General features: G+C 72.3%; 195 protein-coding genes, 5 tRNA genes and 1 riboswitch (1 of these 201 cut by a window edge). Of the genes, 54 read left to right on the forward strand and 146 right to left on the reverse strand.

The window, feature by feature from the left end; all coding sequences use genetic code 11:
• Positions 1-379 precede the first annotated feature (379 nt).
• From NQU55_RS02075 to thyX, 3 genes are all read right to left on the reverse strand, one after another.
• The gene (locus tag NQU55_RS02075) at positions 380-2,065 is read right to left on the reverse strand and encodes a ribonuclease J (RefSeq protein ID WP_168094155.1); all 1,686 of its coding nucleotides are present in this window, start codon (positions 2,063-2,065) and stop codon (positions 380-382) included.
• 187 nt (positions 2,066-2,252) lie between these two features.
• Entirely contained in the window at positions 2,253-3,155 is a 903-nt protein-coding gene (gene dapA, locus NQU55_RS02080) for a 4-hydroxy-tetrahydrodipicolinate synthase (RefSeq protein WP_168094154.1), read from the reverse strand.
• A gap of 216 nt (positions 3,156-3,371) precedes the next feature.
• Positions 3,372-4,112 (reverse strand): FAD-dependent thymidylate synthase, encoded by a 741-nt coding sequence (gene thyX, locus NQU55_RS02085; RefSeq protein ID WP_168094153.1) that lies wholly within the window; start codon positions 4,110-4,112, stop codon positions 3,372-3,374.
• A gap of 210 nt (positions 4,113-4,322) precedes the next feature.
• Here thyX and NQU55_RS02090 point away from each other — a divergent pair, with 210 nt between their 5' ends.
• Positions 4,323-4,565 carry a hypothetical protein gene (locus NQU55_RS02090; protein WP_168094152.1) on the forward strand — a complete coding sequence of 81 codons (243 nt, stop codon included), beginning with the start codon at positions 4,323-4,325 and terminating at the stop codon, positions 4,563-4,565.
• A 124-nt stretch (positions 4,566-4,689) separates the two neighbouring features.
• The gene (locus NQU55_RS02095; protein ID WP_168094151.1) at positions 4,690-5,253 is read left to right on the forward strand and encodes an SCO5741 family PH domain-containing membrane protein; all 564 of its coding nucleotides are present in this window, start codon (positions 4,690-4,692) and stop codon (positions 5,251-5,253) included.
• Positions 5,254-5,462: 209 nt separating this feature from the next.
• On the opposite strand, the gene NQU55_RS02100 is transcribed toward NQU55_RS02095, so the two are convergent.
• The 6 genes from NQU55_RS02100 to eccD all read right to left on the reverse strand — a co-directional run bounded on the left by NQU55_RS02100 (position 5,463) and on the right by eccD (position 12,802).
• Complete coding sequence (locus NQU55_RS02100; RefSeq protein ID WP_168094150.1) at positions 5,463-5,924, reverse strand: hypothetical protein; 462 nt, start codon at positions 5,922-5,924, stop codon at positions 5,463-5,465.
• 5 nt (positions 5,925-5,929) lie between these two features.
• Positions 5,930-6,682, reverse strand: a complete 753-nt coding sequence (gene dapB / locus NQU55_RS02105) for a 4-hydroxy-tetrahydrodipicolinate reductase (RefSeq protein WP_168094149.1) — start codon at positions 6,680-6,682, stop codon at positions 5,930-5,932.
• Between the two features lie 45 nt (positions 6,683-6,727).
• Positions 6,728-8,107 carry a M16 family metallopeptidase gene (locus NQU55_RS02110; protein ID WP_168094148.1) on the reverse strand — a complete coding sequence of 460 codons (1,380 nt, stop codon included), beginning with the start codon at positions 8,105-8,107 and terminating at the stop codon, positions 6,728-6,730.
• Entirely contained in the window at positions 8,104-10,329 is a 2,226-nt protein-coding gene (locus tag NQU55_RS02115) for a polyribonucleotide nucleotidyltransferase (RefSeq protein WP_168094147.1), read from the reverse strand. The genes NQU55_RS02110 and NQU55_RS02115 overlap by 4 nt, the downstream gene beginning before the upstream one ends.
• Before the next feature lie 265 nt (positions 10,330-10,594).
• Positions 10,595-10,882 carry a 30S ribosomal protein S15 gene (gene rpsO / locus NQU55_RS02120; protein ID WP_168094146.1) on the reverse strand — a complete coding sequence of 96 codons (288 nt, stop codon included), beginning with the start codon at positions 10,880-10,882 and terminating at the stop codon, positions 10,595-10,597.
• 465 nt (positions 10,883-11,347) lie between these two features.
• Positions 11,348-12,802, reverse strand: coding sequence for a type VII secretion integral membrane protein EccD (gene eccD, locus NQU55_RS02125; RefSeq protein WP_256789520.1), 1,455 nt, complete (start codon positions 12,800-12,802; stop codon positions 11,348-11,350).
• Positions 12,803-13,043: 241 nt separating this feature from the next.
• Here eccD and eccCa point away from each other — a divergent pair, with 241 nt between their 5' ends.
• Positions 13,044-17,012, forward strand: coding sequence for a type VII secretion protein EccCa (eccCa, locus tag NQU55_RS02130; RefSeq protein ID WP_168093489.1), 3,969 nt, complete (start codon positions 13,044-13,046; stop codon positions 17,010-17,012).
• Between the two features lie 253 nt (positions 17,013-17,265).
• Complete coding sequence (locus NQU55_RS02135; protein WP_168093490.1) at positions 17,266-17,496, forward strand: DUF397 domain-containing protein; 231 nt, start codon at positions 17,266-17,268, stop codon at positions 17,494-17,496.
• 110 nt (positions 17,497-17,606) lie between these two features.
• Here NQU55_RS02135 and NQU55_RS02140 read toward each other — a convergent pair whose 3' ends face one another.
• The 4 genes from NQU55_RS02140 to eccB all read right to left on the reverse strand — a co-directional run bounded on the left by NQU55_RS02140 (position 17,607) and on the right by eccB (position 21,837).
• Positions 17,607-17,915 carry a WXG100 family type VII secretion target gene (locus NQU55_RS02140; RefSeq protein ID WP_168093491.1) on the reverse strand — a complete coding sequence of 103 codons (309 nt, stop codon included), beginning with the start codon at positions 17,913-17,915 and terminating at the stop codon, positions 17,607-17,609.
• Positions 17,916-18,025: 110 nt separating this feature from the next.
• Positions 18,026-18,418: a WXG100 family type VII secretion target gene (locus tag NQU55_RS02145; protein WP_168093492.1), complete on the reverse strand. Its 393-nt coding sequence runs from the start codon at positions 18,416-18,418 to the stop codon at positions 18,026-18,028.
• Between the two features lie 118 nt (positions 18,419-18,536).
• Positions 18,537-19,946 carry a type VII secretion-associated serine protease mycosin gene (gene mycP / locus NQU55_RS02150; RefSeq protein WP_372504621.1) on the reverse strand — a complete coding sequence of 470 codons (1,410 nt, stop codon included), beginning with the start codon at positions 19,944-19,946 and terminating at the stop codon, positions 18,537-18,539.
• Between the two features lie 274 nt (positions 19,947-20,220).
• Positions 20,221-21,837: a type VII secretion protein EccB gene (gene eccB / locus NQU55_RS02155; protein ID WP_168093494.1), complete on the reverse strand. Its 1,617-nt coding sequence runs from the start codon at positions 21,835-21,837 to the stop codon at positions 20,221-20,223.
• Positions 21,838-22,017: 180 nt separating this feature from the next.
• On the opposite strand from eccB, the gene eccE reads away from it, so the two are divergent.
• The 3 genes from eccE (at position 22,018) to NQU55_RS36730 (ending at position 27,795) form a co-directional block, all read left to right on the forward strand.
• Positions 22,018-23,298, forward strand: coding sequence for a type VII secretion protein EccE (gene eccE, locus NQU55_RS02160; RefSeq protein ID WP_168093495.1), 1,281 nt, complete (start codon positions 22,018-22,020; stop codon positions 23,296-23,298).
• Positions 23,295-24,059 carry a hypothetical protein gene (locus tag NQU55_RS02165; protein WP_168093496.1) on the forward strand — a complete coding sequence of 255 codons (765 nt, stop codon included), beginning with the start codon at positions 23,295-23,297 and terminating at the stop codon, positions 24,057-24,059. Before eccE ends, NQU55_RS02165 begins: the two co-directional genes overlap by 4 nt.
• A 526-nt stretch (positions 24,060-24,585) precedes the next feature.
• Positions 24,586-27,795 carry an SCO5717 family growth-regulating ATPase gene (locus NQU55_RS36730; RefSeq protein WP_256789521.1) on the forward strand — a complete coding sequence of 1,070 codons (3,210 nt, stop codon included), beginning with the start codon at positions 24,586-24,588 and terminating at the stop codon, positions 27,793-27,795.
• A 109-nt stretch (positions 27,796-27,904) separates the two neighbouring features.
• On the opposite strand, the gene NQU55_RS02175 is transcribed toward NQU55_RS36730, so the two are convergent.
• The 9 genes from NQU55_RS02175 to rimP form a co-directional block, all read right to left on the reverse strand.
• Entirely contained in the window at positions 27,905-28,864 is a 960-nt protein-coding gene (locus NQU55_RS02175) for a bifunctional riboflavin kinase/FAD synthetase (protein ID WP_168093903.1), read from the reverse strand.
• Positions 28,865-28,915: 51 nt separating this feature from the next.
• Complete coding sequence (locus NQU55_RS02180; protein WP_168093904.1) at positions 28,916-33,145, reverse strand: S1 family serine peptidase; 4,230 nt, start codon at positions 33,143-33,145, stop codon at positions 28,916-28,918.
• A gap of 390 nt (positions 33,146-33,535) precedes the next feature.
• Positions 33,536-34,438, reverse strand: coding sequence for a tRNA pseudouridine(55) synthase TruB (gene truB, locus NQU55_RS02185; RefSeq protein ID WP_168093905.1), 903 nt, complete (start codon positions 34,436-34,438; stop codon positions 33,536-33,538).
• Positions 34,435-34,890 carry a 30S ribosome-binding factor RbfA gene (rbfA, locus tag NQU55_RS02190; protein WP_168093906.1) on the reverse strand — a complete coding sequence of 152 codons (456 nt, stop codon included), beginning with the start codon at positions 34,888-34,890 and terminating at the stop codon, positions 34,435-34,437. The genes truB and rbfA overlap by 4 nt, the downstream gene beginning before the upstream one ends.
• A 51-nt stretch (positions 34,891-34,941) precedes the next feature.
• Positions 34,942-35,238 carry a DUF503 domain-containing protein gene (locus NQU55_RS02195; protein ID WP_058046532.1) on the reverse strand — a complete coding sequence of 99 codons (297 nt, stop codon included), beginning with the start codon at positions 35,236-35,238 and terminating at the stop codon, positions 34,942-34,944.
• A gap of 135 nt (positions 35,239-35,373) precedes the next feature.
• Positions 35,374-38,439 (reverse strand): translation initiation factor IF-2, encoded by a 3,066-nt coding sequence (gene infB / locus NQU55_RS36735; protein ID WP_168093907.1) that lies wholly within the window; start codon positions 38,437-38,439, stop codon positions 35,374-35,376.
• 183 nt (positions 38,440-38,622) lie between these two features.
• Entirely contained in the window at positions 38,623-38,904 is a 282-nt protein-coding gene (locus NQU55_RS02205) for a YlxR family protein (protein WP_168093908.1), read from the reverse strand.
• 116 nt (positions 38,905-39,020) lie between these two features.
• Complete coding sequence (gene nusA / locus NQU55_RS02210; protein WP_058046529.1) at positions 39,021-40,022, reverse strand: transcription termination factor NusA; 1,002 nt, start codon at positions 40,020-40,022, stop codon at positions 39,021-39,023.
• A 2-nt stretch (positions 40,023-40,024) separates the two neighbouring features.
• Positions 40,025-40,570, reverse strand: coding sequence for a ribosome maturation factor RimP (rimP, locus tag NQU55_RS02215; protein ID WP_168095789.1), 546 nt, complete (start codon positions 40,568-40,570; stop codon positions 40,025-40,027).
• A 169-nt stretch (positions 40,571-40,739) separates the two neighbouring features.
• Here rimP and NQU55_RS02220 point away from each other — a divergent pair, with 169 nt between their 5' ends.
• Genes NQU55_RS02220 through NQU55_RS02230 form a run of 3 tightly spaced genes read left to right on the forward strand, consistent with a single transcriptional unit; the run spans position 40,740 to position 42,965 of the window.
• Positions 40,740-41,492, forward strand: a complete 753-nt coding sequence (locus NQU55_RS02220) for a hypothetical protein (protein WP_168095790.1) — start codon at positions 40,740-40,742, stop codon at positions 41,490-41,492.
• The gene (locus NQU55_RS02225) at positions 41,489-41,986 is read left to right on the forward strand and encodes a ferritin-like domain-containing protein (protein WP_168095791.1); all 498 of its coding nucleotides are present in this window, start codon (positions 41,489-41,491) and stop codon (positions 41,984-41,986) included. The genes NQU55_RS02220 and NQU55_RS02225 overlap by 4 nt, the downstream gene beginning before the upstream one ends.
• A 31-nt stretch (positions 41,987-42,017) precedes the next feature.
• Complete coding sequence (locus NQU55_RS02230) at positions 42,018-42,965, forward strand: aminoglycoside phosphotransferase family protein (RefSeq protein WP_168095792.1); 948 nt, start codon at positions 42,018-42,020, stop codon at positions 42,963-42,965.
• Positions 42,966-43,201: 236 nt separating this feature from the next.
• Here the strand turns inward: NQU55_RS02230 and NQU55_RS02235 are convergent, their stop codons facing one another.
• The 11 genes from NQU55_RS02235 to NQU55_RS02285 form a co-directional block, all read right to left on the reverse strand.
• On the reverse strand, positions 43,202-44,899 hold the full coding sequence (locus NQU55_RS02235) for a proline--tRNA ligase (RefSeq protein WP_256789524.1): 1,698 nt from the start codon (positions 44,897-44,899) through the stop codon (positions 43,202-43,204).
• 117 nt (positions 44,900-45,016) lie between these two features.
• Positions 45,017-45,550 carry a GNAT family N-acetyltransferase gene (locus tag NQU55_RS02240; protein ID WP_168096775.1) on the reverse strand — a complete coding sequence of 178 codons (534 nt, stop codon included), beginning with the start codon at positions 45,548-45,550 and terminating at the stop codon, positions 45,017-45,019.
• A gap of 45 nt (positions 45,551-45,595) precedes the next feature.
• On the reverse strand, positions 45,596-46,441 hold the full coding sequence (locus NQU55_RS02245; RefSeq protein ID WP_168096776.1) for a GNAT family N-acetyltransferase: 846 nt from the start codon (positions 46,439-46,441) through the stop codon (positions 45,596-45,598).
• A 210-nt stretch (positions 46,442-46,651) separates the two neighbouring features.
• Positions 46,652-47,809 (reverse strand): flavodoxin-dependent (E)-4-hydroxy-3-methylbut-2-enyl-diphosphate synthase, encoded by a 1,158-nt coding sequence (ispG, locus tag NQU55_RS02250; RefSeq protein WP_256789527.1) that lies wholly within the window; start codon positions 47,807-47,809, stop codon positions 46,652-46,654.
• A 174-nt stretch (positions 47,810-47,983) separates the two neighbouring features.
• Positions 47,984-49,285, reverse strand: a complete 1,302-nt coding sequence (locus tag NQU55_RS02255) for a M50 family metallopeptidase (protein WP_168090867.1) — start codon at positions 49,283-49,285, stop codon at positions 47,984-47,986.
• Positions 49,282-50,562: a 1-deoxy-D-xylulose-5-phosphate reductoisomerase gene (gene dxr, locus NQU55_RS02260; RefSeq protein WP_168090866.1), complete on the reverse strand. Its 1,281-nt coding sequence runs from the start codon at positions 50,560-50,562 to the stop codon at positions 49,282-49,284. Before dxr ends, NQU55_RS02255 begins: the two co-directional genes overlap by 4 nt.
• Positions 50,563-50,754: 192 nt before the next feature.
• Positions 50,755-52,689 (reverse strand): acyl-CoA dehydrogenase family protein, encoded by a 1,935-nt coding sequence (locus tag NQU55_RS02265; RefSeq protein ID WP_168090865.1) that lies wholly within the window; start codon positions 52,687-52,689, stop codon positions 50,755-50,757.
• Between the two features lie 409 nt (positions 52,690-53,098).
• Entirely contained in the window at positions 53,099-54,058 is a 960-nt protein-coding gene (locus NQU55_RS02270) for an NADP-dependent oxidoreductase (protein ID WP_206328859.1), read from the reverse strand.
• Between the two features lie 342 nt (positions 54,059-54,400).
• Positions 54,401-55,846 (reverse strand): aldehyde dehydrogenase family protein, encoded by a 1,446-nt coding sequence (locus NQU55_RS02275; RefSeq protein WP_168090864.1) that lies wholly within the window; start codon positions 55,844-55,846, stop codon positions 54,401-54,403.
• Between the two features lie 405 nt (positions 55,847-56,251).
• Complete coding sequence (locus tag NQU55_RS02280) at positions 56,252-57,907, reverse strand: PucR family transcriptional regulator (RefSeq protein ID WP_168090863.1); 1,656 nt, start codon at positions 57,905-57,907, stop codon at positions 56,252-56,254.
• Between the two features lie 100 nt (positions 57,908-58,007).
• Entirely contained in the window at positions 58,008-60,269 is a 2,262-nt protein-coding gene (locus NQU55_RS02285) for a type IV secretory system conjugative DNA transfer family protein (RefSeq protein ID WP_168090862.1), read from the reverse strand.
• A 294-nt stretch (positions 60,270-60,563) separates the two neighbouring features.
• Here NQU55_RS02285 and gabT point away from each other — a divergent pair, with 294 nt between their 5' ends.
• The gene (gene gabT / locus NQU55_RS02290) at positions 60,564-61,913 is read left to right on the forward strand and encodes a 4-aminobutyrate--2-oxoglutarate transaminase (protein ID WP_168090861.1); all 1,350 of its coding nucleotides are present in this window, start codon (positions 60,564-60,566) and stop codon (positions 61,911-61,913) included.
• 606 nt (positions 61,914-62,519) lie between these two features.
• Entirely contained in the window at positions 62,520-63,062 is a 543-nt protein-coding gene (locus NQU55_RS02295; RefSeq protein ID WP_240976084.1) for a phosphatase PAP2 family protein, read from the forward strand.
• On the opposite strand, the gene NQU55_RS02300 is transcribed toward NQU55_RS02295, so the two are convergent.
• From NQU55_RS02300 to NQU55_RS02325, 6 genes are all read right to left on the reverse strand, one after another.
• The gene (locus NQU55_RS02300) at positions 62,986-63,450 is read right to left on the reverse strand and encodes a bifunctional DNA primase/polymerase (protein WP_168090859.1); all 465 of its coding nucleotides are present in this window, start codon (positions 63,448-63,450) and stop codon (positions 62,986-62,988) included. The two genes, NQU55_RS02295 and NQU55_RS02300, sit on opposite strands and share 77 nt — an antisense overlap.
• Positions 63,451-63,697: 247 nt before the next feature.
• Positions 63,698-65,110, reverse strand: a complete 1,413-nt coding sequence (locus NQU55_RS02305; RefSeq protein WP_240976082.1) for an NAD(P)/FAD-dependent oxidoreductase — start codon at positions 65,108-65,110, stop codon at positions 63,698-63,700.
• A 4-nt stretch (positions 65,111-65,114) separates the two neighbouring features.
• Complete coding sequence (locus NQU55_RS02310) at positions 65,115-65,957, reverse strand: ABC transporter permease (RefSeq protein WP_168090858.1); 843 nt, start codon at positions 65,955-65,957, stop codon at positions 65,115-65,117.
• Positions 65,957-66,883: an ABC transporter permease gene (locus NQU55_RS02315; RefSeq protein WP_168090857.1), complete on the reverse strand. Its 927-nt coding sequence runs from the start codon at positions 66,881-66,883 to the stop codon at positions 65,957-65,959. Before NQU55_RS02315 ends, NQU55_RS02310 begins: the two co-directional genes overlap by 1 nt.
• Positions 66,883-68,046, reverse strand: coding sequence for an ABC transporter ATP-binding protein (locus tag NQU55_RS02320; protein ID WP_168090856.1), 1,164 nt, complete (start codon positions 68,044-68,046; stop codon positions 66,883-66,885). Before NQU55_RS02320 ends, NQU55_RS02315 begins: the two co-directional genes overlap by 1 nt.
• Positions 68,047-68,156: 110 nt before the next feature.
• The gene (locus tag NQU55_RS02325) at positions 68,157-69,353 is read right to left on the reverse strand and encodes a polyamine ABC transporter substrate-binding protein (RefSeq protein WP_168090855.1); all 1,197 of its coding nucleotides are present in this window, start codon (positions 69,351-69,353) and stop codon (positions 68,157-68,159) included.
• A gap of 243 nt (positions 69,354-69,596) precedes the next feature.
• On the opposite strand from NQU55_RS02325, the gene NQU55_RS02330 reads away from it, so the two are divergent.
• Entirely contained in the window at positions 69,597-70,037 is a 441-nt protein-coding gene (locus NQU55_RS02330; RefSeq protein WP_168090854.1) for a phospholipase, read from the forward strand.
• A gap of 86 nt (positions 70,038-70,123) precedes the next feature.
• Here the strand turns inward: NQU55_RS02330 and NQU55_RS02335 are convergent, their stop codons facing one another.
• Both NQU55_RS02335 and NQU55_RS02340 read right to left on the reverse strand, forming a co-directional pair.
• The gene (locus NQU55_RS02335; protein ID WP_168090853.1) at positions 70,124-71,647 is read right to left on the reverse strand and encodes a gamma-aminobutyraldehyde dehydrogenase; all 1,524 of its coding nucleotides are present in this window, start codon (positions 71,645-71,647) and stop codon (positions 70,124-70,126) included.
• Between the two features lie 230 nt (positions 71,648-71,877).
• Complete coding sequence (locus NQU55_RS02340; protein WP_168090852.1) at positions 71,878-72,381, reverse strand: DUF4190 domain-containing protein; 504 nt, start codon at positions 72,379-72,381, stop codon at positions 71,878-71,880.
• A 104-nt stretch (positions 72,382-72,485) separates the two neighbouring features.
• On the opposite strand from NQU55_RS02340, the gene ybiA reads away from it, so the two are divergent.
• The gene (gene ybiA / locus NQU55_RS02345) at positions 72,486-73,118 is read left to right on the forward strand and encodes a riboflavin biosynthesis intermediates N-glycosidase (RefSeq protein WP_168090851.1); all 633 of its coding nucleotides are present in this window, start codon (positions 72,486-72,488) and stop codon (positions 73,116-73,118) included.
• On the opposite strand, the gene NQU55_RS02350 is transcribed toward ybiA, so the two are convergent.
• A complete protein-coding gene (locus tag NQU55_RS02350; protein ID WP_168090850.1) occupies positions 73,070-73,654 on the reverse strand; it encodes a DUF4190 domain-containing protein in 585 nt (194 codons plus the stop codon). The genes ybiA and NQU55_RS02350 overlap by 49 nt on opposite strands.
• Before the next feature lie 427 nt (positions 73,655-74,081).
• Between NQU55_RS02350 and NQU55_RS02355 the strand changes: the two genes are divergently transcribed.
• Together NQU55_RS02355 and NQU55_RS02360 are read left to right on the forward strand one after the other, a co-directional pair.
• The gene (locus NQU55_RS02355; protein WP_168090849.1) at positions 74,082-75,104 is read left to right on the forward strand and encodes an adenosine deaminase; all 1,023 of its coding nucleotides are present in this window, start codon (positions 74,082-74,084) and stop codon (positions 75,102-75,104) included.
• Between the two features lie 36 nt (positions 75,105-75,140).
• Entirely contained in the window at positions 75,141-75,854 is a 714-nt protein-coding gene (locus NQU55_RS02360) for a glycerophosphodiester phosphodiesterase (protein ID WP_168090848.1), read from the forward strand.
• Positions 75,855-75,993: 139 nt separating this feature from the next.
• Here NQU55_RS02360 and NQU55_RS02365 read toward each other — a convergent pair whose 3' ends face one another.
• Positions 75,994-77,181 carry a polyamine ABC transporter substrate-binding protein gene (locus NQU55_RS02365; RefSeq protein WP_168090847.1) on the reverse strand — a complete coding sequence of 396 codons (1,188 nt, stop codon included), beginning with the start codon at positions 77,179-77,181 and terminating at the stop codon, positions 75,994-75,996.
• 407 nt (positions 77,182-77,588) lie between these two features.
• A complete protein-coding gene (locus tag NQU55_RS02370; RefSeq protein WP_168090846.1) occupies positions 77,589-79,040 on the reverse strand; it encodes a gamma-aminobutyraldehyde dehydrogenase in 1,452 nt (483 codons plus the stop codon).
• Between the two features lie 164 nt (positions 79,041-79,204).
• On the opposite strand from NQU55_RS02370, the gene NQU55_RS02375 reads away from it, so the two are divergent.
• The 5 genes from NQU55_RS02375 to NQU55_RS02395 all read left to right on the forward strand — a co-directional run bounded on the left by NQU55_RS02375 (position 79,205) and on the right by NQU55_RS02395 (position 84,549).
• Positions 79,205-79,708 (forward strand): Lrp/AsnC family transcriptional regulator, encoded by a 504-nt coding sequence (locus NQU55_RS02375; RefSeq protein ID WP_058046499.1) that lies wholly within the window; start codon positions 79,205-79,207, stop codon positions 79,706-79,708.
• The gene (locus NQU55_RS02380; protein ID WP_058046498.1) at positions 79,693-81,072 is read left to right on the forward strand and encodes an aspartate aminotransferase family protein; all 1,380 of its coding nucleotides are present in this window, start codon (positions 79,693-79,695) and stop codon (positions 81,070-81,072) included. The genes NQU55_RS02375 and NQU55_RS02380 overlap by 16 nt, the downstream gene beginning before the upstream one ends.
• 417 nt (positions 81,073-81,489) lie before the next feature.
• Positions 81,490-82,227, forward strand: a complete 738-nt coding sequence (locus tag NQU55_RS02385) for an ABC transporter ATP-binding protein (RefSeq protein ID WP_168090845.1) — start codon at positions 81,490-81,492, stop codon at positions 82,225-82,227.
• The gene (locus NQU55_RS02390) at positions 82,209-83,480 is read left to right on the forward strand and encodes a hypothetical protein (protein ID WP_168090844.1); all 1,272 of its coding nucleotides are present in this window, start codon (positions 82,209-82,211) and stop codon (positions 83,478-83,480) included. The genes NQU55_RS02385 and NQU55_RS02390 overlap by 19 nt, the downstream gene beginning before the upstream one ends.
• A gap of 145 nt (positions 83,481-83,625) precedes the next feature.
• Positions 83,626-84,549 carry a DMT family protein gene (locus NQU55_RS02395; protein ID WP_168090843.1) on the forward strand — a complete coding sequence of 308 codons (924 nt, stop codon included), beginning with the start codon at positions 83,626-83,628 and terminating at the stop codon, positions 84,547-84,549.
• Positions 84,550-84,637: 88 nt separating this feature from the next.
• Here the strand turns inward: NQU55_RS02395 and NQU55_RS02400 are convergent, their stop codons facing one another.
• From NQU55_RS02400 to rpsB, 9 genes are all read right to left on the reverse strand, one after another.
• A complete protein-coding gene (locus tag NQU55_RS02400) occupies positions 84,638-85,681 on the reverse strand; it encodes an ABC transporter ATP-binding protein (protein ID WP_168090842.1) in 1,044 nt (347 codons plus the stop codon).
• Entirely contained in the window at positions 85,681-87,396 is a 1,716-nt protein-coding gene (locus NQU55_RS02405) for an ABC transporter permease (protein WP_168090841.1), read from the reverse strand. The genes NQU55_RS02400 and NQU55_RS02405 overlap by 1 nt, the downstream gene beginning before the upstream one ends.
• A complete protein-coding gene (locus tag NQU55_RS02410; RefSeq protein ID WP_168090840.1) occupies positions 87,372-88,472 on the reverse strand; it encodes a thiamine ABC transporter substrate-binding protein in 1,101 nt (366 codons plus the stop codon). Before NQU55_RS02410 ends, NQU55_RS02405 begins: the two co-directional genes overlap by 25 nt.
• Positions 88,468-88,575: riboswitch (TPP riboswitch) on the reverse strand. It overlaps the preceding gene by 5 nt.
• A 66-nt stretch (positions 88,576-88,641) precedes the next feature.
• Complete coding sequence (rlmN, locus tag NQU55_RS02415; RefSeq protein WP_058046491.1) at positions 88,642-89,751, reverse strand: dual-specificity RNA methyltransferase RlmN; 1,110 nt, start codon at positions 89,749-89,751, stop codon at positions 88,642-88,644.
• 164 nt (positions 89,752-89,915) lie between these two features.
• Positions 89,916-91,016, reverse strand: coding sequence for a phosphatidate cytidylyltransferase (locus NQU55_RS02420; RefSeq protein ID WP_168090839.1), 1,101 nt, complete (start codon positions 91,014-91,016; stop codon positions 89,916-89,918).
• Positions 91,016-91,573: a ribosome recycling factor gene (gene frr, locus NQU55_RS02425; protein WP_168090838.1), complete on the reverse strand. Its 558-nt coding sequence runs from the start codon at positions 91,571-91,573 to the stop codon at positions 91,016-91,018. Before frr ends, NQU55_RS02420 begins: the two co-directional genes overlap by 1 nt.
• A gap of 167 nt (positions 91,574-91,740) precedes the next feature.
• A complete protein-coding gene (gene pyrH, locus NQU55_RS02430; RefSeq protein WP_168090837.1) occupies positions 91,741-92,520 on the reverse strand; it encodes a UMP kinase in 780 nt (259 codons plus the stop codon).
• A gap of 163 nt (positions 92,521-92,683) precedes the next feature.
• Positions 92,684-93,520: a translation elongation factor Ts gene (tsf, locus tag NQU55_RS02435; protein WP_168090836.1), complete on the reverse strand. Its 837-nt coding sequence runs from the start codon at positions 93,518-93,520 to the stop codon at positions 92,684-92,686.
• A 98-nt stretch (positions 93,521-93,618) separates the two neighbouring features.
• Positions 93,619-94,470: a 30S ribosomal protein S2 gene (rpsB, locus tag NQU55_RS02440; RefSeq protein WP_106676927.1), complete on the reverse strand. Its 852-nt coding sequence runs from the start codon at positions 94,468-94,470 to the stop codon at positions 93,619-93,621.
• Between the two features lie 694 nt (positions 94,471-95,164).
• Between rpsB and NQU55_RS02445 the strand changes: the two genes are divergently transcribed.
• Positions 95,165-95,539, forward strand: a complete 375-nt coding sequence (locus tag NQU55_RS02445) for a M23 family metallopeptidase (protein ID WP_308402194.1) — start codon at positions 95,165-95,167, stop codon at positions 95,537-95,539.
• On the opposite strand, the gene NQU55_RS02450 is transcribed toward NQU55_RS02445, so the two are convergent.
• The 18 genes from NQU55_RS02450 to proS all read right to left on the reverse strand — a co-directional run bounded on the left by NQU55_RS02450 (position 95,529) and on the right by proS (position 110,372).
• Positions 95,529-96,068 carry a TetR/AcrR family transcriptional regulator gene (locus NQU55_RS02450; protein ID WP_168090869.1) on the reverse strand — a complete coding sequence of 180 codons (540 nt, stop codon included), beginning with the start codon at positions 96,066-96,068 and terminating at the stop codon, positions 95,529-95,531. The genes NQU55_RS02445 and NQU55_RS02450 overlap by 11 nt on opposite strands.
• A gap of 220 nt (positions 96,069-96,288) precedes the next feature.
• On the reverse strand, positions 96,289-97,125 hold the full coding sequence (gene whiG / locus NQU55_RS02455) for an RNA polymerase sigma factor WhiG (protein WP_058046485.1): 837 nt from the start codon (positions 97,123-97,125) through the stop codon (positions 96,289-96,291).
• A gap of 236 nt (positions 97,126-97,361) precedes the next feature.
• Positions 97,362-98,543: a DNA-processing protein DprA gene (dprA, locus tag NQU55_RS02460; RefSeq protein WP_168096084.1), complete on the reverse strand. Its 1,182-nt coding sequence runs from the start codon at positions 98,541-98,543 to the stop codon at positions 97,362-97,364.
• On the reverse strand, positions 98,540-100,147 hold the full coding sequence (locus NQU55_RS02465) for a YifB family Mg chelatase-like AAA ATPase (protein ID WP_168096086.1): 1,608 nt from the start codon (positions 100,145-100,147) through the stop codon (positions 98,540-98,542). The genes dprA and NQU55_RS02465 overlap by 4 nt, the downstream gene beginning before the upstream one ends.
• Positions 100,147-100,506, reverse strand: coding sequence for a YraN family protein (locus NQU55_RS02470; protein ID WP_058046482.1), 360 nt, complete (start codon positions 100,504-100,506; stop codon positions 100,147-100,149). Before NQU55_RS02470 ends, NQU55_RS02465 begins: the two co-directional genes overlap by 1 nt.
• Before the next feature lie 82 nt (positions 100,507-100,588).
• Positions 100,589-100,897 carry a DUF2469 domain-containing protein gene (locus NQU55_RS02475; protein WP_009714730.1) on the reverse strand — a complete coding sequence of 103 codons (309 nt, stop codon included), beginning with the start codon at positions 100,895-100,897 and terminating at the stop codon, positions 100,589-100,591.
• Positions 100,898-100,936: 39 nt separating this feature from the next.
• Positions 100,937-101,470 carry an NUDIX hydrolase gene (locus tag NQU55_RS02480; RefSeq protein ID WP_256789537.1) on the reverse strand — a complete coding sequence of 178 codons (534 nt, stop codon included), beginning with the start codon at positions 101,468-101,470 and terminating at the stop codon, positions 100,937-100,939.
• Positions 101,463-102,206, reverse strand: a complete 744-nt coding sequence (gene lepB / locus NQU55_RS02485) for a signal peptidase I (protein ID WP_168096158.1) — start codon at positions 102,204-102,206, stop codon at positions 101,463-101,465. Before lepB (NQU55_RS02485) ends, NQU55_RS02480 begins: the two co-directional genes overlap by 8 nt.
• Before the next feature lie 112 nt (positions 102,207-102,318).
• A complete protein-coding gene (gene lepB, locus NQU55_RS02490; protein ID WP_168096162.1) occupies positions 102,319-103,323 on the reverse strand; it encodes a signal peptidase I in 1,005 nt (334 codons plus the stop codon).
• Entirely contained in the window at positions 103,265-104,299 is a 1,035-nt protein-coding gene (gene lepB / locus NQU55_RS02495; protein WP_168096159.1) for a signal peptidase I, read from the reverse strand. Before lepB (NQU55_RS02495) ends, lepB (NQU55_RS02490) begins: the two co-directional genes overlap by 59 nt.
• The gene (lepB, locus tag NQU55_RS02500; protein ID WP_168096160.1) at positions 104,292-105,137 is read right to left on the reverse strand and encodes a signal peptidase I; all 846 of its coding nucleotides are present in this window, start codon (positions 105,135-105,137) and stop codon (positions 104,292-104,294) included. Before lepB (NQU55_RS02500) ends, lepB (NQU55_RS02495) begins: the two co-directional genes overlap by 8 nt.
• Positions 105,138-105,182: 45 nt before the next feature.
• A complete protein-coding gene (gene rplS, locus NQU55_RS02505; protein ID WP_168096161.1) occupies positions 105,183-105,533 on the reverse strand; it encodes a 50S ribosomal protein L19 in 351 nt (116 codons plus the stop codon).
• A 130-nt stretch (positions 105,534-105,663) separates the two neighbouring features.
• The gene (gene trmD / locus NQU55_RS02510) at positions 105,664-106,473 is read right to left on the reverse strand and encodes a tRNA (guanosine(37)-N1)-methyltransferase TrmD (RefSeq protein WP_256789539.1); all 810 of its coding nucleotides are present in this window, start codon (positions 106,471-106,473) and stop codon (positions 105,664-105,666) included.
• The gene (gene rimM, locus NQU55_RS02515; RefSeq protein WP_168096768.1) at positions 106,473-107,138 is read right to left on the reverse strand and encodes a ribosome maturation factor RimM; all 666 of its coding nucleotides are present in this window, start codon (positions 107,136-107,138) and stop codon (positions 106,473-106,475) included. Before rimM ends, trmD begins: the two co-directional genes overlap by 1 nt.
• A gap of 84 nt (positions 107,139-107,222) precedes the next feature.
• Positions 107,223-107,462, reverse strand: a complete 240-nt coding sequence (locus tag NQU55_RS02520) for an RNA-binding protein (protein ID WP_020868149.1) — start codon at positions 107,460-107,462, stop codon at positions 107,223-107,225.
• 2 nt (positions 107,463-107,464) lie between these two features.
• Positions 107,465-107,899 (reverse strand): 30S ribosomal protein S16, encoded by a 435-nt coding sequence (gene rpsP / locus NQU55_RS02525; protein ID WP_030369333.1) that lies wholly within the window; start codon positions 107,897-107,899, stop codon positions 107,465-107,467.
• 155 nt (positions 107,900-108,054) lie between these two features.
• Complete coding sequence (locus tag NQU55_RS02530) at positions 108,055-108,645, reverse strand: hypothetical protein (protein WP_058046476.1); 591 nt, start codon at positions 108,643-108,645, stop codon at positions 108,055-108,057.
• A gap of 311 nt (positions 108,646-108,956) precedes the next feature.
• On the reverse strand, positions 108,957-110,372 hold the full coding sequence (proS, locus tag NQU55_RS02535; protein WP_168092846.1) for a proline--tRNA ligase: 1,416 nt from the start codon (positions 110,370-110,372) through the stop codon (positions 108,957-108,959).
• A gap of 298 nt (positions 110,373-110,670) precedes the next feature.
• Between proS and NQU55_RS02540 the strand changes: the two genes are divergently transcribed.
• A complete protein-coding gene (locus NQU55_RS02540) occupies positions 110,671-111,492 on the forward strand; it encodes a methyltransferase domain-containing protein (RefSeq protein ID WP_206329308.1) in 822 nt (273 codons plus the stop codon).
• 125 nt (positions 111,493-111,617) lie between these two features.
• Here the strand turns inward: NQU55_RS02540 and ffh are convergent, their stop codons facing one another.
• The 5 genes from ffh to nsdA form a co-directional block, all read right to left on the reverse strand.
• Positions 111,618-113,156 carry a signal recognition particle protein gene (gene ffh / locus NQU55_RS02545; protein ID WP_168092845.1) on the reverse strand — a complete coding sequence of 513 codons (1,539 nt, stop codon included), beginning with the start codon at positions 113,154-113,156 and terminating at the stop codon, positions 111,618-111,620.
• 76 nt (positions 113,157-113,232) lie between these two features.
• Positions 113,233-115,662, reverse strand: a complete 2,430-nt coding sequence (locus NQU55_RS02550) for a [protein-PII] uridylyltransferase (protein WP_168092844.1) — start codon at positions 115,660-115,662, stop codon at positions 113,233-113,235.
• A 31-nt stretch (positions 115,663-115,693) separates the two neighbouring features.
• Positions 115,694-116,032, reverse strand: coding sequence for a P-II family nitrogen regulator (locus NQU55_RS02555; protein WP_058046471.1), 339 nt, complete (start codon positions 116,030-116,032; stop codon positions 115,694-115,696).
• Positions 116,029-117,351, reverse strand: coding sequence for an ammonium transporter (locus NQU55_RS02560; RefSeq protein ID WP_168092843.1), 1,323 nt, complete (start codon positions 117,349-117,351; stop codon positions 116,029-116,031). Before NQU55_RS02560 ends, NQU55_RS02555 begins: the two co-directional genes overlap by 4 nt.
• A 300-nt stretch (positions 117,352-117,651) precedes the next feature.
• Positions 117,652-119,142 (reverse strand): transcriptional repressor NsdA, encoded by a 1,491-nt coding sequence (gene nsdA, locus NQU55_RS02565; protein ID WP_168092842.1) that lies wholly within the window; start codon positions 119,140-119,142, stop codon positions 117,652-117,654.
• Positions 119,143-119,615: 473 nt separating this feature from the next.
• Here nsdA and NQU55_RS02570 point away from each other — a divergent pair, with 473 nt between their 5' ends.
• Positions 119,616-120,293 (forward strand): bifunctional DNA primase/polymerase, encoded by a 678-nt coding sequence (locus tag NQU55_RS02570; protein WP_168092841.1) that lies wholly within the window; start codon positions 119,616-119,618, stop codon positions 120,291-120,293.
• Between the two features lie 172 nt (positions 120,294-120,465).
• Here the strand turns inward: NQU55_RS02570 and ftsY are convergent, their stop codons facing one another.
• Positions 120,466-121,710 carry a signal recognition particle-docking protein FtsY gene (ftsY, locus tag NQU55_RS02575; protein WP_168092840.1) on the reverse strand — a complete coding sequence of 415 codons (1,245 nt, stop codon included), beginning with the start codon at positions 121,708-121,710 and terminating at the stop codon, positions 120,466-120,468.
• A gap of 219 nt (positions 121,711-121,929) precedes the next feature.
• Here ftsY and NQU55_RS02580 point away from each other — a divergent pair, with 219 nt between their 5' ends.
• Positions 121,930-123,414 (forward strand): purine-cytosine permease family protein, encoded by a 1,485-nt coding sequence (locus NQU55_RS02580; RefSeq protein WP_168092839.1) that lies wholly within the window; start codon positions 121,930-121,932, stop codon positions 123,412-123,414.
• A gap of 747 nt (positions 123,415-124,161) precedes the next feature.
• On the opposite strand, the gene NQU55_RS02585 is transcribed toward NQU55_RS02580, so the two are convergent.
• The 4 genes from NQU55_RS02585 to NQU55_RS02600 all read right to left on the reverse strand — a co-directional run bounded on the left by NQU55_RS02585 (position 124,162) and on the right by NQU55_RS02600 (position 130,597).
• Positions 124,162-125,580 carry a sugar porter family MFS transporter gene (locus NQU55_RS02585; protein WP_168092838.1) on the reverse strand — a complete coding sequence of 473 codons (1,419 nt, stop codon included), beginning with the start codon at positions 125,578-125,580 and terminating at the stop codon, positions 124,162-124,164.
• 224 nt (positions 125,581-125,804) lie between these two features.
• Entirely contained in the window at positions 125,805-129,416 is a 3,612-nt protein-coding gene (gene smc, locus NQU55_RS02590; RefSeq protein ID WP_256789552.1) for a chromosome segregation protein SMC, read from the reverse strand.
• A gap of 269 nt (positions 129,417-129,685) precedes the next feature.
• On the reverse strand, positions 129,686-129,892 hold the full coding sequence (locus NQU55_RS02595) for a hypothetical protein (RefSeq protein WP_030369319.1): 207 nt from the start codon (positions 129,890-129,892) through the stop codon (positions 129,686-129,688).
• Between the two features lie 423 nt (positions 129,893-130,315).
• Positions 130,316-130,597 carry an acylphosphatase gene (locus NQU55_RS02600; RefSeq protein ID WP_058046462.1) on the reverse strand — a complete coding sequence of 94 codons (282 nt, stop codon included), beginning with the start codon at positions 130,595-130,597 and terminating at the stop codon, positions 130,316-130,318.
• Between the two features lie 310 nt (positions 130,598-130,907).
• Here NQU55_RS02600 and NQU55_RS02605 point away from each other — a divergent pair, with 310 nt between their 5' ends.
• Positions 130,908-131,810 carry a CAP domain-containing protein gene (locus tag NQU55_RS02605; RefSeq protein ID WP_256789555.1) on the forward strand — a complete coding sequence of 301 codons (903 nt, stop codon included), beginning with the start codon at positions 130,908-130,910 and terminating at the stop codon, positions 131,808-131,810.
• Positions 131,811-132,029: 219 nt separating this feature from the next.
• Here the strand turns inward: NQU55_RS02605 and NQU55_RS02610 are convergent, their stop codons facing one another.
• Positions 132,030-132,626 (reverse strand): flavodoxin family protein, encoded by a 597-nt coding sequence (locus NQU55_RS02610; protein ID WP_168091502.1) that lies wholly within the window; start codon positions 132,624-132,626, stop codon positions 132,030-132,032.
• 135 nt (positions 132,627-132,761) lie between these two features.
• Here NQU55_RS02610 and NQU55_RS02615 point away from each other — a divergent pair, with 135 nt between their 5' ends.
• Complete coding sequence (locus NQU55_RS02615) at positions 132,762-133,145, forward strand: winged helix-turn-helix transcriptional regulator (protein WP_168091501.1); 384 nt, start codon at positions 132,762-132,764, stop codon at positions 133,143-133,145.
• Positions 133,146-133,193: 48 nt separating this feature from the next.
• Here the strand turns inward: NQU55_RS02615 and mutM are convergent, their stop codons facing one another.
• From mutM to NQU55_RS02660, 9 genes are all read right to left on the reverse strand, one after another.
• Positions 133,194-134,081, reverse strand: a complete 888-nt coding sequence (gene mutM / locus NQU55_RS02620) for a bifunctional DNA-formamidopyrimidine glycosylase/DNA-(apurinic or apyrimidinic site) lyase (protein WP_168091500.1) — start codon at positions 134,079-134,081, stop codon at positions 133,194-133,196.
• Positions 134,082-134,305: 224 nt separating this feature from the next.
• A complete protein-coding gene (gene rnc, locus NQU55_RS02625) occupies positions 134,306-135,166 on the reverse strand; it encodes a ribonuclease III (protein ID WP_168091499.1) in 861 nt (286 codons plus the stop codon).
• Between the two features lie 19 nt (positions 135,167-135,185).
• A complete protein-coding gene (rpmF, locus tag NQU55_RS02630; RefSeq protein ID WP_015657589.1) occupies positions 135,186-135,359 on the reverse strand; it encodes a 50S ribosomal protein L32 in 174 nt (57 codons plus the stop codon).
• Between the two features lie 2 nt (positions 135,360-135,361).
• A complete protein-coding gene (locus NQU55_RS02635) occupies positions 135,362-136,048 on the reverse strand; it encodes a YceD family protein (protein WP_168091498.1) in 687 nt (228 codons plus the stop codon).
• 98 nt (positions 136,049-136,146) lie between these two features.
• Positions 136,147-137,319 carry an ATP synthase F0 subunit B gene (locus NQU55_RS02640; protein WP_168091497.1) on the reverse strand — a complete coding sequence of 391 codons (1,173 nt, stop codon included), beginning with the start codon at positions 137,317-137,319 and terminating at the stop codon, positions 136,147-136,149.
• Between the two features lie 96 nt (positions 137,320-137,415).
• Positions 137,416-137,895 carry a pantetheine-phosphate adenylyltransferase gene (coaD, locus tag NQU55_RS02645; RefSeq protein ID WP_277355284.1) on the reverse strand — a complete coding sequence of 160 codons (480 nt, stop codon included), beginning with the start codon at positions 137,893-137,895 and terminating at the stop codon, positions 137,416-137,418.
• A 26-nt stretch (positions 137,896-137,921) separates the two neighbouring features.
• Positions 137,922-138,521, reverse strand: coding sequence for a 16S rRNA (guanine(966)-N(2))-methyltransferase RsmD (gene rsmD, locus NQU55_RS02650; RefSeq protein WP_168091495.1), 600 nt, complete (start codon positions 138,519-138,521; stop codon positions 137,922-137,924).
• 193 nt (positions 138,522-138,714) lie between these two features.
• Positions 138,715-141,006 (reverse strand): ATP-dependent DNA helicase RecG, encoded by a 2,292-nt coding sequence (recG, locus tag NQU55_RS02655; RefSeq protein ID WP_168091494.1) that lies wholly within the window; start codon positions 141,004-141,006, stop codon positions 138,715-138,717.
• Positions 141,007-141,103: 97 nt separating this feature from the next.
• Positions 141,104-142,861 (reverse strand): DAK2 domain-containing protein, encoded by a 1,758-nt coding sequence (locus NQU55_RS02660; protein ID WP_168091493.1) that lies wholly within the window; start codon positions 142,859-142,861, stop codon positions 141,104-141,106.
• A gap of 316 nt (positions 142,862-143,177) precedes the next feature.
• Here NQU55_RS02660 and rpmB point away from each other — a divergent pair, with 316 nt between their 5' ends.
• Positions 143,178-143,363, forward strand: coding sequence for a 50S ribosomal protein L28 (gene rpmB, locus NQU55_RS02665; protein WP_078660562.1), 186 nt, complete (start codon positions 143,178-143,180; stop codon positions 143,361-143,363).
• A gap of 233 nt (positions 143,364-143,596) precedes the next feature.
• Here the strand turns inward: rpmB and thiD are convergent, their stop codons facing one another.
• Both thiD and NQU55_RS02675 read right to left on the reverse strand, forming a co-directional pair.
• On the reverse strand, positions 143,597-144,388 hold the full coding sequence (gene thiD / locus NQU55_RS02670) for a bifunctional hydroxymethylpyrimidine kinase/phosphomethylpyrimidine kinase (RefSeq protein WP_168091492.1): 792 nt from the start codon (positions 144,386-144,388) through the stop codon (positions 143,597-143,599).
• 10 nt (positions 144,389-144,398) lie between these two features.
• Entirely contained in the window at positions 144,399-145,412 is a 1,014-nt protein-coding gene (locus NQU55_RS02675) for a thiamine-phosphate kinase (RefSeq protein WP_168091491.1), read from the reverse strand.
• A gap of 137 nt (positions 145,413-145,549) precedes the next feature.
• On the opposite strand from NQU55_RS02675, the gene NQU55_RS02680 reads away from it, so the two are divergent.
• Positions 145,550-145,783 (forward strand): Lrp/AsnC ligand binding domain-containing protein, encoded by a 234-nt coding sequence (locus NQU55_RS02680; protein WP_168091490.1) that lies wholly within the window; start codon positions 145,550-145,552, stop codon positions 145,781-145,783.
• 20 nt (positions 145,784-145,803) lie between these two features.
• Complete coding sequence (locus tag NQU55_RS02685) at positions 145,804-146,307, forward strand: DUF3515 domain-containing protein (RefSeq protein ID WP_168091489.1); 504 nt, start codon at positions 145,804-145,806, stop codon at positions 146,305-146,307.
• On the opposite strand, the gene NQU55_RS02690 is transcribed toward NQU55_RS02685, so the two are convergent.
• Genes NQU55_RS02690 through NQU55_RS02700 form a run of 3 tightly spaced genes read right to left on the reverse strand, consistent with a single transcriptional unit; the run spans position 146,304 to position 149,234 of the window.
• Positions 146,304-147,452, reverse strand: coding sequence for a D-alanine--D-alanine ligase family protein (locus tag NQU55_RS02690; RefSeq protein ID WP_168091488.1), 1,149 nt, complete (start codon positions 147,450-147,452; stop codon positions 146,304-146,306). The genes NQU55_RS02685 and NQU55_RS02690 overlap by 4 nt on opposite strands.
• Before the next feature lie 34 nt (positions 147,453-147,486).
• On the reverse strand, positions 147,487-148,488 hold the full coding sequence (locus tag NQU55_RS02695) for an NAD(P)H-dependent glycerol-3-phosphate dehydrogenase (protein ID WP_168091487.1): 1,002 nt from the start codon (positions 148,486-148,488) through the stop codon (positions 147,487-147,489).
• Positions 148,485-149,234, reverse strand: a complete 750-nt coding sequence (locus NQU55_RS02700) for a lysophospholipid acyltransferase family protein (RefSeq protein WP_168091486.1) — start codon at positions 149,232-149,234, stop codon at positions 148,485-148,487. The genes NQU55_RS02695 and NQU55_RS02700 overlap by 4 nt, the downstream gene beginning before the upstream one ends.
• Before the next feature lie 140 nt (positions 149,235-149,374).
• Here NQU55_RS02700 and cofC point away from each other — a divergent pair, with 140 nt between their 5' ends.
• Positions 149,375-150,130: a 2-phospho-L-lactate guanylyltransferase gene (cofC, locus tag NQU55_RS02705; protein WP_240976151.1), complete on the forward strand. Its 756-nt coding sequence runs from the start codon at positions 149,375-149,377 to the stop codon at positions 150,128-150,130.
• Between the two features lie 9 nt (positions 150,131-150,139).
• On the forward strand, positions 150,140-150,364 hold the full coding sequence (locus NQU55_RS02710; RefSeq protein ID WP_168091485.1) for a hypothetical protein: 225 nt from the start codon (positions 150,140-150,142) through the stop codon (positions 150,362-150,364).
• Positions 150,365-150,449: 85 nt separating this feature from the next.
• On the opposite strand, the gene NQU55_RS02715 is transcribed toward NQU55_RS02710, so the two are convergent.
• From NQU55_RS02715 to leuC, 4 genes are all read right to left on the reverse strand, one after another.
• Positions 150,450-151,160: an HU family DNA-binding protein gene (locus NQU55_RS02715; RefSeq protein WP_168091484.1), complete on the reverse strand. Its 711-nt coding sequence runs from the start codon at positions 151,158-151,160 to the stop codon at positions 150,450-150,452.
• Positions 151,161-151,285: 125 nt separating this feature from the next.
• The gene (locus tag NQU55_RS02720; protein WP_058046443.1) at positions 151,286-151,531 is read right to left on the reverse strand and encodes an SCO5555 family protein; all 246 of its coding nucleotides are present in this window, start codon (positions 151,529-151,531) and stop codon (positions 151,286-151,288) included.
• A gap of 169 nt (positions 151,532-151,700) precedes the next feature.
• A complete protein-coding gene (gene leuD, locus NQU55_RS02725) occupies positions 151,701-152,294 on the reverse strand; it encodes a 3-isopropylmalate dehydratase small subunit (protein WP_168091483.1) in 594 nt (197 codons plus the stop codon).
• Between the two features lie 6 nt (positions 152,295-152,300).
• Positions 152,301-153,743, reverse strand: coding sequence for a 3-isopropylmalate dehydratase large subunit (gene leuC, locus NQU55_RS02730; RefSeq protein WP_168091482.1), 1,443 nt, complete (start codon positions 153,741-153,743; stop codon positions 152,301-152,303).
• 127 nt (positions 153,744-153,870) lie between these two features.
• Between leuC and ndgR the strand changes: the two genes are divergently transcribed.
• A complete protein-coding gene (gene ndgR / locus NQU55_RS02735) occupies positions 153,871-154,599 on the forward strand; it encodes an IclR family transcriptional regulator NdgR (protein WP_058046440.1) in 729 nt (242 codons plus the stop codon).
• Between the two features lie 72 nt (positions 154,600-154,671).
• On the opposite strand, the gene NQU55_RS02740 is transcribed toward ndgR, so the two are convergent.
• Entirely contained in the window at positions 154,672-155,157 is a 486-nt protein-coding gene (locus NQU55_RS02740; protein WP_168091481.1) for a DUF4188 domain-containing protein, read from the reverse strand.
• Positions 155,158-155,250: 93 nt separating this feature from the next.
• Between NQU55_RS02740 and NQU55_RS02745 the strand changes: the two genes are divergently transcribed.
• On the forward strand, positions 155,251-155,910 hold the full coding sequence (locus NQU55_RS02745) for a MerR family transcriptional regulator (RefSeq protein ID WP_168091480.1): 660 nt from the start codon (positions 155,251-155,253) through the stop codon (positions 155,908-155,910).
• Positions 155,911-156,042: 132 nt separating this feature from the next.
• Here the strand turns inward: NQU55_RS02745 and NQU55_RS02750 are convergent, their stop codons facing one another.
• From NQU55_RS02750 to NQU55_RS02795, 10 genes are all read right to left on the reverse strand, one after another.
• Positions 156,043-157,020, reverse strand: coding sequence for an anti-sigma factor RsbA family regulatory protein (locus tag NQU55_RS02750; RefSeq protein ID WP_206328991.1), 978 nt, complete (start codon positions 157,018-157,020; stop codon positions 156,043-156,045).
• A complete protein-coding gene (locus NQU55_RS02755; protein WP_168091479.1) occupies positions 157,010-157,519 on the reverse strand; it encodes an STAS domain-containing protein in 510 nt (169 codons plus the stop codon). Before NQU55_RS02755 ends, NQU55_RS02750 begins: the two co-directional genes overlap by 11 nt.
• Before the next feature lie 83 nt (positions 157,520-157,602).
• Positions 157,603-157,678: transfer RNA gene (locus NQU55_RS02760), tRNA-Glu, on the reverse strand.
• Positions 157,679-157,718: 40 nt separating this feature from the next.
• Positions 157,719-157,790, reverse strand: a tRNA-Gln gene (locus NQU55_RS02765).
• A gap of 18 nt (positions 157,791-157,808) precedes the next feature.
• A tRNA-Glu gene (locus tag NQU55_RS02770) sits at positions 157,809-157,881 on the reverse strand.
• A 39-nt stretch (positions 157,882-157,920) separates the two neighbouring features.
• A tRNA-Glu gene (locus NQU55_RS02775) sits at positions 157,921-157,993 on the reverse strand.
• A gap of 83 nt (positions 157,994-158,076) precedes the next feature.
• Positions 158,077-158,148 (reverse strand) — tRNA-Gln (locus tag NQU55_RS02780).
• Between the two features lie 193 nt (positions 158,149-158,341).
• Positions 158,342-159,823: a glutamate--tRNA ligase gene (gene gltX, locus NQU55_RS02785; RefSeq protein ID WP_168095130.1), complete on the reverse strand. Its 1,482-nt coding sequence runs from the start codon at positions 159,821-159,823 to the stop codon at positions 158,342-158,344.
• On the reverse strand, positions 159,816-160,598 hold the full coding sequence (locus NQU55_RS02790) for a fumarylacetoacetate hydrolase family protein (protein WP_168095131.1): 783 nt from the start codon (positions 160,596-160,598) through the stop codon (positions 159,816-159,818). The genes gltX and NQU55_RS02790 overlap by 8 nt, the downstream gene beginning before the upstream one ends.
• Before the next feature lie 129 nt (positions 160,599-160,727).
• A complete protein-coding gene (locus tag NQU55_RS02795) occupies positions 160,728-160,949 on the reverse strand; it encodes a hypothetical protein (RefSeq protein WP_372504614.1) in 222 nt (73 codons plus the stop codon).
• Positions 160,950-161,442: 493 nt separating this feature from the next.
• On the opposite strand from NQU55_RS02795, the gene NQU55_RS02800 reads away from it, so the two are divergent.
• The 8 genes from NQU55_RS02800 (at position 161,443) to NQU55_RS02835 (ending at position 171,880) form a co-directional block, all read left to right on the forward strand.
• Positions 161,443-165,162, forward strand: coding sequence for a sensor histidine kinase (locus tag NQU55_RS02800; RefSeq protein ID WP_168095132.1), 3,720 nt, complete (start codon positions 161,443-161,445; stop codon positions 165,160-165,162).
• On the forward strand, positions 165,163-165,585 hold the full coding sequence (locus NQU55_RS02805; RefSeq protein WP_049717348.1) for a roadblock/LC7 domain-containing protein: 423 nt from the start codon (positions 165,163-165,165) through the stop codon (positions 165,583-165,585). It abuts the gene before it with no gap.
• Between the two features lie 104 nt (positions 165,586-165,689).
• Positions 165,690-166,097 carry a DUF742 domain-containing protein gene (locus tag NQU55_RS02810; protein WP_058046432.1) on the forward strand — a complete coding sequence of 136 codons (408 nt, stop codon included), beginning with the start codon at positions 165,690-165,692 and terminating at the stop codon, positions 166,095-166,097.
• Positions 166,078-166,674, forward strand: a complete 597-nt coding sequence (locus NQU55_RS02815; protein WP_256789561.1) for a GTP-binding protein — start codon at positions 166,078-166,080, stop codon at positions 166,672-166,674. The genes NQU55_RS02810 and NQU55_RS02815 overlap by 20 nt, the downstream gene beginning before the upstream one ends.
• 429 nt (positions 166,675-167,103) lie before the next feature.
• Complete coding sequence (locus tag NQU55_RS02820) at positions 167,104-170,289, forward strand: nitrate- and nitrite sensing domain-containing protein (protein WP_168096498.1); 3,186 nt, start codon at positions 167,104-167,106, stop codon at positions 170,287-170,289.
• Position 170,290: 1 nt separating this feature from the next.
• The gene (locus NQU55_RS02825; RefSeq protein ID WP_049717348.1) at positions 170,291-170,713 is read left to right on the forward strand and encodes a roadblock/LC7 domain-containing protein; all 423 of its coding nucleotides are present in this window, start codon (positions 170,291-170,293) and stop codon (positions 170,711-170,713) included.
• Between the two features lie 83 nt (positions 170,714-170,796).
• Positions 170,797-171,318 (forward strand): DUF742 domain-containing protein, encoded by a 522-nt coding sequence (locus NQU55_RS02830; RefSeq protein WP_168097120.1) that lies wholly within the window; start codon positions 170,797-170,799, stop codon positions 171,316-171,318.
• Positions 171,299-171,880 carry a GTP-binding protein gene (locus NQU55_RS02835; protein WP_049717346.1) on the forward strand — a complete coding sequence of 194 codons (582 nt, stop codon included), beginning with the start codon at positions 171,299-171,301 and terminating at the stop codon, positions 171,878-171,880. The genes NQU55_RS02830 and NQU55_RS02835 overlap by 20 nt, the downstream gene beginning before the upstream one ends.
• 165 nt (positions 171,881-172,045) lie before the next feature.
• On the opposite strand, the gene NQU55_RS02840 is transcribed toward NQU55_RS02835, so the two are convergent.
• From NQU55_RS02840 to NQU55_RS02850, 3 genes are all read right to left on the reverse strand, one after another.
• Positions 172,046-172,243 (reverse strand): acyl-CoA carboxylase subunit epsilon, encoded by a 198-nt coding sequence (locus NQU55_RS02840; protein WP_168094038.1) that lies wholly within the window; start codon positions 172,241-172,243, stop codon positions 172,046-172,048.
• Between the two features lie 11 nt (positions 172,244-172,254).
• Positions 172,255-173,838 (reverse strand): acyl-CoA carboxylase subunit beta, encoded by a 1,584-nt coding sequence (locus tag NQU55_RS02845; RefSeq protein ID WP_168094037.1) that lies wholly within the window; start codon positions 173,836-173,838, stop codon positions 172,255-172,257.
• Between the two features lie 219 nt (positions 173,839-174,057).
• Entirely contained in the window at positions 174,058-176,457 is a 2,400-nt protein-coding gene (locus tag NQU55_RS02850) for a polysaccharide lyase 8 family protein (RefSeq protein WP_256789564.1), read from the reverse strand.
• A 227-nt stretch (positions 176,458-176,684) separates the two neighbouring features.
• Here NQU55_RS02850 and NQU55_RS02855 point away from each other — a divergent pair, with 227 nt between their 5' ends.
• Complete coding sequence (locus tag NQU55_RS02855; protein WP_168094036.1) at positions 176,685-177,296, forward strand: YceI family protein; 612 nt, start codon at positions 176,685-176,687, stop codon at positions 177,294-177,296.
• Between the two features lie 12 nt (positions 177,297-177,308).
• Here NQU55_RS02855 and NQU55_RS02860 read toward each other — a convergent pair whose 3' ends face one another.
• Positions 177,309-178,880, reverse strand: coding sequence for an FAD-dependent monooxygenase (locus NQU55_RS02860; RefSeq protein ID WP_168094035.1), 1,572 nt, complete (start codon positions 178,878-178,880; stop codon positions 177,309-177,311).
• Positions 178,881-178,965: 85 nt separating this feature from the next.
• On the opposite strand from NQU55_RS02860, the gene NQU55_RS02865 reads away from it, so the two are divergent.
• Positions 178,966-179,598 (forward strand): TetR/AcrR family transcriptional regulator, encoded by a 633-nt coding sequence (locus tag NQU55_RS02865; RefSeq protein WP_256789565.1) that lies wholly within the window; start codon positions 178,966-178,968, stop codon positions 179,596-179,598.
• 64 nt (positions 179,599-179,662) lie between these two features.
• Here NQU55_RS02865 and cimA read toward each other — a convergent pair whose 3' ends face one another.
• The 4 genes from cimA to NQU55_RS02885 all read right to left on the reverse strand — a co-directional run bounded on the left by cimA (position 179,663) and on the right by NQU55_RS02885 (position 185,357).
• Positions 179,663-181,270 (reverse strand): citramalate synthase, encoded by a 1,608-nt coding sequence (gene cimA, locus NQU55_RS02870; RefSeq protein ID WP_168094033.1) that lies wholly within the window; start codon positions 181,268-181,270, stop codon positions 179,663-179,665.
• Between the two features lie 283 nt (positions 181,271-181,553).
• Positions 181,554-182,918: an MFS transporter gene (locus NQU55_RS02875; RefSeq protein ID WP_168094032.1), complete on the reverse strand. Its 1,365-nt coding sequence runs from the start codon at positions 182,916-182,918 to the stop codon at positions 181,554-181,556.
• A 115-nt stretch (positions 182,919-183,033) separates the two neighbouring features.
• A complete protein-coding gene (locus NQU55_RS02880) occupies positions 183,034-184,119 on the reverse strand; it encodes a branched-chain amino acid aminotransferase (RefSeq protein ID WP_256789567.1) in 1,086 nt (361 codons plus the stop codon).
• A 194-nt stretch (positions 184,120-184,313) separates the two neighbouring features.
• On the reverse strand, positions 184,314-185,357 hold the full coding sequence (locus NQU55_RS02885; protein ID WP_168095096.1) for a 3-isopropylmalate dehydrogenase: 1,044 nt from the start codon (positions 185,355-185,357) through the stop codon (positions 184,314-184,316).
• A 129-nt stretch (positions 185,358-185,486) separates the two neighbouring features.
• On the opposite strand from NQU55_RS02885, the gene NQU55_RS02890 reads away from it, so the two are divergent.
• Entirely contained in the window at positions 185,487-187,115 is a 1,629-nt protein-coding gene (locus NQU55_RS02890) for a purple acid phosphatase family protein (RefSeq protein WP_168095097.1), read from the forward strand.
• A 19-nt stretch (positions 187,116-187,134) separates the two neighbouring features.
• Here the strand turns inward: NQU55_RS02890 and NQU55_RS02895 are convergent, their stop codons facing one another.
• Positions 187,135-187,278, reverse strand: a complete 144-nt coding sequence (locus NQU55_RS02895) for a hypothetical protein (RefSeq protein ID WP_168095098.1) — start codon at positions 187,276-187,278, stop codon at positions 187,135-187,137.
• A 357-nt stretch (positions 187,279-187,635) separates the two neighbouring features.
• Here NQU55_RS02895 and NQU55_RS02900 point away from each other — a divergent pair, with 357 nt between their 5' ends.
• From NQU55_RS02900 to NQU55_RS02910, 3 genes are all read left to right on the forward strand, one after another.
• Entirely contained in the window at positions 187,636-188,226 is a 591-nt protein-coding gene (locus NQU55_RS02900) for a CDP-alcohol phosphatidyltransferase family protein (RefSeq protein ID WP_168095099.1), read from the forward strand.
• A complete protein-coding gene (locus NQU55_RS02905) occupies positions 188,223-189,098 on the forward strand; it encodes a phosphatidate cytidylyltransferase (protein ID WP_256789570.1) in 876 nt (291 codons plus the stop codon). The genes NQU55_RS02900 and NQU55_RS02905 overlap by 4 nt, the downstream gene beginning before the upstream one ends.
• Before the next feature lie 404 nt (positions 189,099-189,502).
• Positions 189,503-190,738, forward strand: a complete 1,236-nt coding sequence (locus NQU55_RS02910) for a lysophospholipid acyltransferase family protein (protein WP_256789572.1) — start codon at positions 189,503-189,505, stop codon at positions 190,736-190,738.
• Positions 190,739-190,834: 96 nt separating this feature from the next.
• Here NQU55_RS02910 and pruA read toward each other — a convergent pair whose 3' ends face one another.
• Together pruA and NQU55_RS02920 are read right to left on the reverse strand one after the other, a co-directional pair.
• Positions 190,835-192,466 (reverse strand): L-glutamate gamma-semialdehyde dehydrogenase, encoded by a 1,632-nt coding sequence (gene pruA / locus NQU55_RS02915; RefSeq protein WP_168096240.1) that lies wholly within the window; start codon positions 192,464-192,466, stop codon positions 190,835-190,837.
• Between the two features lie 44 nt (positions 192,467-192,510).
• Entirely contained in the window at positions 192,511-193,437 is a 927-nt protein-coding gene (locus NQU55_RS02920; RefSeq protein WP_168096242.1) for a proline dehydrogenase family protein, read from the reverse strand.
• Between the two features lie 255 nt (positions 193,438-193,692).
• On the opposite strand from NQU55_RS02920, the gene NQU55_RS02925 reads away from it, so the two are divergent.
• Positions 193,693-194,925, forward strand: coding sequence for a PucR family transcriptional regulator (locus NQU55_RS02925; protein WP_256789574.1), 1,233 nt, complete (start codon positions 193,693-193,695; stop codon positions 194,923-194,925).
• Between the two features lie 25 nt (positions 194,926-194,950).
• Here NQU55_RS02925 and NQU55_RS02930 read toward each other — a convergent pair whose 3' ends face one another.
• The 3 genes from NQU55_RS02930 to NQU55_RS02940 form a co-directional block, all read right to left on the reverse strand.
• Positions 194,951-195,154 carry a ferredoxin gene (locus tag NQU55_RS02930; protein ID WP_168093829.1) on the reverse strand — a complete coding sequence of 68 codons (204 nt, stop codon included), beginning with the start codon at positions 195,152-195,154 and terminating at the stop codon, positions 194,951-194,953.
• A 22-nt stretch (positions 195,155-195,176) separates the two neighbouring features.
• Complete coding sequence (locus NQU55_RS02935) at positions 195,177-196,391, reverse strand: cytochrome P450 (protein WP_168093830.1); 1,215 nt, start codon at positions 196,389-196,391, stop codon at positions 195,177-195,179.
• 211 nt (positions 196,392-196,602) lie between these two features.
• Positions 196,603-197,478: an NAD(P)-dependent oxidoreductase gene (locus NQU55_RS02940; protein ID WP_206329531.1), complete on the reverse strand. Its 876-nt coding sequence runs from the start codon at positions 197,476-197,478 to the stop codon at positions 196,603-196,605.
• Between the two features lie 94 nt (positions 197,479-197,572).
• Between NQU55_RS02940 and NQU55_RS02945 the strand changes: the two genes are divergently transcribed.
• A complete protein-coding gene (locus tag NQU55_RS02945) occupies positions 197,573-198,193 on the forward strand; it encodes a TetR/AcrR family transcriptional regulator (RefSeq protein ID WP_256789576.1) in 621 nt (206 codons plus the stop codon).
• 151 nt (positions 198,194-198,344) lie between these two features.
• Here the strand turns inward: NQU55_RS02945 and NQU55_RS02950 are convergent, their stop codons facing one another.
• The 7 genes from NQU55_RS02950 to NQU55_RS02980 form a co-directional block, all read right to left on the reverse strand.
• Complete coding sequence (locus NQU55_RS02950) at positions 198,345-199,241, reverse strand: GntR family transcriptional regulator (RefSeq protein WP_168093832.1); 897 nt, start codon at positions 199,239-199,241, stop codon at positions 198,345-198,347.
• A gap of 188 nt (positions 199,242-199,429) precedes the next feature.
• On the reverse strand, positions 199,430-201,034 hold the full coding sequence (serA, locus tag NQU55_RS02955; RefSeq protein ID WP_168093833.1) for a phosphoglycerate dehydrogenase: 1,605 nt from the start codon (positions 201,032-201,034) through the stop codon (positions 199,430-199,432).
• Between the two features lie 240 nt (positions 201,035-201,274).
• Complete coding sequence (gene ilvC / locus NQU55_RS02960; protein ID WP_168093834.1) at positions 201,275-202,276, reverse strand: ketol-acid reductoisomerase; 1,002 nt, start codon at positions 202,274-202,276, stop codon at positions 201,275-201,277.
• Between the two features lie 158 nt (positions 202,277-202,434).
• Complete coding sequence (gene ilvN, locus NQU55_RS02965; RefSeq protein ID WP_058046407.1) at positions 202,435-202,959, reverse strand: acetolactate synthase small subunit; 525 nt, start codon at positions 202,957-202,959, stop codon at positions 202,435-202,437.
• A 66-nt stretch (positions 202,960-203,025) separates the two neighbouring features.
• A complete protein-coding gene (locus tag NQU55_RS02970; RefSeq protein ID WP_168093835.1) occupies positions 203,026-204,927 on the reverse strand; it encodes an acetolactate synthase large subunit in 1,902 nt (633 codons plus the stop codon).
• 252 nt (positions 204,928-205,179) lie between these two features.
• Positions 205,180-208,110: a putative bifunctional diguanylate cyclase/phosphodiesterase gene (locus NQU55_RS02975; protein WP_256789579.1), complete on the reverse strand. Its 2,931-nt coding sequence runs from the start codon at positions 208,108-208,110 to the stop codon at positions 205,180-205,182.
• A gap of 280 nt (positions 208,111-208,390) precedes the next feature.
• A complete protein-coding gene (locus NQU55_RS02980) occupies positions 208,391-209,353 on the reverse strand; it encodes a 2-hydroxyacid dehydrogenase (RefSeq protein ID WP_168096319.1) in 963 nt (320 codons plus the stop codon).
• A gap of 73 nt (positions 209,354-209,426) precedes the next feature.
• Between NQU55_RS02980 and NQU55_RS02985 the strand changes: the two genes are divergently transcribed.
• The 3 genes from NQU55_RS02985 to NQU55_RS02995 all read left to right on the forward strand — a co-directional run bounded on the left by NQU55_RS02985 (position 209,427) and on the right by NQU55_RS02995 (position 211,931).
• Entirely contained in the window at positions 209,427-210,419 is a 993-nt protein-coding gene (locus NQU55_RS02985; protein ID WP_168096320.1) for an aldo/keto reductase, read from the forward strand.
• An 82-nt stretch (positions 210,420-210,501) separates the two neighbouring features.
• Positions 210,502-211,671 carry a PQQ-dependent sugar dehydrogenase gene (locus tag NQU55_RS02990; protein ID WP_256789588.1) on the forward strand — a complete coding sequence of 390 codons (1,170 nt, stop codon included), beginning with the start codon at positions 210,502-210,504 and terminating at the stop codon, positions 211,669-211,671.
• Positions 211,672-211,751: 80 nt separating this feature from the next.
• A complete protein-coding gene (locus tag NQU55_RS02995; RefSeq protein WP_240977116.1) occupies positions 211,752-211,931 on the forward strand; it encodes a DUF6191 domain-containing protein in 180 nt (59 codons plus the stop codon).
• Here NQU55_RS02995 and NQU55_RS03000 read toward each other — a convergent pair.
• The 13 genes from NQU55_RS03000 to NQU55_RS03060 form a co-directional block, all read right to left on the reverse strand.
• Positions 211,894-214,119 carry an MMPL family transporter gene (locus tag NQU55_RS03000; protein ID WP_256789590.1) on the reverse strand — a complete coding sequence of 742 codons (2,226 nt, stop codon included), beginning with the start codon at positions 214,117-214,119 and terminating at the stop codon, positions 211,894-211,896. The two genes, NQU55_RS02995 and NQU55_RS03000, sit on opposite strands and share 38 nt — an antisense overlap.
• A 250-nt stretch (positions 214,120-214,369) precedes the next feature.
• Positions 214,370-214,939 carry an AMIN-like domain-containing (lipo)protein gene (locus NQU55_RS03005; protein WP_168096424.1) on the reverse strand — a complete coding sequence of 190 codons (570 nt, stop codon included), beginning with the start codon at positions 214,937-214,939 and terminating at the stop codon, positions 214,370-214,372.
• 219 nt (positions 214,940-215,158) lie between these two features.
• Positions 215,159-216,667: an Asp-tRNA(Asn)/Glu-tRNA(Gln) amidotransferase subunit GatB gene (gene gatB, locus NQU55_RS03010; protein ID WP_256789594.1), complete on the reverse strand. Its 1,509-nt coding sequence runs from the start codon at positions 216,665-216,667 to the stop codon at positions 215,159-215,161.
• A 26-nt stretch (positions 216,668-216,693) separates the two neighbouring features.
• The gene (locus tag NQU55_RS03015) at positions 216,694-216,954 is read right to left on the reverse strand and encodes a hypothetical protein (RefSeq protein WP_256789595.1); all 261 of its coding nucleotides are present in this window, start codon (positions 216,952-216,954) and stop codon (positions 216,694-216,696) included.
• The gene (gene gatA / locus NQU55_RS03020) at positions 216,951-218,444 is read right to left on the reverse strand and encodes an Asp-tRNA(Asn)/Glu-tRNA(Gln) amidotransferase subunit GatA (RefSeq protein WP_168092071.1); all 1,494 of its coding nucleotides are present in this window, start codon (positions 218,442-218,444) and stop codon (positions 216,951-216,953) included. The genes NQU55_RS03015 and gatA overlap by 4 nt, the downstream gene beginning before the upstream one ends.
• A 6-nt stretch (positions 218,445-218,450) precedes the next feature.
• On the reverse strand, positions 218,451-218,747 hold the full coding sequence (gatC, locus tag NQU55_RS03025; RefSeq protein WP_030368121.1) for an Asp-tRNA(Asn)/Glu-tRNA(Gln) amidotransferase subunit GatC: 297 nt from the start codon (positions 218,745-218,747) through the stop codon (positions 218,451-218,453).
• Between the two features lie 162 nt (positions 218,748-218,909).
• Positions 218,910-221,018 carry a putative bifunctional diguanylate cyclase/phosphodiesterase gene (locus NQU55_RS03030; RefSeq protein ID WP_168092072.1) on the reverse strand — a complete coding sequence of 703 codons (2,109 nt, stop codon included), beginning with the start codon at positions 221,016-221,018 and terminating at the stop codon, positions 218,910-218,912.
• Positions 221,019-221,314: 296 nt separating this feature from the next.
• Positions 221,315-223,612: an NAD-dependent DNA ligase LigA gene (gene ligA / locus NQU55_RS03035; RefSeq protein WP_168092073.1), complete on the reverse strand. Its 2,298-nt coding sequence runs from the start codon at positions 223,610-223,612 to the stop codon at positions 221,315-221,317.
• Between the two features lie 8 nt (positions 223,613-223,620).
• The gene (locus tag NQU55_RS03040) at positions 223,621-224,622 is read right to left on the reverse strand and encodes a methionine synthase (protein WP_308402195.1); all 1,002 of its coding nucleotides are present in this window, start codon (positions 224,620-224,622) and stop codon (positions 223,621-223,623) included.
• A gap of 56 nt (positions 224,623-224,678) precedes the next feature.
• Positions 224,679-226,109: an MFS transporter gene (locus NQU55_RS03045; RefSeq protein WP_168092075.1), complete on the reverse strand. Its 1,431-nt coding sequence runs from the start codon at positions 226,107-226,109 to the stop codon at positions 224,679-224,681.
• 121 nt (positions 226,110-226,230) lie between these two features.
• On the reverse strand, positions 226,231-226,671 hold the full coding sequence (locus NQU55_RS03050; protein ID WP_240976237.1) for a MarR family winged helix-turn-helix transcriptional regulator: 441 nt from the start codon (positions 226,669-226,671) through the stop codon (positions 226,231-226,233).
• 22 nt (positions 226,672-226,693) lie between these two features.
• Positions 226,694-227,383: an SDR family oxidoreductase gene (locus NQU55_RS03055; protein WP_206329141.1), complete on the reverse strand. Its 690-nt coding sequence runs from the start codon at positions 227,381-227,383 to the stop codon at positions 226,694-226,696.
• A gap of 27 nt (positions 227,384-227,410) precedes the next feature.
• Positions 227,411-227,950, reverse strand: a complete 540-nt coding sequence (locus NQU55_RS03060; protein ID WP_168092076.1) for an LOG family protein — start codon at positions 227,948-227,950, stop codon at positions 227,411-227,413.
• A gap of 218 nt (positions 227,951-228,168) precedes the next feature.
• Between NQU55_RS03060 and NQU55_RS03065 the strand changes: the two genes are divergently transcribed.
• Entirely contained in the window at positions 228,169-228,774 is a 606-nt protein-coding gene (locus tag NQU55_RS03065) for a hypothetical protein (protein WP_168092077.1), read from the forward strand.
• Positions 228,775-228,820: 46 nt separating this feature from the next.
• Here the strand turns inward: NQU55_RS03065 and mnmA are convergent, their stop codons facing one another.
• Positions 228,821-229,663, reverse strand: partial view of a tRNA 2-thiouridine(34) synthase MnmA gene (gene mnmA / locus NQU55_RS03070; protein ID WP_168092078.1) — the 3' portion only. 315 nt of this gene lie beyond the right edge of the window; only the last 843 of its 1,158 coding nucleotides appear in the window; its start codon lies off the right edge, out of view; its stop codon occupies positions 228,821-228,823.

Consider the following 229,663-nt stretch of genomic DNA (forward strand, 5'->3'; position numbering starts at 1 on the left):
ACTGTTGAGTTCTCAAGGAACGGACGCTTCCTTTGTACTCACCCTCTCGGGCTTTCCTCCGGGCGCTTCCCTTCGTTGTTTCCAACCTTACCAGATCCGTTTTCCGTTCCGTTTCCGGTCCGAATTCCGTTTCCGGCCCCCTGTTGGAGCGGGGTTTCGCCTTTCAGCTTTCGCTTTCCGGCGGTGATCCCGACTTTATCAGATCGATCCGGTCGGGATTCCCCACCGCCATCTGAACGATCCTCCACGTTCACGAACGTGTCGGGGTTCCCCTTGCGGTGGAGCCGTAAACCTACTGGACGGCCGCGCCCGGATGCAAATCGGCGCCGGGGCGGCCGTCCGTTCGGTTGACGAGGCGTCAGGGACGCCTCGTTCCGGGTCAGACCTCGACGACCACGGGGAGGATCATCGGGCGGCGGCGGTAGGTGTCGGAGACCCACTTGCCCATCGTCCGGCGGACGAGCTGCTGGAGCTGGTGCGGCTCCACCACGCCGTCGGAGGCGGACTTGGCGATCGCTTCCTCGATCTTCGGGACGACCGCCGAGAACGCGGCGTCCTCGATGCCGGAACCGCGCGCCTGGATCTGCGGGCCGCTCACCACCTTGCCCGTCGTGCTGTCGACCACGACGAAGACGGAGATGATGCCCTCGTCGCCGAGGATGCGGCGGTCCTTGAGCGAGGTCTCGGTCACGTCGCCGACCGAGAGGCCGTCCACGTACACGTAACCCGCCTGGACCTTGCCGACGATCTTCGCCGACCCGTTCACCAGGTCCACGACGACGCCGTCCTCGGCGATCACGATGTGGTTCTTGGGAACGCCCGTCAGCGCGCCGAGCTCCGCGTTGGCCCGCAGGTGACGCCACTCGCCGTGCACCGGCATGAGGTTCCGGGGCTTGCAGATGTTGTAGAAGTACAGCAGCTCGCCCGCGGAGGCGTGGCCGGAGACGTGCACCCGGGCGTTGCCCTTGTGGACGACGTTCGCGCCCCAGCGGGTCAGGCCGTTGATCACGCGGTAGACCGCGTTCTCGTTGCCCGGGATGAGGGACGAGGCCAGGATGACGGTGTCGCCCTGGACGATCCGGATCTGGTGGTCGCGGTTGGCCATCCGGGACAGAGCCGCCATCGGCTCGCCCTGGGAGCCGGTGCACACCAGCACGACCTCGTCGTCCGGCAGGTCGTCGAGCGTCTTCACGTCCACGACAAGACCGGCGGGGATCCGCAGGTAGCCCAGGTCGCGGGCGATGCCCATGTTGCGGACCATCGAGCGGCCGACGAAGGCGACGCGGCGACCGTACTCGTGGGCGGCGTCGAGGATCTGCTGGATGCGGTGCACGTGGCTGGCGAAGCTGGCCACGATGATGCGCTTCTGGGCGCCGGCGAACACCTGGCGCAGGACGCCGGAGATGTCGCGCTCGGGCGGGACGAAGCCGGGGACCTCGGCGTTCGTGGAGTCCACGAGCAGCAGGTCGATGCCCTCCTCGCCCAGCTTGGCGAAGGCCGGCAGGTCGGTGAGGCGACGGTCCAGCGGGAGCTGGTCCATCTTGAAGTCACCGGTGTGCACGGCCATGCCGGCGGGGGTGCGGATGGCGACGGCCAGCGCGTCCGGGATGGAGTGGTTGACCGCGATGAACTCGCAGTCGAAGGGACCGATGCGCTCGCGGTGACCCTCGACGACCTCGAGGGTGTACGGGCGGATGCGGTGCTCCTGCAGCTTGGCCTCGATGAGGGCCAGGGTCAGCTTGGAGCCGATCAGCGGGATGTCCGGCTTCTCGCGGAGCAGGTAGGGGACGCCGCCGATGTGGTCCTCGTGACCGTGCGTGAGCACGATGCCGTCGATGTCGTCGAGGCGGTCACGGATGGACGAGAAGTCGGGCAGGATCAGGTCGATTCCGGGCTGCTCCTCCTCGGGGAAGAGCACTCCGCAGTCGACGATCAGCAGGCGGCCGCCGTACTCGAAGACCGTCATGTTGCGGCCGATCTCCCCCAGGCCGCCGAGCGGGGTGACGCGCAGGCCGTTCTCGGGGAGCTTCGGCGGGGGACCGAGTTCAGGATGCGGGTGGCTCAAAAGACTCTCCTCACCACGCACGCCACATGCCCGCAGGACATATGGCGCGCGTGACCTTCGTGCACTTGCAGTTGTTTTTGGATCTTCAGTTGTGGATCTTCAGTTGTGGAGGTCCGGCGTTTTCAGCCGGTGTATTCAGTTGTGAAGTCCTGGGCGGACCGGGCGGTGCCCGGTCCGGGGCGGCGGTTCAGCCGAGCTGGACGCCGCCGGCCGTGAGGTCGCGCCGGAGCTGCTCGGTCTCCTGCTCGGTGAGCTCGACGAGCGGCAGGCGCACGGGGCCGGCGGGCAGTCCCTGCAGGGCCAGGCCGGCCTTGGTGGTCATGACGCCCTGGGTGCGGAAGAGGCCCGTGAAGACGGGAAGCAGCTTCTGGTGGATCTCGGTGGCCTTGCGGACGTCACCGGCCAGGTAGGCGTCGGTCATGGCGCGCAGGTCGGCGGCGACGAAGTGGCCGGCGACCGAGACGAAGCCCGCGGCGCCGACGGCGAGCTGCGGCAGGTTCAGCATGTCGTCGCCGGAGTACCAGGCGAGGCCGGAGCGGGCGATGGCCCAGCTCGCCGCGCCCAGGTCGCCCTTGGCGTCCTTGTTGGCGACGATGCGGGGGTGGTCGGCCAGCCGGACGAGGGTCTCGGTGTCGATCGCGACGCCGCTGCGGCCCGGGATGTCGTAGACCATGACCGGCAGGCCGGTGGCGTCGGCGACGGCGGTGAAGTGCCGGACCAGGCCCTCCTGCGGGGGCTTGTTGTAGTACGGCGTGACGACGAGGAGGCCGTGGGCGCCCGCCTTCTCGGCGGCGCGGGCCAGCTCGGTGCTGTGGTGCGTGTGGTTCGTGCCGGCTCCGGCGACGACGTGGGCGCGGTCTCCGACCGCCTCGACCACGGCCCGTACGAGCTGGGCTTTCTCCGCATCGCTGGTGGTGGGGGACTCGCCGGTGGTGCCGTTGACGATGAGGCCGTCGTTGCCGGCGTCCACGAGGTGGGTGGCGAGCCGCTGAGCGCCGTCGAGGTCGAGGGCACCGTCAGCGGTGAAGGGCGTGACCATGGCGGTCAGGACCCGCCCGAAGGGCGTCTGCGGTGTGGAGGTCGGAGCCATGAGGGTCACGCTACTCGTTGCTCACCGTGAGGTGCCCCCTCGGGGAGTGCCAAAGGGATCCCGGCACTGCCTGCTCGGGGGTTCAAGCAGTGCCGGGTCCGTCTTTTCAGACTAGATTAAAGCCCTGAAAAGCCGCAATACGGACACCGTAGTTACCGGGCCGTACAGCACCCCCGGGAGCCGGTGCCGAAGCCGCCGGGCCCGGGGGCCGCCCGGTCAGGGAGCGACGCGGCCGTTCTTGTTGAACGCGGCGTAGGTGAGGGGCATGAGCTTCGCCCACTCCGCCTCCATCTTCTCGCCGACCATCTCGATCTCCCGCTGCGGGAAGGACGGCACGGCCGCCTGCTCGTGCTGCGTGCGCAGGCCGAGGAAGTGCATCAGCGAGCGGGCGTTGCACGTGGCGTACATCGAGGAGAACAGGCCGACCGGGAGGACCGAGCGCGCGACCTCGCGGGCCACGCCAGCGGCCAGCATCTCCTGGTAGGCCTCGTAGGCCTCGCGGTAGGTGTTCTCCATGACGCGCGTGGTCAGCTCGTGCTGCGCGTCGGTGCCCTCGACGAAGACGTACTTGCCGGGACGGCCCTCCTGGACGAGCTTGCGCTCGGCATCCGGGACGTAGAAGACGGGCTGCAGCTCGCGGTAGCGACCCGACTCCTCGTTGTAGGACCAGCCCACGCGGTGGCGCATGAACTCGCGGAAGACGAAGATCGGCGCGCTGATGAAGAAGGTCATCGAGTTGTGCTCGAAGGGGCTGCCATGGCGGTCGCGCATCAGGTAGTTGATCAGCCCCTTGGACCGCTCCGGGTCCTTGGTGATCTCTTCCAGGGACTGCTCGCCGGCGGTGGAGACGCGGGCCGCCCACAGCACGTCGGAGTCGGCAGCGCTGTGCTTGACCAGCTCGACGGTCACGTCGCCGCGGAATGTGGGCTTGGCGGTCTCGGTGGGGCTGTCGGTCACCGGCGGGGTCCTTCCAGTTGCATGGCTCGGGCGGCGCCCAGCCTACGGGCCGCCACTGACACTCGGCGCCCGACGGCCCCGCCGCGACGGGGCAAGCTGCTCACTGGTTGAGATTTTTCACAGAAGTCGCCGAAAACGGGCACCGTCGGCGCGCTTCGATCGTCCTTACGTAGGACAGCAGTTTTCGAGGTTCCTAGGAGAGCCCCCATCATGTTCCGCCGGCGAGAGCCCGTGCCGTTCGCCTTCGTCGCCGAGGCAGAGCGCTACCGCAGCAACGTCACGCCGCCGCCCCGAGAACGCGCCAGCCGCTCGCAGATAGCCGGCCGCGTGCTCGTGGGCCTCACGGTGACGACGGGGCTGGTCGGAGCGCTGCTGTTCGGAATGCCGTCGCTGCAGCCGAGCGCGCAGGACACGCACCAGTCGCAGCGGTCCGAGACCTCGGACGGCCGCTGACCTGCGGGTGATCATGACGGGCGGGATCCGGCGCACCGACCCTGGTGTGCTCGGGTCCCGCCCTTTTCTATAGCCTCACCGGGCACAGCCGTTCGAGCGTGCTTGCTGACGAGTGAGGAAATTCGTGCCCCTGCCCTTTCTGACCGCTGACCGCGACGCCGAGGAGCTCGCGCCTGCCGCCGGGGCCGCCGCCCCGCCCGCTCAGGACGAGGACCTCGCCCGCTGGCGCCGTCCCTACCGTCCGGGGCCGTGGCGCGTCGGCGTCACCGCGCTGTTGCTGCTGCTCGCCTCGTACGTACTCTTCGCCGCGATGATCATTGCCGTGGCCGGCTCCCTGCCCGGGTCGGGCGTCTGTGTCGCCGTCGCCGTCCTGGTGATCCTCCTGGCCGTGCGCCTGGTGCGGGCCGGGGTCTGGGTGAGCGAGCACGGGCTGCGCCATGTGGGCCTGCTGTCCAAGAAGACGGTGCCCTGGGCCGAGGTGGCCGCCGTGCGCACCACGCAGCGGCCCGTGCGGTGGCTGGGCCTCCCCCGCACCGTGCAGGGGCAGGCGGTCGTCGTGGAGCGCACGGGCGGCAGTCCCCTGACGACGCTGGTCACCGACCACGGGGCGGACTTCCTCGGGCGTCCGCAGGCGTTCGCGATGGCGTGCGACGCGGTCGAGGGCTGGGCGGCGGACTTCCGCCGCTGACGCGGTGCCGCCCGGCGCCGAGCCGGGCGCACGCCGCCCCGTGCGAGCGCCCCGTGCCGGGCGCCCCATGCGGGGCCCATGCTGAGCGGCCCCAGGCGCCGCCCCGTGCCGCCGCCTGGCGCACCGCCTCATGCGGTGCCCCATGCAGCTCTCCGTGGGAGCAGCCTTCCCTAGAAGCAGCCCTCCGCAGGACGGTCGCTACGCCCTACCTACGCGGCCTCCGCCCGTACCGGCTTCCTGTCGTGCAGGGCGATCGCCCGCTGCATGGCCTTGCGGGCGCGGGGAGTGTCCCGGGCGTCGTGGTAGGCCACGGCCAGCCGGAACCAGGTGCGCCAGTCGGACGGGGCGTCCTCCGTCTCGGCCTTGCGCTTGGCGAAGACCGCGTCCGCGGAGTCCCGGTCGATGCGCCCGCTGGGGGTGCGCACCAGTTCGTCCACGGGCAGCCCGCCCTCGGCCTCCAGCTCCCGCGCCAGCCGGTTGGCGTCGCGCGCGAACTTGGTGGTCTGGTAGAGGAACCAGGCGCCGATGAACGGCAGGACCAGGACCGATACCCCGAAGGCGATGGTGACGGCCGTGCCCTGCTGGATGAGCATGACTCCGCGGCTGCCGACCAGGACGAAGTAGACGACCAGGACGGCGGCCAGGGCGAAGTAGACGATTTTGGCGCGCACGGTGCTCAGCCCAGGTCCAGGAAGTGTTCCAGGCCGAACGTCAGGCCCGGGGTCGTCGTGACGCGCCGTGCGCCGAGCAGGATGCCCGGCATGAAGCAGCTGTGGTGCAGCGAGTCGTGCCGGATGGTGAGCGTCTCGCCGGTGTCGCCGAAGAGCACCTCCTGGTGGGCCAGGAGGCCGCGGAGCCGTACGGCGTGCACGGGCACCCCGTCGACGTCCGCGCCGCGCGCGCCCTCCAGGGCGGTCGTGGTGGCGTCGGGCTGCGGGGCACAGCCCGCCTCGCGCCGCGCGGCGGCGATGAGCTGCGCGGTGCGGGTGGCCGTGCCGGAGGGGGCGTCGGCCTTGTTGGGGTGGTGCAGCTCGACGACCTCGACGGACTCGAAGAAGCGGGCCGCCTGACGGGCGAAGGACATGGTGAGGACGGCCCCGATGGAGAAGTTCGGGGCGATGAGCACACCGGTCGACGGCGAGGCGTCGAGCCAGGAGTTCAGCTGCGCGAGGCGCTCCTCGGTCCAGCCGGTGGTGCCGACGACGCCGTGGATGCCGTTGCGCACGCAGAACTCGAGGTTGTCCATGACCGAGTCGGGGTGCGTCAGCTCGACCGCGACCTGGGCTCCCGCCTCGGTCAGGGCCTCCAGCCCGTCGCCGCGGCCCAGCGCGGCCACCAGCTCCATGTCCTCGGCGGCTTCGACGGCCCGTACGGCCTCGGAGCCGATGCGGCCCTTGGCTCCGATGACCGCGACGCGCAGCTTGCTCATCGTCCCTGCTTCCCTCTACAGCGGTGAACTACTTCCCGCGGTGAACTAAGAAACGGCCTCGTGCAGGCGCGCGGCCTGCTTGTCCTTCAGCGGGCCGATGACGGACAGCGAAGGACGCTGCCCCAGTACATCGCGGGCCACCTCACGGACCTCGTCCGGGGTGACGGCCGCGATGCGCGCCAGCATGTCGTCGACGGACATCTGGTCGCCCCAGCACAGCTCGCTCTTGCCGATGCGGTTCATGAGCGCGCCGGTGTCCTCCAGGCCGAGGACGGTGGAGCCCGCGAGCTGCCCCACGGCGCGGCTGATCTCCTCGTCCGGCAGCCCCTCCGACGCGACCTTGTCGAGCTCGTCGCGGCAGATCTTCAGGACGTCGTGGACCTGGCTCGGGCGGCAGCCGGCGTAGACGCCGAAGAGGCCGCAGTCGGCGTAGCCCGAGGTGTAGGAGTAGACCGAGTAGGCCAGGCCGCGCTTCTCCCGGACCTCCTGGAAGAGGCGCGAGCTCATGCCGCCGCCGAGGGCGGTGTTGAGCACGCCGAGCGCCCAGCGGCGGTCGTCGGTGCGCGACAGGCCGGGCATGCCGAGGACGACGTGCGCCTGCTCGGTCTTGCGGCCGAGCACCTCCACGCGGCCGGCGGTGCGGATCGTGCGGGCGCCGGAGCGCGGGCCGACGGGCGTGGCGTCCGTACGGCTCAGGGCGCCGGCCCGGTCGAAGGCGGCGCGCACCTGGCGGACGACCTTGGCGTGGTCGACGTTGCCCGCGGCGGCCACGACGAGGCGCGTCGGGTCGTAGTGCTTCTTGTAGAAGCGGGCGATCTGGTCGCGCGTGAGGGCGTTGATCGTGTCGACCGTGCCGAGGACGGGGCGGCCCAGGGGCGTGTCGCCCAGCATGGTGTGCGCGAACAGGTCGTGCACGCAGTCGCCGGGGTCGTCCTCCGTCATCGCGATCTCTTCGAGGATCACGCCGCGCTCTGCGTCGACGTCGGCGGCGTCGATCAGCGATCCGGTGAGCATGTCGCAGACGACGTCGATGGCCAGCGGCAGGTCGGTGTCGAGCACGCGCGCGTAGTAGCACGTGTACTCCTTGGCCGTGAACGCATTCATCTCGCCGCCGACGGCGTCGATGGCCGAGGAGATGTCGAGCGCGCTGCGCTTGGCCGTGCCCTTGAAGAGCAGGTGCTCCAGGTAGTGGGTGGCGCCGTTGAGGGCCGGCGTCTCGTCGCGCGAGCCGACGTTGGCCCAGATGCCGAAGGTCGCGGAGCGCACGGACGGCAGCGTCTCGGTGACGATGCGCAGGCCGCCCGGGAGGGTGGTGCGGCGGACCGTGCCGATGCCGTTCTCGCCCTTGAGGAGCGTTTGGGTACGGGCGACGGCCCGCCCCTCCGAGGAGGTGCGGGCCGTCTTCCGTGTACTACGGGACGTCACTTGGCGGACTCGTCCTTGGTCTCGTCGGCCTTGTCGCCGTCCTCGCCCTCGATGACGGGGATGAGGGAGAGCTTGCCGCGCTGGTCGATCTCGGCGATCTCGACCTGGACCTTCTGGCCCACGCCGAGCACGTCCTCAACGTTCTCCACGCGCTTGCCGCCGGCGAGCTTGCGGATCTGCGAGATGTGCAGCAGACCGTCCTTGCCCGGCATGAGGGAGACGAAGGCACCGAAGGTGGTGGTCTTGACGACCGTACCCAGGTAGCGCTCGCCGACCTCGGGCATGGTCGGGTTGGCGATGCCGTTGATCGTGGCGCGGGCGGCCTCGGCGGCCGGGCCGTCGGCGGCACCGATGTAGATGGTGCCGTCGTCCTCGATCGTGATCTCGGCGCCGGTGTCCTCCTGGATCTGGTTGATCATCTTGCCCTTGGGGCCGATGACCTCACCGATCTTGTCCACGGGGATCTTGACGGTGATGATCCGCGGGGCGTTGGGGGACATCTCGTCCGGCGTGTCGATCGCTTCCATCATCACGTCGAGGATGTGGAGGCGGGCGTCGCGGGCCTGCTTGAGGGCCGCAGCCAGGACGGAGGCCGGGATGCCGTCCAGCTTCGTGTCGAGCTGGAGGGCGGTCACGAACTCCTTGGTGCCGGCGACCTTGAAGTCCATGTCGCCGAAGGCGTCCTCCGCACCGAGGATGTCGGTGAGGGCGACGTAGTGCGTCTTGCCGTCGATCTCCTGGGAGATCAGGCCCATGGCGATACCGGCGACGGGGGCCTTCAGGGGCACACCGGCGTTCAGCAGCGACATGGTGGAGGCGCAGACCGAGCCCATGGACGTCGAGCCGTTGGAGCCCAGCGCCTCGGAGACCTGGCGGATCGCGTAGGGGAACTCCTCGCGCGTCGGCAGCACGGGCACGATGGCCCGCTCGGCCAGGGCGCCGTGGCCGATCTCGCGGCGCTTCGGCGAACCGACGCGGCCGGTCTCGCCGACGGAGTACGGCGGGAAGTTGTAGTTGTGCATGTAGCGCTTGCGGGTCACCGGGGAGAGGGTGTCCAGCTGCTGCTCCATGCGGAGCATGTTGAGGGTGGTGACGCCCAGGATCTGGGTCTCGCCACGCTCGAACAGGGCCGAGCCGTGCACGCGCGGGATGGCCTCGACCTCGGCGGCGAGCGTACGGATGTCCGTCACGCCACGGCCGTCGATGCGCTTCTTCTCCTTGATGACGCGCTCACGGACCAGGGACTTGGTCAGCGAGCGGTACGCGGCGGAGATCTCCTTCTCGCGGCCCTCGAACTCCGGCAGGAGCTTCTCGGCGGCGAGCTCCTTGACGCGGTCGATCTCGGTCTCGCGCTCCTGCTTGCCGGCGATGGTGAGCGCCTGGGCGAGCTCGTCGCGGACGGCCTTGGTCAGGGCGGCCAGGACGTCGTCCTGGTAGTCCAGGAAGACCGGGAACTCGCCCTCGGGCTTGGCGGCCTTGGAGGCGAGCTCGGACTGCGCGCGGCACAGGACCTTGATGAAGGGCTTCGCGGCCTCGAGACCGGCGGCGACGACCTCCTCGGTGGGGGCGTCGGCGCCGTCCTTGACCAGCTGGACGGTCTTCTCGGTGGCCTCGGCCTCGACCATCATGATCGCGACGTCGCCGTCCTCCAGGACGCGGCCGGCCACGACCATGTCGAAGACGGCGTCCTCGAGCTCGGTGTGGGTCGGGAACGCGACCCACTGGCCCTTGATCAGAGCGACGCGGGTGGCGCCGATCGGACCGGAGAAGGGCAGGCCCGCGAGCTGCGTGGAGCAGGAGGCGGCGTTGATCGCGACCACGTCGTAGAGGTGGTCGGGGTTGAGCGCCATGACCGTCTCGACGATCTGGATCTCGTTGCGCAGGCCCTTCTTGAAGGACGGACGCAGCGGGCGGTCGATCAGGCGGCAGGTCAGGACCGCGTCCTCGGAGGGGCGGCCCTCACGACGGAAGAAGGAGCCGGGGATCTTGCCGGCCGCGTACATGCGCTCCTCGACGTCCACCGTCAGGGGGAAGAAGTCGAGCTGGTCCTTGGGCTTCTTGGAAGCCGAGGTGGCCGACAGCACCATGGTGTCGTCGTCCAGGTACGCCACGGCGGAACCGGCGGCCTGCTTGGCCAGGCGGCCCGTCTCGAAGCGGATGGTGCGGGTGCCGAAGGCGCCGTTGTCGATGACGGCCTCGGCGTAGTGGGTCTCGTTCTCCACCAGGGATATCTCCTCGTCTACGTCCCGGCCCGTGTGGCGGGGACGGTGGTGGAGGAGCGTCTGTGCTGGCCGGTCTTCGATCGAAGCACCCGGATTTCCCTGATCCGGGGGCCACTACCGAGGACCGGCGGCGAGCTGAGCGCTCCTCCTCATACGGTTCGGCGTAGGTGCCGTTGTGGAAACCAGACTACAAAGCTTCTGCTTTCCACGAGATACGCAAAGGGAGCGGCCCCCAGATCGTGGGAACCGCTCCCTTCACGGTGTCTTACTTGGCGCCGGCGGCACCGCGGCGGATGCCGAGGCGCTCGACCAGGGCGCGGAAGCGCGTGATGTCCTTCTTGGCCAGGTACTGCAGCAGGCGACGGCGCTGACCGACCAGGAGCAGCAGGCCACGACGCGAGTGGTGGTCGTGCTTGTGCATCTTCAGGTGCTCGGTCAGGTCCGAGATGCGGCGGGTGAGCATCGCGACCTGGACCTCGGGGGAGCCGGTGTCGCCCTCCTTGGTGGCGAACTCGGCCATGATCTGCTTCTTCGTAGCGGCGTCGAGCGACACGCGATACTCCTTCTGAGTGTCTTTTGGCCACCGAGTGCCCCTGGTCTCTTACTCAGGGGAGCTTCCGTTACTCGGGAGGCGGGGTCCGCTGGGCGCTGTCCCCAGAAACCCGCGAAGGGCGCTCCGGAGGCGCGTACACAAACGGCCGTTGCACAGAGTACCAGCCCGGACCAGCCACCCTGGCGGGGAGGGGCGGATACGGGGGCGGGGCGGGGGCTGAGGGGGCCTGGGGCGGGCTTGGGGCTCTCTGGGTGGGGGCCCGGCCTGGGGCGGGCCTGGGAACGGCATGGGGCGGCGCATGGGGCGGCGCATGGGGCGGCGCATGGGGCGGCGCATGGGGCGGCGCATGGGGCGGCGCATGGGGCGGCGCATGGGGCGGCGCATGGGGCGGCGCATGGGGCGGCGCATGGGGCCGGGCGCCGCCGGCTCCGCCCGGCCCCATCCCGCCTGTCCGGACTCTCCCGGCTATCCGGCCGACAAGCTGCGCGCCGCCGAGTACAGATCGAGGACGGCGAGGCACAGCGGGACGAGCGCGAGGAGGAGGACGCTCTCGGCGAGGTCGGAGACACGCCCCCAAAAGGGTGACAGGCCCCGGGCGGGGACGATCAGCGCCACGGCGGTGAGCAGGGCGCCACCGAGGGTGACGGCCGCGGCGAGCCAGAGCGTACGGACGTCGAGGGACCCGCCGCCCGCACCCGCGTCGGCCGGCTGGAGGGCGAGGCCGAGGACGAGCAGGGCGAGGGCCGCGAGGCCCGCACCGAGGACGGTGGCGACCTGCGCGGTGTAGCGGAAGAGGCGGGCGCGCAGCAGCATCGCGAGGCCGGCGGTCAGAGCGAGGAGACGGGGCCAGGGGCCGCCGCCGGGGGCGAAGACGAGGACGGCGGCGGAGGCCGTTACGAGGACCGCGCAGCCGCCGACGAGGCCGAGCAGCAGCTCGTGGCCACGGCGGACCCGTGCGGCGATGAGCGCGGCGTCCACGGGCTCGGGCCCCCGGCCGCCGCGGGAGGCCGTACGGTCCCCGGCCACCGCGGAGCGGGGCGCGGCGTAGCCGACGGGGAGGCGGGCGGCGCGGGCGGACAGGCCGGGCAGGAAGGCGACGGCTCCTATGGCGACGACGGCGCAGACGGCGGCGGCCGCGGACGGGCCCGCCCCGGTGAAGATCGCGCAGAAGGCGGCCACGGTGCCGACCGCCGCGGCGGTGAAGGCGGCGACGAACGGGGCGTCGCCGGTGGGCACGGCGGCCACGAGCACGGCGGAGGCGACGACGACCGCCGCGCAGCCCAGCAGGAACTGCAGCCGACCGGCGCCCTCGCCCGGCGCGGGGCCGAGGATGCCGGAGCCCGCGATCATCACGTGCGGGAGGGCGGCGAGGCCGAGGGCGACGGCGGAGGCGCGGTCGGCGTAGACCCGGGCCCGTACGCCCGCGAGGGCCGTCAGCAGCACGCCTGCTGCGGCCGCGACGGCGCCGGGGAGGCCGTGCATGTCGTGCCGGACGGGGTCGGCGAACCAGAGGGCGAGGCCCATGAGCGCGAGGAGCAGCGCTCCGCCCGCCAGGCCGCAGGCGCGCAGCAGGGCGTCGCTCCACAGCGTGTGGTCGCGGGTGACGGCGGAGGCGATGGCGTCGCTGACGTCGTCGTGCACGGCGGGCGGCAGCGACTCGGCGAAGGGGCGCAGCGCGAGCAGGTCGCCGTCCAGGACGTGCTGGGCGGCGAGCGAGCGGGCGCCGTCGAGGACGGTGCCGTCGCGGCGTACGAGGTGGTAGCCGGTGGGGGCGCCGGCCTGCTGGGTCTGCCCGGTCAGGCGCAGGATCTCCGGATACACGTCGGCGACGGCGATGTCGTCCGGCAGGGCGACGTCGATCCGGCTGTCGGGTGCGACGACGGTCACTCTGCAGAAGCCGGTCGCAGCGGACGTACTCACCTATCAGGCCCCTTGTTTCCCTGTTTCACCGTGCACGACTGTGCGGCTTCGCGTGCACGACTGTGCGGCTTCGCGTGCACGACTGTGCGGCTTCACTGTGCACGGATGTGCGGACACCCTATCGGGGCCGTATGCCCGTACGCCGATAGGATCACCGTTCCGCGCATGGGGCCCGCGCCGTCGGAGCGCGAGGGGCGCCGCGCGGAACTGTCCTTGCCGTGCGGAGGGGTTGAGGCATCCGGTGAGCCAGATCGTGGTCAGTCGTCCGCCGAGGGCCCTGCCGCCGGAGGTGCCCGGCGAGGCGGTCCGGCTGGAGGCGCCCCCGGAGCTGCCGAGGGACCGTCAGGAGGGGCTGCTGATGCAGCTCCTGCCGACGCTCGGCATGGCCTCGTCGATGGTGTACTTCTTCATGCCGGGTGCCGCCCCGATGATGAAGATCATGGGCGTCCTGATGATGTGTTCGACGCTCGGCATGACCGTCGCGATGATCGTGCGGCACCGTCAGGGCACGCAGGGCCGGACCGCGGACATGCGCCGCGACTACCTCAAGTACCTCGCGCAGACGCGGCGCACCGTGCAGCGCACCGCCAAGGCGCAGCGCGACGCGCAGTTCTACCTGCACCCCTCCCCCGACCAGCTGTGGTCGGTGGTGGCCCAGGGCACGCGCCTGTGGGAACGGCGGGCGAGCGACGAGGACTTCGCGCAGGTCCGCATCGGGCTGGGCACGCAGCAGCTCGCGACGCCGCTGGAGGCGCCCGAGACGGCGCCGATAGACGAGCTGGAGCCGCTGGCCACGGGCGCGATGCAGCAGTTCCTGGCGACGCACGGCTCGCTGGACGGCATGCCGGTGGCACTGTCGTTGCGCGCCTTCTACCACCTGACGCTGTCGGGCGACCCGGAGACGGTCCACGGCACGGCACGGGCGCTGGTGGCCCAGCTGGTGACGCTGCACTCGCCGGAGGACCTCGTCGTGGCCGTGGCCGCCGCACGGGGCGCGGCGCCGTCCTGGGAGTGGACGAAGTGGCTGCCGCACGTGCAGGTGCCCGGTGCCGTGGACGGGGCCGGCGCGCGGCGCCTGATCGGCGACGACCTGACGGAGCTGGAGGAGCTGCTGCGGCCGCGCCTGGAGGGGCGCACGCGGTTCAGCCGGGACGGCCGGCCGCTGCTGGACCAGCCGCACGTCGTGGTCGTGCTGGACGGCGCCGCGGTGCCGGCGGACTCGGTGTTCGCGGCGCCCGAGGGGCTGCAGGGCGTGACCGTCGTTGAGGTCGTCACGGGAGAGCTCGACGAGCCGCGCGGCGGGCTGTCGGCCGTGGTGCGGCCGGGCTCGCTGCGGCTGGAGTCGCAGATCGCGGTCTACGAGGGGGAGCCGGACACCCTCGCCGTGGAGGCCGCCGAGGCGCTCGCGCGGCAGCTGGCGCCGCTGCGCCTGGGCACAGGCGACGACGGCGACGAGCCGCTGCTGGCGAACCTGGACTTCACCGACCTGCTGGGGCTGGGCGACGCGGGCTCGGTGGACGTGGCGCGCACGTGGCGGCCGCGGTCGGCGGCGGAGCGGCTGCGCGTGCCGATCGGCGTCAGCGAGGACGGCGCTCCGGTGATGCTGGACCTCAAGGAGGCGGCGCAGGACGGCATGGGGCCGCACGGGCTGTGCGTCGGCGCGACGGGCTCCGGCAAGTCCGAGCTGCTGCGCACGCTGGTCCTGGGGCTCGCGGTCACGCACAGCTCCGAGACGCTGAACTTCGTCCTCGCCGACTTCAAGGGCGGCGCGACGTTCGCGGGCATGTCGCAGATGCCGCATGTCGCCGCCGTCATCACCAACCTCGCCGACGACCTGACGCTGGTCGACCGCATGCGCGACTCGATCACCGGCGAACTGCAGCGCAGGCAGGAACTGCTGAAGGCGGCGGGCAACTACGCCAACATCCACGACTACGAGAAGGCCCGGGCGGCCGGCGCCGCGCTGGAGCCACTGGCTTCACTCGTCCTGGTGATCGACGAGTTCAGCGAGCTGTTGACGGCCAAGCCCGACTTCATCGACATGTTCATCCAGATCGGCCGCATCGGCCGCTCCCTGGGCGTGCATCTGCTGCTCGCCTCGCAGCGCCTGGAGGAGGGCCGGCTGCGCGGCCTGGAGACGTACCTGTCGTACCGGATCGGCCTGCGCACGTTCTCCGCCGCGGAGTCCCGTACGGCGCTCGGGGTGCCGGACGCGTACCACCTGCCGTCGGTGCCGGGCTCCGGCTACCTGAAGTTCGGCACGGACGAGATGACGCGCTTCAAGGCCGCGTACGTCTCGGGCGCCTACCGGGCGAACACCGGCATGGGGCCCGGCGCGGGGCACGGCACGGGGCCGCTGCCGATCGAGCGCCGTCCGGTCCTGTTCACCGCCGGGCCCGTCCCCGTCACGTACACCGCCCCGGCGCCCGCGACGCCGGACGCGCCCGGCCCGGGCGACGACGCCCTGGCCGACACCGTTCTCGACGTGATCGTGCGCCGGCTCGACGGCCAGGGCCCGCCGGCCCACCAGGTGTGGCTGCCGCCCCTGGACCGGTCCGCGGCCCTCGACGAGCTCCTGCCGCCGCTCTCGGCCGTTCCGGGCCGCGGCCTCACGGCGCCCGGGCATCCGCGCCTCGGCCGGCTCAGCGTCCCGATCGGCCTGGTCGACAAGCCCTTCGAGCAGCGGCGCGACGTCCTCTACCGCGACTTCTCCGGTGCGGCGGGCAACATGCTGGTCGTCGGCGGCCCGCAGTCCGGCAAGTCGACGCTGCTGCGCACGCTGGTGTCGGCCTTCGCGCTGACGCACACACCCGCCGAGGTGCAGTTCTACGGGCTGGACTTCGGCGGCGGCGGCATGGTCGCCGTCGACGGCCTGCCGCACGTGGGCGGAGTGGCGTCCCGGCTCGACCCCGAGCGCGTGCGCCGTACGGTCGCCGAGGTCTCGGGCATCCTGGCCCGCCGCGAGGAGTACTTCCGGGCGCACGCGATCGACTCCATCGGCACCTACCGGCGGCTGCGGGCGACGGGCGAGATCACGGACCAGCCGTGGGGCGACGTCTTCCTGATCGTCGACGGGTGGGCCGGGTTCCGGCAGGAGTACGAGATGCTGGAGGGGGTCGTCGCCGACATCGCGGCGCGCGGCCTGGGCTACGGCATCCACGTCGTGGTGACGGCCTCCCGCACCATGGAGGTGCGCGCCTCCCTCAAGGACCAGCTCCTCAACCGGCTGGAGCTCCGCCTCGGCGACACCATGGACTCCGACTTCGACCGCAAGGTCGCCGCGAACGTCCCGGCCGGGATGCCCGGCCGCGGCCAGCTCCCCGAGAAGCTCCACTTCATGGCCTCGCTGCCACGCGTCGACTCCGGCAGCGACCCCGAGACCCTCACGGACGGCACCGCCGCCATGGTGCGCGCCGTCAGCGAGGCATGGGACGGGCCCCGCGCCCCGGGCGTGCGGCTCCTGCCGCGCCGACTGCGCGCCGACGACCTGCCCAAGGGCTTCGAGTACCCGCAGCACGGCGTGGCCTTCGGCATCGACGAGGCCGGCCTCGAACCGGTCTTCGCCGACTTCGAGACGGACCCGTTCTTCCTCGTCTTCGGCGAGAGCGAGTCCGGCAAGACGGCCCTGCTGCGCCTCCTGGCCCGGCAGATCACCGAGCGGTACGGCCCGGACGAGGCGAAGATCGTGGTCGGCGACTACCGCCGTACGCTTCTCGACGCCGTCCCCGGCACGCACCTGCTGGAGTACGCGCCGACCGCCTCGGCCCTGACGGTGCACGCCGAGGCCCTCAACCGCCTCATGGAGCGGCGCGCCCCGCAGCCCGACATCACGCCGCAGCAGCTGCGCGAACGCAGCTGGTGGTCCGGCCCGCGCTTCTTCGTCATCGTCGACGACTACGAGCTCGTCTCCACCGGCAGCGGCAACCCGCTGGCCGTCCTGACCGAGAACCTCCCCTTCGCGCGCGACGTGGGCGTGCGCTTCGTCATCGCGCGCAGCTCGGCCGGAGCGTCCCGGTCGATGTACGAGCCGTTCATGCAGCGCGTGAAGGAGCTGGGCGCACAGGGCGTCCTCCTGTCCGGCGACCCCGGCGAGGGCGACCTGCTCGGCAGCGTGCGGCCGCAGGGGATGCCGCCCGGGCGCGGGTACTTCGTGTCCCGCAAGAGGGGCGTGTCGCTGGTGCAGACGGGGTGGATGCCGGAGGAGCTGTGAGGGGCACGGGGCAGGGCATGGGGCGGGGGCGCGGGGCGGCGGGAGGAGCCCCGGTCCGTACCAGCCGGGGGCATTCTCCACACGGCCGGCCTTCCGTACGAGCGCTTTGCGAATCTCCTCTGCCGCGGATCCATCCGGAGTACGCTGCCCACGAATGCTGTCCCTGCAGGAGTCGACGTCCCTGCAGGAGTCAACTGGCCTCATGCCACAGCGATCCCGCGGAATTGCGCACCCGAAAGGCGGCCCCTGCCCCATGGACGAACGCGAGAAGGACGAGCTGTACGCACGCGACATCTCCGGTCTCGAATGGCTGAGTGCGCCCGAGGCCAAGGATGACGAGGAACGCGTCGAGATCGCCTACTTCTCCGACGGTGCCGTGGCCATGCGGTCCTCGACCGACCCCGGCACCGTGCTGCGCTACACCCCCGCCGAGTGGCGGGCCTTCGTGCTGGGCGCGCGGGACGGCGAGTTCGACCTGAAGTAGGCAGCCGGTGAGCCGGTGAGCACGAGCCTGGGGGCGGCCGCGGGATTCCCGGTCGGCCGCCCCGGAGCACTGTGGAACGGATCAGCAGCCGCGTATCAGCGGACCGCGGATCAGTAGCTGATGTCGAAGAGCTGCGACGCCTTCTTGTCCGTGGCGTGGAAGTGCTCGCCGCCCTTCAGGACCAGGTCCGCGACCTGCTTGAGCGTCTCCTGGATGTGCGCGCTCCGCCGCCGGAACTCCGCGTCCACCTGCAGCATCATCTGGTGGGCCTCGCCCTCCCAGCCGGCCGCGACCTTGTTCACGGCGCTGCGCATGACCTCCAGCTCGCGCTCGATCACGCCCGCGGCCTTCTTGATGTCGGCGGCCGTGGTCTGAAGGGAGCTGTAGTTGACTACGAGCTCTCCACCGTGGTCTGCCATGTTTCCCCACCCTCTGTGGTGCTGTTCAAAACCGGAAAGCCGGAATGATCTGCCGGAATGATGTGCCGGAATGCGGCGGATGACGTAGCGGGCACGAGTGCCCGGCCGGATCAGTAGTTGTCGATCCCGCTGGAGGGCGTCCCGTGGGCCCCGGTGGCGGGCGCGGAGGCGGGTGCGGCGCCTCCGCCACCGACATCGACGCCCTTCATCTGGGCGGCGATCTCCGCGTCGGTCGCGCCGGAGGCGCGGTGCGTCAGGACGACGGCCTCACGCACGCGGTCGATCATGCGGCGCACCCGGTCGTGATCGTCGTTGAGGTCGCTCTGCGCCTTGCGGAAGGCGCTGTGCGCCTCGCCCTTCCACGAGGAGCCGCCGTCCAGGGTGGCGATGACGTTCGCCAGCTGCCGAAGGTTCGCCGAGAAGTGTGAACTGGTCTTGTCGATGGCGTCCGTGAAGGCCTTGAACGCCTCGTCACTGACCTTCTGCCTGCCGTTCTCCGACATGTTCCGCCTTTCCCCCCGAGGGCCGTTGTCTGCCACGCCCGCGAAAGGCGCCGAATGTCACTCTAACCACTCTGAGTGCACGCCCCAACTACACCCACATGCGGGCGCTTTGACACCCTCACAGGCCGCGCGACGCCCGTCGGCGGCGGTGCTCCCGCCCCACGACGGCCACTCCGGTGATCGTGGCCACGAGAACGGCCGCGCCGCCGAGCGCGTACGCCGCGAGCCGTTCCTGCCGCTGCTGCGGCGACTCGCCCACGGCCAGGGGGGCCACGGAGGGGGCCCGCACGCTGCGGGTCTCGGGCCCGGCCGCGGTGACGCGGTCGACTGGGTGCGCGTCGTCCGTGAGGGCGCGGACCGGGTCGACGACCCCCCAGCCGATGTACGGGTCGTGGCCCTTGGTGACGCGCTCCGCCGTCTGCTCGATCTGGGCAACGACCTGGTGCTGCTTCCAGTCGGGGTGCTTGGCGCGGATGAGGGCGGCGACCCCGGCCACGTAGGGGGCGGAGAAACTGGTGCCGTTGTCGACGCACTGGCCGCCCAGCGGGACGGTGGAGACCATCTCGACGCCGGGTGCGGCGACGCCGACGAACTCGCCGGGCTGCGAGAAGGAGGCGCGCTCGTTGTTGCGGTCGGAGGCGCCGACGGCGAGGACGCCCTTGTACGCGGCGGGGTAGGTCTCCTTGACGTCGCCACCGAGGCCGTCGTTGCCCGCCGAGGCCACGACGACGACGTCCTTCTCCAGGGCTTCCTTCACGGCCCGTTCGAGGTCGGAGTCGTGCTCCAGGGCCTTCGTCGTGTCCTGGGAGATGTTGATGACGCGCGCTCCCGCGGCGACGGCCAGGCCGATGCCCTGCGCCAGGGTGCGGGACGTCCCCGTGCCCTTCTCGTCGTTCTGGCGGATCGGGATGATGACCGACTCGGGCGCGATGCCGACGAACCCGCTGCCGGGGGACGGGCGGGCCGCGATGATGCCGGCGACCTTGGTGCCGTGTCCCACCAGGTCGAGGGTGGGGTCGGGCTTCGGCTTCTCCGGCTCCTTCTCCGGTTTTCCCTCCGGTGGCTTGTCGGGGCTCTTCTCCGGGCTCTTCGACGGGCTCGGCTCCGCGGACTTCTCCGGCTTCCCGGGTTCGTCCTTCTTCTCCCCGGAGGGGGATGCGGACGGCGTTCCGGGCTTCGGTGTGCTCTTGTCCCCCGCCTTCTTGCGGTCCCCGTCCGCTTTCCCGTCCGACGGGCCGGGCGACGGCGCGGGGCCGGGCGCCCGGGGCGCGTCCTTCGCGTTCGCCCTCACGCCCGTCCCGCCTGTCCCGCCCTTGGCCGCCGCCTCCGCCGCCGTCTCCGTCATGCCCGTGAGCAGGTCGGCGCCGCTCTCGACGTCGACGGCGCCCTTGAGCTGTGGGTTCCGGACGTCGACGCCCGAGTCGATGACGGCGACGCGGACCGGTCGGCCCGCGCTGTCCCGGCCCTTGGTGTCCTGCCAGAGACGGTCGAGGAGGATCCGTTGGAGCGACCAAGGGGTGCCCTTGATGGCCTTGGCGGGGTAGGTGCACTCGCCGCTGCCGTCCAGGTGCACGGCGGCGGATGACGTCATCGGGGCGCGGAGCGCGGGGGCGGGTGAGGGGGCCGGGCCGGACATCGCTGCCGCCGGTGCAGGCGTAGGTGTAGGTGTAGGCGCGGGCGCAGTCCCGGGTGCGGCCGCCGCAGCGGCTACGAGGACCGCCGCCAGGGCGGCGTTGAGCACGGTCGTCTTGCGCGGCATCGGCTGCCCTGTCGTGCGTGGCATCAGCTGTCTCATGACCGGTTCACGACCCCTGCGGCTGCCGGGCGCTGTTGGTGTCCAGGCGCGGTCCGGTGGGCAGGAACTGTGACCAGTTCGCGGGCACGGGCAGGGGGTTCACGCTTCCGTAGCCGAGCCTGGTGCGGGCCTGGTCGGATTCGGGCGGGCCGGCGGCTCCCGCTCCCGGCCCTGTCCCGTCCGCCGCGCGGGCGGAGTCGGACGCGCCGTCGGGGCCGGCCGAGGGTGTCGCCTTCTCGCCGATCTTCGACTTGCCCGTACCGCTGTCGTTGTTGGACTGCACGGCGTAGCGCAGTCCGGTGTCGGTGACGAGGAAGACCGACCCGCTGTTGGTCTGGCGCCCCGTGACCTGGCGGTAGAGGAGGCCGGAGCCCGGGGTGACGTACGCGCTGGTGGCGCCGTCGGGGATGGTCGCTGGGTAGTCGTCACCGGCCCAGGTGGCGAGTTCGGGGGTGCCTCCGGCGGACATGCCGCTGAAGATGCTGCATACGGTGCGGCGGGTGTCGTTGGAGGGCCCAATGAAGTTGGCCTGCCGGGGCACCTGGGAGGGCCAGTGGCGCTCCCCGTAGAACTCGTCGTCCGCCGGGGTGAAGGCGGCCGCGCTCACCCGCTCGGGTACGCCGGCCTGGTTGAGCGGGGCGAGCTTCCTGCTGTTGAGGAGCAGCTTCGCGACGAGTGGCGAGACGCGCTGGACCTTGCCGCGCAGCACGACGTAGTTCTGCGTGCCGTTGCCGGTGGGCGCTTCGAGGACCGTGCCGACGCGGCCGGCCTTGGCGGGCAGGGTGCGCACGCCCGCGTCGGCTCCGATGTCGCCGCCGGTCTCGGGGAAGACGACGGGCGCGCCGTCGTGGAAGGTGTCCAGCCAGTCCTGGGTGACGGGTTGCGGCTTGGCTCCGTCGTTGAAGACGGAGCGGAGCAGCAGGTTGTGCTCGGAGGGGTCAGCGGACTTCCAGTCGGCACCGCCGAGCAAGTACTTGGTGCCCCGGGGGTCGACGAGGTAGCGGGCTCCGTCCGGGCCCTGCACGTAGAGCGCCTGGTCGCCGCGCAGGCGCTGGTCGCCGGTGAGGTTCTTCAGCTTGGGGTCGCGTCCGGCGAACAGGAAGACGGCCTTCTGGGTGGTCCTTCCGCCCGCGCCGGGCTGTTCGCAGACGGCCCAGTGCTTCTGCTTGCCCGCCTCGCCGGGGCCGGGCATGCGGTCGGGCGCGTAGGGGATGCCGAGCGTCGGGCCGCGCGGGATGCGGCCGTTGTCGAGCTCCGCTTCCTTCACCTTGATGACGGAGGACTTCTCGGGGGTGAGGAGCAGCTTTGCGGAGGCGAAGTTCAGGACGGGGTGCAGCTGCTTCTTCTTGTCCGTCGTCAGGACGACGTAGCGGGTGGTGGACTCGCTGCCGACGATGACATGTGCGGCCTCGTCGTCCCAGCCCTTCGGCGCGGTCGGCCTGAACATGCCCCAGGCGCCGAAGCCCGCGATCAGCACCGCCCCGGCGACGAGGCCCGGCAGGACGGCGCGCAGGGGGCGGGGCGCGCCTTCCTCCGTGCCGTGGGGCGACGGCTGCAGGAAGGCTGCGACCGTCCGCTTGCGGGCGAAGACGTAGGCGTTGAGCTCATCCCGCCGTGATGCCATGTGTAGCCGCTTCTCCCCTGGTCTCGGCGCCGGTCGACAGGTACTGCGCTCGGTCCGGTTGTCGTACCGACCCCTACTATGCCGGTAGGGATCAACAGGTCCGTCAGGGCCCGGTGCTGATCCGGACTTCCCGTGCGGCCGCGGATGCGGCCGGCGACGGCTGAGGGGGCTGTGACAGGCATGGGTGCCGCAACGCGCGTACGGGCGCCGGGAAATACCGGCCCCGGGGCAGTCGTGGTCGCCCCCCGTGCGGTGGCGCGGGGCGGAAGGGTCGGGCCGGTGCGGCTGCAGCAGCTGGTGCTGGCCGAGGTCGCCGTGGCGCTGGTGCTGCTCGCCCTGCCGGCCGGGCCGGTGCTGCTGGCACTCGCCGTCGTGGTGGCCGTGGTGCTGGTGTCGCTCGCGCTGGTCCAGCAGGGACAGCGGCCGTTGGCGGCGTCGTTGGCTGCCTCGGTGACGCTCCGGGGACGCGCCCGCCGGACGGCGCCGGCGGATGCGGGCACGGATCCTGCAGTGGCACCGGTGGTGGAGTGTGAACCGGCTCTGCGGACGGGTGCCTTCACGGACCGCGGGCAGCGCGAGGTCGGCCTGGTCGGTGACGGGACGTTCGTGTCGGCGGTCCTGCGCGTCGATGCCGTGGACGCCCCGCTGCGCCCCCTGCGGGCCGAGAAGGCGCTGCCGCTGGCCCTTCTGCGGGACGCCTTGGACGTCGACGGCATCCGGCTGGAGTCCGTGCAGGTGGTGCAGAGCACCTTGCCGTCACCCGCCCCGCACCTGCCCGCTGATGCACTGGCCGCGCGGAACTACGCACCCCTGCAGGCTCTGTCGGGCGCTCCTGCGGTCCGGACGACGTGGGTGGCACTCAAGCTCGACCCGGAGCTGTGCCCGGAGGCCGTCGAGGCGCGCGGAGGGGGCGAGGAGGGAGCCGGCCGCTGCGTGGTGCGGGTGGCCGACCAGCTGGCGAGCCGACTGCAGGGGGCCGGGTTCCGGGCGGTGCTGCTGTCCGAGGAGGAGCTGACCGCCGCGATATCCACGGCCGCGAACGTCAATCCGGTGGCCTCCGCGCAGGCCGCGCGCGCGGCCGCGCCCGTGCGGCGGACGCTGGAGAGCGCCCGGGCGTTGCGGTGCGACGACCGCTGGCACACCACGTACTGGGTCGGCCGCTGGCCGCAGCTCGGCCCGGGGGCCGCTCCCCTGCCGCAGCTCGCCGCCCTGCTCACCTCGCTGCCGGCACTGTCGACGACGCTGAGCCTGACGCTGGCACGGGGCCGCCTGCGGAACGGGCGCCATGCGCCGACGCTGACGACGCACGTGCGCGTCACCGGCCGCAGTTCCGACGAACTGGCGGCGACGCGGCGGGAACTGGAACGGGCGGCTCGCTCCGTGAAGACCGGCCTGGTACGGCTCGACCACGAGCAGGTCCCCGGCATGCTCGCCACTCTGCCGCTGGGAGGTACGCGGTGACGACCACCTGGACGCCTGCTTCGCCGGGGCCCGGGAGCGCGCCGGGGGCCGGCCCCGGGCGGCCGCGTTTCGGCCTGGGGCTGTTCGGGCCGCGGCGGGGGCGGCACGAGCTCGCCCCCGAGGAGTACGAGGCCCTGGCGCTGCCCGTCGGTGACGACGGTGTGGTCATCGGCACCGACCCGCACGGGGCGCCGGCCGTCCTCGGAGTGGCCCGCCCCACGCCGTTCGACGCCGTCCTGATCGGCGGCGCCTGGACGGCACAGGTCATCGCCCTGCGGACCGTCGGCACGGGCGCCCGGGTAGCCGTGGAGACCGGCCGCCGCGGGCTGTGGACCCCGCTCGCGCAGGCCGCCAACGGCGGGCAGCAGTGCGTGACCCTGCACGACGTCGGACGGGTGCCTCCGCAGGGCCCGTCGGTGCACGCCCCTGTCCTCGTCATGCGCGACTGCGGCGCCCGGCCGCCCCGCGGGCGGGCCGTGACCGCACCCTGGCAGTCCGTCCTGACCCTGCTGCCCTACCTGGGGCCGGATGCGCCGCGTCTGCTGGGAGGCGCGGACCTGGTCGGCGTCCAGCGGGTCTCGCCGGAAGAGGCGCAGCAGCTCGGCAGCCTCCTCGGACTGCCGCAGACCGACGTCGAGGCGCTGCCCGCGCTCCCGGAGACGGTGACCTTGTGGTGCGCCCGGCGATCGTGGACGTACGTCGACGTGCGGGCGACGGATACCGAGACGCAGCTGCTGGGCGCCCCGCGCCGGATGGACTGACCGGCTGCGCGCACGCCGGCAGGCGGGGCGCGCGCTTGGTGGTGCCCGCGTCCGGTGCGCCGAAGCCGTCCTCCGGCGGCTGGTTCGGCGGCGTCGAAGAGGGCGGGGACGGCTGGGCCATCGGCGCACACCTCTTGAGTGCGGGCCCGTCGCGAGATCTGCCACGCTCCTTCCCTCGGCGATCCAGGTGAAATGCATGGGCCATTCCGCCAGAAAGGAATGAATCGGGCGCAGACTCCGCGCTGTTGCGGCTCCCGAGCGGGAAGACCTCGCACCACCCGCCTCCTGCGCGCCCCACCGGTCCGGTTGCCGCCGCCCGGGGCCCGGGGCGGCGCGCGGGGCGGCCGGTGGGGTGGGGGCGGGCCTGCCCCGGCGGTGCGTATGACGATTAGGCTGGGCAGGTGTACGGACGGGGGACCTCATCGGCCTCCCCTGTCGCAAACGGGGGAGACCCGGGCGGTCGGACGACGGGAACGGTCGGGCCCGACAGGCACTTCATGGGCGCTAGACCACACCAGGAGGCAATGTGAGCAGCGATCGGGACGAGATCCGCGCAGGCGGGTCCGCAGCCGGCGGGGACCGGTCCGACGCCGGTCACGATCACGAGCCCGACACCATGGGCGAGTTCACCATCGACTACACGCCACCTGCCTGGTACACGCAGAATGCCTCTTCCGCAGCGGCTGCCACGGCGGGCCCCGGCGGCACCGGGGGTGGCGCGCAGCAGCCCACTCCTCCCCCGCCTTCGGGCGAACCGCTGGGGATGCCGCCTGCGCCCTCCGCCGAGGCGCGGAGCGACCGGGCGGAGGCGGCTTCCGGGGAGACCGCTGCGGCGGGCGGGGCGCAGAGCCCTGCCACGATGCGGTTCTCCGCGTCGGCACTGCAGGACGAGATCGCGGCACGGGGCGGCGAGGCAGCCGCCTCCGTGCCGAGTGCGACGACCCCCGATGCGGAGGGCGCAAAGGCTGCCCCCGACGGCGTCGCCGGACAGGGCGCTGCCGGCGCCCCGGGTGACGCAGACGCTGCGGCCGGGCACGAGGCCCGCGCCGAGTCGGCCACGGGCCCGGGGCACGAGGCCGGTACGGGCTCCGACGCAGGGAGCCGCCTCGGCGCCGGCACGAGCCGCACAGAGGACGAAAGCGCTTCTCCCGTCACCGACACCCCTGCTGACGACCAGAAGGCCGGAGAGGGCCCCACGGAGGGCTCGTACGCGGCACCCGGGAACGACTCCGGGGCCGCGCCTGCTTCCGAAGGCACGGATGCGGCCTCCGAGGCAGGGCAGGCGGCCCCGCGCCCCGAGGGCACCATGCGGTTCTCCGCCGCCGCGCTGCGCGACAGGGTCGCCGGGCGTGCGGACGACGAGCCCGCGGAAGCGGCACAGGACGCGCAGGCGGCCGCGTGGGCCCCGCCGCCGGTGCCCCAGGCGGCGCTGCCTCCCCTCCCGCCGAACTTCGCCCCTGCGGCTCCGGTGCCGGACGCACAGCAGCCTTCCGAGATGCCTGCGCCTCCCCCCATGCCGCCGCAGGGCTTCCCGCCCGTCCCGGGCCCGTACGCCGCGGCCCAGGAGGCCGGCTCCGCCGTGCCTGCCGCCCCTGAGGCGCAGCAGGCGCCCGCAGAGGCGCCGTCGGCTGCGCATGGGGCCGCCGCCGCGCCCGTCCCGCCGAACGGCCTGACGCCGACGCCCTACCCTCCGGCGGCGGCCTTCCCCCAGCCCGACGCCCAGGGCGCCCCCGTGCCGCCCGCGCTCAACCCCGCGGCGCCGCAGGGCGGCTACGGGTACCCGCGCCCGGACGCGCACGGGGCGCCCGTGCCGCCGCCGCTCGACGGCTCCCCGCAGCCCGATGCCCACGCCGCACCCGACAGCGCGGCCCTGGCCCCGTACGCGGGCGCTCCCGCCCCGCAGGGCGGCTACGGCTACCCGCGGCCCGACGCGCATGGGGCGGCCGTCGCTGTACCGGCTCCGGCGCCCCATGCCTTCCCGGCGCCCCAGGCGCAGCCGCAGCAGGCCGTTCCCGCCCTTCCCCCGGCACAGGACGCCGTCCCGTCGCCGCAAGGTCTCACCGGGCCGCAGCAGGCCGCCGCGCCCCATGCGGCGCCGAACGCCTCGATGCCGCAGGGCGGTTACGGGTATCCGCGCCCGGAGGTCCCCGCGCCCCACGCGCCCGTGCCTCCTGCGCTCGACGGTGCTCCGCGTCCCGAGCTGCACGGGGCCCCGGTGCCGCCGGCCTTCGACGGCCTCCCGCACCCCGACCCCCAGCAGGCCCCGGCACCGGCCCCCGCACCCCAGGCCGACCCGCAGCAACCCCCGCACGCCCAGAGCCCCTTCGACGGCTCTCCCGCGCTGCCGCCGGCAGTGCAGGCCCAGCCGGGCCCCACGGGCGCGCATGAGGCGGCTGCGGCACCCGCCCCTGCCCCCGCCCCGTACCCGTACGCCCCCTCCCCGTACTCCGACGGCGCCCTGCCGCCCACCGGGGACGGCGGGCAGGGCGGGGTGCCCGCCGACCCGCGCGCCGGCGGCTGGCCCACGGTGACGCCGGAGCAGCGGCAGCGGTCCGTGCACGGGGCCCCTCTGGGGTTCACCGCTTCCATGGAGCTGTCCTCGGAGCGGCTGCTGCGCAACAAGCCGAAGCCGAAGAAGCAGATCGCCAGTCCGCGGTTCAAGTTCGGGGGCAAGAAGGAGGAGGCGGAGCGGCAGCGCAAGCTGGAGCTGATCCGTACGCCCGTCCTCTCCTGCTACCGGATCGCCGTCATCAGCCTCAAGGGCGGCGTCGGCAAGACGACCACGACCACCGCCCTCGGTGCGACGCTCGCCAGCGAGCGCCAGGACAAGATCCTCGCGATCGACGCCAACCCCGACGCGGGCACGCTGGGCCGCCGCGTGCGGCGCGAGACGGGCGCGACGATCCGTGACCTCGTGTCGGCGATCCCGAGTCTGCACAGCTACATGGACATCCGCCGGTACACCTCGCAGGCCCCCTCCGGACTGGAGATCATCGCCAACGACGTGGACCCGGCGGTCTCCACGACCTTCAACGACGAGGACTACCGGCGTGCGATAGACCTGCTCGGCCGCCAGTACCCGGTCATCCTCACGGACTCGGGCACCGGTCTGCTCTACAGCGCCATGCGCGGCGTCCTCGACCTCGCCGACCAGCTGATCATCGTGTCGACGCCGTCCGTCGACGGTGCGAGCAGCGCCAGCACCACGCTCGACTGGCTCCATGCGCACGGCTACGCCGAGCTCGTCTCCCGCAGCGTCACCGTCATCTCGGGGGTCCGCGAGACCGGAAAGATGATCAAGGTCGAGGACATCGTGTCCCACTTCGAGCAGCGCTGCCGCGGCGTGGTCGTCGTCCCGTTCGACGAGCACCTGGCGACCGGCGCCGAGGTCGACCTGGAGATGATGCGGCCGAAGACCCGCGAGGCCTACTTCAACCTCTCGGCCATGGTGGCGGAGGACTTCACCCGGGCCCAGCAGCAGCGCGGCGTATGGGGCGGAGAGCCGGCACCGCAGCAGCAGCCGCAGCAGGCGGCCCCGGCCGCGCCGATGCCCGCCCAGTACGCCCCCGAGCAGACCCAGCAGCCCGGTCAGCAGGCTCCCTCGCCGTACCACCCGTACGCCGCCCCGCAGGGCCCGTACGGCGGCGCACAGCCGCAGCAGCCGGGCCCGTACGCCCCGCCCGGACAGCAGGGCCACCCCGGACAGCCGGGTGGCTACGGCTACCCGCAGCAGTAGCGCGCACGGGGCGCCCGGCGCCCCGTCACCAGGGCACGCGTAAAGGGGGCCCCATGCGGCGATCGCCGCATGGGGCCCCCTTCGCGTACGTCCGAAGCCGCGGCAGCCGTCAGGCGGCCGTCTTCTCGTGTGCGGTCACCAGGTCCCGCGCCCGCTTCACGTCGCCCGCCATGCACAGCAGCAGCGCCTCGATGGACTCGAACTTCTCCATGCCGCGCAGGTACGCGAGGAAGTCCACCGCGGCGTGGAGCCCGTAGAGATCGAGGTCGGTCCGGTCGATGGCGTACGCCTCGACGGTGCGCTCCGTCGCGTCGAACTGCACGTTCGTGCCGACGGAGATGGCCGCGGGCATCGACTCGCCGCCGACGGTCAGCCAGCCGGCGTAGACGCCGTCGGCGGGGATCGCGGTGTGCGGCAGGGTCTCCACGTTGGCCGTGGGGTACCCGAGTTCGCGGCCGCGCTGCGCGCCGCGGACCACGACGCCCTCGACGCGGTGCGGGCGGCCGAGGATCTCCATCGCGCCCGCGACGTCGCCCTCGGCGACCAGGCGCCGGGTCAGCGTGGAGGAGAACGGCTGCCCGCCGCCCGCCTCACCGCTCACGAACAGGTCGACGACCTCGACGCCGTAGTCGTACGTGGCGCCGAGCTCCGCCAGGAAGTCGACGGTGCCCGCGGCACGGTGCCCGAAGCGGAAGTTGGGGCCCTCCACGACGAGCTTGGCGTGCAGCTTGTCGACGAGCACCTTCACCACGAAGTCGGCCGGCGAGAGCTTCGAGAACTCCGCCGTGAAGGGCAGGATGAGCACGGCGTCGACGCCCAGCTCGGTCATGAGCTCCGCGCGCCGGTGGTGCGGCGCCAGCAGCGGTGGGTGGCTGCCCGGCCGCACGACCTCGCTCGGGTGCGGGTCGAAAGTCACCACGACCGAAGGCACCCCGAGCTCGCGCGCCCGCTCCACGGCCCGCCCGATGATCAGCTGGTGCCCGCGGTGCACACCGTCGTACGAGCCGATGGTGACGACGCTGCGCCCCCAGTCCTGGGGGATGTCCTCCAAGCCACGCCAGCGCTGCACTGTGCCCGCTCCTCGCCCGAACCCGAACTTTTGTCTGTCGATTACGCAGGACTAAGAGTGCCATGCCGGTTCTCGGCGCCCCGCATCGGCCGGTCCACTGACTGTCAGGTCAGGGGAGCCGGCCGCTCCCGACGGGTCCGCTGCGCCCACGGGGCCGTCCGGCCCGGCCCAGGCGGTGAGCTTGATACGCGCTCGCGGGCCGACCACGACGGCCCACTGCGCGGGCGCGGAGCGCAGCCAGCGGAGCACCTGCTCCCCGAAGACGGGGATCTCCCGCGACAGCTGCACCATGCGGCGGTCGAAGCACGCCGCCCCCTCGGGGCTGCGGGCCATGAGCAGACCGGTGCGGTGCACGAGGTCCCTGGTGCGCGCCTCGGTGCGCTCCCCCGCGCCCGCCGCCACGGCGCGCAGCAGGGCGTCCAGGACGGTGACGTCGCGCTCGAAGGGCCCGTACTGCTCGCGCTCCAGCAGCACCTCCAGCAGCTCCTGGCGCAGCGGACGCGAGAGCGGCGTACCCGGGAACGCCAGGACCGGGGCCAGGGCACGGCGCACCTGGGGCGGACGGCTGCTGAGCAGGTGCACGACGAGCGGGAAGAGGACGGAGCGGGCCGAGGGGCCCTCCTCCAGCCGGCGGTCGACGAAGGCCGCGGCGAGCCCGGCGCCCTCGGGGTGGTGCTCGACGTACTCCTGGACGAGGGCCGCGGCCCGCCGGGCGAGGGCGGGCGTGGTGACCTCGGCGAGGGTGCGCAGGACGTCCCCGGGCCCGTCACCGCGTACGTACAGCCGCGCGCGGTACGCCGCGAGGACCGGTTCAGGATGAGTGGTCAGGGCGGGGGCCAGGGCGCCGGCCGGCAGGTGCGGGTCGCAGGCGGCGAAGAGGGCGAGGGCCCGCTGGAGGTGCTTGGCGCGCGTCTCCCGGTCGCGGACGAGGAGGGCCAGCGCGGTGCCGTGCAGGGCGCCCTCCGCGGGGCGGGCCAGCAGGGCGAGCGCCGAGTAGCGCAGCAGCTCGCGGTCGGCGGCCGTGGTGACGTGCCGGGCGGCCTTGAGGGCGTACGCGGCGGCCGCCACGTGCCGCTCGATGCGGTCGTCGTGGGCCCACCGGTCCACGGCCCGGCAGATGGCGGACGGCTCGTCCTCGGCGAGCGCGGCCAGGAGCTCGTCGGCGCGCGGGTGCGCGGCGTCCACGAGCGCTTCGGCGAGGTCGTCGACCGCACGGTGCCGGTGGGTGTGGAGCAGGACCTGGGCGGCGGTGGAGACCGTGAGCCTCAGGTGATCGCCGTACGGGGCGGCCTGCAGGGGGCGCTCGTCGGAGAACCAGCGGCACAGCAGGGCCTGCGCGGCGCAGGGCTCCTCGGCGAGGACGGTCATGACGGCGGGCAGGAAGCGGTCGGTGTGCGGCGGCTGGGGCGCCTGACGGGACTGCTCCGGGCCCGGGGAGGAGCTCTCCAGGGCCTGGGCCTGGTACGGGGTCTGGCCGGGGGGCGGCGCGTCGGCGGGGAGCAGCAGGCGCAGCAGGTCCAGCCGCTCGGCGAGCCCGAGGGGCAGCCGGAGCCAGAACCAGGGCCCGAATTCGGCCAGGCCGCCCAGGGAGCCCGTCGCCCCGCTGTCGAAGCCGCCCAGGGCCAGGGAGCGGGCCGTGAGGCGCTCGGCGAGGAACCGGAGGGCGCCCAGGTAGGGGGTGGCGTCCGGTACGCGCAGGAGGGTCTCCCCCAGGAGGTGCGCCGCCCACCAGGCGGGGTCGGGCAGCACGGGGCGGCGCTCGTCGTCCGTACCGTCCGTCCGGTCGGAGGGAGGGAGCGCGGCGACCGCGTCGACCAGGGCGCCCAGGCGGCGCGCGAGCGCGTCCGGGCCGGAGCGGCGTGCCAGGAGGAGCAGGGCCTGGAGCACGGGGCCGATGCGGTGGCGGGGCACCGGCAGCGGCCTGCGGGCCCGCTGGCGGGCGGCGCGGCGGCTGCGGCGGCGCGCGGCCGTCGAGCGTGGTGCGCGGCTCGATCCGGGGGGCGGCGGCACGTGGCCCTCCAGGGCGGGCCCCCCGCCCGGCCGCGACGGCAGGGCGTCGTGCTCTCCGGAGCCGCCCTCGGGCTCGTACCAGCGGTGGACGAGGGTGTGCAGGGCGGCGTCGAGGTCGAGGTGGGCGCCCTGCAGCCAGTCGGCGAACTCCTCGTGCGCGAAGCGGTAGCCGGTGCCGGCCGGGACGAGCAGGCCCTCGGTGAGGACGGCGGAGGCCCAGCCGTTGCGCCAGGGGAAGAGCTCTTCGAAGGCTTCGCGCTCCAGCTCGCCCTGCCCGGGGCCGAGGCACCTCCGGGCCGCCTCGTGCACCTGCCCGGCCACGCGTGCGGCGAGCCTGCGCACCGCCGTGCCGCGCAGCGCGGGGCGGCGCCCGGCCGCCAGCCGGACGGCGATGCGCAGGCAGACCAGGTCCAGGTAGGCGGAGAAGATGTCCCAGCGGTCGGGGGGCCGGGCCCCGTCCTCGCCCGTGCGGCCGCCCGGCGCGGTGCCGTCCGGGAGCGCGGCGCGCACTTCGGAGAGCAGGCGGAGGGCGAGCGGGTGGGCGGCGTCCCCCTGGTGGATGGCGTCCGGCGGAATGCCGAAGAGGGCGCGGGCCCGCTCGGCCTGCTGGGGGCCCAGGTCGGTCAGGCTGACGCACGGCGGCAGGCTGCGCGGAGTGGCCGAGGAAGTGGACACGTGCAGCGCCGTGCGCGGGAAGAGGTCACCCGCCGTCTCCCAGTGCTCCGGGCGGCAGGCGACGACGAGCCGGGCGGACGTCTCCTCCAGCCACGCGGCGGTCGCCGCGGTCCAGGCCGGCAGGGCGTGGGCGAGGACCGGGGGGACCTCCTCGGGGCCGTCGAGGACGACGAGGAGGGGCCGCCCCACGCGGTGCCCCAGCGCGGCCACGGCCTCCGGAGTGGCCTCGGCCGGGTCGCCCACCGTGCCGGCCGCCCCGGCGGAGGCGGTGACGATCCGGGCGGCATCCGCGAGGGCTCGCGCGATCGCGTCCCGCAGGCTGCTGTCGCCCTCCTCCAGGTCGGCGCCGCGCAGCCAGAGGGTGGGGGCCGGTTCGGGGCCCCGTGCGCGCCGGGAGGCGAGCGAGAGGAGCTCCGTCGTGCGTCCTGTCCCGGGGCCTCCCACGAGGCCGAGAACGGCGGCGGCAGGGCCCTTTGCCGCGCCGTCCGGGGCGGACGGGCCACATCCTCCGTCCGGCTCCTCCAGGTCGTACGGATCCGGAGGGGCCGACCCACCGGGTTCCGGCGGATCGGCGGGATGGTGCGCCCCGGGCAGATCACCGATCCAGCGCCCGCCCGGGCCGCCGCCGGGTGTGCCGCGCCAGGCGCGTGCCGGGACGGTCACCACCAGCACGCCCGGGGCCCCCGTCCCGCCCGGGGCGGGGCCGGCTTCCGGGGCGGGGCCGTCGGGCGGCGGTTCAGGGGCGGGCTGACGGTCGGCGTCCTCCGGCATGCGTTCGCCGGCGTCCCCCGGGGCATCGGCGTCGGCGTCCGCGCGGTCGGCGGGCTCCTCGTCCGGATCCAGGAAGCGCGTGAACTCCCTGGCGATCTCCGGCCGCTCCACGGGGTCGCGCCAGTCGCGCGCCGTGATGATCGGGCCGAGGGAGGTCGCCGTCAGCTGGAGGGCGCCCGCGAGGTTGAGGTCGGGCCCGAAGGCGGGGACGGTGGCCGCGTTGCGCTCCAGGAGGGCCGCCAGGGAGCCGTCCGGGGAGGCCGCGGCCGCCGCACGGAGCGGGATCGCGAAACCTCCGGAGCGGCGCTCCGCATGGAGCGCGGTACCGAGGACGGCGACGACTGTCCCCGCACGGGCGTCGATGACCGGGCCGCCGGTGGCCTCCTCGCCGAGCCGCAGGCCGTCTCGCTCGCCCAGGGAGAGCTCCACGGCGGCGTCGAGCAGGTGGAAGCGGTCCGTGGCCGTGTAGGTGACGAGGGCCTCGCCGATGATCTGGGCGCGCTGCCAGTGGCCCGCCCTCAGCCGGACGCTCGCCCCGTCCTCGATGCGCTCCTCGGCGGCGACGGGCAGGGGGGCCACGCCGAGGCCCTCGGTGCGCACCAGTGCCAGGTCGCAGCCCGGAAGGGGCGTCACCGCTTCGGCGCCCACCAGGCACGTACGGTCGCCGGGGGCCAGCAGCACCAGGCGCGCCAGGCCGTCGACGGCCTCATGGCTGGTGATCATCGTGCCGCGGTCGTCGGCGATGAAGCCCGTACCGCGCGGCCTCCCGGCGAGGTCTCTGATGCGCACCAGGAACTCGTCCACATCGGTCCGCCGACCGCTCATCCGCCGAACCTCCCCGCCGTGCACTTACCCCGACGGTAGGCAGCGGATGATCGGCAGGACCAGGTCGTCGCAGGAACGCGCCCCCTTCCGCACCCGCTGTTCACTCCGAGCGCCTGCCCAATGGAGTGAATTGTGGGAGCGGTGTGGATAGACGACCGGGAGGAGGGGGATCGTGGGGCGGGGAGCGACGGATGACGGCTCCCCGCCCCACGGTGGTGGGGCATATGCGCGCGGCGTGCCCCTGGAGGCACGGCGCCACCGCATCCGGAGGCGCACGACGCCGTCACACCCCGCAGGCATGGCCGTCACACTCCGCAGGTATGGCGATGCCACGGTTCGGGGGCACGGCCCCGCGCCGAGGCGCCGGCCGTGCCCCCTCCGGACCGGCTTCTAGCCGAAGGCCGCCAGACTCTTCGCCCGGCCGCCCTGGTTCTCCAGCAGGAGCAGGAAGCGCCCGTCCGGACCGAAGGCCGCGATCGGCCCCGTGGTGTCGAAGAGCGGCACCCGTACCCGTACGCCGTTGGCGAGCAGGCGCGCCTGCTCCTCCGTGACGTCCCAGCGCTGGAAGGCCGCAGCGGCCGCCTCGGCGACCGGCATGATCGTCAGCTCCTCCTGGAGCTGGTCCAGCGTGCGGGCCTCGCCCAGCCCGTACGGGCCGACGCGGGTCCGCCGCAGGGCGGTGAGGTGGCCCCCCACGCCCGTGTCGGCGCCCAGGTCGCGCGCGAGGGCGCGCACGTACGTCCCGGAGGAGCAGACGACGGAGACCAGCAGGTCCTGCACCGGGGTGCCGTCCGCGGCCTCCGCGGGGGTCACGGCGTGGACGGCGAACGACGAGACGGTGACCGGCCGGGCCGGGATCTCGAAGTCCTCGCCCTCGCGCGCCCGCTTGTACGACCGCTTGCCGTCGATCTTGATCGCGCTGACCTTCGACGGCACCTGCATGATCGCGCCGGTGAGCTTGGCCACGCCCGCGTCGATCGCCTCACGGGTGACCGCGGAGGCGTCGGCCGAGGACGTGATGTCGCCCTCCGCGTCGTCCGTGACGGTGTTCTGCCCCAGGCGGATCGTCGCGACGTACTCCTTCTCGGTCAGCGCGAGGTGGCCGAGAAGCTTCGTCGCCCGCTCGATGCCGAGGACGAGGACGCCCGTCGCCATGGGGTCGAGCGTCCCCGCGTGCCCCACGCGGCGCGTCCGCGCGATGCCGCGCATCTTCGCGACGACGTCGTGCGAGGTGAAGCCGGCCGGCTTGTCGACGATGACGAGGCCGTCCGGCGGGGTCTCCTTGTGCTTCATTCGCCGGCAGCGTCCTTGTCGTCCTCGTCCTCGCCCGGCTTGCGGTACGGGTCGGCCTCGCCCGCGTACGCCGCGTCCGAGGACGCCGCGCGCACCGCGGCGTCGGAGGCACGGGCCCGGTCGAGGAGGTCCTCGATGGTGCGGGCGTTCTCCGGCAGGGCGTCGGCCACGAACGTCAGGGTCGGCGTGAACTTGATGCCGGCCGCGCGGCCGACCTCCGAGCGCAGGATGCCCTTGGCGCTCTCCAGGCCCGCGGCCGCGCTGGCGCGGTCCTCGTCATCGCCGTAGACCGTGTAGAAGACCGTAGCCTCCCGCAGGTCGCCGGTGACCCGGGTGTCCGTGATGGTCACATGCGAGCCGAGCCGCGGGTCCTTGATTCCGCGCTGCAGCTTCTGGGCGATCACCTCGCGGATGAGGTCCGCCAGCCTTTTCGCACGCGCGTTGTCGGCCACTGGTCCGTCTCCTTCTTCTTGTCCATTGTGCTTGTGGCGCCGGTGACGCGCTCAGTCGTCGTGGTCGCCGTGGAACCGCCGCCTGACCGAGAGCAGCTCCACTTCGGGACGTGCGGCGACCCAGCGCTCGCAGCGGTCCAGTAGGTCGGTGAGGTGCCCCGCGTCCCCGGAGACCGCCGCCAGGCCGATGGTCGCCCGGCGGTAGAGGTCCTGGTCGCCGACCTCCGCCACGCTCACCGCGTACTTGCGGTGCAGCTCGGCGACGATCGGGCGGACGACGGAGCGCTTCTCCTTCAGCGACCGTACGTCGCCGAGGAGGAGGTCGAAGGACAGAGTCCCTGCATACATGCGTAACGGGTGAAGCCCACCCGGGAGGCGTGAGGTCCAGCTGTGGTGTAGGGCTCTTCGAACCGTACACGCAACGGCCGGGGCCGATCGACGGAATATGCTCCGCCGACCGGCCCCGGGGTTGAGCTATGCGATTCAGCCGCGCGGCTTCTCGCGCATCTCGTACGTCGCGATGACGTCGTCGATCTTGATGTCGTTGAAGTTTCCGAGGTTGATACCGCCCTCGAAGCCCTCGCGGATCTCGGTGACGTCGTCCTTGAAGCGACGCAGACCGACGATGTTGAGCTCCTCCGCGATGACCTTGCCGTCGCGGATGAGGCGCGCCTTGGTGTTGCGCTTGACCTCGCCGGAGCGGATGAGGACACCCGCGATGTTGCCCAGCTTGGACGAGCGGAAGATCTCGCGGATCTCCGCCGTACCCAGCTCGACCTCTTCGTACTCCGGCTTCAGCATGCCCTTGAGGGCCGCCTCGATCTCCTCGATCGCCTGGTAGATGACCGAGTAGTACCGGACGTCGACGCCCTCGCGCTCGGCCATCTGCGTGGCACGGCCCTCGGCGCGGACGTTGAAGCCGATGACGATGGCGTCGGAGCCGGTCGCCAGGTTGATGTCCGACTCGGTGACCGCACCCACACCGCGGTGCAGGATCCGGATCTCAACCTCTTCGCCGACGTCGAGCTGGAGCAGCGAGGACTCGAGAGCCTCCACCGAACCGGACGCGTCACCCTTGATGATGATGTTGAGGTCCTGGACCAGACCGGCCTTGAGCACCTTGTCGAGGTCCTCGAGGGACACCCGGCGGGTGCGCTTGGCGAAGGCGGCGTTGCGCTCGCGCGCAGCGCGCTTCTCGGCGATCTGGCGGGCCGTGCGGTCCTCGTCGACGACGAGGAAGTTGTCGCCGGCGCCCGGGACGTTGGTCAGACCGAGGACGAGGACGGGGGTCGACGGACCCGCTTCCTCGACGTTCTGGCCCTTGTCGTCGAGCATGGCGCGGACACGACCGTAGGCGTCACCGGCGACCATCGTGTCACCGACGCGGAGGGTACCGCGCTGGACGAGCACGGTGGCCACGGCGCCGCGGCCACGGTCGAGGTGGGCCTCGATCGCGATGCCCTGCGCGTCCTGCTCCGCGTTGGCGCGCAGGTCGAGCGCGGCGTCGGCGGTGAGGACGACGGCCTCGAGCAGCTTGTCGATGTTCAGACCCTGCTTGGCGGAGATGTCGACGAACATCGTGTCGCCGCCGTACTCCTCGGCCACCAGACCGAACTCGGTGAGCTGACCGCGCACCTTGGTCGGGTCGGCGCCCTCGACGTCGATCTTGTTGACCGCGACCACGATCGGCACGTCGGCCGCCTTGGCGTGGTTCAGGGCCTCGATCGTCTGCGGCATGACACCGTCGTTGGCCGCCACCACGAGGATCGCGATGTCGGTCGACTTGGCACCACGGGCACGCATGGCGGTGAACGCCTCGTGACCCGGGGTGTCGATGAAGGTGATCTTGCGCTCTTCGTCGTTGACGTCGGTGGAGACCTGGTAGGCACCGATGTGCTGGGTGATGCCACCGGCCTCGCCCGCGACCACGTTGGTCTTGCGGATCGCGTCGAGGAGTCGCGTCTTACCGTGGTCGACGTGACCCATGACGGTCACGACCGGCGGACGCGCGACGAGCATCTCCTCGCCGCCCTCGTTCTCACCGAACTCGATGTCGAAGGACTCGAGCAGCTCGCGGTCCTCCTCCTCGGGGCTGACGATCTGAACGGTGTAGTTCATCTCGCCGCCGAGGAGCTGCAGCGTCTCGTCCGAGACGGACTGCGTGGCCGTGACCATCTCGCCGAGGTTCATCATCACGGCGACGAGCGACGCCGGGTTGGCACCGATCTTCTCCGCGAAGTCGGTGAGGGAGGCACCGCGCGACAGGCGAATGGTCTCGCCGGCGCCGCGGGGCAGCATCACGCCGCCCACGGACGGGGCCTGCATGGCCTCGTACTCCTGGCGCCGCTGACGCTTGGACTTGCGGCCACGGCGCGCCGGACCGCCGGGACGGCCGAAGGCGCCCTGCGTGCCGCCACGGGCACCCGGACCGCCGGGACGGCCACCGAAGCCGGGACGACCGCCACCGAAGCCGCCGCCACCGCCGCCGGGGCCACCGCCACCGGGGCGACCGGCGAAGCCGCCGCCACCACCGGGACGACCGCCGCCGCCGGGACCGGCCGGACGACCGGCGAAGCCCGGACGACCGGCACCGCCGCCGGGACGACCCGCGCCGCCGCCGGGACCGCGACCGCCGCCGCCGGGGCCCGGACGCGGGCCGGCAGCCGGACGCTGCGGCATCATGCCCGGGTTCGGGCGGTTGCCGGAGGGAGCACCACCGGGACGCGGGGCGCCACCGGGGGCACCCTGCGGACGGGGCATGCCGCCCGGGGTCGGACGGGCGCCGCCCGGACCCTGCGGACGGGGAGCACCGCCGGGACCGCCCTGCGGACGCGGAGCGCCCGGGGCACCCTGGCCACCGGGACGCGGGGCGCCACCGGGACGGGGGGCCTGCGGACGGGCCATGCCCGTGGAGCCACCGGAGGTGAAGGGGTTGTTGCCCGGACGGGGACCGGCCGGACGGGCGCCACCGGGACGCGGGGCACGCTCGCCCGCACCACCGGGACGCGGGGCGCGCTCGGGGCGGCCGCCGTCACGCTGGCCGGCGGGACCGGGGCGGGCGCCGCCGGGACGCGGACCGGGCGTCGCGCCGGGGCGCGGCGCGGCCGGACGCTCGGCAGCCGGACGCTCGGCCGGGCGCTCCGTGGCCGGCGCGGAGAACTCCGCGGCGGGCACCGGGGTGACCGGGGCGGGCTTGGCCGGAGCCGCCGGAGCGGGCTTCGGGCCCGGGCGCGGGCCGGGCGTCGGCGCGGCCTGGGACGGCTTGGGGGCAGCTGCCTCCGCCGGCTTGGGGGCGGCGGGGCGGGGCGCACCCGGAGTGGGGGCACCCGGCTTGGGGGCCGCGGACTTGCGCGGCGCCGCAGGCTTCGCACCGGGCTTGCCGGCGCCGCCGGGTCCCTGCAGTGCGTCAGTCAGTTTGCGGACAACCGGCGCCTCGATCGTCGAGGACGCCGAACGGACGAATTCACCAAGTTCTTGGAGCTTGGCCATGACGACCTTGCTCTCCACTCCGAACTCCTTGGCGAGTTCGTATACCCGGACCTTAGCCACTTCGCTCCTTCTAGGTCCGGGGTGTCCACCGGACCGTCGCTACTTCATGGGCGTACTCATCGCGTACTCATCGAGTGCTCATCGCAATCTCGACCTACTTCCAACTCGCGAGGTACCTGACCGCACGGTTACCCGTGCCGTGCTTCTTACAGTGGGGCCATACCCCGCGGACGCGGGGCCGAACTACTGCGGTTCGATCTGTTCGATGTACCGGCGGAGCTCCGCCGTATCGAGCGGCCCCGGGCTTTTGAAGGCCCTGGGAAACGCCCGGCGGCGGACCGCCAGGTCGAGACAGACCAGTGTGGGGTGCACGGAGGCACCCCGGCCGGGCAGCGTACCGCGAGGGTCGGGGACGCAGGCGCCCTCGATCATCACGATCCGCAGCAGATCGCCCTTGGCCGCTCGCTCCCGGCATCCCACACAGGTTCGCTCAGGGCATGCGCGGGCATGCGTCCGGCCAGACACTCTTCAGTCTACCTCCCCGCGCCCACCCCACCCCTGGGGGGCAGTGATCGGGCACGTATGCGTTTCGGCCACGATGCCGGGGCCCGCACAGACGGGCCCCGGCATCGTGAACGTGATCAGGCTCGGCCGGATTCCCGGTCGGGCTGCTCGGTGTCCGGGCGGATGTCGATTCGCCACCCGGTGAGCCGCGCGGCCAGGCGGGCGTTCTGCCCCTCCTTGCCGATGGCCAGCGACAGCTGGTAGTCCGGCACGGTCACCCGGGCGGAGCGCGCGGCGAGGTCCACGACCTCGACCTTGCTCACCCGCGCGGGGGACAGCGCGTGCGCCACCAGCTCGGCGGGGTCGTCCGACCAGTCGACGATGTCGATCTTCTCGCCGTGCAGCTCAGCCATGACGTTGCGGACCCGGCCGCCCATGGGGCCGATGCAGGCGCCCTTGGCGTTGAGGCCCGAGCGCGTGGAGCGGACGGCGATCTTCGTGCGGTGGCCGGCCTCACGGGCGATGGCGGCGATCTCCACCGAGCCGTCCGCGATCTCCGGCACCTCGAGGGCGAAGAGCTTCTTGACCAGATTCGGGTGGGTGCGCGAGAGCGTGACGGACGGACCGCGCACGCCCTTCGCCACCCGTACGACGTACGTGCGCAGGCGCGTGCCGTGCTTGTACTCCTCGCCGGGGACCTGCTCCTGCACCGGCAGGATGGCCTCCAGCTTGCCGATGTCCACGAGGACGTTCTTCGGGTCCTTGCCCTGCTGGACGATGCCCGCGACGACGTCGCCCTCACGGCCCGCGAACTCACCGAAAGTGATCTCGTCCTCGGCGTCGCGCAGACGCTGGAGGATGACCTGCTTGGCGGTGGTCGCGGCGATCCGGCCGAAGCCGGAAGGCGTGTCGTCGAACTCGCGGGGCTCCTCGCCCTCCTCCAGGTCCTGCGGGTCCTCCTTGGCCCACACCGTCACGTGACCGGTGCCGCGGTCCAGCTCCACGCGGGCGCGGCGGCGGCTCCCCTCGGTGCGGTGGTAGGCGATGAGGAGGGCCGACTCGATCGCCTCGACCAGCAGGTCGAAGGAGATCTCCTTCTCTCGCACCAGACCCCGCAGGGCACTCATGTCGATGTCCACGGCTACGCCTCCTCTTGGCTCTCGTCGGTTACGTCGGCGGCCTCTGCCGCCGCGCCTGCGGTCTTCTCCGCGGCCTTGCGGTTGAACTCGATCTCCACGCGGGCCTTGGCGATCTCGCCGAAGGCCAGTCGCCGGGAGGTGGGCTTGCGGCCCTTGAGCCCGGGGACCTCCAGGTCCAGCCCCTCGTCGTCCACGGCGACGATGCGCGCCACGAGCTCGCCGCCCTCGGTGAGCTGCGCCTTGATCAGACGGCCGGTGGCACGCACATAGTGCCGGTGCTCGGTGAGGGGGCGGTCGGCGCCGGGGGAGGTGACTTCCAGGACGTACGGGGCGCCGCCCATGGCGTCCGTCTCGTCGAGCTTCTCGGAGACGGCGCGGCTGACTTCCGCGCACTCGTCCAGCTCGACGCCCGCATCGGAGTCCACCACGATGCGCAGCACACGCCGCTTGCCCGCCGTGGTCACCTCGATCTCTTCCAGATCCAGCTCCCTCGCGCTCACGAGAGGGGCCAGCAGCTCGCGCAGCCGCTCGCTCTGGGTGGTGCTCATCCGGGTGACTCCTCGGCCGCGTGTGCTGTTGTGGGAAAGTCGCGTGTCAGGTCAAAGCCTATCTGTTCCGGCAGCCGACTGACGATTCGGTGCCTCGTCCGCGGCCGCCGGGTTGCGCGCCGGTACGCTCACGTGCGGTGATCATGACCGGACCGGCGGAAAGAGGATCGTGGCGTTCACAACGACGACGCGGGGCCCGGCCGGCCCGCACCGACGCAGGGTACTGGCAGGGGGCGCCGCAGTTCTGCTGAGCGCCGGCGCCGGGGCCCTGCTCACCGGCTGTTCGGGCGCCTCCGGGGCGTCCTCCGGCCCTTCCGCGGCGGAGCGCCTGCGCGCCGCCGCGGGGCGCGACTCCGCGCAGCTGCTCGCGCGCTACGACGCCACGATCGCGGCGCACGGGGCGCTCGCGGAGCGGCTGCGGCCGCTGCGGGAGGAAGTGGCGCGCCATGCGGAGGCTTTCGGCGCGTCGCGGGGGGCGTCGGGCGCGCCGCGCGGGGGGACGGCCCCGGCTGCGTCCGGTCCTCTGGACGGCTCGGCCTCTGCGGCCTCTTCAGCCCCTTCGGTCTCCTCCGGGACGACGTCCGAGCCGTCCGAGTCGCCTGAGTCGCCTGAGTCATCCGAGGCGTCCGAGGGGCCCAAGGCGTCCGGTTCACCTGAGTCGTCATCCTCCGAATCGTCGTCTTCTGCCGCTCCGGGGGCGTCCGCCTCAGGCGCGTCCGCTTCCGCACATACGGACGGCGTTCCGGACCGCGTTCCGGGCGACGAGAAGGGGGCCCTGGCCGCACTGGCCGACGCCGAACGGCGCACCGCGGACAGCCGCACCAAGGCCCTCGGCTCCGCCCCGCCCGAACTGGCCCGGCTGCTCGCCTCCGTGGCCGCCGCGGGCGCGGCCCACGCCTACCTGCTCAGGAGTGACGCATGACGGAGACGGCGAGCCCCAAGGCGCCCGAGGACCCCGCCGTGCGGCAGGCGCTGCGGGCGGCCCAGGCCGCGCTCGGGGCCGAGCACGCCGCTGTGTACGGCTACGGGGTCGTCGGCGCGCGCGTGGCGCAGGAGCGGGCGGCGGAGGCGCGGGAGGCCTACGACGCGCACCGCGCCCGGCGGGACGCGATGAGCCGGGCGGTACGGGACCTGGGCGGCGTGCCCGAGGCGGCGGCCGCCGGGTACGCGCTGCCGTTCCCCGTCCCGGATGCCGACGCCGCCGTACGGCTGGCGGCGGAGCTGGAGGCGCGCGTCGCGGCCGTGTACGCCGATCTCGTGGCCGCCTCCCGCGGTGACCTGCGGCTCGACGCGGCGGGCGGGCTGCGTGAGGCGGCAGTGCGCGCGGTGCGCTGGCGCGGTGGCGGCGTAGCCTTCCCTGGGCTCACGGAGCGGACGGCTCCGGGCAAGCCCGGCGGTTCACCCGAACGCCCCTGACCGGCAAGGACGAAAAGGACAGCACAGGGATATGAGCAACGCCGACGACCGCTTCGCACCACCGGAGCGGCTGGTGCGGACCCTGGGCTCCGGGCCGGCGGACGGGGCGGGGCGCCAGTGGCTCGCCTCGCTGCCGGAGCAGGTGCACGAGTTCGCGGAGCGCTGGGAGCTGACCCCGGAGCGGGTGCACCGACCGGGCGGGCGGGGCAGCATCGTCATCCTCGCGCGCCGGGCCGACGGCACGGGCGCCGTACTGAAGCTGGAAGCGCCGGACGAAGCCACCGCACTGGAACATGCGGCGCTGACGCACTGGAACGGCCTGGGAGCGGTCCGGGTGCTCCAGGCGGAGCCCGGGGCGGGTGCACTCCTTCTGGAGCGGCTGCGGGCCGATGTGACCCTTCGGTCCTTGGCGGAGGCGAAGGCCGTGCTGGAGGCGACGGCGACGCTGCAGCGCCTGTGGGTGCGTCCTGCGGACGACCACCCGTTTACTTCGGTGGCCGACCACACGCTTCTGCTCGCGGGCACCATGCGGGAGCAGCGCGAGGAGCCGTGGGCGGCCGACGCGCGAGCCGTTGTCGACGAGGCCCTGGAGCTGCGGGACGCGCTGACGGCCGACGCCGGTGCCGGCAACGGCACCGAAGAGCCGGCGTCCTTGCTGCACGGGCGCTACCAGCAGGGCAAGGTGCTCGCCGGGGAGCGGGCCCCGTGGCTGGCCGTCGGCCCCAGGCCGCTGGTGGGCGAGCGGGCCTACGACTTGGCGTGGCTCGCACGCGACCGGGTCGACACCCTGATGGCCTCCCCCGGTGCCGCGGCCATCGCCCGGCGGCGCGTAGCCAAGCTCGCCGACGCCCTGGACGTCGACCGCGACCGGCTGCGCGGCTGGACCCTCTTCCGCACGGCGGAGGCGGGCATGCGCGAACTCGCCTCCGGGGCGCGCGCACGGGGCGAACTCCTGCTGGAGTTCGCGGGGATGCTCTGACGGGGCCCGGCCCCGTGCGGTGCGGACGGGCCGCCGCCTCATGCCGTGCGGACGGGCCGCCCCATGCGCAGCCGGCCGCCGCGGATGCCGTCCGGGTTTCCGGTGTTCAGGTCGTGACCGCCCCATGCGGTGCGGGTGCGCCCCGCCCCATGCGGCTCCCGTCTCCGCCCCATGCGGCTCCACGGCTCCGCCCCATGCGGCCGGGGCACGGGGCCCCGGCCGTCCCTGGCGGGCCGTCAGCGGCGCGCGCTCAGCCGCTCGATCGCCTCGGCGACCGGCAGCTCCTCACGGGCGCCCGTGCGTCGGTCCTTCAGCTCGACGAGCCCCTGAGGCGCCCCGCGGCCGACCACCAGGATCTCCGGGATGCCGATCAGTTCGGCGTCGGTGAACTTCACGCCCGGAGAGACGCCGGTGCGGTCGTCGACGAGGACGCGGACGCCCGCGGAGCCCAGCTTGTCCGCGAGTTCCAGGGCGAGTTCGATCTGGACCGCCTTGCCGGCGGCGACGATGTGCACGTCCGCGGGGGCGACCTCACGGGGCCAGCACAGGCCGGACTCGTCGTGCGTCTGCTCGGCGAGGGCCGCCACCGCGCGGGAGACGCCGATGCCGTACGAACCCATGGTGACGCGGACCGGCTTGCCGTTCTGCCCGAGGACATCGAGTCCGAAGGCGTCGGCGTACTTGCGGCCCAGCTGGAAGATGTGGCCGATTTCGATCGCCCGGCCGATCTCCAGTCCCGCGCCACAGCGGGGGCAGGGGTCGCCCGGCTCGACCACGACGACGTCGAGGTACTGGTCCACCTCGAAGTCCCGTCCGCACACCACGTTGCGGGCGTGCTTGCCGGGCTTGTTGGCACCGGTGATCCACGCCGTGCCGGGCGCCACGCGCGGGTCGGCGATGTAGCGCAGCTTGAGGCCCTGGGGGCCGACGTAGCCGCGTACGAGGTCGGGCCGGTCCGCGAAGTCCTCGGCGGTGACCAGCTCGACGACGGCGGGCGCCAGGTGCTCCCCCAGCTTGCCGAGGTCGACCTCCCGGTCGCCGGGCACGCCCACGGCGGTGATCTCGCCGTCGACCTTCACGAGGAGGTTCTTCAGCGTCGCGGAGGCCGGCACGCCGAGGTGGGCCGCGAGGGTCTCGATGGTGGGCGTGTCGGGCGTGTCCAGCTCCTCGACGGCCCCGTGGTCTGCGGGGCCGGAGGGGGTCACGGCCACAGTGACGGCTTCGGTGTTGGCGGCGTAGTCGCACCGGGGGCAGTCCACGAAGGTGTCCTCGCCGGCCGCGGCGGGCGCCAGGAACTCCTCGGACGCGGAGCCGCCCATGGCGCCCGAGACGGCGGAGACGACGCGGTAGTCGAGACCCAGGCGCTCGAAGATGCGCCTGTACGCCTCACGGTGCAGGCGGTAGGACTCGGCGAGCCCCTCGTCGGTGGTGTCGAAGGAGTAGGAGTCCTTCATCTGGAACTCGCGCCCGCGCAGCACGCCGGAGCGGGGCCGGGCCTCGTCGCGGTACTTGGTCTGGATCTGGTAGAGGATCACGGGCAGGTCCTTGTAGGACGTGCACTGGTCCTTGACCGTGAGGGTGAAGATCTCCTCATGCGTCGGGCCGAGCAGGTAGTCGGCTCCCTTGCGGTCCTTCAGGCGGAACAGGAGATCGCCGTACTCCTCCCAGCGTCCGCTCGCTTCATAGGGCTCCTTGGGCAGCAGGGCGGGCAGCAGGACCTCCTGGCCGCCGATGGCGTCCATCTCCTCCCGCACCACGCGGGAGACGTTCTCCAGCACCTTCTTGCCGAGCGGCAGCCAGGTCCAGACTCCGGCGGACGAGCGTCGGACGTACCCGGCGCGGACCAGCAGCTTGTGGCTGGCGGTCTCCGCGTCGGCCGGGTCGTCGCGCAGTGTCTTCAGCAGCGTGGTGGACATGCGCTGGACATGGGCCATCGTTGGTCTCCTGGCGGGGCGTAGGGAATGGTCAGGAGATTAGCGGCAGCCCGGCGCTCCGCTGAAACGAGTTCTCGCGCCGACTGCCCGTACGCCCCCTCCCCGCAGCCCCGTGCCTCACCCCAGCAGCGGCAGCGGGGCCCCCATCACCACGTACGGGCTCTGTGCGCTGGGGAAGTGCACGGGGCGCGCCAGGTCGCGGTAGCCGAGCCTGCGGTAGAGGCCGCGGGCGGGGGACTCGGTGTCGATGGCGGAGAGGATCGAGCGCGGCTCGGCGGCGCTGTCGGTAATGGTGGTGATGAGTTCCCGGCCGATGCCCCGTTTCTGGAAGTCGGGGTGGACGTGCAGCTCCGTGATGACGAAGGAGTCGTCGAGCCAGCCTTCGCTGCCCGTGGCGCGCAGGTAGGGCTCGACGACACCCGACCACCAGTGGCTGCGGTCGTTGGGCATCCCGTAGACGAAGCCGACCAGGCGCCCCCCGTGGGTGGTCGCCCCGAGCGCTCGGGCACCGCGGGAGGCGAGGTGGCGCAGCACGATGTGCCGCCGTACGGCGACCTCTTCCGCGGTGAGCCCGAAGGCCAGCGCCTGCACGGCCAGCGCGTCGTCGACCCGCGCGGCGAGGTCGAGCGGCCCGACCACGATGTCATCCATGCGGGGAGGCTACCCGCACGGTCCCCGCGCGCGGGGACCGGCGGCTCAGAACAGCACGCTCATGAACGCGCCGGTCTCCTCGAAGCCCACGCGCCGGTAGGCGGCCCGGGCGGCGGTGTTGTAGTCGTTCACGTAGAGGCTGACGACGGGCGAGACCTCGGCGAGGGCGTAGCGCAGGACGGCCGCCATGCCGGTCACGGACAGGCCGCGTCCGCGGTACTCGGGAGCGACCCAGACGCCCTGGATCTGGCAGGCGCGGGGCGTCGCGGCGCCGATCTCGGCCTTGAAGACGACGCGGCCGTCCTCGATGCGGGCGAAGGAGCGGCCGGAGCCCACGAGCTCGGCGACGCGGGCCTGGTAGAGGAGACCGCCGTCCCCCGCGAGCGGGGAGACGCCGACCTCCTCGGTGAACATGGCGACACAGGCCGGCATGATCACTTCCATCTCGTCCTTGCGGATGCGGCGGACGAGGGGGTCGGGCTCGATGTCGGCGGGCATGGAGCGGGTGACCATGAGGGGCTGGTGGGCGCGTACCTCGCGCGCGGGGCCCCAGTGGGGCTCAAGGAGCGACCAGAGCGCGGACGTGGCCTCCGCGGGGCCCACGATGGAGGAGCAGCGGCGCCCCGCGCGGCGCGCGCGGTCGGCGAAGGCCCGTACGGCCTCGGGGCCCGCGCAGATGGGGACGAGGTTGGCGCCGGCGTAGCAGAGGGCCTCCAGGCGGCCGCCCGAGTACCAGCCCCACATCTCGCCGCCGAGCCGCCAGGGGTCGAGGCCCGCGACCTGGACGCGGGCGGCGACGAAGGCGTTGGCGACGGGGTCGCGGTCGAGGACGCCGAGGGCGGCCTCGATGTCGCCGGGCTCCAGGACCTTCGTGGTGGTCGTCGTCAGCACGTGTGGATTTGCCTCACCGTCGCGGGGCCCGAGGCCGGAGGAACAGGTCTTGGAACTGTACCTCCCAGCCTCCTGGACGCACCCCCCTTGCGGCCGCACGGGGCGGGAAGCAGCAGTGCCCCGCCCCGTGCGGGACGGGGCGGGGCACTGAGGGCTCTGCGAGGTGCCCGGGCGCACGGAGCGCGGAGTGCGGGGCGCGGAGCAGCAGGGTCAGCCGGCGATGCTGATCTGGGGCTCGCCGGAGGCGACGCCGTCCTTCTCCATCTGCTCGGCGATCTTCATTGCTTCCTCGATGAGGGTCTCCACGATCTTCGACTCCGGCACGGTCTTGATGACCTCGCCCTTGACGAAGATCTGCCCCTTGCCATTGCCCGAAGCGACACCCAGATCGGCCTCACGGGCCTCACCCGGACCGTTGACGACGCAGCCCATCACCGCGACGCGCAACGGCACCTCCATGCCCTCCAGACCCGCACTGACCTGATCCGCGAGCTTGTACACGTCCACCTGCGCACGACCGCAGGACGGGCACGAGACGATCTCCAGACGGCGCTGGCGCAGCCCCAGGGACTCCAGGATCTGCATCCCGACCTTGATCTCCTCCGCCGGCGGAGCCGACAGCGAGACACGGATCGTGTCGCCGATGCCCTCCGACAGCAGCGCACCGAACGCCACCGCCGACTTGATCGTGCCCTGGAACGCCGGGCCCGCCTCGGTCACACCCAGGTGCAGCGGGTAGTCGCACTGCGCCGCCAGCTGACGGTACGCGTTGACCATCACCACCGGGTCGTTGTGCTTGACCGAGATCTTGATGTCGCGGAAGCCGTGCTCCTCGAAGAGCGAGGCCTCCCACAGCGCGGACTCCACCAGCGCCTCGGGCGTCGCCTTGCCGTACTTCTGCAGCAGCCGCCGGTCCAGCGATCCGGCGTTCACGCCGATACGGATCGGGGTGCCCGCATCTGAGGCCGCCTTGGCGATCTCCTTGACCTTGTCGTCGAACTGCTTGATGTTGCCCGGGTTCACCCGGACCGCCGCGCAGCCGGCGTCGATCGCCGCGAAGACGTACTTCGGCTGGAAGTGGATGTCCGCGATCACCGGGATCTGCGACTTCTTCGCGATGACCGGCAGCGCATCCGCGTCGTCCTGCGTGGGGCAGGCCACACGCACGATCTGGCAGCCCGACGCCGTCAGCTCCGCGATCTGCTGGAGCGTGGCGCCGATGTCCGACGTTCTGGTCGTGGTCATCGACTGCACCGAGACGGGTGCGTCGCCTCCGACGGCCACGGAGCCGACCTGGATCTTGCGGCTGACCCGGCGGTCGGCGAGCTTGATCGGAACGGAAGGCATTCCAAGCGAAATCGCAGTCATGTGGCGAGCAACCCCAAGGTGTGAATCAAGGTCCCGAGATCGGCGGGCTCCGCTTCGAGATTACGGCACCCGATCCGTTCGAAGCACATCCCACCGCGGAGACCCCTCAAACGCAGACGACCGGCCACACACTGCGGCCGGTCGCCACAAACGGGCGATTGTCCACACAACGCGTTAAGTGAGCCGAACCGGATTCACCACGTCCGCGATGAGGACGAGAAGAGTGAAGCAGATGAAGATTCCCGCCACCACATAGGCGACCGGCATCAGCTTCGCCACGTCGAACGGACCGGGGTCGGGGCGGCGGAACACCTTCGCGAAGGCGCGCCGCACGGACTCCCACAGGGCCCCGGCGATGTGCCCGCCGTCCAGCGGCAGCAGGGGCAGCATGTTGAACAGGAACAGCGAGAGGTTGAAGCCCGCGACCAGGAACAGCATGGTGGCGATCTGCTGCGACGGCGGGATGTCGAGGTTGAACACCTCGCCGCCGACCCGCGCCGCGCCGACGACGCCCATCGGGGAGTCCGCCTTGCGCTCGCCGCCGTCGAAGGCGGCGTTCCACAGGTCGGGGATCTTGCTGGGCAGGGCGATCAGCGACTCGACGCCGGACTGCACCATGTCGCCCATACGGTCGACGGACTGGCCGAAGGTCTGCGGCACCACGCCCGTGGCGGGCGCGAAGCCGAGGAAGCCGGCCGTCACGTACTGCCCCTTGATGGGCGCGCCCTTGCCGTCGTACTTCTGGACCTGGTTGGAGATCAGGTTCGCGTTCAGGGTCTTGCGGACGCCGTCCCGCTCGACGGTGACCGTGGCGGGGCCGGTGGTCTTGCGGATCTCCTTCTGGAGCGTGGCCCAGTCGTCCGTACGGTGCCCGTTGAACGCCACGATCTTGTCGCGCGGCTTGAGGCCGGCGGCCTTGGCCGGGGAGTCCGGATTGCCCTTGCCGCACTTGTCCGTCTGGGCGCTGGCCGCGACGACGCAGTCGGAGACGGTGGAGACGGTCGTCGTCTGCGTGTTGATCCCGAAGGACATCATCACGCCGAGGAAGATCACGACGGCCAGGACGAGGTTCATGAACGGCCCGGCGAACATCACGATGACGCGCTTCCACGGCTTGCGCGTGTAGAAGAGCCGGGAGTCGTCGCCGGGCTGGAGCTCCTCGAAGGCGGCCGAACGGGCGTCCTCGATCATGCCGCGCCACGGGGAGGTGGAGCGGGCGGAGATCTTTCCGTCCGCTCCGGGCGGGAACATTCCGATCATGCGGATGTAGCCGCCGAGCGGGATGGCCTTGATGCCGTACTCGGTTTCGCCCTTCTTCCGCGAGAAGATCGTCGGCCCGAAGCCGACCATGTACTGCGGCACGCGGATGCCGAAGAGCTTCGCGGTCGACAGGTGGCCGAGCTCGTGCCAGGCGATCGAGAAGAGCAGGCCCACCACGAAGACGACTATCCCGAGGACCGTCATCAGTGTCGTCATGCGCGGGCCTCCGAGGTCGCCTTCGCGGTACGGGCCGCCGCCGGGGCCGTCCGCGCTGCCAGTTCACGGGCCCGGGCGCGTGCCCAGGCCTCCGCTTCCAAGACGTCCGCGACGGTGAGACGGGTTCCCGTGGTGGGCGTGCCGTGTTCCGCCACCACCTCCGCGACCGTATCGACAATCCCGTTGAACGGCAGCCCGCCCGCGAGGAAGGCGTCGACGCACTCCTCGTTGGCCGCGTTGAAGACGGCGGGCGCCGTGCCCCCGAGCTCGCCGACGTGCCGGGCGAGGGCGACCGACGGGAAGGCCTCCTCGTCGAGCGGGAAGAACTCCCAGGTGGAGGCCGTGGACCAGTCGAAGGCCGGGGCCGCGTCCGGGATCCGCTCCGGCCAGCCCAGGCCGATGGCGATGGGGCCGCGCATGTCCGGCGGGGTGGCCTGGGCCAGCGTGGAGCCGTCCACGAACTCCACCATCGAGTGGACGTAGGACTGCGGGTGGACGACGACCTCGATGCGCTCGAACGGGATGTCGTACAGCAGGTGCGCCTCGATGACCTCCAGGCCCTTGTTGACCAGGGTCGCCGAGTTGATCGTGATCACCGGCCCCATGGACCAGGTCGGGTGCGCGAGGGCGTCCTCGCGGGTCACGGAGGCCAGCTCGGCCTTCGTACGGCCCCGGAAGGGCCCGCCCGAGGCCGTGACAACCAGCTTGCGGACCTCGGCGCGCGTGCCGCCCAGCAGCGCCTGGAAGAGCGCGGCGTGCTCGGAGTCCACGGGGATGATCTGGCCGGGCTTGGCGAGCGCCTTGACCAGCGGGCCGCCGACGATCAGCGACTCCTTGTTGGCCAGCGCGAGCGTCCGGCCGACCTCAAGGGCGGCCAGGGTCGGCGCCAAGCCGATCGATCCGGTGATGCCGTTCAGGACGGTGTGGCACTCGCTCCGCGCCAGCTCGGTGGCCGCCTCGGGCCCCGCCAGGATCTCGGGCAGCGGCTCCGCCCCGTACAGCGCCGCCAAGGCCTCGCGCAGGGCGGGCACCGTCTCCGCCCGGGCGACGGCGACGGTGCGCACCCGCAGCTGCCGCGCCTGCTCGGCGAGGAGCCCCACGCGACCGCCGGCGGCCGACAGGCCGGTCACCCGGAACCTGTCGGGGTTGCGGAGCACGAGGTCGATGGCCTGGGTCCCGATCGAGCCGGTGGAACCGAGGATCACGATCTCGCGCGGTTCGCCCGCGGCGGTGGGGGCGGAGTAGCGCAGATGCGGGTCAGCGAGGGAGTCCGTCATGGACTCATTGTTGCGTCTTCCGCCCGGGGAGCGGACAGGGAGCCCCCGCCCGCCCCTCCGGTGGGGCGGCGTGGACGGGGGCGGGGGGCTTACCTGCATGGGGCGGAAGGCCGGCCCGCATGAGGCGGAGAGCCGGCGCCGCACGGGGCCGATGGCGCCGCGCGCGGGGCGTCGGGGCGTCGGACGGGGCGCTCAGCGGATGGGGCGGTGGACGTTGTCCGTCTTGGCCGGACCGGGGGTCGCGTCCGCGATCCAGGGGCCGTCGCCGCTGGGGTCGAGGATGCCGTCCTCGAGCCACTCGTACGCCCCGGACATCACGCCGGAGACGACCTTGCGGTCGAGGTCGTCGGTGTTCGTCCACAGCCGCCCGAAGAGCTCCTCCGTGCGGATCCTGGCCTGCCGGCAGAAGGCGTCGGCGAGCTCGTACGCCTCCGCACCATGCTCGCCCTGGGCGCGCGACCGCTCCGCACGGACGCACGCCGCGCTCATCGCGAAGAGCTCCGCGCCGATGTCGACGATGCGGCCCAGGAAGCCCTGCTTGGTCTCCATGCGGCCCTGCCAGCGCGACATGGCGTAGAAGGTGGAGCGGGCGAGTTTGCGCGAGGAGCGCTCGACGTAGCGCAGGTGGGTGGCGAGGTCGCGGTGGCCCGCGGGGTGGAATTCGGCGTAGGTGCGCGGGAGCTGCCCGGGGCCGGTGACCAGCTTGGGCAGCCAGCGGGCGTAGAAGCCCCCTGCGCGGGCCCCTGCGCGGGCTTTGTCGCCCAGGGACTTGTCCGGGTCGATGAGGTCGCCCGCGACCGAGAGGTGGGCGTCCACGGCCTCACGGGCGATCAGCAGATGCATGATCTCCGTGGAGCCCTCGAAGATGCGGTTGATGCGCGCGTCGCGCAGCATCTGCTCGGCGGGGACGGCACGCTCGCCCCGTGCGGCGAGCGAGGCGGCGCTCTCGTAGCCCCGTCCGCCGCGGATCTGCACGAGTTCGTCGGTCATCAGCCAAGCCATCTCGCTGGCGTACAGCTTGGCGAGGGCGGCCTCGATGCGGATGTCGTTGCGGTTCTCGTCGGCCATCTGGCCGGAGAGGTCGAGGACGGCCTCCAGGGCGAAGGTGGTCGCCGCGATGAAGGCGATCTTCGATCCGACCGCCTCGTGCTCGGCGATGGACTTGCCCCACTGCTCGCGCGCCGTGGACCACTCCCGGGCGATCTTCAGCGCCCACTTGCCGCCGGCGACGCACATGGCGGGAATGGACAGCCGCCCGGTGTTGAGCGTCGTCAGAGCGATCTTGAGCCCCGAGCCCTCCGGGCCGATGCGGTTGGCGGCGGGAACCCGCACCTGGTGGAAGCGGGTGACGCCGTTCTCGATGCCCCGCAGGCCCATGAAGGCGTTGCGGCGCTCGACGGTGACGCCCTCCGCCGCGGCCTCGACGACGAAGGCCGTGATGCCGCCCTTGTGGCCTTCGCTCTTGGGGACGCGCGCCATGACGACCAGCAGGTCCGCGACGACCCCGTTGGTCGTCCAGAGCTTGACCCCGTCGAGGATGTAGTCGTCGCCGTCGGGGACCGCGGAGGTCGCGAGGCGCGCGGGGTCGGAGCCGACGTCCGGCTCGGTGAGCAGGAACGCCGAGATGTCGGTGCGGGCGCACCGCGGCAGGAAGGTCTCCTTCTGCTGCTGGGTGCCGAAGAGCTTGAGCGGCTGGGGCACGCCGATGGACTGGTGGGCGGAGAGCAGCGCGCCGACGGCGGGGCTGACGGAGCCCACGACGGCGAGGGCCTTGTTGTAGTAGACCGACGTGAGCCCGAGGCCCCCGTACTTGGTGTCGATCTTCATGCCGAGGGCGCCGAGCTCCTTGAGCCCGTTCACCGTCTCGTCCGGGATCCTCGCCTCGCGCTCGATCCGGGCGGCGTCGATGCGCGTCTCGCAGAAGTCGCGCAGCTTCGAGAGGAACTCTTCGCCGCGCCGCACGTCCTCCATGGCGGGCGTCGGATGCGGGTGGATCAGGTCGAGGCGGAACCGGCCGAGGAAGAGTTCCTTGGCGAAGCTCGGCTTCTTCCAGTCCTGCTCCCGGGCCGCTTCGGCGACCTGGCGTGCTTCGCGCTCGGAGACCTGTCGTACGGATGGTGCGGTCATGAGGCACCTCGCCGCTTCAGTCGGGGCCGTCCCGGTCGGCTACCGACCGGTACTACTGGACCGTATGTACCCGATCCTCCCGGCATCTACCAGACCTCGCGCAACGTTCCGGCCCGAGGAGCTGCGGAAGGCCCGTGCGGGGTACGGGGAGGGGCCCATGCGGGTGTCGGCGACGGGCCGCCCCATGCGGGTGAGCAAGCACTCCGGATGGCGCAGGCGCAGTGCGCTCCGTAGCCCCGCGGTCCGCGGCCCGGTGGCTACGCGGCTACGCGGCTACGGGGCTACGGGGCTACGGGGCGGCACTGTGCGGGCATGGAGGCCGGTTGCAGCCAGCGCGCGTGCCATGCGGTCTGCACGGGGCAGCGGCATGGGGCGGGTGACGTGGGCAGTCACTCAGTCGGTCAGTCGGTCAGTCGCCGACGGTGAGCACGATCTTCCCGGAGGTGCGGCCCGTCTCGCCGAGCTCGTGGGCCTTGCCGGCTTCGGCGAGCGGCAGGACCGCCGCGATCTCGGTGCGCAGTTGCCCGGACTCGACCAGCTCGCTGATCCCCCGCAGGCCCGCCAGGTCGGGCTCGACCATCATCCGCACGGCGCGGATACCGCGCTCACGCGCCTCGGTGAGGACCGGCTCCGTCAGGGGGAGCAGCGAGACGAGGGTGCCGCCGGGGCGGAGGGTGTGCAGGGAGCGGGCCGGGTAGTCGCCGCTGATGGACTCCACGACGACGTCGAGGTCGCCGAGCTCCTCGGCGAAGTCCTGCTCGCGGTAGTCGATGAGTTCATCGGCTCCCAGGCCCCGCAGGAAGTCGTGCTTGGCGGCGCTGGCCGTGCCGATGACGTACGCGCCCCGTGCCTTGGCGATCTGGACGGCCAGGTGGCCCACGCCGCCCGCCGCCGCGTGGATCAGCACGCGCCGGCCCTCGGTGACGCGGGCGGTGTCCACGACGGCCTGCCACGCGGTGAGCGCGGCGAGGGGCAGACCGGCAGCCTGTACGTGGTCGAGCCCTCGCGGCTTGGGGGCGAAGTGCCGGGCGGGCGCGGCGACGTACTCGGCGTAGGCACCCGCCGGGTGCGGGAAGCGCGGCATGCCGTAGACCTCGTCGCCCGGGGCGTACAGCGTCACGCCGTCGCCGACCGCCTCGACCACGCCCGAGACGTCGAAGCCGAGGCCGAAGGGCGGGGTGTCCCCCGTGTAGTAGAAGCCGCGCGCCCGGGTCTTCCAGTCGACCGGGTTGACCCCTGCTGCCCGTACCCGCACCAGGATCTCGGTGGGGCCCGGCACGGGGCGGTCGGTCTCGACCAGGCGCAGCACCTCGGGGCCGCCGGCGGACTCCTGGCGGATGGCGTGCATGCGGGCGGGTGCTGCGGTCATGGCTGTGCGCTCCTTGCGGTCGTGCCGTTTCGATGTCCCCAGACTTCCGGAGATCGAGGACGGCAACGAGTGGCCTGACTGCCACGGTTCGGAAGGATCCGGCCAGAGGAGGGAGTGCGAGGTGGGCCCGGAATGGGGCGCTGCAGCTATCCGCGGTCGCATGCATGGGGCGCCGCACGGGGCGGTCACATGGAGTACCGGCCCCGTGCGCCCCATGCGGTCCGGCGCGCAGCCAGGCGAGGCACAGGCGGAAACGCCGACGGCCGGGGCGCGCACGAAGCGCGCCCCGGCCGTCGGAAGGGACTTTCCTGCGGGCAGGTGCCTACAGGCAGACAGTTCCTGCTAGAGCGCCAGGCCCGTCAGGACGAGCACGCGCTCGTAGGTGTAGTCGTCCATCGCGTAGCGCACGCCCTCGCGCCCCACGCCGGACTGCTTGGCGCCGCCGTAGGGCATCTGGTCCGCACGGTAGGACGGCACGTCGCCGATGATGACGCCGCCGGTCTCCAGGGCACGGTGCGCCCGGAAAGCCGTCTGCAGGTCGTGCGTGAAGACGCCGGCCTGCAGGCCGTACGGCGAGTCGTTGACGGCGGCGAAAGCGGCCTCCTCGCCTTCGGCCTTGGTGATCGTCAGGACGGGGCCGAAGACCTCCTCGCAGGCGATGGTCACGTCGGCCGGCACGTCGGCGAGCACGGTCGGCGCGTAGGTCGCGCCGTCGCGCTTGCCGCCGGTGAGCAGGGCGGCGCCCTTCTCCACGGCCTCGTCCACCCAGGACTCCACGCGCTTGGCGGCGTCCTCGCTGACGAGCGGGCCGACGTCCGTCGCGGCGTCCGACGGGTCACCGGTGACCTGCGCCTCGACGGCGGCCACGACCTTGGGCACGAGGCGCTCGTACAGCGAGGCGTCGGCGATGACGCGCTGCACCGAGATGCAGGACTGGCCGCCCTGGTAGTTCGAGAACGTCGCGATGCGCTGTGCGGCCCAGTCGAGGTCCTCCTCGGAGGACCAGTCGGCCAGGACGACGGCCGCACCGTTGCCGCCGAGCTCGAGGGTGACGTGCTTGCGGGGGGCGGAGTCGAGGATCGACCAGCCGACCGGCCCGGAGCCGGTGAAGGAGATGACCGGCAGGCGCTCGTCCTGGACGAGGGCGGGCATGCGGTCGTTCGGGACCGGCAGCACGCTCCAGGAGCCCGCCGGCAGGTCCGTCTCGGCGAGGATCTCGCCCAGCACGAGGGAGGAGATCGGGGTCGCCGGAGCGGGCTTGAGGATGATCGGCGCACCGACGGCGATCGCGGGGGCGACCTTGTGGGCGCTCAGGTTCAGCGGGAAGTTGAACGGCGCGATGCCCAGCACGGTGCCGCGCGGGAAGCGGCGGGTCAGCGCCAGGCGGCCGGTGCCGCCCGCGTCGGTGTCGAGGCGCTGCGCGTCGCCGGCGTTGAAGCGGCGAGCCTCCTCGGCGGCCCAGCGGAAGACGGAGACGGCGCGGCCGACCTCGCCGCGGGCCCACTTGATGGGCTTGCCGTTCTCGGCGGAGATGAGCTGGGCTATCTCCTCGGTGCGCTCGGTGAGCCGCTTAGCGACGTGGTCGAGGGCGGCGGTCCGCACGTGCGCGGGCGTCGCCGCGAACTCCTCTCGGACGGCGTGCGCGGCGGCCACGGCCTCCTCGACCTGTGCGTCGGTGGGCACGCTCACGGTGCCGACGAGACGGCCGTCCCAGGAGTTCGTGACGTCGAAGGTCTCCTCGCCGGTGGCCTCGCGGCCGGCCAGCCAGAACGCGTGGGGAGCAGTCACAATCCCGGCCCTTCCCAAGTGGTGTGGATATTGCTCCCCCACGGTAGGTGCGGGGCGGCCGGGCGCCGATTGTCCGCGGTGGAGCAGTACCGGCGCGGGGGGCACCGCAATGGCGGAGTGGCTGCGCCTCGTGCGGCTACGTGGCTCAGGTCCGTGGGTCCTCGCAACGGCATGAGGCCCGGCGGCGGGGCGCCCCATGCGGCGCACATGGGGCCCGCGGGACGCCACCCGTACGGGCCGCGCCCCATGCCGCCACGCGCTCACTCCCCTGCACGGCGCCATGCCCGGCGCCGACCGGTCCCGGCCCCATGCGGCCCTCCCGCGGCCACTCGGACCGCGGTACCTGGAGCTCCCCCGGCTTACGGGCCCTCTGCCGGATCCCGAGTCCCGGGTCCCAGGGGCGTTCTACTCCTGCCCCGAAGCCGCAGTCGCCTTCAGAGCCAGCCACAACTCCATACGGACGTCGGGATCGTCCAGAGAGCGGCCCAGGATCTCCTCCACCCGTCGCATGCGGTAGCGCAGCGTGTGGCGGTGGACGCCGAGGTCCGCCGCCGCCGCGTCCCACTGGCCGTGGCGGGAGAGCCAGGCGCGCAGGGAGGCGACGAGGTCGCCGCGGCCGGTTGCGTCGTGCTCCCGGAGGGCCCGCAGCATGCCGTCCGCGAAGGCACGTACCGCATCGTCCGCGAGGAGCGGCAGTACCGAGCCGGCGGCGACCTCTTCGTGCTCCACGAGGACCCTGCCGCGGCGCCGTGCGACGGACAGGGCCTGCTCCGCCTGGCGGAAGGCCGCCGCGGCGGCGATGGGCCCCGCGGGGGCGGAGAGGCCGATGACGAGGTCGCAGGCAGGGGCGGCGGCACTGCGGTCCCGGGGCCGCGCCTTCGTCCCGCGGCGGGCTTCTATGGCGCGGGCGTGTTCCCCGCATGCCGCGGCGACCGCACCGCCGTCGGGGGCCAGGACGACGAGCCGTTCGCCGTCCGGGACGACCAGCAGCGGCTCCGCCACCCGGCCCGCGGCGGTCTCCAGGGTGTCCGCGAGCACGGCCAGCGGCTCCACGGCGGGCTCGCCCTCTCCCTCCGGGCCGATGGTGTCCGCGTCGGCGGGGATCTCCACCGCTTCCGCGACGATCACCCGGAACGGAGCGTCCAGCAGGCTTCCGTAGAGGTCTCCGGCCACGGCCCGTGCATGGTCGGGTTCGCCGGCGAGGAGCATTCGCAGCAGCGCCGCCCCCAGTCGCTGCTCCGCCTCCTGCAGGGCCCGGGAGCGCTCGGTGGTGAGGGTGAGCAGGGCGATGGCGGAATGCACGGCGTAGCGCTCGGCGGTTCCCAGGGGCGCACCCGTACCGACGGCGAGGACCCCCCGTGCGCGCCGCCCGGAGCCGAGGGACTGGAGCTCGACGCGGTCGGCTCCCTCCTCGGCGGGATCCGTGCCCACGACTGCGGTGGCGGGCGCGGGGCGCTCCCGCAACCGTTCGACGTCCGCTCCGAGGCGCGCGGCCCGGCGCGCAGCCCATTCGGGCGCCGCCGCGACGACGGAGCCCGAGGCGTCGTAGAGCGCCGCCCAGCCGTCGAGGTGTGCGGCGAGCCGGGCGACGAGGGCCGCCGGCCCCTCCGGGCCCAGGGCGGCGCGGGTCAGTTCGCGCTGGGCCTCGAATCCGGCCGTCACCGCCCGGTACTGGTCGGCCGCAATGGCTGCGGACACCGCCTTCGTGATGGCGATGAAGGGCGTACGGCGGGGCACCTCCAGCAGCGGCAGGCCCTCGCCCCCTGCCGCATCGACCAGCGCATCCGGCACCCGCTCGTAGTTGACGCCGACTGCGAAGCCGAGGCCGACGACGCCTGCGCGCACGAGGCGGCGGACGTACCGCCGCATGGCCTCGGGGTCCTCCGCGTCGATCTTCAGTGCGGTGATCAGCAGCAGCTCGCCACCGTCCATCCACGGCACGGGGTCGGCCAGCTCGCTGACGTGCGCCCAGCGGACGGGCCTGTCCAGCCGGTCCTCCCCCGCGAGGACGGTGAGTTTCAGCGCGGAGTGGTGGACGAGTGAGGTGAGCGTGAGGGGCATGGCACCTTCGGGAGGGGCGTCGGGGCAAACGTGCCGTCGCGTATGAACATCTGCGACCGATTCTGCCTCAGTGGAGCAATCACCGGTAACGCGAACCGGTTCACCGCTGCAGATCGACGAGCACCGGCGGCGCGCTGTTCCCCCGCACGGAAGTCACCGACAGCACCGCATGTCCCGCAGGCACCCCGTGCGCCAGCTCGGAGGCGGACCAGCGCTCACGCTCCACCTTGCGCACCGTCACCGACTGCGCGGTCACCGCCCGCCCCGTGACCAGCCTGCGCACCACATGCGTGACGCGGGTCAGAGGCTCGTGGGCGATGATCTGGCGGTCGGTGACGTCGCGGGTCTCCACCCACTCCTTGCCCCACACTTCCGCGAAGCGCGCCCCGTCCCAGGTGGTGATGCCGGAGAACGCCATGCGGCAGCCGACGGAGCCCAGCAGCGCGCTGCGCAGGGAGTCGGGTACGTCGTCGAGCGTGCGGAGGGTGAGCAGTGCTCCCGCATGTGCCGAACGGAGCCGCGCCAGGCCCCGTACGGCCTCAGGGGTGACGGTGTGGGTGGCGTCGTCGAGGACGAGGCACGCGAAGAGGGAACGGTCGCCCCGCGCGACCGCGCACTCCGTGAACTGGGCGAGGACGAGCCGGGCCAGCATCCGTGACGCCTCTGCGTGCCCGCGCTCGGGCAGGTCGATCCGAACGCGCAGCGGGTGCTCCAGGGCACGCAGGGAGAAGGTGCGCGAAGGGTCGGTGGTGTCGAAGAAGCGGGCGAAGGCCGGGCGGTCGAGGAGCGCGAGGCGGTCGGCGAGCATGGGGCCGGCGTCGCCGGGGCGGTGCGCCTGCCGCTCCCGGGCGTCGAGCTCGCGGATGAGGGCCTCCTGCCCCGCGTCCGTGAGGGCGGCGCGCAGGGAGGCCACGGCGGCGGGCGAGCCGTCCAGGAGCTCGCGGAGTTCGGGGACGGACGGGAAGCGGCCGTGAGCGGCCCGGTAAGGGCCGAGGATCTGGGCCAGGACGGTTGCGGCCCGGCGGCCCCCTTCGCCCGGCAGCGTGGCGGTGAGGTCGCCCACGAGGCCCTCGGCGAGGACGGCGGCGGCCTCGTCGGGGTCGTCGGTGCCGCCGTAGAGGTCGAGGTCGTAAGCGGAGTCCGACCGGCCGATGCGCACCACGACGTCGAACGCCTCGTCGGGCGCGAGGCCCGCCCCCGCCGCGCCGACCGCGACCACGGCCGCCCGGCCGGCGAGCGCCTGCAGGCACAGCGACTCCAGCACGGGGCGGATCAGCCGGTCCGTCTTGCCGCTGCCGGGCGGTCCGACCGCGAGCAGGGACGTGCCGAGCAGACGGGGGTCGAGGGCGAACCCGGCGCCGCGGTGCACGTACGGGTTGCGCTCGTCGTCCACGGCGGTGCCGAGGCGCACCTGCCGGGTGACGAGGTCGTGACGCGCGGCGCGTACGGGCAGATCGCGCGCGCCGGACGGGTGCGCGCAAGCGGCCGCCCCGTGCCGCAGAACGGTTTCGGTGAAGGCCGCGAGCCTCCCCGGCTGCACGCGTACGGTCTGCCAGGCCCGCTCGATGCGGGCGTGGTCGACGTCGTTCATCAGCCCGGCGCGGGCTTCCGCGGCGAGCCGTTCCGCCGCCTCGTGCGCACCCGCGGCGCGCAGCTGGGGCCAGTCGGCCGGGTCCTGGCGGGGGCCGCCTCCCACGGCGGCGGGAAGGGCTCCGCCGTCGTCCCACAGCCGTGCCAGCAGCGGCGCGAAGTACCGCCGCCAGACCTGGGGCCAGCGCCCCAGGCGCCCGAAGACGCAGACGAGCACGCCCAGGCAGACGGCGTAATAGGTGTAGATGGTCCACACCGCCGCCATACCCCTGTGCCACGAGTCGGGGGTCAGGACGGTCAGCGGCCACAGCCAGTAGGAGCCGAGGTAGCCGTTCCACAGCAGCGACCCCAGCAGCCAGCCGCACAGGAGGGCGATGACCGCCCCGCTGAGGAGCTGCCGGCCTGGGATGCGGTCCGGCTCCTCCGGGGGCTTGGGGCGGTAGCCGTACGCCCAGATGCCGGGGCCCGCGGCGACACGGGGCGTGCGGAGCCAGGTGAGGAACGGGGACCGGCCCTGCGAAGCCGTCCCGGCCGCCTTGCCGGGCTGCGGCGGCACCGCACGGGGCGGCGGGGGCGGCGCCTCCGCGGGCATGGCGGGAGGCGCCGCATGGGGCGCCGCGGGGGCCGCATGGGGCACGGGCGGAAGGACGGGCGGGCCTGCCGGCTGCCGGGGCCAGGCCTCGGCGCCGGCTGCCCGGGCCGGCGGTGCGTCGGCCCCCCCGGGCAGCCGGCCCCGTGCGCCCGGTGCGTCGTACGTGCCCTCGTGCTCCATCGCTGCCCCTCGCCCCCCGCCGGCCGGTTTCTGACTTTCTCGTCTGAGTGCGCGCCGCCGCTCAATCTAGTGGTCGGCCGTGGCGAGTTCAGCGTCCCCGGCCACGCCGAGCGCATGATCACCCCGGGAACGTGCTGACGGACCGGTCACGCCCCGTCACAGCCCCGCCATGTCCGGTACGGACAACGCGACGCGCCCACTTCTCCCGAACGGAACATGCCCGACCCCGGCTCCCGCCCCTAGCCTGCGACTAAAAGTCCGATCGAAGCCCGTTCTCTCCCCCTGGAGCACCTCATGACCGAACTGACCGGAGGCCCGGCCCTCCCCCAGGAGCGCCGCATCGTCACCGCGATCCCCGGCCCGAAGTCGCAGGAGCTGCTGGCCCGGAAGAACGCTGCGGTCGCAGGCGGCGTGGGCCTGACGCTGCCGGTGTTCACCAAGCGCGCCGGCGGCGGCGTGATCGAGGACGTGGACGGCAACTCCCTGATCGACTTCGGCTCCGGCATCGCCGTGACGTCGGTCGGCAGCTCCGCCGAGGCCGTGGTGCGCCGCGCCACCGCGCAGCTCGCCGACTTCACCCACACCTGTTTCATGGTGACGCCCTACGAGGGCTACGTGGAGGTCTGCGAGCAGCTCGCCGAGCTGACGCCGGGTGACCACGCCAAGAAGTCCGCGCTGTTCAACTCGGGCGCCGAGGCCGTCGAGAACGCGGTGAAGATCGCCCGCTCGTACACCAAGCGCCAGGCCGTCGTCGTCTTCGACCACGGCTACCACGGCCGTACGAACCTGACGATGGCGCTCACCGCCAAGAACATGCCGTACAAGCACGGCTTCGGCCCGTTCGCCCCCGAGGTCTACCGCGTGCCGGTGGCCTACGGCTACCGCTGGCCCACCGGCCCGGAGAACTGCGCCGAGGAGGCCGCGGCCCAGGCCATCGACGCCATGACCAAGCAGGTCGGCGCCGAGAACATCGCCGCGATCATCATCGAGCCGGTGCTCGGCGAGGGCGGCTTCATCGAGCCGGCCAAGGGCTTCCTGCCGCGCATCTCGCAGTTCGCGAAGGACAACGGCATCGTCTTCGTCGCGGACGAGATCCAGTCCGGCTTCTGCCGCACGGGCCAGTGGTTCGCGTGCGAGGACGAGGGCGTCGTCCCCGACCTGATCACGACGGCCAAGGGCATCGCGGGCGGCCTGCCGCTCGCCGCCGTCACCGGCCGCGCCGAGATCATGGACGCGGCGCACGCGGGCGGCCTGGGCGGCACCTACGGCGGCAACCCGGTGGCCTGTGCGGCGGCGCTCGGCGCGATCGAGACCATGCGCGAGCTCGACCTCAACGCGAAGGCCAAGCGCATCGAGGAGGTCATGAAGGACCGCCTCTCCGCCATGCAGGAGAAGTTCGACATCATCGGCGACATCCGCGGCCGCGGCGCCATGATCGCGATCGAGCTGGTGAAGTCCGGCAGCAAGGACCCCAACCCGGAGGCCGCCGGCGCGCTCGCCAAGGCCTGCCACGCGGAGGGCCTGCTTGTCCTCACCTGCGGCACGTACGGCAACGTGCTGCGCTTCCTGCCGCCGCTGGTCATCGGCGAGGACCTGCTCAACGAGGGCCTGGACATCATCGAGGCCGCTTTCGCCCGCCTGTAGCCGCCGGTGAGGGGGGATGCGGGTGAAGAACCTGTGCGGAGCGGGTGGTGGACGGGTGATCCGGCTGTCCGGACCGCCCGCCCTGCCGTACGGTTTCTGCAGATGAGAGAAACACCTCGTCCGCAGGGGACTGCGGACGGAGCCGAGCCGGTACTTCCCCAGTGCCGACCCGGCCGTGCCTTCGCGCACACCACTGGAGCTCTGCGCTCCGGACATCCTCACCGATCGGATGGCCGCCCGCCCCATACCCCCCGGGGCGCGCGGCACCCCGGTCCTCACGGCGGCCTCGGAACCTCCCCCCCTGTTCCGGGGCCGCCGGCACGGTCCCGCCGCCTCATGCGCGGGCTCTTCCCGGCGTTCTGTGCGCTGCTCTTCGCTCTGGTCACCTGGCAGGTCGCGGCGCGCGGCCCCGTGCGGACGCTCGACGAGGACCTCGGCCGTACGGTGGCCGGCTCCTCGTTCCCCGGCGCAGCCGCGCAATTCCTCGCCGACCTGGGCAACGCATCGGTCGCGGTGCCTGTGCTGGTCGTGGCCATGGCCGGGTCCGCACTGCTGCGCCGCCGCGGCCCCAGGCCGTGGTTGCCGCCTCTGTGGGCGGCCCTCGCCATGGCGGCCGTACCGGCCGTCGTCGTACCGGTGAAGTCCTGGATCGGCCGCACGGGGCCCCCGGCCATGGCCGCGACCGGGGCGCACGACGGCTTCTTTCCTTCAGGGCATACGGCCACCGCCGCCGTCGCATACGGGGCGGCTGTGCTGCTGCTTCTGGCGCCCCGTGCCGATTCGTTCCGCGCGCCGCCCCATGCCGGTGCTTCCGTAACGCCGCCCCATGCGGAACCTGCCCGTGCGCTGCCCCATGCCGCCGCCCCTGCCGATGCGCCGCCCCATGCGGAACCTGACGGCATGAGGCCCCGCAACCGGCACGCGCGCGCACGCGCGTGGGCAGCAGTGGCGTACGTCCTCCTGAACTCAGGCGTAGCGGTCGGCCTGGTGCGGTGCGGCTATCACTGGCCGCTGGACGTGGTGGGCGCGTGGTGCCTGTCGGGCGTGCTGTTGTGGGGGCTGGCACAGGCCCTCACCCGTCCTGTCCGCCGTCGGCCAGGTCCGCGGCGGCCTCGTGCATCGACAGTTCCAGCAGTGCCGGGTCGGTGAGCGTGCCGTCGCCGTCGGGCGGCACCACCCAGCGGACACCCGAAGCCGCCCGCCCCGGGTGAGGGACGACGACCCAGCTGCCGGCCCCGGCAGTCCGTACACCCGTGGCGAACCACCTCGCGGCAGTGCCCGGGGGGACGAAGAAGCCCATGCGGCAGCCGCCGAAGTCGGCCAGGACGGGACCGACCCGTGCGGTGCAGCGGGTGAGGATCTCCAGCGCGGGGCGGCCCAGCTCGCTGGGGAGGATGAGAACGTCCCAGAGCCTGCCGGCGGGCAGCAGCGCCACCCCTAGGGGATTGCGCTCCCACTCCCACCGGCAGGTCCCGGGGTCGGGTGCTGCCGTCGCCAGCCACTCCACCGCGCTCTGCTTCCCCGCGCCGTCACTCATGGCGGTGCCTCCGTTCCGTGTTCGCTCGTCCTGCGTTCACGGATGGAGAGCCCGCGGAGTGCGGATCATTACGCGGGTTCCGGGGCCGACCGGAGGTGAAGGGTTCACTGTCCGCAGGGCGGCGCGCCCCCGTGCGCCCCCGCGGGCGCACGGGGCGGACCCGCCGCCCGCATGGGGCCCGGAGCGCGGCACGAGGCCCTGCATGAGGCCCCGCACCACGCACGAGGCGCCAGGCCCCCGCCCGCCATCAGCTGTCGAACCCCAGGCCCACCTTGTCCATGGCCTTCAGCCACAGGTTGCGGCGGCCGCCGTTTTCGTCGGCCTTCGTCATCGACCACTGAGTGATGCCGATGCCCATGGAGCGCACCGGCTCGGGCGGGAAGGGCAGCGGCTTGCTGCGCACCATCTCCAGCTCGGTCCGCTCCGTGCGTTCCCCGGAGAGCAGGTCGAGCATGACGTCGGCGCCGAAGCGGGTGGAGCCGACGCCCAGGCCCGTGTAGCCGAGGGCGTAGGCGACCTTGCCGCCGTGCGCCGTGCCGAAGAAGGCGGAGAAGCGCGAACAGGTGTCGATGGCGCCGCCCCAGGTGTGGGTGAAGCGCACGCCTTCGAGCTGGGGGAAGCAGCGGAAGAAGTGCTCGGCGAGCTTCTGGTACGTGGCCGGGTGGTGGTCGTACTCCGCCCGGACGCCGCCCCCGTAGTGGTAGACGATGTCGTAACCGCCCCACAGGATGCGGTGGTCGGGCGTGATGCGGAAGTAGTGGAAGTGGTTGGCGGCGTCCCCCAGTCCCTGCCGGCCCTTCCAGCCGATGGCGTCGAGCTGTTCGGCGTTCAGGGGCTCCGTCATGAGCGCGTAGTCGTAGACGGGGGCGATGTACGGGCGGACGCGCTTGACGAGCGAGGGGAATGCGTTGGTGCCGAGCGCAGCCTGCCGGGCGTAAACGCGCCCGTAGGGGGTGCGCACGGCGATGCCGGCGGCGCGGGAGGACAGTTCGGTGCCCGGCGTGTGCTCGTAGATGCGCACGCCGAGCTCCGTGCAGGCGCGCTTGAGGCCCCATGCGAGCCGGGCGGGGTGCAGCATCGCCACCCCGTCGCGGTCCCAGAGGCCGGCGAGGAAGGTCGGGGAGCGGACCTCGGCGCGCAGGGCATCCCGGTCGAGGTATTCGTACCCGGTGATGCCGAGGGCCTCGAGCTCCTCCGCGGCCTCCTGCAACTCGTGCACTTGGTGCGGGGCGGTGGCGATGTCGATCTCGCCGGTGCGCTCGAAGTCGCAGTCGATGCCGTGGCGGGCGAGGGTGGCCTCGATGTCGTCGAGGTTCTGCAGGCCGAGCTTGTGCAGCGTGGTGAGCTCGTCCGGCCAGCGTGCCGCCCCGTTGGCCCAGCCGTGGGTGAGGGAGGCGGAGCAGAAGCCGCCGTTGCGGCCGGAGGCGGCCCAGCCGGTCTCCTGGGCCTCGATGAGGACGACGTCCCGGCCGGGGTCGCGCTCCTTGGCGAGGAGCGCGGTCCACAGTCCCGAGTATCCGCCGCCGACGACGAGCAGGTCGCAGTGCTCGTCGCCGACGAGCGCGGGGAGCGCCTCCGGCCGGGAGGGGTCGTCGAGCCAGTAGGGCCGGAAAGCGGCGTCGGAAAGTGCTTGGACAGGGTTCATGGCACGAGCGGCCATGTTCTCAGCTCCTTTTTCGGCGCCCGCCGATCAGCTGACCGACGAGGACGCACAGCACGGCGACGGCGAACATCGCCGTTCCGATGACATTGATTTGAACGGGTGTGCCCCGTTGTGCGGATCCCCAGACGAACATGGGGAAGGTCACAGTCGAGCCGGCGTTGAAGTTGGTGATGATGAAGTCGTCGAAGGACAGGGCGAAGGAGAGCAGGGCGCCCGCCGCGATGCCCGGGGCGGCGATCGGGAGGGTGACCCGCAGGAAGGTCTGCAGCGGGGTGGCGTAGAGGTCCTGGGCGGCTTGTTCGAGCCGGGGGTCCATGGACATCACCCGGGCCTTGACGGCCGTCACCACGAAGCTCAGGCAGAACGTGATGTGGGCGATCAGGATGGTCCAGAAGCCGAAGGTGACGCCCATGTTGAGGAAGAGAGTGGCCAGCGAGGCGGCCATGACGACCTCGGGCATGGCCATCGGCAGGAAGATCAGGGTGCTGACGGAGGACCGGGCTCGGAAGCGGTAGCGGGCGAGCGCGAAGGCGATCGCCGTGCCCAGGACGGTGGCGCCCACGGTCGCCCAGACGGCGATCTGCAGGCTGAGCGAGAGGGAGCCGCACAGGTCGGCGACGCCGCACGGGTCGGTCCAGGCGTCGGTGGAGAAGCGCTGCCACTCGTAGTTGAAGCGTCCGTTGGGCTTGTTGAACGAGAAGACGGTGACGACGACGTTGGGCAGCACGAGGTAGGCCAGTGTGGCCAGCCCCGCGAGCACGACGAGGTTGCGGCGGAGCCACCGCACGGGGCGGCTGGAGAGGACGCCCTGGCGGGCGGGCGTACGGGCGGGCGTAGCAGTCATCAGACCAGGTCCTCCGTCCCGGACTTGCGGATGTAGACGGTGACCATGGCGAGGATGGCGGCCATGAGGATGAAGGACAGGGCGGCGGCGGTCGGGTAGTCCAGGACGCGCAGGAACTGGGACTGGATGACGTTGCCGATCATCTTCTGGTCGGTGGAGCCGAGCAGCTCGGCGTTGATGTAGTCGCCCGTGGCGGGGATGAAGGTGAGCAGCGTGCCGGCGACGACGCCGGGCATGGACAGCGGGAAGGTCACCTTGCGGAAGGTCGTCAGCGGACGCGCGTAGAGGTCGCCGGCCGCCTCGTGCAGCCGCGGGTCGATGCGCTCCAGGGACGTGTACAGCGGCAGGATCATGAACGGCAGGAAGTTGTAGGTCAGGCCGCAGACGACGGCGAGGGGCGTGGCGAGCACGCGGTGCCCCTCGGTGACCCCGAGGGCGTTGGTGACGTCGAGGACGTGCAGGCTCGCGAGGGCGGAGACGACGGGGCCGCCGTCGGAGAGGATCGTCTTCCAGGCGAGGGTGCGGATCAGGAAGCTGGTGAAGAACGGCGCGATGACGAGGATCATCAGGACGTTGCGCCACCGGCCGGCCTTGAAGGCGATGAGGTAGGCCAGCGGGTAGCCGAGGGCGAGGCAGAGCGCCGTCGCGGTCGCGGCGTAGGCGACGGAGCGCAGGAACTGGGGGTAGTACTCGGTCAGCGCGTCCCAGTACGTGGCGAAGTGCCAGGTGACGTCGAAGCCCTCTTCGAGCGATCCGGTCTGTACCGAGGTGGAGGCCTGGTAGACGAGCGGGGCGGCGAAGAAGACGAGCAGCCACAGGATGCCGGGGAGCAGGAGCCAGTACGGGGTGAGCTTCCTGCCCCGTGCGGCGGTGCGGCCGCGGGGCGGCGCGGGGGCCGCGGGGGGCTGGTCGGTGACGAGTGCCATCAGGTGCCCTCCCCCGCGTCCGTGCCCGCCTCGATGCTCTGCGCGGCGTCCAGGCCGAAGCTGTGCCCGGGGTTCCAGTGCAGGACGACGTCGGCGCCCGGGGCGAGGCGGCTGTCGCGCTCGATGTTCTGCTCGTAGACCGACAGGCCCGGGGCCACGGGGCTGTCGACGAGGTACTGGGTGGAGACTCCGATGAAGCTGGACGCGGTGATGCGGCCGTGGACGCGGTTGCGCCCCTCGGGGATGGTGCCGGCGTCGTCGGCGTGCGTCAGGGTGATCTTCTCCGGCCGTATGCCGACGAGGAGCTTCCCGCCCGCACGGGGGGCGGTGGTACATCGCGCCCGGGGCAGGGCGAGTTTGGTATCTGCTGCGCGCAGGACGAGGGTCTCCCCGGAGGCGTCGAGGACCTCGGCGGTGATGAGGTTCGAGGTGCCGAGGAAGTTGGCGACGAAGGTGGTGCGGGGGGTCTCGTAGAGGTCGGCGGGGGCGCCGAGCTGCTCGACCCGTCCGGCGTTCATGACCGCGACCGTGTCGGCCATGGTCATGGCCTCCTCCTGGTCGTGGGTGACGTGGATGAAGGTGATGCCGACCTCGGTCTGGATGCGCTTGAGCTCCAGCTGCATCTGCCGGCGCAGCTTGAGGTCGAGGGCGCCGAGGGGCTCGTCGAGCAGCAGCACCCGGGGATGGTTGATCAGGGCGCGGGCGACGGCGACGCGCTGCTGCTGGCCGCCGGAGAGCTGGTGGGGCTTGCGGCGGGCGTAGTCGCCGAGCTGGACGAGGTCGAGCATGTCGCCGACCTGCTTCTTGACGGACTTGATGCCGCGGCGGCGCAGGCCGAAGGCGACGTTCTCGTAGATGTCGAGGTGCGGGAAGAGCGCGTAGCTCTGGAAGACGGTGTTGACAGGGCGCTTGTGCGGGGGGAGGGCGGTGACGTCCTGTCCGGCGAGCTCGACGGAGCCGGAGGTGGGCTGCTCCAGGCCGGCGATCATGCGCAGGGTGGTGGTCTTGCCACAGCCTGAGGCGCCGAGCAGGGCGAAGAAGGAGCCGGCGGGGACGCTCAGGTCGAGCGGGTGGACGGCGGTGAAGGCGCCGTAGCTCTTGCTGATGGCGGTGAGGCGGACGTCCGTGCCGCTGCTGCTGTCGGTCGGGGCGGTTGTTGTCATGGGTCTTGGGTCCAGGGGTCTCGGGGGCGTGAGCACGTACGGCACGTACAGCCGCGTACGTTCTCATATGTCCGGGGCCGGGCGCCGCGCCGGTGGCCCGTTTCGGCGGTTCAGGCGCCGGTGAGCTCGGAGAAGGCGGCCTCGAACGCCTTCTCCTCGGCGGCGGTCAGGGAGCGGAAGGCATGGGCCTTCGCCAGCATCGCCTCGCTGGGGATGATCAGGTCGTTCTCGGCCAGCTTCTTGTCGATCTTCGCTAGCTCGTCCCGCAGCCCGGCGACCGGGCTGACGTAGTTGATGGCGGCGGCGAGCCGCGCGGCGACCTTCGGCTGGTAGTAGTAATCGATGAGGCGCTCGGCGTTCCTCTGGTGGCGGGCGGTACGGGGGACCAGAAGATTGTCGCTGGAAAGCATGTAGCCCGCGTCCGGGATCGCGTACTGGATGTCGCTGTTGTCGGCCTGGAGCTGGACGAGGTCTCCCGCCCAGGCGATGCAGGCGGCGATGTCGCCCTTGTTGAGGTCGCCCGTGTAGTCGTTGCCGGTGAAGCGGCGGATCTGTCCGCGGTCGCGGGCCCGGCGCAGGCGGGCGACGGCGCCGTCGTATTCCTCGGCGGTGACCTCTTCGGGCCTCCTGCCCATGTCGAGAAGCGTGAGGCCGACCGTGTCGCGCATTTCGGAGAGGAGCCCGACGCGGCCCTTGAGCCACGGATCGTCCAGGAGCTGGGAGACGGAGTCGACCTTGCGGCCGCCGGTGGCCTTGCGGTTGTAGGCGATGACGGCGGGAATGCCGGTCCACGGATACGAGTGGACGCGCCCGGGGTCCCAGTCGGGGGCGCGGAATCCCGGGGCGAGATTGGCGTACGCGTTGGGCATGTGAGCCGCGTCCAGCCGCCGGGCCCACCCGAGTCTGATCATGCGGCCGGCCATCCAGTCGGTGACGCAGATCAGGTCCCGGCCTATGTCCTGGCCGGCGGCGAGCTGTTTGCCGACCTTGCCGAAGAATTCGACGTTGTCGTTGATGTCCTCGGTGTACGTCACGGCGATGCCGGTCGAGCGCCTGAAGTCGTCGAGCGTGGGGCGGCTCGTGCCGTCCGCGCCCGTGTCGATGTACTCGGTCCAGCTGGAGAAGGAGAGGGTCCGCTCGTGCGCGGAGCGGTCCTCTGAGGCGCCCAGAGCGCCCTCCGGACGCCCCGCGGGCGGGATGCCGCAGCCGGCCAGGGACGCGAGCGCGCCGAAGCCGAGCGCACCTGCTCCGCCGGCCCGCAGCAGAGTCCGCCGGTTCACGGTGGTCCGTGGCTGGTAGCGCTCCATGCAAGGTGCCCTTTCCGTAGCTCCAACGGACTTTGAGCGAGGATCCTGGCAGAGCAACCCGGGTCGAACAAGGGATTCCGTTGTTGCCTTTTGGTTACGCAACAGTGCCACGATCCCCATGGATCACTCAGGCATGAACCTGCCAACCTGATACCCGCTCACAGGGGAGCGAGCGGGCAGCACAAATCCGCTCGCGGCACAGAACACAGAAAACGGGGAAATCCGTTGGGCTACCGAAAAAGAGTGACAGCCGTCGCGGCACTGGGCGCCGCACTGCTCATGGGGGCCGCAGCCGAACCGGCAATCGCCCAACCGTCACCGAAACCTCCGCTCCAGACCTACACCGACAAACTGCTCTTCGACCATTCGATGGACCGGTTCCAGTCCGTACGCGACGACAAAGGCCATAGCGACAAGCTCGACTGGTCGTCGGACGGCTGTTCCCAGGCGCCCAACCGGCCCATGGGATTCAACTTCCTTCCGTCCTGCCAGCGGCACGACTTCGGGTACCGGAACTACAAGAAGCAGGGCCGGTTCGACCGCACCACGCGTCTCGCCGTGGACAAAAATTTCAAGGCGGACATGTACGCCTACTGCCGCACCCTGCCCAAGGCGAAAGCCGGCAGCTGCGAATACTGGGCCCGGGTCTACTACGGCGAGGTCCGCAAGCACGGCGGTCCGTGATTCCCGGCCGGCACCCGAACCGGCCCGAGAGGGCGCCTGAGGACCGGAATACGAAGCGAGCGGGAGAACCGGTGCGGGAAAGGGCCTCACCCCAGGGAGAAAATGGTCCGGTGCCAGGGCTTGCGGGCCACGGCGGTGTTGTCGGACATGACGTGTTTGACCTGGGTGTATTCCTCGAAGGAATACGCGGACATGTCCTTTCCGTAGCCTGATGCCCGGTAACCGCCGTGCGGCATCTCGCTGATGATCGGAATGTGGTCGTTGACCCACACGCAGCCCGCCTTGATCTCCCTGGTGGCCCGCCCCGTGCGGTAGACGTCCCGGCTCCATGCGGAGGCCGCCAGCCCGTACGGCGTGTCGTTGGCGAGAGCGATGCCCTCGTCGTCGCTGTCGAAGGGCAGCACGACGAGCACGGGGCCGAAGACCTCCTCCTGGACGATCTCGCTGGACTGAGCGGCTCCGGTGACGAGCGTGGGGCGGTAGTACGCGCCCTTGGCCAGCTCTCCCGCGGGCGCCGTGCCGCCGGTGACCACGGTGGCGTACGAGCGCGCCCGGTCCATGAAGCCGGCGACGCGGTCCCGCTGGGCGTACGAGACCAGCGGGCCGAGGTCGGTGGCGGGGTCGAAGGGGTCGCCGAGGCGCACGGACGCCATCAGGTCGGCGACCCCGGAGACGAACGCGTCGTACAGGGGGCGCTGAACGTAGGCGCGGGTGGCCGCGGTGCAGTCCTGCCCCGTGTTGATGAGGGCGCCGGCGACCGCCCCGTGCACGGCCGCTTCGAGGTCGGCGTCGTCGAAGACGACGAACGGGGCCTTGCCGCCGAGTTCGAGGTGGAGTCGCTTGACCGTCCGCGTGGCGATCTCGGCGACGCGCCTGCCGACAGCCGTCGATCCGGTGAACGACGTCATGGCGACGTCCGGGTGGCCCACGAGGCGCTCCCCCGCGTCCACGCCGGCCCCGCAGACCACGTTCACGACGCCGTCGGGGATGCCGGCCTCGGTGGCGGCCTGGGCGAACATCAACGACGTCAGGGGCGTCAGCTCGGCGGGTTTGAGCACGATCGTGTTGCCCGCCGCGATCGCCGGGAGGACCTTCCACGCGGCCATCTGCAGGGGGTAGTTCCAGGGCGCGATGGAGCCCACCACGCCGATCGGCTCGCGGCGCACGTAGGAGGTGTGGTCGCCGCTGTACTCCCCGGCGGACCGGCCCTCCAGGTGGCGCGCCGCGCCCGCGAAGAAGGCGGTGTTGTCCACGGTGCCCGGCACGTCGAACTCGGTGGTGAGGCGGATCGGCTTGCCGCACTGGGCGGACTCCGCGCGGGCGAACTCCTCCGCGCGGTCCGCAAGCACGCCCGCGAACCGGTGCAGTGCGTCGGAACGCTCCCCCGGGGTCGCTCCCGCCCACGCGGGAAGGGCCTCCGCGGCGGCCGTGACAGCGGCGTCCACGTCCTCCGGACCGGCCAGCTCGTACCGGAGGACCTCTTCGCCCGTGGCGGGGTCCACGACCGCGTGCATGTGACCCGAGGTGCCGGGGCGCAAGCGGCCGCCTACGTACTGGGCTCCGCCGGCGAACCGCCCCGCCGCATCGAACCGTTGATCCGTCGCGCCCATCAACACACTCCTCCAGCCGGCTGCGCCCTCCTCTGCACCGCACAGCGCAGGGCGGCTGCACCGCGCAGGGGCGCCGAAGCCGATCCTGGCAGAGGAGGCCGTAACCAACAAGGGATTCCGTCGCAGTCCGCATACTCTGCGACGGAATCAGTGAGGGGCAGTCTTCGAAGTGCCGCACGGGGCCCGTCGGCGTACGGCCGGGGACCGGGGCACGGGTGGGTGCGGTTCGGCTACAGGCCGGCACCGATGCCGAGGAGGCTCGCGAAGAAGGCGAACCACAGGACGGGAAGCACCAGGGCCACGATGCCGAGGACGATGCCGGTGGTGGCGGCGCCCCGGTTGGTCGCCTCGCCCTTCGTGACCTTGGAGCGGCCGACGGCACCGAAGATGATGCCGAGGATGCCCAGGATCAGCCCGAAGAACCACAGGAAGACCAGGAGGCTGCAGACGGCGCCGATGATGCCGCAGACGAGGCCGGCGGTGCCCATGCCGTTGCTGGGCTGCACGCCGCCCGCGTACCCGTAGGGCTGGACCGGCGGCGCGGAGGGGTAGCCGCTCTGCGCCGGGTAGGCACTCTGCGCCGGCGCGGGATAGCCGCTCTGCCCGGGGTATCCGCCCTGTGCGGGGTAGCCGCCCTGCGCCGGCTGGGCCTGACTCGGGTAGCCGTAACCGGGCTGCTGGGGCGCCGCCGGCGGCTGGGGCGCCCCATAAGGATTCTGGTTGTAGTCAGACATGAAGAAGGTCCCCTCCGTTGAACTGCGTCGAGCAATGCTATGGGGAACGGTCATACCCGGTCAGCCCGGTTCCGCTGCCCGGAGCCGATGCGAGAATGCCCGCCATGAAGATCAACGGGGACCAGTACGGATTCGCGCACACGGGACAGCATGCGGACGGCCCGCGTGCAGTGGCCGAGCTGACGTCCGCCGTCGCCCGCGGCGAGCATTTCAAGTACGTCTATTTCTGGGGCCACCAGGCGCGCAGGGACGGCACCATCGGGGCGAGCTGCTTCAGCCAGTGGTGGCCTTCGCCGTTCACGGTGGACGGCACCGTCTACGCCACGGCCGAGCACTGGATGATGGCCGGCAAGGCACGGCTCTTCGCCGACGCGGAGGCAGAGGCGGAGGCGATCGCCGCGTCGCACCCCAAGCAGGCGAAGGACGCGGGCCGCAAGGTGCGCGGCTTCGACGAGGAGACGTGGCGGCAGCACCGCTTCGAGCTGGTGGTGGAGGGCAGCGTCCACAAGTTCGCGCAGGACGCGGCTCTGAGCGCCTACCTGCTGGGCACCGGTCAGCGGGTGCTGGTCGAAGCCAGCCCGCTCGACCGGGTCTGGGGCATCGGCCTGGCCGCCGACGACGAGCGCTCCCAGGACCCCGCCCGCTGGCAGGGCGACAACCTCCTCGGCTTCGCGCTGATGGAGGCGCGTCAGCGACTGGCGTCGCGGTCCACGAGCAGCACCGGAGCCGACAAGTAGGCGCCGTACGTCGCGCCCGGATCGTCGTCGGGCACGGGGCCGTCACTGTCGTCGACATCGATGTTGATGTAGACGATGACCATCAGGACGGTGGCGACGAGCGCCGCGCAACCGAGGATCAGCCCGGCGAGGGCCTGTCCGGGGTTCGTGGCCTCGCCGCCGCGCACCTTGGCACGGCCCACGGCGCCGAAGATGATGGCGAGGATGCCGAGCACCGCCCCGAGGACGACGGTGGGCGAGAACACGGTGCCGACGATGCCCAGCACCAGGGCCGCCAGCCCCAGGCCGTTGCTGGGTACGGGCTGCTGCGCGTAGAGCAGTGACGCCGGATAGCCGTACGCGCCCGGCTGGTAGGAGCCCGGGCCGTAGGGACTTTGACCATAGGGACCCTGGCCGTAGGGCGCCTGCAGACCGTAGGGGGCGGCGGCCGGTCCCGGGACCGCAGAGGGACCGCCGGGCGCTCCGTACGGCGCCTGGTCGTACGGGCTGCTCCGGTACGCGCTGGGCGTGCCGGGGCCGGTCGGTGCGAGGGGCACGGGCGGCACGGCGCCCGGGGCCGGGGCATGGGGCGGCTGCGGAGCCGCATGGGGCGGGGACGCGGCATGGGGCGCCGGCAGCGCATGGGGCCCGGAGGGCGCCACGGCGGCATGGGGCGCCGGCTGCCGCGCAGGAGGCTGAGGCGGCGTCACAGCGGCGGCATGGGGCACCGGAGCGGGCTCGGCATGGTGCCCGGGCGCCGGCTGCCGGCCGGGCTTGTCGAGTGCGACCCGCCGCTTTGGCGGAGCCCAGGGATCGGGGTCCCGCGGCTCGGAGTGCCCATCGGCCCCGGCTGCCTTGTCAGACATAGCCCTCCCCAGTCGATACCCGTCATGCTAAGGCCTGAGGACAACCGTCGCGTACGTCCCGCATACGATGAACGGCACCCGTCGGCAGGCTCCGGCCGACCGCGCCATGGAGGCATGCATGTCCGTACTCGACTCGTTCATCGCCGGGCTCCCCAAGGCGGAGCTCCATGTGCACCACGTCGGGTCGGCGTCCCCGCGCATCGTGGCCGAGCTGGCAGCCCGCCACCCGGATTCGCCCGTGCCCACCGACCCCGAAGCGCTGGCCGACTTCTTCACCTTCCGCGACTTCGCCCACTTCATCGAGGTCTACCTCTCGGTCGTCGACCTGATCCGCGACGCCGAGGACGTACGGCTGCTGACGTACGAGGTCGCGCGCGACATGGCGCGGCAGAACATCCGCTATGCCGAACTGACCGTCACCCCCTTCAGCTCGACCAGGCGCGGCATCCCGGACGCCGCCTTCGTGGAGGCCATCGAGGACGCCCGCAAGGCGGCCGAGACGGAGCTGGGCGTCGTGCTGCGCTGGTGCTTCGACATCCCGGGCGAGGCGGGGCTGGCAGCCGCGGAGGAGACCGCGCGGATCGCCTGCGAGCTCAAGCCCGAGGGGCTGGTCTCCTTCGGCCTGGGCGGACCGGAGATCGGCGTGCCCCGGCCCCAGTTCAAGCCCTACTTCGACCGGGCCATCGCCGAGGGCCTGCACAGCGTGCCCCACGCCGGTGAGACGACGGGCCCGCAGACCATCTGGGACGCCCTGGTCGACCTGCGCGCCGAGCGCATCGGCCACGGCACCAGCGCCCCGCAGGACCCGGCCCTGCTGGCCCACCTGGCGGAGCACCGCATCCCGCTGGAGGTCTGCCCCACGTCCAACCTCGCCACCCGCGCCGTGACCGACCTGGACCGCCACCCCATCAAGGAGATGGTGGCCGCGGGCGTCCTGGTGACCGTCAACAGCGACGACCCGCCCATGTTCGGCACGGACCTCAACCGGGAGTACGGCGTCGCCGCGCGCCTCCTGGAGCTCGACGCAGCAGGTGTCGCCGGCCTCGCCAAGAACGCCGTGGACGCGTCGTTCATGGACGAGACGGGCAAGAAGGCGCTCCGGGCGGAGATCGACGCCTACACCGCGGCCTGGCGGGGCTGAGCCCCGCGGGCGCGCGCCGCGGCCACAATGGGCCCCATGACCGGCCCGAACTCCCCTGCTGCAAGCGCCCGCACCATCACCGCCGTCGCCCACCGCGGTGATCCATACCTGTTCCGGGAGAACACCCTCGCCTCGATCCGTTCGGCCCTGCGGGCCGGGGCGGGGGCGGTGGAGGTCGACGTCCGGCTGACGCGCGACGGCGTACCCGTGCTGCTGCACGACGCGACGCTCGAGCGCCTGTGGGGTCACACGCGGGTCCTGGACTCGCTCACGGCGGACGAACTGCGGGAGCTGACCGGCGGCGGCGTGCCCACCCTGCGCGAGGCCCTGCAGCTCGGCGCGGAGCGGTCCGGGCCGCGGCTGTTCATCGACCTGCCGGACCCGTCGGCCGCCGGGGCCGCCGTCGCCGAGGTGCACGCGAGCGAAGCCGCGGAGCGCGTGTACTACTGCGGTGGTGTGACATCGATGCTCGCAGTACGCCGCGCGGACCCCGCCGCGGAGATCGCCCTGACCTGGACGACGCTGATGCCGCCGCGCCGTGCCCTGCTCGATGCTGTGGCCCCGCGCTGGCTGAACTACCGCTTCGGGCTGGTGAGCCCCGAACTCGTCGCCCGCAACCACTCCGACGGGCTTCTGGTCTCCGCCTGGACCGCGGACACCCGCTTCACGATGCGCCGGCTACTGGCAGCAGGCGTCGACGCGATCACCACCAACCGGGTCGGTACGTTGCGGTCGCTGCTGCGCGGCTGAACGGGGTCCGGGCGGGGGAGGTTCGGCATGAGGCGGCGGGAGCGGTACGCCGCCTCATGGGGCGGCATGAGGCGGCCGCATGGGGCGGCGGGCACGGAGCCGGGGCCGCGCGCATGGGGCGGCCCTGCGGCGAGCGCGATCAGAGCCCGACGATCTCGTTCCACTCCTTGGTGAAGCCGGGCCGCTCCTTCGCGGTCATGTCGCGCGCCGTCGCGAGGCGTTTACGCATGTCGTCGCTCGGGAAGATGAGCGGATTCCCGGCGAGCTCCGCGAGTTCCTTGTCGGAGGACGAGGCGAGAACGTCCCGCGCGGCCGGCACGGGGCAGACGTAGTTGACCGCCGCGGCGAGCTCGGCTGCCACCTCGGGCTGGTAGTAGTAGTCGACGAGCGCCTCGGCGTTGCGCTTGTGGCGGGCGAGGTTGGGCACCATGAGGCTCTCGGCCCACAGCTCGGCGCCCTCCTCCGGGACGACGAACTCGATGTCGGGGTTGTCGGCCTGGAGTTGGATGACGTCGCCGGAGTAGGCCTGGCAGGCGAGCACGTCGCCGGACGACAGGTCCTTGATGTAGTCGTTGCCGGTGAAGCGGCGGATGTGCCGCTTGCGCACGAGGCGGCGCAGCTGGTCGGTCATGGTGTGGAAGTCGTCGGCGGTCCAGCGGGTGACGTCGGCGCCGTTGCCCTGCATGAGCAGCGAGTACGCCTCGTCCAGGCCGGCCAGCAGCGTGACCCGGCCGCGCAGGTCGTCCTTCCACAGGTCGGAGGTGTGGCGGATCTCCCGGCCGAGCTTCTTGCGGTTGTACGCGATGCCCGTGATGCCGGACTGCCAGGGAACAGTGTGCAGCCGGCCGGGGTCGAAGGAGGGCTTGCGCAGCAGCGGGTCGAGGTTGCGGTCGACGTTCGGCTGGCGGGAGCGGTCCATCCCCTGGACCCAGCCCAGGCGCACGTAGCGGGAGGCCATCCAGTCGCTGACGACGATGAGGTCCCTCCCGGTCTCCTGATGGTTCATCAGGGCGGGGCTGACCTTGCCGAAGAACTCGTCGTTGTCGTTGATCTCTTCGGTGTACTTCACCGATATACCGCTGCGCTTCTCGAACGCGTCGAGGGTGGGGCGCTTCTGCGGGTCGTCCTCGTCGACATCGATGTAGAGGGGCCAGTTGGCGAAGACGAGGCTCTTGTCGCGGCTGGAGCGGTCCTCGGCGGCCCGGTCGGCCGGCTCGACGTACGCGGCGGGCACTCCGCACCCGGCGAGTGCGGCGGCCCCGGCGCCGGCGCCCAGCGCGCGCAGCAGGGTCCGGCGGGACAGGGGCTTCACTGGCTTCTCTCGCATTCGGGCAGCATGGCGGGGCGGATCTTCGCGGACAATGTACGGCCTGTCCGGGAGGCGACCGTACTTCCCGACACCCTGACGGCCCGGGAACGGCCGGCCGTCGATGATACCGGGGCACGACGCGCAGTGGTCCGTACCGGAAACGCCCGGTACGGACCACTGCGGGGTGTCTGTGCCTGCGTCCACCCGGCGCCACGGGACGGCATGGGGCCCGCCTTGCCGCATGGGGCGGGCCGCCCCTCACCGCATGAGGCGGGATTCCCCACCGCACAGGGCGGCCCCGGCCTCACCGCATGAGGCGGCCCGAGCCGCACCCCATGAGGCCGGTTCCGCACACCCCATGAGGCGGGCCCGGCCTACTGCACGAGGCAGCCCCGCCCCATCCGCACGAGGCGGCGCCGGCTCCGTCAGCCCAGCGACGTCATGACGTGCTTGACGCGCGTGTAGTCCTCGAAGCCGTAGGCGGACAGGTCCTTGCCGTAGCCGGACTTCTTGAAGCCGCCGTGGGGCATCTCGGCGACCAGCGGGATGTGGGTGTTGATCCACACGCAGCCGAAGTCGAGCTTCTTGGACATCCGCATGGCGCGGCCGTGGTCCTTGGTCCACACCGAGGAGGCCAGGGCGTACTCGACGCCGTTGGCGTAGGCGACGGCCTGGTCCTCGTCCGCGAAGGACTGGACCGTGATCACGGGGCCGAAGACCTCGTGCTGGACGATCTCGTCGTCCTGCTTGAGGCCGGAGACGACGGTCGGGGCGAAGAAGTAGCCCTTCTCCCCCACCCGGTGCCCGCCCGCCTCGAGCTTGGCGTGGCCGGGCAGGCGCTCGATGAAGCCGGCGACCTGCTTGAGCTGGTTGGCGTTGTTGAGCGGGCCGTAGAGGACGTCCTCGTCGTCCGGCTGCCCGGTCTTCGTCTCGGCGGCGGCCTTGGCGAGCGCGGTGACGAACTCGTCGTGGATCGACTCGTGGACGAGGACGCGGGTGGCGGCCGTACAGTCCTGGCCGGCGTTGAAGTAGCCGGCGACCGAGATGTCCTCGACGGCCTTGGCGATGTCGGCGTCGTCGAAGACGACGACGGGGGCCTTGCCACCGAGCTCCAGGTGGACGCGCTTGAGGTCCTTGGAGGCGGACTCGGCGACCTGCATGCCGGCCCGCACGGAGCCGGTGATCGAGGCCATCGCCGGCACCGGGTGCTCGACCATGAGGCGGCCGGTCTCCCGGTCGCCGCAGATGACGTTGAAGACGCCCTTCGGGTGCCCGAGCTCCTCCAGCACGCCGCCGATGATCTCGGCGATGAGCACGGTGGAGGCAGGGGTGGTGTCGGAGGGCTTGAGGACGACGGTGTTGCCCGCGGCGAGCGCCGGGGCGAACTTCCACACCGCCATCATCATCGGGTAGTTCCACGGGGCGACCTGGGCGCAGACGCCGATCGGCTCGCGCCGGATGATCGAGGTCAGGCCCTCCATGTACTCGCCCGCGGAGCGGCCCTCGAGCATGCGCGCGGCGCCCGCGAAGAAGCGGATCTGGTCCACCATCGGGGGGACCTCTTCGCTGCGGGTGAGGGCGACGGGCTTGCCCGTGTTCTCGGACTCCGCGGCGATCAGTTCCTCGGCGCGCGCCTCGAAGGCGTCGGCGATCTTGAGGAGAACCTTCTGACGCTCTCCGGGTACGAGGTCGCGCCAGGCCGGGAAGGCGGCCTCGGCCGCGGCCATGGCGGCGTCCACGTCCACGGCGCCCGACAGCGGGGCGGTGGCGTAGGCCTCGCCCGTGGCCGGATTGACCACCTCGGTGGTACGCCCGTCGGCGGCGTCCCGGAACTCCCCGTCGATGAAATTGCGAAGACGACGCAGCTCGGTGGTCATGGCTGCCACCCCTCCTGTCAGATGTCCACTGGGTGAGACCGTCAGCCTAGTCAGTGAGGCCACGCTTTCGACATACCTCACACCCATGAACGACGGAATCAGTTATTCCTCGGCACCTGAACAACGAATTTCATCGCCTGAGGGTTGCCACACGGGCGAGACGCATGCACAGTGGAGTCGTGGCCACTCGTAGTCCAGACCCGAAGAGCGTGCACGGCACGCCACCGATCGACGCAGTCTCCCTGGCGATCATCGAGCAGCTCCAGGAAGACGGCCGCCGCCCCTACGCGGCGATCGGCAAAGCCGTGGGGCTGTCGGAGGCAGCCGTACGGCAGCGTGTCCAGAAGCTGCTCGACCAGGGCGTCATGCAGATCGTCGCCGTCACCGACCCGCTCACCGTGGGGCTGCGGCGGCAGGCGATGGTCGGGATCAACGTCGAGGGCGACCTCGATCCGGTCGCAGACGCCCTGACCGCGATGGACGAGGTCGAGTACGTCGTCGTGACCGCAGGCTCCTTCGACCTCCTCATCGAGATCGTCTGCGAGGACGACGACCATCTCCTCGAAACGATCAACAAGCGCATCCGGACCCTGCCGGGCGTGCGCTCCACCGAGAGCTTCGTCTATCTCAAGCTCCGCAAGCAGACCTACACATGGGGAACCCGATAGCCGTGAGCAAGGACCTCTCCCAGACTGCATACGACCACCTGTGGATGCACTTCACCCGCATGTCGTCGTACGAGAACGCCCCCGTACCGACCATCGTGCGCGGCGAGGGCACCTACATCTTCGACGACAAGGGCAAGCGCTACCTGGACGGCCTCGCGGGGCTGTTCGTGGTCCAGGCGGGCCACGGGCGGGCCGAGCTGGCCGAGGCGGCCGCCAAGCAGGCTCAGGAGCTGGCCTTCTTCCCGGTGTGGAGCTACGCGCACCCCAAGGCGATCGAGCTCGCCGAGCGGCTAGCCCACCACGCCCCCGGCGACCTCAACAAGGTCTTCTTCACCACCGGCGGCGGCGAGGCCGTGGAGACCGCCTGGAAGCTCGCGAAGCAGTACCACAAGCTCACCGGCAACCCCACCAAGTACAAGGTGATATCGCGGGCCGTCGCCTACCACGGCACGCCCCAGGGGGCCCTGGCCATCACCGGCCTGCCGGCCCTCAAGGCACCTTTCGAGCCGCTCGTCCCGGGCGCCTACAAGGTGCCCAACACCAACATCTACCGGGCCCCGATCCACGGCGACGACCCCGAGGCGTTCGGCCGCTGGGCCGCCGACCAGATCGAGCAGCAGATCCTCTTCGAAGGCCCCGACACGGTCGCGGCCGTCTTCCTGGAGCCGGTCCAGAACGCGGGCGGCTGCTTCCCGCCCCCGCCCGGCTACTTCCAGCGGGTGCGCGAGATCTGTGATACGTACAACGTGCTGCTCGTCTCGGACGAGGTCATCTGTGCCTTCGGCCGCCTCGGCACGATGTTCGCGTGCGACAAGTTCGGCTACGTGCCCGACATCATCACCTGCGCCAAGGGCATGACGTCCGGCTACTCCCCCATCGGCGCGGCCGTCATCTCCGACCGGATCGCCGAGCCGTTCTTCAAGGGCAGCAACACCTTCCTGCACGGCTACACCTTCGGCGGCCACCCCGTCTCGGCGGCGGTCGCCCTCACCAACCTCGACATCTTCGAGCGCGAGGGCCTCAACCAGCACGTGCTGGACAACGAGGCGGCGTTCCACGCGACCCTCTCCAAGCTCCACGACCTGCCGATCGTGGGCGACGTGCGCGGCAACGGCTTCTTCTACGGCATCGAGCTGGTCAAGGACAAGGCCACCAAGGAGTCGTTCACGCCAGAGGAGTGCGAGCAGCTGCTCTACGGCTTCGTGTCCAAGAAGCTGTTCGAGAACGGCCTGTACTGCCGGGCCGACGACCGTGGCGACCCGGTCATCCAGGTGGCCCCGCCGCTGATCTCCGACCAGTCGACGTTCGACGAGATCGAGCAGATCGTCCGCGGCGTCCTCGCGGAGGCCTGGACCAGGATCTGACCGGACCTCACGACCGGACCAGGGCGAGCCTCCGGCACCACCCGCGGCTCGCCCCGCCCGCCGTGGCCCCGCGCGACCCCCCACTGGTCACGCGCGCGTGGGCCACGGCTTTGCTGCACGCGCGCGTGGGCCTTCCTGCCCGGCGCACGCACCGCGCACCCCTCGCACGCGAGACGCACGCCCGTCGCACGCGCACCACGCCCCACCGCACACCCGGTCGCACGTTCCGTCGCATTTGCGCTCCGACTCATATGCGACCCCTGGGGCATGAGGCCGACCGGAGGAAAGTCGGCGGCCCAGCGCCGAGCCTGGGCAAAGGCTAGGATCCCGGTTCCGTACGGTGCCAGTGACCCAATGGCCTCCGGTTCGTTCCCCCGGACAGGGGAACGGACCCTACAGCGACCCGAGGTGCTCGATATGGTGGCCCCGCCGGACAACGACGTGCTCTGGGCACGCGGCTTGCATTACGCCCATAGTGGTTCCCCCGCACTCGCAGGGGTCTCCATCGGCGTACGCGAGGGAGAGATTCTCGCCATCACCGGGCCACGCGGCTCCGGCAAGTCCACGCTCCTCAAATGCCTGTCCGGACAGCTCCTTCCCGACCCCGGGGAGGTGTGGTTCAACAGCGCCCCCGTCCATACGCTCTCGCGTGCCGCCCGCGAACGGCTGCGGCGGGAGCGCTTCGGCTGGATCGACAGCGAGCCGCACCTCGTGCCGGAGCTGAGCGCCTGGGAGAACGCCGCCCTGCCGCTGTTGCTGCGCGGCGTGGGGCACCGGGCCGCCAAGCGCACGGCAAGTGAGTGGCTGGAGCGCCTCGACGTGGGCGACTGCCACCGCAAGCGGCCGGCCGCCCTGCTCCAGGCGCAGCGCCAGCGGGTCGCCATCGCGCGGGCGCTCGCCAGCGAGCCGACCGTCCTGTTCGCCGACGAGCCGACGGCGCCGCTGCACAACGCGGACCGCGCGCAGGTGCTGCGTACGCTGACCACGGCCGCCCGCTCGCACCACATCACGGTCGTCATCGCCACGCTGGACGACGAGATCGCCACCCTGGCCGACCGTACGGTCTCCCTGGTCGACGGCCGCCGAGGCACCGCCATCCCGGTACCCGACGCGCCCGAGGGAGAGGGCAGGGCGGCGTGCTCAGTCTCCGCCTAGCGCGCGGCGCGCACCCGCTGGTCCTGCTCCGGAGGCTGCTGGTGGCGGCGGCCGCGGCGGGCGTGGGTTTCCTGCTGCTGTGCACCCTGGGGTACGCGGTGGCCCATCCGAAGTCGACGGGGCAGTCGCTCGTGCGGCTGGTCTGGTGCGCGGTGCCGCTGGCGGCGGTCGTGCAGTTCGCCGTCGCCGTGGCCCGTACGGACCCCGCCACGCGCCCTCGTGACGGCCTGGACGCCGCGGGGCTCGGCCCCGTGCGGCTCTCGGTCCTCGCGGCGGCGTCGACGGCCATCTCGTGCACGCTCGGCAGCGTTTTCGCCCTGCTGCTCTACAAGGTGCTCCGCGGTGACATCGGAGGCCCGCTGAGCGGTTCGGCGAGACGGCTGCTGGACGGGCAGGTGCACCTGCCGTGGGGCGCGGCGCTGACCCTGCTGGGCCTCCTGCCCGCCCTGGCGGCGGGCGCCTGCGTGCTTGCTCTGCACCCGCGGCGGGAGGCCGCTGCCAGGGTGCAGCAGCCTCCCGCCGCGGAGCCTTTGGAGGGTGCGGAGGAGGCGGAGAGCGCCGAAGCACCCGCCGAGGGGCCCCAGGCGCCGCCTCCCGCCCCCGCTCCGGGCCCCGTGCCTAGACCCGTCTACGCCGGCCTCCCGTGGGGCATCGCGATCATCGCGGTCGGCCTCGCCCTGGAGGCGTACGTGGGGCACGGCCCCGCGCCCGACCCCGACAGGCTGATCTCCTTGCCCGGCGGGACGGACGGCGCCTCTCCCGGCGTGCTGGGCGGATGGCTCCTGGCATCTCTCGGGCTGGTGCTGGCCGGCCCCGGGCTGACCCACTGGTGCGGGGTCCTGCTCGCCGCCGGGCGGCCCGGCGCGGTGCGGCTGCTGGCCGGCCGGATACTGCAGGACGCCGCCACCCGCATCGGCCGTCCGCTGGGCGTGCTGTGCGCGGTCGCCTCGGGCGCCCTGGCCGCCGCCGAACTCTACGGCGCGGCATGGGACTCCTCCGGGCCGCGCCCCTTCGGCCCCCTCACCGGCCTCGGCGCGGCTCTCGTCATGGCGTGCGTCACGGCAACGGCCATCACCGCGGCCCTGGACAGCCGGCAGAACCGGACCGGCACCACGGCGGCCCTGCACCGTCTCGGCATCCCCGCCTCCATGCTGCGCGGGGCGGCCATCCTGCGCACCGGCGTGCTGCTGGCCGTTCTGACACCTCTGACATGGGCGATCGCGGAGCTCGTGACGCTGCCCATGTCGCGGTGAGCGCGCCGGGCGGGCCCGGGGTCCGGGTCCGCCGGGCGGCTGCAGCGCAACAGTTCTTGACCAGTTCTTGACTCAAGGCAACTTCGTCGCCGGATTGCGCGTCTGCTTGAGGAGCACGACGGATATCCGGCGAACGGAGCTATTGGTGATCATCGGCCTTGTGACGGCTGTCGCGGCATCGGCCTGTTACGGCACAGGTTCGGTCCTGCAAGCCGTGGGCTCGCGGAAATCTGCCCGCCGGGAGGCCGAGAAGGCCTCCTCGACGGGCACCACCCAGCACGGTGGACCGAGCCTGTCCTCCACCGCGAAGGCTGCGGTGACGTGGGAGTTCATGGTCGGTACGGTCCTCGACTTCCTCGGCTTCGGGCTCGGCGCGCTCGCCGCCCGCATGCTGCCGCTCTTCCTCTCCCAGACAGTCATCAGCGCCAACCTCGTCGTGACCGCGCTGCTGAGCATCAAGCTCCTGGGCATCCGGCTGACCAAGCCCGAGTGGGCGTCGATCGGCGTGGTCTGTTCGGCACTGGTGCTGCTGGCGACGGCGGCGGGCCACGAGGGCGGCGGCGACACGCCGATGTCCACCCACTGGTGGCTGCTGATCATCTCCGTGGTGCTGATGGGCGGTGGCACGGTGGCCGTCCGCCTGCTCGGCGGACGGGCCGCGATCCTGGCCGGCCTGCTGTCCGGTCTGGGCTTCGGCGCGATCGGTGTCGGCGTGCGCATCCTGGACGGCATCGACCCGTTCGACCTGCCGAAGCTGATCGCCGACCCGGCGCTCTACGCGATCCTCATATCGGGTGCGGTCGGCATGTACCTGCACACGGTGGCGCTGCAGATCGGTTCGGTCAACGGCGCCACAGCTGCACTGGTGGTCGGCGAAACCATTCTCCCGGGCATGATCGGCGTCCTGCTGCTCGGTGACAACTCGCGCCCCGGCTTCGCCTGGGTCGCCGTTCTCGGCTTCGTCCTGGCGGTGGCGGGTGCCGTCGCGGTCGCCTGGTTCGGCGAGCCGGACACCCCCGTGGAGGCCGAACCCGAACCACAGGAACTCCAGCCGTCGGCAGTCCGCTGACCGTCGCCTGAGCCCCGGCCGCCACCCCGGCAGCCGGGGCTCAGGCGTATCCGCCCGGAGGGGTTCGGCGACGCGGGAGAGGCCCTGCTCAGCTGTTCGCGTTGCCGGCGTCGTCCATCACGACGACATCCGCGACGTCGAAGGCGACGCCTACGCGGTCGCCGACTGCGGGCGCTCCGTGCAGCCCGCATGCCGCCTCCAGCACGGGGCCGTCCACGGGGCGCAGCATCAGCACGACGTGGTCGCCCCGGAACGTCCGGCCGGTGACCGTGCACGAGAGCCCCTCGTCCTCCGGCACGAGGCGCACTCCGGCGGGCCGTACGAGCAGCCGGCCCGCACCCTGCCGCGACCCCGGCGGCACCGGGACCTTCCCCCACACGGTGTCCGCGCTTTCGCCGCCGACCGTCGCCTCGACGACGTTGTCGAAGCCGAGGAAACGGGCCACGAACTCGGAGGCCGGGCGGCGCCACACCTCCAGCGGTGTGCCGGCCTGAGCGATCCGTCCGTCACGCATCACGACCACGCGGTCGGCAAGGGCGAACGCCTCGCCCTGGTCGTGGGTGACGGCCAGCACCGTGGTGCCCAGCCGGCCGAAGAGGTCGCGCAGTTCGACGACCAGGCGCTCCCGCAGGCCGCGGTCCAGCTGCCCGAGCGGCTCGTCGAGCATCAGCAGCCGGGGCTGCGGCGCGAGGGCCCGCGCGAGGGCCACCCGCTGCTGCTCGCCGCCGGACAGGGCGGCGATGGAGCGGCGCTGCGCACCGGGCAGCCCCACCAGCTCCAGCAGTTCGGCGACCGTCCGTACCGTCTCGGCCCGCCCCATGCCGCGCATGCGCAGCCCGAAGGCGACGTTGCCCGCCACGTCCCGCTGCGGGAACAGCTGGTGGTCCTGGAACATGAGGCCGACTCCGCGCCGGTGCGTGGGAACGCCGCTCTGGTCGCGCCCGGCCAGGAGCACGTGTCCGGCATCCGTACGCTGCAGCCCGGCCACCACGCGCAGCAGCGTGGACTTGCCGCTGCCGCTGGGGCCCAGCACGCAGACGATCTCGTGCTCGGCGACCTCCAGGTCCACCGCGTCGAGCGCCGCGCGCTCCCCGAAGCGGACGTCGACCTTCTCCAGGCGCAGCAGGGCCATCAGAACTCCCCCGTACGGTCGGTGCGGATACGTTCCAGCACCAGCAGCGCCGCGGCGCACACCAGCATCAGGATCGTGCTCAAGCCCATCGCCTGCCCGTAAGTGAGCTCCCCGGGGCGGCCCAGGAGCCGGGCCACCGCCACCGGCAGCGTGGGGCTGTCGGGGCGCGCGATGAAGACTGTGGCTCCGAACTCGCCCAGCGACACGGCGAACGCGAAGCCGGCCGCGACTCCCAGGGCACGGCCCACCAGGGGCAGGTCCACCTCACGCCATGCCCGCAGGGGGGAGGCCCCCAGCACGGCGGCGGCCTCGCGCAGCCGTACGTCCACGGCGCGCAGGACCGGTAGCACGGTCCGTACGACGAACGGCACGCCCACGAGGGCCTGCGCGAGCGGTACCAGGATCCAGGACGCCCTCAGGTCGAGCGGCGGCTCGTCCAGGCTGATGAGGAAGCCGAAGCCGACCGTCACGGCGGACGTACCGAGCGGCAGCATCAGCAGGGCGTCGAAGCCGCGGACCAGCCGCCCCTCGCGCCGGGTCAGCGCCGCGGCCGCGAGCCCGCCGATGACGACCGCGATGGCAGTGGCCGCCAGGCCGTACGCGAGCGAGTTGCCGATCGCCTCCAGCGGGGCGACGACGAACGTGCCGCCGTTGCCGTCCGCCGAGGCCAGGGCGCGGTAGAAGGACAGGCCGAAGCCGTCCGGGCCGTCGAAGGAGCGCAGTACGAGGACCACGAGCGGGGCGAGGATGAGCACGGCGACGACCGCCAGGACGGACGCCAGGAAGGCCCACTCGGCCGCGCCCCGCGGGCGCCGCGCCGTGCGCGCCGGGTCGACCAGCCTCAAGGTCGCCTCACGCCGCCGCACCGTCCAGGCGTGCACGGCCAGCAGCGCGGCGACGGCCACGAACTGCAGCAGTGTCAGGACGGCGGCTGTCGGCAGGTCGAGCATCTGGGCGGTCTGCTGATAGATCTCCACTTCCAGCGTGGCGTAGCGGGGACCGCCGAGGATCTGCACGACGCCGAAGGAGGTGAAGGTGAAGAGGAAGACCATGAGGGCCGCGGCGGCCACGGCCGGCGCCAGCGCCGGCAGCGTCACCCGCCGCCAGGCCGTGAAGCGCCCCGCGCCCAGGACTCTTGCCGCCTCCTCCTGGCGCGGGTCGAGCTGGGCCCACAGGCCGCCCACGGTGCGGACGACCACGGCGTAGTTGAAGAACACATGGGCGAGCAGGATCGCCCAGACGGTGGTGTCGAGACGCACCCCCCACCACTCGTCCAGCAGCCCCCCGCGCCCGAGCAGCGCCAGGAAGGCCGAGCCGACGACGACGGTCGGCAGGACGAACGGCACGGTCACCACAGCGCGCAGCGTGCGCTTGCCGGGGAAGTCGAACCGCGCGAAGGCGTACGCCCCGGGCAGGGCGAGGGCGAGCGTCAGGGCGGTGGAGGCGGCCGCCTGCCAGGTGGTGAACCACAGCACGTGGCCGATCGCCGGGTCGGTCACGACCTCGCCCATGCGGCTGAGCTGCCACTGCCCGCCGTCCTTCAGCCCCCGGGAGACGATCGAGGCAACGGGGTAGGCGAAGAAGACCGCGAAGAAGGCGAGCGGCAGGGCCATGAGGCCGAGCCGCACCGCTGTCCGCCGCCCGGCCCCGCCGGGGCCTCGTGCGGGGCCCCGCGCCGGGGCCCCGGGCCCTACTTCAGGACGAGCGAGGACCATGCCTTGACCCACTGGTCGCGGTTCTTGGCGATCTTCTCGGGGGCCATGGTGCCGGGCTCGTTCACCTGCGCGCCGTACTTGGTGAACACCTCGGGCAGCTTGGCGTCCTGGTTGGCGGGCTTGACGAACATCTGCAGCGGCATGTCCTCCTGGAACGTACGGCTCAGCAGGAAGTCGATCAAGGCCTTGCCGCCCTCGGTGTTCTTCGCGCCCTTCAGCAGCCCGGCGAACTCCGTCTGCTGGAAGCAGGTGCCCGTGGCGACGCCGGTCGGGCCCTCGGCGGGCTGCGGCTTCACGCCCAGGACCTCGGCGGGCGGGCTGGAGGCGTAGGAGACGACGAGGGGCTTGTCGCCCTTGGCCTTCTTGCCGCCCGCGGAGCCGGAGAAGCGCTCGTTGTAGGCCTGCTCCCAGCCGTCGACGACCTCGACGCCGTTGTCCTTGAGCTTCTTCCAGTAGTCCTGCCAGCCGTCGTCGCCGTACTTGGCGACCGTGGCGAGCTGGAAGGCGAGGCCCGGTGAGGACGTGGCGACGTTCTCGGTGACGAGCAGGTTCTTGTACTCGGGCTTGATCAGGTCGTCGAGGGACGCCGGCGGGGCCAGCTTGTGACCGGCGAAGTACGCGCGGTCGTAGTTGACGCAGATGTCGCCGGTGTCGATGGGCGTGACCCGGTGCTCCCCGGCATCGGCCTGGAGCTTCCTCGGGACGCGGTCCAGACCCTTGGCCTCGTACGGAGCGAAGATGCCATTGTCGAGCGCACGGGAGAGCAGGGTGTTGTCGACGCCGAAGAAGACGTCGCCCTGCGGGTGGCTCTTGGACAGGATGGCCTGGTTGACGGCCTGGCCGGCGTCGCCGCCCTTGAGGACCTTCACCTTGTACCCGGTCTGCCGGGTGAACTGCTTGAGCACCTCTTCGGACGCCGCGAAGGAGTTGTGCGAGACCAGGGTGACGGTCTTGTCCTTGCCTTCGGACGTACCGGAGCCACTGGAGCCGTCCGAGCCGCCGCACGCGGCCAGGGCCGGAAGGGCGAGCATGCCGACGGCGACTGCGCCGGCGGCACGCCGCAGGTTGGTGTTCATGATCGAGCTGACTCCCTACGCCGGTATGACCCGGATCAGGTCCGAGGGTCTGCGGGCCGTGCCGCACTCTCAGCGCCCCGTGGGCGCTCCCCTGTCGGATTGTTCATTTGTGCGAGGGCACCGTATCAGTGCCCTCGCCATGGATCGGCCGCTGACCTGCGGCCCCGGCTCAGCGCTCGGCTGCTGCCAGCTGCCCGCAGGCGCCGTCGATCTCCTGGCCGCGGGTGTCGCGGACGGTGACCGGCACCCCGTGCGCGGCGATCGCCGCGACGAAGGCCCGCTCGTCCTCGGGGCGCGAGGCCGTCCACTTCGACCCCGGGGTGGGGTTGAGCGGGATGAGGTTGACGTGCACGCGCTTGCCCTTGAGGAGCCGGCCCAGGAGGTCGCCGCGCCATGCCTGGTCGTTGATGTCGCGGATCAGGGCGTACTCGATGGAGACCCGGCGGCCGGACTTCTCCGCGTACTCCCACGCCGCGTCGAGGACCTCGCGGACCTTCCAGCGCGTGTTGACCGGCACCAGGGTGTCGCGCAGCTCGTCGTCCGGTGCGTGCAGGGAGACGGCCAGACGGCACTTGAAGCCCTCGTCGGCGAAGCGCAGCATCGCCGGGACCAGGCCCACCGTGGAGACCGTGATGCCGCGCTGGGAGAGCCCCAGGCCGTCCGGCTCGGGGTCCGTGAGGCGGCGGATGGCGCCGACGACCCGCTTGTAGTTGGCGAGCGGCTCGCCCATGCCCATGAAGACGATGTTGGACAGCCGCGCGGGGCCGCCGGGGACCTCACCGTCGCGCAGCGCCCGCATGCCGTCCACGATCTGGTGGACGATCTCGGCCGTCGACAGGTTCCGGTCCAGACCGGCCTGGCCGGTGGCGCAGAACGGGCAGTTCATGCCGCAGCCGGCCTGCGAGCTGATGCACATGGTGACCCGGTCGGGGTAGCGCATCAGGACGGACTCGACCAGCTTGCCGTCGTGCAGCCGCCAGAGGGTCTTGCGGGTGGTGTCGTCGTCGCACGAGATGTGACGCACGACGCTCATGAGCTCCGGCAGCAACTCGGCGGCGAGCTTCTCGCGCGCCGCCGCCGGGATGTCGGTCCAGGCGGCCGGGTCGTGCGCGTACCGGGCGAAGTAGTGCTGCGAGAGCTGCTTGGCGCGGAACGGCTTCTCACCGATCGCGGAGACGGCCTCGCGGCGCTCCGCGGGCGAGAGGTCGGCAAGGTGCCGCGGAGGCAGCTTGGCCCCACGGGGGGCGACGAACGTCAGTTCTCCAGGCGCGGGGGCCATGAGCAAAAACACCTCATTGACGACGGCGGATGACCTCCGCAATCGCGGAGCCAGCGGCAGGAAGAGCCGGAACCCGGAGATCTCACAGGGGCACCCCCGCAGGCGCGGGGCCGGAAAAGGGCCCGCCGCACAGCGACGAGCCCTTCCAGGGTACCCGGCCCCGCTCAGGAGCCGACGAAGACGACCATGAGGAGCCACACCACCGGTGCGGTCGGCAGGAGCGAGTCCAGCCGGTCCATGATGCCGCCGTGCCCCGGCAGCAGGGCGCCCATGTCCTTGATCCCGAGATCCCTCTTGATCATGGACTCGCCGAGGTCCCCCAGCGTGGCGCTAACGGCGACGGCGAGGCCGAGGAGCAGCCCCTCCCACCACACGCCGCCGTCGATCAGGAACTGCATGCACAGGGCGCCGGCGACCATCGCGAAGGCGACCGCCCCGAGCAGCCCCTCGCGCGTCTTGCCGGGGCTGATGCGCGGCGCCAGCTTGCGCTTGCCGAACTTCCAGCCCACCGCGTACGCACCCGTGTCGCTGACCACGGTCAGGATCAGGAAGGTGAGCACCCGCCACGCGCCGTCCCCGGCAGCGAGCATGAGGGCCACGAAAGTGGCCAGGAACGGCACGTAGAAGGCCGCGAAGATGCCCGCCGTGACGTCCTTGAGGTAGTCGTCCGGCGACTCCGTCATCCGCCACACGAGGACGGCCAGGGCCGTGAAGGCCACGGCCACCCACGCGCCCTCGGCGCCGCTGGCGTAGCCGGCGATGACCATGGCGGCTCCGCCGACCGCGAGCGGCACCAGCGGGGCACGGATCGCCTTGCGCTCGGCGAGGCGGGAGGTCAGCTCCCACAGCCCGACCACCACGGCGATCACGATCACGCCGAGGAAGACGGGCTTGTAGATGAACAGGGAGGCGAGGATGACGGCACCGAGGCCCACGCCGACCCCTATCGCCGCCCGCAGGTCACGGCCGGCGCTCTTCTTTCCTGCCTTCGGCGACTCGGGGGAGGCAGGCACCGGGGCGGGGTCCTGGGGCCTGATGTCGGGCTCCTGTTCATCGCGGAACAGGGGGCCGCGAAGATGAGCGGCCCCCTGGTCACGGTCGTCCTGATCTCCGCCTGAGGGGGGCACGATGGGCATGGGCCGAGTCTGCGCCGCGATGCCCGCCTCGTGCACAGGACCCGCCGAACGGGCCGCAGAGGACGGCCCCCGGTCGGTGGACCCCGGGTATCCGGCGCTCGGCGGGGCCCCCCAGGATGTCTCGTTCATCAGACCTCGAGGAGCTCGGCTTCCTTGTGCTTGAGCAGCTCGTCCACCTGCGCGACGTACTTCGCGGTGGTGTCGTCGAGCTCCTTCTCCGCGCGGCGCACCTCGTCCTCGCCGGACTCCTTGTCCTTGACGAGCTTGTCGAGGGCGTCCTTGGCCTTGCGGCGGATGGAGCGGATCGAGACCTTGGCGTCCTCGCCCTTGGTCTTGGCGACCTTGACGAACTCCTTGCGACGCTGCTCGGTCAGCTCCGGGAAGGTCACCCGGATGATGTTGCCGTCGTTGCTCGGGTTGACGCCGAGGTCGGAGTCGCGGATCGCCTGCTCGATGTTGCGCAGCGCGCTCTTGTCGAACGGGGTGACCACGGCCATGCGCGGCTCGGGCACCGAGAAGGACGCCAGCTGGTTGATGGGCGTCAGCGCACCGTAGTAGTCCGCCACGATCTTGTTGAACATCGCCGGGTGCGCACGCCCGGTGCGGATCGCCGCGAAGTCCTCCTTGGCGACCACAACGGCCTTCTCCATCTTCTCCTCGGCCTCGAGGAGGATCTCTTCGATCACCACTTGCTCCTGGTGTTATCAGTAAGCAGAGCCTCGCCCCTGCGCGCGTCTTCTCCTGCACGGTGTCCGACCGGCAGGCAGTTGTCCATCCCCGTGCCGAGGTCTTCCCACGGCACGGAGTTGCCGTCCGTATCGGGCCAGGCCGCTACGGACGGCTGTGCGGGTCGTCAGTCCCGCGTGCTCCGGTCGCTCACGAGCGTGCCGATCTTCTCACCCTTGACCGCACGGCCGATGTTGCCCTCGGCGAGCAGCTCGAAGACCAGGATCGGCAGCTTGTTGTCCATGCACAGGCTGATGGCGGTGGCGTCGGCGACCTTCAGGCCCCGTGCGAGCACCTCGCTGAACTCGAGGGCGTCGAACTTGACCGCGTCGGGGTTCTTCTTCGGGTCGGAGTCGTAGACCCCGTCGACGCCGTTCTTGCCCATCAGGATCGCCTCGGCGTGGATCTCCAGGGCGCGCTGGGCGGCAGTGGTGTCGGTGGAGAAGTAGGGCATGCCCATGCCCGCGCCGAAGATCACGACGCGGCCCTTCTCCAGGTGGCGCACGGCGCGCAGCGGGATGAACGGCTCCGCGACCTGCCCCATGGTGATGCCGGTCTGGACGCGGGTCTCGATGCCTTCCTTGACCAGGAAGTCCTGGAGGGCGAGAGAGTTCATCACGGTGCCGAGCATGCCCATGTAGTCCGAGCGGGCCCGGTCCATGCCGCGCTGCTGCAGCTCCGCTCCGCGGAAGAAGTTGCCGCCGCCGATGACGACGGCGATCTCGTGGCCCTCGCGGACGACGGCCGCGATCTCACGGGCGATGGCGTGCACGACATCGGGGTCGACGCCGAGGCCGCCCCCGCCGGCGAACGCCTCGCCGGACAGTTTGAGCAAGAACCGGCGGCGTGGGCCGTGGTCAGCAATGGTGTCGTCGGCGGCCTGCCGGGCGTCCGCACCCTGATTCATTGGAGCTCTCCTCGTGCACATACGAAGAAGGCCATTGCCGGATGGGTCCTTTCGGTTCCCTGTACGGCAATGGCCTCCTCGTCACATCAGCGGCCGACCGGTGAGGGATCGGCTGCGTACGACCCTAGCGGGTCGCAGGTCAATCGCTGCCCTGCTGACGGGCTCAGGCGCCGACGCGGATGCGCGCGAAGCGCTTCAGCGTGACACCGGCCTCGTCCAGGACCTTCTGGACGGTCTTCTTGTTGTCCTTGGCGAACGCCTGCTCGAGAACGGAGTTCTCCTTGACGAAGCCGGTGACGCGACCCTCGATGATCTTCGGCAGGGCGGCCTCGGGCTTGCCCTCCTCGCGGGCGGTGGCCTCGGCGACGCGGCGCTCGTTCTCCAGGACGTCGGCCGGGATGTCCTCACGGGAGAGGAACTTCGGCGCGAACGCGGCGATGTGCTGCGCGATGTCCTTGGCGACCTCGGCGTTGGCCTTGTCCAGCTCGACCAGGACGCCGACCTGCGGGGGCAGGTCCGCGGCGGTGCGGTGCATGTAGGCGTAAACCAGGCCGTCGGCGAAGTACGAGAAGCGGTCCACGACGATCTTCTCGCCGAGGGTCGCGTTGGCCTCGTCCACGAACGCCTGGACGGTCTTGCCGGCCTCGATCTCGGAAGCCATCAGGGCCTCGACGTCGGCCGGGGCGCTCTTGGCGACGTGGGCGGCCAGAGCCTCGGCGACGGCCACGAACTTCTCGCCCTTGGCGACGAAGTCGGTCTCGCACTTCAGCTCGACGATGACACCGGAGGTGTTGTCGTCGGCGATGGCGGAGACGACGGCACCGTTCTCGGTGGTGCGGCTCTCGCGCTTGGCGACGCCCTTGAGGCCCTTGACGCGCACGATCTCGACGGCCTTCTCGAGGTTGCCCTCGGCCTCGTCCAGCGCCTTCTTGCAGTCCATCATGCCGGCGCCGGTGAGCTCACGGAGCTTCTTGACGTCAGCGGCGGTGAAGTTCGCCATGGTCTGTGAATCTCTCTCGAAAGTCGTTGGTGACTACGGGTGCACGACGGGGGCGGCGCGTGTCGCGCCGTCCCCCGCCGTATCTACCGACTGAGTTGTCAGGCCTGCTCGGCGTCCGCGGCCGGAGCCTCGGCAGCGGCCTCGGCCGGCTTCTCGGCCTCGGCGTCGGCCTTCTTCTCGCCCTCGAGCAGGTCGCGCTCCCACTCGGCGAGGGGCTCGCCGGCGGCCTTGTCGGCCTTCGCGTCACCGGTGGCGGCACCGGAGCGGGCGATGAGGCCCTCGGCGACGGCGTCGGCGATCACACGGGTGAGCAGCGTGACGGAGCGGATCGCGTCGTCGTTGCCCGGGATCTTGTAGTCGACCTCGTCGGGGTCGCAGTTGGTGTCGAGGATCGCGACGACCGGGATGCGGAGCTTGCGCGCCTCACCGACGGCGATGTGCTCCTTCTTGGTGTCCACGATCCAGACGGCGCTCGGCACCTTCTGCATCTCGCGGATACCGCCGAGGGTCTTCTCCAGCTTGGCCTTCTCGCGGGAGAGGACCAGGAGCTCCTTCTTGGTGAGGCCGGAGGCGGCCACGTCCTCGAAGTCGATGAGCTCGAGCTCCTTCAGGCGCTGCAGGCGCTTGTAGACGGTCGAGAAGTTGGTGAGCATGCCGCCCAGCCAGCGCTGGTTGACGTAGGGCATGCCGACGCGGGTCGCCTGCTCGGCGATGGCCTCCTGGGCCTGCTTCTTCGTACCGACGAACATGATGGAGCCGCCGTGCGCGACGGTCTCCTTGACGAACTCGTAGGCGCGGTCGATGTACGACAGCGACTGGAGCAGGTCGATGATGTAGATGCCGTTGCGCTCCGTGAAGATGAAACGCTTCATCTTCGGGTTCCAACGACGGGTCTGGTGACCGAAGTGGACGCCGCTCTCCAGCAGCTCCCGCATCGTGACGACGGCCATGGCCGCGCTCCTTGAAATACTCGGTTCCACGACGGCCGGGCGGCCGCCGCTCCTGACGCCCCGACGTGCCTGCCGTGGACGATGCCCTTGCGAGAACCGTTCCGCGGACCGAGAGACACGGCCACCGGGCTGCCCGAAAGGGACTGACGCGCCGGTAGCGGGGCGTGCGAAGTCGATCCGGTGACCCGGATCGCCATGAGAAGTGTACGGGACCCGGGAAGGCGCGGGTGACGACGTTGTGCACAACCCGCGAGTAGTCCACAGATCTCCGTCAAGATCCCCGCGAATGCCCGGGGTCCGCCACCGTACGGGCATGACTCTCATCGGATCTTTCACCCGACGCCTGCTCGCCGCCGCCGGCGTGGTCACGCTCTGTGTTCTCGCGGGTGCGGTGGCCAGTGGTACGGCCTCGGGCGCGGGGGCCGCGAGGGCGGGCGCTCCCGCCCCCGCCCCTGAAGCCCGGGGGCCGCAAGCCCCGCCGGAGGCGCCCCCGGCATCCACGGCCGCCGACCCCGAGCCGCCGGAACCTCCCGGGGTTCCCGGGCGGCGCGGACCATCCAAACCGTCCGGGCCGACGGGCGGCACGGGGCAGGGTGAGCGGGCCTGGCCCGTCAGCGGGTCGCGAGGAGGCCGGCCCCTGCTCGTACGGGCCTGGCGGCCGCCGCCTGTGCCCTGGGCGGCCGGGCACCGCGGGGTGGATCTCGTCGCCCGCGCCGGTCAGCCGGTACGGGCCGCCGCGCCCGGCACCGTCTCCTTCGCGGGCACCGTCGCGGGGCGCGGCGTGGTGTCGGTGCAGCACCCGGGTACGGGCGAGCCGCCGCTGCGGACCACGTACGAACCGGTGCAGGCGGTGGTGAAGGAAGGGGACCAAGTGGCGGCGGGGCAGGTGATCGGCACGCTGCAAGCGGGCCCGTTCCACTGCTCCGGCGGCTGCCTCCACTGGGGGCTGCTCCGCGGCCGCGTCTACCTCGACCCCTTGTCCCTGCTGCCGCCGTGGATGCTGCGCAGACCGCTGTCCCGGCTGCTGCCGCTGTCGGGCGGACCGGGCGCGGCGGTGGTCAGCCCCTGACGCCGCGCAGCGCCATGGACACGGCGGCCTCGATGATGCTGCCGGGCTCCTCGGCGGCGCCCAGCTCGATCCGGCGCACGGCGGCGTCGACCACGCCCTGCAGCAGCATGGCGGCCAGGCGCGGCTGCTCGTGGCCGAGGGCGACGAGCGCCTCCACGACCATGGCGATGAGCCCGCCGTGGGCAGCCCGGATCTTCTCGCGTGCGCCCGCGTCCAGCTCACCGGCGGAGATCGCGACCACGGCGCGGTGGCGGCGGTCGCCGACCAGGGCCAGCTGCCGGCGCACATACGCCTCGATCTTCGCCTCGGGCGTGTCCGCGCCCTCCATGGCGGCTTCGACCTCCGCCGCCCAGACGGGGAAGTCGACCGCACAGAGCTCTTCGACCACGGCTGCCCGCGAGCGGAAGTACTCGTAGACCGAGGAGCGCGCCAGACCGGTGCGCTCGGCAAGGGCGGGGAACGTCAACGCCTCCGTGCCGCCCTCGGACAGCAGGGAGCGGGCGGCGTCCAGCAGGGCGCCGCGCTGCATCGTCCGGTGCTCGGCCACCGAGGCCGCTCGAATCCTGGGCACGTCCCCACTTTACGGATTGCCGGGGGCCGGGACGACGCCGAGGGAGGATTCGCGCCCCTTGCCGGCCCGTCAGGCCCTACCGCCCGCCGCCCCCGAGCCTCCTCGCAGGACCCCCTGCCGCCCTCCCGGCCCCTTGCCGGCCTCACCGAGCCCCTCACCGAGGCCCTCGCCGCCACCGTCAGCGGCCGACGTCCGCCAGCTTCGCCCTCAGCTGGAGCACCGACTTCGTGTGGATCTGGCTGACCCTGCTCTCCGTGACGCCGAGCACATGCCCGATCTCGGCGAGGGTGAGGCCCTCGTAGTAGTAGAGGGTGACCACGGTCTTCTCGCGCTCGGGGAGGGTGTTGATCGCGCGGGCGAGGAGACGGCGCAGCTCGCGGTCCTCGGCGACCTCGACGGGGTCGTCGGCGGCGGTGTCCTCGAGGGTGTCCATCAGGCTCAGCCGCTCGCCGCCTTCGGCGCCGGCGTGCAGGAGGTCCTCCAGGGCGACCACGTTGGTCAGCGACAACTGGCTGAAAACACCGTGCAGTTCCTCGATGGCGATGCCCATCTCGGCCGCGACCTCGGCCTCCGAGGGCGTGCGCCGCAGCTCGGCCTCCAGCGTGGCGTACGCGCGCTCGACCGCGCGCGCCTTCTGCCGGACGGAGCGCGGGATCCAGTCGAGCGCACGCAGCTCGTCGATCATCGCGCCGCGGATCCGGGTGATGGCGTACGTCTCGAACTTGATCTCCCGGGCCGGGTCGAACTTCTCGATGGCGTCGATGAGTCCGAAGATCCCCGAGGAGACGAAGTCGGCCTGCTCGACGTTGGGCGGCAGGCCGACGCTGACGCGCCCCGCCACGTACTTCACCAGGGGCGAGTAGTGGAGGATCAGCTGCTCCCGCAGCCGGTCGTCGCCCGAGGCCTTGTACGACCGCCACAGCTCATCGAGCGTCGAGGGTGCGGGAGGGCGCTCGGGGCCGCGCGCCGCGGGCGGCACCGCCGCGCGGTCCGAACCGGAGGTGTGCTGGGGCATTCGTCGTCTTGAGCCGTTCTGCTGTGACGTGGATCGAGTGGTACGAATGGCTGGAATCCCGTGAGCGTAGCGTGACTGCTGCGTTGCGGTATGCGATGAGTCCTCTTCGTCGGTGTGCGGATACGTTCCCCTGCCGGAAGCGCCGGCATGCGGCGCCGGGGGCCGGCGTCCGTACGGGCCTCGCCGTATCGGCGGCCGCGGTCGTCCCCTTAACCTTTTCACCCGATCGCCCCAGGTCAAGAACCGCCTCGCCGCGCGGACGGGCGCCGTCCGGGGGGCTTGGAGGTGCCGGATGTTGACGGTGGGGCGGCCAACTGCCAGTGATCACCGCGGCGTTCCACGAAGCCGAGGGACTGCAGCTCGTACAGCCTGGCAAGCGTCTGATCCCTGCTCAGGCCCGCGTTTCGCGCGATGAGCTCCCCGTCCCCGCCGCCTCCGCCGGGCACGGCCTCCAGCACCACGGCCGCCGCCGGGGCCAGCAGGTCGCGTGCGACGACGGGGCCGCGCCGCTCGGGGGCGAGGTCCCCGATCCCGCCGACCAGCTCGGCGACCTCGTCCGCGTCGGTGACCAGCGCGGCGTCCTCGCGGAGCAGTTCGTGCACGCCCGCCGACAGGCCCGACGTCACCGGGCCGGGCACGCCCATCGTCTGGCGGCCCAGCAGCCGCGCGCGGCGGGCCGTCACCAGTGAGCCGCTGCGGTACTCCGCCTCCACGACCACGGTCCCCCTCGTCAATGCGGCGATGACGCGGTTGCGCAGGACGAAGCGGCTGCGGGTGGGGTGCCCGCCCGGGGGCAACTCGGCGAGCACCAGGCCACGTTCCACGATCCGGTCGATGAGATCCGCATGGCCCCGCGGGTAGGGCACGTCGACCCCGCAGGCGAGCACGGCGACGGTCGCCCCGCCCGCCGCAAGCGCTCCCCTGTGAGCGGCACCGTCGACGCCGTACGCGGCGCCGGAGACGACGACCCAGCCGCGGCGCGCCAGTCCGGCGCCGAGGAGGGAGGCGACGTGCGAGCCGTAGTCGGTGCAGGCGCGCGCGCCGACCACGGCGACGGAGCGCAGCGCCCACAGCCGCAGGTCGGCCCCGCCGCGCACCCAGAGGCCGAGCGGCCGGGCGTCACCGAGGTCGTCCAATTGCCGGGGCCATTCCCGGTCTCCCGGGCAGAGGAAGCGGCCGCCCAGCCGGGCGACGGCCTCAAGGTCGCGGTGGGGGTCGAGGGCGGCGGCACGCTCCCGGCACCCCGCGAGCCGCTCGCGGCCGGCTCCCCGCGGCGCCGGGCCCGCCCCCGTGAGCCCTCGCACCACCCCCACTGCGCCCATCTCCCTGATCCACCGCCCCACGCGCTCGTCCCCGGGCTCGGTCAGGCGGGTGAGGGCGGCGCGGGCCAGCCGGTCCTCGGGAGCGGGGCCCGTCACGGACGGCCTCCGGCCACGACCGCGCCGCGGTGGACGCCCGTACGCAGTTCGAGCGCGCAGTTGACGTCTGAAGCGTCGGGGAGGTCGTGGCCGGCGAGGTCCGCAACCGTCCACGCGACGCGCAGCACGCGGTCGAGGCCACGTGCCGTCAGCATGCCCCGTTCCATGTCGCGTTCGGCCTCGTCGAGGGCGCCGGGGGCGACGCGCCAGCGCGTCCGCAGTTCGTGGCCGGGGACCTCGCTGTTGGTCTGCCAGGGCATGTCCGCGAGGCGGGCCGCGGCCCGTTCCCGGGCGGCGCGCACCCTGTCGGCCACCTCGGCGGTCGTCTCCGCCGTCGGCCCCGGTCCCGTCAGCTCGGAACGGGCCACCGCTTCGACCGTCACCCGCAGGTCGACCCGGTCCAAAAGGGGGCCTGACAGGCGCGCACGGTAGCGCCTGACGGCCTGTGGAGTGCAGTCGCAGCCCTCCCCCAGCATGCCGTGCCGTCCGCACGGGCAGGGGTTGGCGGCCAGGACGAGGAGGAACCGGGCGGGCAGCCGCAGGACGCCGCCGGAGCGGGCCACGATGACGTGACCCGACTCCAGCGGCTGCCTCAGGGCGTCCAGCACCCGCCCGGAGAACTCGGGCGCCTCGTCCATGAAGAGCACGCCACGGTGAGCCAGGGAAACGGCTCCCGGGCGCGGCAGCCCGCTGCCACCGCCGACGAGCGAGGGCATGGAGGCCGAGTGGTGCGGAGCGCAGTACGGGGCCCGGTCGAGGAGAGGCTGGCCCGCGGGAAGCGTGCCCGCTACGGAGTGCACCGCGGTGACCTCGAGGGACTCCTGGGGGGTGAGGGGCGGCAGGAGGCCGGGCAGCCGCTCCGCGAGCATGGTCTTGCCCGCTCCGGGCGGGCCCTGGAGGAGGAGGTGGTGCCGCCCGGCGGCGGCCACTTCGAGGGCCATCCGGGCCCTGGTCTGGCCCGCGACCTCGGCGAGGTCGGGCCGGCGCTCCCCGTGCACGACCCCCGTGCCCAGCCCCGCCCCGGGGACCGAGAGCCCGGCGAGCATCGGATCCGGGCCGCCCTCCTGCAGCGGCTCCTCCTCGGGCACCGGCTCGTCCGTCAGGACGGCGATGAGCTGGCGCAGGCTGCGGATGCCGAGGACCGAGACGCCGGGCACGAGGGACGCCTCGGCGGCCGTGCGCTCGGGGACGACCACCTGCCGGTAGCCCGCGTCGGCCGCGGCCAGCACCGCCGGGAGGATGCCCTGCACCGGGCGGACGCGGCCGTCGAGGCCGAGCTCCCCGATGAGGACCAGGTCGGCGATCTCCCGGGGGTCGAGCCGCTCCGAGGCGGCCAGGACGGCGCAGGCCACGGCCAGGTCGAAGCCGCTGCCGCCCTTGGGGACGGCCGCGGGGCTCAGACCCACGGTCAGCTTCTTCTGCGGCCATTCGGCGCCGGAATTCACTACGGCCGCGCGGACGCGGTCCTTGCTCTCCACGAGGCTCTTGTCGGGCAGGCCGACGAGGGTGAACGCGGCGACTCCCGGCTCCAGGTCGGCCTGGACCTCGACCACCACTCCCTCGACACCGACCAGCGCCACCGAGCACGTACGGGCGAAGCCCATCACGCCACCCCCTTGGCGTGCTCCACGGCGGGGGCTCCCCGGTCGGGGACGATCACGCCCACCAGGTCGATCCTGACGCCGCCAGCGGGCGGTCCGCCGTGCCGCGCCAGCCAGCGCTCGGCGAGCCGGCGCAGCCGGTCGGCCTTCGCCGGGGTGACGGCGGCCATCGGGTGTTCGTAGGCACCGGTGCGGCGGGTCTTGACCTCGCACACCACCAGGGTGTCGGCCTCCATGGCCACGATGTCGATCTCGCCCTCGCGGCATCTCCAGTTCCGTTCGAGGACGACGATGCCGGCCTGGGCCAGCCGGCGGACGGCGAGATTCTCGCCGTAGCGACCGAGTGCTTCTCGGGCGTTCACGGGCACCACCTCCGGCGCCCACCGTGCCGCCGGCCCCCGGAAATGTTGGATCTTGGTGGATTACCCGTCGGTTGTGGAGAACTCAGCCACCCGGAAGGTCGAGGTCGCTCTTGTTGAGCTCCTCGATGTTCACGTCCTTGAACGTGAGCACCCGCACCTGTTTCACGAACCGGGCCGGCCGGTACATGTCCCAGACCCAGGCGTCGGCCATCGACACCTCGAAGAAGACCTCGCCCTGGACGGAGTGCACCTGCATCTCGTAGTCGTTGGTGAGGTAGAAACGACGCTCGGTCTCGATCACGTATTTGAACAGACCGACGACATCGCGGTACTCCCGGTAGAGCTTCAGCTCCATCTCGGTCTCGTACTTCTCGAGGTCCTCGGCGCTCATGGCATGTTCCCCTTCAGCCGTGCGTCCCCCCATTGTGCGTCAGGCGCGCTCCGTCTCCAGGAGCACCGGCGTACGCGGGGGTCCCTCGTCGAGCAGCGTACGCAGCAGCCCGGCGAGCCTGGTCGGATACACCGTCTCACGGGTCGCGAGAAGTTCCTCGCAGGTCCACCAGCGCAGCCCCGTGACGCTGCGCCGCTCCAGTTCCGTCCCCCCGCCGGTCCACTTCCCGGGCTGCGCGGTGCGGGCCAGGAAGTAGCGCTCGTCCTGGTCCCAGCGGCGGCCGTCGAAGGGAAAGGAGCAGGTGCGGCACCACAGGACGGGGCCGAGGTCGATCTCTGTGATCCCGGTCTCCTCGGCCAGCTCCCTGCGCGCCGCCTGTTCCCAGCTCTCGGCGCCCTCCAGGCCGCCGCCCGGGGTGAACCACCAGGTCGTCGTGGGGTCGCCCGGTTCGTAGCCGTGCATCAGCAGGATGCGGTCGTCCGGGTCGAGCAGGACGACCCGTGACGCCCTGCGCGGCTCTCCCGCTCCGGTGGGCACCTCCCCCGCCGTGCGGGCGGGCCCTTCCTCAGCCATGGGCGGGCACCTCCTCCCTGCACCTCGGCGTGACGAGGCGCGCCACGGGCCCGTACGCCGCGCCGCCCAGGATGAGCACCGCGCCGGCGACCACGGCCGCCAGCACCAGGGGCAGCGGGCCGGGCTGCGAGGTGCCTCCCGGGAGGGCGGCGAAGGACTCGGGTCTGTCCATCATGCCCCAGCCGCCCACGGGCCAGGCAGTGGCGTCCACGCGGGCCTTCACGGCACCACGCGGCACGGTGCCGTGGGAGGCGTCGGTGAGGTGGCCTCGGGAGTCCACGGAGTCGTTGCGGTGGTCGCCGAGCAGGAAGAGCTGCCCCTCGGGAACGGTGGCGGAGAAGGTGGTGGGCGACGCCGGGCCACTGGCCCGCAGATACGGTTCCTCGATCGGTTTGCCGTCGACCGTGACGCGCCCTTGCCCGTCGCAGCAGGCCACGGTGTCGCCGCCTGTGCCGACGACCCGCTTGACCATCGGAGAGTCGCCCCAGACCTTGTCCTTGAAGACGACGATGTCCCCGCGCCGCACGTCGCCGCCGCCGATGCGCTGGGCGAGGACCCGGTCGCCCCGTCCGATGGTCGGCGCCATGGAGTCGGTGGGGACGGTGTAGGGCTGGTAGAGCAGGGCGCCCCAGACGAAGCCGCCGAGGAAGAGCACACAGCCGACGGCCACGGCCAGCCCGGACAACATCCTGCCCGCGCGGCCGTGGCCGTCGTCCGTACGTCCCGCTGCGCTCATCCCAGTGCTCCCGCCCCGCGTAGAAGATCGGACTCCGCATGCCCAGGGGCACGGGAACCGCACACTACCGGGCGGTATGCGGGCGAGTCAGCCCTTCGGGAGGCTCTGCCGGTCAGTCCCTGGGGGCGCTCCGGAAGGTGAGCCCCTCGGTGCCGCTCCGTGCGGTGAGCTTGCGCCGGCGCCACAGGACGAGCGGCACCGCTCCGGCGAGCCCGAGCGCGGAGGGCGCGGCCGCGGCGGCGGCGTTCAGCCCCGGCTGGTCGAAGGTGCCGGGAACGCCGAGGAAGGACCAGCGGTTGATCGGCCAGGCGACCACGAAGGCGCGGCCCACGACCTCGGGCACCGGGACGAAGCCGTGGTCCTGGTTCGGGTGGTAGCGCGAGTCCAGGGAGTTCTGGCGGTGGTCGCCCATCACCCAGAGCTTGCCCTTGGGCACCTTGATCGGTCCGAAGGGCTGGTCGTCGCACGGGGTGTTGTCGGGGAAGAGGTAGTCCTTCTCCGACAGCGCCTTGCCGTTGACCTTGACCGGGCCGCCCTTCTGGCACTCCACGGTGTCCCCGCCGACCGCGATGACCCGCTTGATGAGGTCCTTCTCCTCGGCCGAGGGCATGAGGCCGATGAAGCTGAGAACCTTCTGCACGCCGCCGCCCAGCGGGCCGGGCTGGGGCGTCTGGGCCTCGTCCCCGAGCCAGTTGTCCGGGTCGTGGAAGACCACGACCTCACCGCGCTCGGGCTCGGCGCCGAACCACGGGGTGAGCTTGTCCACCAGCACGCGGTCACCGCGCTGGAGGGTGTTCTGCATGGAATCCGACGGGATCGAGAACGCCTGTACCAGGAACGTCTTGATCAGCAGGGCGAGGACCAGGGCAATGCCGATCAGTATCGGCAGCTCTTTCCAGAAGGACCGCTGCTTCTTGGGGGCCGCACTGCGCGGGCCCTCTCCGTCCGCTTCCGGCTCCGGGCTCACGTCTTCGCCGTCCGTCCGCGCCGGCCCGCCCGCAGCCTCCTGGGATGCCTGGGACATGGCCTCCGCCGGCACGCCCGCCCCTGGCGACCCGTCAGCCTCCCCGGGCCGCTTCTCGGGCTCTTCGTGACCGGACCGTGCGCCGACCGCCAAGTCCCCCACATCCACTCCTCTCGCTCCGCTCTCCACGCTGCGGGCCGCCGTACACACGACGCAGGCCCACCACTCCCATAACGAGCGGGAGTTCCGCAGGGGTCGGGAGCTGGATCAATCCTTGCTGATCCATGAAGGACACACTATGCGCCGGACCGCGTGCTCGCGCCTCCGCCGGCGGCGCGTCATGGACCATTGCGAAAGTGTCTCTTTCGGACAGCTGTCGCCAGTGGCCCAGTGGCCACGCGATCACGACCGCACGGCCGACGACCAGCTCCTGCGGCACGGTGCCCTGTCCGGGATCGTCCAGGTGGAAGCGGGAATCAGCCGAGTTGGAGCGGTGGTCGCCCATCACGAAGTAGCGGCCCTGAGGCACTCGCACCGTGAAGTCGAGCTTCGAGGGTGCGTTGTCGGGGTGCAGGTAGGGCTCGTCGAGCGGCGTTCCGTTGACCGTGATTTTGCCGTTCGTGTCGCAGCACTTGACCGTGTCACCGCCGACGCCGATCACACGCTTGATCAGATCCTGCTCGTTCGCGGACGGAAGCAGGCCGATGAAAGTCAGCAGTTGTTTGGCTTGTTTGACGCCCACCGGGTCCGGCCCGGTCTTCAGCTGCTCCCCGTCCAGCCAGCCGCCGGGGTCCCGGAAGACGATGACGTCACCGCGCTGGGGCCGGGAGCCGAACCAGGGGGTCAGCTTGTCCACCAGGACGCGGTCGCCGATCCGGATGGTCTGCTCCATGGAGCCGGAGGGGATGACGAAGGCCTGCACCAGGAACGTCTTGAACACCAGGGCGATCAGGAGCGCGACCGCTATGAGGATCGGCACCTCTTTGACCGCGGAGCGGCGCCGGCGCCGTTTGACCCGGCGCGCCGCCTTCCGCCGCGCGGCGCGGCCGCCCGTGGCCGGGCCCGCTCCCAGTGCTCCCGCATCCGCCGGACCCGCGGGGCCCGGCAGCGTACGTCCCCTGCTACCCACCCGGCCTCCCGCTCCGTCCGGCGGGCCTTCCCATGTGCCCGGCGGAGGCGTCGGCTTCCGGCACGCGCGCGTAGACGTCGGGACGCTTGAGTTCGGTCATCCGCCCGAACGGCCAGCCGATCCAGTCGGCCCGCCCGACGACCCTGCTCTCCGGCACCATGCCGCCGCCGGGCTCCCCCAGGTGGTCACGGGAGTCGCGGGAGTCGCCCCGGTGGTCGCCCATCACCCACAGCTTGCCCTCGGGGACCACGACGTCGAAGGGCACGCGTGAAGGGGCGTCGCCCGGGTAGAGGAAGCCCTCGTCCACCGGGTGGCCGTTGATCTGCAACCGGCCGCGCGCGTCGCAGCAGGTGATCCTGTCGCCCCCGACGCCCACCACGCGCTTGATGTAGACGGTCGCCGCGGGCCCCATGAGGCCGACGGACGAGGCCCCCTTGCGGATCAGCGCCGCCGCCGGGTTCTCCGCCGGCACGTCCTGGAGGAAGGAGTCGGTGCCGTCGAAGACCACCACGTCGCCCCGCTCCGGCTTGCCGCCGAAGCTGTAGGCGAGCTTGTTGACGAGCACCCGGTCGCCCACCCGGAGCGTGTTCTCCATCGAGCCGCTGGGGATCAGGAAGGGCTGCACCACGTAGCTGCTGAGCAGCAGCAGGAAGACCAGGCAGAGCGTCAGCAACACGCCCGCACGGCGCAGCGGGCCACCGCCTCGCAGCCACGCCCGGGCGGCCTTGGCCCAGGCGGCCGGGGAGGCGGGAAAACGCGAGGAGCGCGACCCCTGCTCCGCGCCCTCTGCGGGGCGGGGAGAGCGGTCGCGCTCCGAAAGCTGTACGTCGGTGTCCATCGAGCCGAAAGCCTATCCGGCCAGGCGCGGACGCCGGACGGAAGCTCAGTTGTCGCGCTTCTCCTTGATCTTCGCGGCCTTGCCGCGGAGCTCACGGAGGTAGTACAGCTTGGCGCGACGGACGTCACCGCGGGTGACGAGCTCGACCTTCTCGAAGATCGGGCTGTGCACCGGGAAGGTGCGCTCGACGCCGACGGAGAACGAGACCTTGCGGACCGTGAAGGTCTCGCTGACGCCCGCGCCCTGGCGGCGGATGACGACACCCTTGAACTGCTGGATGCGGGAGCGGTTGCCCTCGATGACGCGGACGTGGACGTTCACGGTGTCGCCGGGGCGGAAGGCCGGGACGTCGGTGCGCAGCGACGCGGCGTTGACGTTGTCGAGCAGGGAGGACATGTTCGTCTGCTTCCTCGCCGATGCCACAGGTCATCAGCGGAATTCGTACCGAAGTGGGGATGGTGCCGGAACACCGGGCGAGCGTCGTTCCCCCTGTGGCAGGGGCGCACGCCGGGCGCAAGGCAACGGCTTATTCTTCCACGTCCGGGGCCACTCGCCCAAATCGGCCGTCGGGGCCGGGGCCCCAGCCCAGGATCGAGAGGATCTCGCGGTCCTTCTTGTCGAAGGCGGCGGGGTCCGCGCGCTCGATCAGATCGGGGCGGTTGCGCACCGTGCGCCGGAACGCCTCGTCGCGGCGCCACCGGGCGATCTTGCCGTGGTGGCCGCTGAGCAGGACGTCGGGGATGCCTCGGCCGCGCCACTCCGGGGGCTTGGTGTAGACAGGGCCCTCGAGGAGGTCGGCCATGGCGCCCGGGGCGAAGGAGTCGTCGCGGTGCGACTCGGCGTTGCCGAGCACGCCGGGGAGCAGCCGGGCGACGGCCTCGACCATCACGAGGACGGGGGCCTCGCCGCCGGCCAGCACGTAGTCGCCGATGGACACCTCACGGACGTCGAGGCGGTCGCCGTACTCCTCGATGACGCGGCGGTCGATGCCCTCGTAGCGGGCGGGGGTGAAGACCAGCCACGGCTTCTCGGAGAGCTCGACCGCGAGCTCCTGGGTGAAGGGCCGGCCGCTGGGCGTCGGGACGACGATCACGGGCCGCCCCTCGCCCGACTCGATGATCGAGTCGAGGGCCTCGCCCCAGGGCTCCGGCTTCATGACCATGCCGGGGCCGCCGCCGTACGGGGTGTCGTCGACGGTGTTGTGCTTGTCGTGCGCCCACGCGCGCAGGTCGTGCACGCGGACGTCGAGCTGGCCCCGTGCCCGCGCCTTGCCGACGAGCGAGACGTTCAGCGGCTCGAGGTACTCGGGGAAGATCGTGACGACGTCGAGGCGCATCAGGCGTCGCCCCGCTCGGAGCCGCTCTCGCTGCCCTTCTCGCCGCCGTTCACGGAGCCGTCCGGGGAACCTGCCGGGGAGCCCTGTCCCGCCTCATGCTCCGCCTCGGGCCCTGCCTCATGCCCCGCCTCACGCGAGGAAGCGATCTCCGCCTCGTCGGTGTCGATCAGGCCGCGCGGCGGGTCGATGACGGCGCGCTGCTCGTCGAGGTCGATCTCCGTGACGATCTCGGAGACGAAGGGGATCATCACCTCGGCCCCGTCGGGCCGCTCCACGATGAAGAGGTCCTGCGAGGGCAGGTGGGAGATCTCGGCGATCCGGCCGATGACGGTGCCGTCGACCGTGACGACCTCCAGGTCCATCAGCTGGTGGTCGTAGAACTCCTCCGGGTCCTCCGGAGTCTCTTCCGGGTCCACCTCGGCGATGAGGAGGGTGTTACGGAGCGCCTCCGCGGCAGTGCGGTCGCCCACGCCCGCGAAGCGCAGCAGGAGCCGCCCGCTGTGCACGCGGCCGGACTCGATGGTCAGCGGCCCCGCGGCGGCGGGGTCCGTGGCCAGGACGGCGCCGGGGCCGAGCCGGAGCTCGGGCTCGTCCGTGCGCACCTCAACCGTGACCTCGCCCCGGATGCCGTGGGCGCGGCCGATCCTGCCGACTACGAGCTGCATGTTTCCTTCTCTGCTCTCCGTACGCGACAACGGGCCGGGAAGGGCCCAAGCCCTTCCCGGCCCGTGCCGGTGCTCAACCGCTTCTCAGCGGACCTGATCCACGTCGACGAGGTCGACGCGGATGCCACGGCCGCCGATGGCGCCCACGACGGTGCGCAGGGCACGCGCGGTGCGGCCGTTGCGGCCGATCACCTTGCCGAGGTCGTCCGGGTGAACCCGGACCTCCAGCACGCGCCCACGGCGCAGGTTGCGCGAAGCGACCTGCACCTCGTCGGGGTTGTCGACGATGCCCTTCACGAGGTGCTCAAGGGCCTCCTCGAGCATCCTCAGGCCTCGGTCGACTCAGCGGACTCGGCCTCAGCGGCCTCGTCCTTCTTCTCCGACTTCTTCGCCTTCGGGGTGATGGCCTCACCCTTCGCCTCGCCCGCGGCGCTCACGACGGCGTCGAAGAGACCGCTGTGGTCCTTCTTCGGCTCGGCGACGAGCATCGGGGCCGGGGCCGGCAGGCCCTTGAACTTCTGCCAGTCGCCGGTGACCTTGAGGATGGCCATGACGGGCTCGGTCGGCTGCGCGCCGACACCCAGCCAGTACTGGACACGCTCGGAGTCGACCTCGATGCGCGAGGGGTTCTGCACCGGGTGGTACAGACCGATCTCCTCGATGGCCCGGCCGTCACGGCGGGTACGGGAGTCGGCGATGACGATGCGGTAGTGAGGCGAACGGATCTTGCCCAGACGCTTCAGCTTGATCTTGACTGCCACGGGAGTGGTGTCTCCTGGTCTTGACGTGGTTGGGCACAACGAGATGCCACGTGGGGTTGCGGTACTCGGATGCCCGATGGACGCGCCAGCCGGAGGAGAGAGGGGTCCTATGCGACTGTCGAGTACAGCGTCCCATTGTGCCACACCCCTCCAGGTCAGCCGACCGTGACCGCCTCCGGAATCCGGAAGGGCTGCCCGCAGCCGCCGCACATGATCGGCGCCTGGGCCAGCACGGAGGGCACGACCCGCACGTTCCGGCCGCAGTCGCACACCGCCTTGACCCGCACCCCGCCGCCGGACGAGCCGTGCCGCGCCGCCGGCCCGCGGAACGTCCGCGAGGTGTCGGCAGTGGTGGCGACCGTGTGCGCCTTGAGGGCGCGCTGCAGTCTGTCGATGGTGGGGCGGTAGCGCTTGCGCGCCTCCGGGTTGAGCACGACCAGGGAGAAGCCGCTGCTGGGATGCGGATCCTCGCTGTGGTCGAGTCCGAGCTCCTCGGCGATCGCCAGGAACCGGCGATTGTGGTAGCGGCCTGCGCGGGAGGTGTCACGGACACCGCGGGCGGCCGCGATGCCGTGCACTGCCTCGTGCAGCAGCCGTTCGAAGGAGAGCTCGGCGCCGCATGCGGACGACGACTCCCCGATCAGCGATTCGGGCGCGGCTAGATCCGGCAGCTCGGGGTGGTGCCGCTGAATGTCGGCCCACGCCTGCGCCAGCTCTGCGGCGAGAACAGGTGGTGTCGTGCTCACGTCGTGACAACGAGCCGGGACCGCCCGGTGTTCCGATACCGGGCCATCCCAAATAATTTGCACGTACCAGTCAGTTTCATGCTCATGCGTCGCGACGAGGGCGGGTGCGCAGATCTACGGAGAAGCCGCGCACCCGTTCGCAACCCGGGACGTACTGACTCATCAGTAAGCGCGCACCGGGGGGCGTGCGCCCCTACAAACAAACAGCGGGGCGCCCGAAGGCGCCCCGCGGAGCGTGAACGACGGCGGCACCGCGGCAGGGCTCGCCGCCCCCGCGGTGCCGCACGGGGCCGGGGCCCCGGGTGCGTCGCCTAGTAGGCGCGCGCCACGATCGCGATCGTGCCCGGGGCGTCGTCCGCCTCCGGCACCGAGCCGTCCTCGGCCACCAGGCAGCGGACGGACACGGCCTGCTCGGCCAGCTTGGCCTCGCCCTCCGGGCCCAGGTCGGCCCAGCGGATCCGCGCCCAGCCGCCGGCCACGGCGGCCTCGGCGGCCTCCTCGATCGTCGTCACGTCGGTCGTACGGGCCTCACGACGCTCGCGCGACTGGCTCAGCAGCAGCGCCTGGTCCTCCTCGAGGACCTTCGGCAGCAGCCCGACGAGCTCGTCGAGACGGACCGGCTCCTTGCCGCCCGGGATGCGGCGGGCCAGCATCGCGGTGCCGTTCTCCAGGTCGCGCGGGCCGACCTCGATGCGCACCGGAACGCCCTTGAGCTCCCAGTCCACGGCGCGGCGGCCGAACGGCGTGTCGGTGCGGTCGTCGACCTGCACCCGGATCCCGGCGGCCTTCAGCTGGTCGCCGATCTCGCGCACCTTGGCGATGACGGCGTCGTCGCCCTTGATCGCGAGGACGACGACCTGCACCGGCGCCAGGCGCGGCGGCACGCGCAGGCCGCTGTCGTCGCCGTGCGACATGATCAGACCGCCCACCATGCGGGTGGAGACGCCCCAGGACGTCTGCCACACCAGCTCCTGCTGACCGTCCTTGGACAGGTACGAGGTGTTGAAGGCCTTGGCGAAGTTCTGGCCCAGCTCGTGGCTGGTGCCCAGCTGCAGCGCCTTGCCGTCGCCCATCATGCCCTCGAGGGTGAGGGTGTTGATCGCGCCCGCGAAGCGCTCCTTGGCCGTCTTGCGGCCCAGGACGACGTCGATGCCCAGGACGTTGACCATGAAGTCGTAGTAGACGTCACGGTGGATGCGGGCGGCGTAGTCGCGCGCGTCCTCGTACGTGGCGTGCGCCGTGTGGCCCTCCTGCCAGAGGAACTCGCTCGTGCGCAGGAAGACGCGCGGGCGCATCTCCCAACGGACCACGTTGGCCCACTGGTTGATCAGCAGGGGCAGGTCGCGGTAGCTCTGCACCCACTTGGAGAAGTACTCGTTGATGATCGTCTCGGAGGTGGGCCGGACGACGACCGGCTCCTCCAGCTCCTTGCCGCCGCCGTGCGTGACGACCGCGAGCTCGGGGGCGAAGCCCTCGACGTGCTCGGCCTCGCGGGTCAGGTACGACTGCGGGATGAAGAGGGGGAAGTACGCGTTGGAGGCGCCCGCGTCCTTGATGCGCGCGTCCATCTCCTGCTGCATGCGCTCCCAGAGCCCGTACCCGTACGGTCGGATGACCATGGTGCCGCGCACCGGGCCGTTGTCGGCCAGCTCGGCCTTGTTGATCAAGTCCTGGTACCAGCGCGGGAAGTCGTCCGCCTGGGGGGTGAGAATGGGAGCCTTTGCCATGGTGCGAATGGTACGGGGCCGATCCGTCGGAGCGTGAATCCGCTCCTCCCCGCCCCGCCCCGCGCCCTTCGTACGCCGCCCCCGGCGTGTCCGCGCCCCCTTGCGGCGCCCGTGCGGATGCGCCCGGCACATGCCATCGTGGGCGTACGGGAACGTGCCGGCGCCTTCCACTGGACTCGGGAACGGATGCGCAGTTCCCTGGCACAAGGGGGTGCTTTCTCCAGCAGTGCGCACGGCAGTACACGGGGGGCGGTGGATCGGGCATGCACACGTCTCTCGGCGGATTGGGGCGCTTTCCATGACACCTACGCTCGTACGGCGGCACCGGCCGTCCTCTTCGTCGCCCGAGTCCCGGGCCCGCGACTGGGCGGAAATCCAGGAACGGATGCTGGTGCCGCTCTACGAAGCGGTGTACGAGCGCCTGGAGGTCGGCTCCGGCACCAGGCTGCTCAGCCTGGGCTGCGGCTCCGGCCTGGCCCTGCTCATGGCGGCGTCCCGCGGCGCCGCGGTCTCCGGCGTGGACCCGGACGGGCGCCGGCTCGCCCTCGCCCGCGAGCGGCTGCTGCCCGAGGGCGCCGGCGCCGCGCGCCTGGGGCACGGGGCACCCGAGAGCGTCATGGACGCCGGTTCCCCGCCCTTCAACCTCGTCACCGCCTTCGACCCGCTGTACTGCGCGGGCGGCAGCGCCCAGGGCATGGCCACGGCGCTGGCCCGGGCCGCCTCGTGCGCGGAGCGGGGCGCCCCCGTGGTGCTGGCGGGCTGGGGCCCCCAGGAGCGCTGTGCGGCGTCGGGGGCGCTTCGAGTCGCGGCCCGGCTCGCGGACCCCATGTGCGCGCCGGCGCGCTGGCGGCCGTGCGGCCGCGACGACCTGGAGAACCTGGCCCAGCAGGCCGGGCTGCAGCCGGACGGCTCGGGGCGGGTGGCGTGCCCCTACGGCTATGCCGACATGGGCAGCGCCGTGCGCGGCATGCTCTCCACCGGCGCCTTCGACGCGGCCGTCCGCGCCACCGACGAGGAGCAGGTCGTCAAGGAGCTCTCCGAGGCACTCCACCCCTATCTGCGCCGCGACGGCACGGTGTGGATGCCCAATGTCTTCCGCTATCTGATAGCCCGCGCCTAGCGCACCGCGCATGCGACAGCCCCCCGCGGCCTGCTCGGCCGCGGGGGGCTGTGACGTACTGCGGGGCGGGCACCGCGCGGGGGCTCCGCACGGGGCGCCGCACGAGGCCTTCCGGGACCGTTGGGTCAGCCCATGAACTTCTTGAACTCGTCCGGCAGTTCGAAGTCCTTCGCGTCCTGGCCCGCGGGCAGGCCCAGGGCGCCGCCCGCCTCGCGGCGCGCGGCCGCGGCCTGCTCCTCGGCCTTGCGCTTCATCGGGTTGCCGCTCTGGCGCTTGCCCTTGGCCTGCTTCTGCTGCTTCTTCTTGCGGCCGGCACCGCCGCCCATGCCCGGCAGACCCGGCATGCCCGGCATGCCGCCGCCCTGCGCCATGCGCGACATCATCTTGCGGGCGTCGAAGAACCGCTCGACCAGGTTCTTGACGGCGCTGACGTCCACGCCCGAACCCTTGGCGATGCGGGCCCGGCGCGAGCCGTTGATGATCGTCGGGTCCTGGCGCTCGGCCGGGGTCATCGACTTGATGATCGCGGCGGTGCGGTCGACGTCGCGCTCGTCCAGGTTGTTGATCTGGTCCTTGATCTGCCCCATGCCCGGCAGCATGCCGAGGAGCTTGCTGATGGAGCCCATCTTGCGGACCTGCTCCATCTGCGACAGGAAGTCGTCGAGCGTGAACTCCTTGGGGCCCTTCGCCAGCTTGGCCGCCATCTTCTCGGCCTCGTCCTGGCTGAAGGTCTGCTCGGCCTTCTCGATCAGGCTGAGCATGTCGCCCATGCCCAGGATGCGGGACGCCATGCGGTCCGGGTGGAACGCGTCGAAGTCGTCCAGCTTCTCGCCGTTGGAGGCGAACATGATCTGCTTGCCGGTCACGTGCGCGACCGACAGGGCGGCACCGCCGCGGGCGTCGCCGTCGAGCTTGGAGAGCACCACGCCGTCGAAGCCCACGCCGTCGCGGAAGGCCTCGGCGGTGTTGACCGCGTCCTGACCGATCATGGCGTCGACGACGAAGAGGGTCTCGTCCGGCGAGACCGCGTCGCGGATGTCGGCGGCCTGCTGCATCATCTCGGCGTCGATGCCGAGGCGGCCGGCGGTGTCGACGATGACGATGTCGTACTGCTTGGTGCGGGCGAACTCGATCGAGTCCTTGGCGACCTGGACGGGGTCGCCCACGCCGTTGCCCGGCTGCGGGGCGTACACGCCGACGCCGGCGCGCTCGGCGACGACGCTGAGCTGGTTCACGGCGTTGGGGCGCTGGAGGTCACAGGCGACGAGCAGCGGGCTGTGGCCCTGGGCCTTCAGCCAGCGGCCGAGCTTGCCGGCGAGCGTCGTCTTACCGGCACCCTGGAGACCGGCGAGCATGATGACGGTCGGCGCGGTCTTGGCGAAGCGCAGGCGCCGGGTCTCGCCGCCGAGGATGCCGATGAGCTCCTCGTTGACGATCTTGATGACCTGCTGGGCGGGGTTGAGGGCCTGCGAGACCTCGGCGCCGAGCGCCCGCTCCTTGACCTGCTTGATGAACGAACGGACGACGGGCAGGGCCACGTCCGCCTCGAGCAGGGCGATACGGATCTCGCGCGCGGTGGCGTCGATATCCGCCTCGGAGAGGCGGCCCTTGCCCCGGAGGTTCTTGAAAGTCGCTGCGAGGCGGTCGGAGAGGGTATCGAACACGGTGGTCGCGGATCCTTCTTGTTGAGTGTCAAGTCGGCGGCTGACCCCCAAGGGTATCCGCACCCTCCCGGTCCGGTCAGCCGCCCAGCGCCTCCTCCATCCCTCGGGCGACCGCGGAGGCCGCACGGGGCGTGAGAGCGGCCCCGTCCGGGGCGGTGACGTAGAACGCATCCACCGCACTCGCCCCGAGCGTGCTCACGCGGGCACTGCGCACCCACACCCCCGCCTCGTCCAGGGCCCGCCCGATGCGGTGCAGGAGGCCGGGCTCGTCCTGGGCGCGCACCTCCAGGACCGTGGCCCCGTGCGAGGCGGCCGCGGCGACGGTCACGCTCGGCGGGGCGTGCACCACGCCCCGCCGGCGCCTGCTGTACGCGGCCTCGCGCTCGGCCAGGCGGCCCGGGACGTCGAGGGAGCCGTCCAGGGCGCGCACGAGGTCGTTGCGCAGGCGGGCGGCCTCGGGCGGGGCTCCGTACTCGGCCGCCACCCGCCAGCTCAGCAGCAGCGCCCCGTCCACGGCGCGCAGGTCCGCGGTCCGCACCGTCAGCCGGTGCAGCGCAAGGACGCCGGCGGCCGCGGGCAGCACGCCGGGCTGGTCGGGGACGGCGATCCGCAGCTCCATGCCGACGGGGGCCGGGGCGCCGTCCTCCGACGGCACCGTGCCCTCCGGGCGGGGCTCCAGGGTCAGCGCCGGTCCGCCCGTACGGAGGGCCTCGCGGGCCAGCCGGAGCGCCTCCGGGTCGGGCGGGCCCGGCGCACGGGGCCCCTCCTGCGCACCGCCCGCCAGGGCCGCCGCGGCACGGCGGACGAGCTCCGCGACGAGCGACGCCCGCCAGGCGCTCCATGCGGCGGGCCCCGTGGCGAGGGCGTCGGCCTCGGTGAGGGCGTGCAGGAGCTCCAGCGTGGCCGTGTCCGTCACGGCGTCGGTGACCGTCCGGACGGTGGCCGGGTCGGTGAGGTCGCGCCGGGTGGCGGTGTCGATCAGCAGCAGGTGGTGCCGGACGAGCGTGGCCAGGACGCCGGTGTCGGCGGCGCCGAAGCCGATCCGGCGGGCGATGTCGCGCGCGAGGGCCTCGCCCGTGACGGAATGGTCGCCGGGCAGGCCCTTGCCGATGTCGTGCAGCAGGGCGGCGACGAGGAGGAGGTCCGGCCGCCCCACGCGGCGCGTGAGGGCGGCGGCCCGTACGGCCGTCTCGACGAGGTGCCGGTCGACGGTCCAGCGGTGGACGGCGTTGCGCTGGGGGCGGCAGCGCACGTGCTCCCATTCGGGCAGCAGCCGGGAGACGATCCCCTCGGCTTCGAGGGCCTCCCAGACGGGCACGGTGGGCGGCCCCGCGCCCAGGAGGGTCACGAGCTGCTCGCGGGCGTCGGCCGGCCAGGGCTGCGGCATGGGGCCCGCGGAGGCTGCGAGGCGGCGCGCCGCATGGGGCGACAGCGGCAGACCGGCCTGCGCCGCCGCCGCGGCCGCACGCAGCGCCAGCACGGGGTCGCGCTCGGGCCGCGCGGTGCGGGCGAGCACGGCCTCGCCCTCCTGTTCCACGACGCCGTCGGCGAGGGAGAGCCGCTCGACCTCGACGAAGCCGCCGCGCCCCCCGCGGCCGCCCAGGATGCGGCGCAGCCGGGGCCGCGTGGAGCGGGCGCGCAGGACCCGGCCGACCTCGCGCCAGGTGACGTCCGCGGCGTAGGAGACCGTACGGGCGGCCTCGTACACCCCGTGCAGGAGGCGGTCGGCGTCGGCGAGGCCGAGGGCCTCGGCGACCTGGTCCTGCTCCTGGAGGGCGAGCCGGTCGGTGGCGCGCCCGGTGGTGAGGTGGAGGGCGTCGCGGACGTCGAGGAGGTGCGTGCGGGCGCGTTCGAGCCCCGCACGGGGCGCGTCGGCGAGCCATGAGGCGGCTACGGCGCGCAGGGCGGTGGCGTCGCGTAGGCCGCCCCGTGCCTCCTTAAGGTCGGGTTCGAGGAGGAAGCGGAGTTCGCCCTGGTGCCGGGTGCGCTCCTCACCGAGCTCGCGCAGCTCGGCGAGACGGGCGGGGGCCTGGGCGCGCCAGTCGGCGTAGGCGGTGGCGCGCAGTGCGGCGGTGAGCTCTTCGTCGCCGGCGAGATGGCGGGCGTCCAGGAGGCCGAGGTGGACCTTGAGGTCGCCGGCGGCGGTGCGGCGGGCCTCGGCGGGGGTGCGCACGGAGTGGTCGAGGGCGAGCCCCATGTCCCAGACGGGGTACCAGACGCGGTCCGCGACAGCCGCGATCTTGGAGATGTCCGCGGCGCCGTCGTGGAGGAGGAGGACGTCGAGGTCGCTGCGGGGCGACAGTTCACCCCGGCCGTAGCCGCCGACGGCGACGAGGGCGACGCCCTGCGTCTCGCCCAGCAGGGCGCCGAGCCACTGGTCGGTGAGGCGGGCGAGGGCGGCGCGGCGCGGCGGCCCGGTGAGCGCCCCCTGGTGCAGGAGGCGCAGCCGGGCCGCCGCGTAGCCGCTGGGTTCCGAGTCGGCGGGGCAGGTCTGCGGGTCGTTCAACTCGGCTCCCTTCACGGCGGGCTGGCGGGGGTCAGAGGGCGTCGGGGCCGCGTTCGCCGGTGCGTACGCGGACGACGGTCTCGACGGGGACGACCCAGACCTTGCCGTCGCCGATCTTGCCGGTGTGGGCCTTCTTGAGGATGACGTCGATGACGTCCTCGGCGTCGTCGTCCTCGACGAGGACCTCGATGCGGGCCTTGGGGAGGAGGTCGACGCGGTACTCGGCCCCGCGGTAGACCTCGGTGTGGCCGCGCTGGCGGCCGTAGCCGCTGGCCTCGCTGACGGTCAGGCCCTGGACCCCGAAGGTCTGGAGGGCCTCCCTGATCTCGTCGACCCGGAAGGGCTTGACGATCGCGGTGATGAGCTTCATGCGTCCACCTTCTTGTTCTTCGGAGCGGCGGCCTGCTCCTGGCCGGTCTGCTCCCGGTCATCCTGCTCGGGGGCCGCGGCCGGCCGGTGAAGGGCGGGCGCGGCGGTGCGGGTGACGGCGCCGACGCCGGTGTGGTCGTAGGCGGTCTCGGCGTGGAAGGCCTGGTCGATGCCGCTGATCTCGTCGTCCTCGGCGGCCCGGAAACCGATGGTCCTGTCCACGAGCTTGGCGAGGAGCCAGGAGACGGTGAACGAGTAGGCCATGACGGAGAAGGCCCCGACGGCCTGGCGGCCGAGCTGCGTGAGGCCGGCGCCGTCGGTGGCGAGGAGACCGACGAGGAGGGTGCCGATGACGCCGCCCACAAGGTGGACGCCGACGACGTCGAGGGAGTCGTCGAAGCCGAGCTTGAACTTCAGGCTGACGGCCCAGGAGCAGACCGCGCCGGCGACGACGCCGATGAGGAGGGCGCCGAAGGCGTTGACCGCGGCACCGGAGGGCGTGATGGCGACGAGGCCCGCGACGGCGCCGGAGGCGGCGCCCAGCGTGGTGAAGGCGCCGTGCCGGATGCGCTCGTAGGCGAGCCAGCCGAGCATGGCGGCGCCGGTGGCGACCTGGGTGTTCATGGCCATGTTGGCGGCGGCGCCGTTGGCGGCCAGCGCGGAGCCGGCGTTGAAGCCGAACCAGCCGAACCACAGCAGGCCCGTCCCGAGCACCACCAGGGGCAGGCTGTGCGGGCGCATGGGGTCCTTCTTGAAGCCGATGCGCTTGCCGACGACGAGGACCGCGGCGAGGGCGCCGATGCCCGCGTTGATGTGGACGGCAGTGCCGCCCGCGAAGTCGATCACCTTCAGCTTGAACAGCCAGCCGTCGGCCTGCCACACCCAGTGGGCGACGGGGAAGTAGACGACCGAGACCCAGAGGGTGATGAACAGGGCCCAGGCGCTGAACTTCACGCGATCGGCGAGCGCCCCGCTCATCAGCGCCGGGGTGATCACGGCGAACATCAGTTGGAAGAGGGCGAAGGCGAAGACGGGAATGCCTTCCTTGCCTCCGGTCAGGGTCTCGGGGCTGATGCCCTTGAAGCCGATGTGGCCGAGATCGCCGAGCAGTCCTGCGCCGATGTCGTCGCCGAAGGCGAGCGAATAGCCGAAGAGCACCCACAGGACGGTGACGATGCCGAGCGAGACGAACGACATCATCAGCATGTTCAGGGCGCTCTTGACCCGCACCATGCCGCCGTAGAAGAAGGCCAGCCCCGGTGTCATCAGCATCACGAGTGCGGCACTGATCAATACGAATGCGGTATCCGCGCCATTCATGGTCGGTGTCTCCTCGAAGCGGCGGCCCGAGCGGGCCGGTTTTCGCCATGAGGTTGGCGCAGCGGGATTTCAGCCGATGCAGCTGGTTGTTTCGCGGCAGTGACGAAGACGGCGGGAGTGTTACGCCCGGGTGAATCGGCCGGGGCGGGCGGGTGATCACCGCTAACCTTCGCCGACCGTGCGCGGCTCGCGTCGGCGCACGGGGCCGGCCGCGACGTCCGCCCGGTGTGACCTGGCGTGGGGGAGCCGAGTCGGGCTGTCCGGGGGAGCGTCGCGGCCGGGTACGGGGGCCGGGTGGGGTCAGACCGCTTGGACGGCTTCCACCGATTCCGGCAGGTGGACGGTGATCTGCTCGGTGAGGGCGACGACTTCGGCGACGTCACCGAAATCGCGCGCGGCGTTGTCGACGGTCTTGCGGAGCCGGTTGTTGACCCGCTCCGAACGCACCTGCTTGGCAATCTTGAGGGCCTTGCCGGCGAGGACCGTGGACTGCTCGGGCTCGCCCTCCATCAGGTGGACGGTGGCCATGCCGATGAGGTTGAGCGCATACGAACGGTGGTGCTCGGTGTCCTGCGCGAAGAGCTCGACGGCGCGCTCCATCTTGGGGCGGGCGAGGGAGGCGTACGTGGGGCTGCGGCCGGCCACATAGGCGAGGTCGCGGTAGGAATGGGCGTTCTCCGCGTTGAGCTCGGCCTCGGAGAAGAAGCGGATCCAGTCGGGATCGCCGTCGCCGGAGGCGCAGTCGGAGAAGCAGTCCTCCGCCATGTTGACCGCGCGCTTGCACTTGGAGGGCTGCCCCATGTTGGCGTACGCGCGGGCCTCCACGGCGTACAGCATCGCCTGGGTGCGTGCGGTGGCCGTCTCGCGGGAGCCGTACTGGCCGAGGTGGATGAGCTCCAGGGCGTCGTCCGGACGGCCGAGGTGGATCATCTGACGGCCCATGCTGGAGAGGATGTACGCGCCGAGGGGGCGGTCGCCCGCTTCCTTGGCGGCGTGGAGCGCCAGGACGAAGTACTTCTGGGCGGTGGGGTGCAGGCCGATGTCGTAGCTCATCCAGCCCGCGAGCTCGGCCAGTTCGGCCGCGGCCCGGAACAGCCTCTTGGAGGTGGCCTCGGGCTGGGGCTCCTGGAGGAGATCGGTGACCTCGTGGAGCTGGCCGACGACGGCCTTGCGGCGCAGACCGCCGCCGCACTGGGCGTCCCACTGGCGGAACATCATGGTGGTCGACTCGAGGAGGTCGAGCTCGGGGCCGGAGAGGCGGCCCGCGCGCGGGGAGCGGTCCTGCGCGGCGCCGGAGCCGTCCCTGCCGCCGGGGCCGGGGGCCAGCCAGCGCTGCATGGGCTCGATGAGCGCGGGGCCGGCCGACAGGGCGAGCGAGGCGCCGAGGAAGCCGCGCCGCGCGAGCATCAGGTCGCTGCGGGAGAACTCGCTGATCAGCTCGACGGTCTGCGGGCCCGCCCAGGGCAGGTCGACGCCGGAGACGGACGGGGACTGGTGGGCGGTGCGCAGGCCGATGTCCTCGATGCCGACGACGCAGCCGAAGCGCTCGGAGAACAGCTCGGAGAGGATCTTCGGGATGGGCTCGCGCGGCTGCTCGCCGTCGAGCCAGCGGCGCACGCGCGAGGTGTCCGTGCTGATGTGATGGGCTCCCAACTGCCGCGCCCTGCGGTTGACCTGCCGCGCGAGCTCGCCCTTGGACCATCCGCTGCGCAGGAACCAGGAGCCCAACTGCTCGTTGGGGCGCTTGTCAGCCTTCTCGGCACCGCCGGTGCCGCTGCCGTTGCCGCCCACCTGGAAGCCCCCATCCCGAACTCTGCTGTCTGTGCGTGAACCGTGTGAACCACGCACAGCTTGCCGCTTTTTACGGCGGCCCGTGCGGCGATGCACCCCGGGCCGCGAGGAATTCCGGCCGGGCGACGAGACGGTTCATGCCTCCGGCATACCCACCGGCGGGGCGCATCTCCCGTGGATTCGTGCACCGAAAGTAATCCTACGATCACGGCTGACGCGAGAGCAGTCCAGTAAACGCCACCATTCGCCACCCCAAGGAATGAACTCAACCGCACCTCCACGCGATTGACTTGACACGGGACGATCAGGGAGGGCCCAGGGACAGAGTGGATCGACGCACGCCCCGGCGCATGGTCGGCACCGCACTACCCGTCGCACACCGTCGCGCCGCCCCCGGAAGGGATTCGGCAACGGTCCGTGTCCGAGACACTCCGACTCGTAACCATCCGCGAGCACGACCCGTTGGAGGGGGCATGGGCTTCACAATCGGCGGCATCCGGGACCTGCGCTCGAGCTCTCGGCGCCGCGGACGCGCGTACGAGTGCGTCACGACGGTGGCGGAGTACACCGGCCTGTGGGGGTGGGATGTGGTGCCCGGCGCCCGCGCCTCCCGCAGCGGTCGCCCGGCCGGCGCGGTCTGCTCGTGCGGCGCCGACGACTGCCCCTCCCCCGGCGCGCACCCGCTCTCCTTCGCCCCACGCGTGCCCGCGGGCGCCACGCTGGACGCGGCGGCGGCCGCATGGGCCGAGGTGCCGGGTGCGGCCGTGCTGCTGCCCGTGGGGCGCTCCTTCGACGTCCTGGAGGTCGCCGAGGCGGCCGGGCGGCACGCCCTGGCCCGGCTGGAGCGCATGGGGCTGCCGCTCGGCCCCGTGGCCCTCACGCCGCACGGCCGGGCGCTGTTCTTCGTCGCCCCCGGCGCCGCCGGCGAGCTCCCCCAGCTGCTCTACCGCATGGGCTGGGACGACGCCCGGCTCGACCTGCGCTGCCTGGGCCCCGGGGAGCACGTCACCGCACCGCCGTCGGACCACGCCGGCCTCGGCCCCATGCGCTGGCTCCGCCCGCCCACGCTGGACACCGCGGGCCGCCCCCCGCACGCCCGGCTGCTCCTCGGCACCCTCGCGTATGTGTGCCACCGGTCGGCGGCGTCCTGAGCCCCGGCGGCCTTCCGGCCGGGCCCCACGCGAAAGGGCCCCTTCCGCAGCTGCACCTGCGGAGGGGGCCCTTTCTCACCCGGACGCCGCCCGCCCGGCCTGCGGAGCGCCTCGGGGCGTTCCGGCGGGGCCGGCCGTCGCGGACGGGCGTCGCGGACGGGCGTACGGCGCGTCAGTCGCCGATGAGCGCGTCGACGAACGCCTCGGGCTCGAACGGCGCGAGGTCGTCCGCGCCCTCGCCCAGGCCGACGAGCTTCACGGGCACGCCCAGCTCGCGCTGGACGGCCACGACGATGCCGCCCTTGGCGGTGCCGTCGAGCTTGGTGAGGACGATGCCGGTGATGTTGACGACCTCGGCGAAGACGCGCGCCTGCACGAGGCCGTTCTGACCGGTGGTGGCATCCAGGACGAGCAGCACCTCGTCGACCGAGCCGTGCTTCTCGACGACCCGCTTGACCTTGCCGAGCTCGTCCATGAGGCCGGTCTTGGTGTGCAGGCGGCCGGCCGTGTCGACCAGGACGACGTCGGCGTTCTCGGCGATGCCCTCCTTGACGGCGTCGAAGGCGATCGACGCCGGGTCGCCGCCCTCGGGCCCGCGGACCGTGCGGGCGCCCACGCGCTCGCCCCAGGTCTGCAGCTGGTCGGCAGCGGCCGCACGGAAGGTGTCGGCGGCACCGAGGACGACGGACTTGCCGTCGGCGACGAGCACGCGCGCGAGCTTGCCCGTGGTGGTGGTCTTACCGGTGCCGTTGACGCCGACGACCATGACGACGCCGGGCTTCTCCTCACCGTTCACGCCCACGCCGGGCTCGGTGTGGACGCTGCGGTCGGCGTCGGTGCCGATGAGGGCCAGCAGCTCCTCGCGGAGCAGGGCGCGCAGCTCCTCGGGGGTACGGGTGCCGAGCACCTTCACGCGCTCGCGCAGGCGCTCGACGAGCTCCTGCGTGGGGGCGACGCCGACGTCGGCGGTCAGCAGGGTGTCCTCGATCTCCTCCCACGTGTCCTCGTCGAGGTGCTCGCGGGACAGCAGGGTCAGCAGACCCTTGCCGAGGGAGTTCTGGGAACGCGAAAGACGGGTGCGCAGCCGCACGAGGCGGCCGGCGGTGGGCTCGGGCACCTCGACCGCGGGCGCGGCGGGCGCCTCGGGCTCGGCCGGTGCGGCGGGCGCCTCGGCGGGGGCTTCGGCGGCCGGCGCCTCGGGGGCCGGGAGCTCGACCTCCTCCACGGTCCGGCGCGGCTCGGCGCTGGGGGTCTCGGCCTCCTCGCCGACGTGGGGCTCGGCGGGCGGCGCGGTGACGGACGGGCTGCTCGGCGGGGCCGGGGGCAGCTGCTTCTTCTTACGGCTGCTGACCACGAGCCCGCTGATCGCGCCGAGCGCGACCACAGCGATGACTACAGCAAGGATGACGATTTCCATAACGCCCCCAGTATCGGACACCGCGGCGCCGAGAGGCGGCCTCGCCGGTCACGTCGCCGGCGACGTGCGCCTTTGGAGGTTGCGACAAGGACCAATGGCACTAAAAGCCTAAACTTGGAGCAAAGTACGATGGCGTGGGGCTGTGCGACGCGCGTAGAGTCCCCAAAGACCTTTTCTGCCCGGCTTCCCGCCCCGCTTCACCCGCACGGAGCCCCCCACATGGACAACGCGTCCAACCTGTCCACCGCCGAATCCGGCGGCGCGATAGAAACCCGCGGCATCGAGCCCGTTCCGGATCACGAGCGACACGGCCGGGTCCGTGAGCTCGTCCCGACCTGGGTCGCCGCCAACATCAGCGTGCTGCTGCTCACCATGGGCGCGGCCCTGGTGGTCTTCAACGAACTGAACTTCTGGCAGGTCCTGATCGTCGCCGCCTGCGCCGCGCTCGCGTCGTTCGGCATGGTCGGCGTCCTGTCGGTCTCCGGCAAGTGGGGCGGTGCGCCCGGCGCGATGCTCTCCCGCGCGACGTTCGGCGTCCGCGGCAACCTCTTCCCCGGCGCGATCCTGTGGGTCGCCCGCTTCGGGTGGGAGACGATCAACGCGGTCACCGGCGCCTACGCGGTGCTGACCGTTCTCGACCTGCTCCTCGGCGTCAAGAGCAACACCCCGCTGATCGTCATCACGCTCACCGCCTTCGTCGCCTGCACGTTCCTCGTGAGCGGCATGGGGCGCAAGGCGCTGAACGTGTGCAACAAGTGGTCGACGTACCTCTTCGGCGTCTTCAGCGTCCTGGTGCTGGTCTACCTGATCGCCAACATCAAGTGGGACGAGGTCTTCTCCAAGCCGGCCGGCACCACCGCGATGATGATCGCCGGCATCGGCACCATCGCCGCCGGCGGTATCAGCTGGGTCCCCACCGGCCCCGACTTCGCGCGCTACCTGCCGCACGCCGCGTCCGGCAAGAAGATCGTCACTGCCACGGTCTCCGGTGCGGGCATCGTGATGGTCCCGATGGTCCTGATGGGCGCCGTCATGGCCGTCGCCACCCCGGGCCTGGCCGACGCGCCGGACCCGGTCTCCTTCCTCGGCGACATCCTGCCGACCTGGCTGGCCGTGCCGTACCTGATCACCGCCATCGTCGGCATGCTGCTGATCAACAGCCTCTCGATGTACTCGGCCGGCTTCACCGCCCAGACCATGGGCGTGAAGCTGCCCCGCGCCATGGCCGTCAGCATCAACGCCATCATCTCGCTGGTCGGCGGTCTGCTGCTGATGCTGGTCGCGAAGAGCTTCCTCAGCTCGTTCATCACCTTCCTGATCCTGCTCGCGGTCTCCTTCTCCGCGTGGATCGGCGTCTACACGGTCGACATGGCGCGCCGCAAGGCCCGCGCCGTGCGCTACGACGCGGAGGCGCTGATGGACACCGGCCGCACCAGCCGCTACTGGTACGTGGGCGGCTTCTGCTGGCAGGCGATGACGGCCTGGACCGTCGCGCTGGCCGCGGGCATCTCCTTCACCAAGTGCGACTGGTTCACCGGTCCGCTGGCCTCGACGTTCGTCGGCAAGTACGGGCTGGGCTGGGCCGCCACGATCGCCATCTCGGCGCTGATCATGGCCGTGCTGCCGGTGCCGCGCGAGGTTGCCGCGGCGGACGCCGCGGGTGCCGCCGCCGGCGACGAGGAGCGCGTGAAGGTCGGCGCCTGACGCGCCGCCGCCGCTTGCTGAACGCGGGTGCCCCCACCGTCCTGACGGTGGGGGCACCCGCGTTTTCGCCTCGCGGCGAGCGGCGTGCCGGGCTCCGTGCCTGGCCCGTAGCGGCGCGGCATGGGGCGGCGGTCCGCTGCCACGGGCTTGCTGCGGGCCCGTTTCAGGGCGGTACGGCCCCTCCGGTCCTCGGCGCTGTGGCTGAGCGCCACGGCGGGCGGAAGGCAGCGGCGCATGAGGCGCCGGCCGGAAGTTCGACGGGAGCGGCGGCAACAGGCCGGTACGGCACCGCCGGACGTCCGCGTCGGGGCTGAGCGCCGCGGCGGCGGGAAGGGTTGAGCGGCGGGCCCGGACTCGACGGGACGCCGCGCGCAAAAGCTCGGCTTGGGTACGACGCTGCCGGAGGCCCGCCCCGCGGGGCCGGGCAAGTGCGCTGCGGCCGAGCACCGCGGCGTCAGGAGGCGGCGCGCGGCGGGCAAGAGCCCGCGGGACGCCGCGCAGCAGCGGCTCGGCTTCGCCGTCCGCAGCGAGAGTGCATGGGGCGCGCCCCACGGTGACGGGCGCGGCGTCGTAGGCCCGCCCGCACGGGGCCGACGGTCTCCGCCGTACGCCCCGCTCCCCACCGCCCCGCCCCGCCCCGTGCGCACCGCACCGGCGCCCCGCTCGTCGCCGTACGCAAACAGGACGCTGCCCCGGCTCGTCGGTGAGCCGGGGCAGCGTCCTGTTGAGGAGAGGGCGGCGGGGGGGTTAGCCCATCTCCTCCAACGCCTTGCCCTTCGTCTCCTTGACGTACTTGAGCACGAAGGGGATCGAGAGCACGGCGAAGACCGTGTAGATGATGTACGTGCCGGAGAGGTTCCAGTCCGACAGGCTCGGGAAGCTCGCGGTGATGACCCAGTTGGCGACCCACTGGGCGGAGGCGGCGACGCCGAGTGCCGCGGCGCGGATGCGGTTGGGGAACATCTCGCCGAGGAAGACCCAGACCACGACGCCCCACGAGAGCGCGAAGAAGAGCACGAAGGCGTGCGCGGCGATGAGGGCGACCGTGCCCTGCGTGGTCGGCAGGGAGCCGTCGGCGGCCTGCGCGGAGAAGGCCCAGGCCTCGAGGGCGAGGGAGACGGCCATACCGGCCGAACCGACGAGGGCGAGCGGCTTGCGGCCGATCCGGTCGACGAAGATCATCGCGATCACGGTGCCGACGATGTTGATGATCGACGTCGTGAAGGAGTACAGGAAGGAGTCGCTCGGGTCGATGCCGACGGACTGCCAGAGGGTGGCCGAGTAGTAGAAGGCCACGTTGATGCCGACGAGCTGCTGGAAGACCGACAGGCCGATGCCGACCCAGACGATGGGCAGGAGGCCCGCCTTGCCGCCGAGGAGGTCCTTGAAGGTGGACTTCTCCTCGCTGTGCATCGCGAGCTCGATCTCGGCGACGCGCTTGTCGAGGTCGACGGTGTGGCCCTCGACGTCGGCCAGCACGCTCTTCGCCTTGTCGACCTTGCCGACGGAGATCAGGAAGCGGGGCGACTCGGGGATCGCGAAGGAGAGCAGGCCGTAGAGGACGGCCGGGACGACCATGACGCCGAGCATCAGCTGCCATGCCTCGATGCCCATGAGGTGACCGCGCTGGTCGCCGTCGGCGAGGTTGAGGATGCCCCAGTTGACGAGCTGCGAGACGGCGATGCCGACGACGATCGCGGCCTGCTGGAAGGAGCCGAGGCGGCCGCGGTAGGCGGGCGGCGAGACCTCGGCGATGTACGCCGGGCCGATGACCGAGGCCATGCCGATGGCGATGCCGCCAAGGATGCGCCAGAACGCCAGGTCCCACAGGGCGAACGGCAGGGCCGAGCCGACGGCGCTGATCGTGAAGAGCGTCGCAGAGATCTGCATGACGCGGATCCGGCCTATGCGGTCCGCGAGCCGGCCCGCGGTGGCGGCGCCGATGGCGCAGCCGATGAGGGCGATGGCGATGACCTGGGCCAGGGCTGCGGAGCCGATGTCGTACTTCCCGCGAATGCCCTCGACCGCGCCGTTGATCACGGAGCTGTCGTAGCCGAAGAGAAAGCCACCCATGGCCGCGGCCGCGGTGATGAAGATGACATGCCCGAGGTGATCCGGCTGGGCCTTGCGGCCCTCGGACCCCTGCGCCGTCGCAGTGCTGGTCAACGTGTACTCCTGAGGCCCGGCGGCACTGCCGGGCGTGGGGGGCTGGCACTTCAAGTGGGGCACAGGACTTGGGGGCCCACCACTTGAAGGTATTAGCAACGCTGCAGACCCTATGTCTTCATCTTCTTAAGTCAATAGGTCGTAACCAAGAAGTTTCCAGGAGGCTTCTCACGCGTTGAGTTCAACACTTGAAGAAGTGAAGCCGCCGACACGCGATTTCAAGATCAACGGAGTCGCTGGCTGATCACCTTCGAGACGCCGTCGCCCTGCATCGAGACGCCGTAGAGCGCGTCGGCGACCTCCATCGTCCGCTTCTGGTGCGTGATCACGATCAGCTGCGAACTCTCCTGCAGCTCCTTCATGATCCCGATCAGCCGCTGGAGGTTGGTGTCGTCCAGGGCCGCCTCGACCTCGTCCATCACGTAGAACGGGCTCGGCCGCGCCTTGAAGATCGCGACCAGCAGCGCCACCGCCGTCAGCGAGCGTTCCCCGCCCGACAGCAGCGACAGGCGCTTGACCTTCTTGCCGGGAGGCCGCGCCTCGACGTCCACGCCGGTGGCCAGCATGTCGTCCGGGTCGGTGAGGACGAGCCGCCCCTCGCCGCCGGGGAAGAGGCGGGAGAAGACGCCTTCGAACTCCCGGGCCGTGTCCCGGTACGCCTCCGTGAAGACCTCTTCGACGCGCTTGTCCACGTCCTTGACGACCTGGAGCAGGTCGCTGCGGGTCTTCTTGAGGTCCTCCAGTTGCTCGGAGAGGAACTTGTGCCGCTCCTCCAGCGCCGCGAACTCCTCCAGCGCCAGCGGATTGACCTTGCCCAGCTGCTGATAGGCGCGCTCGGCGGCACGGAGCCGCTTCTCCTGCTCCGCCCGTACGTACCGCACGGGGCGGTTCCTGGGGTGGTCCGGGTCCTCCGGCAGCTCCTCGCCCTCGGCCGGCGGGGACGGCGGTACGGGCTGGTCCGGCCCGTACTCCGCGACCAGGCCCGCGGGTTCGACGCCGAGCTCCTCCAGCGCCCTGGCCTCCAGCTGCTCGATGCGCAGCCGCTTCTCCGCGCCGAGCACCTCGCCCTTGTGCACCGTGTCGGTGAGCTTGTCCAGCTCGCTCTTCAGCTCGCGGCCCCGGTTGCGTTCGGCCGTCAGCTCGCGCTCCCGGGCACCCTTCGCCTCCTCTGCGCTCCGCTTCTCCTCGTCGGCGCGCACGAGGGAGACCTCGACGTGCGCGAGGAGCTGCCGGGCACCCGAAGCGACGGCCGTGGCGACGCGGGCCTCGTGCCGCAGCCTGGCGCGCCGCTGCTCCGCGCGGGCCCGCGCCTCGCGCTCGGCACGGGCCGCCCGGTCCAGTCCGTCCGCCCGCCCCGCGAGGGCCTTGACGCGCTCCTCGTGCGTACGGACCTGGAGGCGCGCCTCCATCTCCGTCTGCCGGGCGTTGGCGCCGTCCGCGGCGAGCCGGTCCCGTACGGAGGTGTCGGGCTCCCCGTCGCCCTCGGCCGGGGCGGACTCCTCGGCGACGGCCAGCCGCTCGGCCAGCTCCTCGGCCTCCTCGCCGGCCCGTGCGAGGGCTTCCTCGGCACGGGCCACGGCCGCGGCCGTCCGCCCGGCCTCGTCGGCCGCCGCGCGCGCCTGCCCGGCGAGCCGCCCAAGGGCCTGGGCGACCTGGGACTTCTCCCGGTCGGCCGCGCTGCGCAGGGAGGCCAGTTCCTCCACGCGGGCGGCGCACTCCGCCCGCCGTGCGGCCGCGGCGTGCTGGGCCTCCTGCAGGCTCTCGCACCGTGCGTCCAGGCCGGTCAGTTCGGCGGTGGCCTCGTCGACGGCGGCCTGGACCTCCAGGAGGCTCGGCGCGCCGCCGGAGCCGCCCTGCGCGAAGTGGGCCCCGAGCAGGTCGCCCTCGGCCGTGACGGCGACGGCCCCGGGCCGTTCGCCGACCAGTTCCTCGGCGTCCTCCAGCGTCGGGACGACCACGACGTCGCGCAGGAGCGCGCGCACGGCGTCGAGGACGGGGGCGGGCCCGTCGACGAGGTCGAGGGCGGGGCGGGGGCCGCATGGGGCGGCGTTCGCTCCGCCCCGTGCGGGCGGCTGCACGGGGCCCGGCGAGGAGGCCGCTGCCGCACCGCGCTCCAGGCCCCGCGCCACGACGAGCGCCGCCCGCCCGGCGTCCTGCTTGCGCAGCAGCCGCAGCGCTTCGGCCGCCGTGGCGGTGTCGGTGACGGCGAGGGCGTCGGCCGCGGCGCCGAGGGCCGCCGCGACGGGCAGTTCGTAGCCGGGGGCGACGGTCAGCAGCTCGGCCGCCGGGCCCAGCAGCCCGGACAAACGATCCTGCGCCGCCAGCAGCGCCCCCGTGCCGTCCTTGCGGCGCAGGCCCAGGGCGAGCGCGTCGCGGCGGGCGCCCGTCGCCGCGCGGCGGCGTTCGGTGGCGGTGGCCTCCTCGCGCGCCTCGGTCAGCGCGGCCTCCGCGGCGGCCAGTTCCCGCTTGGCGGCCTCGTGCCGGCCGGCCAGCTCGGCGTCCCCCGCGTCGAGTCCCTCGACCTCGGCCTGCTGCCGCTCGTACTCCTCCTGGGCGGCGGCCGCCCGCTCCCGGGCCTCGTCACGGGCGGCGGCCAGCCGGTCGATCTCGGCCTGCGCGGACGCCGCCCGGCCGCGAGCGGCGGTGACGCGGCCCTGGAGCCGGGCGAGCTCCTCGCGGTGGTCGGCGATGGCGCGGGCGGCGTCGCGCAGGCGGCGCTCCTCGTCCGCCAGCTGCCGCTCCAGAGCCGCACGGTGCTCGGTGGTGTCCTCCAGAGCGCGGCTCGCCGCCTCCAAGGCGGCCTCCAGCTCGGCCTCCTGCTCGCGGACGCGAGCCGCCTCGCGCTCCAGGTCCTCCGGTTCGCGGCCGCGCCGCTCCTCGGCGGGGGCGGAGGTGGCGCTGGTGACGCGCGCGTCGGCGAGTCCGATCGTGCCGCGCACGCGCTCGGCGAGGCGCGAGAGCTCGTACCAGGTCTGCTGGGCGGCGGCCAGGCGCGGGGCGAGCGTGCGCACCTGCTCCTCCAGGACCGCCTCACGCTGCAGGGCGGCCTTCAGCTCGGCCTCGGCGCCGTCCTTGCGGGCCTTGAGGGCGGCCTCGTCGGCCAGCTCGGCCCGCAGCGCCTCCCGGAGGGTGACGAGGTCGTCGGCGAGGAGCCGCAGGCGCGCGTCGCGCAGATCGGCCTGGATGACGGCGGCTCGGCGCGCGACGGCCGCCTGCCGGCCGAGCGGCTTGAGCTGCCTGCGGAGCTCGTCGGTGAGGTCCTGGACGCGGGCGAGGTTCGCGCGCATCGCATCGAGCTTCCGCAGCGCCTTCTCCTTGCGCTTGCGGTGCTTGAGGACGCCCGCCGCCTCCTCGATGAAGGCGCGGCGGCCGGTGGGGTCGGCGTGCAGCACGGAGTCGAGCTGGCCCTGGCCGACGATGACGTGCATCTCGCGGCCGATGCCGGAGTCCGAGAGCAGTTCCTGGATGTCGAGCAGCCGGCAGGTGTCGCCGTTGAGCTGATACTCGCTGCCGCCGTTGCGGAACATGATCCGCGTGATGGTGACCTCGGAGTAGTCGATCGGCAGGGCCCCGTCGGAGTTGTCGATCGTGAGGGAGACCTCCGCGCGACCCAGCGGAGGGCGGCCGGTCGTCCCGGCGAAGATCACGTCTTCCATCTTGCCGCCGCGCAGGGACTTGGCCCCCTGCTCGCCCATGACCCAGGACAAGGCGTCGACGACATTGGACTTGCCGGAGCCGTTGGGCCCCACGACGCAGGTGATCCCGGGTTCGAAGCGCAGGGTCGTCGCGGAGGCGAAGGATTTGAACCCCCGCAGGGTCAGGCTCTTGAGGTGCACGCGGTAGGACTCTACCGGCCGGGCCTCTGCGGGAGCCGCCCCGGACGGCATGCTGGCGTGCCGCGCCCTTCAATTGGTTTCACCTGGGAAGGGGCAGGGCACATCAGTCGTTAAGAGCGCACCGAAAAGTGGGAAAAAATAGCCGCAACCGCTGGGAAACACCACGACGATACGATGATCAGAAATGACGAAGGGACGCCGAAGCGTCCCTTGCAACTCTCAAGCGGCTGACAGTGCAGCCCGACCGGCCCCCGGGGCAGGGCCTCTGGTCAGGCGAGCGCAGGCTCCGCCTTGGAAACGTCGATGCTGTCGAGCAGCGAGTCGCCGTGGTGAGCGGCGGCAGACAGCGCGTCATTCTCGGCCTGCATCCGGATGAGCTCGGATTCGAGGTCCTGGACACGCTGCTGAAGCCGTCGCATCTCGGCGAGGACTCGGGGGTCGGAGCCGCCGACGTAACCGAGAAGCGCCTTTGCCATGATGGATGGTCCTCCACACTGAGTGACCGACCGAAGCGGTGTGGGTCGTGAGGGATTCGCACCCGCGGTGTCTGCCATCGCTACTGCAGTCTTCAATGCCAAACAGCTAAGGTGCGCGGGGCTTCCAGAGTCTCACCAAAAAGTTTGACGGTCAACACGATCACACCCCGTATCCGCGGGCGTCCCGGGGGGCGCGGCGGTCAATGCGCGGCGCCGGCACGGCCGGGGCCCGGAGGGGCGTGGAGATCATCCGTTGCCTCGCAGCCTTCCACGCCGGGGCCGTCTTGGCAACCATCAGGGAATTTCTCCCTCACGCATATGCCAAAGGCATATCACTAAGGTCATCGTGACCCTCGGCCCCCGTTCTTCACGGCCCCCGCGCGCACCCTCCCGGGCGATTTCCCGTTTTCCGAACCGTTATGGTCAGCGGATCTCGAACCCGTCATAACCGCCCCGCGGGTCACCCCAGATCTCGGTCACCCCTTCGACCCGCCCGGGCGTGTCGCCCGCCCGCAGCCAATCGAGCAGAAGTTCGCACCCCTCGCGCGGGCCCTCCGCGACGACCTGGACCCTGCCGTCGGCCAGATTCGACGCGAAGCCTGCGAGCGCTCCGATGCGCAAGGCGTTCTCCCGCGTGAACCACCGGAAGCCGACACCTTGCACATGTCCACGGACCCACGCCGTGAGACGGACATTCTCGTTCATGTCTGCACGCTAACCGGCCAATTGCATAATCAGCACTTCGACCCCGCGTCTATTGCCGTACAGTCGCCGCTCGACAAGGTCTCCCCTCCCCGTACGAGTGACGCACAACGAGCCGAACACGTAAGGAAGGCAGCGGATGGGTCGCCACCGACGCTCTGCCCCCAGGACCGCAGGCAGCCCCGTCCCCGCTCCCCCGCACGCCGGGAGGACGAGCGGCGCCTCCGCCCCCGACCCCTCCGGTGATCCCGGCGCCACGGCCGCGGAATGGCCCCCCGATCCCCGGCGCCCGCGCGCCCGGCCGAAGACCCCTGTGCGTACGGGGCTACTGGGCGCGTCCGCCGCCATGGCCATGGGCGTGGTCGCGATGACCTCCGGCCTGTTCTCCGGAGGGGGCACCCTCCAGCTCGGCAACGACGGCCACGGCGGCGGGCAGGTGCGGACCGAAGAGCCGCCCGTCACCGAGTTCACGCGGCCCGACGCAGGGTCTTCCGGCCGCGGCCAGTCGCATGTGAGCCGCAACGCCGAACGGCCTCCCGCGCCGCGCGGGGACACCGCGGTGCCCGTCGGCTCCGCCTCCTCCCCGTCCGGCCCGCCGGCAGCGCCTGCCGACGCGGCTCCGGGGCAGCGTGGGGCGGGCAGCGATCCGGGCAGCGAAGGGCGTACGGGGCCGGACGGCGGCTCCGGCGACGCGCAGGCCGCCGGCGATCCGGGCCGGGAAGGTGCGGCCCCGGCACCCGATGCTCAAGCCCAGGCCCAGGCCCAGGGGCGGACCCGGGTCGCCGATCACGCGCAGCCCGTCGGCCAGGAACAGCAGACGGCCGACCAGGCCGCTCTGTACCCGTCCGTGGCACGGCAGTTGCTCGCCCTGGTCAATCAGGAGCGGGCGAAGGCGGGCCTCAGGCCGCTGAAGGCCAGCGCCCGGCTGACGGGGCTCGCCCAGGCGTTCAGCGACGACATGGCGCGGCGCGGATTCTTCAACCACACGGACCCGGACGGCCGCACGCCCTGGGACCGCGCCGCCAAGCACGGCATCCGGAACCTCGGCGGGGAGAACATCGCCCGCGGCCACCCGGACGCCCACGCCGTGATGGACGCCTGGATGCGCAGCGCAGGCCACCGGGCGAACATCCTCAACCGCGACTACCGCACCCTGGGCATCGGGCTGAACACCAGCGCGAGCGGCCCCTGGTGGACGCAGGACTTCGGCTACTGACCGCTGCATGGGGCGCCGCGGCGGGCCCGCCCCATGCGGCGGCATGAGGCGGCATGAGGCGGCATGGTGGCACGAAGGCCGCCTCATGCGGTGCCCGCAGCGCGCCCCGTGCGGCGGGCAGGATCCGCCCCGTGCGACTGCTGTCGGGCCGCCCCATGCGGGGCTCGCCCAAGGCCCGCCCCATGCCGCGCCTGACGGCCCGTGGGGCGTTCCGGCGGATCAGAGTGCGGCGCGGCCGGCGATCACGACCCGGGCGGCCTCGGCGACCCGCGCGCCGAGGTGCTCGGCGGTCAGGATGTCCGCCTTGTGGACGCCCTCGGTGCCCTGGTCGGCGTTGCTCTGTGCTGCCGCACCGAGGAAGAAGCCGAGGCGGTTGAGGTCGTTCTCGGAGGCCACGGAGCTGTTCCAGCCGGGCAGCAGGTTGAGGCCCACCCAGTGCATGCCGTGCTGCGCGCCCAGGAGCGAGAAGTACTGCAGGGTGGCCAGCTTGTCGCCACTCTTGGATGCGGAGTTGGTGAACCCTGCGGCGATCTTGTCCTGCCAGGCGCGGTCGGCCCAGCGGCCGGAGGTCTGCTGGGCGAAGGCGTGGAAGGCGGCGCTGGCGGTGCCCATGTAGGTGGGCGAGCCGAAGATGATCGCGTCGGACCCGTCGAGCTGCGCCCACTCGGCGTCCGTCATCTCGTCGACCTTGACCAGGTGGACGGTCACGCCGGTGTCGGCGGCACCGTCGCGGACGGCCTCGGCGAGGACGGCGGTGTGACCGAAGCCGGAGTGGTAGGCGACGGAGACGACGGGCTGGGGCAGGGCGGCGGTCATGGGGGCCTCCAATGAACGGGTGCATGCCGGGCGGCACACGGCGGCGCGTGCCGAGCGGCACGACCAGAAGGAAAGCACTAACTTTTAGAAAGCGCAATCCAGAGGTTAGCGCTGTGCGGGAGTATGCTTGCGGCCATGGACCCGGACCTGGCCTTCGACGTGTTCGCCCGCTCCTGCCCCTCGCGCGGCACTCTGGAGCACGTCACGGGACGATGGGGCGCGCTGACGGTCGTGGCCCTGCACGAGAGCACGCTGCGCTTCAACGAGCTGCGCCGCCGGGTCGACGGCGTGAGCGAGAAGATGCTGTCCCAGACCCTGCACGCACTGGAGCGCGACGGCCTGGTGCACCGCGAGGCGCAGCCGACCAACCCGCCCCGCGTGGACTACGCGCTCACGCCGCTGGGGCAGGACGTCGCCGACCGCCTCCTGGGGCTGGTCGGGCTGCTGGAGGAGCGCATGCCGGAGATCCTCGCAGCCCGGAAGACGTACGACGCGAAGCGCGAGGCGTGCGGGGCGTAGAGCCACGCGGCGCCGGGGCGTAGACCTACGTGACGCCGGGGTGCGGAGCTACGCGGCGCGCGGGCGCGGAGGGCGCTGGCAGCGCGGGCAGAAGTAGCTGGAGCGGTTCATCCAGGGGCGGCGGCGCATGGCCGTACCGCAGCGGCGGCACGGCTCGTCCTCCCGCCCGTACGCGTCCAGCGAGCGGTCGAAGTAGCCGGACTCGCCGTTCACGTTGACGTAGAGGCTGTCGAAGCTGGTGCCGCCGACGGCGAGGGCTTCGTTCATGACCTCGCGGATGTGCGTGAGCAGTTCGGCGCTGCGCGGCCGGGTCAGGGTCGCGGTGGGCCGGTCGTAGTGCAGCCGGGAGCGCCACAGCGCCTCGTCCGCGTAGATGTTGCCGACCCCGCTGATGAGCGACTGGTCGAGCAGGGCCCGCTTGAGCGTCGTACGGCGCCGGCGCAGCGCGGCGTGGAAGGCCTCGTCGTCGAAGGCGGGGTCGAGCGGGTCGCGGGCGATGTGCGCGATGACGTCGGGGAGCCCCTCGGGGTCGCCGGGCACCGTGTCGTGCAGGGAGAGCCCGCCGAAGGTGCGCTGGTCGACGAAGCGCAGCTCCGTGCCGGCGGTGTCGTCGAACCGAATGCGGATGCGCAGGTGCTTCTCGTCGGGGGCCTCGTGCGGCTGGACGAGGAGCTGGCCGCTCATGCCGAGGTGGGCGAGGACCGCCCGGTCGGGGGTCGTGGGGCCTTCCGTCTCCAGCGGCAGCCAGAGGTACTTGCCGCGCCGCCGGGCCACGCCGAGGCGGCGGCCGGCCAGCTGGGCGGCGAAGTCCTCGGGCCCGGCGAGGTGGCGCCGGATCGCCCGGGGGTGCAGCACCTGGACGTCGGCCACGGTGCGGCCGCAGGCCCACTGCGCCAGCCCGCGCCGGACGACCTCGACCTCGGGCAGTTCGGGCACGGTGCTCCTCCGGGAAGGGCTCGCGGGCGCCGGCCGGATACGGCGGCTCCCGCGGATGCTGCGGTCGGTGCTTCGGCACTTCGATGCTTCGGTACTGCGGCGCCTCGGCGAGCCGGTACGGCGCACTGCCCACTGCGTACGCTCACTGCTCACTGCGGCGGCACGTTCGCCGAACGCCGGGCGGCCCTGGAGTCAGGGGCGCCCGGCGTTCGGGGACGTGTGCGTCAGGATGCGGCGTCGGCCTCGGTCGTCTCGACCCCGGCCTGCTCCGCGGCTTCGGCCTTGCCGGCCTCCGCCTTGTCCACGGCTTCGGCCTTCTTCTGCACGGCCTCGGCCTTCGCGGCGGCGGCCGTGCGAGCCTCCGCCGCCTCGTGGATGGCGCGCCAGGCGGCTTCCGCCGCCTGCTGCTCCGCTTCCTTCTTGCTGCGGCCGGTGCCGGTGCCGTACGCGACACCACCGACGCGGGCAGCAGCCGTGAAGGTCTTCTCGTGGTCCGGACCGGTCTCGGAGACCAGGTACTCGGGCACGCCGAGTCCCTCCGTCGCGGTCAGCTCCTGGAGGCTGGTCTTCCAGTCCAGGCCGGCGCCGAGGTTCGAGGACTTCTCGATCAGCGGATCGAAGAGCCGGTGAACCAGCTCGGCAGCAGCCTCGAGACCCTGGTCGAGATAGACCGCACCGATGACCGCTTCCAGGGTGTCCGCGAGGATGGACGCCTTGTTGCGGCCGCCCGTGCCCTCTTCACCGCGGCCGAGCCGGATGAAGGAGCCGAGGTCGAGCCCACGGCCCACCTCCGCCAGTGCACGGGAGTTGACCACCGCGGCCCGCAGCTTGGCCAGCTGGCCCTCGGGCAGGTCGGGGTGGATGCGGTAGAGCGTGTCCGTGACCACGAGGCCCAGGACGGAGTCCCCGAGGAACTCCAGGCGCTCGTTGGTCGGCAGACCGCCGTTCTCGTACGCGTAGGAACGGTGGGTCAGCGCACGCACCAGAAGGGCGGTCTCGAGTTTGTACCCGAGCCGCCCTTCCAGAAGCGTGTGAGACGAGGCCGTGTCCGCCGGCGCCCTCTTCGGCGTAGTGGCGTCTGACATGGAGCCTGTCACCCGCCGATCAGACCTCGAGGACCTGGCGCTTGTTGTAGGTGCCGCAGCTCGGGCACGCGATGTGCTGCTGCTTCGGCTCGTGGCAGCGCTCGCACGCCACCAGGGGGGTGACCGCAGCCTTCCACTGCGACCGGCGGTGGCGCGTGTTGCTGCGCGACATCTTCCGCTTCGGAACAGCCACGGCTACTTCTCCTGTGAGTCATCCCCGACGGAGCGGGGTGCGTTGTCCTTCTCGCCGTCCTGGTCGGAACCGGCGAGTCCCTGCAGTGCCGCCCAACGAATGTCGACGGTCTCGTGGTGGTGGTCCGGGTCGTCCGCCAGCCGCGCTCCGCACTCGGAGCACAGGCCGGGGCAGTCGTCCTGGCACACCGGCTGCAGCGGCAGTGCGAGCACCACCGCGTCACGCAGCACGGGTTCGAGGTCGAGCAAGTCGGCCTCGAGAAAGAGCATGTCCTCTTCGTCTTCCTCGGCGTCGTCGCCGGTATCCGCGGGGCGGCTCCGGTCATCGGCGTCGGGGTAGGAGTACATCTCCTGGAAGTCCACTTCGAGCTCACGCTCGAGCGGCTCCAGACACCTTACGCACTCCCCGGTGAGCGGTGCACGGGCGGTGCCTGTGACAAGCACCCCTTCCATGACCGACTCCAGTCGGAGGTCGAGCTCGACGGTCGCGCCCTCGGCCACGGAGATGACCTCGATACCGAGGTGATCGGGGGCCGGTACGGAGCGGGAGACCCTCTTCAGCGCACCGGGACGCCGACCCAGCTCGCGTGTGTCGAACACGAGAGGGGAACGGTGATCGAGGCGGGCGTTCAGGGCTTCCTGCTTTCTACGCTGCGGTGACGGCGGCCCGGACCGAATGCGGTGACGCATGCGATGAGGGCAGCCGAGATCGCGAATGCACACGCGACCGAAGAGCCAGGATACTGGACGGGTCGCCGTAGACCCAATCGGCCGTCGTACGGCGCCGGTCAGCGGCCCTGTTCGTAACGGCGGAGCTGCTCCAGGTCGATCATCGACGTGTCGAAGAGGCTCGTCTCGTCCAGCGCCGTGCCCGCCTGGGGCCGGTCCTGGGCGAGGTGGTGCTGCGGCGGCTGATGCTGCGCCGACTGGTGCTGTGCGGGCTGATGCTGTGCGGACTGGTGCTGCTGGGGCACGTAGCCGCCCTGAGCCCCGTAGCCGTCGCCCGGGGCCGGGGAGGGCCAGGCGTACGGGTCGGCCTGGTGGTAGCCGCCCTGGACCGCGTACGGGTCCGCCTGCTGCCCGTGGGAGCCGTCCGCCTCGTACTGCTGCTGGTAGACGTACGGGTCGGCTCCGTAGCCCTGCGGCTCGTAGTAGCCGTCGTAGCCCGCCTGGGGCGCCGCATGGGGCGCCCCGTGGGGCGCGGCGGCGGACTCCTGGGCGGCCTCCGCCTGGGGCGCGGCCAGTCCCGCGAGGAAGTCGGCGTCGCTGGTGGGGCGGGCGGCGTGGAAGCCGTCCTGGGCGGCCATGTGGGCGCCCAGCTCGTCGGCCGGGCGGGAGCCGAGGAGCTTCTCGCGGCCGCGGCCGACGGCCTCCAGCGTCTTGCTCAGGACCGCCGAGACGGCACCGAGCTTCGCGTCGACGTAGGCGTCGGCCTGCTGCCGCTGGATACGGGGGTCGGAGCTGGGCTCCGGGGCGTCCGCGTCCCCCTCCGGCCCTCCGTAGCCGCCGTCCCCGTCCGTGCGGCCCAGCAGCTTCTCGCGGCCCCGGTCGACGGAGCCGATGGTCTTGGTGAGGACGACCTCGAAGTTGGCGAGCTTGCTGTCGACGTAGTCGTCGGCCTCGGCGCGGACCTCACCGGCCTGCCGGCGGGCCTCGGCGAGGATCCGGTCGGCCTCCTCCTGGGACTGCCGGGCGACCTCGGTGTCGGAGATCAGCGAACCGCGGTGGGCACGCGCCGACTCGATGATCCGCTCGGCCTCCTCACGGGCCTCGGCGACCATCTGCTCGCGGTCGCCGATGAGCTCCTGCGCGCGGGCGAGCGAGCCGGGCAGCCCGGCGCGGAGCTCCTCGAGCAGGGCGAGCAGCTCGGCGCGGTTGATCACGCAGGAGGCGGACATCGGCATGGACCGGGCGCCGGTGACGGCCGTGACGATCTCGTCGAGCTTCTTCTGGACGTCCACCTGGCGCTCGCCACTTTCTTCTGCCGGACGACACGAACGGGGTCGACTGTACGGGCAGTCGGCCTCCGCCCGACAGCTGCCGGGAGGGGCGGGGTGTCAGCGCTCGCCGAGCCGTTCGGTGAGCGCCTCCAGCACCAGCGGCGGGACCAGGTGGGAGACGTCTCCGCCCCAGGCCGCCACCTCCTTGACCAGGCTGGACGACAGGAAGCTGTACGTCGGGTTGGTCGGGACGAACAGGGTCTCGACGCCCGAGAGCCCGTTGTTCATCTGGGCCATCTGCAGCTCGTAGTCGAAGTCGCTGACCGCCCGCAGGCCCTTGACGATGGCGGGAATGTCGCGCTGCTTGCAGAAGTCGACGAGGAGGCCGTGGAAGGACTCCACCTTCACGTTGCCGTACTCGGCGGTGACCTGGCGGAGCAGGTCTATCCGTTCCTCGACCGTGAACAGGCCCTTCTTCGACTGGTTGATCATCACTGCGACGTGGACGACGTCGTACAGCCTGGAAGCGCGGGCGATGATGTCGAGGTGTCCATTGGTGACGGGGTCGAACGACCCCGGACAGACGGCGCGGCGCAACGGTGTCTCCTCGCTCTCCGGTCCATTCATGACGCGCGGGGAGAAGTCTCTTCGGCGCACGTCGAGGCGGCGCGACCGTACCAAAGCGTCCCCTCGCCGTAGCGACGGGCCCTCAGTGCCTCGAAACCGTCCGGCCAGGGGAATTCTCCGCCTCTGGTGCTGCGCTCCACGGTGGCCAGCGCATCGTCCGCAAGCCACCCCCCGGCACGGAGTGTGAGGAGAATCTCGCGCAGCGCCTCGTCGGTGACGGCGTAGGGCGGGTCGAGGAAGACCACGTCGTAGGGGGCCGCGGGGGGCGGGCCGGCCACGATCTGCTCGGCCTTGCCGGAGCGGACCTCGGCTCCGGGCAGCCCGAGCGTGCGGACGTTGTCCCGGATGGTGCGCGTCGCGCGGGCGTCGGCCTCCACCAGCAGGACGTGCGCGGCGCCGCGCGAGAGCGCCTCCAGGCCGACCGCTCCCGAGCCCCCGTACAGGTCCAGGACGCGGGTGCCGTGGAGGGTGCCCAGCAGGGACTCCAGGGTGGAGAACAGGCCCTCGCGCGCCCGGTCGGAGGTCGGGCGGGTGCCGGTGCCGGGCGGCACGGCCAGGCGGCGTCCGCCGGCGATGCCGGCGATCACGCGGGTCATGGGGTCCTCGGTCCTTCGCGACGGTGTGGCGGTGGGGCGTTGTGCGGCGGTCTGACGGTGCGGCGGGGCTGCGACGGCCTGACGGTCGGCCGGCCGGGGCGCCGCCCCTTCAGCCTAGGGCGTCGGAGCCCGCCGGGCGCCTCCGCGGGGGCCTGCCGACGGAGGCGCGGGCCCCGTGGCCGGACGGGCGTGCTCAGCCCTTGTCCAGGTACTGCTCCCGCTCCTCGTCCAGCAGGGCGTCCAGCGCGGTGCGCAGGTCGGGCAGCGACTCCAGCTCCGGGTCGGCGGCGACGACGGCCGCGGCCTCCTCCCGGGCGGCGGCGATGACCTCCTCGTCGTCGATGACGGTGAGCATGCGCAGGGACGAGCGGACGCCGGACTGGGCCTGGCCGAGGACGTCGCCCTCGCGGCGCTGTTCGAGGTCGATGCGGGAGAGCTCGAAGCCGTCCAGGGTGCCGGCGACGGCGGCGAGGCGGGCGCGGGACGGGCTCGCCTCCGGGGCGTCGGTGACCAGCAGGCACAGGCCCGGGGCCGAGCCGCGCCCCACGCGGCCGCGCAGCTGGTGGAGCTGGGAGACGCCGAACCGGTCCGCGTCCATGATCACCATGACGGTGGAGTTGGGCACGTTCACGCCGACCTCGATGACGGTCGTGGCCACCAGGACGTCCACCTCGCCGGCGGCGAAGCGGCGCATCACGTCGTCCTTGGCGTCGGGCTGCATGCGGCCGTGCAGCACCTCCACGCGCAGCCCGCTCAGGGGGCCCTTGGCGAGCTGCGCGGCGACGTCCAGGACGGCAAGGGGCGGGCGGCGCTCGCCGTCGCCCTCCGCCGCGGCCTGCGCCGCCTCGTCCCCCGTCCCGCCCTTGGAGGCGCTCTTCGTTGCGCTCTTCGCGGTGCCCTTCGGGGCTCCCTTCGCGGGCGTCCCGGCGTCGCCCTCCTCCCCCAGGTCGTCGCCGATGCGAGGGCAGACCACGTAGGCCTGGTGGCCGCCCTCGATCTCCTCGCGCACGCGCTCCCAGGTGCGCGCCAGGAAGTGGGGCTTGTCCTTGGCGGGCACCACGTGGGTGGCGATGGGCGAGCGGCCGGCCGGCAGCTGGTCCAGGACGGAGGTCTCCAGGTCGCCGAAGACGGTCATGGCGACGGTCCTCGGGATCGGGGTCGCGGTCATCACCAAAAGATGCGGCGGCTGCTTCCCCTTGGAGCGCAGGGCGTCGCGCTGCTCGACGCCGAAGCGGTGCTGCTCGTCGACCACGACCAGGCCGAGGTCGTGGAACTGCACCTTGTCCTCGATGAGGGCGTGAGTGCCGATGACGATGCCGGCCTCGCCCGTGACGAGGTCGAGCAGCGCCCGCCGCCGGGCGGCCGTCCCCATGGAGCCGGTGAGCAGCACGACCTTGGTGCCCCGCTCGGCGCCGCCGAGCATGCCGCCCTCGGCCAGCTCGCCCATCATCTCGGTGACCGACCGGTGGTGCTGCTGGGCGAGCACTTCGGTGGGGGCGAGCATCGCGGCCTGGCCGCCGGCGTCGACGACGCCGAGCATGGCGCGCAGGGCCACCATGGTCTTGCCCGAGCCGACCTCTCCCTGCAGGAGGCGGTGCATGGGGTGCTCGGTGGCCAGGTCGTCGAAGATCTCCGCGGAGACGGTGCGCTGCCCCTCGGTGAGGGTGAAGGGCAGCTTGGCGTCGAAGGCGTCGAGGATGCCGCCGGCCACGGGCTTGCGGGCGACGGCCGGCAGCTGGGAGTCGGCGTGCCGGCGGCGGGCGAGTGCGACCTGGAGGACGAAGGCCTCGTCCCACTTCAGGCGGGCCCGGGCATCCTCGATGTCGGCCTTGGTGCGGGGCCGGTGGACCTTGCGGAAGGCGTCGGGGAGGGCGGCCAGGCCGCGGCCGTCGCGCAGCGAGGGGGGCAGCGGGTCGGTGAGGCCCTGCCACTGCTCGGCCTCGAACAGATCCAGCAGGGTGTCGACGGCCTTGGTGAGCTTCCAGGACTGGAACTGCTTGCAGGCGGGGTAGATCGGCAGGAGTCGGCCGGCGAAGGCCTCGGCGGCGTCCGCCCCGCTGTCGCGGTCCAGGAGCTCGTAGTCGGGATGGAGGAGCTGGCGGGTGCGGTTGAAGACCGAGACCTTGCCGGCGAACATGCCGCGGCGGCCGGGGATCAGCTCCTTCTCCCGCGCGTAGGCGCCGCGGCCGAAGAAGACGAGGGTCAGGGAGCCGCTGCCGTCGGTGACGACGACCTCCAGGCGGACGCCCTTGCCGTGGTTGAACGTCTTCATGGCGGCCTTGGCGACCTGGGCGACGACGGTGACGTGCTCGTCCAGAGGCAGGTCGGCCAGGCGCGTCAGCTCACCGCGCTCGGCATAGCGGCGCGGGTAGTGGTGCAGCAGATCGCCGGCCGTGTGCAGGTCGAGGTGCTCGGCCATCACCTTCGCGGTGCTGCCGCCGAGGATCTTCTTCAGGGGTTCGTGAAGCGCTGGCACGCGTCCCATTGCACACCACGGCACTGACAGACGGTGCCATTCGGCGCCACGTCCGAGGTCTCGCCCGTTCTCGCGTCCGGTGACCCGTCCGCCGTCCCGTCCGGCGTCACTCGATGCCGATGAGCAGCGGCGGCGCCTGCTGCCCGCCCCGGTAGACCACCGTGTCGACGGCGAGGTGGCCGCCCCGTACGTGCCGCTCCAGGCGGTCGGCGACGGCGTCGGGGACGTCCGCGCCGAGGACGAGGGTGACCATTTCGCCGCCCGCGGCCAGCATGCGGTCCAGGACGGTCGCGGCGGTGGCGGCGAGGTCGGAGCCGATGACGGCCACGTCGCCGTCGATGAGGCCGAGCACGTCGCCCGCCTGGCAGACGCCGGCCATGGTCCAGGCCTGCCGTTCGGCGACGGCGAGCTCGGCGTAGCGGGTGGCTCCGGCGGCGGAGGTCATCGCGACGACGTCCTCGTCGAAGCGGCGTGCGGGCTCGTGGACGGCGAGCGCGGCGATGCCCTGGACGGCGGCGCGGGTCGGGATGAGGGCGACGCGGACGCCCGCGGCGCGGGCCTGCTCGGCCGCGGCGGCCGCGGTGTGCCGCAGCTCGGGGTCGTTGGGGAGCAGGACGACCTCGCGGGCGTTGGCGCGGCGGATGGCGTCGACGAGCTCCCCGCTGGCGGGGGGTTCCCCGGGGCGGGCCGCGACGACGGTGGCGCCGGCGTCCGCGCACAGGCCGGCGAGGCCCTCGCCGGGGACAACCGCCACGACGGCACGCCGGGCGGGCTCGCGGGGGCGGCCGGGGTCGTCCGCCGGGGCTTCGGCGGAGGCACCGGCGGCGGCTCCGGCGAAGTGGGTGATGCGGATGCGGTGCGGGCGCCCCGCCTCGATGCCGGCCTCGACGGCGGCTCCGGCGTCGTCCACGTGGACGTGGACGTTCCACAGGCCGTCGCCGCCGACGACGACGAGCGAGTCGCCCAGGGCGTCGAGCCGGGTGCGCAGGCGCGGGACGGCGCTGTCGTCGGCGTCCAGGAGGTAGATGACCTCGAAGGCGGGCGAGGCTCCGCCCGGGGCGGAGGCGGGGCACGGCACGGGGCCCTGCGCCGGGGCAGCGGGCTGCGGCGGTACGGGGACGGGCCGCGTCCACGCGCGCGTGCCGCGCGGGAGGGACTCCCCGGACAGGGCCCTGGCGAGCGCTCCGATCACCTCCACGAGGCCGAGGCCGCCGGCGTCGACGACTCCGGCCCGGCCGAGGGCGTCGAGCTGGCCGGGGGTCATCGCGAGGGCGGAGCGGGCCGCCTCGTCCGCGGCGCGGGCCACGGCGGCGGCGTCGCCCTGCGCTGCCGCGGCGGCGTCGGCGGCGGCCGCGGCGACGGTGAGGATGGTGCCCTCGACAGGGCGGGCGACGCCTTCGTACGCGGATTCCACGGCCCGCCGCAGGGCGCGGCGCAGCAGCTCGGCGTCGTCGGCCGCCTCAGCGGCGGGGCGCCCCGTGCGGGAGGGCGCGGGGCGCGGCTCGGGACACGGCGCGGGGCGCGGCTCCCCGCCCTTCGCCAGGACCTCCGCCATGCCGCGCAGCAGCTGGGCCAGGATCGTGCCGGAGTTGCCGCGGGCGCCTATGAGGGCGCCGTGCGCCATGGCGCGGACGGCGTCGGGGAGCGCGGGGCGGGAGGCGGGGCCCGTGGTGGCGTGGCCGTCGAAGACGGCGTCGACGGCCCTGGCGGCGGATTCGGCGGTCAGGTACAGGTTCGTGCCGGTGTCGCCGTCCGGGACGGGATAGACGTTGATGGCGTCGATCTCCTCGCGGGCCCGCCCCAGCGCGTCGAGAGCCAGTGCGCACCAGGTGCGTACCGCGGAGGCGTCCAGCGGGTGCGGCACGTGGGTGTCCTCCTCGGACTGCCGGGGGCGGTGGAGCGGTGGAGCGGTGATCGCAGACTAGTCCCGGGGCGCGGCCCCGAGGGCGGGCGGGCGGCCGGGGGCGGGACAGGTCAGACAGGTCGGACAGGTCACAGCCCGGGCAGCCATGGTAGTTTCGTCGAACGGGAGCGGCCGTTGTATGCTGCTCCGGTTGCCTGATGAGAATCAGGCCATCCCCCTGGTAATGCCGGTCACTACAGATTTCGGCACGCAGGGATTTTCCGTACGTGCCTGTCGTCTCCGCGTAAGCGGGGGTGACCCGTCTTTGGAGTAACCCGTGGCTGCCAACTGCGACGTCTGCGGCAAGGGGCCGGGCTTCGGCAACGCTATTTCGCACTCGCACCGCCGTACCCCCCGTCGTTGGAACCCCAACATCCAGCGGGTGCGTGCTGTGGTCGGTGGGACGCCGAAGCGGCTCAACGTCTGCACCTCGTGCATCAAGGCCGACAAGGTCTCGCGCTAAGCGAGTGCTGTCCCCCGCGCGAGCGGGGGCGAGCCGGTCTCGCTGTGACGTCTCACGTCGTGGCGCTGCCCATCTGGTTGCCTTGAAAGCCGGTCCACCTCACGGTGGGCCGGCTTCTTGCCGTACCTGCTCACGGATTGAGCCCGGTCCGTTCACCGCCGTAGGGCCGGGTCTCCCCCGCCCCGTGCACCCCCACCCCATGCGTCCGCGCCCCATGCGCCCCGCCCCCTGCGCTAAGAACGCCACCGCCATGCGTGGTCGACCGGCCCGATGCCGTCCCCCAGGGGGAAGCCGGCCTCGATGGCGCCGGTGACGTAGTCCTTGGCGGCCGCCACGGCTTCCGGCACCGTGTGCCCCTTGGCGAGCCCTGAGGCGATGGCGCTCGCCAGCGTGCACCCCGTCCCGTGGGTGTGGCGGTTGTCGTGGCGCGGGGCCCGCAGCCAGTGCTCCTCGGCGCCGTCCGTGAGGAGGTCCAGCGCGTCCCCCTCCAGGTGCCCGCCCTTGATGAGCGCCCACCGGGGCCCGTACGCGAGCACGGCGTCCGCCGCACGGCGCATGCCGGCCTCCGAGGCGACCCGCAGGCCCGTGAGCCACGCGACCTCGTCGAGGTTGGGGGTGGCGACGGTGGCCGCCGGCAGCAGCTTCGTGCGGACCGCGTCCAGGGCGGAGGCGGCGAGCAGGGCGTCGCCGTGCTTGGAGATGCCCACCGGGTCCACGACCACGGGGGCGGCGGTGCCCGCCAGGAGCTCGGCGACGGTCCGCACGAGCTCCTCCGAGGCGAGCATGCCGGTCTTCACGGCCTGGACGCCGATGTCGTCGACGACGCTGCGGTACTGGGCCCGTACGGCCTCCGCGGGCAGCTCCCAGGCACCCTGCACGCCGCGGGAGTTCTGTGCGGTCACGGCCGTGACCACGCTCATGCCGTGCACGCCGAGGGCGAGCATGGTCTTGAGGTCGGCCTGGATGCCCGCACCGCCGCCGGAGTCGGATCCGGCGACGGTCAGCACGCGTGGGGGTATCGGCATGGGGCCGAATCTACAGCGCCGCCCCGTGCGGCCCGTGGGGCCCCGCGCCGTGCTGGTCCCCCGGCTCCAGCTCCCCGAAGTGGTCCCAGCCGCCGGCCTTGTCCCACGGGGCCCCGTCCACGGTGACCTGGGGCAGGGCGGAGGGGCTGACGACCTCGCCGATGACCTTCCAGCGGGCGGGCAGCTTCACGTCCGGCGGGAACGTCGCGACGATCGCGTGGTCCTCTCCCCCCGTCAGCACCCACTGCAGCGGGTCGACGCCGACGGCCTGGCCGATGTCGGACATCTGGGTCGGCACGTCGATGGCGGCCGTGTGCAGGTCGATGCGGACCTTGCTGGCCTCCGCGATGTGGCCGAGGTCGGCGATGAGGCCGTCGCTGACGTCCGTCATCGCGGTGGCGCCCAGGCCCGCCGCCGCGGGGCCCGCGTGGTACGGCGGTTCGGGGCGCCGGTGGGCCTCGACGAAGGCGCGGGGCGAGCGGAAGCCGCGGGCGAGCACCGCGAGTCCGGCCGCGGACCAGCCGAGCCACCCGGTGACGGCGACGATGTCGCCGGGCTGTGCGCCGGAGCGGGTGACCGGCTCGTGGTTGCGCAGGTCGCCGAGGGCCGTGATGGCGACGGTGATGGTCTCGCCGCGCACCACGTCGCCGCCGACGACCGCCGCACCGGCGACCTGGCACTCGTCGCGGATGCCGTCCATCAGCTCGGTCGGCCAGGTGGCGGGGAGTTCGGCGGGGACGACCAGGCCGAGCAGGATCGCGGTCGGCACCGCGCCCATCGCCGCGATGTCCGCGAGGTTCTGCGCGGCGGCCTTGCGCCCGACGTCGTAGGCGGTCGACCAGTCGCGGCGGAAGTGCCGCCCCTCCAGGAGCACATCCGTACTGGCCACGACCCTCCGGTCGGGCGCAGCCACCACCGCGGCGTCGTCACCCGGCCCGAGCCGGACCGCAGGGGTGGTGGTGAGCCGGGAAGTAAGCTCTCTGATGAGCCCGAACTCCCCCAACTCGCCCACGGTGCCTTTCACTGAGCTCCTCCTAGGAGTATCGGTTGTGACATACGCCGCGCCGCGCAGGCAGCGCGGGTCTCCCCGCGCCGTGCGGCGACGCGGTACCGTGGCGTCTCTTCTCCCCACATGATCCTCGTAGCCGCCCTGGAGGTTCCGTGGTACAGGCGTACATCCTGATCCAGACCGAGGTCGGCAAGGCGTCGACCGTGGCCGAAGTCATCTCGAAGATCTCGGGGGTGATGCAGGCCGAGGACGTGACCGGTCCGTACGACGTGATCGTGCGAGCCCAGGCCGAGACCGTGGACGAGCTCGGCCGCATGGTGGTGGCCAGGATCCAGGCAGTGGAGGGCATCACCCGCACACTGACCTGCCCGGTCGTCCATCTCTAGGTCCCCCGTATGCTCGCCCGGTGAAGTCTTCCCTCCGCCGGCCCTTCGGCCTGTCCGCTGTCGTCGTGCTGTGCGCGGCCGCCGGCTGCTCGTCGCCGGGCGGCGCGGAGGGTCCCGCGGTCCCCACGCCGTCGGCGCGGGCGGCCGGGCTCTGCCGGGCGCTGCACAAGGAGCTGCCGAAGACCGTGGACGGGAAACAGCGGCGCACCGCCGATCCCGTCTCGGACTTCACCGCCGTGTGGGGTGATCCCGCGATCGCCCTGCGCTGCGGGGTGGAGCGTCCCGAGATCATCAAGCCCGGTTCCGAACACTACAACCCCGCCGCGGACTCGGTGGAGATCGACGGTGTGGGCTGGCTGCCGGAGCGGCGGCCGGACGGCAGCGTCCGCTGCACGACCACCCTGCGGGAGGCGTTCGTGGAGGTGACGCTGCCGAGGAAGGTCGTCGGCGAGGCCGGCGATCTCGGTGCGCTCACCGATCTCGCCGGCGCCGTCGCGAAGACGATCCCGGTGGGGGTCGTCTAGCGCAGGCCCGTGGGCCGGCGCAGGGCCGCCTGGATGAGGCGGTCGATCAGCTCGGTGTAGCCGACGCCGCTCTCCTGCCACATGCGGGGGTACATGGAGATCGGCGTGAAGCCCGGCAGGGTGTTGATCTCGTTGATGACGAACTCGCCGTCCTCGGTGAGGAAGAAGTCCGCGCGCACGAGGCCCTCGCACGAGGCGGCGTCGAAGGCCTGCACGGCGAGCTCCTGCACCTTCGCCGTCTCCTCCGGCGTCAGCGGCGCGGGGACGAGACCGGTGGCGGAGTCGATGTACTTCGCCTCGAAGTCGTAGAAGTCGTGGGCGGTGACCGGGGGGATCTCGGCGGGGACGCTGGCGCGCGGCCCGTCCTCGAACTCCAGGACGCCGCACTCGATCTCCCGGCCCCGCAGCAGCGACTCGACCAGGATCTTCGGGTCGTGGCGGCGGGCCTCGGCCACGGCCTCGTCCAGGCCGGAGACGTCGTCGACCTTGGTGATGCCCATGGAGGAGCCGGCGCGGGCGGGCTTGATGAAGACGGGCCAGCCGTGCTCGCCGGCGAAGTCGACGATCTTCTGCCGGGCGGCGGCCGGGTCGGTGTCCCACTCGCGGGGGCGGACGACCTCGTACGGACCGACGGGCAGGCCGAAGGAGATGAAGACGCGCTTCATGTACTCCTTGTCCTGGCCGACGGCCGAGGCGAGCACGCCGGCGCCCACGTAGGGGATGCCGGAGAGCTCCAGCATGCCCTGGAGGGTGCCGTCCTCCCCGTAGGGGCCGTGCAGGACGGGGAAGACCACGTCGACCTCGCCCAGCGCCTTGGGCATCGTGCCCGGCTCCGTGTAGACGAGCTCGCGGTCGGAGGGGTCGACCGGCAGGACGACGGAGCCGTCGGGCGACTGGGCGAGCTGCGCGACGCTCGGCAGCGCGCGGTCGGCGATGGCCATCCGCTCGGGGTCGTCGGCGGTGAGGGCCCAACGGCCGTCCGTGGTGATGCCGATCGGCAGCACGTCGTACTTCGTGCGGTCGATGGCGCGCAGCACGGCGCCGGCGGTGACCACGGAAATGGCGTGCTCGGAACTGCGGCCGCCGAAGACGACCGCCACACGCGGCTTCCGGCCAGGGCTCTGGGGGGTGATCTCGGTGCTCATATCGCGACGAGAGTACCTCGTGGTGCGGGCGGCGTCAGTGCCGCTCGGCCTTGGCGCTGCGCGACATCAGCTCCTTGAGGGCCACCAGCGGCGGCTTGCCCTCGTGCACGATCTCCACCACGGTCTCCGTGATCGGCATGTCGACTCCGTGGCGCCGCGCCAGATCCAGCACCGACTCGCAGGACTTGACGCCCTCGGCGGTCTGCTTGGTGACCGCGATGGTCTCCGCGAGAGTCATGCCGCGGCCGAGGCTCGCGCCGAAGGTGCGGTTGCGGGAGAGCGGGGAGGCGCAGGTGGCGACGAGGTCCCCCATGCCGGCGAGGCCGGCGAAGGTGTGCGCGTCGGCTCCCATGGCGAGGCCCAGCCGAGTGGTCTCGGCCAGGCCGCGGGTGATGAGGGAGGCCTTGGCGTTGTCGCCGAGCCCCATGCCGTCGGCGATGCCGACGGCGAGGGCGATGACGTTCTTGACGGCGCCGCCGAGCTCGCAGCCGACCACGTCGGTGTTGGTGTACGGGCGGAAGTAGGCGGTGTGGCAGGCGGCCTGGAGGCGCCGGGCCACGGACTCCTCGCGGCAGGCGACGACGGCGGCGGCCGGCTGCCGCGCGGCGATCTCCTTGGCGAGGTTGGGGCCGGTCAGGACGGCCACCTGGTCGGCGGAGACCTTGGCGACCTCCTCGATGACCTCGCTCATGCGCTTGGCGGTGCCCAGCTCGACGCCCTTCATCAGGGAGACGAGGACGGTGTCCGCGGGCAGCAGGGGCGCCCACTCGGCGAGGTTGCCGCGCAGCGTCTGGGAGGGCACGGCGAGGACGGTGAATTCGGCGCCCCGTGCGGCTTCGGCGGGGTCGGTGGTGGCCCGCACGGAGCGCGGGAGCTCGACGCCCGGGAGGTAGTCGGGGTTGGTGCCGGTGGTGTTGACGGCCTCCACGAGGGCGGCGCGCCGCCCCCACATGGTGACCTCACAGCCGGCGTCCGCGAGGACCATCGCGAAGGCGGTCCCCCAGGAACCGGTGCCGTAGACGGCGCAGCGCGTCACTTCTCGTCCTCCTGGGCCTTGCGGCGGGCCGCGGCGCGGGCCTTCTTGGGGTTGTACGGCTCGGCGGGAGCCGGCTCGCCGCGCAGTTCGGCGAGGAGGGCGGTGATGGCGGCCATGATGTCGTCGGTCGCGGCGCGCAGGACGTCCGCGGTGGGCTCCTTGTCGTAATACGCGGAGAGGTCGACGGGCGGGCCGGCCAGCACCTTGAGCGTCTTGCGGGGGAAGAGCCGGAGCTTGTTCTCCTTGGCGTACGGCGGCATGGCCTCGTTGGCGCCCCACTGGGCGACCGGGACGACCGGTGCGCGGGTGAGGAGCGCGACGCGGGCGGCGCCGGTCTTGCCCTCCATGGGCCACATGTCCGGATCGCGGGTGAGGGTGCCCTCGGGGTAGAAGGCCACGCACTCGCCCTTGTTGATGGCCTCGACGGCGGCCTTGAAGGCGGCCGCGGCGTCGGCCGACTCCCGGTAGACGGGGATCTGCCCTGTGCCGCGCAGGACGGCGCCGACGAAGCTGCCCTTGAACAGGGCGGCCTTGGCCAGGAAGCGGGGGACGCGCCCGGTGTTGTACTGGTAGTGGGCGTAGGAGAGCGGGTCGAGATACGAGTTGTGGTTGACGGCGGTAATAAAACCGCCGTCGGCAGGAATGTGCTCCATTCCCCGCCAGTCCCGCTTGAACAGAACCACGAGCGGCGGTTTAGCCAACACCGCCGTAAAGCGGTACCAGAAGCCGATTCTGTGGCGGGACACTCGGACACCCTTCTCTTGGGACCTTGGAGCTGTGCTGAACCCGGAGGCCGCACAAGTGTCGCCCCAGGTCCCCGGTCTGTCGAGAACACCGTAACCCCGCGCTCCGCGGGCGGCTGCGGCAGCGGGTGACAATGAGGCGGATGCGAAGAGAGGGGGCGGATGTGGTCTGGACGCTGGTGGTGCCGGTGAAGCCGCTGGCCCTGGCCAAGAGCCGTCTCGGCACCGGGGCCGGGGAGGGCCCCCGCGCCGCGCTCGCGCTGGCGTTCGCCGTGGACACCGTGGCCGCGGCGCTGGCCTGTGCGGCGGTACGGGATGTGGTGGTCGTCACGGGCGATCCGCTGGCCGGGGCCGAGCTCACCGCCCTCGGGGCGCGCGTCCTGGCCGAACCCGGGGGGCCGGGCGGCCTGAACGGCGCCCTTGCGCACGGGGCGCGGACCGTACGGGCCGGGCGGTCCGGCGCCGCCGTGGCGACCCTCAACGCGGACCTTCCCGCCCTGCGCCCCGCGGAACTGGGCCGGGTCCTCGATTCCGCGACGGAATTCCCCCGCGCATTTCTCGCGGACGCGGCGGGAATCGGAACGACGCTGCTGGCGGCGGCACCGGGAATGGAATTGGCGCCGGCGTTCGAAGGACATTCGCGCGCCCGGCACAGGGACTCGGGGGCCCGGGAGATCGGGCTGGCCGGGGTGGATTCCGTGCGCCGGGACGTGGATACGGAGGCGGATTTGCGGGCCGCCCTGGCCCTGGGCGTGGGGCCCCGTACGGCCGCTCTCGTGGGCGCATCCGCGGGGACGGGCGGCGGGGGCCGCAGGGGCACCGTGCGGGCGCCCCGTGCGGGCGGTGCGCAGCAGCACGGGGCGCCCGCCGCGGAACGCTCCGCCCCGCGCGCCGACTAGGCTGCTGACATGCAGGCCACCGCTTACACCTTCGACCCTCAGACGCGCTCCGGGAGCGTGCTCCTGGACGACGGCACCCCGCTGTCCTTCGACGCAGCGGCCTTCGACGCGGGAGGCCTGCGCCTGCTGCGGCCGGGCCAGCGCGTGCGCATCGAGTGCGCGGAGGGCGCCGCGGGCGCGGAGGGGGCCCCGGGGGGCCGCCGCGTGACGCTGGTGACGCTGCAGACGCTCTGACCGACCGGCGCTCGGACACTCGGACACACCGCGGGCCGGGCTCCCCGAGGGGAGCCCGGCCCGGCGCGTGACGCCGTTCGCCGCCTTACTTCTTGGCGGCGGTCTTCTTGGCGGTGGCCTTGCGCGCGGTGGTGGTCTTGCGCGTCGTGGCCTTGGTCGCCGTGGCCTTCTTGGCGGGCGCGGTCTTCTTCGCGGCGGCCTTCTTGGCGGTGGCGGTGGCGGCCTTCTTCGCCGGGGCGGCCTTCTTGGCGACGGTCTTCTTGGCGGCGGCGGCCGGGGTGGCCTTCTTCGCCGTCGTCTTCTTCGCCGTCGTCTTCTTGGCGACGGCCGTCGTGGCCTTCTTCGCCGTGGTGGTCTTCTTCGCGGCGGTCTTCTTGGCGGCGGCGGCCGGGGTGGCCTTCTTCGCCGTGGCCTTCTTGGCGGTGGCCTTCTTGGCCGCGGCCTTGGCGGTGACCTTGCCGCCCGAAAGGCTGCCCTTGGGCGCCTTCTTGACGGCGACCTCGCCACCCTTCGGCAGCTTCTTCGAGCCGCTCACCAGGTCCTTGAAGCCCTGGCCCGCGCGGAAGCGCGGCACCGAGGTCTTCTTGACCCGCACGCGCTCACCCGTCTGCGGGTTGCGGGCGTAACGGGCCGGACGGTCGACCTTCTCGAACGAACCGAAGCCGGTGACCGAGACCCGGTCACCCGCGACGACTGCACGGACGATCGCGTCGAGCACCGCGTCGACGGCGTCTGCGGCCTGCTGACGGCCGCCGAGCTTGTCGGCAATCGCTTCAACGAGCTGCGCCTTGTTCACGTCTTCCCCTTCGGAGACATTGCTGGAACGAATGCGCTCCAGCCTTTTCGCACGTTAGGCAGATATATACCGCAAATCAAACACGAAACGGTCTAATCACCCTTGTGCCGCAACGAACTCGACCATCACGGAGTTCCGTCACGGTCGGGCTCTTCGGGGAAACGGCCCTCGTCGAGGTCGTTCATCAGCCGGTCCAGACGCATTGCGGCGCCTGAGAGATCGTGCTTCGCCGCGGCCGTGATGGCCAGCAGCTTCCGGGACAGCGCCATCCGTACGCCCTCCGGGACTTGCAGTGCGCGCACCCGGGAGTGCGCTTCCTTGAGTCGGTCCGCGACGAGCCGGTATAGCTCGAGTTGGCTGTCGCGTTCCATGCACCGATTGTGCCATCTGAGGCGAGTTGTCGCTTCACAGGGCCTCAACAGAGCGATGCGCCCCCTGTCCGAAGACAGGGGGCGCATCATGCCAAACCCTTGGTGAGCAGCGAAAATCCGGGGTCCCCCGGGCGCCGCCCCGGGCGCCGGAAGAGGCGCGAAATCCGTGTCAGACCTGGGCCGTGGAGGGCTTGAAAGAGGGCCTTCCGGCCTCGAAAGCGGCGACGTCGGGCTCGTGCCGCAGGGTCAGACCGATGTCGTCGAGCCCCTCCAGCAGGCGCCACCGGGCGTTCTCGTCAAGGTCGAAATCAGCCGTGATCGAGCCGGCCCGGACCTGGCGCGCCACGAGGTCGACGGTCACCTCGGCGGCCGGGTCGGCCTCGGTCAGCTCCCAGAGGGCGGCTACGGTCTCCTGCGGCAGGACGACGGTCAGCAGTCCGTTCTTGAGCGAGTTGCCACGGAAGATGTCGGCGAAACGCGAGGAGACGACCGCTTTGAACCCGTAGTTCTGCAGTGCCCAGACCGCGTGCTCACGGGAGGAACCGGTGCCGAAGTCCGGACCGGCCACCAGAACGCTGGCCCCCCGGCGCTCGGGACGGTTCAGCACGAACTCGGGGTCCTTGCGCCAGGCCTCGAACAGCCCGTCCTCGAAACCGTCGCGGGTGACCTTCTTGAGCCAGTGCGCGGGGATGATCTGGTCCGTGTCGACGTTGCTGCGGCGCAGCGGTACGGCGCGGCCGGTGTGCGTGGTGAAAGCTTCCATGGCTGTTCAGGCCCCCAGGGGAGTGCGGACGTCGGACGCGCCGGCCGGGCCGGGCAGGTCGGCCGGGGAGGCCAGGCGGCCCACCACGGCGGTGGCGGCGGCCACCTGGGGGGAGACCAGGTGGGTGCGGCCGCCCTTGCCCTGCCTGCCCTCGAAGTTGCGGTTGGAGGTCGACGCGGACCTCTCGCCCGGCGCCAGTTGGTCGGGGTTCATGCCGAGGCACATCGAACAGCCCGCGTGGCGCCACTCGGCGCCGGCCGCGGTGAAGACCTTGTCCAGCCCCTCGTCGACGGCTTGCAGAGCCACCCGGACGGAGCCGGGGACGACCAGCATGCGGATGCCGTCGGCGATCCGGCGGCCCTCCAGGACGGCCGCGGCGGAGCGCAGGTCCTCGATCCGGCCGTTGGTGCACGAGCCCACGAACACGGTGTCCACGCTGATGTCGCGCAGCGGCTGACCCGCCGTCAACCCCATGTATTCCAGGGCCTTTTCGGCGGCCAGGCGGTCGGAGGGGTCGGAGTAGGAGGCCGGGTCGGGAACGTGCGCCGACAGGGGCGCCCCCTGCCCCGGGTTGGTGCCCCAGGTGACGAACGGGGAGAGCTCGGAGGCGTCGATGACGACCTCGTGGTCGAAGACGGCGTCGTCGTCGGTGCGCAGGGTGCGCCAGTACGCGACGGCCTCGTCCCAGTCGGCCCCGCGGGGGGCGTGGGGCCGGCCTTCGAGGTAGGCGAACGTGGTCTCGTCGGGCGCGATCATGCCCGCCCGGGCACCCGCCTCGATGGACATGTTGCACACGGTCATCCGGGCCTCCATCGAGAGCTGCTCGATGGCCGTGCCGCGGTACTCGATGACGTAGCCCTGGCCGCCGCCGGTGCCGATGCGGGCGATGACGGCGAGGATCAGGTCCTTGGCGGTGACGCCCTCGGGCAGCTCGCCGTCGACGGTCACCGCCATGGTGCGGAACGGGGCCAGCGGGAGCGTCTGAGTGGCGAGGACGTGCTCGACCTGACTGGTGCCGATGCCGAACGCCAGCGCGCCGAACGCGCCGTGGGTGGAGGTGTGGCTGTCGCCGCAGACCACGGTGGTGCCGGGCTGGGTCAGACCCAGCTGCGGTCCCACCACGTGGACGACGCCCTGCTCCACGTCGCCCAGCGGGTGCAGCCGGACGCCGAATTCGGCGCAGTTCTTGCGCAGCGTCTCCAGCTGGGTGCGCGAGACCGGGTCGGCGATGGGCTTGTCGATGTCGAGGGTCGGGGTGTTGTGGTCCTCGGTGGCGATGGTGAGGTCCAGGCGCCGCACGGGGCGCCCGGCCTTGCGGAGACCGTCGAAGGCCTGCGGGCTGGTGACCTCGTGCAGCAGGTGCAGGTCGATGTAGAGGAGGTCGGGCTCGCCCTCGGCGCGCCTGACGACATGGTCGTCCCAGACCTTCTCCGCGAGTGTGCGTCCCATCGCTGTCCCTCCGGCCGGCGTCCTCGCCGGTCACATTCGTGTGCCTGTGGGTGCTCTCCATCCAGGTTGGCGCTTCTCCGGGAAAATTGAACTTGCGTTTCACAGTGTGAGACGCAAGTATCGTTGCATGGACAACACCGGTAGCGCCTCGAGCGGCGTGGGAGTACTCGACAAGGCGGCTCTGGTGCTGAGCGCGCTGGAGTCCGGGCCGGCGACCCTGGCAGGGCTCGTCACGGCCACGGGCCTGGCGCGTCCGACGGCGCACCGGCTCGCGGTGGCCCTGGAGCACCACCGCATGGTGGCGCGGGACATGCAGGGCCGGTTCATCCTCGGCCCGCGGCTGAGCGAGCTGGCGGCCGCGGCGGGCGAGGACAGGCTCCTGGCCACGGCGGGCCCCGTGCTCACCCACCTGCGGGACGTCACGGGCGAGAGCGCGCAGCTCTACCGCCGTCAGGGCGACATGCGCATCTGCGTGGCCGCGGCGGAGCGCCTGTCCGGTCTGCGGGACACGGTGCCGGTGGGCTCCACGCTGCCCATGAAGGCCGGCTCGGCCGCCCAGGTGCTGATGGCCTGGGAGGAGCCGGAGCGGCTGCACCGCGGTCTGCAGGGGGCCCGCTTCACGGCGACGGCGCTCTCGGGCGTGCGGCGCCGGGGCTGGGCCCAGTCGATCGGCGAGCGGGAGCCGGGCGTCGCCTCGGTCTCCGCCCCCGTGCGCGGACCCTCCAACCGCGTGGTCGCCGCCGTCTCGGTCTCCGGACCGATCGAGCGCCTGACGCGCCACCCGGGCCGCATGCACGCCCAGGCGGTGCTGGACGCCGCGGTGCGCCTGACGGAGGCGCTGCGCCGCAACGGCTGAGCGGGCGAGGAGCGGCAGAACGACGAAGCGGCGCATGGGGCCCGGGCCCCATGCGCCGCTTCATGCGGTCCCCTACGAGCTCGCGAACCGCTGCGCCGCGCGCTCCCCGCGGCGCGCCACCGGCTCCGTGCCGCAGGCCGCACCGAGCCCGTGCGCCGGCATGCCGACGTAGATCGACTCGTACGAACCGGCGGGCACCACGTACGTCTCGTGCCAGATGCCGACGCTTCCCTCGCTGCCCCGCGCACGGCGGTTGAACGCCGCCCACGCGGGGCGGTGCTCCTTGCTCTGATCGGCGGCGTAGGCGAGCAGCTTCTCCCGCGACTCCCAGTACTGGACGATCGTCCGGTCCCCGAGGCTGCTCGCCAGCGCCCGGTAGCCGAGCAGGCCGCTGTCCGGGTCGCGCGCGAGCTCCTTGAGCATCCGCGGCATCGCGCCGAGGGTGGGCAGCCAGTGGCGCACCGCCCGCCACTTGTTGATCCGCATGCCGATCATGAAGACGACCACCTCCCCCTCGGCCGCGGCGGTGACCCGTCCCGGAATCGGTTGTGCACCCATGAGAGCTCCCCCAGTCACTGTGAACAGCGCATTGGATAGCGCCGCTATCCATGCTTGGATAGTGCCACTCCCCAACGAAAGGCGCAAGTGGCGATGCGACTGGCGGAACTGAGCGAACACAGCGGTGTGTCCACCGCGACGATCAAGTACTACTTGCGCGAGGGGCTGCTCCAGCCCGGCCGCAGGATCTCCGCCACCCAGGCCGAGTACGGCGACGAGCACCTGCGCCGGCTGCGCCTGGTACGGGCCCTGATCCAGCTGGGCAAGATGCCCGTGGCCACCGCGCGCGAGGTGATCGCCGCCGCCGAGGACGACTCCCTGGGCCACCACCGGAGACTCGGCGCGGCCACGCAGGCGCTGTCGCAGGGCCGGGAGGTCCCCGCGGACGACGACCCGGCGACCGAAGCCGCGGGCCGCACCGTGAACGCGCTGCTGGAGCACCTGGGCTGGCGGCACGACCAGGAGGTCGCGGAGCACTCCCCCGCCTACCGCACGCTGGTCGCCTCGGTCGCCGCGCTGAGACGCCTCGGGTACCCGTGCGGCGTCGCCCAGCTGCTGCCGTACGGACGGCTCGCGGCCGAGCTGGCGGTCACCGACCTGGACCTGGTCGAGGAGGAGCCCACGCCGACCGCCCAGATCGAGGCGGCCGTCGCGCTGACCGTCCTCTACGAGCCCGTGCTGCTGAGCCTGCGCCGCATGGCGCACTCCGAGGAGTCCGCCCGGCGCTTCACCGGCGGCGGAAAGCCCGCCTGAGGCGCGGAGCCCCCGGCCCCACGCCCCACGGCCCCCGCGCCCCACGCGGCGCCCCACGCCCCACGGCCCCGTGCCCCACGGCCCCTGCCCCACGCGGCGCCCCATGCCCCGGAGCCCGGCGCCCGGCGCCCCTCACAGCCGTTCCGCGTCCCCCGGCCCCGCCATGCGCAGGGTCAGGACGGTCTCCGGCCCCCGTGTGCTCACTTCCACGAAGTCGGCAAGGCTGCGGGCGAGCCACAGGCCGTCCTCGGCCCCCTGCGCGTCGCCGGACGGGGCGGGAGGGCGGTACCCCGCGAACGGCGGCACCGCGGCGCCCTCGGGCCCCGTGCGCCGCAGTTCGTAGACCACGGCGCCCGGCTCCTCCCAGGACCGCAGCGTGAGGCGGGCGCCCTCGGGGGCCAGGAGGTACGCGGCGGCCTCGTGCACGGCCAGCTCGGCGAGGGCGAGCCGGTCGCCGGTCAGGCCTGCGCCGGCGGCCCGTTCGCGGCCGAGGCGGCGCAGCTCCGGAACGTCGGCCGTGGGCCCCGTGGCGCGCGCCGAGGCAGGCGCGCACGGTGCGGGGCCCCGCACCGCGGCCGCGTAGGCCGCGGGGTCCGCGTAGGCGTCGCAGGGCGTCTGCCGCTCGCCGTCCAGGCGCACGGGGTGGGTGGCCACGGCGGCCTCGGCCACGTCCCCGGGGACGACGCGGGTGTCGTAAGGGCAGATCATCCACACCGGCAGGTCCGCGAGGAGCACGTTGAGCCCGGACTCCATGCGCTTCCACTCGGCGGTCTGCCGGGCGGACCGGCCGCCCCACACCGGCTCGGCGATGATCCGCGTCCGCCGCCCGGGGCGGGCGCGGCGCCCGTGGTAGCGCAGGAAGGCGGACACCCGCTCGACGGGGCGGCGCCCGAAGTAGGCGGTCTCGGCGGTGTCGAGGTGGTGGGCGCCCTCCCCCAGGGCCTCCCGGAGCAGCTCGATGTTGGCGGGCGTGGTGGCGGCGAGGACGGGCTCCCCGGCGGCGAATCCGTCCTCCACGAAGGGCACCGCCATCGCCAGGAACTCCGCGTCGGAGCCGTACAGGCAGGCGTGGTGGACGAACCCGGCCAGGCCGGCGCGGTCAGCAGCCATGCGCGGCCCCCAGCCGCAGGCCGGGCGTGGTGTCCCACCCGATGAGGGTGATGACCTGCAGCAGGTGGGGCGGCACCCCGGCCAGCTCCACGGTGCAGTGGCGGGCGGCGCGGGCCCTGGCGAACGTCATGAGCAGCCGCAGCCCCGCGAGGTCCAGGAACTCCACCCGGGACATCTCCAGGCACAGGTCGCCGCGGACGGAGGCCACCGACTGCAGGGCGTCCCTGAGGTGGCGGTGCGAGCCGGCGTCGACCACCCCTGCGATCCGCAGGCCCGGCGGGCTGACGGTGGGGACGACGGTCAGTTCGGCCGTGCGGACGAGAGGATCCACTTCGACGCTCCTGGAATGGGCCGCTGCGAGGGCGTCCAGTGCGGCGGGCTCGCGGCGACGGATGTCCTGCTGACGCAACTCCGGCGCCCCGCCGACGCCCGAACTCCGCGGCGGGCAGGGCTTCGTGGCGCGGCGGAGCCGGCAGCGGCCGCCGCGGGGATGGGCCATGAGGGGATTATCGGGCCGTGCCGGAGCGCATGGAAGGCCGCATGAAAAAATGCCCCCCGCCTATGCGGGAGGCATTCTCTCTGTGGTACCCCCGACCGGATTCGAACCGGCGCTACCGCCTTGAGAGGGCGGCGTGCTAGGCCGCTACACAACGGGGGCTTGCTTTTGTTTTGCTCGGCAGACCGAAAAGCAATCTGCGCTGGGCTACCAGGACTCGAACCTAGACTAAATGAACCAGAATCACTCGTGCTGCCAATTACACCATAGCCCATGGTGGTTTTATAACCAGTACCCCCGACCGGATTCGAACCGGCGCTACCGCCTTGAGAGGGCGGCGTGCTAGGCCGCTACACAACGGGGGCCCTAGCGATCTCCTTCAGGTCCCCCTGAGTGGAAATCTGTACCCCCGACCGGATTCGAACCGGCGCTACCGCCTTGAGAGGGCGGCGTGCTAGGCCGCTACACAACGGGGGCTTGCACTTCGCTTTTTGCGCTTTCGCGCGCTTCCTACTTTATCAGTAGTTTTGCGAGAGAATTTCAGCGAAGAATTTCTCTTGCTGGGGTACCAGGACTCGAACCTAGACTAAGGGAACCAGAAACCCTCGTGCTGCCAATTACACCATACCCCACCGTAACTCCACCCCCATCAGGGGGTCTTGTCCGGCTTGCGCCCTCCGCTCCGGCCTCTCGGCCCTCTCGGGCGGCGCAGGAAGAACATTACCCGAAGGAGGACGGGGCGCCAAAATCGATAGACGCCCTGGGCGGACACGACGGGGCCCGGCGGCCCCGGGAGGGGCTGCCGGGCCCCGTGAGGGCCGTGTGTCAGGCGGTGAGCTTCGCCAGGGCGGCGTCGACGCGGGCGAGCGTGCGCTCGCGTCCGAGGATCTCCAGGGACTCGAACAGCGGCAGGCCGACCGTACGGCCGGTGACCGCGACCCGGACCGGGGCCTGGGCCTTGCCGAGCTTCAGCCCGTGCTCCTCGCCCGCCGCGACGACGGCGGCCTTGATGGCGTCGGCGTTCCACGCAGCGCCCTCAAGGTCCCCGAGCCTGGCGCGGGCCGTGCGCAGCAGGGCGTCCGAGCCCTCCTTCATCGCCTTGGCCCAGGACGCCTCGTCCTCGGCCGGCTCGTCGAGGAAGAGGAAGTCGACGTTGGCGGTGATGTCGGAGAGGACCGTGAGGCGGGTCTGGGCGTGCGGGGCGATGGCCTCCCACGCGGCCCGGTCGAAGGCCTCGGGGGCCCACGGGGCGTGCGGGGCCCGCAGCCAGGGCTCGCAGGCCTCGGCGAAGGCCTTCACGTCCAGCCGGCGGATGTGGTCGGCGTTGATCGCCTCGGCCTTCTTGAGGTCGAAGCGGGCCGGGTTGGCGTTGACGTCCTTGATGTCGAACGCCGCGACCATCTCCTCCATCGAGAAGATGTCCTGGTCGGCGGAGAGGGACCAGCCGAGCAGCGACAGGTAGTTCAGCAGGCCCGCCGGGAGGAAGCCGCGCTCCCGGTAGAGGTTCAGGGAGGCCTGCGGGTCGCGCTTGGAGAGCTTCTTGTTGCCCTCGCCCATCACGTACGGCAGGTGGCCGAACTCGGGGACGCTCTTGGCGACGCCCAGCTCGATCAGCGCCTTGTACAGGGCGATCTGCCGCGGGGTGGAGGAGAGCAGGTCCTCGCCGCGCAGGACGTGGGTGATCTCCATCAGGGCGTCGTCGACGGGGTTGACGAGCGTGTACAGGGGCGCGCCGTTGGCCCGGACGATGCCGTAGTCCGGCACGTTCTCCGGGGTGAAGGTCAGCTCGCCGCGGACGATGTCCGTGAAGGTGATCGCCTCGTCGGGCATCCGGAAGCGGACGATGGAGGCGCGGCCCTCGGCCTCGTAGGCCGTCTGCTGCTCGGGCGTGACGACGCGGCACTTGCCGTCGTAGCCGGAGGGGCGGCCGGCGGCACGTGCGGCCTCGCGGCGCTCGTCGAGCTCCTCGGCGGTGCAGTAGCAGCGGTAGGCGTAGCCGCCGTCCAGGAGCTTCTGCGCGACGTCCTTGTAGATGTCCATGCGCTGCGACTGGCGGTACGGCGCGTGGGGGCCGCCGATCTCGGGGCCCTCGTCCCAGTCGAAGCCCAGCCAGCGCATCGAGTCGAGCAGCTGCTGGTACGACTCCTCCGAGTCGCGCGCCGCGTCGGTGTCCTCGATGCGGAAGACCAGGGTGCCGCCGTGGTGCCGGGCGAACGCCCAGTTGAACAGGGCGGTGCGGACCAGGCCCACATGGGGGTTGCCGGTCGGAGAGGGACAGAAACGTACGCGGACGTTCGCGTTAGCCACGCTTGATCACCTTGTTGGTGAGAGTGCCGATGCCTTCGATGGTGACGGCGACCTCGTCGCCGACGTTCAGGGGTCCGACCCCGGCCGGGGTGCCGGTGAGGACGACGTCGCCGGGGAGCAGCGTCATCGCCTCGGTGATGTGGACGATCAGGTCCTCGATGGAGCGCACCATGTCGCTCGTGCGGCCCAGCTGGCGCTGTTCGCCGTTGACGGTGCACATGATCCCGAGGTCGGCCGGGTCGAGCTCGGTCTCGATCCAGGGGCCGAGCGGGCAGGAGGTGTCGAAGCCCTTCGCCCGGGCCCACTGCTTCTCGCGCTGCTGGGCGTCGCGCGCGGTGACGTCGTTGGCGCAGGTGTAGCCGAGGATGACGTCCTTCACGCGCTCGCGGGGGACCTCGCGGCACATGCGGCCGATGACCACGGCCAGCTCGGCCTCGTGGTGCAGCTCGCTGGAGAAGGAGGGGTACTCGATGGCGGCGCCGGGGCCGATCACCGAGGTGGAGGGCTTGAGGAAGGCCACGGGGACGTCGCCGACCTCGTTGCCCAGCTCCGCGGCGTGCTCGGCGTAGTTACGGCCGATGGCCACGACCTTGCTGGGGAGGACGGGCGGGAGCAGGCGGACCTTGTCCAGCGGGACCTTGGTCCCGGAGCGCTCGAAGTCGCCGTAGGGGATGCCCTTGATGATGTCGAGGACGGGGCCGCCTTCTGTGGCGGCATCCCCCTCCACGACGCCGTAGCCGACGTTGCCGTCGATGGAGAACCTGGCGATGCGCACGGGAAGCTTTTGCCCCTTATCTGATCCGGCCGGAGTCTGACGCCCCAGGCTATCGCGGGGGCCGCCGGCCGCCCGTGCGCGACGGATCCGCGGGGCCCGGCCGGGCGGCCGGCCCCGTGGGAGCGGCGCTCAGTCCTGGGGGATGACGACGACGGGGGCCGTCATCAGCACCGTGCGGCGCGGGTTCGCGGTGACCTGCGGCAGCTCGGTGGCGTGGGCGACGGCCTCGGCGATCCGCAGGGAGGCGCTGTCGTCGAGGTGGACGAGCGTCGTGCGGCGCGGGTTGGCGGTCTTGCGGTTCGCCTTCGGGGTCGCGTTCCGGGACGTCAGCTTCGTCGTGCTGGTCTTCACTTGCTGCCTCGCGGTGTCGTGGTGCGCTGGGTGCGCGGGGGGTGTTCTCGCGGCCTGCGTAAAGGAACAGGCTAGGCGCGCCTATCCCCACGCGTCCGCGGGAGAAGTCCTGACTTGCTTGTGAGTTTGCTCACGAGAGCACTGAAAAATGCCGCATAGCGGGCGGCCTTCCGGCTTTCACGAAACGGACATTGCAGGGCTGAACCTGACGTTCCGCTCCTGATCATGGAATCTGGGACACCGGACGACCCTCCCCACCGGCCCGCCGACTTGCCCATCTATGCCCCTTATAAAGGCCCTGGTCCTCTACGCCCCGTGACGATTTCCGGCACTGAGCGTGATGCCGGTGCGGGTGCGGTGCACCGGCCTTGTTGGAGATCTGGCACTGTGCTGGAATTCCACGGACCGCCAGGGGGCAACCGCGGTCCCCCCACGACTCGACACCGTCCCGCCTTCGACCGGCGGGGCGCCTGGTCCAGAGGTTGCGACGCTAGTGCAGGGACGTTTCAAGAGGGATGGCAGCGCTGCGGCGGAGCCGGAGCCGCGCGGTGCGAACGACCGCGGCACGCCCGCCGAAGGGCCGGCGGGCGACGGTTCCGCAGACCGCCAGCAGGCCACGTCAAAGGCGAAGGCCAAGACGAACAAGGCCAAGCTGCCCGGTGGGCCCGGCTCACGAATAGCCCTGCGCAACTGGCGCATCAGTACCCGCCTCGTATCCCTGCTGGCCCTGCCCGTCGTCGCCGCGACGACGCTGGGTGGCCTGCGCATCAACGACGCGCTCAACAACGTCGAGCAGCTCGACCACATGAAGCTCCTCACGGAGATGACCGGTCGCGCGACCCTGCTGGCCAACGCGCTCCAGGAGGAGCGCGACAAGTCCGCCGGCCCGCTGTCCAAGGGTCTGACCGACGACGACGCGGTCGCCGCGTCGCAGGAGAAGACCAACCAGGCGATCAACGCCTTCACCGGGGCCACCCAGGGCGTGAAGCCGACCGACCCGACGATGGTCGGTGTGCAGACCACCCTGGTCGACATCAGCCGCCAGCTGAAGAAGATCCAGGACGTCCGCAAGAACGCCTACCAGAACGAGCCCGAGTACATCGCGCGGACCGTCAACAACTACGACGGCCTGATCAACGCGCTGCTCTCCCTGTCCCAGGACATGGCCCAGGCGACCAGCAACGCCGAAATGATCACCAGCACGCGTGCGCTGGCGACGTTCTCCGCCGCCAAGGAGTACGCGTCGATCCAGCGCGCCGTGATCAGTGCGGCCCTCGCCAACAAGAAGGGCCCGTACCTCTCGGGCAACGACCAGCAGTACGGCCACGAGGCGTACGAGGCCGAGAACGAGGCCATCCGCCGCTTCATCGCCATCCGCGGCGGCGACTCCCAGCAGCTGCTGCAGGCGATCACCGGCGGCAACGCGGACATCACGGCCGCGAAGACCTACACCGACCGCGTCCTCAGCAAGCAGGACGGTCTCAAGAACGAGCCGAAGTCCTACAAGGACTGGTACGACCTGGCGTCGGTCAAGCTCGGCGAGATGTCCAAGATCGAGCAGACCCTGCTCTCCCAGATGGAGCAGAAGGCCCTCGAGCTGCGTGAGGACGCCCAGCAGGACGCGATCCTCAACGGTGTTCTGATCATCCTCGTTCTGGGCATCTCGCTCGTCGGCGCCTTCGTCGTGGCCCGCTCCATGGTGCGCTCGCTGCGCCGTCTGCAGGACACCGCCCAGAGGGTCGCCCAGGACCGTCTCCCCGAGCTCGTCAAGCAGCTGTCCGAGACCGACCCGCAGGACGTCGACACGTCCGTGGAGTCCGTCGGCGTGCACAGCCGCGACGAGATCGGCAAGGTGGCCGCGGCCTTCGACGACGTGCACCGCGAGGCCGTCCGCCTCGCCGCCGAGCAGGCCCTTCTGCGGGGCAACGTCAACGCGATGTTCACCAACCTCTCGCGCCGGAGCCAGGGCCTCATCCAGCGTCAGCTCTCGCTCATCTCCGAGCTCGAGAGCCGCGAGGCCGACCCGGACCAGCTGTCCTCGCTGTTCAAGCTCGACCACCTCGCGACCCGCATGCGCCGTAACGGCGAAAACCTCCTCGTCCTCGCGGGCGAGGAGCCGGGCCGCCGCTGGACCCGCCCCGTCCCGCTCGTCGACGTGCTCCGTGCCGCCGCGTCCGAGGTGGAGCAGTACGAGCGCATCGAGCTGAGCGGTGTGCCGCCGACCGAGGTCGCCGGCCGCGTCGTCAACGACCTCGTGCACCTCCTCGCCGAGCTGCTCGAGAACGCGACCTCGTTCTCCTCGCCGCAGACCAAGGTCAAGGTCACCGGTCACGCGCTGCCCGACGGGCGGGTGCTGGTCGAGATCCACGACACCGGCATCGGCCTCTCCCAGGAGGACCTGGCCGCGATCAACGAGCGGCTCGCCAGCCCGCCGACCGTGGACGTCTCGGTCTCGCGCCGCATGGGTCTGTTCGTGGTCGGCCGCCTGTCCCTGCGACACGGCATCCGCATCCAGCTCCGTCCGTCCGACTCGGGCGGCACGACCGCGCTCGTCATGCTGCCGGTGGACGTCGCCCAGGGCGGCAAGAAGCCGATGCCCGGCGCCGTTCCCCCTGCCGGCGGCACCGGTGCGCCCGGCGCCCCGGGCGGCAACCCCGGCGTCGCCGCCTCCGCGCCGCGCCGTCAGGTGCCCCCGGCCGCCGGCCAGCAGCGCCCCGCGCTGCCCCCGCGCCAGGGTGCGACCGACAGCGGTCTGCCGACGCGTCCCGCCCCGGCGCCCGGTGGCGGTGCCAACCCCGCCGCGGGCAGCCTCTTCGACGCCGCGCCGCGCGGCGGTGCGGACCGTGCGCCCGCCCAGGGCCCCGGCGGCCGCCCCGCGCTGCCGACCCGTGGCAACGGCGGCCCCGCCGCCGTACCGCCCCCGCCCCAGGCGGGCAAGGGCGGCGGCCGCGGCAAGCAGCAGCAGCCCGGCAAGTCCGGTCAGCAGGGCCGTCCCGGCCAGGCCGGCCAGGCCGGCCGCGGCAACGGCGCCGGCGAGCTTCCGGCCCGTCAGGCCCCGAGCTGGGGCAGCGAGCAGCCCGCTGCCGCGCCCCAGGCCCCGAAGGCGCCCGCCGCCCCCGTGGACGACTGGCCCGTGGCCGGCAGCGGCTCCGCGCGCTCCGCGCAGGACAGCCCGCGCGGTCACGAGGACGTCGAGGGCACCGGTCAGTTCCCCGCCTCGCGCCCCGCTCTGCCGAGCGGGCCGGGCGACACCGCCGAGTTCCCGGCGATCGGGTCGGCTCCGGAGCCCCGGGGCGCCGCGGGCGGGTTCGACCGTCCGCAGCGCGGTGACGCGCCGAACAGCACGTCGGGCCAGTTCGCCCGCCCCATGCAGGGCGACGCCCCGAACAGCACCTCCGGCCAGTTCGCCCGCCCCGTGCAGGGCGACACCCCGAACAGCACCTCCGGCCAGTACGACCGCCCCGCCCTCGGCGAGGCACCCGGCAGCACGTCCGGTCAGTACGCCCGCCCCGTGCAGGGCGACCCCCCGAACAGCACGTCCGGCCAGTTCGCTCAGCCGGAGCTCGACGACGACCCGCTGACCAGCACCACCGGTCAGTTCGCCCGGCCGGCTCTCCGTGAGTCGGGGCACAGCTCGCCGCTGTTCGAGGAGCTGGAGTCCAACTGGTTCCGCGGTGCCGCGGGCGAGGGTCAGGCCGACGCGCCGGAGCAGACCCCGGACGCGCCTTCCGGTCAGAACCTGCCGAAGCGCCAGCCGCGCCAGTCCCTCCAGGACCCGGAGCGCGGCCCGCTCGGCGCGGTCCCCCGGACCCCGCAGGCCGGCCGGCCGACCCGGCCGTCGCAGGCCCGCCCGGTCCCGCAGACCCGCCAGGCGCCCGCGGCCCAGCAGCCCCAGCAGGCCGCGGCCGACAACTGGCGCCAGTCCCCCAACGACGAGACGTGGCGCCGGGCCGAGCAGGTCCGCGAGCCCTCCGCGGGCGGCAAGACCGCTTCCGGGCTGCCGCGCCGCGTCCCCAAGGCGAACCTCGTCGAGGGCGCCGCGCAGACGACGCAGCCGATCCAGCAGGTCGGCCCGCAGGTCTCGCGTGCACCCGACGACGTGCGCGGCCGTCTGACCAACCTCCGCCGGGGCATCCAGCAGGGGCGTCAGGCCGGCAACACGACCACGGGCAACCACACCGTTGACCCGACCGATTACCAGCAGGAGCGTTAGTTGAGTCCGATGAGCCAGGCGGCGCAGAACCTGAACTGGTTGATCACCAGTTTCGTGGAGAACACCCCAGGGGTGTCCCACACCGTCGTGGTCTCCGCCGACGGACTCCTTCTGGCGATGTCCGAAGGGTTCCCGAGGGACCGCGCCGACCAGCTGGCGGCCGTCGCCTCCGGCCTGACCTCGCTGACCGCCGGAGCCTCCCGCATCTTCGAAGGCGGCGCCGTCAACCAGACCGTGGTGGAGATGGAACGAGGCTTCCTCTTCATCATGTCCATCTCCGACGGCTCCTCCCTCGCCGTGCTGGCGCACCCCGAGTGCGACATCGGCCTCGTCGGCTACGAGATGGCCCTCCTCGTCGACCGCGCGGGCAACGTCCTCACCCCGGACCTCCGCGCCGAACTGCAGGGCAGCCTGCTGAACTGACCGATGTTTCCTGCTGATCCCGTCCGACCGTACGGCCGAAAACCCCCCACCGGCCCGCGCTCGACGGCATTATTGCCAGTCCTGCTGTCCCGTCCGGAGGATTCATGACCCCGCCCGCCTCGCCCGGCCCGTACGGTGCCTCTCATCACGCGCCGTACGGGAGTGAAGGCGAAGAGCCGCTGATCCGCCCCTACGCCATGACGGGCGGTCGCACCCGGCCGCGCTACCAGCTCGCCATCGAGGCGCTGGTCAGCTCCACCGCCGACCCGGCCGTGCTCGGGAGCCTGCTCCCCGAGCACCAGCGGATCTGCCACCTGTGCCGCGAGGTCAAGTCGGTCGCCGAGGTCTCGGCGCTGCTGAACATGCCGCTCGGCGTGGCGCGCATTCTGGTCGCGGACCTGGCGGAGGCCGGCATGGTGGCGATCCACCAGCCGGGCGGCAGCGGCGAGTCCGGCGGGACGCCGGATGTGACACTGCTCGAAAGGGTGCTCAGTGGACTTCGGAAGCTCTAGCGGAGGCGTCGCCGGCGGCGGCGCGGGCCGCTCCACCACCTCCGCGAAGATCGTGGTGGCGGGCGGCTTCGGCGTGGGCAAGACCACGTTCGTCGGCGCGGTCTCGGAAATCAGTCCGCTGCGGACCGAAGCCGTCATGACGTCCGCCTCGGCGGGCATCGACGATCTGAGCCACGTTCAGGACAAGACCACGACGACCGTGGCGATGGATTTCGGCCGTATCACCCTGGATGACGATCTCATCCTGTATCTCTTCGGTACGCCGGGCCAGGACCGCTTCTGGTTCATGTGGGACGACCTGGTCCGCGGCGCGATCGGCGCCGTCGTCCTCGTCGACACCCGCCGCCTCGCCGACTGCTTCCCCGCCGTCGACTACTTCGAGAACAGCGGCCTGCCCTTCGTCATCGCCCTCAACGGCTTCGACGGACACCAGCCCTACGCCCCCGAAGAGGTCCGCGAGGCGCTGCAGATCGGGCCGGACACGCCGATCATCACGACCGACGCCCGCCACCGCGGCGAGGCGAAGAGCGCGCTGATCACCCTGGTCGAGCACGCCCTGATGGCCCGGCTGAAGTAACTCTTCGTCAGCTCTTCGTCAGCTCTTCGTCAGCTTTTCGTCGGTTCTCCGCCGGTTCTCCACCGGCCCTTTGTCTGCTCTTCGCCGACAACTTCCGCATCGCCCAGATCGTCGCGTGAAACGTTACGGAGGGGCTGTGGCATTGGACACGACCCGACGCAGAGTTCATAACGTTTCGACAGAGAATCGACCGGACGCGGCAACCCACCGCGTTCGGTCGACTTCACTGTGCGCACATTTCGCCCGCCATTTGGCGCCGCTCGCTCTTAATGCCCGTTTTATGTCGGGCAAATCGAGTGGCCCGGCGGGAGCCCCCGCTGTTTGGAATGCGCACCCCCGACGTGCTGGAATTCCAGGAACTGAGCAGTAACGGCTCAGCCGAAAAACGGCACACAACCCGGGTGCCGACGCCGAGAGGTTGTTGGTCGAGTGACGCGCAGAAAGACGGGCGCCGCACAGCAGACGCAGGACGAGCGGGGCAACTTCACCCCGCCGTCGCGCGGAGCGGTGCCGCCTTCGCCTTCCCCTGCTTCGAGCGTGCCCGAAACCCCGGCTCCCTCCGGGGGCACGGGCGGCCGGTTCTCCCCCCGCAACTGGCGGGTGCCCGCCAAGCTGAACGCGATCCTCATGATCCCCGTGATCGTGGCCGTCGTGGTCGGTGGCCTGCACGTCAAGGAGCAGGTCGACACCTGGGAGCAGGCCAAGGACGCCGCGAACACCGCGCGAGTGGTGCGCGCCGCGGCCACCTACGCCCACGCGGTGATCGACGAGCGCGACCTGACGGCTCAGCCGCTCCTGCAGAACAACCCCGACGACCCGGTCATCAAGAAGACCCGGGACGCCACGGACGCCGCCCGCGCCGAGTTCGACAAGACCGTCAAGGACATGCCGGACACCGCGGGCCTGCGCCGCCGCATGAAGCTCTTCCGCGAGGCGGAGGGCACGCTGCCCAAGCTGCGCAAGAGCGCCTACACGCCCGCGATGACCGGCGTGCAGACCGAGGACGGCTACGGCGCCATCCAGCGCCCGCTCATGGCCTTCGCCAACGAGCTGGGCTCGGGCCTGGGCAACGAGAACGTCGTCTCCTACGGCCGCATGGTCTACGCCGTCTCCCTGGCCAAGGCCGCCGAGTCGCTCGACCGCTCGATCGGTACCCACCTGCTGGTCAAGCCGGCCAAGGACCCCAAGGAGCAGCAGCTCCAGCGCACGTCCTTCTCCTCCTACTACTTCCTCGAGTACATCGCCCGCGCCGAGTACGACGCGAGCGGCACCGAGGACGACATCAGCCGGCTCAACGACGCCATCGCCACCAAGGCGAAGTCGTCGGAGCAGGAGAAGATCGCCAACGCGATCATGGCGGGCAAGACCAAGGAACAGCTTGAGGCCGCGGGCATCACCGTGGCCGGCTGGCAGGACGCCGCCACGGCGAAGTTCGACGCCTACCGCTCGGTCGAGGTCTACCTCACCGACAAGGCGGTGAACGAGGCCGAGAAGATCTCCTCCGACGCCCAGCGCGACGCGATCCTCAACGGCTCGGTCATGGTCGTGGCCCTGCTGCTCGCCTTCTTCGTGGCCGGCATGATGGCCCGCTCCATGAGCCGCAGCATGCGCCGCCTGCGCCGCGCCGCCTTCGACGTGGCCGAGCAGCGCCTGCCCGCGCTGGTCGACCAGCTGTCGCGGACCGACCCGGGCCGGGTCGACACCCGGGTCCAGCCGATCCCGATCACCACCCGGGACGAGATCGGCGAGGTCGCCCGCGCCTTCGACCAGGTCCACCGCGAGGCCGTCCGGCTCGCCGCCGAGCAGGCCCTGCTCCGTGGCAACGTCAACGCGATCTTCACCAACCTCTCGCGCCGCAACCAGAGCCTCATCGAGGGTCAGCTGAACCTGATCACCGAGCTCGAGGAGCACGAGGCGGACCCGGACCAGCTGGAGAACCTCTTCCGCCTGGACCACCTGGCCACCCGTATGCGCCGCAACGGCGAGAACCTCCTGGTCCTCGCCGGCGAGGAGCCCGGCCGCCGCTGGGACCAGCCGGTCCCGCTGGTGGACGTGCTGCGCGCCGCCTCCTCCGAGGTGGAGGCCTACGAGCGCATCGAGCTCTCGGGCGTCCCGGACGCCGAGATCCACGGCCTCGCCGTGACCGACCTCGTGCACCTCCTGGCCGAGCTGCTGGAGAACGCGACCTCGTTCTCCTCCCCGCACACCAAGGTCCGGGTCACCGCGACGCGGCTGCCCGACGGCCGCGTGATGGTCGAGATCCACGACAAGGGCATCGGCCTGACCGCCGAGGACTTCGCGGACATCAACCACAAGCTGGCCAACCCGCCGACCGTGGACGCCACGATCTCCCAGCGCATGGGCCTGTTCGTGGTCGGCCGTCTGGCGACGCGCCACGGCATCCGCGTCCAGCTGCGCCCCTCGGGCGAGCAGGCCGGCACGACCTCCCTGGTCATGCTGCCGGACCGGATCACGCACGGTGGCGGTGGCGAGGACGAGCTGTCCGGCGACGACTTCACCGTCTCCCAGATGGTCCCGGGCCAGCAGCAGGCGGGCCCCGGCGCCCAGCCCGGTGCCAACGCCGGCGCCGTGAACCGCATGCGGACCGCGGCGGAGCTCGGCTTCGACGACTCCCGCTACGAGCAGCCGCAGCAGGGCGCCCCGGGCGCCACGCTGGACCCGGTGAACCGCTCCCGGCTCCGTGAGGAGCGGCGTGCGGCGCTGGAGGCGGCCGCGGACAACCGCCCGCTGTTCCGCGACGAGGTGCCGCAGCAGCACGAGCAGCAGCCGGCGTACGACCAGCAGCAGTACGACCAGCAGGGCCCGCACCGGACCGAGGAGTTCCCGGCGCTGCCCGAGCAGCCGTACGAGCAGTCCTACGAGCAGCAGCAGCCGCAGCACGGCTACCCGGACTCCGGCTACGCCGAGCAGGGCTATGCCGAGCAGGGCTACGCGGAGGCCGGTTACCCGCAGCAGCAGGCGTACGCCGAGCCCGAGGTCCCGACCCGCAACGACGTGTGGCAGCAGCCCGGTGCGTACCAGGACGGCGGCCCGCAGGGTTACGGAGCGGATTCGGAATCACTGCCGCCCGCTGACACGGCGCAGCCCGAGCGCGTAGAGTTCGACCGTCCGGGCCCCTCTACGAGCGGCTCCCACTCGCTGACCGGGTCCGGTCTGCCGCGACGCGCGACGCAGTGGCAGCAGTCCGAGTCTGTCGAAGAGGCCGTGGGGGCCGGCGAACCGGAGCAGCCCCAGCAGGACCTACAGCAGCCTCACGAGGGTGAAAGCCCCGACTGGCGATCGGAGAACGACGAGCGCTGGCACCGTGCCGAGCAGCTCCGGGACCCGAAGGCCGGCGGAGTGACCCCCTCCGGACTGCCCCGCCGAGTGCCCAAGGCCAATCTGATCGAGGGCAAGGCGGCGCAGACGCCGCAGGGCGGTTCCCAGATTTCCCGTGCCCCGGAGGACATACGCGGCAGGCTCAGCAACCTGCGTCGCGGTGTCCAGCAGGGGCGCACCGTGGGGACCGACAGCGGTTCGGCCACCACACATGAGCAGCATGAGCAACACGACCAGGGCTTCGGCCCCGGCGGCACCTACGATCAGGAGCGTTAGTGTGAGCCCGATGAGCCAGGCGGCGCAGAACCTGAACTGGTTGATCACCAGTTTCGTGGAGAACACCCCAGGGGTGTCCCACACCGTCGTGGTCTCCGCCGACGGACTCCTTCTGGCGATGTCCGAAGGGTTCCCGAGGGACCGCGCCGACCAGCTGGCGGCCGTCGCCTCCGGCCTGACCTCGCTGACCGCCGGAGCCTCCCGCATCTTCGAAGGCGGCGCCGTCAACCAGACCGTGGTGGAGATGGAACGAGGCTTCCTCTTCATCATGTCCATCTCCGACGGCTCCTCCCTCGCCGTGCTGGCGCACCCCGAGTGCGACATCGGCCTCGTCGGCTACGAGATGGCCCTCCTCGTCGACCGCGCGGGCAACGTCCTCACCCCGGACCTCCGCGCCGAACTGCAGGGGAGCCTTCTCAACTAGCAAAGAGGCAGTGCGTTTCGCGCCACCGCGCCATAGGGTGCGGTGGCGCGACCAGCAGCAGACAGGCACGTTGAGGAGGAGACGTGGCAACGCCCCCCGGCGGTTACCCGTACGGCAATGACCAGCAGGCTCAGCCTCCGCTGAACCGCTTCAATTTCCCCTCCGCACCAAGCCAGCGTGCGCAGGCGGAGCCGGCACGGCCCCCGCAAGTACCACAGACGTCGCACCGCAGGGCGTCCTCGTCCCCTTCCGGCGGCAAGCGGAACAACCCGCTGGTCCGCCCCTACGCAATGACCGGCGGCCGGACCCGGCCGCGCTACCAGCTCGCCATCGAGGCGCTGGTGCACACCACGGCCCAGCCGGCCCAGCTCCAAGGGCAGTTGCCGGAACACCAGCGCATCTGCCACCTGTGCCGCGAGATCAAGTCGGTCGCCGAGATCTCGGCACTTCTCACCATTCCCCTCGGCGTCGCCCGAATCCTCGTCGCCGACTTGGCGGAGGCCGGACTCGTCGCCATCCATCAGCCCGGCGGCGACGAGTCCGCCGGCGGCCAGCCTGACGTGACACTGCTCGAAAGGGTGCTCAGTGGACTTCGGAACCTCTAGCGGCGAGGCAGCCCGCTCCACCACCTCCGCGAAGATCGTGGTGGCGGGCGGTTTCGGCGTGGGCAAGACCACGTTCGTCGGCGCGGTCTCGGAGATCAACCCGCTGCGGACCGAAGCCGTCATGACGTCCGCCTCGGCGGGCATCGACGACCTCACCCACGCGCCGGACAAGACCACGACGACCGTGGCCATGGACTTCGGCCGCATCACCCTGGACCAGGACCTGATCCTGTACCTGTTCGGTACCCCCGGTCAGGACCGCTTCTGGTTCATGTGGGACGACCTGGTCCGCGGCGCCATCGGCGCCGTCGTCCTCGTCGACACCCGCCGCCTCGCCGACTGCTTCCCCGCCGTCGACTACTTCGAGAACAGCGGCCTGCCCTTCGTCATCGCCCTCAACGGCTTCGACGGACACCAGCCCTACACGCCGGACGAGGTCCGCGAGGCGCTGCAGATCGGCCCCGACGCGCCGATCATCACCACGGACGCCCGCCACCGCAACGAGGCGAAGAGCGCGCTGATCACCCTGGTCGAGCACGCCCTGATGGCGCGCCTTCGGTGAGGCGTCGGTCGCACCGACGCGACGAGGTCCCCGCACCACGCTCCTCACGGAGTGTGTGCGGGGGCCTTCTGCGTATGCCTTCCCGGATGACCGCGCTCAACGCCGGACGGGCTTGATTCCGCTGTCTCAGCGGAATCAAGCCCGTCCGGCGTGGTGAAGCGGGTACTAGCCCTGCCAGCTGTGCGGCGCCCGGAAGCCCGGCGTGCGCTCCAGGCGGCGCCAGACGGCCGTCGAGCGGCGCGGGCGGGGCGGCGCCGCGTGGTTCTTGGTGGCGGCGGCGCGGGCGAGGAGGACGGCGGTGACGGCCGCGAGCTCCTCGGCGTCCGCCGTGCCCTTCTCCACGCGTACCAGCGTGTCGTTCATGCGTGTCTCCCTTACTGGGGCGGGTTGCCGTGCTTGCGGGAGGGCAGGTCGGCGTGCTTCGTGGCCAGCATGGCCAGCGAGCGGATCAGCACCTGCCGGGTCTCGACGGGGTCGATCACGTCGTCGATCAGTCCGCGCTCGGCGGCGTAGTACGGGTGCATCAGCTCGGCCTTGTACTCCTTGACCATGCGCGCCCGCATCGCCTCGGGGTCGTCCGCCTCGGCGATCTGCTTGCGGAAGATCACGTTGGCGGCGCCCTCGGCGCCCATCACCGCGATCTCGTTGGTCGGCCAGGCGTAGGTCAGGTCCGCGCCGATGGACTGCGAGTCCATGACGATGTACGCGCCGCCGTAGGCCTTGCGCAGGATGACCGAGATGCGCGGCACCGTGGCGTTGCAGTAGGCGTACAGCAGCTTGGCGCCGTGGCGGATGATTCCACCGTGCTCCTGGTCGACGCCCGGGAGGAAGCCGGGGACGTCCAGAAGAGTGATGATCGGAATATTGAAGGCGTCGCACATCTGGATGAAGCGCGCGGCCTTCTCGCTGGCCTCGATGTCGAGGACGCCGGCCAGCGACTGGGGCTGGTTGGCGACGATGCCGACGACCTGGCCGTCCAGCCGGGCCAGGGAGCAGATGATGTTGGTGGCCCAGCGCTCGTGGACCTCCAGGTACTCGCCCTCGTCGACGATCTCCTCGATGACCTTGCGCATGTCGTACGGGCGGTTGCCGTCGGCGGGCACCAGGTCCAGCAGGGCCTCGCCCAGCCGGTCGGCGGGGTCCTCGCTCGCCACGCGCGGCGGGTTCTCGCGGTTGTTCTGCGGCAGCAGCGAGAGGAGGTAGCGGACCTCCTCCAGGCAGGTCTCCTCGTCGTCGTACGCGAAGTGCGCGACGCCCGAGGTCTCGGCGTGCACGTCCGCGCCGCCGAGGCCGTTCTGGGTGATCTCCTCACCGGTGACGGCGCGGACGACGTCGGGGCCGGTGATGAACATCTGCGAGGTCTCGCGGACCATGAACACGAAGTCGGTCAGGGCCGGCGAGTAGGCCGCGCCGCCCGCGCAGGGGCCGAGCATCACGGAGATCTGCGGGATGACGCCGGAGGCCTTGGTGTTGCGCTGGAAGATGCCGCCGTAGCCGGCCAGGGCGGAGACGCCCTCCTGGATACGGGCACCGGCACCGTCGTTCAGCGACACCAGGGGCGCGCCGGCGGCGATGGCCATGTCCATGATCTTGTGGATCTTGGTGGCGTGGGCCTCGCCCAGCGCGCCGCCGAAGATCCGGAAGTCGTGCGCGTAGACGAACACGGTGCGGCCGTGCACCGTGCCCCAGCCGGTGATCACACCGTCGGTGTAGGGCTTCTTGCTCTCCAGTCCGAACCCCGAGGCGCGGTGCCGGCGCAGCGGCTCCACCTCCGAGAAGGACCCTTCGTCCAGCAGGAGGTCGATACGCTCCCGGGCAGTCAGCTTCCCCTTGGCCTTCTGGGCCTGGGTCGCCCGCTCGCTCGGACCACGCCGAACCTGCTCGCGAATGGCGTGCAGCTCGGCGACGCGCCCACGGACGTCACTCGCCTCTACGGGCGCACCTTCGAGATTGCTCATGCATAGACGGTACGTGGCGAGGACGCCCAGGACTCATGTCGTTTCCATACAACGTCATGTGCCTTTTGGTGGGCAGGCGGCACAGAGCCGCGCAGCCGCCGGGAGTAGGGGTCCCCCCTATAGGGGGGTGAGGTTGTAGACGTTCAACAAAACTCTTGCCTCTGACCCGTAGGCTGGCGAACTTGACGGGTCCGCGGCCCCGGACGGCGTCACACCGGGTCATTCCAGGGTCACGGTGCAGCGGTGGGGGGCGCAGGCGGTGCCGGGGGTGACGCGCAGCCGGAGGCTGTCGCCTGTCGACAGGACGCGCACCGTGGCGTCGCGCGCCGTCACCCGGCGCACGGGGCGGTCCCAGGCGACCTCGAAGGGCATTCCGGTCCGGACCGGTTCGGCCATATGGAGGGTAGCGGTCCGGCCGCGGTCGCGGACGAGTACGGCGGCGGGGGCCGTGACCGCGAGGGGGCCGGCGGCGCCGGGGGCCCAGAAGGCGGCGGCGGTGAGGCCGAGGGCGGGCAGGTGCGCGGCCTGGCAGGCGGCGGTGTTGGCGAGGAGGGCGAGCCAGGCGTCGTCCTCGGCGCGGGCGGCCACGGCGCGGGGCCCCGCGCCGGGCATGAGGAGGTAGGCGTAGGCGGCGTCGTCGGGGTCGGTGCCGTGGGGGTGCCAGAGGGTGAGGTAGCGCCGGGTGAGGGGGCCGGGGGCGCCGCCGGCGTTGATGTCGCGCCAGGCGCCGGTGCGGGCCTCGCGCAGGGCGTGGAGCGGGGCGCCGCCGGGGAGGACGTAGCCGCCGTGGCCTTCGAGGTGGATCCAGCGGGCGGCCTCGTAGCGGGCGCTCCAGCCGTCGGCGACGGGCTGGGGCGCGCCGTCGACGAGGAGGGCGGGGGCCCCGTGCGCGCCGAGGTTGCGGTGCTCGACGGTCGTGCCGACCGGGGTGCCGTCGCGCGCGGTGATGCCGGCGCCCAGGCAGACGACGGCGTCCGCGGCGAAGATCCACACCTTGCGGGCCTCCAGGGTGGAGGAGAGCCCCTTGAGGTGCTGGCCGGCGACGGCGAACTCGCCGTCCGTCACTCCCCCGACCCAGCGCACGTCGGGCCGGGGCTCGCCCCATGCGCCGCCTTCGCCGGCGGCGAGCCGCTTGGCGGAGGCGGTGGTGCCGGGCATCCGGTAGGGGTCGGCGGTGGGCCAGAAGGCGTCGGTGTACGGGGCGCCGTCGCCCGCGCGCCACCAGTAGAGCATTCCGGCGCCGGTGTGCCAGCCGCGCGGGTGCTCACCGTTGCCGTTCTCGTAGTGGGCGATGCGGTCGGAGGCCATGGCGAGATTGGCCGTCCAGCGGGGGCGGCGGTGCACGGCGCGGTCCATGGCGGGGAAGAGGCGGTGCCCCACGGGGGCGGGTGCGGTGGGCACGGGGGCGGCGCAGGCGGCGGCGAGGCGGGCGAGGTCGGCGACGCCGAGCGAGGGGTCGGTGAGCAGCGGGAGGGTGGTGTCGCGGGCGGCCCAGCCCTTGATCATCGCGTGCCAGCGGGCGCGTTCGGCCGGGGTCGCGCTGCTGGCGAGGAGGGCGACGGCGGCGATGAGGGCGTGGCCGCGCTGGTGGTCGCTCTGCTGCTGCCGGCCGGGGTCGGCGCTCTGCAGGCCGCGGCTGACGGCGCGGCCGGAGACGCTGTCCATGACGAGCCCGTCGTGGACGAGGGGGGCGTACGCGTTCTCGACGCTGTCGTAGACCGTCCGCCGGGCCGGGTCGGTGATCTCCCAGGGGGAGCCGCGCAGCAGGGCGAGGAGCCGGCCGAGTCCGTCGAGCAGCACCTGGCCGTAGGTGCCGGAGTAGGCGACGCGGGTGTGCTGGACGAAGGAGCCGTCGGCGTAGAGGCCGTCGCCGCGGGTCACGTAGGGGAGGACGGGCGAGAGGGCGTCGCGGGCGAGGGCGGTCTTGGCGGCGGAGGCGCCGAGGATGCCGCGGAGGGCGACGACGCGGCACAGGTCGACGCGGTTGGCTCCGGTGCTGGTGCCGGTGTAGTCGCCGAGCATCGCGTCGGGGACGAAGTGGTCGACGGCGGCGAGGAAGGCGGTGCGCCGTGCGGCGCCGGCCTCGTCGTACAGGAGGGTGAGGCTGTCGAGGAGGAGCCTGGGGCTGCCGATCTGCCACTCCCACCAGTTGCCGTAGCGGGTGGTGGCGGGGTGGTAGACGCGGGTGTGGACGTGGTCGAGCCCGGCGAGGGTGTCGGCGGCCAGGGCCGCGTCGCCGGTCAGCCCCGTGCCGGGCTGGGCGTGGGCCTGGGCCATGGCGTGCAGGCGGGCGTAGCTGCGGGTGATGCCGGAGGGCGGGTCGAAGGGGGCGTCGGGCCAGAGCGAGCCCGGGCCGGGGGCGAGCGTGGCGCGGTAGGTGCGGGCGAGCTCCCCGGTGCGGCGCAGGGCGGAGGCGTAGGGCTCCGCGGCGGGGTCGAAGCCGGTGCCGAGCATGAGGCCGCGCCAGCGGGTGCGCAGGGCCGCGAAGGCGGCCTCGTCGTCGGCGCGGGCGGCGGGGGCTGTGGCGGCGGTGAGGCCGAGGGTGCCGGCGACGGAGGCGGCGAGGAATCCCCTGCGGGTCCAGGCGGACGGCAGGGGTGCGGCGGAACCGGACAGCACGGCGGGTCCTCCCGGGGCGCGTGGTGCGGGACGGTGCAGGCGGTGCCGGAGGCACACCGTGGCACGGGGCCGGGGGCGTGGCAATGCCCCCGGGGCGGCGTCGGCCGGAATTCACCCGCACAGGGATGTTGAATTTTCAACCAGAGCGCGTTACGGTTCTTTCACGGTCAAGTTGAACGTTCAACGAATCTGGCCGGAGCGAAACGACCTCAGCCAAGGAGCACACCATGGGCCTCTTCAGCCGCAAGCAGAGCGCGACCGCCACCGCCCCGCGCGCCGTCGACCCCGCGCTGGCCGCCCTGACCGGCGACTACACCATCGACCCCGCCCACAGCAGCATCGGCTTCACCGTCCGCCACGCCATGGTCACCAACGTCAAGGGCGCCTTCACCGAGCACGAGGGCACCCTCGGCCTGGACGGCACCGATCCGTCCCGCTCCACCGCCGCCATCGACGTGCGGATCGCGAGCGTCGACACCGGCATGAAGGACCGCGACGCCCACCTGCGCGGCGACGACTTCTTCGACGCCGAGCGCTTCCCGCTGATGCGCTTCCGCTCCACCGCCGCCGAGCAGCTCGGCGGGGACCGCTACCGCATCACCGGCGACCTCACCATCAAGGACGTCACCCGCCCGCTCTCCATCGACCTGGAGTTCAACGGGTCGGCCACCGACGTCTACGGCAACGAGCGCGTCGGCTTCGAGGGCGGCGCCGAGATCCTGCGCTCCGACTGGGGCCTGACCTGGAACGCCGCCCTGGAGACCGGCGGGGTGATGGTCAGCGACAAGGTGAAGCTGACCTTCGACATCTCCGCGGTCAAGGCCGCCCCGCAGGCCTGACCCCGTGCGGTGTCACCGGCCGAGGCGCAGCAGACGGTCGACGACCTCGGCGCCTCGGTCCGCACCCGCGCTCAGCGCGATGTGGTTGTCGGGCCGCACGAGCACGAGCCCGTCCCCTTCCACCCCGTACGCCCGGCGGGCGTGTCCGCCGAGGTCGTCCCCGTCCTCGATGAGGTGCGTGCGCAGCAGGTCCGCGCACTTCTCCCCCGCCTCCGCGAGCGCCGCCGCGCTCCCCCGGCCGAAGCCGAGCAGCGTGAAGTGCGGCCCGGCGAAGACGTCGAAGAGCCGGCCGTTCCGGCAGGGCGCGTCGGGCGCCCGCCCGCCGGCCTTCGCCCCGCCCCATGCCAGCGAGCTCCAGCCGTAGCCGACGCCCAGTGTGGTGACGTCGTCCGTGATGACGGCCTCCGTGCCGACGCCCGCCTCCTTCACGCCCTCGACCACGGCGCGCAGCCGCTCGTCGGTGAGGTCCAGCGTCCAGGCGGCGACGGGCAGCCGCTCCTCCTCGTACGTGTCCAGCAGGCCCGGCGCGGCGCGGCCGAGCACCACGTGCGCGAGCTTCCAGCCGAGGTTGAAGGCGTCCTGGATGCCGGTGTTCATGCCCAGGCCGCCCGCGATGGAGTGGACGTGGGCCGCGTCCCCGGCGAGGAAGACCCGGCCGACGCGGAAGCGGTCGGCCATCCGGACGTTGATGCGGTAGGTGGAGAACCAGGTGGGGTCGGACAGCCGGATGCCGGCGTCCCGGGAGCAGCGGTCGACGAGCCGCTGGAACGACTCCAGCGTCGGTGCGGTCAGCCGCCCGTCGGCATCGCGCTCGGGGACGCCCTGCAGCTGCCAGTGCGCGCTGCCGCGGAACGGGCAGAGCAGGACCGCCGCTTCCTCGTCGAACCACTGGTGCCAGTAGGCGGGGTCGAGCCCGTCGGCGCGGACGTCGCCGATCACCATGCACTCCTCGGCGTCGGTCGCGCCCTCGAAACCCACGCCCAGGGCCTTGCGCACGGGGCTGTGGCCGCCGTCGCAGCCCACGAGGTAGGCGGCCTCGATGCGCCGCCCGTCGGCGAGCGTCGCGACGACGCCGTCCGCGCCCTGGGTGAACCCGGCCAGCTCGCACCCGGGTTCGGGCGCCACGCCGTACTCCGCCAGCTTGTCGCGCAGGATCTCCTCGGTGCGCCACTGCGGCACGATCAGCCCGCTGGCGTACGGGGTGTCGGGCGTCGGCGTGCGGTCGGCGAAGGTGACGGTGTCGGCTATCGCGACGCCGTCGCGGTACTTGCGCAGGGTGATGTGCTCGATGCCCGAGGCGGCGGCCTCGGCCTCCACGCCGAGGTCGTAGAAGAACTCGCGGCTGCGCTGGTTGAGGCCCTTGCCGCGCGAGGCGCGGTGGAACTCCGGGGACTTGTCGATGATCCGTACGGCCGCTCCGGCGCGGGCGAGGGTGCAGGCGAGGGTGAGCCCGGTGGGCCCGGCGCCCACGATCAGGACATCGGTTGCGGCGGATGCGTCGGTTGCAGCGGATGCGTCGGTTACGTCGGCTGCACGGGTCACGGCGGCAGTGGTCGTCGCTTCGGCGGCGTTGGTCGTCGTCATGCCCTCATGAAAGACGGCCCGGGCAGAAAATGCAACTGAGTAACAAAAGATTCTGAGTAACGCTCGCTCTGCTAGGATGAGCCCCGTGAACGAGGAAACGGGGCTGCGGGAGCGCAAGAAGCAGCGCACGCGGCAGACGCTGTCCGAGGTCGCCATCGCGCTCTTCCTGGAGCGCGGCTTCGACCAGGTGTCGGTGGCCGAGGTGGCGGCGGCCGCGGAGGTGTCGAAGCCGACGCTGTTCCGCTACTTCCCCGCCAAGGAGGACCTGGCCCTCCACCGCATCGCCGACCACCAGGGGGAGGCGGCCCGCGTCGTGCGCGACCGGGAACCCGGGACGGCGCCGCTGGCCGCCCTGCGCGCCCACTTCCACGCGCGGCTCGACGCCCGCGACCCCGTCACGGGACTGTGCGACGTCCCCGCCGTGCTGGCCTTCCGGGACATGCTCTACTCGACGCGGAGCCTGCAGGCCCGCCTCGTGCACTACGTCGCCGAGGACGAACGGGCGCTGGCCGGGGCCCTGGCGGAGGCGGGGGCGGACGAGGTGACGGCGCGGCTGGCGGCGACGCAGGTCATCGCCGTCCACCACGTCCTCGCGCGGGACAATTGGGTGCGCCTTTCGGCCGGGAGCGTCACCGATGCCGTGCTGGCCGCGGCCCACGCCGACGCCGAGCGGGCGTACGACCTGCTCGGCGCCGGGCTGGCACCTCAGGGGCTGTGACGCCCGTGCCGCCTGCACCGGCTGCGGCGCGCCCCCGGCCGCGCTCCGGGGCGCGCCGCCCGGCTCACTCCAGCGGCTCCACGCCCGCCCGCAGCAGCCCGTACGCGTAGGCGTCGTCGAGCGCCTGCCACGAGGCGGCGATGACGTTCTCGGCGACGCCGACCGTCGACCACTCGCCGCGCTCGTCGCTCGTGGAGACCAGGACGCGGGTGATCGACCCCGTGCCGCGGCCGCCCTCCAGGATGCGCACCTTGTAGTCGGTCAGCTTGAGCGCGGCCAGCTGCGGATAGATGCGCTCCAGGGCGACGCGCAGCGCCCGGTCCAGGGCGTCGACGGGGCCGTTGCCCTCGGCGGTGGCGACGATGCGCTCGCCCTTGGCCCACAGCTTCACGGTGGCCTCGTTGGCGTGGATGCCGTCCGGCCGGTCCTCGGCGATGGCCCGCCAGGACTCCACGCGGTAGTAGCGCCGGGCGCGCCCCTCGGCCTCCTCGCGCAGCAGCAGCTCGAAGGAGGCGTCGGCCGCCTCGTAGGTGTAGCCCGCCAGTTCGCGCTCCTTGACCCGCCCCACGACGCGGCCGATCAGCTCCCGGTCGCCGCCGAGGTCGACGCCCAGCTCCTTGCCCTTGAGCTCGATGGAGGCGCGGCCGGCCATGTCGGAGACCAGCATGCGCATGGTGTTGCCGACCCGCTCGGGGTCGATGTGCTGGTACAGGTCCGGGTCGACCTTGATCGCGGAGGCGTGCAGGCCGGCCTTGTGCGCGAACGCCGAGACGCCCACGTAGGGCTGGTGCGTGGACGGCGTGAGGTTGACGACCTCGGCGATGGCGTGCGAGATGCGCGTCATCTCGGCCAGCGCCCCCGCGGGCAGCACCCGGCGGTCGTACTTGAGCTCCAGGGCGGCGACGACGGGGAAGAGGTTGGCGTTGCCGACGCGCTCGCCGTAGCCGTTGGCGGTGCACTGCACGTGCGTGGCGCCGGCGTCCACGGCGGCGAGGGTGTTGGCGACCGCGCAGCCGGTGTCGTCCTGCGCGTGGATGCCGAGGCGGGCGCCGGTCGCCTCGATGACCTCCCGCACGGTCGCGCCGACCTGGGCGGGGAGCATGCCGCCGTTGGTGTCGCACAGCACGACGACGTCGGCGCCCGCCTCGTGCGCGGTGCGGACGACCTGCAGGGCGTACTCCGGGTTGGCCCGGTGGCCGTCGAAGAAGTGCTCGCAGTCGACGAAGACGCGGCGGCCGTGCCCGCGCAGGTAGGAGACGGTGTCCCGCACCATGGCGAGGTTCTCGTCGAGGGTGGTGCGCAGGGCGAGTTCGACGTGCCGGTCGTGGGACTTGGCGACGAGGGTGATCACCGGGGCGCCGGAGTCGAGCAGCGCGGCGACCTGCGGGTCGTCCTCGGCCCGCACGCCCGCCTTGCGCGTCGCGCCGAAGGCGACGAGCTGCGCGTGGCGGAGGCCGATCTCCTCCCGGGCGCGCTGGAAGAACTCGGTGTCGCGGGGGTTGGCGCCCGGCCAGCCGCCCTCGATGAAGCCGACGCCGAAGTCGTCCAGGTGCCGGGCGATGGTCAGCTTGTCCGCGACGGTGAGGTTGATGCCCTCGCGCTGCGCGCCGTCGCGCAGGGTGGTGTCGAAGACGTGAAAGCGATCGTCGGGGCCGTCGGTTGCGTCCGTCATGCTGCTCTGACTCCTGTGAGGATGTCGGTCTACCGGAATTACCCGTTCCACCGTCCCCATGCTCACCCTCGCCCTGCGTCCTCCGGCGTGGGGTGGTCCGGAAAACACAAAAACCTCTCGCGGGTGCGAGAGGTCTGCGCGCGGGTCTGGGACGACGGTGTCCGCTCCGTACGGGGTGGTACGGGGCGGTCACTGCGGACCGGCGCGCCTGCTGCCAATAATCATGGCGAACGGGAGCATAGGTGCATCCTGGCACACGCCGGGCCCGCGGTGCGGGCGGGTCTCAGGATGCGGGCACCCTGCCCGCGTCCTTGCCCGCGTCCGTCTCCGGAAGCGCCTCGGGCGCGGCCCCCACCCGCTTGAGGTCGATGTCGCGCGTCTCCCGCATCGTCAGGTAGACGACCAGCGACACCGCGGCGCAGCCCGCCACGTACCAGTAGAAGCCCGACTCGATGCCGCCCTTCTTGAACCACAGGGCCACGTACTCGGCCGTGCCGCCGAAGAGCGCGTTGGCGATCGCGTACGGCAGGGCGACGCCCAGCGAGCGGATGCCCGTCGGGAACAGCTCGGCCTTCACGCAGGCGTTGATCGAGGTGTAGCCGGTGACGACGACCAGGGCGAGCAGGGACAGGCCGAGGGCCGGCCAGAACGAGCCGGCGTGCTTGAGCAGCGTCATGATCGGCACGGTCAGGAAGGTCGAGCCCACCGCGAAGGTGATCAGCAGGGGGCGGCGGCCGATGCGGTCGGAGAGGGCGCCCGCGAGGGGCTGCAGACAGGCGAAGACGATCAGCGCGCAGAAGCTGACCAGGGTGGCGGTCTGCTTGGGCAGGCCCGCGCTGTTGGAGAGGTACTTCGTCAGGTAGGTCGTGTACGTGTAGTACGCGACGGTGCCGCCCATGGTGAGGGCGATGACGAGGAAGGCCTCGCGCTTGTGCCGCATGAGGGCGCGGATGGTGCCGCGCTCCGCCGCCTGCGCGGCGCTCTCCCCGGCGCCTTCCCCGGCGGTCTCCGCGGTGGCCTCCGTGTACGCCTCCGTCTCCAGCATGTTGCGCCGGAGGTAGAAGATGACGGCCGCCCCGAGCGCGCCCACGATGAAGGGGATGCGCCAGCCCCAGCTGTGCAGCTCACTGCTGGAGAGCGTGTGCTGCAGCACGATCTGCAGCCCCAGGCCGAGGATCTGCCCCGCCGTCATGGAGACGTACTGGAAGCTGGAGGCGAAGCCGCGGCGGCCCGGCGCGGAGGCCTCCGTCAGGTACGTGGCGCTGGCCGCGTACTCCCCTCCCACCGACAGGCCCTGCAGCAGCCGGGCGACGAGGAGGACGGCGACGCCGCCGTAGCCGGCGACCGCGTAGGTCGGGGCGACCGCGATGAGCACGGCGGAGGCGGACATCAGGGTGACGGTCGTCGTGAGCGCCGCCTTGCGGCCCTTGCGGTCACCGATCCGGCCGAGCAGCCAGCCACCCACGGGGCGCATGAAGAAGCCGACGGCGAAGATGCCGGCGGTGTTCATCAGCTTCGCGGTGTCGTTGCCCGCGGGGAAGAAGGCGCCCGCGAAGTACGTCGCGAACGACGCGTAGACGAACCAGTCGAACCACTCGACCATGTTGCCGGCCGAACCGACCCAGATCTTCTTCCAGTGCTGTCCCATGGTCGATCACGGTGGCGGAACGCACGGGGCCGGACAAGGGTCCGGGCGGCAACGATCATGAGTACTTGCGTGCGTTGCGTTCACGGCGCAACGCACGCGAGCACGCGTACGTGGCTCAGCCCAGGGGGTGCATCCAGCCGTGGGTGTCCTCGGCGGCGCCGGTCTGGATGTCGAGGAGCGCCTTGCGGAGCTTCATCGTGACCTCGCCCGGCCGGCCGTCGGCGACCGTCCAGCCGTCACGGGCCGACTTCACGGTGCCGACCGGGGTGATGACGGCGGCGGTGCCGCAGGCGAAGACCTCGGTGAGGGTGCCGTCGGTGCAGCCGTTCTTCCAGTCGTCCACGGAGATGCGGCCCTCGGCGACCTCGTAGCCGAGGTCGGCGGCGATCGTCATCAGCGAGGCGCGGGTGATGCCGGGGAGGAGCGAGCCGGTGAGCTCGGGGGTGACGATCTTGTCTCCGTACACGAAGTACAGGTTCATGCCGCCCATTTCCTCGATCCAGCGGCGCTCGATGGCGTCCAGCCAGACGACCTGGTCGCAGCCGTGCTCCATGGCCTGGGCCTGGGCGACGAGGGAGGCCGCGTAGTTGCCGCCGGCCTTGGCGGCGCCGGTGCCGCCGGGGCACGCGCGCACGTACTCCTCGCTCAGCCACACCGAGACCGGCTTCACACCGCCGGGGAAGTAGGCGCCGGCGGGCGAGGCGATGACCACGAACATGTACTCGTTGGCCGGGCGGACGCCCAGGCCCACCTCGGTCGCGAACATGAACGGGCGCAGGTACAGCGAGGCCTCGCCGGAACCGGGCACCCAGGCGTTGTCCTGCTTCACCAGGGCGTCGCACGCCTCGATGAAGGTCTCGACGGGCAGTTCGGGCATGGCCAGGCGGCGGGCGGAGGCCTGCAGGCGGCGGGCGTTCTCCTCCGGCCGGAAGATGGCCACGGAGCCGTCGGGCTGGCGGTACGCCTTGGCGCCCTCGAAGATCGTCTGCGCGTAGTGCAGCGTCATGTTCGCCGGGTCGATCGACAGCGGCGCGTACGGAACGAGCTGGCCGTCGTGCCAGCCCCGGCCTTCCGTCCACTTGATCGTGACCATGTGGTCGGTGAAGTGGCGGCCGAAGCCGGGGTTGGCCAGGATCTGCTCCCGCTCCGCGTCCGACAGCGGGTGCGAAGAGGGCTTGAGCTCGATCGTGGGCGTCGTCATGAGTGCGTGTCCTTCACCTTTGTGTGTGGCGGACCGCGAGCTCGCCCCGTCCCTGACGGTGTCAGGACATCCGAGCTTCCCCTCATGCCGCGGCCCCACGTTCGATTATCGCTCGTGGGGCCGTGGACGGAAAACGTGCGCGCGGCCCGGGTCGATGGTCGCACCCCACCGCGCGCTGAGTCAGCGGCTGGGGGCTAGCCGGCTACGCGCCGGGCGAGGGCGTCTCCGGTCTCGTCCGTCGAGCGCGGCGCGGCGCCGTCGCGCTCGGCGAGGTCCTCGGCCACCGCCGTCTCGATGCGGGCGGCCTCGGCCTCGTGGCCGAGGTGGCGCAGCAGCAGGGCGACGGAGAGCACCGTGGCCGTCGGGTCGGCCTTGCCGGTGCCCGCGATGTCGGGCGCGGAGCCGTGGACGGGCTCGAACATGGACGGGAACGCGCCGTCGGGGTTGATGTTGCCCGAGGCGGCGAGACCGATGCCGCCCGTCACGGCCGCGGCGAGGTCGGTGAGGATGTCGCCGAAGAGGTTGTCGGTGACGATCACGTCGAACCGCTCGGGCTGCGTGACCATGAAGATGGTCGCCGCGTCCACGTGCAGGTAGTCGGTGGTGACCTCGGGGTACTCCCGGCCGACCCGGTCGAAGGTGCTCTTCCACAGCTGTCCGGCGTAGACGAGGACGTTGTTCTTGTGGACGAGGGTCAGCTTCTTGCGGGAGCGGGCCTGGGCCCGCTCGTAGGCGTCGCGCACCACGCGCTCCACGCCCAGGGCGGTGTTGACGCTGACCTCGGTGGCGACCTCGGCGGGGGTGCCGGTGCGCAGGGAGCCGCCGTTGCCGGTGTACGGGCCCTCGGTGCCCTCGCGGACGACGACGAAGTCGATGTCGGGGCGGCCGGCCAGCGGGGTGGCCGTGTGCGGGAAGAGCTTCGAGGGGCGCAGGTTCACGTAGTGGTCGAAGGCGAACCGCAGCTTGAGCAGCAGACCGCGCTCCAGGACGCCGGCGGGCACGGAGGGGTCGCCGATCGCCCCGAGCAGGATCGCGTCGTGGCCCTTGAGGGACTCGAGGACGGCGTCGGGCAGGACCTCGCCGGTCGCGTGGTAGCGCCGGGCACCGAGGTCGTACTCCTCGGTCTCCAGCTTCACGTCGGAGGGGAGGACCGCCGAGAGCACCTTGAGGCCCTGGGCCACGACTTCCCGGCCGATTCCGTCACCGGGGATCACTGCGAGGCGAATGCTGCGAGACATACCGGGACCGTACTCTCCCGTCCCGCTGGATGACACACACCGTCCACCATGCGGACGGATTGCGCTCCAGTCAGGTCACGTTCACCCAAAGTCCGCAACGAAGTTGCCGCTTCCTGGCACGTTGCCGTCATGGACACACCACGCGTAGGGATCCCCGAGCGCCTCGCGGGCCGCATGACGATGGCCGAGCAGCACGCGTACCTGCGGGCCCGGCTCGCCCGGCCCCTCACCCGGCGCGGCGTGCTGCGCGCCGGCGCGGTCACGGCCGGGGCCGCGGCGGGCACCGGCGTCCTGGGCGGCGCCGGGCGGGCGTACGCCGGCCCGGCCCCCTCACCTGCCCTGCTGGACGCCCCCGCCACGTCGCGGGTCGACGGCCGGCACGTCGCGCCCTTCGGCCGGCACCTGGCGTTCGGCGCCGACCCGCGGACGCAGATGCGGGTCTCCTGGCAGGTGCCGTTCGCGGTGAAGCGGCCCTACGTGCGGGTGGGCCTCGCGCCGTGGGACCTCGGCGTGAAGCTGGACGCCGAGGTGCGCACCCTGCACACCCCGCCGCTGTCGAAGAAGCTCCCCGCCGTCGACCAGGTGTACCTGCACGCGGCGCTGGACAACCTCAGGCCCGGCCGGACGTACTACTACGGGGTGGGGCACGACGGCCACGACCCGGCCGACCCGCGCCACTTCGCCCGCATCGGCACCTTCCGCACCGCGCCGGAGCGGCCGGAGAAGGGCGGCAAGGCGGAGCGGTTCACCTTCACCGCCTTCGGCGACCAGGGTGTCGGCTACCAGGCCCTGGCCAACGACCAGCTGATCCTGGGCCAGAACCCCGCCTTCCACCTGCACGCGGGCGACATCTGCTACGCCGACGACAGCGGGGCGGGCAAGCCCACCGACGTCTACGACGCGCGCGTGTGGGACCAGTTCCTCGCCCAGACGGAGTCGGTGGCCGCGTCCGTGCCCTGGATGGTGACCACCGGCAACCACGACATGGAGGCCTGGTACTCGCCCGACGGCTACGGGGGCCAGATCGCCCGCTGGTCCCTCCCGCGGAACGGCTTCGACCCCGTGGGCGCCCCGGGCGTCTACTCCTTCGTCTACGGCAACGTGGGCATCGTCGCCCTGGACGCCAACGACATCTCCCACGAGATCACCGCGAACACCGGCTACAGCGACGGCCGGCAGACCGCCTGGCTCGACCGCCGGCTGGGCGAACTGCGCCGCACGCGCGGCCTCGACTTCCTCGTCGTCTTCTTCCACCACTGCGCCTTCTCCACGACGAAGGCGCACGCCTCGGACGGGGCGGTGCGGGAGCAGTGGCTGCCGCTCTTCGGGAAGCACGGGGTCGACCTCGTCATCAACGGCCACAACCACGTCTACGAGCGCACCGACGCGCTCCGCGGCACGCGCGTGGGGCGGGAGGTGCCCATCGGCGGCACCGCCGACTCCACGCGCGACGGCATCGTCTACGTGACCGCCGGCGGGGCCGGGAAGTCGCTCTACGACTTCCCGGTGCCGGACAGCTACGAGGGCCACGTCAGGGACCTGGAGGGCGTGGAGAGCTACTTCTGGGAGGAGGGGCGGGTGAAGCACCCGGAGACGGTGGAGTGGTCGCGCGTGCGCTACACCGGCTTCTCGTTCCTCGCGGTCGAGGCCGAGCCGGCCGCACGGGGCGGGCGCCCGCGGCTGCGGGTGACCGCACTGGCGGAGAACGGCGCCCGCATCGACCACTTCGACGTCGTCCGCCCCGCGCGGCGGGGCTGACGGCGTACCTGCCGGGCCCTCAGTGGCCGGTCACGCCGCCGTTGTCCCGGCGGTCCAGCGCCCGCTGGAGTGCGGCGGCGGCGTTCATCCGGTCGATCGTGCGGTCCGTGCGGTCGGCCGTACGGGCGATGCGGCGGGTCCTGCGGACGGCGGTTTCGGCCATGGGAGTCACGTCTCCTCTGCTGCGTCTGCGGGAGGGGGCACCGGCTGCGGGGCCCCGGGAGCGGTGGGAAGAGCGCCGGGGAAGGGGCGGGGGCCGGGGTGCCGCAGGGATCGCCTGCGCTCGCGCACGGGGCCGCAACCGCTTGTCGCTCGATGGAGCGCACGTTCGGCTTCCTCCACGCTAGGACAGCTGTACCGCGCTGTCTGCACAATTACTCGGGCTTCCTACTATCTGAGACGGCCAGGTGCCCGGGGCGCTCCCGCAGGACCGCCCGGCTCGTACTGAGTAGCGACTGAGTAGGGGTTTGAGTACCCCCGCCGATCCACGGCCCCGCCCCCTGCGGCGAAAGTGGGGCCCATGAACGGCCTGTACGCACTCAAGCCCTGGTACGCGGCCCGCCTCGGCGGGCTGCGCGCCGCGCTCGCCCGGCGCGGCGTGTCACCGGACACCCTCACCGCCGCCGGCGTGCTCTGCGCGGCGGGTGCGGGGGCAGCGCTCGCGCTGCTGCCCGCACCGGCGGCCGCCGCTCCCGTCGCCCTGCTGCTGGCGGCCCGGCTCGCCTTCGCCAACCTCGACGGCGCGCTCGCCCGCGACACGGGGCGCACCACGCGCCGGGGCTCCGTCCTGAACGAACTCGGCGACCGCGCCGCCGATCTGCTCGTCCTGGCCGGCTTCCTGACGCTCGCTCCGCCGTGGCTCGTGGCCACGGCCGCGCTCGCCTCGACGCTGCCCTCGTGGGTGTCCCTCGCGGGCGCGGCGGCGGGGGCCGAGCGGCTCAACGGCGGGCCGGTCGGCAAGACGGAGCGGTGCCTGCTGCCCGTCGTGGCCGCCGCCACGGGCTGGGCCGTGCCCGTGCTGGCCGTCGTGGCGGTGGGCTCGGCGCTGACGGCGGCCCTCCGGCTGGGCCGGCTGTGGCGGGTGCTGGGCGAGGCGGGTGCGGCCCGGTGAGCACGCTGTACACGAGCGACGTCCTGCCCCGTGTCATACCCGTGGTCGCCGGGGTGCTCGGCGCGGGCGGCCTGGCGGTGACCTGCCTCCCCGCGCGCGTGGCGATGCGCCGCGAGCTGCGGCGCCGCTGGCTGACCTGGGCCGTCTCGGCCCCCCTCTTCCTCGGGGCGATGTTCCTGCACGAGCTGGGGGCCGCGGCCCTGGTCTGGCTGCTGGGGCTGATCGCGGTCGGCGAGTACGCCCGGCTGGCCCGCCTGGGGCGGGGTGAACGGGCGGTGCTGCGCGCCGCGGTGCTCCTCCTGCCGCTCCTGGCCCTGCTGGAGCACTGGCGCCTCGCGGACGCCCTGGACCTGCGGACCTTCGCCCTGCTCACCATCGCCGGCGTGCTGCCCGCGGTGCTGTCGGGCGACACCGCACGGGGCGGCGAGCGCGCGGCCCGTACGGTCTTCGGCCTGCTGTGGATTCCCGTCGCGCTGACCGGACTCGTGCTACTGGACGGCACCGCGATCGCCGTCGCCGTGGCGGTCGCGTTCGGCGACGTGGGCGCTTGGTGCGGCGGCATGCTCCTGCGCCCCCTCGGCGGCGCCCTCGCCCGCCCGCTGTCCCCCCACTCCCCCGCCAAGACCTGGGCGGGCGTCCTCGGCGCGGGCATGGCCGTGGCCGCGGGACTGGACGTGGCGGGTGCCTTCACCGTCACGCTGTGGGCCGCGGTCCTGGCCGGCAGCGTCCTGGGCGACCTGCTCGAATCCATGCTCAAGCGGGAGGCGGGCGTCAAGGACGCCGGCACCTGGCTGCCGGGCTTCGGCGGCCTCCTCGACCGCATCGACTCCCTCCTCCTCGCCCTGCTCCTGGCCATGGTGGTGACGCTGTGACGGCGACCTCTCCGGCCTCTCCGGCCTCTCCCTCCGGATCCCTGCGCACGGGGCGGCTGCGCCGCGGCCCGGCCGCGCGAGCCGCGCGGCGCGCACGAGGAGGGACGTACGGGCGCCCCGGCACGGGGCGGGGGCACCGGCGCGGCGCCCGGGCGGCGGCGCTCCGCAGCCGCCTGGGGCGGGCGGTGCGGGGGCCGCTGCGGCGCGCGACGCAGGCGAACGTAGGGGCCCGCCGGGCCGCCGGCCCCGTCCAGGGCGCCCCGTGCACGCCGCTTCCGGCAGGACGCAGTGCCCGCCGGGGGCCTCATGCAGGTCCCGGCGGGCCGCACCGCCGCCTCGTGGGCGCCCCGGCCGGGGTGCGCGGCGGGCGAGGCTTCAGGGCACGTGCACGGGGCGGCCCGGGTGTGTGGTCCGCCTCTGCGTCCGGCCCCGCCCAGGCACCCGCGGGGCGGGCGCCCCGGGCGCCCCGCGCTCCCCGGCGGGCCGTTCTCGCCGCCTGGCTGCGCCGTGCGCTGTGGCTGGTGGCGCTCACCCTCACCGGTGGGGTCTCCCGGCGCGGCCGGCTCCCGCGGGGCGGCTGCGTCGTCGTCGCCAACCACTCCTCGCACGCCGACACCGCGGCGCTGCTCGCCGCGCTCGACGCGCGCCACGCGCCGCTGATCGGGGCCGCGGCCGACTACTGGTTCGCGCGCCCGGGGCGGCGCCGGGTGTGCCGGTGGCTGGCCGCGGGGTTCCCCGTGCGGCGCACCGGCGGCGGGCTCGGGGACCTGCTGGGGACGGCCGGCGAGTTGCGCGCGGGGCGCGCCGTGGTGCTCTTCCCGGAGGGCACGCGGGGGAAGGACGGCGGGCTCGGCGGGTTCCACCGGGGCGCGCTGCTGCTCGCCGAGCAGGCGGGGGTGCCCGTGGTGCCGGTGGGGCTGGCGGGCACGGACCGGCTGCTGCCCAAGCACGGGCGGCTCCGCCCCGCCCTGGTGCGGGTGCGCATCGGCGAGCCGCTGTACGGCCCCGTCTCCCCCGGGCGGGCCCGCGCCGCCGTCGCGGAGCTCGCCGGCGAGGCGGCCGCGCACCCGGAGCGGGACTGCGCGCTGCGCCGCCGCACCGCCGCCGTCGTGGCGTCCCGCCGGGGACTGCCGCTCGCGTTCGCCTGGGCGTTCGCCGAGGCCCTGAGCTGGCCGCTGATGCCGGAGCTGTTCCTGGCCGTCGCCTGCGCGGCGGCGCCCCGTGCGGCGCTGCGGCTGTCGGTCGCCGCGCTCGCGGGGACGCTCGTCGGCGGGTTGCTCGCCCTGCAGGTGGCCGCGTCCGGCGTGCGGCTGCCGGCGCCGCTGACGACGCCGCGGATGCACACGGAGGCCGTACGGGAGCTCTCCGCCGAGGGGGCCGCGGCCGTGGCGCACCAGCCGTGGAACGGCGTGCCGTTCAAGGTGTACGCGGCGGCCGCGGGGCGGGCGCACGTGGCGCCCGGTGACTTCGCCGTGGAGGCGGGGGCGGCGCGCTCCGTGCGGACGGTGGGCGTGGGGCTCGCCTTCGCGGCGCTGGGTGCCGCGGGGCGGCGCCTGCGGCATCTGTACGGGCCGTACCTGGTGCTGCTGGGAGGCGGGTTCGCGGCGGGGCTGTCGCTGATCGTGGCGGGGTGGGGGTAGAGCGGTGTCCGCCGGGAGACCGCCCCCCGCCGGACAGCACTCCGCCCCCGCCGGGCCAGCAGGCCGGACGGGGGCGGAGTGCAGCTACGGGGCGGGTCAGCCCATGTGCGGGTAGCGGTAGTCGGTCGGCGCGACCAGGGTCTCCTTGATGGAGCGGGTCGAGACCCAGCGCGTCAGGTTGGACGCGGCGCCGGCCTTGTCGTTGGTGCCGGAGGCGCGGCCGCCGCCGAACGGCTGCTGGCCGACCACGGCACCGGTCGACTTGTCGTTGATGTAGAAGTTGCCGGCGGCGAAGCGCAGCTTGGCCATGGCGTCGGCGGCCGCGGCGCGGTCGTTCGCGATGACGGCGCCGGTCAGCGCGTACGCCGAGACGGACTCCATCTGGGCGAGCATCGCGTCGAAGTCGGCGTCCTCGTAGACGTGGACGGCGAGGACCGGGCCGAAGTACTCGGTCGTGAAGACCTCGTTCTCCGGGTCGGTGCACTCGATGACGGTCGGGCGGACGAAGTAGCCCACCGAGTCGTCGTAGGTGCCGCCGGCGACGATCGTGCAGGCCGGGTCGGCCTTGGCGCGGTCGATCGCGGCCTTGTTCTTGGCGAAGGCGCGGTCGTCGATGACGGCGCCGATGAAGTTCGACAGGTCGGTGACGTCACCCATGGTGATGCCGTCGACCTCGGCCGCGAACTCCTCCTTGAAGCCGTCCTCCCAGATGGAGCGGGGGACGTAGGCGCGGGAGGAGGCCGAGCACTTCTGGCCCTGGAACTCGAAGGAGCCGCGGGTCAGGGCGGTCTTCAGGACCGCGCGGTCGGCGCTCGGGTGGGCGACGACGAAGTCCTTGCCGCCGGTCTCGCCGACCAGGCGCGGGTAGGACTTGTACTTCTCGATGTTGTTGCCGACCGTCTTCCACAGGTGCTGGAAGGTCTTGGTCGAGCCGGTGAAGTGGATGCCGGCCAGCTCGGGGTGGTTCAGGGCCACCTCGGAGACGGCGATGCCGTCGCCGGTCACCAGGTTGATGACGCCCTTGGGCAGGCCCGCCTCCTCCAGGAGCTGCATCAGCAGCACGGCGGAGTGGGTCTGGGTGGGGGACGGCTTCCAGACGACCACGTTGCCCATGAGGGCCGGGGCGGTCGGCAGGTTGCCGGCGATGGCGGTGAAGTTGAAGGGCGTGATCGCGTAGACGAAGCCCTCCAGCGGCCGGTGGTCGCTGCGGTTCCACACGCCGGCGGAGTTGGCGACCGGCTGCTCGGCGAGGATCTGGCGCGCGAAGTGCACGTTGAAGCGCCAGAAGTCGACGAGCTCGCAGGGGGTGTCGATCTCGGCCTGCTGGGCGGTCTTGGACTGGCCCAGCATGGTGGAGGCGGCCAGCGTCTCGCGCCAGGGGCCGGACAGCAGCTCGGCGGCGCGCAGGATGATCGCGGCGCGGTCGTCGAAGGACATCGCGCGCCAGGCCGGGGCGGCGGCGAGGGCGGCGTCGATCGCGTCCTGGGCGTCGGCCTGCGTGGCGTGGTGGAAGGTGCCGAGCACAGCGGCGTGGTTGTGCGGCTGGACGACCTTGAACGGCTCGCCGCCGCCCATGCGCTTCTCGCCGCCGATGGTCATCGGCAGGTCGATCGGGTTGGCCGCCAGCTCCTTGAGCTTGGCCTCGAGGCGGGCGCGCTCGGGGCTGCCGGGGGCGTAGCCGTGGACCGGCTCGTTGACCGGGGCGGGGACCTGGGTCACAGCGTCCATGGGTTCCGTTTCTCCTTCGGGGCTCTGCGGGGGGATGTCGGGGGTCAGCCCTTGGTGAGGATGGACCGGGCGAAGAACAGCAGGTTCGCGGGCTTCTCGGCCAGCCGGCGCATGAAGTAGCCGTACCAGTCGGTGCCGTACGCCGTGTAGACGCGCATCCGGTGGCCCTCGGCGGCCAGGCGGACGTGCTCCTCGCTGCGGATTCCGTACAGCATCTGGAACTCGTACTCGTCCAGCTTGCGGCCCGCCTGCCGGGCCAGCTCCTGTGTGATGGCGATCAGACGCGGGTCGTGCGACCCGATCATCGGATAGCCCTCGCCCGCCATGAGGATCTTGATGATCCGGACGAACGCCTTGTCGATCTCCGCCTTGTCCTGGTACGCGACGGAGGCGGGCTCCTTGTACGCGCCCTTCACGATACGCACACGGCTGCCGGCGGCGGCCAGGCGGCGGGCGTCGTCCTCGGTGCGGAAGAGGTACGCCTGGATGACGCAGCCAGTCTGCGGGAAGTCCTTCCGCAGTTCCTCGTGGATGGCGAACATCGAGTCGAGGGTCGTGTGGTCCTCCGCGTCCAGCGTAACCGTGGTGCCGATGGCGGCGGCGGCCTCGACGACGGGGCGGACGTTGGCGAGGGCGAGCTCGTGGCCGCCCTCCAGCGCCTGGCCGAACATGGAGAGCTTGACCGACATCTCGGCCCGGGTGCCCAGGCCGAGCTCCTCGAGCCGGCCGATCAGCTGCAGGTAGGCGTCGCGGGCGGCGTGGGACTGCTCGACGGTGGTGATGTCCTCGCCGACGACGTCCAGGGTGACCTCGAGGCCCTTGGCCGCGGCGTCCTTGACGATCGGGATGACCTGGTCGACGGTCTCGCCCGCGATGAAGCGGTCGACGACCTGCTTGGTGCCCGGGGCAGCCGACACGAAACGGCGCATCTTGTCGCTGCGCGACGCAGCGAGGATCACGGGACCCAGCACGGGCACCTCCACGATGACGGCCGCCCCCACCTGGGGGGACGGCATAAGGAACTCATCGTGAAAACTAGAGATCACCCCGATCCTGGACCATCGACAGCTGTCACGCATCCGTGGCCCGGATCTCAGACAGATGTATGACAATGGTGACCTGTACATAGAACCTTGGGTTGATTCCGGGGCGAAAGGACCCGCCGGCGGCGGGTCCTTTCGCCCCGGACAGCCCGCACGAATCGGGGGAAGGAGCGTGGCGGGGCCATGCGCGGCGACTACCAGCACCTCGTCGACGAGATATCGGCGGCGCTCGGCGCCCCCGCGACGCTCGAGGACCGCGACTTCGTACTGATCGCGTTCGGTGCCCACGGCGGCGAGGACGACCTCGACGTGATGATGGACCCGGTGCGGACCCGATCGATCCTGCAGCGGCGGTCCACCGCGGCCGTCCGGGCGTGGTTCGAGGCGTTCGGCATCGCGCGGGCCCAGGCGCCGCTGCGCATCCCGCCGGACCCGGCGGCGGGGGTCTTCAAGGGCCGCATCTGCCTGCCGGTGCGCCACCGCGGCGTGGTGCACGGCTACGTGTGGCTGCTGGACGACGAGCACCTGGCCGGCCTGGACCTGAGCGTCCCGCACGCCGATCCGCGGCTCGCGCAGGCCATGGAGACGGCCGCCAGGATCGGCGAACTGCTGGCCGCCGAGGCGCGGGCGGGCGCGGAGCTGGGCGAGCTGCTGCGCGAGGTGCTCGCGGGGCGGCCCGCGGGGCGCGACGCGGCGGCCGCGGCGCTGCGGGAGGCGATGGGCCAGGCGGCCGACGGGCCGCTCGGGCTGGTCGCGGTGGCGCCCTGGGCGCTGGGCGAGGGCGAGCACGGCGAGGGCGAGACGTCCGCGCCCGACGGGGTGGGGTCGGCGCTGGCGGGCCAGTCGGGGGTGGCCGCCCTGTGCACCGTGCCGGATCCCCTGCCCGACGGATCGGCGGCGCTGGCCGCCCTGGTGCGGCTGCGCACCACGACCACGATCGCCCCGGCCCGCACGGCCGCCGAGCGGCTGCTGCGCTCCCCGCGCGCGGGGGCGGGCCCCGCGCGGCGCGGCACGGCCGGGCTCGGCGCCCCGCGCCGCGGCCTCGCGGAGCTGCCGGAGGCCTGGCGCGAGGCGCTGGCGGCGGCCCGGGCAGCCGCCGCGGAGCCGCGCCTGGGGCCGGTGGCGGAGTGGGGGGACATCGGCCCGTACCGCGTGCTGGCCGCCCTGCCGGCCGGGGCCGCCGAGGACACCTCGGTCCGCCCCCTGCTGGCCCCCGCCCACGCCGAACTGGCCCGCACCGCCGAGGTGTTCCTCGACTGCGCGGGCCAGGCGGGCCGCACGGCCGCGGCCCTGGGCATCCACCGCCAGACGCTCTACTACCGCCTGGCGCGCGTGGAGCAGCTCACCGGCCTGGACCTGGACGAGGGCGAGGGGCGGCTGCTGCTCCACATGGCCCTGAAGGCCTCCCGCCTGTAGCCGCCCCTGGCAGGCCCCGGGCCCGCTAGCCCTCCTCCACGGTGACGGCCTGGACGGGACAGGCGCGCGCCGCCTCCTTGACGAGCGGGTTCCCCCCGCCGTCCTCAAGGCCCGGGCGGACGAGGCCGAAGCCGTCCTCGTCCTGGTCGAAGACGCCCGGGGCGGTCAGCACGCACTGGCCCGCGCCGATGCAGACGTCGGAGTCGATGGAGACGCGAAGAGCACTCATGGCGGATTCCGTTTCGACGGGCTCACCAGGCGACCGGGAGAGCGAAGAGTCCTTGCAGGGTGTCGCCGGGCTTGACGGACACCTCGCCGGGAGCAACGGCGAGGCGCAGGCCCGGGATGCGGGTGAAGAGCGCGGACAGGGCGATCTCCATCTCGGCGCGGGCCAGGTTCTGCCCCAGGCACTGGTGGACGCCGTAGCCGAACGCGACGTGGTGACGGGCGGAGCGGCGGACGTCCAGGGCGTCGGGGTCGGCGTAGGCGGCGGCGTCGCGGTTGACGACGGACGTGCCGATCATGATGCCGTCGCCGGTGCGCACGGTGCGCCCGCCGATCTCGATGTCCTCCGTGGCGACCCGTATCAAGCCGTCGGCGATGGAGAGGAAGCGCAGCAGCTCCTCCACGGCGGCGGGCATGATGCCGGGGTCGGCGCGCAGGGCGGCGAGCTCGTCAGGGTGTTCGAGAAGGGTGTACACGCCGAGCGCGATCATGTTGGAGGTGGTCTCGTGGCCGGCGACGAGCAACAGCAGCGCCATCATGACCAGTTCGTCGCGGTCGACCTGACCGTCGGCGAGCCGGTCGGCGATGAGCTCGTCGAGCAGGCCGTCGCCGGGCTCGGCCTCCTTGCGGTCCACGAGCCGGTGGAGGTAGTCGCGCAGGTCGTCACGGGCGGCGGTGGCCTCCGCGGCGGTCGGCGCCGCCAGCATCCGCCGGGAGCACGCCTCGAAGTAGTCGTGGTCGTCGTAGGGGACGCCGAGCAGGGTGCAGATCACCATGGACGGCACGGGCAGGGCGTACGCGGAGACGAGTTCCGCGCTGTCGCCCTTGGCGAGCATGGCGTCGATGAGGCCGTCGACGATGCTGCGGATGCGGGGCCGCATGGCGGCGGCCCGCTTGAGACTGAAGCGGGGGATCAGCATGCGGCGCTGCCGGGCGTGTTCGGGGTCGTCCACGCCGAGGAGCGGGATCACCACGGCCGCCTGGTTCTCGGCGCGCGGGGCGAGCACGGGAAAGGCCGGATTCTGACGGTTGGACGAGACGCGGGGGTCCGTGAGCAGGGCACGGGCCTCGGTGTGGCCCGTCACCAGCCACACCGGGCGCCCGTCGTACAGGGTGACGCGCGTCAGCGGCCCGCGGGCGGCCAGGTCCTGGTGCCCCGCGGGCGGCTGATAGGGGCAGGTGCGGTCGCTGGGGAAGGAGGGAGCCGATGAGGTGGTGGGCTGGATCCCGGTGTCGGTCATGTGCTTCCTTCCAGGCGTTCGGACTGTTGTCCTCTACATCCGGTTCATCCAGTCCAAGCCTCTTTCGAGGTTCGGGCTACGAGCAATCCGGCCATATCGCGCACAACGCCCGACAGGTCCCGCATTCGGCCTGTGACCACACCTTTGCCGCCTTAGGCCCGTTCGGCGCGCTCCCGTTCGGCCCAGCCCGCCCGGCTCCCCCCAAAGGCGCTCAGCCCGCCTTGAAGACCTCCAGCAGACGGGTGAAGCTGTCATCCCCGTGGCCGCGCTCCACGCCGCGCCGGAAGACCTCCCGGACTGCGGCCGGCAGGGCGGCGTCGACCCCCGAGCCCTCGGCGGTGTGGACGACATGGTCGACGCTCGCCACCCCCATGGAGAGCTTGTCGACGTCGCCGTCGTGCCGCCCGGCGTCGATGCGCGGGGCGTAGAACGCGAGGAAGCCCGGGATCGAGGCCATCGTGGACTGCGCGTACGGCAGGAACTCCTGCGCGGTGATGCCGTTCGCGGCGGTGATCGCGGTGGCGTGCAGGTAGCTGAGCATCGCGGTCCAGAACATGTCCATCTGGATCTGGTAGAACAGCGCGGCCCGGCCGGGGTCGGTGCCGCGGTAGTCGACCCCTGTGAGCACCTTCAGGGCGACCTCGTGCGCCTCGAAGACCTCCTTGGGGCCGCTGTAGAAGGTGGACGACTCCGGCTTGCCGATGCCGGAGGGCGGCACCTGCACCCCGCCCGTGAGGTGCTCGGCCCCGTGGCCGGCGGCCCACGCGGCGGCCTCGCGGGCCCGCTCGGGGGTGTCCGAGCTGAGGTTGACCAGGACGCGGCCGGCCAGGGAGCCCGCGGCGGGCTCCAGGAGCGCGTACATCGCGTCGTAGTCGGTCAGGCTGAGCACCACGAGTTCGTTCGCGGCCAGCGCCTCCTCGACGCCGGCCGCGCGGCGCGCGCCCCGTGCGGCCAGGGCGTCGGCCTTGGCGGCGGTGCGGTTCCAGACCGTCACCTCGTAGCCGGCGTCCAGGTACGCCCCCGTCATCGCCTGCCCCATGGGGCCGAGGCCGATGACGGTCACTGCTCGCTTGTCCGCGGAAATCATGAATCCACACCCCTCTAGAACGAATGCTCTATCTAGTGACGGCATCAACGTAGCACGCCTCTAGAGCGAACGCTCTACCTATATTCTCGGGAGGGTGAAGACGACCCCGGAGCAGGACCACGACGCACCCGCCACGGGACCCGGCGCCGGCCTCGGCACGCGCGAGCGGATCGTCCGGGCGGCGTCCCGGCTGATGCAGCGCCAGGGCTACGAGGGCACCGGCATCAAACAGATCTCCCGGGAGGCGAACGCCACGCTCGGGTCGGTCTACCACTTCTTCCCCGGCGGCAAGCAGGAGCTCGCCACCGAGGCGATACGGCACGGCGACCGGGAGTTCGCCGGCATGCTGCGCACGGCGCTGGAGAGCCGGCCGGACCCGGCCGAGGCGGTGGCCGCCACCGCCTCGCTCCTCGCCGCGGACCTGCGCGCCTCCGACTGGCTGGACGGCTGCCCCGTCACCGCCACGTCCCTGGGGGCCGCCGCGAACGCCCCCGGCATCCGGTCGGCGGCCGCCGAGGCGTTCGAGCGCTGGCGGGGCCTGGTGCACGACAGGCTCCTCGCCACCGGCTTCGCCGCGCAGGACGCCCACGAGCTCGCGCACACGGTGATCAACACGCTGGAGGGCGCCGAGCTGACGGCCCAGATCGCCCGCAGCGAGGAGCCCTTGCTGATCGCGGGGCGCCACCTGGCGCGCCTGATCGACTCCTACCGCTGAGCCCGGCGCGGGGCGGGCCCGGCGGCGCCCGTCGGAACGGCCGTCCTGCTGCTGTCCGCCGCGATCACCGTGGCCGCACTGCGCGGGGCACGGGGCGCCTGACCGGGGCCGCATGGGGCGGCGTCCGGTCGGGGCTCCCCGCAGCACGCTCCTACGAACAGCCGCGCCGCTGCTCGACGTACACGCCCAGCCCGTCCAGCAGCCGGGCCAGGCCGAACTCGAACATCGCGTCCAGATCGGCGTCGGTGCCGCCCCGCGCCCGCCGGGCGGCGGCCCCGTCCTCCAGGTTCACGGCCACGCCGCGCACGTACCCGGCGACCGTGGCCCCGATGCGGACCACCGCACCCGCCTCCAGGCCCGGCCCGGGCCCCGGCGCCGGGGCCATCGCCCGCTCCATGAGGCCGGTGGCGCACGCGGGGAGCTGCGGCCGCGGGACGGACACCATGGCCCTGGCCAGCCACGGGTGGCGGCGGTAGACGGCCCACTGGTACCGGGCGGCCGCGTACAGACGGCCGCGCCAGTCGCCGGGTGCGCCTCCGGGCGGGCCGCACTCGCCGAAGGCGGCGTCCGCCATCCGGGTGACGAGGTCGTCCTTGCCCGGCACGTGCCGGTACAACGCCATGGTGGGGACGCCGAGTTCGGCGGCGAGGGCGCGCATGGACAGGGCCGCGGCGCCGTGGGCGTCGGCCAGCGCGATCGCCGACCGCACGATGCGCTCGGGGGTGAGCTTCCTCAGCGCGCCCGCCGCGCGGGGCGGCCGGCCGTTGCGCTCCGCGCGGGGCCCCTCCCCCGGCCCGGCCACGCCGCACGGGGCGGCCACGACGGTGCCGACCCCGGGCACCGCCCGCACCACGCCCTCCTCGCGCAGCACCGACAGAACCTTGGCGGCGGTCGCCGTCGCGACGCCCCACTCCTGGGCGATGCGCCGCACGGAGGGGACCTTCTCCCCCGGGCCGATCTCCCCGGAGGCGATGCGGGCGAGGAGTTCGGCGGCGATGCGGCGGTACGGGGCGGATGCCGGCGCCGCGGGCTGTTCCAGTACACCCATGACGGGAAGGCTAGGAGAGCCGCGGGGTGCCGCGGAAGGCGCGTCGCGCCGGTGACGGGCGCGGAGCGGCCGCGGGCCGGACTCCCCTGCCCCCTACGGACGGCGGGCCCGGCCGCCCCGAGGGGCTGCCGGGCCTGCCGAAGGCACTTCCGTACCTCAGTCCGTCAATCCATCAGGCCGTCAGGCCATCAGTCCGTCAGATTCACCGCACGGGCCGACGCCGCGCCGATCTCCTCGGCGATCTCCGACAGCACCGCCGGCGGGACCGACTCGTCGACCGTGAGGGCCACGAGCGCCTCGCCGCCCTCCGTGGCGCGGGAGACCTGCATGCCGGCGATGTTGATGCCGGCCTCGCCGAGGATGCGGCCCAGGGTGCCGACGACGCCGGGACGGTCGGCGTAGCGGAAGAAGGCCATGTGGTCGGCGAGGGCGAGGTCCACGTCGTGCTCGCCCACGGCGACGATCTTCTGCTGGTTCTTCGGGCCGGCGAGGGTGCCGGAGATGGAGACCTCGTCGCCCCCGGAGAGCGTGCCGCGCACAGTGACCACGTTGCGGTGCTCGGCCGACTCGGAGCTGGTGGTCAGGCGCACCTCGACGCCGCGCTCCTGCGCGAACAGCGGGGCGTTGACGTAGGAGACCGTCTCGTCGACGACGTCCTCGAAGACGCCCTTGAGGGCGGACAGCTCCAGGACCTTGACGTCGTACTGGGTGAGCTCGCCGTAGACCTCGACGTCGAGCCGGACGGCGACCTCGCCGGCCAGGGCCGTGAAGATCCGGCCGAGCTTCTCGGCCAGCGGCAGGGCGGGCTTGACGTCCTCGGCGATGACGCCGCCCTGGACGTTGACCGCGTCCGGCACCAGCTCTCCGGCGAGGGCGAGCCGCACCGACCGGGCGACGGCGATGCCGGCCTTCTCCTGGGCCTCGCCGGTGGAGGCGCCGAGGTGCGGGGTGGCCACCACGTTGTCGAACTCGAAGAGGGGGGAGTCGGTGCACGGCTCCGAGGCGTAGACGTCGAGGCCCGCGCCCGCGACGCGGCCCTCCTTGAGCGCCGCGGCGAGCGCCGTCTCGTCCACGATGCCGCCGCGCGCGGCGTTGACGATCCGGACGCTGGGCTTGACCTTGCGCAGGGCCTCGTCGCCGATGAGCCCGAGCGTCTCCGGCGTCTTGGGCAGGTGCACGGTGATGAAGTCCGCGACTTCGAGGAGCTCGTCGAGCGTCAGCAGCTTGACGCCCATCTGGGCGGCGCGGGCGGGCTGCACGTACGGGTCGTAGGCGACGACCTTCATCCCGAAGGCGGACATCCGCTGGGCGACGAGGACGCCGATCCGGCCGAGGCCGACGACGCCGAGGGTCTTCTCGGACAGCTCGACGCCGGTGTACTTGGAGCGCTTCCACTCGCCGTTCTTCAGCGCCGAGTTGGCCTGGGGGATGTTGCGGGCGGTGGCGATGAGCAGGCCGCAGGCGAGCTCGGCGGCAGTGACGATGTTGGAGGTCGGGGCGTTCACGACCATCACGCCGGCCTTGGTGGCGGCGGAGACGTCGACGTTGTCCAGGCCGACGCCGGCGCGGGCGACGACCCGCAGCTTCTTCGCGGCGGCGATGGCCTCCGCGTCGATCTTCGTGGCGCTGCGCACGAGCACGGCGTCGACGTCGGCGACGGCGGGCAGCAGCTCCGCGCGGTCGGCGCCGTTGCAGTGCCGGATCTCGAAGTCGGGGCCGAGCGCGTCGACGGTGGCCGGGGAGAGCTCCTCGGCGATCAGCACGACGGGTTTGCGGGGCGAAACAGTGCTCACGGAGTCCTCAGTCCTCACTGGTCCATGGCGGACGGCCGTCCCGACGGCCGCAGGCGGTGAAGGGGGCAGGCAGCCGCGTGGAAGACGCACGACGCTGTGAGCCTGGTACGCGCTTGTTGGTGTGCAGTGTATCGGCGGTTGCCGCGCCCTCGCGCGAGCTTCGCCCACGGGCGCCGGGCGGGCCGGTTTTCCCGGCCCGCCCGGCGCCCGGCGGCGCGGAGTGCGCCTACTCCCTGTCGTCTACTCCTTGTCGTCCACCCAGCTCATCAGCTTGCGCAGCTTCTTGCCGGTGGTCTCCAGCAGGTGGTCCTCGTCGGCCTTCTTGTACTCGTTGTACTTGGGCAGGCCGGCCTGGTACTCCTTCATCCAGTTGTTGGCGAAGGTGCCGTCCTGGATCTCGCCGAGGACCTTCTTCATCTCGGCCTTGGTGCCCTCGTTGACGATGCGCGGGCCGGTGACGTAGTCGCCCCACTCGGCGGTCTCGGAGACGGACCAGCGCATCTTCTCCAGGCCGCCCTCGTACATGAGGTCCACGATCAGCTTGAGCTCGTGGAGGCACTCGAAGTAGGCGATCTCCGGCTGGTAGCCGGCCTCGACCAGGGTCTCGAAGCCCGCCTTGACGAGCGCCGACGCGCCGCCGCAGAGGACCGCCTGCTCGCCGAAGAGGTCGGTCTCGGTCTCCTCGGTGAAGGTGGTCTTGATGACGCCGGCGCGGGTGCCGCCGATGGCCTTGGCGTAGGAGAGCGCCAGCGCGAAGGCGTTGCCGGAGGCGTCCTGCTCGACGGCCGCGATGCACGGCACGCCGCGGCCCTCCTCGTACTGGCGGCGGACCAGGTGGCCCGGGCCCTTGGGGGCGACCATGCAGACGTCGACGCCGGCCGGGGGCTTGATGAAGCCGAAGCGGATGTTGAAGCCGTGGCCGAAGAAGAGCGCGTCGCCGTCCTTGAGGTGCTCCTTGACGGACTCCTCGTAGACCTTGGCCTGGATCGGGTCCGGAACGAGGATCATGATGACGTCGGCCTCGGCCGCGGCCTCGGCCGGGGTGACGACGCGCAGGCCCTGCTCCTCGGCCTTCTGCTTGGACTTGGAGCCCTCGTGCAGGCCCACGCGGACGTCGACGCCCGAGTCGCGCAGGGACAGCGCGTGGGCGTGGCCCTGGCTGCCGTAGCCGAGGACCGCGACCTTGCGGCCCTGGATGATGGACAGGTCGGCGTCGTTGTCGTAGAAGAGCTCGGCAGCCACGTTGGGGATTCTCCTTGTTTCCGGTTTTCCGGTTGTGCGTCCCACCGTATGACGGGCGGGCGGACGGAAGATTTCGGGTCTCGGTATGCGGATCCGCGCGGGGATCCGGGGGTGCGGGGGCGGGGGTGCCCGGCCCCGCAGGGGGTGCGGGGCCGGGCTCAGGCCGAGCGGTCGAGCGCGCGCAGGCTGCGGTCCGTGATGGACCGGGCGCCGCGCCCTATGGCGATCGTCCCGGACTGCACCAGCTCCTTGATGCCGAAGGGCTCCAGCATCTTGAGCATGGCGCCGAGCTTGTCGCTGCCGCCGGTCGCCTCGATGGTGACGGCCTCCGGGGAGACGTCGACGGTCTTGGCGCGGAAGAGCTGGACGATCTCGACGATCTGGGAGCGGGTCTCGTTGTCGGCGCGGACCTTCACCAGGACGAGTTCGCGGTGGATGGCCGCGCTGTCCTCCAGCTCGACGATCTTCAGCACGTTGACGAGCTTGTTGAGCTGCTTGGTCACCTGCTCCAGCGGCAGCGACTCGACGTTGACGACGATCGTGATGCGGGAGATGTCCGGGTGTTCGGTGACCCCGACGGCGAGGGAGTCGATGTTGAAGCCGCGCCGGGCGAACAGGGCGGCGATCCGGGTCAGGATGCCGGGGGTGTTCTCCACCAGGACGGAGAGCGTGTGCTTGGTCATCAGGTTCTCTTCCTCGTCAGGCCTCTGTCGCCTCTGTCATCTCTGTCATCTGTCGTCGGCGGTCCGTCAGTCGTCCTCGGTGTCGCCGAAGTCCGGGCGGACTCCGCGCGCGGCGAGGATCTCGTCGTTGGAGGTGCCCGCGGCGACCATCGGCCAGACCATGGCGTCCTGGTGGACGATGAAGTCGATCACGACGGGCCGGTCGTTGATGGAGTTGGCCTTCTCGATGACGGCGTCGAGCTGGTCCGGGCGCTCGCAGCGGATGCCGACGCAGCCCATGGCCTCGGCGAGCTTGACGAAGTCCGGGACGCGGGTGCCGGCGCAGGGCTCGGTGCCGGCGCCCGTGGCGGAGCCGCCGTTGGAGACGGCCGGGCCCGCGTGGAGCACCGTGTTGGAGTAGCGCTGGTTGTAGAACAGGGTCTGCCACTGGCGGACCATGCCGAGGGCGCCGTTGTTGATGATGGCGACCTTGACCGGGATGTCGTTGAGCGCGCAGGTGACCAGTTCCTGATTGGTCATCTGGAAGCAGCCGTCGCCGTCGATGGCCCACACCGTGCGGTCGGGCATGCCGGCCTTGGCGCCCATCGCGGCGGGGACGGAGTAGCCCATCGTCCCGGCGCCGCCGGAGTTGAGCCAGGTGGCGGGCTGCTCGTAGTCGATGAAGTGGGCGGCCCACATCTGGTGCTGGCCGACGCCCGCGGCGTAGATGGTGTCCTTCGGCGCGAGCTGCCCGATGCGCTGGATGACCTGCTGCGGGGAGAGGCTGCCGTCGTCGGGCTGGTCGTAGCCGAGGGGGTAGGTGTCGCGCCAGCGGTTGAGGTCCTGCCACCAGGCCGCGTAGCCGGTGCCGGCGGCCTCGCCCGTGCGGCCCTCGGCGTGCTCGGCCTGGATGGCGACGATCAGGTCGGCGATGACCTCGCGGGCGTCACCGACGATCGGCACGTCGGCGGCGCGGTTCTTGCCGATCTCCGCGGGGTCGATGTCGGCGTGGACGATCTTGGCGTACGGGGCGAAGGAGTCCAGCTTGCCCGTGACGCGGTCGTCGAAGCGGGCGCCGAGGGCGATGATCAGGTCGGACTTCTGCAGGGCGGTGACGGCGGCGACCGAGCCGTGCATGCCGGGCATGCCCAGGTGCTGGGGGTGGCTGTCGGGGAAGGCGCCGAGCGCCATCAGGGTGGTGGTGACGGGGGCGCCGGTCAGCTCGGCGAGCACCTTCAGCTCGGCGGTCGCGCGGGCCTTGAGGACGCCGCCGCCGACGTAGAGCACGGGGCGGGCGGCCTGGCTGATCAGCTTGGCGGCCTCGCGGATCTGCTTGCTGTGCGGCTTGGTGACCGGGCGGTAGCCGGGCAGGTCGGTGTGCGGGGGCCAGCTGAAGGTGGTCCGCGCCTGCAGGGCGTCCTTGGCGATGTCGACGAGCACGGGGCCGGGGCGGCCGGTGGAGGCGACGTGGAAGGCCTCGGCGATGGTGCGGGGGATCTCGGCGGGGTCGGTCACCAGCCAGTTGTGCTTGGTGATCGGCATGGTGATGCCGCAGATGTCCGCCTCCTGGAAGGCGTCCGTGCCGATCGCCTTGGAGGCGACCTGGCCGGTGATGGCGACCAGCGGGACGGAGTCCATGTGGGCGTCGGCGATCGGCGTGACGAGGTTGGTGGCACCGGGTCCGGAGGTGGCCATGCAGACGCCGACCTTGCCCGTGGCCTGGGCGTATCCGGTCGCGGCGTGGCCGGCGCCCTGCTCGTGGCGGACCAGGACGTGGCGGACCTTCGAGGAGTCCATCATCGGGTCGTACGCGGGGAGGATCGCCCCGCCCGGGATCCCGAACACGATCTCGGCACCGACCTCCTCCAGCGAGCGGATGAGGGACTGCGCGCCCGTGACGTGCTCGACGGTGGCGGGCTGGTGCGCCGCGCCGTTACGGGCCCGCGGCTGCGGATGGTGGGCCCCGGTGGCCTGCTCGGTCATCGACATTCTCTTCTCGAAGGATTCGACGGGTTCGATCTAGGGGTTCGATCGGGTTCGACTGGTTGAGCGGAGGTCGGTTTGGGTGGGTCTGTCACGTTCTAGTGCAACAAAAAACCCCTCGTGCCGTGAGGCAAGCGAGGGGAGCGCGCCGGTGTGGTCAGCAGGGCGTGTGAAGGGCCTGCTTCAGCCGACGCGCTTTCCAAGTACGAGAATTCGGGTGCGCATGGAACCGACCCTCCACCCGCCACCTGGGAAGTGTCAAGTGGGTGGGACGGGCGTCTCATTATTTGAGCGCAATGGAGCATGGGCGAGTGATCCGGCGCCCCCCGCGGACCCGGATCGCGTAGCGGACGGTACTGCTCCTGCGGGCAGGACGCCGCCTCCGACCCACGCTTTTGCGCCATCCACCGGCGGGCCGGGGACGGGGTAGGCCCCGAGGTTCAGCGCGTGGCGCAGGCGGTGCTCGTCGAGCGGCCCGGCGAAGGCGGCGCCCAGGGCGTGGGTGCAGCCCATCGCGCGCAGGGCGAGCGCCTGCTCGGGCACGTCGACGCCGTCGGCGACGGACTGCATGCCCAGGTCGGTGGCGATCCGCAGCAGCCCGGCGGTGATCTTGTGCAGCCGGGCGGACTCCACCACGCCGTCGACGAGCCCCCGGTCGAGCTTGAGGGTGTCGATGGGCAGCCGGCGCAGGGCGCTGATGGCGGCGTAGCCGCTGCCGAAGCCGTCGAGGGCGATCCGCACCCCCATCCGGCGCAGGGCGGCCAGGCGCCGCTCCAGCTCGTCCAGCGGCACCCGGGGGTCGCTTCCGGACAGCTCCAGGACGAGCGCCCCGGAGGGCAGCCCGTGGCGGATCAGCAGCCCCTCCAGGTTCTTGGCGGGCAGCGACTTGTCCATCAGCCGGGCCGCGGACAGCCGGACGTACACGGGCACGGGGTGGCCCGCGCGGCAGCGCTGGGCGGCCTGCTCGACGGCCTTCTCCACCGTCCAGCGGCCCAGCTCGGCGATGCGGGCGCCCTCGTCGCCCCGGTCGTTCTCGGCCACGCGGAGATACTCCGCAGGAGTGAACAGTATTCCCTGGGCGGAGCGCCAGCGGGGCTGGGCGGCGACCGCGGTGACCGCGCCCGTGCCCAGGTCGACGACGGGCTGGTGCAGCAGGGCGAACTCGCCCTCGTGCAGGGCGGTGCGCAGCCGCGTGGCGAGCTCGGCGCGGCGGACCACGTCGGCCTGCATCTGCGGGGCGTAGAGCTCGACGCGGCCCTTGCCGGCCTGCTTGGCGCGGTACATCGCGAGGTCGGCGTTGCGCATCAGCTCGCCCGGGGTGATGCCGGGCTCGGCGAAGGCCACGCCGATGCTGGCGGCGACGCGGACCTCGGTGCCTCCTTCCACGCGGTAGGGCTGGGAGAGGGTGATCCGCAGCCGGTCGGCGATCTCGTGGATGCGGTACTCGCGGGCGGCGGGGTCACGGGTGCCGTCGCCGATGATCAGCGCCGCGAACTCGTCGCCTCCGAAGCGGGCCGTGGAGTCGCCCGCGCGGACGGAGTCCTGGAGGCGACGGGCCGCCTGGACGAGCAGCTCGTCGCCGGCTTGGTGGCCGACGCTGTCGTTCACCGCCTTGAAGCCGTCGAGGTCGATGAAGAGCACGGCGGTGCCCGCGTCGGTCGCTCTGCGGCCGGTGAGGGCCTGCTGGACGCGCTTGGTGAACAGGGCGCGGTTGGGCAGGTCGGTGAGCGGGTCGTGCTCGGCGGTGTGCTGGAGCTGGGCCTGGAGGCGGACGCGCTCGGTGACGTCGCGGCTGTTGAAGATCAGGCCGCCGTGGTGGCGGTTGACGGTGGACTCGACGTTGAGCCACTCGCCGCCGCCGGAGCGGAAGCGGCACTCGATGCGGGTCGTGGGCTCCTCGGCGGGCGGCGCCGCCAGGAAGCGGCGCACCTCGTGGACGACTCTGCCCAGGTCCTCCGGGTGGATCAGCGAGGCCAGCTCGGAGCCGACGAGGTCTTCGGCCTCGCGCCCGTAGACCCCGGCGGCGGCCGGGCTGACGTAGCGCAGTATGCCCGTGGGCGCGGCGATCATGATCACGTCGCTGGAGCCCTGGACGAGGGAGCGGAAGTGGTTCTCCTTCTGGGCCAGTTCCTGGGTGAGGGAGATGTTGTCCAGCAGCATGATGCCCTGGCGGATCACCAGGGCCAGGACGACCGTGCAGCCGGTGAACAGGACGACTTTGTCGACCTGGTGGCCGTCCAGGACGTTGTAGAGGATGCCCAGGGTGCACACGGCGGCGGCCAGGTACGGCGTGAGGGCCGCGAGGGAGCCGGCGATGGGGCGGCTGGGGTGGTGCGGGTGCTGGGCCGAGCGGGCGGGGGCGGCGTCGTCGCCGTCCTCGCGCGCGACCCAGGGGGCGTACGCCATGAGCATGTAGCCCGCGAACCAGCCGGCGTCGAGGATCTGGCCCGAGCGGTAGTGCGAGCGCAGCAGCGGCGAGGTGAACAGGGCGTCGCACAGGACCGTCAGGGCGAGGGCCGCGATGGCGGTGTTGATGGCGGAGCGGTTGGCGGTCGAGCGCCGGAAGTGCAGGGCCAGCACCATGGACACCAGGGCGATGTCCAGCAGCGGATAGGCCAGGGAGAGCGCGGCGTGGGCGACGCTCTCGCCCTCGAAGTGGGCGGTGTGCGCGAGCGCGAGGCTCCAGGAGAGCGTGAGGAGCGAGCCGCCGGTGAGCCAGGCGTCGAGGGCCAGGCACACCCAGCCGGCCCGGGTGACGGGGCGGCGGGCGAGGACCAGCAGGCCGATGATGGCCGGCGGCGCGAAGAGCAGGAAGCAGAAGTCGGCCACGGAGGGCGTCGGGACGCGGGCGTCCAGGACGACCTCGTACCAGCCCCAGACAACGTTGCCGAGACCGGCCATGGCCGAGGACGCGGCGAAGAGGAACCAGGCGAGCCGGAACCGCGTGCGGTGCGTGCGCCCGTACCAGAAGCAGGAGACGGCGGCGAGGACGGCCGCGCCGCCGAGGCCGAAGTCGCCCATGGCGGAGGCGAGCTCGCTCGATCCCCAGCCGAAGGCCGCGCCCGTGGCATAGCCGCCGCAGACGAGGGCCAGCAGCAGCTGGGAGACCGGGCCCGAGCCGCAGGACGGGCGGGACAGGGCCGCCCCGGGGGCGCTCACCGCGCCGCCGTCCGCAGCAGCGGGAGCCATGGGAGCCACAGGAGCAGCGTCGCCACGCAGTGCGGTCGCGGTGTGCGGTGCGGTCGTGGTCGGTGCGTGAGCCGCGTCGGGTTGATCGTCCATTGGCCGTGCATCGCCCGTCGCCCCCCTCGAGTTCCGGTCCTCGCTGCGGCCGTTCTCGTGCACGCCGCAGCCCCCGTCCGGACGATACACCAGACTCGTCACTCAGGGACATAGCTCATATACATAGCGTAATCAGCCACGGGGTTATGGACACTGAGTGCAGTCGAACGGTACCTCTACGTGGTAACTAGCGGGCGATGACTACGACATTTTGCAGTGGCGCGTCCAGGGCGAATCTGGCCAGCTGATCACGCAGCAGCCGCTCGGCGCGCGGCAGGAAGGCCGAAGAGGGGCCACCCACATGGGGGGTGATCAGCACCCCCGGGGCACTCCACAGCGGGTGCCCGGGCGGCAGCGGCTCGGGGTCCGTGACGTCCAGTGCGGCACGCAGCCGACCTGCGTCCAGTTCGGCCAGGAGGGCCTTGGTGTCGACGACGGCACCGCGCGCCACGTTCACCAGCAGCGCCCCGTCCTTCATCCGCGCCAGGAAACCGGCGTTGACGAGCCCCCGGGTCTCCTCGGTGAGCGGCGTCGCGAGAATCACGACGTCGGCCTCGGGCAGCAAGCCGGGCAGGGCGGCGATCGGATGCACGGGACCGCGCGCGCTGTCCCGCGCGGAGCGTGCGACGCGTGTGACCCGCGCGCACTCGAAGGGCACGAGCCGGTCCTCAATGGCGCTGCCGATCGAACCGTAACCCACAATGAGCACCGACTTGTCGGCCAGCGCCGGCCGGAAGCCCTGCCGCCACTCCCCCGCGTCCTGCGCGCGCACGAAGCCGGGGATGTCGCGCAGCGAGGCGAGGGTCAGGGCCAGGGCGAGTTCGGCGGTGCTCGCGTCGTGCAGCCCGCGGGCGTTGCACAGCACGGCGCCCTTCGGCAGCCCCTCCACGGCGGGCAGCAGGTGCTCCACGCCCGCGGTGAGCGCCTGCACGACCCGGACGCGCGTCATGCCCGGCAGCGGGCGCAGGCACGGCTCGGGGTCGGTGACGTAGGGGACCGCGTAGAAGTCGCAGCGGGCGGGGTCGGTCGGGTACTCCGGTCCGCCGTCCCAGAAGACGTAGTCGAGGCTCTCCGGGAGCCCTTCGATCCGCTCGGGCGGGAAGGGCAGCCAGACCAGGGGGCGGCCGGAACCGCTGTCATCTGCACTCATGCCTGGAGGCTATGCGATCGGGCCGGTGCGGCAGAGGTTAGTTTGGGGGCGAGGAACGGGAGGGGTACGGCCGGTGGAGCGCAGGAATATCGGTGCGACGGCGCTCGAAGCGGGCGCGATCGGCCTGGGGTGCATGCCCATGCACTGGGGATACACCGCCTCCCAGCGGAGCGGGGAGGGCGCGCTGCGCACGGTGCACGCGGCGCTCGACGCGGGCACGACCCTGCTGGACACCGCGGACATGTACGGGCCGTTCACCAACGAGCGGCTGGTGGGGCGGGCGCTGCGGGAGCGGCGCTCCGAGGCGTTCGTTTCGACCAAGTGCGGGCTGATGGTGGGCGACAGCCACATCGTCGCCAACGGCCGCCCGGGCTATGTGAAGCGGGCCTGCGACGCCTCGCTGCGCCGGCTGCAGACCGACGTGATCGACGTCTACCAGCTGCACCGCCCCGACCCCGAGGTGCCGGTCGAGGAGACCTGGGGGGCGATGGCGGAGCTGGTCTCCGCGGGCAAGGTGCGCGCGCTGGGCTGGTGTGCGATCGGCGCGCGCACGCGCCGCCGGTCCCGCGCCGGGCTGTACGACGCGACGATCCGGCAGCTGGAGCGGGTGCAGCAGGTGTTCCCGGTGAGTTGCGTGCAGGTGGAGTTGTCGGTGTGGTCCCGGGAGGCGCTCGATGCGCTGGTGCCCTGGTGCGCCTCCCGGGGCGTCGGCATGCTGGCCGCCATGCCCCTGGGGAATGGTTTCCTCAGCGGCACGCTCACGCCGGGGCAGGGCTTCGAGCCGGAGGACCTCCGGGCGCGCCACCCGCGCTTCACCGCCGAGATGATGGCCGCCAACCAGCCGATCGTGGCGGGGCTGCGCCGGGTCGCGCTGCGTCACGACGCGACGGCCGCGCAGGTCGCCCTGGCCTGGGTGCTGGCCCAGGGCCGGCACGTGATACCCGTACCGGGCACGAAGAAGCCGGTGTGGGCGGTGCAGAACGCCGCGGCGGCGCGACTGCGGCTCACCGCCGAGGACTTGGCGGAGATAGCGGCGCTGCCGCGGGCGATGGGCTCCTGGGACTAGCGTCGCGCCCGTACGGGGACACGCGCGCGTCCTGTGGGACAGTGCCGGTGACGAAGACCGCCCCGGCGAGAGGAACCGCACCGTGCGACGACGTCGTGCCCGTACCGCCGCCGCCCTGGCCGCCGCCGCGCTGTTCGCCGTCGCGGGCTGTTCGAGCGAGGACGGCTTCCCGGGCGAGGGACCACGGCAGGGCTCCTCGGCCAAGTCGCCCGGTGCGGAGGCCTCTTCGGGTGCTCCCTCGGCTCCGCCGGCGCCCGCCGAGGGCTCGGTCAAGGTCGTCCGGACGCTCACCGCGAAGCTCGGCTCGCCGTGGGGCGTCGCGGTGCTCCCCGGCGGCGACCTCCTGGTGGCCTCCCGCGACACGGGAAAGATCGCCCGGGTGGCGGTCAAGGACGGCGCGCAGAGCGAGGTGGGCGAGGTGCCCGGCGTCGTCAAGGGCGGCGAGGGCGGCCTGCTGGGCCTGGCGGTCTCGCCCGACTTCGCCACCGACCGCCTGGTGTACGCGTACTTCACCACCGATTCGGACAACCGCATCGCCCGCCTGCGCTACGACGAGCGCAAGCCCGCGGGGCAGCGGCTGGGGGCGCCCGACACGGTGCTGCGGGGCATCCCCAAGGGCACAGTCCACAACGGCGGCCGCATCGCCTTCGGCCCCGACCGGATGCTCTACGCCGGGACGGGCGACGGCGGGCAGCGCGACCTCGCCCAGGACAAGGCGTCCCTCGGCGGGAAGATCCTCCGCATGACCCCGGACGGCCGCCCCGCGTACGGCAACCCCGGGGAGAACTCGGTGGTCTACTCCTACGGCCACCGCAACGTGCAGGGCCTGGCCTGGGACGCGGGCAAGCGCCTGTGGGCGTCGGAGTTCGGCCAGAACACGTGGGACGAGCTCAACCTGATCCGGCCGGGCGGCAACTACGGCTGGCCCGTCGTCGAGGGCAGGGCGGGCCGGTCCGGCTACACCGACCCCGTCGAGCAGTGGACGACCTCCGAGGCCTCCCCCAGCGGGCTCGCCTTCGCCAAGGGCTCCCTGTGGATGGCGGCCCTGCGCGGCGAGCGCCTGTGGCGGATCCCGCTGGACGGCACGAAGCCGGTGGCCGGCCCCCGGGCGTTCCTGCAGGGCGAGTACGGGCGGCTGCGCACGGTCGTGGCCACGGACGACGGCGGGCTGTGGCTGACGACGAGCAACACCGACGGGCGCGGGAAGCCGGGCGGCGAGGACGACCGGATCCTGCGGCTCGAAGTGCGCTGATGACCGCGGCGCACACCTTTGCCGGGACCGTACACGCATCCGCCTAGACTGGACGGACAGTGCGGCGACGGGAGTTGAAGATGTTCAACGTGTTCGAGGAAGTGTTCGCACCGGGCCGGAAGCACAGCCACGAAGAACAGAAGCGCCTGGAACTGACCCGTGACGACGTCGGTGACGGCGACCCCGCGCGCGGCCCGGTCGACCTCGACTCGGGCCGCGTTCTCATACGCCCGCCCCGGCAAGGCTCTTCTCGGGACTGACCGGGAGGGGCTCCCGGGGGCCGTCCGCCGGCTCCGGCTCGTCCACCGGCTCCGGCGGCTCGATGCTGATCCGGGGCAGGCGGCGCTCCAGCCACGCCGGCAGCCACCAGTTGGCGCCGCCCAGCATGTGCATGAGGGCCGGGACGAGCAGCGTGCGCAGCACGAAGGCGTCGAGGGCGACGGCCGCCGCGAGGCCGATGCCGAACATCGCGATGACGCGGTCCCCGCTGAGGACGAAGGCGAGGAAGACCGAGATCATGATCACCGCCGCGGAGTTGATGACGCGGCTGGTCTCGGCGAGGCCGACGCGCACGGCGCGGGTGTTGTCGCGCGTGGCGAGCCACTCCTCGTACATCCGGCTGACCAGGAAGACCTGGTAGTCCATGGACAGGCCGAAGAGGACGGAGACCATGACGACGGGCAGGAACGGCTCTATCGGCCCGGCGCCGCCGAGGCCGAGGAACCCGGCCCCCCAGCCCCACTGGAAGATCGCGACGACGATGCCGAAGGACGAGGCGACGGCGGCGATGTTCATCACCGCTGCCTTCAGGGGGATGCCGATGCTGCGGAAGGCCAGCAGGAGCAGCAGGCAGCCCAGGCCGACGACGGTGCCGACGAAGAGCGGCAGCTTGCCGAGGATGATGCCGGCGAAGTCGTCGTAGCTCGCGGTCATGCCGCCGACCTGGACGTCCACGCCGGTGCCGGCGGTCGCCTTCGGCAGTACGGTGCCGCGCAGCCGGTCCACGAGGTCGCTGGTGTCGCGCGACTGCGGGGAGGTGGTGGGCACGACGCTGATGACGCCCGTGTCGCCGCTGGGGTTCACCTGGGCGGGCGAGGCGGAGGCGACGCCCTCGGTGTGCCGCAGGGCGTCCGGGAGCTCGGTGAAGGCCAGCCGGTCGGCGGCGCTGTCGAGGTCGGCCACCAGGGTCAGGGGGCCGTTGACGCCGGGCCCGAAGCCGCTGCCGAGCATGTCGTACGCCTGGCGCGTGGTGGACGAGGCCGGGTTGTTGCCCTGGTCGGAGGTGCCCAGGTGGAGGGAGAACGTGGGCAGCGCGAGCACGATCATGACGACCGCGGCCACGGCGCCCAGCAGCTTGGGGTGGCGCTCCACGAACGCCGACCAGCGGGCGGCCAGCCCGGTGGGCAGCTCCGGGCGGGGGCCGCTGTCCGCGAGGCGGCGGCGCTCGCGGCGGCTGAGGGCGCGGTCGCCGATCACCCCGAGGAGCGCGGGCAGCAGCGTGACCGAGGCGGCGACGGTGAGGACGACGGTGAGCGAGGCGGCGAGGGCGACGCCGTTGAGGAAGCTCAGGCGCAGGATGAGCATGCCCAGCAGCGCGACGCACACGGTGCCGCCCGCGAAGACGACCGCGCGGCCGGTGGTGGCGACGGCCCGCTCGGCCGCGACGGCCACGGGCAGCCCCGCCCGCAGGCCCTTGCGGTGGCGGGTGACGATGAACAGGGCGTAGTCGATGCCCACGCCGAGCCCGATGAGGGTGCCGAGCATGGGAGCGAAGTCGGCGACGTTCATGACGTGGCCGAGCAGCTGGGTGCCCATGAACGCGGTGCCCACGCTGACGAGGGCCGTGGCGATCGGCAGCAGGCTCGCGGCCAGCGAGCCGAAGACGACGAAGAGCACGACGGCGGCGACGGCGATGCCGATGATCTCGCTGAGGTGACCGCTCGCGGCCTCCCCCGTGGCGATGCCGGCGCCGCCGAGGGCGACCTCCAGGTTGCCGTCCGCCGCGGACCGGGCCGTCTCGACGACCTGGTGCACCAGCTCCTTGTCCGGGCCGCCGGGCGCGGCGAAGGTGACGGAGGCGTACGCGGTGTGCCCGTCGGGGCTGATCCTTGCGGCGCCGTCGGGGCCGCTGTACGGGCCGCTGACGGACTCGACGCCGGGCAGGGCCGCGACGTCGCGCAGGGTCTCGGTCATGCGCTGCTCGACGGCGGCGGCGCGCACCGTGCCCTGGCCGGTGTGCCAGACGATGGTGTCGTCGCCGCCCTGGCCGGGGAAGCCGGCTTCCAGGAGCGCGCCCGCACGGGCGGCCTCGGTACCGGGGACGGCGTAGTCGTTGGAGTACGCCGGGCCCGCCAGGGTCGCGGCCGCGGCGGTGCCCGCCAGGGCCACGAGCCACAGCACGATCACGGCGAAACGACGGCGCAGGCACCATCGGGCGAGTGAGGTCATTCGGGCTGCTTCCCGTTCGGCGCGTCGATCCCGCCGGGAGAACTGCCCCGTGCATTTCCGAGCGCATGAGCTGCTGGCCTGGGCCCCGCAGCGCGAGAGGCGCGGTGGGGGCCCCTTGCCGAACCACTGTGACAGCGGAAAAAGATCCTTTGTCCGCTTTGTGGCTCACCCCACACCGGGGCCCTCCCGCGCCGCCCGGGGCCGGGGCCACGGCTCGGCGCGGGACGGAAACCGCAGCTCAGCGCAGGTGCTACCAGGTGTGGGCGACGTCCACGACGATGCGGTTGCGCTCCTGGAAGACCCGGAACGGCAGCCGTGCGCGGACGCCGACGCCGACCAGGGTGTCGCCCTCGAAGCTGCTGGCGAAGCGGGTGTCCTGGAACGTGCGGAAGCCGGTGAGGTCGACTCCGGGCAGCGGCTGTCCGGCGTGGCCCGGGTAGCGCGGCTCGCCGGTGCTCGTGTCGTAGCTCGGAGCGGCCACGCGGACCGCCAGGATCGCGCCGCCGCCGACCGGGATCACGTCACCGGAGCCGTCCTGCTGCAGCCGGTCCACGTACTCCACGCGGTAGCCGATCGGGCGGTCGCCGGTGCCCTGGACGTCGAAGACCAGACGGTCGTAGCACTCGTGCCGCCCGGCCCGGACGTCCAGCAGCGAGCGGTAGGCGGTGTCCGTGCTGACCTTGGGCAGGCTCCCCCAGCCCGCCTCGCACTTCACCGTGGCCGCCGCGTCCGTGGTGGCCGCGCCGGCCGGGACCGTCGCCGCCAGCAGGCCGGCGCCCGCCAGCGTGAGTGCAGCCAGCGTCCTGCTCAACCGTCTCATGTGCCTACCCCCAGATTTCGGATGCGGGCACACGGTGGGCCCGCATTCGGATCATGCCGGACGGGGGACACGAAGGCCATAGAGCAAAGGAAACCAGCCATTCCTGGACCATTCCCGGACAGACAATGGCCGCCCCTTCGAAAAGGGGCGGCCATGAGATGTCGCAGAACGCTGCCGATGAGCAGCTGATCGGCCCGGGGCCGACCGGCTCTCAGCCGGTCAGCCCTCGACGCCGAGGCGCTCCAGGATGAGCTCGCGGACACGGGCCGCGTCGGCCTGGCCGCGCGTGGCCTTCATGACCGCGCCGACCAGCGCACCCGCCGCCGCGACCTTACCGCCGCGGATCTTGTCCGCGATGGCCGCGTTGGCCGCGATGGCCTCGTCCACGGCGGCACCCAGGGCGCTGTCGTCGGAGACGACCTTCAGGCCGCGCTTCTCGACGACCGCGTCCGGGTCGCCCTCGCCGGCGAGCACGCCCTCGATGACCTGGCGGGCCAGCTTGTCGTTGAGCGAGCCCTCGGCGACGAGCGCCGCCACCCGGGCGACCTGCGCCGGGGTGATCGGCAGCGCCGCGAGGTCCGTACCGGACTCGTTGGCGCTGCGGGCCAGCTCGCCCATCCACCACTTGCGGGCGGCGGCGGAGTCGGCACCGGCCTCGACGGTGGCGACGATCAGGTCGACCGCGCCCGCGTTGAGGATCGACTGCATGTCGTGCTCGGTGACGCCCCAGTCCTCGCGGAGGCGGTTGCGGCGCACGCGCGGCAGCTCGGGCAGGGTCGCCCGCAGCTCCTCGACCCACTCGCGGGAGGGGGCCACCGGCACCAGGTCCGGCTCGGGGAAGTAGCGGTAGTCCTCGGCCTCTTCCTTGATGCGGCCGGACGTGGTCGACCCGTCCTCCTCGTGGAAGTGGCGGGTCTCCTGCACGATCGTGCCGCCGGCCGAGAGGACGGAGGCGTGCCGCTGGACCTCGAAGCGCACCGCGCGCTCGACGGAGCGCAGCGAGTTGACGTTCTTGGTCTCGGAGCGGGTGCCGAACTTCTCCCGGCCGTGCGGGCGCAGCGACAGGTTGACGTCGCAGCGCATCTGGCCCATCTCCATCCGGGCCTCGGAGACGCCCAGGGCCTTGATGAGCTCGCGCAGCTCGGCCACGTAGGCCTTGGCGACCTCCGGGGCCCGCTCGCCCGCGCCCTCGATCGGCTTGGTGACGATCTCGATCAGCGGGATGCCGGCGCGGTTGTAGTCCAGCAGGGAGTGCTGGGCGCCGTGGATGCGGCCGGTGGCACCGCCCACGTGGGTGGACTTGCCGGTGTCCTCCTCCATGTGGGCGCGCTCGATCTCCACGCGGAAGACCTCGCCGTCCTCCAGCTGCACGTCGAGGTAGCCGTTGAAGGCGATCGGCTCGTCGTACTGGGAGGTCTGGAAGTTCTTCGGCATGTCCGGATAGAAGTAGTTCTTCCGGGCGAAGCGGCACCACTCGGCGATCTCGCAGTGCAGCGCGAGGCCGATCTTGATGGCGGACTCGACGCCGGTGGCGTTGACCACCGGCAGGGCGCCGGGCATGCCGAGGCAGACCGGGCAGGTCTGGGTGTTGGGGTCCGCGCCCAGCTCCGTGGAGCAGCCGCAGAACATCTTCGTCTTGGTGCCGAGCTCGACATGGACCTCCAGGCCCATGACGGGGTCGTAGGAAGCCAGCGCGTCCTCGTACGACACCAGTTCAGTGACGGTCACGGAAAACTAACCTCTCAGGTCCTGGCTCAGTCCGCGAGGACGTCGTCGCTGTTCATCCGGCGCAGCTCGCGCACCAGCAGCGCGACACCGGTGGCGATGGCTGCGGCGGAGACGATCGCGTCGACCAGCTGGAGCGTGTCCTGCTCGCCGCGCGCCTTCTTCGCCTGCTTGATCACGCTGACGGCGCCGAACAGCGTGGTGCCGATCGACAGGTACGTGCCGGGCTTGGACTTCTTGAAGCCCTTGGCCTTCTTCAGAGCGCTCGCCTTGCTCACTTCGGTGCTCACAGCGACGGTGCCTCCTCGAGCAGGTGGTGACCCCAGCGGGCGGTGAACGCGGCCTCGACCGCGGCACCGACCTTGTAGAGCCGGTCGTCCTTCAGGGCGGGAGCGATGATCTGCAGACCGACCGGCAGGTTGTCCTCGGGCGCCAGGCCGCAGGGCAGCGACATGGCCGCGTTGCCGGCCAGGTTGGTCGGGATGGTGCACAGGTCCGCGAGGTACATCGCCATCGGGTCGTCGGCGCGCTCGCCGATCGCGAAGGCGGTGGTCGGGGTGGTCGGCGAGACGATCACGTCGACCTGCTCGAAGGCCTTCTCGAAGTCGCGCGTGATGAGCGTGCGGACCTTCTGCGCCGAGCCGTAGTAGGCGTCGTAGTAGCCCGAGCTCAGGGCGTACGTGCCGAGCATGACGCGGCGCTTGACCTCGGGGCCGAAGCCGGCCTCGCGGGTGAGGGCGGTGACGTCCTCGGCGGAGCGGGTGCCGTCGTCGCCGGCGCGCAGGCCGTAGCGCAGGCCGTCGAAGCGGGCCAGGTTCGAGGAGCACTCGGACGGCGCGATCAGGTAGTACGCGGCCAGGGCCAGGTCGAAGGACGGGCAGTCCAGCTCGACGATCTCGGCACCCAGCTCCTTGAGCAGCTCGACGGACTCGTCGAAGCGCTGCACGACGCCGGCCTGGTAGCCCTCGCCGCGGAACTGCTTGACGACGCCGACGCGCATGCCCTGCACGCTGCCGTTGCGCGCGGCCTCGACGACCGGCGGGACCGGGGCGTCGATGGACGTGGAGTCCATCGGGTCGTGGCCGGCGATCACCTCGTGCAGCAGGGCCGCGTCCAGGACCGTGCGGGCGCAGGGGCCGCCCTGGTCGAGGGAGGAGGAGAAGGCCACCATGCCGTAGCGCGAGACCGAGCCGTAGGTCGGCTTGACGCCGACCGTGCCGGTCACGGCGGCGGGCTGGCGGATCGAGCCGCCGGTGTCCGTGCCGATGGCCAGGGGGGCCTGGTACGCGGCGAGCGCCGCGCTGGAGCCGCCGCCGGAGCCGCCGGGGATCTTGGTCAGGTCCCAGGGGTTGCCGGTCGGGCCGTAGGCGCTGTTCTCCGTGGAGGAGCCCATCGCGAACTCGTCCATGTTGGTCTTGCCGAGGATGACGACGTCCGCGTCCTTCAGGCGCTTGGTGAGCGTCGCGTCGTACGGCGGGATCCAGCCTTCGAGGATCTTCGAGCCGACCGTGGTCGGGATCCCCTTGGTGGTGAAGATGTCCTTCAGCGCCAGCGGGACGCCGGCCAGCGGGCCGAGCTTCTCGCCGCGCTCGCGCTTGGCGTCGACCTCGCGGGCCTGGGCGAGGGCGCCCTCGCGGTCCACGTGGAGGAAGGCGTGCACCTTCTCGTCCACGGCGTCGATCCGGGCCAGGTGGGCCTCGGTGACCTGGACGGCGGTGAGCTCGCCGGAGGCGATCTTCTCCGCGATCCCGGCGGCGGTGAGCTTGATGATGTCCGTCATAGCGGTTTAGTCCTCCCCCAGGATCTGCGGCACCTTGAAACGCTGCTGCTCCTGGGCGGGGGCGCCGGAGAGCGCCTCCTGCGGGGTCAGCGACGGACGGACCTCGTCCGGGCGCATGACGTTGGTCAGCGGCAGCGGGTGGGACGTCGGGGGGACGTCCTGCTCGGCGACCTCGGAGACGCGGGCGACCGCGCCGATGATGTCGTCGAGCTGGCCGGCGAAGTGCTCGAGCTCTTCGTCCTTGAGCTCCAGACGTGCCAGCCGTGCGAGGTGGGCTACCTCCTCGCGCGTGATGCCAGGCATGCGGCGATCCTCAGGGGTTGTGACGGATTCTGGGCGGGTTGTGCGCCCAATCCTATGGCGCGGGGCGCAGTGCCTGCTAAACGCTTTGCGCGTGGCTGCGGCCGGGGCCGTTCCGGCGCCGCCGGGCAGGCCTGTCCGGCGGCGCCCGAGCGGGCGCAACCCCTACGTGACCGCGTCCTCTTCCGCCGCGGCCGGCGCCGCCGCGGCGGACCCCGCGGCGACGCGGTCGGCCTCCCGGTGCCAGCCGGACTCGTTGCGCAGGCGCAGCCACGCCGTGGTCTCGTCCGGCGGCATGGCCGCGGCGACGAGCCAGCCCTGGACGGCGTCGCAGCCCAGGTCGCGCAGCCGCTCCCAGGTCTCGTCGTCCTCGACGCCCTCGGCGACGACGAGCAGGCCGAGGGAGTGGGCGAGGTCGAGCGTGCAGCGGACGATCTCGGCGTCCTCGTTGTCGATGGCGAGGCGGGCCACGAACGACCGGTCGATCTTCAGCTCGCTCACCGGGAGCCGGCGGAGGTGGACCAGCGACGAATACCCGGTGCCGAAGTCGTCCAGCGACATCTTCACCCCGTGCCCCGTCAGCCCCGCCAGGGTGTCCGCGGCCCGCTGCGGGTCCTCCAGCAGGACGTGCTCGGTTATCTCCAGCTGCAGCGCCCCCGCGGGGACCCCGTGCCGGGCCAGCCGCGCCGCGACCGATCCCGCGAACCCGGGAGTGTGAACGTCGCGCGGGGAGACGTTGACGGCGACCGGCACCTCCAGGCCCATGGCCCGCCACTTCGCCACCTGGCCGAGGGCCGTCTCCAGGACGTACTCGGTGAGCCTCGGCATGAGGCCGGAGGATTCGGCGATGGCGATGAACTCGTCCGGGGAGACGCGGCCCCGCTCCGGGTGGACCCAGCGCACCAGCGCCTCCAGGCCCTCGACGTGCCCGTCGAAGCCGACCTTGGGCTGGTAGTGCAGCTCGACGTCGCCCGCGTCGAGCGCGCGCCGCAGGTCGCCGAGGAGGCCGAGCCGGTCGGGGGTGTTGCCGTCGCGGCGGGCCTCGTAGACCTCGACGCCGCTGCGGTCGCGCTTGGCCTGGTACATGGCGACGTCGGCCCGGCGCAGCAGCCCCTCGGCGTCGAGGGCGTGATCGGGGTAGACGGCGACGCCGGCGCTGGCCTCCAGCACGAGGGTGAGCCCGTCGAGGTCGAGCGGCGAGCCCAGCGCGGCCACCAGGGAACGGGCCACGCGCTGGGCGCTGGTGAGGGAGTCGGCGGTGGGCAGGAGCACCGCGAACTCGTCGCCGCCGAGCCGCGCCGCTTCCGCGTCGCGCGGCAGGGCCAGGCGCAGCCGCTCGGCTATCTGCAGCAGCAGCCGGTCCCCGGCGAGGTGGCCGAGGGTGTCGTTGACGGAGCGGAAGCGGTCGAGGTCGATGAGGACGAGGGCGGAGCGGGTGCCGGCGCGCTCGGCCTCGTCGAGCGCGCTCCAGGTGCGCTCCAGCAGCCACTGGCGGTTGGGCAGTCCGGTGAGGGGGTCGCGCAGCTGTTCCTCGGCGCGGGCGCGGGCGATCCACAGGGTGGAGTCGAGGGCGATGAGGGGGACGGCGAACAGCGGCAGCAGCAGCGGAGCGTGGTCGGCGACGACGGCGATCAGCGGGGCAATGCCGAGGAGGGCGCCGCCGACGAGGGCCTGCCGGACGAGGGCGGTGCGGGCGATGGTGCTCAGGCCGGCCCGGGGGGCCATGGAGTACCAGAGCAGGGCGCGGGTGACGGCGAGGTACATGAAGGCGGCGAAGGCCACCTTGGGGACGGCGGTGAGCGGCCACTGATCGGGCAGCCAGGGGCGCTCGACGGTGGAGACGACGCCGCACACGGCGAGGGCGAGCCCCGCGGCGCCGATGCCGAGGATGTCGACGGCACCGTGGAGTAAGGCCTGGCGCCAGCGGTGGCGGCGCGCCGTGGCGACGAGCAGGACGACGGCGATGCTGATCAGGACGGCCGGCAGCCAGCCGTAGAGGAGGAGGACGGCGAGGGTGAGGGCGGCCCCGGAGCCCGTGCCGCCCCACCAGCGGTCGCGCCCGAGGGCGACGAGGTGGGCGACGATGAGGCCGGTGAGAACGGCCAGCGACCAGCCGACGGTGCGTCCGGGGAAGACGGAGTGGCCCGCGGCGAGCACCCGGCAGATCCCCGCGGCCAGTGCGAGCACCGCCACGGCGACGCAGACCGTCGGCAGCGCGGGCGGAGGGACCCGGCGCAGCCGGGATGCCGGTTCGGCGCTGTCGGTGGGTTTCATGCCCGTCCCTCTCACAGCCGGCGGTGCCCGCGCCACGGCAGGCGCACATCTCAACAGTAGGCCGCAGAAGGCTACGGCGGGCAGCGATCGGCAGCGGTTGCCCGATTGGGATCCGGCCTCTTGTAGCCATCTGGTATGCGCTGTAGGGGTAATGCCCACTGCCTATGCGGGCATTACTCCGCTGGGGTGGCGACCGGTGTGCGAACCTGCCTTCCGCCGGCGGCGCCGCTCCGCGTGGGGCGGGTGACGGCGCGGGTGGTGGGGGGTGCGGAGGGGCTACCCGCACCCCCTGCCCGCTACGCCTCGGCCTTGGTGCTCTCGTCCGCGCCCGCGCCCCCGCCCGCTCCCGCGCCCTCTTGCGGGACGGCCGCTTCCCGCGCCGCGTCGGGGCCTTCGGCGAGGAGCACGGCGAAGCCGTCCTCCTCCAGGACGGGCACCTTCAGCTGCATGGCCTTGTCGTACTTGGACCCGGGGTTGTCGCCGACGACCACGAAGTCCGTCTTCTTCGACACCGAGCCGGTGACCTTGGCGCCCCGGCTCTGCAGGGCCTCCTTGGCGCCGTCGCGGGTGTACGAGGCGAGCGTGCCGGTGACGACGACCGTCAGGCCGGCGAGGGGGCGCGGGCCTTCGTCCTCCCCGGCCTCCTCCTCCATCCGGACGCCGGCGGCGCGCCACTTCTCGATGATCTCGCGGTGCCAGTCCTCGGCGAACCACTCCTTGACGGCGGCGGCGACGATCGGGCCGACGCCCTCGACGGCGGCCAGCTCCTCCTCGCTCGCCTCGGCGATGCGGTCGACGGAGCGGAACTCGCGGGCGAGGACGGCGGCCGAGACCGGGCCCACGTGACGGATGGACAGGCCGTTGATGATGCGGGCGAGGGGGCGCTGCCTGGACGCCTGGATGTTCTCCAGCATGGCCAGGGCGTTCTTCTTCGGCTCGCCCTTCTGGTTGGCGAAGAAGGTGACGACCTTCTCCTCCCCCGTCTTCGGGTCGCGCTTGGGCAGGCCGGAGTCCGGGTCCACGACGTGGGACTTGATGGGCAGCAGCTGTTCGATGGTCATGCCGAACAGGTCGCCCTCGTCCCGCAGGGGCGGCTCGGCGGGCTCCAGCGGCTGGGTGAGCGCCGTGGAGGCCACGTAGCCGAGGTTCTCGATGTCGAGGCACTGGCGGCCGGCGAGGTAGAAGAGGCGCTCGCGGATCTGGGCGGGGCAGGCGCGGGCGTTGGGGCAGCGGAGGTCGATGTCGCCCTCCTTCATGGGCCGCAGCGGCGTGCGGCACTCGGGGCACTCCGCGGGCATGACGAACTCCCGCTCCGTGCCGTCCCGCAGGTCGGCCACCGGGCCGAGGATCTCGGGGATCACGTCGCCCGCCTTGCGCAGCACGACGGTGTCGCCGATGAGGACGCCCTTGGTCTTGACGACCTCCTGGTTGTGCAGGGTGGCGAACTCGACCTCGGAGCCCGCGACCGTGACCGGCTCGACCACGGCGTACGGCGTGACGCGGCCCGTGCGGCCGACGCCCACGCGGATGTCCACCAGCTTGGTGTTGACCTCCTCCGGGGCGTACTTCCACGCGATGGCCCAGCGGGGGGCGCGGGAGGTGGAGCCGAGGCGGCCCTGCAGGGCGATCTCGTCCAGCTTGACCACGACGCCGTCGATCTCGTGCTCCATCGAGTGGCGCACGTCGGGGTCGCCGTAGTGGGCGATGAACTTCCGTACGTCCGTCATGTCGCCCACGACCTGAGCGTGCGCCGCCGTCGGCAGCCCCCACTCGCGCAGCAGCCCGTAGGCCTGCGACTGGCGGTCGATGTCGAAGCCCTCGCGGGCGCCGATGCCGTGGACGACCATGTGCAGCGGCCGGGTGGCGGTGACGCGCGGGTCCTTCTGGCGCAGCGAGCCCGCGGCGGCGTTGCGCGGGTTGGCGAAGGGGGGCTTGCCGGCCTCCACCAGGGCGGCGTTGAGCTCCTCGAACTTCTCCATCGGGAAGTAGACCTCGCCGCGGACCTCGACGAGGGCCGGGATGCGGTCGCCCCGGAGGCGGTCGGGGATCTCGGCGATGGTGCGGACGTTGGGGGTGATGTCCTCGCCGGTGCGGCCGTCGCCGCGGGTGGCGGCGCGGGTGAGGCGGCCGTGCTCGTAGGTGAGGTTGACGGCGAGGCCGTCGACCTTGAGCTCGCACAGGAAGTGGTACGGCGTGCCGCCGCCGATCTCCTTGGCGATGCGCTCGGCCCAGGCGGCCAGCTCCTCGTCGTCGAAGGCGTTGTCGAGGGAGAGCATGCGCTCGCGGTGCTCGACGGCCGTGAACTCCGTCTCGTAGGCCCCGGCGACCTTCTGGGTCGGCGAGTCCGGCGTGCGCAGCTCCGGGTACTCCTCCTCCAGGGCCTCCAGCGAGCGCAGCAGCTTGTCGAACTCGGCGTCGCTGACGACGGGGGCGTCCTTGACGTAGTACCGGAAGCGGTGCTCCTCGACCTGCTCGGCCAGCAGTGCGTGCTTCTCCCGCGCCTCCGCGGGCACGGCGGAACTCGCCGCGAGCTCTTCGCCCTGCCGTCCGCCCTGCTGTTCGACAGCCACCGTCTCGTCCTCCCGTTGATCCATGAGCGCCGTCACTCAGGGTTGTCTGCGAGTGATTTCGCCGCCCGGGCGCAGTGGGCGAGGGCCGCGCGGGCATATGCGGGCGAAGCGCCCGCGAGCCCGCACGAGGGCGTGACGACCACGGACTCCGCGAGGGTCCCCGGTGCCAGCCCCAGCCTGCGCCACAGCGTCCTGACACCCATGACGCTACCGGCAGGGTCTGACAATGGGCCGTCCGTGCCCGGCACCACGCCCACGAACAGTGCGGTACCCGCCTCCACCGCCTCTCCCACCGCTTCTTCCTCACGCTCGGTGAAGAGCGAAAAATCGAACGAGATGCCTTGGAAGCCGGCTCGGCGCAGCAGCGCGAAGGGCACGCCGGGGGCGCACGAGTGGACGACGGGCGCCTCGCCGGTGGTTTCGCGGGCGACCGCCACCAGGTCGCGCAGGGCGCCCTCGACCACGGCCCGGTCGACGGCCCGGTAGGTGCGGTAGCCGCTGGCGGTGCGCACGTGCCCGGTGAGGACGGCGGTCAGCGACGGCTCGTCCAGCTGCAGCACGACGCGGGCGCCGGGCACCCGCCGCCGCACGTCGGCGAGGTGGCCCCGCAGGCCCTCGGCCAGCGAGGCCGTCAGGTCGCGGCAGGCGCCGGCGTCGCCGAGGGCGGCCTCGCCGCCGCGCAGTTCGAGGGCGGCGGCGAGGGTCCACGGGCCGACGGCGGAGACCTTGAGCGCGCCCTCGTAGCCCTGTGTGTACTCCTCCAGCGCGTCCAGGTCCTCGCCCAGCCAGGAGCGGGCGCGCTTGGTGTCGCGGCCCGGCCGGTCGCTGACGCGCCATCCGCTGGGCTCCACGTGCGCGTAGACGTCCACCAGCAGTCCGGTGGTGCGCCCGATCATGTCGGCGCCGGGGCCGCGGGAGGGCAGCTCCGGCAGGTACGGCAGGGTCTCCAGGGACCCGGTGACGGTCTTCGCGGCCTCGCGGGCGTCGCCGCCGGGCATCGACCCGACGCCGGTGGCCGCACCGGCGCCCCAGATCTTCCCCGCTCCCGGCGGACGGCCACCGGACCCCTGGTCGTTGTCGCTCTTGTCGCTCACGCAGGAAGACTACGGGGCGTGCGGCTACCGGCGCGCAGGCCGAGCCAGGCGACGAGCCCGGCCGCCGCGTAGGCGCCCGCGGTCAGTCCGAAGGACGCCGCCGCGCCCGCGTACCAGCCGTCCGCCGCGGTGAGCACGGCGCTGACGGCGCCGACGCCGACGAGGGAGCCGATCTGGCGGTTGGCGTTGAGCGCGGCGCCCGCGATGCCGGAGTGCTCGGTGCCGGCGGACTCCATGGTGGCGCCGGTCATCGCCGGGGAGGCCATGCCGATGCCGACGTTGAGCGTGGCGAGGACGGTCGCGAGCACCCAGTACGGCATGCCGGGCGAGACGGTCAGGGCCAGGACCAGGGTGCCCGCGGCGGCGACGGCGAGGGTGACCGTGAGGATCACGCGGTTGCCGGTGCGCGGGCCGGTCCTCGCGTAGAGGACGTTGCCGAGGAGCCAGACGGCCTGGACGGGCAGCATCTGCAGACCGGCCTGCACGGGGCTCGCGCCGCGCGCGTTCTGCAGGAAGAGGCCGAGCATGAACAGCCCGCCGAAGAGGCCGAAGTTGAAGAGGAAGCCGATGGCGTTGGCGGCCGGGAAGCGGGCGTCGGAGAAGAGCGCGCGGGGCAGGACGCGGACCGCCGCGCGGCGCTCGCGGACGACGAAGGCGGCGCCGGCCAGGACGGCGACGGCGAGCGGGACCAGCACGCGCGGCGCGGCCCAGCCCAGGTCCGGGCCTTCGATGAGCCCGTAGCTGAGGGCGGCCAGGGCGAGCAGGCCGAGGGCATGGCCGGCCGCGGCGAGCGGTGCGGGCCGGCCCGGCAGGGGGGCGATGACGCGGTGGGCGAGCACGAGGCCGAGCAGGCCCAGCGGCAGGTTGATCAGGAAGACGGAGCGCCAGCCGAACGTGCCGACGAGGAGGCCGCCGACGGCCGGGCCGAGCCCGGCGGCCACGGAGACGATCGCCGACCACAGTCCGAGGACCCGGGCCCGCTCCCGGGCGCCGGGGAAGGCGGCGAGGAGCAGCGTCAGCGAGCTGGGCATGAACAGCGCCGCGCCGGCGCCCTGCAGGATCCGTCCGGCGATGAGCACGCCCGCCCCGGGCGCGGCCGCAGCCAGCAGCGAGGCCGCGGTGAAGAGCGCGAGCCCGGCGAGGTAGGTGCGGCGCGCCCCGTAGCGCCCGGCGAGGGAGCCGGCCAGGAGCAGGAGGGCGGCGAAGGCGAGGACGTAGCCGCTGACGACCCAGGTCAGGCCGGACAGGGAGAGCCCGAGGCCCGTACGGAGGGAGGGGCCGGCGATGTTGATGATCGTGACGTCGAGCGAGGCCAGCACGAAGCCCAGGGCGAGGGTGAAGATGCCGAGCGCCGGCCGGGCGGGGGCGGCCGGCGGGACCGGTGCGGAGGCGGAGGCGGCCGCGGAGGGGCGGGACTGAGCGATCATGGAGATAGTTAAAGCTGTATTGATTATCCAGGCAATCATTACAGCTGTAACTTTACGAGAGCTATACGAAAGCCCCCGGGACGGATGTCCCGGAGGCTCCCCCGTGCCCGCGCCTCGCGGCCTACGCGCCCTCCAGCGCCCTCGCCAGCTGGTCCCGCAGGGCCGCCCGCTCCTCGTGCGACATGTGGTCCAGCGGCGAGTCGCGCCCGATACGCCGCAGCAGCTCCAGGCGCAACTCCCGCCCCGCGTCGGTCAGGACGAGCCGCTTGGCCCGCCTGTCCTGCGGGTGCGGCTCGCGCACGACCAGGCCGCGCTTCTCCAGCTTGTCCACCACGTACGTGACGTTCGGCGGCTCGCAGCTGAGGATCGCCGCCAGCTCGCGCGCCGTCCTCGGCCGCCCGAGCTCCTCCAGGGCCTTCGCCTGGGTGGGCGTGAGGTCGAACTCGGCGCTGCGGCCGCGCTGGTGCGCGTCCATGCGCTTGTTGAGCTCGACGACCAGGGACCGGATCTCCTTGACCGAGCACCCGAGGGCCGCCGTGTCCTGCACTGCGCTGCTGCTCATGCCGCCAGCGTACGCCGCCGCGTCAGCGACCGGGCCGGACGGACAGGTCGTTGATCTCCGCGTCGCGCGGGAGGTCGATCGCGAGCAGGATCGTCGAGGCGACCGACTCGGGGTCGATCCACTGCGACGGGTCGTACTCCTTGCCCTCCTGCTGGTGCACCTTCGCCTGCATGGGGGTCGCGGTGCGGCCCGGGTAGACGCTGGTGACGCGCACGCCGGCCGCGTGCTCCTCGGCCCGCAGCGAGTCCGCGAGCGCCTTCAGGCCGTGCTTGCTCGCGGCGTACGCGCTCCAGCCGGCGTGGGCGTGCAGCCCGGCGCCCGAGTTGACGAAGACGACGTGCCCCTTCGTCACGCGCAGCTGCGGCAGGAACAGCCGCGTCAGCTCGGCCGGGGAGACCAGGTTGGCGGCGAGCGTGGCGTTCCACGTCTTCGGCGTCAGCTCGCCGACGTCGCCGAGGTCGACGACGCCCGCGATGTGCAGCAGCGTGTCGACCCGGTCGGGCAGCGGCTGCTTGTCGAGGGCCCAGGAGAGCCGGTCCGGGTTGGACAGGTCGGCCACGAGCGTGCGGGCGCCGGGGAACGCGGCGGCCAGTTCCCTGGCCCGGCCGGCGTCCCGCGCGAAGAGGTGGACCTCGTCGCCCCGGTCGAGGAGGCGGCGCGCGACCGCCTGCCCGATGCCGGAGCCGGCCCCGGTGATCAGATGTGTTGCCATGGGAGCCAGCTTGCCCTACCGCGGGTGCTACTGCAGACCCGCCGACTCCTCCAGGTACGCCATCGCCCCGAGGCCGTCCTCCGCGAAGAACACCAGCTCGGACAGCGGGAGCGGCAGGAAGCCCTCGTCCTCCATCCGCTGGAACTGCGCCTTGAGGCCGTCGTAGAAGCCGGCGGCGTTGAGCAGCACGACGGGCTTGTCGTGAATGCCGTGCTTCTTCAGCTCCAGGATCTCCGTCGCCTCGTCGAGCGTGCCGGTGCCGCCCACCATGATGACGACGGCGTCGGCCCGGGCGAGCAACTGCGCCTTGCGCTCGGCGAGATCGCGGGTGACGACCATCTCGTCGGCGTTGTCCCGGGCCCGCGCGGCGAGGAACTCCACCGTCACGCCCACCAGCCGGCCGCCGCTCTCCTGCACTCCGTCGGCCATGACCTTCATCAGGCCGGACTCGGAGCCTCCCCACACCAGCGTGTGGCCGCCCCTGCCGATGAGTTCGGCGAACTCGCGGGCGGGGACGGTGTAGCGGGCGTCGAGGTCGGCGGCGGAACAGAAGACGGCGATGTTCATGGACGCCACCGTACGCGGCCGGGCGATCCGGCCGCTCTGGGCGGTTTTCGGACCGTTCCTGTCCTTGCGCTGTCCCCGTTAGGGCCCCGTTCGGTTGCGGGTTCGTCACAGGGAGCGGCTTGGTTTGGCTGCTTGTAAGAGCGCTGTTAGCGTGACGTGCACTCGTCAGCCGGGCGTCAACAGGCGCTGTTTCCAGCCAATTATCGGGGGAAGTACCAGTGAAGCTTCGTCATGTCCGCGCGGCCGCGGTCTTCGGAATTGCCGTCGTCGCCCTGACCGGAGCCCGTGGCAGCCACGGCGGCGGCTGCGGCGGAGGGGGCGGATCCAGCCACCACAGCAGCAGCTCGACTTCGGGCGGCACGACCACGACGGGCGGCACGACCGGCGACTCCAGCACCGGCGGCACGACCGGCGGCGGCACGAGCACGGACGGCGGCCTCACCACCGGCGGCACCTCCGGCCTCACCACCGGCGGTTCCACCAGCAGCGGGTCGTCGACCAGCGGGCTCACCTCGGGCGGCAGCAGCAGCGGCAGCGCCTCGCGCGACCTCAAGATCGTCAGCTGTGACTACAGCGACGCCCGCGGCATCACCGCGAAGATCTCCGTCACCAACCCCAGCCTGACGGACAGCTACACCTACACGTTCTCGGTGAAGTTCACCGACTCGACCGGCACGCTCATCGGCACCCGCAACCGCACCATCCCCTTCGTCGGCCCCGGCAAGACGGACACGCAGGACGTCTCCCAGGTGTACGTGCCGAAGGCGGGCACCAGCGTCAGCGGCAAGTGCGCGGTCAACAACGTGACGCGCACCAAGTCGTAACGCACCTCCCCGCGCGCCCCTCCGGGCGCGCGGGCCCGGACGCGGGTCAGGCGCTGTGCGCCGCCCGCGCCGCCGCGCGCTCGGTGGTCGCGATCGTCGCCGAGCCGACCACGCGCGTGCCGTCGTAGAGGACGATCGCCTGGCCCGGGGCCACGCCGCGGACCGGCTCGGCGAAGGCCACCCGCAGCTCGCCGCCGATCAGCTCGGCCGTCACCTCGGTCTCCCCGCCGTGGGCGCGCAGCTGGGCGGTGTACGTGCCGGAGCCCTCGGGGGCGACGCCGCACCAGCGGGGGCGGATGGCCGTCAGCGCGATGACGTCGAGCGCCTCCACCGGGCCCACCGTCACGGTGTTGTTCACCGGCGAGATGTCCAGGACGTAGCGCGGCTTGCCGTCCGGAGCCGGGTGGCCGATGCGCAGGCCCTTGCGCTGGCCGATCGTGAAGCCGTACGCGCCCTCGTGGGTGCCCACCTTCGCGCCCGTCTCGTCGACGATGTCGCCCTCCGCCTTGCCGAGGCGCTTCGCCAGGAAGCCGCGGGTGTCGCCGTCGGCGATGAAGCAGATGTCGTGGCTGTCGGGCTTCTTCGCCACGGCCAGGCCGCGGCGCTCCGCCTCCGCGCGGATCTCGTCCTTCGTGGTGACCGTGTCGCCCAGCGGGAACATCGCGTGGGCCAGCTGCCGGTCGTCCAGCACGCCGAGGACGTAGGACTGGTCCTTCGCCATGTCGCTCGCGCGGTGCAGCTCGCGGGTGCCGTCCTCGTTGAGCACGACCGTCGCGTAGTGGCCGGTGCACACCGCGTCGAAGCCCAGCGCGAGCGCCTTGTCCAGCAGCGCCGCGAACTTGATCTTCTCGTTGCAGCGCAGGCAGGGGTTGGGCGTGCGCCCGGCCTC

It is taken from the genome of Streptomyces telluris, from assembly GCF_024519335.1.
Lineage (GTDB): Bacteria > Actinomycetota > Actinomycetes > Streptomycetales > Streptomycetaceae > Streptomyces > Streptomyces telluris.

Bases quoted from the DNA above. Each gene is read 5' to 3' on its own strand.
- dapA (WP_168094154.1), bottom strand. From the start codon at position 3,155: ATGGCTCCGACCTCCACACCGCAGACGCCCTTCGGGCGGGTCCTGACC.
- NQU55_RS02090 (WP_168094152.1), top strand. From the start codon at position 4,323: ATGTTCCGCCGGCGAGAGCCCGTGCCGTTCGCCTTCGTCGCCGAGGCA.
- dapB (WP_168094149.1), bottom strand. From the start codon at position 6,682: ATGAGCAAGCTGCGCGTCGCGGTCATCGGAGCCAAGGGCCGCATCGGC.
- NQU55_RS02135 (WP_168093490.1), top strand. From the start codon at position 17,266: ATGGACGAACGCGAGAAGGACGAGCTGTACGCACGCGACATCTCCGGT.
- NQU55_RS02140 (WP_168093491.1), bottom strand. From the start codon at position 17,915: ATGGCAGACCACGGTGGAGAGCTCGTAGTCAACTACAGCTCCCTTCAG.
- NQU55_RS02145 (WP_168093492.1), bottom strand. From the start codon at position 18,418: ATGTCGGAGAACGGCAGGCAGAAGGTCAGTGACGAGGCGTTCAAGGCC.
- eccB (WP_168093494.1), bottom strand. From the start codon at position 21,837: ATGGCATCACGGCGGGATGAGCTCAACGCCTACGTCTTCGCCCGCAAG.
- eccE (WP_168093495.1), top strand. From the start codon at position 22,018: ATGGGTGCCGCAACGCGCGTACGGGCGCCGGGAAATACCGGCCCCGGG.
- NQU55_RS02180 (WP_168093904.1), bottom strand. From the start codon at position 33,145: ATGAGCGGTCGGCGGACCGATGTGGACGAGTTCCTGGTGCGCATCAGA.
- truB (WP_168093905.1), bottom strand. From the start codon at position 34,438: ATGAAGCACAAGGAGACCCCGCCGGACGGCCTCGTCATCGTCGACAAG.
- NQU55_RS02195 (WP_058046532.1), bottom strand. From the start codon at position 35,238: ATGTATGCAGGGACTCTGTCCTTCGACCTCCTCCTCGGCGACGTACGG.
- rimP (WP_168095789.1), bottom strand. From the start codon at position 40,570: ATGAGCACCACCCAGAGCGAGCGGCTGCGCGAGCTGCTGGCCCCTCTC.
- NQU55_RS02225 (WP_168095791.1), top strand. From the start codon at position 41,489: ATGACGGAGACGGCGAGCCCCAAGGCGCCCGAGGACCCCGCCGTGCGG.
- NQU55_RS02230 (WP_168095792.1), top strand. From the start codon at position 42,018: ATGAGCAACGCCGACGACCGCTTCGCACCACCGGAGCGGCTGGTGCGG.
- NQU55_RS02235 (WP_256789524.1), bottom strand. From the start codon at position 44,899: ATGGCCCATGTCCAGCGCATGTCCACCACGCTGCTGAAGACACTGCGC.
- NQU55_RS02240 (WP_168096775.1), bottom strand. From the start codon at position 45,550: ATGGATGACATCGTGGTCGGGCCGCTCGACCTCGCCGCGCGGGTCGAC.
- ispG (WP_256789527.1), bottom strand. From the start codon at position 47,809: ATGACTGCGATTTCGCTTGGAATGCCTTCCGTTCCGATCAAGCTCGCC.
- NQU55_RS02255 (WP_168090867.1), bottom strand. From the start codon at position 49,285: ATGACGACACTGATGACGGTCCTCGGGATAGTCGTCTTCGTGGTGGGC.
- dxr (WP_168090866.1), bottom strand. From the start codon at position 50,562: ATGACGGACTCCCTCGCTGACCCGCATCTGCGCTACTCCGCCCCCACC.
- NQU55_RS02265 (WP_168090865.1), bottom strand. From the start codon at position 52,689: ATGACCGCACCATCCGTACGACAGGTCTCCGAGCGCGAAGCACGCCAG.
- NQU55_RS02270 (WP_206328859.1), bottom strand. From the start codon at position 54,058: ATGACCGCAGCACCCGCCCGCATGCACGCCATCCGCCAGGAGTCCGCC.
- NQU55_RS02280 (WP_168090863.1), bottom strand. From the start codon at position 57,907: ATGCCCCTCACGCTCACCTCACTCGTCCACCACTCCGCGCTGAAACTC.
- NQU55_RS02285 (WP_168090862.1), bottom strand. From the start codon at position 60,269: ATGGAGCACGAGGGCACGTACGACGCACCGGGCGCACGGGGCCGGCTG.
- gabT (WP_168090861.1), top strand. From the start codon at position 60,564: ATGACCGAACTGACCGGAGGCCCGGCCCTCCCCCAGGAGCGCCGCATC.
- NQU55_RS02295 (WP_240976084.1), top strand. From the start codon at position 62,520: ATGGCGGCCGTACCGGCCGTCGTCGTACCGGTGAAGTCCTGGATCGGC.
- NQU55_RS02300 (WP_168090859.1), bottom strand. From the start codon at position 63,450: ATGAGTGACGGCGCGGGGAAGCAGAGCGCGGTGGAGTGGCTGGCGACG.
- NQU55_RS02305 (WP_240976082.1), bottom strand. From the start codon at position 65,110: ATGGCCGCTCGTGCCATGAACCCTGTCCAAGCACTTTCCGACGCCGCT.
- NQU55_RS02310 (WP_168090858.1), bottom strand. From the start codon at position 65,957: ATGACTGCTACGCCCGCCCGTACGCCCGCCCGCCAGGGCGTCCTCTCC.
- NQU55_RS02315 (WP_168090857.1), bottom strand. From the start codon at position 66,883: ATGGCACTCGTCACCGACCAGCCCCCCGCGGCCCCCGCGCCGCCCCGC.
- NQU55_RS02320 (WP_168090856.1), bottom strand. From the start codon at position 68,046: ATGACAACAACCGCCCCGACCGACAGCAGCAGCGGCACGGACGTCCGC.
- NQU55_RS02325 (WP_168090855.1), bottom strand. From the start codon at position 69,353: ATGGAGCGCTACCAGCCACGGACCACCGTGAACCGGCGGACTCTGCTG.
- NQU55_RS02335 (WP_168090853.1), bottom strand. From the start codon at position 71,647: ATGGGCGCGACGGATCAACGGTTCGATGCGGCGGGGCGGTTCGCCGGC.
- NQU55_RS02340 (WP_168090852.1), bottom strand. From the start codon at position 72,381: ATGTCTGACTACAACCAGAATCCTTATGGGGCGCCCCAGCCGCCGGCG.
- ybiA (WP_168090851.1), top strand. From the start codon at position 72,486: ATGAAGATCAACGGGGACCAGTACGGATTCGCGCACACGGGACAGCAT.
- NQU55_RS02355 (WP_168090849.1), top strand. From the start codon at position 74,082: ATGTCCGTACTCGACTCGTTCATCGCCGGGCTCCCCAAGGCGGAGCTC.
- NQU55_RS02360 (WP_168090848.1), top strand. From the start codon at position 75,141: ATGACCGGCCCGAACTCCCCTGCTGCAAGCGCCCGCACCATCACCGCC.
- NQU55_RS02365 (WP_168090847.1), bottom strand. From the start codon at position 77,181: ATGCGAGAGAAGCCAGTGAAGCCCCTGTCCCGCCGGACCCTGCTGCGC.
- NQU55_RS02370 (WP_168090846.1), bottom strand. From the start codon at position 79,040: ATGACCACCGAGCTGCGTCGTCTTCGCAATTTCATCGACGGGGAGTTC.
- NQU55_RS02375 (WP_058046499.1), top strand. From the start codon at position 79,205: ATGCACAGTGGAGTCGTGGCCACTCGTAGTCCAGACCCGAAGAGCGTG.
- NQU55_RS02380 (WP_058046498.1), top strand. From the start codon at position 79,693: ATGGGGAACCCGATAGCCGTGAGCAAGGACCTCTCCCAGACTGCATAC.
- NQU55_RS02385 (WP_168090845.1), top strand. From the start codon at position 81,490: ATGGTGGCCCCGCCGGACAACGACGTGCTCTGGGCACGCGGCTTGCAT.
- NQU55_RS02400 (WP_168090842.1), bottom strand. From the start codon at position 85,681: ATGGCCCTGCTGCGCCTGGAGAAGGTCGACGTCCGCTTCGGGGAGCGC.
- NQU55_RS02405 (WP_168090841.1), bottom strand. From the start codon at position 87,396: ATGGTCCTCGCTCGTCCTGAAGTAGGGCCCGGGGCCCCGGCGCGGGGC.
- NQU55_RS02410 (WP_168090840.1), bottom strand. From the start codon at position 88,472: ATGAACACCAACCTGCGGCGTGCCGCCGGCGCAGTCGCCGTCGGCATG.
- rlmN (WP_058046491.1), bottom strand. From the start codon at position 89,751: ATGGCCCCCGCGCCTGGAGAACTGACGTTCGTCGCCCCCCGTGGGGCC.
- NQU55_RS02420 (WP_168090839.1), bottom strand. From the start codon at position 91,016: ATGAACGAGACATCCTGGGGGGCCCCGCCGAGCGCCGGATACCCGGGG.
- pyrH (WP_168090837.1), bottom strand. From the start codon at position 92,520: ATGAATCAGGGTGCGGACGCCCGGCAGGCCGCCGACGACACCATTGCT.
- tsf (WP_168090836.1), bottom strand. From the start codon at position 93,520: ATGGCGAACTTCACCGCCGCTGACGTCAAGAAGCTCCGTGAGCTCACC.
- rpsB (WP_106676927.1), bottom strand. From the start codon at position 94,470: ATGGCCGTCGTCACGATGCGGGAGCTGCTGGAGAGCGGCGTCCACTTC.
- NQU55_RS02450 (WP_168090869.1), bottom strand. From the start codon at position 96,068: ATGCAGCGCGGCGCCCTGCTGGACGCCGCCCGCTCCCTGCTGTCCGAG.
- whiG (WP_058046485.1), bottom strand. From the start codon at position 97,125: ATGCCCCAGCACACCTCCGGTTCGGACCGCGCGGCGGTGCCGCCCGCG.
- NQU55_RS02465 (WP_168096086.1), bottom strand. From the start codon at position 100,147: ATGGGCTTCGCCCGTACGTGCTCGGTGGCGCTGGTCGGTGTCGAGGGA.
- NQU55_RS02475 (WP_009714730.1), bottom strand. From the start codon at position 100,897: ATGAGCGCCGAGGACCTCGAGAAGTACGAGACCGAGATGGAGCTGAAG.
- NQU55_RS02480 (WP_256789537.1), bottom strand. From the start codon at position 101,470: ATGGCTGAGGAAGGGCCCGCCCGCACGGCGGGGGAGGTGCCCACCGGA.
- lepB (WP_168096158.1), bottom strand. From the start codon at position 102,206: ATGAGCGCAGCGGGACGTACGGACGACGGCCACGGCCGCGCGGGCAGG.
- lepB (WP_168096160.1), bottom strand. From the start codon at position 105,137: ATGGACACCGACGTACAGCTTTCGGAGCGCGACCGCTCTCCCCGCCCC.
- rplS (WP_168096161.1), bottom strand. From the start codon at position 105,533: ATGTCCTCCCTGCTCGACAACGTCAACGCCGCGTCGCTGCGCACCGAC.
- trmD (WP_256789539.1), bottom strand. From the start codon at position 106,473: ATGCGCCTCGACGTCGTCACGATCTTCCCCGAGTACCTCGAGCCGCTG.
- rimM (WP_168096768.1), bottom strand. From the start codon at position 107,138: ATGCAGCTCGTAGTCGGCAGGATCGGCCGCGCCCACGGCATCCGGGGC.
- NQU55_RS02520 (WP_020868149.1), bottom strand. From the start codon at position 107,462: ATGCTCGAGGAGGCCCTTGAGCACCTCGTGAAGGGCATCGTCGACAAC.
- proS (WP_168092846.1), bottom strand. From the start codon at position 110,372: ATGGCAAAGGCTCCCATTCTCACCCCCCAGGCGGACGACTTCCCGCGC.
- NQU55_RS02540 (WP_206329308.1), top strand. From the start codon at position 110,671: ATGACACCTACGCTCGTACGGCGGCACCGGCCGTCCTCTTCGTCGCCC.
- NQU55_RS02555 (WP_058046471.1), bottom strand. From the start codon at position 116,032: ATGAAGCTCATCACCGCGATCGTCAAGCCCTTCCGGGTCGACGAGATC.
- NQU55_RS02560 (WP_168092843.1), bottom strand. From the start codon at position 117,351: ATGAATGGCGCGGATACCGCATTCGTATTGATCAGTGCCGCACTCGTG.
- NQU55_RS02570 (WP_168092841.1), top strand. From the start codon at position 119,616: ATGGGCTTCACAATCGGCGGCATCCGGGACCTGCGCTCGAGCTCTCGG.
- ftsY (WP_168092840.1), bottom strand. From the start codon at position 121,710: ATGGAAATCGTCATCCTTGCTGTAGTCATCGCTGTGGTCGCGCTCGGC.
- NQU55_RS02580 (WP_168092839.1), top strand. From the start codon at position 121,930: ATGGACAACGCGTCCAACCTGTCCACCGCCGAATCCGGCGGCGCGATA.
- NQU55_RS02595 (WP_030369319.1), bottom strand. From the start codon at position 129,892: ATGGCAAAGGCGCTTCTCGGTTACGTCGGCGGCTCCGACCCCCGAGTC.
- NQU55_RS02600 (WP_058046462.1), bottom strand. From the start codon at position 130,597: ATGAACGAGAATGTCCGTCTCACGGCGTGGGTCCGTGGACATGTGCAA.
- NQU55_RS02610 (WP_168091502.1), bottom strand. From the start codon at position 132,626: ATGACCGCCGCCCTGCCCCAGCCCGTCGTCTCCGTCGCCTACCACTCC.
- NQU55_RS02615 (WP_168091501.1), top strand. From the start codon at position 132,762: ATGGACCCGGACCTGGCCTTCGACGTGTTCGCCCGCTCCTGCCCCTCG.
- rnc (WP_168091499.1), bottom strand. From the start codon at position 135,166: ATGTCAGACGCCACTACGCCGAAGAGGGCGCCGGCGGACACGGCCTCG.
- NQU55_RS02635 (WP_168091498.1), bottom strand. From the start codon at position 136,048: ATGCGTCACCGCATTCGGTCCGGGCCGCCGTCACCGCAGCGTAGAAAG.
- rsmD (WP_168091495.1), bottom strand. From the start codon at position 138,521: ATGACCCGCGTGATCGCCGGCATCGCCGGCGGACGCCGCCTGGCCGTG.
- recG (WP_168091494.1), bottom strand. From the start codon at position 141,006: ATGGGACGCGTGCCAGCGCTTCACGAACCCCTGAAGAAGATCCTCGGC.
- thiD (WP_168091492.1), bottom strand. From the start codon at position 144,388: ATGCCGATACCCCCACGCGTGCTGACCGTCGCCGGATCCGACTCCGGC.
- NQU55_RS02690 (WP_168091488.1), bottom strand. From the start codon at position 147,452: ATGAGCACCGAGATCACCCCCCAGAGCCCTGGCCGGAAGCCGCGTGTG.
- cofC (WP_240976151.1), top strand. From the start codon at position 149,375: ATGCGAAGAGAGGGGGCGGATGTGGTCTGGACGCTGGTGGTGCCGGTG.
- NQU55_RS02710 (WP_168091485.1), top strand. From the start codon at position 150,140: ATGCAGGCCACCGCTTACACCTTCGACCCTCAGACGCGCTCCGGGAGC.
- NQU55_RS02720 (WP_058046443.1), bottom strand. From the start codon at position 151,531: ATGGAACGCGACAGCCAACTCGAGCTATACCGGCTCGTCGCGGACCGA.
- leuD (WP_168091483.1), bottom strand. From the start codon at position 152,294: ATGGAAGCTTTCACCACGCACACCGGCCGCGCCGTACCGCTGCGCCGC.
- leuC (WP_168091482.1), bottom strand. From the start codon at position 153,743: ATGGGACGCACACTCGCGGAGAAGGTCTGGGACGACCATGTCGTCAGG.
- ndgR (WP_058046440.1), top strand. From the start codon at position 153,871: ATGGACAACACCGGTAGCGCCTCGAGCGGCGTGGGAGTACTCGACAAG.
- NQU55_RS02740 (WP_168091481.1), bottom strand. From the start codon at position 155,157: ATGGGTGCACAACCGATTCCGGGACGGGTCACCGCCGCGGCCGAGGGG.
- NQU55_RS02745 (WP_168091480.1), top strand. From the start codon at position 155,251: ATGCGACTGGCGGAACTGAGCGAACACAGCGGTGTGTCCACCGCGACG.
- NQU55_RS02750 (WP_206328991.1), bottom strand. From the start codon at position 157,020: ATGGCTGCTGACCGCGCCGGCCTGGCCGGGTTCGTCCACCACGCCTGC.
- NQU55_RS02755 (WP_168091479.1), bottom strand. From the start codon at position 157,519: ATGGCCCATCCCCGCGGCGGCCGCTGCCGGCTCCGCCGCGCCACGAAG.
- NQU55_RS02810 (WP_058046432.1), top strand. From the start codon at position 165,690: ATGACCCCGCCCGCCTCGCCCGGCCCGTACGGTGCCTCTCATCACGCG.
- NQU55_RS02840 (WP_168094038.1), bottom strand. From the start codon at position 172,243: ATGAACGACACGCTGGTACGCGTGGAGAAGGGCACGGCGGACGCCGAG.
- NQU55_RS02845 (WP_168094037.1), bottom strand. From the start codon at position 173,838: ATGAGCAATCTCGAAGGTGCGCCCGTAGAGGCGAGTGACGTCCGTGGG.
- NQU55_RS02855 (WP_168094036.1), top strand. From the start codon at position 176,685: ATGGGCCTCTTCAGCCGCAAGCAGAGCGCGACCGCCACCGCCCCGCGC.
- NQU55_RS02860 (WP_168094035.1), bottom strand. From the start codon at position 178,880: ATGACGACGACCAACGCCGCCGAAGCGACGACCACTGCCGCCGTGACC.
- cimA (WP_168094033.1), bottom strand. From the start codon at position 181,270: ATGACGGACGCAACCGACGGCCCCGACGATCGCTTTCACGTCTTCGAC.
- NQU55_RS02875 (WP_168094032.1), bottom strand. From the start codon at position 182,918: ATGGGACAGCACTGGAAGAAGATCTGGGTCGGTTCGGCCGGCAACATG.
- NQU55_RS02880 (WP_256789567.1), bottom strand. From the start codon at position 184,119: ATGACGACGCCCACGATCGAGCTCAAGCCCTCTTCGCACCCGCTGTCG.
- NQU55_RS02885 (WP_168095096.1), bottom strand. From the start codon at position 185,357: ATGTCTCGCAGCATTCGCCTCGCAGTGATCCCCGGTGACGGAATCGGC.
- NQU55_RS02890 (WP_168095097.1), top strand. From the start codon at position 185,487: ATGGACACACCACGCGTAGGGATCCCCGAGCGCCTCGCGGGCCGCATG.
- NQU55_RS02895 (WP_168095098.1), bottom strand. From the start codon at position 187,278: ATGGCCGAAACCGCCGTCCGCAGGACCCGCCGCATCGCCCGTACGGCC.
- NQU55_RS02900 (WP_168095099.1), top strand. From the start codon at position 187,636: ATGAACGGCCTGTACGCACTCAAGCCCTGGTACGCGGCCCGCCTCGGC.
- pruA (WP_168096240.1), bottom strand. From the start codon at position 192,466: ATGGACGCTGTGACCCAGGTCCCCGCCCCGGTCAACGAGCCGGTCCAC.
- NQU55_RS02925 (WP_256789574.1), top strand. From the start codon at position 193,693: ATGCGCGGCGACTACCAGCACCTCGTCGACGAGATATCGGCGGCGCTC.
- NQU55_RS02930 (WP_168093829.1), bottom strand. From the start codon at position 195,154: ATGAGTGCTCTTCGCGTCTCCATCGACTCCGACGTCTGCATCGGCGCG.
- NQU55_RS02935 (WP_168093830.1), bottom strand. From the start codon at position 196,391: ATGACCGACACCGGGATCCAGCCCACCACCTCATCGGCTCCCTCCTTC.
- NQU55_RS02940 (WP_206329531.1), bottom strand. From the start codon at position 197,478: ATGATTTCCGCGGACAAGCGAGCAGTGACCGTCATCGGCCTCGGCCCC.
- NQU55_RS02950 (WP_168093832.1), bottom strand. From the start codon at position 199,241: ATGGGTGTACTGGAACAGCCCGCGGCGCCGGCATCCGCCCCGTACCGC.
- ilvN (WP_058046407.1), bottom strand. From the start codon at position 202,959: ATGACCAAGCACACGCTCTCCGTCCTGGTGGAGAACACCCCCGGCATC.
- NQU55_RS02970 (WP_168093835.1), bottom strand. From the start codon at position 204,927: ATGTCGATGACCGAGCAGGCCACCGGGGCCCACCATCCGCAGCCGCGG.
- NQU55_RS02975 (WP_256789579.1), bottom strand. From the start codon at position 208,110: ATGGCTCCCGCTGCTGCGGACGGCGGCGCGGTGAGCGCCCCCGGGGCG.
- NQU55_RS02980 (WP_168096319.1), bottom strand. From the start codon at position 209,353: ATGAGTGCAGATGACAGCGGTTCCGGCCGCCCCCTGGTCTGGCTGCCC.
- NQU55_RS02995 (WP_240977116.1), top strand. From the start codon at position 211,752: ATGTTCAACGTGTTCGAGGAAGTGTTCGCACCGGGCCGGAAGCACAGC.
- NQU55_RS03000 (WP_256789590.1), bottom strand. From the start codon at position 214,119: ATGACCTCACTCGCCCGATGGTGCCTGCGCCGTCGTTTCGCCGTGATC.
- NQU55_RS03005 (WP_168096424.1), bottom strand. From the start codon at position 214,939: ATGAGACGGTTGAGCAGGACGCTGGCTGCACTCACGCTGGCGGGCGCC.
- gatA (WP_168092071.1), bottom strand. From the start codon at position 218,444: ATGACGGACATCATCAAGCTCACCGCCGCCGGGATCGCGGAGAAGATC.
- gatC (WP_030368121.1), bottom strand. From the start codon at position 218,747: ATGCCTGGCATCACGCGCGAGGAGGTAGCCCACCTCGCACGGCTGGCA.
- NQU55_RS03030 (WP_168092072.1), bottom strand. From the start codon at position 221,018: ATGAAACCCACCGACAGCGCCGAACCGGCATCCCGGCTGCGCCGGGTC.
- ligA (WP_168092073.1), bottom strand. From the start codon at position 223,612: ATGGATCAACGGGAGGACGAGACGGTGGCTGTCGAACAGCAGGGCGGA.
- NQU55_RS03045 (WP_168092075.1), bottom strand. From the start codon at position 226,109: ATGATCGCTCAGTCCCGCCCCTCCGCGGCCGCCTCCGCCTCCGCACCG.
- NQU55_RS03050 (WP_240976237.1), bottom strand. From the start codon at position 226,671: ATGAGCAGCAGCGCAGTGCAGGACACGGCGGCCCTCGGGTGCTCGGTC.
- NQU55_RS03055 (WP_206329141.1), bottom strand. From the start codon at position 227,383: ATGGCAACACATCTGATCACCGGGGCCGGCTCCGGCATCGGGCAGGCG.
- NQU55_RS03060 (WP_168092076.1), bottom strand. From the start codon at position 227,950: ATGAACATCGCCGTCTTCTGTTCCGCCGCCGACCTCGACGCCCGCTAC.